This window comes from Pseudomonas sp. CDFA 610 (assembly GCF_021147865.1).
In the GTDB taxonomy this organism is placed as follows: Bacteria; Pseudomonadota; Gammaproteobacteria; order Pseudomonadales; family Pseudomonadaceae; genus Aquipseudomonas; species Aquipseudomonas alliivorans.
The window spans coordinates 167325-398010 of the sequence record NZ_JAGTPM010000004.1; the positions used below are offsets into that span (position 1 = coordinate 167325).

Consider the following 230686-nt stretch of genomic DNA (forward strand, 5'->3'; position numbering starts at 1 on the left):
CGTCCAGGTACGGGAAGCGGGTTTCCAGCAGCACTTCAGCGTTGACCGGCACCACGGGCGCGAGGTTGGTCGGGCCGACCGGGCTGAAACCGTAGGTCATGCGTGCGGTGTACAGCGCCTTGTCCTGGGCGTGTTGGGATGTGCGGTCGGTAGCCGGATCAATCTTCGCCACACAGTTATTCACATCGCCGCCACACTGCGCAGTGAAGTAGGCCAGCGCTTGGGCGCGGGCATCGGCGCGCAGCTGGGTGTTGGTCGGGTTGGACAGATTATCGATGGCGAAATAGGTGGCCGTGATACGCCCGCCCATCACGTCGAAAGGCGAGTGCATACCGGCTTCGATGCGGTTGTCACCAATGTCCGAGGCACGCAGCATCAGTTCGCTGTAACGCTCGGGAATCGCATAGGCGAGGGCGATGGATGACAGGTACGCCGCGTTGGTGTGGCCACTCGGGAAGCCCGAATCGCTGGCGGGCGTGGTGCTTTTTGCCGGGCGCAGAGAAGGCTGCACCACGAATTCCAGGTTCTGGCCGTCCAGCGTCTGACGCCACGGGCGCGGGTACAGATAATGGGACTTGGCGGGTGTGGTGGACGCGTCGTTACGCACGGCTCCGACCAGATCGACGACCTTGCCCAGTGCCGAGGATGAGCTGCCCGCGCCGTTGCCCTTGTCGTCGTACTTCACGGTCTTATTGGTGTCGTCGAACTGGGTAATGGTGGTGAAGGCGCCGGAGCCTGTCTTGTACGCATCGCTCAGCGAGCCCAGACCACTGATGGCGCTGTAGCTCTGGTCGCGGCGGTCATCGAAATACGCGGCGGTTTCCTGCGCGAGCGTGCGCGAGTTGGCGCGATCGAGTACCAGTTGCAGGTTGCGCCTGAGCAGGCTTTGACCCAGCGCGGTCGGCGTGCCGGTGTCCCAGGTTGCGCCGGTCGTCCACAGGGTGTTGAAGCCCGACAGCAGGTCAACGCCGTTGATGCGGTCATCCCCTGACCTGCCTGCTGCGTGTACTGAAACGGCAAGCAGCGACAGTATCAACGTCGATACCATGACATGGGCGGTGGGTTTGACGCTCGGCATAGTGCTGTCCTGCACGCAGTTAAAAGAAGGCGCTGACGCTAACAAGCCGTTCTTACAACTGGATGTATCGCCCGTGACACATTTGTGTGGGGCTCGCAGCACACACTTGGAGTGTGGGAGGCGGCTTGCCGGCGATAGACGGCCAGTGCGCAGGGGTGCTATCCCATTCCGCGCTATGCATATTCCCCAACGGTATTTAAAATCCGTTTCTTATAGCTATACAGTTCCTGCTTCAGTCACATTCTGGAGTCGGAGTTCTCATGCCCGCAGCCTCCCTCGTTTCATCGCCCGCTTCACTGGCCTCGCAATCGTTCGACGTGCGCCCATTCGCCGAAAAGGTGGGCGCTGAAATCGTCGGGCTGGATTTGTCCAGGCCGTTGAACGACGCCGACTTTGCGCGCGTTCATCAGGCGCACCTTGATTACCACGTCATCGTGTTTCGTGATCAGCACATCACGCCGCAGCAACAGATCGATTTCAGCCGTCGGTTCGGCGTGCTGCAGATCCACGTGCTCAAGCAGTTTCTATTGGCCAACCACCCGGAAATCCTGATCGTCTCCAACATTGTCGAGAACGGTCAGCCGGTCGGTCTGGGCGACGCTGGCAAGTATTGGCATTCGGACCTGTCGTACAAGGAACTGCCGAGCCTGGGCTCGATGCTGTACGCGCAGGAGTTGCCCAGCGAGGGCGGCGATACCCTGTTCGCGAACATGCATCAGGCGTGGGACACGCTGCCGCAGCACCTGCGCGATGCGGTCGAAGGGCGTTCTGCCGTTCACAGCTACACCGCGCGTTATTCCGAGGGCCACAACGCGGTCAACTGGCGCCCGACCCTGACCGCCGAGCAACTGGCTCAGGTCGCCGAAGTGAGCCATCCCATTGTGCGCACCCACCCTGAAAACGGTCGCAAGGCGTTGTTCGTCAGTGAAGGTTTCACCACGCGCATTCTGGGTCTGCCGGAAGACGAGAGCCGTCAGATTCTCAACGAAATCTACGCACACAGCGTTCGCCCCGAGCATATCTATCGCCATCAGTGGCAGCCCGACGACATGGTGTTCTGGGACAACCGTTCGCTGATCCATCTGGCGGCGGGCTGCCCGGCGCATCTGCGACGCAAGCTGCATCGCACGACCATTCAAGGCTCAGCGCCGTTCTGATGGAGAACCGTTCATGAATGCTGCTCTGCAAGGCCACACGGCCAGCCAGAACACCCCATCGCAACCGGCCGCTCAGCACACCACTGAAGCCTTGTTGCAGGTTCGCGGCGTCAGCCTCGAATACCGGACGCCCGAACGCGTGGTGCGGGCGACGCATCAGGTCAGCTTCGAGGTGGATCCGGCAGACCGTTTCGTCCTGCTCGGCCCATCGGGCTGTGGAAAATCCACGCTGCTCAAGGCAGTGGCCGGTTTCATCCAGCCCAGCGAAGGCGAGATCCGGCTGGCAGGCAATCAGGTGCGCGAGCCTGGCCCGGACCGCATTGTGGTGTTTCAAGAGTTCGACCAGTTGCCGCCGTGGAAAACCGTGATCGAAAACGTCATGTTTCCGCTGCTGGCGTCGCGCACTTTGAAGCGTCCCGAGGCGTTGGAACGTGCGCGTTATTACCTGGAAAAAGTCGGGCTCAGCGCCTTTGCCGATGCTTATCCACACACCTTGTCCGGCGGCATGAAAGCGCGCGTGGCCATCGCCCGGGCGCTGGCGATGCAGCCGAAAATCCTGCTGATGGACGAACCCTTCGCCGCACTCGATGCCCTGACGCGCCGCAAGATGCAGGAAGAGCTGCTGGAGCTGTGGGACGAAGTGCGCTTCACGCTGTTGTTTGTCACCCATTCCATTGAGGAAGCGCTGGTGGTGGGCAATCGCATCCTGTTGCTGTCGCCCCATCCGGGGCGTGTACGTGCCGAGATCAACAGCCATCAGTACGACCTGAAAAGCCTGGGTGGTGTCGGTTTCCAACAGACCGCCCAGCGCATTCATCGCCTGCTGTTCGATGAGGGCGAAGCGGGGCAGGTCGATGAAGAACTGAATTTCCAGGACATCCGGATCGCGTATTGATCGTTGCTGACCGAGCCCGCGCAGAGCATGGGCGCGATCAGACGAGCCGCGCTCCATATAGACAATCAGGGAACCGAACACCATGAGCCTCGCACCTCCCGTTCGCGAAGAATACGAAGTCACGCTGCAGCCCTTCACTCAGGAAGACCTGGCCCGCGATCTGCCTTTGGCACAGCGCATCTGGCAACTGGGCTGGGTGCGCAAGACCGTGATCATGATTGCGCTGGCCGTGATCTGGGAACTCGCTGCGCGTCTTCAGAACAACGACCTGCTGCTGCCCAGCTTTTTGCAGACCGCCGCTGCGTTCTACGACGGCATCGTCAGCGGCGAACTGCCAGGCAAGGTCTGGATTTCCCTGACCGTGCTGATTCAGGGTTATTTGATCGGCATCGTCCTGGCGTTCGGCCTGACCACGCTGGCGGTGTCCACCCAGCTGGGGCGTGACCTGCTCGGCACCCTGACCGCCATGTTCAACCCGTTGCCCGCCATTGCGCTGCTGCCGCTGGCGCTGCTGTGGTTCGGGCTGGGGCAGAACAGTCTGATTTTCGTGCTGGTGCATTCGGTGCTGTGGGCGCTGGCGCTCAACACTTACGCCGGTTTTCTCGGTGTTTCCGAAACCCAGCGCATGGCGGGTCGCAACTATGGGCTCAAGGGGTTGCGCTTTGTCTGGCACATCCTGATTCCTGCCGCGCTGCCGTCGATTCTGGCGGGCCTGAAAATCGGCTGGGCGTTCGCCTGGCGCACCTTGATCGCCGCCGAGCTGGTATTCGGCGCGTCTTCCGGCAAAGGCGGGCTTGGCTGGTACATCTTCCAGAACCGCAACGAGCTTTACACCGACAAGGTGTTTGCCGGGCTGGCGGCGGTGATCCTGATCGGTCTGCTGGTGGAGAACCTGCTGTTTGCCAACATCGAGCGCCTCACGGTCAAGCGCTGGGGCATGCAACGCTGAATCAAACCCATAACGACTCTTTGAATGACTGGAGCGAGCATTTCATGGCAACTTCTTTCAAGCGTCCGGTGCTGACTGCACTGGCGGCGACAATCGGTCTGTTCGGCGCACTGCTCAGCAGCGGCGCGCAGGCCGAAGGCAAGATCAGCATCGCCCAGCAGTTCGGCATCGGTTACCTGATTCTCGACGTGGTGCGTGATCAGAAACTGATCGAAAAACACGGCAAGGAGCAGGGCCTCGACATCAAGGTCGACTGGAACAGCATTTCCGGCGCCACGGCCATGAACGAGGCGTTGCTGGCGGGCGCACTGGACGTGGTGTCGGCGGGCGTGCCGCCGATGCTGACGGTCTGGGACCGCACCAAGGGCAAACAGAACGTCAAGGCCATCGCCTCGCTGGGTTCGATGCCCAACTACCTGCTGACCAACAACCCCAACGTTAAGACGATCAAGGACTTTACCGACAAGGACCGCATCGCGGTGCCGGCCGCGGGCGTGGGTTTCCAGTCGCGTACTCTGCAGATCGAAACCGCCAAGGTGTTCGGTGACGACAACTACAAGAAATTCGACAACATCTCGGTCAGCCTCGCGCACCCTGATGCCACGGCGGCGTTGATCGCGGGCGGTTCGGAAATCAACTCACACTTCTCCAGTCCGCCGTTCCAGTATCAGGCGCTGGAAAACCCGAACGTGCACAAGGTGCTCAGTTCCTACGATGTATTGGGCGGTCAGGCCACGTTCAACGTGCTCTACACCACCGAGAAATTCCACGACGAGAATCCCAAAACCTATAAGGCGTTCTACGACGCACTGGCCGAGGCGGAGAAGATCATCAAGGCCGACAAGGCAGCGGCTGCGCAGACTTACATCCGCGTCGAGCAGTCCAAACTGCCGTTGCCGCTGGTAGAGAAAATCGTCTCCGACCCTGAAATCGATTTCACCATCACCCCGCAGCGCACGTTCATCTACGCCGAGAAGCTGCATGAGCTGGGCGTGCTGAAGAACAAGGCGGCGAGCTGGAAGGATTACTTCTTCGAAGAAGCGCAGGGTGGTGCGGGGAGTTGAGGCAGGTGTCTGCTGAGGCCCTGAATTAACGGTCGGGGATTTCAAGCACACTGATCGTGCCCATGCTTCGCGTGGGCATGCAGCTTCCGATATGTTGAAGTGCGTGTGTAACCTGAGCTAACGAAAATCCGCTTTTGAAGGGCGATTCTTTCAGGCCTTTCCCTTTCCTCAGTACGAACTTTCCTAGAAAATCCCGGGCCCTTGTGTGCATGAATTCTGGACACTAGGCTGCATCGGTCGCTGCGTTTCAGCGATCGGGTTTAGCAGCCTGTCTATGGATAACAAGTGTCGCGAGTGTCGCTTTATGGCGGCTTTGCGTGGGGCACCTTCGGGTGCGCCGGTCAACATACGCTTGTTCCTGCCGGTCTGCTAACCCGCGTCAAAGCCGCCACCCTTGTTCGTTTAGCAGCGAGCAACCGGTGGCTTCGTTAGCTAAAGGAATAAGCAATGATCAACTCCACCCCGGCCCCACCTCACACGTCCCTCGAAGAAACCCTGATCCAGGTCAGTGACATCCTGCGCTGCGCCTCGGCCGCTGCGTACGAATCCGGCGATGCCCTCAATGGCGCGAAACGCGACCTGGCGTTCTCGGTGGTCCACCTGATCGACATCGCCAGAACCCGGCTGGATCGCTCGCTGGAGGATATCGCCACGTACTGAACGCAGCGGCAAACCTCGCAGTTCTGTCAGTAGCAGCTTATGTACACGGCGATGCAGAGTAGCGGTGTGAGCAAGCGCATTTTGCTCGCACCGAACACCTGCAGTTCAGCCAGCACGGATGCGTGAAATGCCTCAGAACCCAATCCTCTGCCGCTACCGCTACGATCCTCTGGACCGGCTCGCCACCCACACCCCATTGGCACAGGCCGCTGTTCGGATGTTCTATCAGGCCGACAAGCCGATCACTGAAACCCAAGGCATCGACCAACACAGCTTCTTGCGCCACGACCACCAATTGCTGGCCTGCCGGGCGACTGAGGGCCATTCCTCCAGCGTGTCACTCACGGCCTCTGATCATCAGCAAAGCATCATGAGCGTGGTCGCACCCAGGCAGATTGAAGCGATTGCGTACACTCCCTACGGCCACAGCATTCCGCTGGCTCACCTGCCTGGCTTCAACGGTCAACCCTGCGACCCGATCACGGGCCATTACCTGCTGGGCAATGGTTATCGTGCCTTCAATCCTGTGTTGATGCGCTTCAACAGCCCGGACAGCGTGAGTCCTTTTGGCAAGGGTGGTTTGAATGCCTATGCCTACTGCGCCGGGGATCCTGTCAATCGGAGCGACGCCAGTGGGCATGATTGGCTTGATATTGCGCTATCGGCTGCCTATATCGGTGCTGGCCTGGCGACGGCTGGAATTGGTCTGGCAATGGCTCGGCCTTCGTTGAAAGCAGTGTTCAGAGGGGTAAAGGTGAAAGGCGCGGCCGCCGACGTGAGCCCGCCACCACCCGCACTCAGACGGCCTGCCAATACGAGCGAGAAGCTTTCGGCTGTCGTCGCAGTAGGCGCAGTGACCGCCGGTGTTGCTTGGGGCTCCGCGTTCATTGTCAAAAACGCGGCCCCCGACTCACCCCTGCAAAAGCCTCTGGCCGGACTTGCGGTGGCACTGAGCTTTTCCACACTGGGTTTTCGGGGATTTAATTTCGCTCGCGCCGAAATGGCAAAACTTGCAGCCAAGCGTGCGACTGCCGCAGCAGTCAACCCCCGACCCAGCCTCCGTAGCCAATCCTCTAGCGTGCGGGGTAATGAGAGTGAGCTTGTGGAGGACACACGGCTCTGACCTGGATTCGAACAACGCCGGGACCACTCACGTTTTGCCGCTGCTGCTTTGGCATTTCTGCCAGTGGACCTGCATGCCGAACCGGCGCACGCTTGAGTTCAGTCTTAATCATCAGGGACGTGATCATGACGCTTCTTTGCACCTACACCTACGATCCGCTGGACCGAATTGCGACACTGAGCCCCTTGGCTCAGGCACTCACTCAACGCTTCTACTGCAACGGACGAATGACGACTGAGCGTCAGGGAGGCCTTCAGCGCACGTTGTTTCAGGCAGACACTCACCTGCTGGCGCAACTGAATCGGGAAGACAGTGAAGGGTCTATCGATTTGATCGCCACAGACCAGCAGAACAGCGCGTTGGGGGTGATCACCGCGGCGCAACAGATCGATATCGCCTATTCACCTTACGGCCATCGCGACCCTGACCTGTCCGGCACCGCGCTGCCGGGTTTCACCGGCGCACAACCCGAGCAGGTGACCGGCCATTACCTGCTGGGCAATGGTTATCGCGCCTTCAACCCGACGTTGATGCGCTTCAATAGCCCGGACAGTCTGAGTCCGTTCGGTAAAGGCGGGTTCAACGCGTACGCCTATTGTGCGGGCAATCCGATTAACCGAATCGATCCGACGGGGCATATGAGTTTCACTTCATTAGGGGCTATAGCCAGTTTGATATTGATGGCCGGCGGTATTGCAAGCACTGTAGTCGGCAGTGTGACTACTGAGTCAAACCCGAAAATCTCCACGCCGCTGATAATTGTGGGGATCCTGACTACTGTACTGGGCACAACCGGGCTGTCCGCTTCGGCCGGTGCGGCGATTGGCAGAAGAGCCCACCTAGGACGCCCTGAAGGCCTTGCAGGACGGCAATCGCGTGGTGCTGCTCCTGCGACTCCAGGGCGCATGAATGATTTCGTTCCAGACAATGGCGCATTGCAAGGGCACCGTAACGGTATTTCTGCACCGTCTGGCCCATCACTAGAGGATAGGTTTCGTGCTTATCTCACCAATCAACGGGTTTCTGCTGCTCAAGGGGATAGGCCTCCTGCCTACGAGCCTCCACCTTCTTACGACGAGGCGATTGGAAGGCCAGCGCGTTTAATTGTGTCTTCGTCAGATCAGATCAGATCCGATCCGATCAGAAGGTCCATGCCAGGTCTGCGTGAGACAACGGCCTGAGAGATCCACTGCGTGATATCTCGCATGCCTGCTGCTGGTGTTCATGGCAGGCCTGCGTGATCGACACGTTTAACCGGTCCAGGTGCTCGGGCATCTTGCGCCGCCATCGAACCTGTCCTGCCAGTCACACAGACCTTTATTGCGAGCGCCTCCAAGGAACCCTCCCGCACGCCAACAGTCGCATGTTCACGTGATTCTCCCGTACCCCTACGCTTGCACCCCGGCATCCGCAAAAGGAGTCTGCATGCCTGCCCGTCCTTCAAGTTTGTTTACGCTCGGCCTTGCCGCTGCCATGGCGATACTGGCCGGCTGTGGCGAGGAAAAACCGGCGGCGCCCGATTTGCCCCGGGTGTACGTGCAGCCGGTTAAAACGGCTGAGTTCGCCGCCAGTGTTGCGTTGACGGGCGATATTCAGGCACGGGTGCAAACGCAGCTGTCGTTCCGGGTCAACGGCAAGATCATCCAGCGCAGTGTGGATGTAGGGGATCGGGTAACGCCCAGGCAGGTACTGGCGCGGCTCGACCCCAAGGATCTGCAGATCAATGTCGACTCGGCGCAGGCGTCGGTCGCGGCCGAGCAGGCGCGCGTCAGCCAGACCCGTGCCGCCTTTGTCCGCCAGCAGAAGTTGCTGCCCAAGGGTTATACCAGTCAGAGCGAATACGATTCTGCGCAGGCCGCGCTGCGTGGAAGCGAAAGTTCGCTGAAAGCCGCCCAGGCGCAACTGGCCAACGCCCGTGAGCAACTGAGTTACACCGCACTGGTCGCCGACGTGTCGGGTGTGATCACAGCCCGTCAGGCCGAAGTCGGGCAGGTCGTGCAAGCCACGGTGCCTATCTTCGATCTGGCACGTGATGGCGAGCGCGATGCGGTATTCAACGTCTACGAGTCCCTGTTCGTGCAGCCGCCGGGTGACGAGCCGGTCCAGGTGACGCTGCTCGACAACCCGGCGATCAAGGTCAGCGGCAAGGTGCGTGAGGTCACGCCAGCTGTGTCGGCGCAAACGGGCACCCTGCAGGTCAAGATCGCGCTCGACCCGCTGCCTGAGGGCATGGACCTGGGATCGGTGGTCAGTGTTGCCTTGAGCAAACCGGCCAATGCCAGCGTCGAGCTGCCGTGGTCGGCGCTTACCAAAGACCTTGGCGAGCACCTTGGCAAACCTGCCGTATGGGTCGTGGACGAGCAGGGCAAGGCCAATCTGCGCCGCGTCACGGTTGCGCGTTACCTGACCTCCCACGTCATCATCAGTGACGGCCTCAAGGCGGGAGAGAGGGTGGTCACCGCAGGGGGGCAGTTGCTGCACCCGGACATGCAGGTGGAAATCGCCGATCAATCCCGACCGCAAAATGCCAAGGTGCAACCATGAAGCGTTTATCGTGCGTTGTATTGAGTGGCTTGCTGCTGGCAGGTTGCGGCAAGGATGAAACGCCGCCGGAGCCTGTACGTCCGGTGGTGTTCGTCGAAGCCAAGCCTGAGTCGATGGAGGATTTCGGGCGTTTTGCGGGCAATATCGAAGCGCGCTACCAAAGCGTGCTGGGCTTTCGCGTGCCGGGCCGCATTGCCAGTCGTCACGTGGACGTGGGCAGTGAAGTGAAAAAGGGCGATCTGCTCGCAACGCTCGATCCCACCGATCAGCAGAACAATGTGCGTGGCCGTCAAGGTGATCTGGCCAATGTTCAGGCGCAGTGGATCAACGCGCAGGCCAATGCCCGTCGCCAACAGGCGTTGTTCGACCGTGGTGTCGGTGCGCAGGCGCAACTGGACATCGCGCTGACCAACCTGAAAACCGCTCAGTCATCGCTGGATCAGGCCAAGGCTGCCGAGCAGCAGGCCCGTGATCAACTGAGCTACAGCGAGCTGCGCAGCGATCACGATGCGGTGGTCACCGAGTGGAAAGTCGAAGCCGGGCAGGTCGTCACGGCCGGTCAGGAAGTGGTCACACTGGCGCGTCCGGATATCAAGGAAGCGGTGATCGACATGCCTGCCCAACTGGCTGACCAATTGCCTGCCGATGTGGTGTATACCGTCGCGAGCCAGCTTGATCCGGACGTGAACACCACCGCGACGCTGCGTGAAATCGAACCGCAACCGGACCGCTCGACCCGCACGCGTCGGGCGCGTTTTTCGCTGACCGAAACGCCGCCTGCGCTGCGTCTGGGAACGGCGATCAGCGTGACCCTCAGCTCGGCCATCGCCCCGCGCATCCGCCTGCCGCTCAACGCCTTGCAGGACGTCGATGGCAAACGCCAGATCTGGATCATCGATCCGCAGAGCCAGACCGTCAACCCGAGAGTCGTCAATATCGTGAGCCAGGACGACAGCAGTTTTCTGTTGGCCAGCGGCGTGAGCGCCGGAGAGAAAGTGATCAGTGCGGGCGTCAACAGCCTCAAGCCGGGGCAGAAAGTCAAAGTCGATGAGGAAAGCCCGCGATGAAAGGGAATTTCAATCTGTCCGAGTGGGCGCTCAAGCATCAGTCGTTCGTCTGGTACCTGATGTTCGTCGCGCTGTTGATGGGCGTTTTTTCCTACATGAAGCTGGGACGTGAGGAAGATCCTTCGTTCACCATCAAGACGATGGTCATCCAGACCCGCTGGCCGGGCGCGACGGTGGACGAAACGCTGGAACAGGTGACTGACCGCATCGAGAAAAAGCTCGAAGAGCTGGATTCCCTGGACTATGTGAAAAGCTACACCCGGCCGGGCGAATCGACGGTCATGGTTTTCCTGCGCGACACCACGGACGCCAAGGCGATACCGGAGATCTGGTATCAGGTGCGCAAGAAGATCGACGACATTCGCGGGCAATTTCCTCAAGGGCTGCAGGGGCCCGCGTTCAATGATGAATTCGGCGACGTGTACGGGTCCATCTACGCCTTTACGGCGGACGGGTTCTCGATGCGGCAGTTGCGCGATTACGTCGAAAAGGTCCGCGTCGATATCCGTTCGGTCGAAGGGCTGGGCAAGGTCGAGATGGTCGGCCAGCAGGACGAAGTGATTTACCTGAATTTCTCGACCCGCAAACTGGCGGCGCTCGGGCTGGATCAGCGGCAGGTCGTGCAAAGCCTGCAATCGCAGAACGCTGTGACACCTGCGGGCGTGATCGAAGCCGGGCCGGAACGGATTTCCGTTCGCACCTCGGGACAGTTCGCGTCCGAGAAGGATCTGGCAGCCGTCAACCTGCGGCTCAATGATCGCTTCTACCGTCTGAGCGATATCGCTGACATCAGCCGTGGCTACACCGACCCGCCCAAGCCGCTGTTCCGCTACAACGGCAAGCCCGCCATTGGCCTTGCGATTGCCATGAAGAAGGGCGGCAACATTCAGGCATTCGGCAAGGCGCTGCATGAACGCATGGACGCCACGACCGCTGAACTGCCGGTCGGCGTCGGCGTGCACAAGGTATCGGATCAGGCCGAAGTGGTGGACAAGGCGGTAGGCGGTTTTACCAGCGCCCTGTTCGAAGCGGTGATCATCGTGATGGTCGTCAGCTTCATCAGCCTTGGCGTGCGTGCCGGTCTTGTGGTGGCGTGCTCCATTCCGCTGGTGCTGGCGATGGTGTTCGTGTTCATGGAATACAGCGGCATTACCATGCAGCGGATTTCCCTCGGAGCGCTGATCATCGCCCTCGGTCTGTTGGTGGACGACGCGATGATCACGGTCGAGATGATGGTCACACGGCTGGAAATGGGCGAGACCAAGGAGCAGGCCGCGACCTATGCCTACACCTCGACGGCTTTCCCGATGCTGACCGGCACGCTGGTCACGGTGGCAGGCTTCGTGCCGATTGGCCTGAACAACAGTTCGGCGGGGGAATACACCTTCACGCTGTTTGCAGTGATCGCGGTGGCGATGCTGGTGTCCTGGCTGGTGGCCGTGCTGTTTGCGCCGGTGATCGGAATTCATATCCTGAGCAGCAACGTCAAACCCAAGTCCGAAGAACCGGGCCGCGTCGGTCGTGCTTTCAACAGCAGCATGGTCTGGGCCATGCGTCATCGCTGGCTGGCGATTGGCATCACACTGGCTCTTTTCGCTGCGTCGCTGTTCTCGATGCAGTTTGTGCAGAGTCAGTTCTTCCCGTCATCCGACCGGCCTGAGATTCTGGTCGATCTGAACCTGCCGCAGAACGCGTCGGTCAACGAGACGCGCAAGGTGGTCGATCGCTTCGAGGCAAGCCTCAAGGACGATCCGGACATCGAGCGCTGGAGTACCTACATTGGCCAGGGCGCATTGCGTTTTTACCTGCCGCTGGACCAGCAACTGGAAAACCCGTTCTACGCCCAGCTGGTGATCGTCAGCAAAGGTCTGGAAGAGCGTGGCGCGTTGACGGCGCGTCTGCAGAAACGTTTGCGTGATGATTTCGTCGGCATCGGCTCCTATGTGCAGCCGCTGGAAATGGGGCCTCCGGTCGGACGTCCGTTGCAGTACCGCGTCAGCGGCGAAGACGTCGACAAGGTGCGTCAGCACGCCATCGAACTGGCCACGCTACTGGATCAAAACGCCCATGTGGGCGAGGTGATCTACGACTGGAACGAGCCGGGCAAGGTGTTGCGCATCGACATCAATCAGGACAAGGCGCGGCAGTTGGGGTTGTCTTCCGAGGACGTCGCCAACCTGATGAACAGCGTGGTCAGCGGTTCTGCCGTGACTCAGGTGCGCGACGATATCTACCTGATCAACGTGGTCGGTCGCGCCGAAGACGCCGAGCGCGGCACGCCGGAAACCCTGCAAAACCTGCAGATCGTCACGCCGAGCGGCGCGTCCATTCCGTTGCTGGCGTTTGCGACCGTGGGCTATGAGCTTGAACAGCCGCTGGTGTGGCGTCGCGATCGCAAGCCGACCATCACCGTGAAAGGTGCTGTGCGCGACGAGATTCAGCCAACGGACCTGGTCAAGCAGTTGAAGCCCGAGATCGATAAATTCGCCGCCGGCCTGCCGGTGGGCTACAAGGTGGCGACCGGCGGCACGGTGGAAGAAAGCAGCAAGGCCCAAGGCCCGATTGCGAGCGTGGTGCCGTTGATGCTGTTTCTGATGGCGACCTTCCTGATGATCCAGCTGCACAGCGTGCAGAAGATGTTCCTGGTTGCCAGTGTTGCGCCGCTGGGTCTGATCGGTGTTGTGTTGGCACTGATCCCGACCGGCACGCCGCTGGGATTTGTGGCGATTCTGGGCGTGCTGGCGCTGATTGGCATCATCATCCGCAACTCAGTGATTCTGGTGACCCAGATCGACGCCTACGAACGCAGCGGGTATCTGCCATGGGATGCGGTGGTTGAAGCCACCGAGCATCGACGTCGGCCGATTCTGCTGACGGCTGCGGCGGCAAGTCTGGGCATGATCCCGATTGCGCGGGAAGTCTTCTGGGGGCCGATGGCTTACGCGATGATCGGCGGCATCATCATTGCGACGCTGCTGACACTGTTGTTCCTGCCTGCGCTGTATGTGGCCTGGTACCGGATCAAGGAACCGACCGATGAACAGCGTCGCGAGGCGGATGAGAAGAAGGATCAGGAGGCGAACTGGCGACAGGACACTGATTGAGCTGCGCGTCGGCTGTGGAGCCGGACGCGCAGCGTACTGGGCGGCATTTCAAAGTGTGGGAGCGATCAGTTGACTGATTATGATCGTGCCTCACGCTCCGCGCTCATCGTATACAAGTCCCCTTCACATTCCGGACAGGCTTATACCCTGCGCCAGACGCTCGCCAGCCATGGCTGTTGCTCTCGCGGCAGCCCGGCGGGGCGGTAGTAGTGTTCCAGTTCGACGAACCCGGCGTCGGTCAGCAAGGCGCGCCATGATTCCAGATCGTGGTAGGTGCCGTAGCGCTCCCCGTTCCAGCCCTCCTGGTTCTGCCCGCGCGGGTTGGAGCTGAACAGCACGCCGCCCGGCTTGAGCGTGGCGTGGAGTTGCAGCAACACGCGGGGCAGTTCCTGACGCGGCACGTGGAAAAGTACGGCGTTGGCGAAGATGCCATCGAAGCGTGCGGGCGGCAGGTCGAGTTCGAGGAAGTTTTGCTGCAACACCTCGCAGCCGGTCTCTGTTCGGGCCATCTCGGCGAAGCGCTCGGAGCCGTCCAGCCCGACCGCGACATGACCCATCGCGGTGAAGGCCTTCAGGTCACGCCCCGGCCCGCAGCCGAAGTCCAGAATCTGCCAAGGCGTCGGCCCTTCTATATGGCGCAGCAGCGCGTCGATGTTCTGGCTGACGTCATGGTCCCGCGTGCCTTCGCGAAAGTCTTCGGCGACGCGGTTGTAGTTATCCAGCGTGGTCGTGGTGATCTGGTCGAGGGTCTGGGGATCGAGTTTCATCAAAGGCGGTCCGGTCCGGGAAGGCGGCTAATATACCCCGGACCGTCAGCGCTTGTTGAAGCGCCGCGCCAACCGGTCGCCGCCCAGTTGCACGAAGGCCACCACCGCCACCAGCAACACGATCACCGTCAGCATTACTTGCGTGTCGAAACGCTGATAGCCATAGCGGTAGGCGATGTCGCCCAGGCCGCCCGCGCCTATTGCGCCTGCCATGGCCGAGGAGTTGATCATGGTCACGAGGGTGATGGTGAAACCGCCGACAATGCCTGGCAGTGCTTCGGGCAACAGCACGTGCCAGATGATGTGCCAGCGTCGGCAGCCCATGGCTTGCGCGGCTTCGATCAGGCCGTGGTCCACTTCGCGCAAGCTGACTTCAGCGATGCGCGCAAAGAACGGCGTGGCGGCGATGGTCAGCGGCACGATGGCTGCCCATACGCCATAGGTGGTGCCGACGATCAGCCGGGTGAACGGAATCAGCGCTACCATCAGAATCAGAAACGGGATCGAGCGGAACAGGTTCACGAAAGCGCCCAATACCCGGTTGATCGCAGGCGCTTCATAAATCCCGCCTCTGGAACTGGTGACTAGAATCACCGCCAGCGGAATCCCCAGCAGCAGCGCGATCAGCGAAGACACGCCCACCATCAGGAAGGTGTCGATGGTCCCTTGCAGCAAGCGATCAAACCCCATAACCCAATACCTCCACGCGCGGTGCCTGTCTGCGGGCTCGCGCCAACAATTCTTCCCGGTTGTACGGTGATCCGGCGACCGAAAGAATCAAGTGTCCGATGGCTCGATCCTGAATGCGCTCGACGCCGCCCTGCAGCAGTTGCACCTTGCCGCCCAGCGCCGCGAACAGCGCCGCCAGATCAGGCTCCTGGCCAGTGACACCTGTGAATTGCACGTCGAGCAATGCAGTGGCGTCGGGCTGTTGCGGCTCTGCGGTCAGGCGCTCGGCCCATTCTTTCGGCAGCCCGGGCTGCAGCGGTGCCAGCAGGGTTTTGCTGACCTCGTGCTGCGGGTCGCCGAATACTTGCCAGACCGGGCCTTGCTCGACAACCTGGCCTTGTTCCAGCACCACGACGCGGTGGCAGATATCCCGAATGACCGCCATCTCGTGAGTGATGAGCACGATGGTCAGGCCCAGGCGCTGATTGATCTCGCGCAGCAGGCCGAGAATCGATTGCGTGGTTTCCGGGTCCAGCGCCGAGGTGGCTTCGTCGCAGAGCAGGATCGCCGGGTCGTGGACCAGTGCGCGGGCAATGCCCACACGTTGTTTCTGGCCGCCGGACAACTGCGCCGGGTAGGCCTTTTGTTTGTCCTGCAGGCCGACCAGCTCCAGCAGCTGCGCGACCTTGCGCTGGCGCTGCTCCTTGGGTACGCCTGCAACCTTCAGCGGCAGCTCGATGTTTTGCCAAACGGTCTTGGCTGACATCAGGTTGAAGTGCTGGAAGATCATGCCGATGCGACGGCGCAGCTCGACCAGCCGGTCTTCATTGAACTCCCCGATGTCGATCTGATCGATCAGCACCCGGCCGCTGCTGGGTTGTTCCAGACGGTTGATGGTGCGGATCAGCGACGACTTGCCCGCGCCACTGCGGCCGATGATGCCGAAGACTTCGCCGCGCTGGATTGCCAGATCGATGTTGCCCAGCGCCTCCACCGGACCTTGTCGGCCCTGATAGGTCTTGCCCAGGTTGATGAAGCGCACGTGGGCATGGTTCAGGTCCGGGTGCAACTCGGTCTGTCGCGCCGCAGGTTTGACGTCCGGCGTCCATTGTCGCTGAGCGATGGCGGTCATTCTTTCCACCCTACCTGGTAGAGCTTGCCGTTGACCTTGTCCAGCGCGGCCCGGACCACCGGCGAGTGCTGATAGATGTCGACGAATTTCGCCAGACGCGGATCGTCCTTGCGCTCGGGCTTGATCACGAACTGGATGACGTACTCAGGGTGATCCATGCCGTCGAACAGAATCGCCGAATCGGCCGGAAAGGTCTTGGCCAGGCGGATGTAGGCCGGGTAGCCCTGCACCAGATCGGCGTCGTCGTAGGCGCGCACCAGTTGCACGGCTTCGACCTGGATGAGCTTGAGTTTTTTCGGGTTGGCGGTGATGTCGTCTTCGGTCGCTTTGTAGCCGACACCTTGCTTGAGCGTGATCAGCCCGGCCTTGGCCAGCAATTGCAGGCCGCGCCCGCTGTTGATCGGGTCGTTGGCGATGGCCACGGTTGCGCCGCTCGGCAGCTCGTCGAAGCTTTTGTACTTTTTCGAGTACAGCCCGACGTTGTTGATGATGCCTGGCGCATACGGCACCAGGCCGAAACCTGCGGCCTCGTTGGCGTTGGTCAGGAACGGAATGTGCTGAAAGTAGTTCACGTCGATGTCGCCCGCTGCCAAGGTGACGTTGGGCGCGATCCAGTCGGTGAACTCGACTAGTTCGACCTTCAGGCCCTGTTTGCTGGCTTCTTCTACAGCCGCTTCAAGCGGAATGGCGAAGGCTGCGGTGGTGCCAACCTTCAGCGGCGCATCGGCGGCGTGAGCGGTCAGGGTCAACAGGCCGAGGGCCAGGGCTGCGAGGGTTTTGGTCATGGTGCATTCCGTTGAAATGACGGGTTATTGAGGTCATTAAATTGCTGCGGGAGCGAGCTCGGGAGAGGGCCGATACAGACGCTAGAGGTGTAGCGTTTGACGCATGGCCATCGCGAGCAAGCTCGCTCCTACGGGTTGTGGCTATTCGGTACAGCCTTTATTCCTTCCTGGGTTTTGCATTTACCCGGTCGGATCGTTTGTATTGATCGACTGAACAAATGCGATTTCTTGTGGGAGGCGGCTTGCCGGCGAGGCGGTTTGTCAGGCGCCACATCAGTGACTGAACCGACCCTGTCGCCGGCAAGCCGCCTCCCACAGGTTGTAGTTGTTCAGTACAAGCTCGGTTGCTCCCAGAGGCTGTGGCTATTCGGCATAACTGGTGTTGCCCTGCCGATACCCGGCGCCCGGATGCTGCGGCGGCAAGCGGTCGGTGCCTTGGGGAAACAGTTTCCTGCGCAGGCTGCCGTCTTCATAAGCGGTCTTGTACGACCCGCGACGTTGCAGCTCGGGGATGACCAGATCTATGAAGTCCTCATAGCTTTCCGGGGTAACGATGCGGGTCAGGTTGAAGCCGTCCAGACCGGTTTCGGCGATCCACGATTCCAGCTCGTCGGCGACCTGGTCAGGCGAGCCGATGACCGTGATGTAGCGGCCACCCAGCGCGTGCTGGTCGAGCAGTTTCTGGCGGGTCCAGTCGTTGTTCTTCAGGTTTTTGGTCGCCGACTGAATGGCGTTGTTCTTCACATACTGGATCGGCTCGTCCAGTTCGTACTGCGCAAAATCGATCCCGGTGGACGCTGCAAAGTGGGCAACGCCCGCCTCGGCGCTGGCATGGCGACGATACTCGGCGTGCTTTTCCTGCGCCAATGCCTCGGTCGCGGCAACAATCACGTTCAGCCCCATGAACACTTTGATGTCGTCCGGGTTGCGCCCGGCCTGCACGGCGCTGGCACGCACCTTGTCCACCTGCTCGCGGGTCGAGGCCTTGTTCTGGCCGCTGATAAACACGCACTCGGCGTTCTCCCCGGCGAACTGCAAACCCCGCTCCGAACTGCCGGCCTGAAACAGCACCGGCGTGCGCTGTGGCGAGGGCTCACACAGGTGGTAGCCCTCGACCTGATAGAACTCGCCCGCATGCCGCACTTTGTGAACCTTGCCTGGCTGGGCATAGACGCGCTGTTCGCGATCATTGATGACCGCATCGTCCTCCCAACTGCCTTCCCAGAGTTTGTACAGCACCTGCAGGTACTCGTCGGCCTGGTCGTAGCGTCGGTCGTGCTCGACCTGCTCGCTCAGGCCCATGGCCCGGGCCGCGCTGTCGAGATAACCGGTGACAATATTCCAGCCGACCCGGCCACGGCTCAGGTGGTCGAGCGTCGACATACGACGGGCAAACAGGTACGGCGCATCGTAGGTCAGGTTGGCAGTCAGGCCGAAACCCAGATGCTTCGTGACGCCCGCCATGGCTGAAACCAGCAGCAGCGGGTCGTTGACCGGTAACTGAATCGCCTCCTTGAGTGTGACGTCCACTGAGTTCTGGTAGATGTCATACACCCCCACGATGTCAGCAATGAACAGCCCGTCGAACAGGCCGCGCTCCAGCAACTTCGCCAGATCGGTCCAGTATTCCAGGCTGTTGAACTGCGTGGACGTGTCACGCGGGTGGGTCCACAAGCCGTGATTGATATGGCCGATGCAGTTCATGTTGAAGGCGTTGAGCAGGATCTTCTTGCGCGCCATCAGATCGTCCCTCGCAACGGAGGGTGGGTGTCGTTGAGGTAGTAATTGCCGATGGCGTGAAATTTCCAGCGCACCGGGCCGTGCAGCGTGTGCACTCGAGCGTTGCGCCAGTGGCGATCCAGGCCTTGCTCGGCGAGCGTCGACTGACTGCCGGCAAGTTCGAACAGCGTACTGCCCGCCGCCAGGGAGATCTCGGTGCTGATGGCGCGTGCTTCGGCCACCGCGATGGAGGCGGCGGCCACGGTGTCGGCGTTGCTGTCGGCCTGGGCGATGTCCAGGTATTCACCCGCGCGCTCGAGCAATGCCTCGGCCGCGTGCAGACGAATGCTCAGCCTGCCGAAGCTGTGCAGCGTCAACGGGTCGTCCACGGCCTTTTCGATGCCTGAGTCGATCCATGGCCGGGTACGTGTGCGAACGAAGGTCAGCGCATCCTCGAAGGCTACGCGGGCAATGCCGGTGTCGATGGCAGCGTGAAGAATCTGCGCCAGCGGACCCAGCGTGGTCGGTCGCTCGAAAGCGCTCTGGAAGGGCACCACATCGTCTGGATCGACGTAAACGTTGTTGAACACCACCGAGCCGCTGCCTGTGGTGCGCTGGCCGAAACCGCTCCAGTCGTCGATGACGGTCAGACCTGCGCTGTCATACGGCACGAACGCCAGTTGCTGAATTCCGTTGTCGTCGATCACCGAGGTCGGAATGCGCTGTGCGTAAAGCGCGCCGGTGGCGTAGAACTTGCGGCCATTGATGCGATAGCCGTTGCCCTCGTGCTTCAGGCGTGTGGTGCGGTCGTGGGCGGTTTTGGTGCCCAGTTCGGCCAGCGCGTTCCCGAAGCGCTGACCTGCCAGTGCTTCGGCGTACAAGCGTTTCTGCTGCTGCGGGCTGCCGTTCACGCGCAGCACTTCAAGGGCATAGAAATGGTTTTGCGGAATCTGTCCCAGTGAACCATCGGCTTCTGAGATCAGCGCGATGACCCTGGCCAGGGTTACCGATGAAACACCCGCACCGCCGAAGGCCTTCGGCACGCTGATGCCCCAGAGCCCGGACTGACTGAACAGCTCCAGCTCGGCATGTGGCAAGCGTCGCTCGCGGTCGCGTACAGCGCTTTCGGTCTTGAAGTGGTTGGCCAGTTCGCGGGCGATGTGCAGAGCCTGGACGTCACTGGTGATCAGCGCTGCGTGGTCGCGCGCCTGTGGATTGAAACTCATGAAAGGTGTGCTCCAGTGGTCTGGTTCAGATCCAGGAATGGCGGGCGGGCAGGGTGCCGTTCAAATGCCAGGTACCGACGGCGTGGTATTTCCAGCGCACCGGGTCGTGAAGGGTGTGGACCCGAGCGTTTCGCCAGTGCCGGTCAAGATTGAATTCGGCGAGGGTGGCGCGACTGCCGGCCAGTTCGAACAGTTTTTCACTGGCGAGCAACGAGATTTCGGTGGTCAACACTTTTGCGCGCGCGACAGCAATAGAGGCGCGGGCGGCCGACTGTTCGTCGACAGGCGCCTCACTGACTTCATCCAGCACCTGAGCGGCCTTGCGCAGCAGCGCCTCGGCGGCGTGCAGGTCGAGTTTCAGTTTGCCGATGTCGGCGATCACGTAAAGGTCATCGCTGGCGCGCTCGACCTTGGCGTCGATCCACGGCCGGGAGCGATCCCTGACAAAGGCGATGGCGTCGTCGATGGCACCGCGTGCGATGCCCGCGTCGATGGCGGCCTGAATCAGCTGGGAGACCGCTCCCTGAATGTTGGGTGTCAACGACAGACGCCAGTTGGCAACCACGTGGCTGGCCTCGACCGGTACGTTGTCCAGCAATACCGTGCCACTGGCAGTGGTGCGCTGGCCAAAGCCTGACCAGTCATCGACGATGCGCAGCCCCGGCGAGCCGCGTTTGACGAAGGCCATGACCTGGCGACCTTCTTCGTCCAGCGCCTTGACCGCGACCCAGTGCGCGAACAGCGCGCCGGTGGAGTAGAACTTCTGCCCGCTGATCACGAAATGACCACCGTGAGGGGTGATTCGCGCCTTGAGGTCCAGGGTATTTTTGGTTCCGCGCTCCGGCCCCGCATTGCCGATGCGCCAACCGTCCAGCACGCTTTGGAACAGTACTTTTTTCTGCTGCTCGGTGGCGGCGCCCTGCAGCAGGTTGAGGATGCCGAACTGGTTCTGCGGGATTTGCCCGAGTGCCGGATCGGCAGCGGAGATGATCCTGAATACTTCGGCAATCGTCACGAAGGAAACTTGCGGACCGCCGTAGATGCGCGGAATGGAAATGCTGCCCAGCCCGCTGCGAGTGAACTGCTCGATTTCAGGCCAGGGCAACAGACGTTCCTGATCGCGCCTGGCGGCCTGCACGCGAGCCGCCGCAGCCAGTTCATGGGCTGCTGCAATGGCATCTGCGTCGTTTTGCAGGACTTTGGCAGGCGACAGGTGAGGGGCGACGTCGGGCTCTTGTGGAGCCTTGATCGCCCTGGTGTTATCCACAGGGGTGGTTGTGAAAGTGACCATCGAAACCTCGTAGCGGTAGGCCGCAAGCGCTGCGGCTGAAAACATCACGATGTCCGGTGGTCCGGTGTATATACCCTAAGCGTGTATTAAATTTTTTAAAACGTTCTTTTTGGAATAAGCATAGATTGGCAGTGAGCGGTCGCAGGCTCAGGCCTGTCGTCATTCAAATAAGCACTGTCGTCGCTTATGTGTTCGAAATGGTTTATGCACGGCTCAGGGGGCATCAGCACCGCTTGAGCGATAAATCTGAATTAATGGAGTTCGGTGTTAATTAATTATATTAAGTGGTGGCACGCCAATCGCGCTGCGATGATTGATTAATGAGTTCCTTTCATTGCGTCAGGTTTACCGGCAGGCTGTCCGGTTATTGCGGCAACCTGACATTCAATGCCGGGATTTTTATTTCACGTGGCGGTGCCCACAGCGAGTTGTTCCCGACTCTGTCGATGATGCAATACGTCACCTCAAGTTGCTGTTCACCGGCCTCCATGATCAGGTCCGCAGGCACGACCAGATCGATGGGTTCGCCGATATCTTCCTGCGTAAGGGGCGGCAGGTCCATACGCAGATCCCCCAGACGGACTGTGATCTCGTCGTGTGCCGCCATGTTCAGGTAGGGCTCGATGGCCATCGGCAATCCGCCGTCCAGATGTCGCTGGGTGAGGCCGCGACGCAGCACTGAAGGGGCTACGTAAAGCGGCGCCAGTCCCTGATTCTCTTCAGTGTTGGGGCTGAGCAGGCGTCCGCCGGGCGGGTTGAGCTTGACCCACAGCTTGCGGCAGGCCGATGTAATCGGTGTTCCACCCACTTTCATGACTCGGTAGTAAGTACGCGCCTTACCGTTCTGTAGAAAGCTTTCTGGCACGCGTAGGACGATAGCGGTCCCGCTGTCGGACGCCGTTAGAATTTTCGACGCAACGTAACAGCCGTCCCAGAACAGCTCTATCAGATCGCCTTCATCCATGCCGTCATACGGATCAATGTGGACAGTCAGGCTGGAGGCTGTCCTGACACCGATGCCATGTCGGCAGGCCTGCGGAACAGAAGGGGCTGACAGCTTTACGAGGCTGTTTTTGCACAGAGTCTGGTTCATGTCGGGTACTCCTGAAAACAAGGATTCATGTAAAAAATCGTCACGACTTTTCATGTTTGGCTAAAATGATGTTCAAAACAGTCGGATTGATAAGTACCGCAAATTTCCAAGGTGTGGCAAACATTACAAAGTGTCGAAAATGGCGGCTTGAAGTTTGTAGTGTTATCAATGACCTGTTTCAGGCGAGCTAATTAGCTTTGCGTGTCCATGTCAATATACGGCCACTGTCAAGTAGGTCTTTTCTGAAAAATTAGATACTTCCTACAAGCAATATTTGGAACTGTTTACTTGGCGAACATCAACTGTCCTACTACAAAAAAATCTGATTAAGAATGCCGGGGTCGGCCAGAAAATTTTTTGCAGGGTGGGGGCATGAAGAATTGGCGGCTGCCAGAAAAAGCCCGTATCAATGAGACAGAACGTCGTTCGGACAAATCCAAAATCTGAATGGGTTTTTGGGGGCAGATGGTTCAAGCCAATGAAGATATTGATCAATCATTATTTTTTGAAATGTAAAACGCAAAAAGGCAGCACGTGTGAGGTGCTGCCTTTTGGAAGGGGGCTGTAGGATCAGGCCCTTGTGCGCTCCAGAAATTGCCTCGTACGCTCCTGCTTCGGGTTGGCAAAAAGCGCTTTTGCGTCGCCCTGTTCGACGATCACACCTTTGTCGATGAAGATCACCCGGTTGGCCACATCACGCGCAAAACTCATCTCGTGAGTGACGATCACCATGGTGCGCTTTTCTTCGGCCAGGGCGCGGATGGTGGTCAGCACTTCACCTACCAGTTCCGGGTCCAGCGCGGAGGTCGGCTCGTCGAACAGAATCACTTGCGGTTCCATCGCCAGCGCACGGGCAATCGCCACGCGCTGTTGCTGGCCGCCTGAGAGTCTGCGGGGGTAGGCATCTTCCTTGCCAGCCAGACCGACCTTGGCCAATAGCTTTCTACCCAGCGCCAGCGCGCTTTCACGCTCAACCTTCTTGACCACCACCGGGCCTTCAATGACGTTCTCCAGCGCGGTGCGGTGTGGAAACAGATTGAAGTTCTGGAACACGAACCCGACCTGCTGGCGCAACTGGCGGATGAGGCCCTGCTGCTGGCTGACGGGACGGCTGCCATCAATGGTGATGTCTGCGACTGTGATACTGCCGCTGGTTGGTGTCTCCAGCAGATTCAGGCAACGCAGCAAGGTGGTCTTGCCCGAGCCGCTGGGCCCGATGATGGCCACGACTTCGCCGGCTTCGACACGCAGGTCGATGCCCTTGAGCACCTGATTGCCCTTGAATTCCTTGGTGAGTTTTTCAACCACGATCATGCGTCAGGACTCCAGATCATGCCGGTTGACCCGCGCTTCGAGCTTGTTTTGCAAGTGCGAAAGCACCGTGGCAAGGATCCAGTAGATCAGTGCGGCGGCCAGGTACATGGTGAAAATTTCGAAGGTGCGCGCGGTGATCAACTGCGCCTGGCGGAACAGCTCCGGCACCTGGATGGTGGCGGCCAGCGCGGTGTCCTTGACCAGCGAGATGAAGCTGTTGCCCAGCGGCGGCAAGGCCGTGCGCGCAGCCTGCGGCAGAATGGCCCGGCGCAGGGTCTGCCAGCGGGTCATGCCGATACTGGCGGCCGCTTCCCATTGTCCACGCTCCACCGCGCCGATGGCCGCACGCAGGATCTCGCAGGCATACGCACCCATGTTCAGCGAGAAACCGATCAACGCAGCCGTCAGAGGATCCAGTTCGATGCCCAGTTCCGGCAGGCCGTAATAGATCATGAACAGTTGCACCAGCAGCGGCGTACCGCGGAAGAATGACACGTAGATACGTGCAATCCAGCTCAGCAGCTTGAAGCTGGACAGACGCATCAGGGCCAGGCCGAAGCCCAGCACCAGTCCGAAGAACATCCCGCCCAGGCTGAGGATAACGGTGTAATACGCGCCCTTGAGCAGAAAGGGCGCGGAGTCCAGCGCGAGCTTAAGGCTCTCTTCGATCATTTTGTCACGTCAGCGTTGAAGTACTTTTGCGACAGCTTGGCCAGGGTGCCGTCGGCACGCAGTTTGTCGATGGCCTTGTTGATGGCCTCGAGCAGTTCCGGCTCGCCCTTACGCAGTGCGATGCCCGATTCCTGACGGGAGAAGGGTTCGCCGGTCACCGCCAGGGTGTCCTTGGTCTTGGCAACCAGTTCCAGTGCGGCCAGGCGATCAACCAGAATCGCGTCGATACGGCCTACGCGTAGATCCTGATACTTGGTCGGATCATCGTCATAGGTCTTGACGATGGCGGTTGGCACATTGGCCTTGAGCCATTGCTCATAATTGGTACCCAGACCCACGCCGACTTTCTTGCCGCTCAAGTCTTGTGCGGTCTTTATGCTGTCCTTGGTCTTTTCCTTGTTGATCAGCGCCTGAATACCGGAAATGGTGTAGGGCTCGGAAAAGTCATACTTCTTCTTGCGCTCATCGGAGATGGTGACCTGATTGACCACCACGTCCAGACGTTTGGATTCCAGCGAGGCCAGAATGCCATCCCATTTGGTCGGCTGGATCTTCGCCTTGACGCCCAGCTCCTTGGCCAGCGCCTCGGAGAACTCGACTTCAAAGCCGGTCAACTTGCCATTCTCGTCCACGAAACTGAACGGCGGATAAGTGCCTTCCAGGCCCACATTCAGGGTGCCGCTATCCTTGATTTTCTGCAGTTGCTCGCCAGCGATGGCGTGTCCAGCAATACCGGTGCCGAGCATCAGGCTCAGTGCCGAGAAAAGAAACGTGCGACGAATAGCGGAAATGTTCATGCGAGCCTCTTGTTTTGTGTGAAGTGTCGGGCCGGTTTCAGGCCTGACGGACGCGTCCGGGTGCTGGGAATTCAGCTTTTTTCAGTGGGTTACGCTACAGGTGGGGGCCTGCCGGGCGCCACTATAAGGCCATCCAGTTATGAACAAAAATAACTAAAAGGGCGCTTGTCTTTCATTTCGGGCATAACCCGACCCCGGTCCGCAGAATCAGCTGGAAAATACGTCCGGGTAAGCGAACAGCGCAGGAGCACCGCCAGTGTGCAGGAAAATCAGCGGCCCATCGTTGAATCGCTGACGTCCGATACCGTCCAGCAACCCTGCCATCGCCTTGCCGGTGTAAACCGGGTCAAGCAACAGACCTTCGTGACCCGCAACAAGTTTGATCGCCGAGAGCGTGCCGGCATTCGGTTCGCCGTAGCGCGGTGCGAAATACTCGTCCCACAGCTCGACTTTGAAACACGGCGGCATCGGAATTTCCAGCAACTCTGCAGTGCGCTCGGCCAGGCCCTGAACCTTGGGGAACTGGGCCTCTTCACTGCGCGAAACGGTCACGCCGATGACCGGCAGATCCGGCAATTCACTGGCCAGCGCCAGCGCGAGACCGCTGTGGGTTCCAGCGCTGCCAGAGGCCAGAACCACGGCAGCGAAGTCGATGCCGGTCTGTTTGATCTGTTCGACCAGTTCCAGCCCGGCGCGGACATAACCCAGCGCGCCGACCGGACTCGAGCCGCCGATAGGTACGAGATAAGGCTTCTTGCCATTGCTGCGCAGGCGAGCAGCCAGTGCGTGTAGTTGTTCGTCGGCGTTATCGAGGTTCTCGACCAGCTCGACCTTGGCGTCGAATAGCTCCAGCAGCAGACGGTTGCCGTTGTGCAGGTAGTTGCTGTCGTCGGTGCCGATGGGATTTTCCAGCAGGGCCACGCAGCCCAGACCCAGACGCGCTGCCAGCGCAGCGGTCTGTCGTACATGATTTGACTGAATGGCACCTGCGGTGATCAGGGTGTCGGCACCCTGCGCCAGCGCGTCGGCCGCCAGGTATTCGAGCTTGCGCACCTTGTTGCCGCCCAGCGCCAGTGTCGTGGTGTCATCACGTTTGACGTAGATATCGCGGCCAGCCCAGATTGACAGGCGATCGAGCTTTTCAAGGGCGGTGGGCGCGCTGATCAAGTCCAGACGACTGAAGCGGGCAAGCTGATTTTTGATCATGGTAATAAGTGAGCCGTGTAGAGAGTCAGCGGACTGTAGTCTGCGGACTATAGGCAGACGTTTCCCACACGGCAACCTGTCGGTGTTTATGCTCCGCTCAGCCGATTCGTACAAAAATTGTTATTTTTTCCACTTGAATGTTTGCCGTAGAGTGGGCGCAGCAGCGCCCGATAACGTCGGGTCGCCACCGTCATGACCAAGGAGAGTTCAGCGTGAGCGATATTCCAGAAGCATCCGCCGACGGCCGTTCCAGCCATTGGCAGTTGCAGCGTATCGTCAGCCAGTTACGTGCGGCGCGTGAGGATTGGCGCACGCGCAACCGTCGCGTGAGTGGCGAGCATGGTGGTCGCGAGCTGCCGTCGCGTGCAGCGATGGGCGAGATTCTCGAGGCGCTGAGCGGCGCATTGTTTCCAATGCGGCTGGGTCCTGTTGATTTGCGTGAGGAAAGCGAGGATTTCTACGTCGGCCATACGCTGGACGTTGCGCTCAATGCGCTGCTGGCACAGGCCCGGCTCGAGCTGCGTTACGTGGCGCATCAGCAAGGCAGGGAACTGGTCGGGATCGACGAGCATGCGCTGGTCCTGATCCAGGATTTCGCTACCGCACTGCCGGGGATTCGTCAGTTGCTCGACACGGATGTGCTGGCCGCCTATCACGGTGACCCGGCAGCACGCAGTGTCGATGAGGTGCTGCTGTGCTACCCGGGTATTCTGGCGGTGATTCACCACCGCCTTGCCCACCATCTGTACCGCGCAGGCCTGCCGCTGCTGGCGCGCATCAGCTCTGAACTGGCGCACTCGGCCACCGGCATCGACATTCACCCCGGCGCGCAGATCGGCCCGAGCTTCTTCATCGACCACGGCACAGGTGTCGTCATCGGCGAAACCGCCATCATCGGCGAGCGGGTACGGATCTATCAGGCTGTCACGCTGGGCGCCAAGCGCTTCCCGGCGGACGAAGACGGCCAGTTGCAGAAGGGCCACGCGCGTCACCCGATCGTGGAAGACGACGTGGTGATTTACGCCGGTGCGACCATTCTGGGGCGCATCACGATTGGTCAGGGCTCGACCATCGGCGGCAACGTCTGGCTGACCCGTAGCGTCCCGGCAGGCTGCAACCTGACCCAGGCCAACCTGCTGCAGCAGGATGACGGGACGCAGAAGTAGTTTTTTGCAGTGCGCCCGATCGGATTGATGATCGGGCGCATGCTCCGCCCCGCACCCGGGAACGAACCCTCTCCTGCACGCGTCATACCCTGGTCTGAGCCAGCAATCACAGCCCCGCGATTCGTAATCACGGGGCCTTTCGTGTTTAAATTGAACGTTCATTCAAGTTAAACCGGTGGTTCGCTGCCCGCTCACAACAGGAGGCTAACCCTTGCCGTATGCGTTTTTTGTAGTGGTTTCAATCAGTCCGGAGGCATGCAGTCGATGAGTACTCCGAGTACGCAACCCAGCGGTACGGTCCGCATGAACGCTCCAGTGTTTTACTTCGCTGCGAGCTTTATCCTGATCTTCGGCGTGATCGTGATCGCTTTCCCGCAAGCTGCCGGTGCGTGGCTGCTGGCGGCACAGAACTGGGCGGCCAATACGGTCGGCTGGTACTACATGCTGGTCATGACGCTGTATCTGGTCTTCGTGGTGGTCACCGCCGTATCTGGCTACGGCAAGATCAAGCTCGGTGCCGACCACGACGAGCCCGAATTCAGTTACCTGTCCTGGGCCGGCATGCTCTTTGCGGCCGGGATCAGCATTACGCTGTTTTTTTTCTGCGTGTCAGAACCCCTGACTCACCTGCTGCAACCGCCACAAGGCGAGGGCGGTACCACCGAGGCCGCACGGCAGGGCATGCAACTGCTGTTTCTGCACTGGGGCCTGCATGGCTGGGGTGTGTTTGCCTTTGTCGGCATGGCGCTGGCTTATTTCGCCTATCGCCATAACCTGCCGCTGGCGCTGCGTTCGGCGCTTTATCCGCTGATCGGCAAGCGTATCAATGGCCCCATCGGTTACGCGGTGGACGGCTTCGGCATCATCGCCACCATCTTCGGTCTGGGTGCCGACATGGGCTTCGGCGTCCTGCACCTCAATTCGGGCCTGGACTACCTGTTCGGTGTCGCGCACACCCACTGGATTCAGGTCGGTCTGATCACACTGATGATGGGCGCGGCGATTCTGGTGGCCATTGCGGGCGTCGACAAGGGCGTGCGCCTGATGTCCGATATCAACATGCTGCTGGCCTGTGCGCTGCTGCTGTTCGTGCTGTTTGCCGGTCCGACTCAGCACTTGCTGAATACGCTGGTGCAGAACATCGGTGATTACCTCGGCGCATTGCCGACGAAGAGTTTCGACGTCTATGCCTACAACGAGCCGAGCGACTGGCTGGGCGGCTGGACGGTGTTCTACTGGGCGTGGTGGATTGCCTGGTCGCCGTTCGTGGGGCTGTTCATTGCGCGCATCTCGCGTGGCCGTACCATCCGCGAGTTCGTCTTCGGTGTATTGCTGATTCCGCTGGGCTTCACCCTGGCCTGGATGTCGATCTTCGGCAACAGTGCCATTGATCAGGTGCTCAACCACGGCATGGCTGCGCTGGGCCAGTCCGCCATCGACGACCCTTCGATGACGCTGTACCTGCTGCTGGAAACCTACCCGTGGAGCAAGACGGTGATCGCCGTCACGGTGTTCATCAGTTTCGTGTTCTTCGTGACCTCGGCCGACTCGGGCACGGTGGTGCTTTCGACCCTGTCGGCCAAGGGTGGTAACCCGGACGAGGATGGCCCGAAATGGCTGCGTGTGTTCTGGGGTGTGGCAACGGCGCTGATCACCAGCGGGCTGCTGTTCTCGGGCAGTATCGATGCGTTGAAATCAGCGGTGGTACTGACCTCGCTGCCGTTCTCGCTGATCTTGCTGCTGATGATGTGGGGGCTGCACAAGGCGTTCTTCATGGAGTCCCAGCGCCAGATTGCGCAGCTTTACTCACTGGCTCCGGTGTCGGGTTCGCGACGGGGCGGCTGGCGTCAGCGTCTGAGTCAGGCCGTGCATTATCCCTCGCGAGACGAGGTGTACCGATTCCTCGACCAGACCGTTCGCCCTGCCATCGACGAGGTCACGGCAGTGTTTGTCGAGAAAGGCCTGAGCGTGGTCAACGTCCCTGACCCGTCCAATGACTCTGTGACCCTGGAAATCGGCCATGGCGAAGAGCGCCCGTTTATCTATCAGGTGCAGATGAAAGGCTTCTTCACCCCGTCGTTTGCCCGAGGCGGCATGGGCTCCAAGCAATTGAACAACCGTCGCTACTACCGCGCCGAGGTACATTTGAGTGAGGGCAGCCAGGACTACGATCTGGTGGGTTACACCAAGGAACAGGTGATCAACGACGTGCTTGACCAGTACGAGCGACACATGCAGTTCCTGCATCTGGTGCGTTGATCGAGTGGACCTTAATGGGGGGGCGCAGCGTCATGGGCTGAATCCCCACCCGTCCCACTGGCGTAGAGACGATCAGATACAATCGTTGCCGACTGAACGCTTAACCCTGTGGGAGGCGGCTTGCCGGCGATGAAGTCGGCGCGGTGTATCAGACGATCCGTGTCATCGTTCATCGCGGGCAAGCCCCCTCCCACAAGGTAAGTTGTTCGCTGCAAGACGTGCTTAACGCGATGAGCGCACAGCGTGGGGACAATCATCGACTTACGTGCTCTCCCGCTCCACCAGCTCGCATGCCAGCAGGTTCAGCCTCTGAATCTCTCCCTCGACCGGCAACACGCCCAGGCTCTCCAGCACGCGCTGCGCCGCCAGTACGCCGATCTGCAGGGCGGGTGGTTTGATGGTGGTCAGGCTGGGCATCATCATCTGCGCGAAAGCGTAATCCCCGAAGCCCATCACAGCGCAATCTCTGGGCGTTTGCAGGCCGATGCGCTGGCTGGTGAGCAGGCCGCCTGCTGCCAGGTTGTCATTGGCAAAGAAAATCGCATCAGGCTGAAGAGGCTGGTTCATCAGCACATCCATCGCCTGCCTGCCCGCTTCAAACGGCGCAAGCCCCGCATCGGGCACAAATACCCAAGGCTTCAGGCCCAGCGTTTCAAGCGTCGCGACATAGCCGTCGCGGCGCTCCTGTGCGCTGAAGTCCCCAGCGATGCTGTTCTCCACGAAGGCAATGCGACGGTAGCCCTTGCCGTGCAGATACCGCGCGGCCGTGACGCCGACTTCATAGTGGGAAAAACCGATCTGGATCGGGCTGCGTTCAGGCTGATGGTCCCAGGTTTCGATCACCGGGATATCCGCCTGCTCGATCATCTTTTCCGTAGCGTCGCTGTGAAAGCGACTGGTCAGCACCAGTGCCGCCGGGGACCAGCCCAGAAAAGCGCGCACGGCGCTTTCTTCCTGCTCGACGGAGAAGTAACTGGAGGCCAGCAGCAACTGGAATCCGTGCCGACTCAGGGTGTCGCTGAAGCCCTGGATGGTGTTGGCGAAGATCGGCCCGGAGATGTTCGGGATCACCATCGCCACCACTCGGCTGCGCGCCGAGGCAAGTCCGCCTGCCACCAGATTGGGTACGTAGCCCAGCGCACCGACCGCCGCCGAAATGCGCTCGCGCAGTTCCGACGACACCTGCTCCGGCTGGTTGAAGTAGCGCGAAACGGTGATGGCCGACACGCCAGCCTGTTTGGCCACGGCATTGATCGTCACCCGGCCTGCGCCTCGGCGTTTACGTGTCGCGGGTGTTTGGTCAGCCATGCTCATGCGCTTCTTTTAAAATTAAAAAGCATATAAAACTAATTTTTCAGTATTGGACGATCTATCTGTCAGTTCCTGATACTGGCGATGTTAGCGCTAACAAAGATGGTTTGTCTGCTACTCGCCACCGCGAATGCCCGGACCCGGTTTAGTCGTAATCAAAGGCGTCAGTGCCCGAGGCACTGTCGGATCAGGGCATATTTCAGGCAGGCACGCAGATGCACACAACACATGGGGATGGGGTCAAACATACACGACTGGCGCAAGCCATCGATCAGGTTCACGCGGCGCGGGGGCGTCGTTGCGGCTGGTTGCTGATGGGGCTGACGGCCTTGCCGATGGTTCAGGTCATGGCGGCGGATACCGTAGAGCAGGCCAGCGACACACCGACACTTGAATCGGTCACCGTGACCGCCACGCGCCGTGAAGAATCGCTGCAGAAAGTACCGGTCGCCGTGTCGGTGATTCAGGGCGAGCAACTGGAACGCGATAACCGAAACGGCGTCGCCAGTATCGTGCAGCAGGTCCCGTCGCTGAACTTCAGGACCGGCGCATCGAACAAAGATACTTCGCTCTTCGTGCGCGGCGTCGGCACCATCTCCACCTCGCCGGGCGTCGAGCCGACTGTGGCGACAGTCATCGACGGCGTGGTCTACGCCCGTCCCGGCCAGGCCACGCTCGATCTGCTGGATCTGGAGCGCATCGAAGTCCTGCGCGGCCCGCAAGGCACGCTGTTCGGCAAGAATGCGTCGGCCGGCGTGCTCAACGTCACGACCAAAGCGCCCACCGAAGAGACTCACGGCTACATCGATCAGTCCTACTACAGCGGCAACGAAAGTCGCACGCGTTTCGGCATCGGCGGCAGCCTGATCCCGGACACGCTAAAAGGCTCGATCACCACGTTGTTCGGCAGCTACGACGGCAACGTCGACAACAAACTCAACGGCCATGAGGTCAACGGCTACAACCGCAAGGGCGCGCGGGGCAAGCTGGAATTCACGCCCAACGACGACATCACCTTCACCCTCGCGGCAGACTACATGCAGTCCCATGACGACGCGCCCAACGGCGTGGTGACCAAGTCGCTCACACCGGCTTTCTCCAGCGCGCTGTCGCCAGTGCGTGCCGACAGCGACAACCGCAACGTGATCAGCGATTACCGCAGCCATGTCGAAGACACCAACAAAGGGTTGTCCGGGCAACTGGACTGGCAACTGGGTGACTACACCCTGACGTCGATCACTGCCTGGCGTGGCTGGGATAACACGCAGTATCAGGACGGCGACCGCCTCGGCACGATCACGGCAGCGTTCCCCGGCACCGAAGACAAGGGTGATCTGGAGTTCAACCAGTACTCGCAAGAGCTGCGCCTGGCCTCACCAAAAGGCCAGTTCATCGAATACGTCGGTGGCCTGTTCTACATGCACGGCAAGAGCGACGAGACCTACCAGCGCACGTTGATCACGCCGACGCGTCGTGATCAGGGTGTTGCCGATTACACCACCACCAATGAAAGCTATTCGGTGTTCGGCGAAACCACGTTCAATTTCACCCCGGATTTCCGGGCGATTGCCGGGCTGCGCTGGACGCACGACGACCTTGAGTACGATCACCGCCGCGTCTCGACGTCGACCACCACGGTCAGCGGCATTCAGCCGGCGACGAGCAGTTCCGGTTCGGTCAACGAAGAGGGTAAGTCCGGTCGTGTGGGCCTGCAATACGACTTGAGCGAAAGCGTGACCAGCTACATCACGTACTCGCGTGGCTACAAAGGCCCGGCCTACAACGTGTTCTTCAACATGCAGCCGCGCGATACCGAGGCCCTGAAACCCGAGACGTCCAACACTTGGGAAGTCGGCATCAAGGCCACCACCTGGAACAATCGCCTGACCACCAACCTGGCGGTGTTCCACAGCGATTACGATAACTACCAGGCCAACTTTTTCGACAGCGTTGCCGGGCAGGTCGTGACCCGGCTGATCAACGCAGGCAGCGTCAGCACCGAAGGCGTCGAGCTCGATTACGCCTTGCAGGCCACACGCAATCTGAAGTTCTCCGGCGCGCTGTCCTACACCCGGGCGCGCATCGATACCTTCGCCTGCCCGGCCGGTGCCGCCGCGTCCTGCAATGTCGACGGCAAGACCCTGCCGTACAGCCCGGACTGGAAGAGCTACGTCCGCGCCGATTACACCATCCCACTGGACAACGGTCTGGATATCGAACTGGGCACCGATTACAGCTGGCAGAGCGAAGTGCAGTACGACATCAGCCAGAACCCTGACACCAAACAGGGTGCCTACGGCATCTGGAACGCAAGCGTCGCAGTGGCCGACTACAACAGCGGCTGGCGTGTAGCCCTGCTGGGCAAGAATCTGGCAGACAAGTCCTACTCACCGATGCTCGCCACGGGCGGCAGCTACGTGTATCGCTCGGTGCCGCGTGACGACGAGCGTTATTTCGGTGTGCAGGTACGCAAGGATTTCTAAGCGGGCGACCGCACTGAAAGGAGACAGGTATGAGCAAGACGGCTCGACAGATGAAACTGGGCGCTTTCCTGATGGCCACCGGGCACCACGTGGCGGCCTGGCGACACCCGGACGTGCCCGCTGATGCGGGGCTGGATTTCAAGCACTACCGGCATCTGGCGCAAGTGGCCGAGGCGGCGAAGTTCGATGCGCTGTTCGTGGCAGACAGCGTCGCTGCCGCCACGGGCGATATCGCCAGCCGAATGGCGCGCTCCGATCATTTCGAGCCACTGACGCTCCTGTCGGCGCTGAGCGCAGTGACCGATCACATCGGCCTGATCGCGACGGCGACCACGACTTACAACGAGCCTTACCACGTGGCGCGCAAGTTTGCTTCGCTCGATCATTTGTCTGGCGGGCGAGCAGGGTGGAATCTGGTGACGTCCGACGCGGCGGCCGAAGCGCAGAACTTCGGTCGCAGCGAACACGTCGGCCATGCCGAACGTTACAGCCGTGCCCGAGAGTTTCATCAGGTGGTGACCGGGCTGTGGAGCAGTTGGGCAGACGATGCTTTCACCCGTGACAAGGCCAGTGGTCAGTATTACGACCCGGCCAAGGTGCAGGTGCTGAATCATCAGGGCGAACACTTCCGCGTCAAAGGGCCGCTGAACGTGGCGCGCTCGCCGCAGGGACAGCCGGTCATCGTGCAGGCGGGGTCATCGCAGGTCGGCCGCGATCTGGCGGCGCAGACCGCTGAGGTCGTGTTCACCGCACAGACGTCACTGACCAGCGCGCAGGCGTTTTATGCCGACATCAAGGGCCGCCTGGACGCATATGGGCGCAGTGCCGATTCGCTGAAAATCATGCCGGGTGTGTTGATCGTGGTGGCCGAGACCGAAGCGCTGGCCAGCGAGAAGTTCGAATCGTTTCAGGACCTGGTGGAGCCCGAGGTTGGCGTTGCGCTGTTGGGGCGGATGCTGGGCAATTTCGATCTGTCCGGTTATCCACTGGACGGGCCGCTGCCGGAGCTGCCACTGACCGACAGCGGCCAGCGCAGCCGTCAGAAACTGCTCACCGAACTGGCCGAACGGGAACACCTCAACCTGGCGCAACTGGGTCGTCGTATTGCCGGAGGGCGAGGGCATTACAGCCTGATCGGTACGCCTGAGCAGGTCGCTGATGAACTGCAGATCTGGTTCGAACAAGGCGCTGCGGACGGTTTCAACGTGCTGGTGCCGCATCTGCCCGGCGGACTTGAAGACGTGGCCCGCCTGCTGGTGCCCGAGTTGCAGCGTCGTGGTCTGTTCCGCACCGAATACGAAGGCACCACCTTGCGCGAAAACCTCGGCTTGCAGCGCCCGGCCGATGGGTTCTGATCGACACGTAACGTGCTGAGAAACTGATTTTTGTGGGAGGCGGCTTGCCGGCGACGCGTTTTCTGAAGCGACCTGGCGGTGACTGAACTGACGCTATCGCTGGCAAGCCGCCTCCCACAGTCATGTATTCGGCCATTATTTTTTGATCGTCCCCACGCTGTGCGTGAGAACAATCACCGGAAAAGGAAAACCTCATGAAACCCTTCGGGCTCATCGCCGTCTTTCTCGCGTTCATCGGTCTGCTGAACACTGCTTCAGCCAGTGAACCCGACACCCTGCGTATTGGCTATCAAAAAGGCTCGATTAACCTGGTTCTCGCCAAGGAGCATGGCCTGCTGGAGAAACGCTTTGCGCACACTCAGGTCAAGTGGATCGAGTTTCCGGCCGGGCCGCAGATGCTGGAAGCCTTGAACATCGGCAGTCTGGACATTGCCTCGACCGGTGACATTCCGCCGATCTTCGCCCAGGTGGCGGGTGCCGACCTGGTCTACATCGGCGCCGAACCCGCCAAGCCCCAGGCCGAGACCATTCTGGTGCGCAGCGAAAGTCCGTTGCGCAGCGTTGCCGATCTGAAAGGGCGCAAGGTCGCGTTTCAGAAAGGCTCCAGCGCGCACAACGTGGTGTTGCGGGCACTGAACAAAGCAGGACTGACGTTCAAGGACATTCAGCCGATCTACCTGACCCCGGCCGACGCACGCGCTGCATTCGAAAACGGCAGTGTCGATGCCTGGGCCATCTGGGATCCGTACTATTCCATCGCCCTCAACGAAGGCCACAGCCGCCTGCTGGCCAATGGCGAAGGGCTCGGGCTGTCTGGCCCTTTCTATACTGCACGCCGCGGCTTTGCTGACAGCAACGGGGCGTTTGTGCAGAACGTGCTCGACGAACTGACTGCCGCCGATGCGCTGACTCGCTCGCAACGTAACGAGAGCATTCAGATTCTGGCGCGCAGCATGGGCTTGTCCGAAGCGGTCATCACTCAGTATCTTGACCATCGCCCGGCATCACCGAGCCTGCCCATCACGCCAGAGATCGTTCGTGCGCAACAGGCGACCGCCGATCTGTTTTACGACAACCACCTGGTGCCCAAGCGGGTCGATATCCAGCAGGCCGTGTGGAACAGGCCTTGAGTATCCCCCTGACAAGAGAGGATTCAATGACGTATATCGCTGCCGAACATCGCTACAACGACATGCCTTATCGCCGTACCGGTCGCAGTGGGCTGGTCCTGCCGGCGCTGTCGCTGGGGCTGTGGCACAACTTCGGTGACAGCACGCCCATCGACACCCAGCGCGCCATGCTGCGCACCGCGTTCGATCTGGGCATCAACCATTTCGACCTGGCCAACAACTACGGCCCTCCGTACGGCAGTGCCGAAATCAATTTCGGTCGTCTGCTGCGCGAAGACTTCAAGCAGTACCGTGACGAGTTGATCATCTCCAGCAAGGCGGGTTGGGACATGTGGCCGGGGCCTTACGGGCAGGGCGGCGGTTCGCGCAAATACGTGCTGGCCAGCCTTGACCAAAGCCTGCAGCGTATGGGGCTGGAGTACGTCGATATTTTCTATTCGCACCGCTTCGACCCGGACACGCCGCTGGAAGAAACCGCCAGCGCACTGGCCACTGCTGTGCAACAGGGCAAGGCGCTGTACATCGGTATTTCGTCCTACTCCGGGGCCAAGACACGTGAAATTGCCGCGCTGCTCAAAGAGTGGAAAGTGCCGCTGTTGATTCATCAGCCGGCCTACAACCTGCTCAATCGCTGGGTCGAGAAAGACCTGCTCGACGCCACTGAGGAACTGGGCGCGGGTGTGATTGCCTTTACGGCGCTGGCGCAAGGGTTGCTGTCGGACAAGTACCTCAACGGCGTGCCCAAGGATGCACGGGTCAATCGTCCGGGCGGCGGTTCGTTGCAGGCCTCGCACCTGTCCGAGCAGAACATCGCTCACGTGCGTGCTTTAAATGAAATCGCCCAGCGTCGCGGCCAGAGCCTGGCACAAATGGCCCTGGCCTGGACACTGCGCGATCCTCGTGTGACGTCCGCCTTGATCGGTGCCAGCCGTCCCGAGCAGATCGTCGAGAACGTCGGTGCCTTGAAAAACCTGTCGTTCAGCCAGGAAGAGCTGACCGAGATCGACAGTTTCGCGGTGGAAGGCGGGATCAACCTGTGGGAGAAACCGTCGCTGGCGGAGTGACTTGAGCTGGGTCGTTCCCACGCTCTGCACAAATTCCAATGGGCGAATATAAAGCCCCGTGAGGCGGCTTGCCGGCAATACGTTTTTCAGTCACCCCGTTAGTGACTGGCCTGGCGCTATCGCCGGCAAGCCGCCTTCCACAAGGTTTGCATTTATCCAGTCAGACTTGCGTATGACGCCGAGCGCACTGCGTGGGCACGATCGGCGTTCAGGCAGGTCGGTCAGCCTTCCTCTCCCTCGTCATCATCCCCGCCATCGACCTTCATGCCCAATTCCTTGATCTTGCGGGTCAGGGTGTTGCGGCCCCAGCCCAGCAACACGGCGGCATCGCGGCGGCGGCCCGCGGTGTGTTTCAGAGCGGTTTCGATCATGATGCGTTCGAACGTCGGCACCGCGCTGTCCAGCAGACTCGACTGACCACGTGACAGCGCCTGATCGGCCCATTGACGCAGCGCTTGCTCCCAGTTGGTGACCGGCGCCGCATCCTGCGGCAGGCTGAGCAATTCTGGCGGCAGGTCGCTGATGTGCACTTCACGGCCTGAAGCCATGACCGTGATCCAGCGGCAGGTGTTTTCCAGCTGACGCACGTTGCCCGGCCAGGGCAGATGCTTGAGGTATTCCTCGGTCTCGGCCTTGAGCAGCTTCGGCTCGACCGCCAGTTCCTGCGCGGCACGGCTCAGGAAGTGACGGGCGAGTGTCGGGATGTCTTCACGACGGTCCGACATGCGCGGAATGTGAATGCGGATCACGTTCAGGCGGTGGAACAAGTCCTCACGGAATTTGCCGGCCTGAACGAGGGTTTCCAGATTCTGGTGAGTCGCAGCAATGATGCGCACATCCACCTTGACCGGCGTATGACCACCGACACGATAGAACTCGCCATCTGCCAGAACACGCAGCAGACGGGTCTGGGTGTCGGCAGGCATGTCACCGATTTCGTCGAGAAACAACGTGCCGCCGTCCGCCTGCTCGAAGCGTCCGCGACGCAGGTTGGCAGCGCCCGTGAATGCGCCTTTCTCGTGACCGAACAGCTCGGACTCCATCAGATCCTTGGGGATCGCCGCCATGTTCAGCGCAATGAACGGCGAAGCCGAGCGCGGGCTGTGGCGGTGCAACGCGTGGGCGACCAATTCTTTACCGGTGCCGGACTCGCCATTGATCAACACGGTGATGTTGGAATGGCTCAAGCGCCCGATAGCACGAAACACTTCCTGCATCGCTGGCGCTTCGCCAATGATCTCGGGTGTGCGGGTCAGGGTCGGCGCGACATCCAGACCTTGCTGTTCCTGAGCGTGCTGGTTGGCGCGCTTGACCAGCGAGACGGCTTCATCGACATCGAACGGCTTGGGCAGGTACTCGAACGCACCGCCCTGATACGACGCCACGGCGCTGTCCAGGTCCGAATGAGCGGTCATGATGATGACCGGCAGACGTGGATGCTGTTCGCGAATTCGCGCCAGCAGGTCCAGGCCGCTGGCACCCGGCATGCGGATGTCGGAAATGATCACGTCCGGTTGCTGACGGGCCAGGCGACTCATCACCCCATCGGCGCTGTCGAAGCTCTGCGTGGTCATGCCTTCCTGTTGCAAGGCCTTTTCCAGTACCCAGCGAATGGAACGATCGTCGTCTACGATCCAGACAGTTTCACTACGGCTCATGTCGAAGCTGCTCCTTGTTCCAGCGGCAGGAAGATCGAGAATGTGGTGTGGCCGGGATGGCTGTCACACTCGATAAGTCCCTGGTGCTGGCTGATGATGTTCTGGGTAATGGCCAGACCAAGCCCTGTGCCATCCGGGCGGCCACTGACCATGGGGTAGAAAATGGTTTCCTGAAGCTCGGCCGGAATGCCCGGGCCGTTGTCGATGATCTCGATCTTGCTCACCAGCCTGTGGCGCACGTGGCCGATGGTGAACTGGCGCATGGCGCGGGTGCGCAGGGTGATGCGGCCCAGGCGCAATTCGTTCTGACCGCTGATGGCCTGCATGGCGTTGCGTACAATATTGAGCACCGCCTGAATCATCTGCTCACGATCGATCAGTACATCCGGAATGCTCGGATCGTAGTCGCGCACCAGCGTGATGCAGCCCTGGCTTTCGGCTTCGACCAGGCTGCACACCCGTTCGAGCACTTCATGCACGTTGGTCATCGCCAGCGAAGGCAGTTTGTTGGAGCCCAGCATGCGGTCCACGAGGTTACGCAGGCGGTCTGCCTCCTCGATGATGACGTTGGTGTAGTCCTTGAGGCTTTCTTCAGGCAGCTCACGCGCCAGCAGTTGTGCGGCGCCGCGGATCCCGCCCAGCGGATTCTTTATTTCGTGGGCCAGTCCACGCACCAGCATCTTGGTGGTTTCCTGCTTGGACAACTGAGCTTCTTCCTTGGTGATGCGCAACAGGCGGTCACGAGGATGGACTTCAAGCAGCAGCAGGGTTTCGCCCTTGCTCAGGATCGGGGTCACGGCGTAGTCGACGGTCAGGGTCTGGCCGGTCAGCGCGGTGAGCATGGCTTCACGTTTGGTGAAAGGGTGCGCCTGTTCGACGGCCTGGCGAAGCGAACTCAGCGCTTCGGCCGACTCGGTGAACAGTTCGCTGATGAATTGCCCATGGCTGCGCTGCCCACTGATGGCGAGCAGCATTTCCGCTGCCGGGTTCATGTACTCGAGACGCAGGTCGGCGTTGAGCAGAATCGTTGCAGTGGTCAGGTTATCCAGTAACAGTCTGTGCAGCGCGTCGCTGATAGTCATGAATCGTGTTGACCTCTTTTGGCACATGGCAATCGCGCTATGCAGGTGCTTGTCGGCACAAGTAAAGCCACCATTACGGTGCGTGACGGGGTGCTATGCCTGAGAAGTTGCAAAAACCAAACCAAGGCTCCGAAAAGAAGCGCTTTCTCTGCAAAACAACTGCTTTTTCCGAAATCGTGCCCGCATACGGCGCTGCCTCAGGGGCACTTCTGAACCAGAGTGGGCTGTATTGTTGCGCGTATGCACGAGTTGCGCACCAAAAAGGTGCCAGGGAATAACTGAGTTTGAAGACCCGGTGCGAGCACCGGACCTGAAACGCGGCTTATCGGTGATCGCTTCAGTTCAGGGACCGTACAGGCCGCTCGAAGAATCGCATCGCCAGCAAGCCGCCTCCCATAGTCGCTATTCTTCAGTAGGGAAGGTGTCATTCGACGAGGATGAATCAGAAGAACGGCAGAATGCTGCTTTCGGGCTTGGGCTTGTCCTTGAGCGGGCATTCCAGGCGAACGCCGTACTCTTCAGGCTTGCACGGGTTGGTGGCACGCTTTTGAGCCAGCGTGACGCGCTGCAGGTGAAAGGGCTGATTGGGCGTCTTTTCCAGAACTCGACCCATCGTGTCGGAAATCTCGACAGACAGCTGATGCGTGCCCCGGTCGATGTTGCTCAGCGGGAAGACGGGGCTGCGTCCAGGTTGGCCGACAGGTACGCCGTCCAGCAGCAGGCGATAGCTGTGACCGGGTTGCAGAACCGGGTCGCTGCTGACGGTCACGATCAGATCGCCGCTGGGGCTGCTGATCGTGGCGTCGGGCTCCGGCACCAGCACCCGCAATAACTGATACTGAAAGATCGCAGGCGGCTTGCTCTCGGCAGGCTTGGCTTTCAGCGTTCGGGTCGGCGGTGTGCCGGTCATGTTATTGCTGGGCGGGATGTCGACACGCTTGGCGTTCTTGCGCGGCTGGTCGGTGAACACCCGGTTGCCGTTCGCGTCGATGTAGGTGTAGACGTCCGCCAGCGCGGGCAACGTGCACAGCAACAATAGCGTCAGCAGCAGGTTGCGCATGTTCATGGCTTGCCGAGGTGAACGCGTTGCACAGTCAGGGTGATGGTCTCGCTTTGCTGAATGATGCGCTCGCCGTCTTTCACCACCACCGCGAAGCTGTGTTCACCGCGATCAATGTTCATTACCTGAAAGCGGGGAAGGTTGGTGGGCTGGCCATACAGGTTGCCGTCCAGCAGCAGTTGCAGGCGATGGGCCTGTTGCAGGCGCGGCTGGATTTTCACACCGATGATGAAGGAGCCGTTGTTGGCGCGCAGTGCTTCGTCGGTTGGCAGGTCGGAGAGCTCGAGTGTGCTGTAGGCGTCTTGAGACTGTGTCTGCGTTTGCGGCTCGATTGTTTGCGGCGCGGTGTTGAGCGTCGGTCTGGATGGACGGGACTCCACGCTGTTGAGTGGCGGCAGTTCGACGACCTCGGTCTTGACGCCGTTGGGTGGCTCATTACTGAACGCCGTGTTGCCATTCGCGTCGGTGTACTTATAGATCTGCGCTACGGCAGGCAGGCTGATCAATAGGAACAGGCAGATGAGGCTTTGACGCATGAGGCTCTCGACAGCGAAGGGCAAAGGTCACCAGCATAGAACACTTCGCCCTGTGTCGTGCAGCAGGCTTACAGTTTCGTTGCGCACAGATCCGCGGTGGCAAGCACCAGCGCCTGATCATGAATCGGGTCGCTGAGGTGGCGCTTGAGTGCAGCGTCCAGCAGCGTCTGGCAATCACTCGATTCGCGAACCGGCTGGAAGTCGGCGTACGCTTTCAACAATTCGGTCTGCAGACGATCCAGCTTCGGACGGATGTCATCGACCAGGCTGAGGCGAGCCGTGTCGGGCGCCTTGCCTGCCGCGTGCCACTGGGCAAGCAGGGCGTTCTGGACGCGTTTGTTGGCTTCGATCTGCGCGCGGAACAGCCGCTGGACGTCATCCGGGCTCAGCTTGAACTCGGCGGCACGCGCCTGGGCAGCGGTGATCACCTGTTGTTCGCGGGGCGGGTCTTCCACTGCCTTGCCGCTGTCCCATTTGCTCAAGGCCACCTGATCGGCAATCGTCAGGCGCTCGCTGATGGCTTGCAGGAGCGGTTCCAGCGCAGAGGATTTCTGCTCGGCAGCGAAGGTGAAACCGGAGGACATGCAGGTCAGAGTCAGTAACGAAGTGGCCAGAAGCATGCGCATGGTGAAGTCCATCTTGAAAAGGGACATAGAGTAAACGTCATGTTCCTGACCGCTGCCAGCGCCACACGGTGAACAAAAGTTCATGCATCACGGCCAGTCATGATCCCGCTGAAACAAAAAGACCTCCCGAAGGAGGTCTTTTCTGTTACGCCATCAACGTCAGGCCATCAACGCTGGCGCGACTGGATCAGCAGCTGTAGTACAGCTCGTATTCCAGTGGGTGTACGAAGGTGCGTACCTTGATTTCTTCTTCGCTTTTCAGCTCGATGTAGGCATCGATGAAGTCGTCGCTGAATACGCCGCCCTTGGTCAGGAACGCACGGCCCTTGTCCAGTTCTTCCAGGGCTTCTTTCAGGCTGCCGCAAACTTGTGGGATCTCTTTGGCCTCTTCAGGCGGCAGGTCATACAGGTTCTTGTCAGCTGCGTCGCCAGGGTGGATCTTGTTCTGGATGCCGTCCAGGCCAGCCATCAACAGTGCGGCGAACGCCAGGTACGGGTTGGCTGCCGGATCCGGGAAGCGTGCTTCGATACGACGGCCGCGTGGGCTGGAGACGTAAGGAATACGGATGGAAGCCGAACGGTTACGTGCCGAGTAGGCCAGCATCACCGGTGCTTCAAAACCTGGAACCAGACGCTTGTAGGAGTTGGTCGACGGGTTGGTGAAACCGTTCAGTGCCTTGCCGTGCTTGATGATACCGCCGATGAAGAACAGGGCAGTGTCGGACAGACCGGCATAGCCTTCACCTGCGAAGGTGTTCTTGCCGTCTTTGGCGATGGACATGTGGACGTGCATACCCGAACCGTTGTCGCCATACAGAGGCTTCGGCATGAAGGTAGCGGTACGACCGTAGGCATCGGCAACGTTGTGTACGCAGTATTTGAGGGTCTGAACTTCGTCAGCCTTCTTGACCAGCGTGTTGAATTTCACGCCGATTTCGTTCTGGCCGGCAGTGGCAACTTCATGGTGGTGGACTTCCACGACCTGGCCCATTTCTTCCAGGGCGTTGCACATTGCGGTACGGATTTCGTGGTCATGGTCGACCGGTGGAACCGGGAAGTAGCCACCCTTGACGCCAGGACGGTGGCCTTTGTTGCCGCCGTCGATGTCGCCGTCAGTCATCCAGGAAGCCTGTTCGGAGAAGATCTTGAACATGGAGCCGGAGATGTCGGACTTGAACTTCACTTCGTCGAAGACGAAGAATTCTGGCTCAGGACCCACGAATACGGTGTCACCGATACCGGTGGACTTCAGGTATTCCTCTGCACGGTGGGCGATGGCGCGCGGGTCGCGATCGTAGCCCTGCATGGTCGAAGGTTCGATGATATCGCAGACCAGAATGATGGTCGGCTCTTCGGTGAACGGGTCGAGAACGGCGGTTTCGTCGTCCGGCAGCAGGATCATGTCGGAGGCTTCGATACCTTTCCAGCCAGCGATGGAGGAACCGTCGAACATTTTGCCGACTTCAAAGAAGTCGTCTTCCAGCGCATCGCGCGCAGGCATCGTGACGTGCTGCTGCTTGCCCTTGGTGTCTGTGAAGCGCAGATCAATCCACTTAACGTCATGATCTTTGATGAGTTGAACCGACTTCGACATGGTGTCCTCCGGGTGGCTAGGGACCGCCTTATAGTTTTGGGCCCCTTGAATTTGGGTGATGCCGGCGCGAATACTCTGCCAAGGCAACCTGCCTCACAAGGGAGCAATTTGCATGCCAGTGCCCCGTGTTGGGTTTTTTGCCTCAATCCGAGGCTTTCAGGGCTTCAAATCAGGATTCTGCGGAAATTCACGCACTCTTATGGCGCTGTCAATTGAGTGGTCGACCCTTTTTGGTGCGTCGATGATTGGCTGTACGATAACTGGTTAAACCGTGAGCAATTTCCGCTATAATCCGCGCCCCCCTTTTTTGGTCGGCACCTCACGCACCGTTTCCATGAAACTAATCGTTAAAGTTTTCCCAGAAATCACCATCAAAAGCCCGCCGGTTCGCAAGAAGTTCATCCGGCAGCTGGGCAAGAACATTCGTACCGTGCTCCGGGAACTGGACGCGGACATTGTGGTGGGCGGCGTATGGGACAACCTCGAGGTGGAGACCCGGCTGACCGACCCCAAAGTCCTGCAGGGCATCACCGAACGCCTGAGTTGCATGCCCGGTATCGCCAACTTTCTGCAGGTGGCCGAATACCCGCTGGGCGACATGGATGACATCGTTGCCAAGTGCAAGGCGCATTATGCCGACCTGTTGCCGGGCAAGATGTTTGCCGTGCGTTGCAAGCGTGCCGGACGACACGATTTCAGCTCCATGGATGTCGAGAAATACGTCGGCAGCCAGTTGCGCCAGCAGTGCGGGGCGGCCGGAATCGAGCTGAAAAAGCCCGATCTGGTGGTCAGAATGGAAATTCGCGACCAACGGTTGTTCGTCGTTCATGACCAGCACAAGGGCCTGGGCGGTTACCCGCTCGGCGCGCTGGAGCAGACCCTGGTATTGATGTCCGGCGGTTTCGATTCGACCGTTGCGGCCTACCAGATCATGCGCCGCGGGCTTATGGCGCACTTCTGCTTCTTCAATCTGGGCGGTCGTGCCCACGAACTGGGCGTGATGGAAGTCGCTCATTTCATCTGGAAGAAGTACGGCAGCTCCCAGCGCGTGCTGTTCGTGAGCGTGCCTTTCGAAGAAGTTCTCGGAGAAATTCTGCAGAAAGTCGATAACAGTCATATGGGTGTAGTTTTGAAGCGTATGATGTTACGCGCTGCTTCATCCGTGGCTGATCGGCTCGAAATCGATGTGCTGGTCACTGGCGAGGCGATTTCACAGGTGTCCAGCCAGACACTGCCCAATCTGTCGCTGATCGATTCGGCGACCGACAAGCTGGTGTTGCGGCCTCTGGTGGCCAGCCACAAGCAGGACATCGTGGATCAGGCGACGGAGATCGGTACGGCCGACTTTGCCCGGCACATGCCTGAGTATTGCGGGGTGATCTCGGTCAACCCCAAGACCAACGCCAAGCGGAATCGCGTTGAGTACGAAGAAAAACAGTTCGACATGGCGATTCTCGAGCAGGCGCTCGAGCGCGCGAAGCTGGTTTCGATCGATCGGGTCATCGACGATCTGAGCCGCAATGTCGATATAGAAGAAGTCAGCCAGGCGCTGGCCGGTCAGGTCGTCATCGACATCCGTCACCCGGATGCGCAGGAAGACCAGCCGCTGCAGGTGCCGGGCATAGAAGTACAAACGCTGCCGTTCTATGCATTGAACAGCCGTTTCAAGGAACTGGATAACACGCGCCAGTACCTGTTGTATTGCGACAAAGGCGTCATGAGTCGCCTGCATGCCCACCATTTGCTCAGTGAGGGGCATGCCAATGTGCGCGTTTATCGACCGAGCTAAGTGCCCGGGGCTGTTTGCCTGTGGCTTGCGTCACCGGCCCCCCGACACCAGTCGCCAAGCCGTAACGGCTTTTGCCGACTAGTAACTGTTAATCGCCGGCGTTAAACCGTCAGCAGACCGAATCCTCTGATCGAGATACACAAGTGATCGAAAATCTACGCAACATCGCCATCATCGCCCACGTTGACCATGGTAAGACCACCCTGGTAGACAAACTCCTGCGTCAATCCGGCACTCTGGAGCGCAACGAGCTCAACGACGAGCGCGTGATGGACTCCAACGACCAGGAAAAAGAGCGCGGTATTACCATTCTCGCGAAGAACACCGCGATCAACTGGAACGGCTACCACATCAACATCGTGGACACCCCGGGCCACGCCGACTTCGGTGGTGAAGTAGAGCGCGTAATGTCGATGGTCGACTCCGTGCTGCTGCTGGTCGACGCTCAGGACGGCCCTATGCCGCAGACCCGTTTCGTGACCAAGAAGGCTTTCGAAGCCGGCCTGCGTCCAATCGTGGTCATCAACAAGGTTGACCGTCTAGGCGCGCGTCCGGACTGGGTTCTGGACCAGATCTTCGACCTGTTCGACAACCTGGGTGCCACCGAAGAACAGCTGGACTTCAAAGTCGTCTACGCCTCGGCCCTGAACGGTATTGCCGGTCTGGACCACACCGACATGGCTGAAGACATGACCCCGCTGTACCAGTCGATCGTCGACAACGTACCTGCGCCGGCTGTTGACCGTGACGGTCCGTTCCAGATGCAGATATCCGCTCTGGACTACAACAGCTTCCTGGGCGTCATCGGTGTTGGCCGTATCGCACGTGGTCGCGTCAAGCCGAACACTCCGGTCGTGGCTATCGACGCTTCCGGCAAGAAGCGTAACGGTCGTATCCTGAAGCTGATGGGTCACCACGGTCTGCACCGCGTTGACGTTGAAGAAGCGGCTGCCGGCGACATCGTCTGCATCAGCGGTATGGACGAACTGTTCATCTCCGACACCCTGTGCGACCCGCTGAACGTTGAAGCGATGAAGCCGTTGACCGTCGATGAGCCAACCGTTTCCATGACCTTCCAGGTAAACGACTCGCCGTTCTGCGGTAAAGAAGGCAAGTTCGTGACCTCCCGTAACATCAAGGAGCGTCTGGACAAGGAGCTGCTCTACAACGTTGCTCTTCGCGTTGAAGAAGGCGACTCGGCTGACAAGTTCAAGGTTTCCGGCCGTGGTGAGCTGCACCTTTCGGTACTGATCGAAACCATGCGTCGCGAAGGCTTCGAAATGGGCGTTGGTCGTCCTGAAGTGATCATCCGCGTCGTCGACGGCAACAAGCAGGAACCGTTCGAAAACGTCACCATCGACACCCCTGAAGAATCCCAGGGCAAGGTCATGGAAGAGATGGGTCTGCGTAAAGGCGATCTGACCAACATGGTGCCGGATGGCAAAGGTCGTGTGCGTCTGGAATACAACATCCCTGCTCGTGGTCTGATCGGTTTCCGTAACCAGTTCCTGACCCTGACCAACGGTGCTGGCATCCTGACCTCCATCTTTGATCGCTACGACACCATGAAGTCCGGCCAGATGTCCGGCCGTCAGAACGGTGTTCTGGTCTCGGTTGAAACCGGCAAGGCGCTGACCTACTCCCTGGAAACCCTCCAGGCGCGTGGCAAGCTGTTCGTTGAGCACGGTCAAGAGATCTACAACGGTCAGATCGTTGGTCTGAACAGCCGTGACACCGACATGGGCGTCAACCCAACCAAAGGCAAGAAGCTCGACAACATGCGTGCTTCGGGTAAAGACGAAACCATCGCTCTGGTTCCACCTGTTCGCTTCACTCTGGAACAGGCTCTGGAATTCATCCAGGACGACGAGCTGTGCGAAGTCACGCCAAAGTCGATCCGTCTTCGCAAGAAGATCCTGGACGAAGGCGAGCGTACCCGCGCTGCCAAGAAAGCCAAGGCTTGATACTTAGCCCTCGCTGAATGAAAACGCCCCCGGTCGAAAGGCCGGGGGCGTTTTTATTTGTGCGGGTTTTGTAAGGCCTCATCGTGGTGAGGCTCCGCGTTCCCATGGAGCGTGGGAACGATCATCAAAGTCTTTGACTGAATGCGTACCCTGTGGGAGGCGGCTTGCCGGCGATGGCGTCAGTTCGGTGGCTGATAGGTCGCTTCAGAAAAAGAATCGCCGACCAGCCGCCTCCCACGCTCACGTTTGCAGCAAGGCTTGTGTATAGCGATGAGAGCGGAGCCTATGCACGATCATGTGCTCGTGCTCTGAGCCTCACTCGGGGCGGTCACTCAGAACTTCGGGACAGGCGCGCTGGTGGCGTTTCTCAGGGAGCCGCTTTCTGGGCGTACAACTGCCTTGGGCTTGTAGGCGCAGTAGCCAGGGCGCGGTCCGATTTTGGGGTGGTTGCGGCACGTATCGGGGCGCTTGTCGTAGATGGTGCACAGGCGGCTTTTACGGTCCAGATACAGGCAGTCATTGTTGCTCATGCGCTGCAGGGTAAATATCTCGGTCTTCTGGTTGTAACGCTCGACGATCCCTTCCTTCTGCAACCGCTTGGCGATGTTCTTCGCGGGCTCGCCACGTTCGAAATCATCGACGATGCCGATACGGATCAGGTCCTTGATCTTGACTTCGACCGGCAGCGTGCAGCAGCTGGACACGCAGCCTCCGCACATGTGGCTGGAGTACTTGGCCCAGGTGTCGATGCGATCGAGTTCTGCGGCGGCGATCAAGGTGGGTTTCATTTGAGTTCAGACTTCCGGGTGAATCGGGCGCGCGATCATACCGGGCTCGACGGTCTTGGAGTAAGTAAAAATTGCCGGGGCGACTGTCGGTCGTGCAGGTGTGCACCATCGGCGGTATGTCCACGCAGAGCGCGGGCATGATTTACGCCTGCGCTCTGCGTCACATTCAGTGCGTCAGAACAGGTCGATCGGCGCCGACTCATCCGCTGGCAGCGGGCTGCCCGGAGCGCTACTGCCGCCCAGTTCGTTGACGCTCGGCGGCGTGTCTTCGCTCTTGAACAGCTCGAAGAACGCATTCGGCGTGCTCGGCGTTGCCGCGCGGCCACTGACCGGGTCGACGCGCAGGCTGAGGATGCCGTCCGGCTCTGCCTGCTGGTGTGGCGGCTTGTCTTTCAATGCCGCACTCATGTAGTCCATCCAGATCGGCAGGGAAACCGTGCCGCCGAATTCATGGCGTCCCAGGCTTTCCGGCTGGTCGAAACCGCTCCAGACCGTGGTGACGTAATCGGCGTTGTAGCCCGAGAACCAGGCATCCTTGGATTCGTTGGTCGTACCGGTCTTGCCTGCAATGTCAGGCCTGTTCATCGACAGCGCGCGACGTCCGGTGCCGCGCTTGATCACGTCCTGCAACATGCTGTTGAGGATGAACGTCGTGCGACTGTCGACGATACGCTCGGCCACGGCAGGTGCCTGGGGTTCGGCAGGCGTCGTGGATGACGTGGTCGTCAGGTTCGGGCTGTCGTGTACTGCAAAGGTCGAAGTGTCCGGTGCAGCCTTCACATCATGAGCCGGCACGCTTGGCGGGTTGGCGGTGAAGATCGTCTGGCCGTCACGGTTCTCGATAGTCTGGATCAGATAAGGGCTGACCTTGTAGCCGCCGTTCGCAAAAGCACTCCAGCCAGTGGCGATTTCCATCGGCGTCAGCGTTGCCGTACCCAGTGCGAGCGACAGGTTGCGCGGCAGGTCCTGCTTCGCGAAGCCGAAGCGGGTGATGTAGTCGATAGTGCTGTCTATGCCCAGGGCTTGCAGCAGGCGGATCGACACCAGGTTGCGCGACTTGTACAGGGCTTCACGCAGGCGAATCGGACCGAGGAAGGTGTTGGTGTCGTTCTTCGGACGCCAGACCTTGTCCAGGTATTCGTCGACGAACACGATAGGCGCGTCGTTTACCAGGCTGGAAGCCGTGTAGCCATTGTCCAGCGCAGCGCTGTAGATGAAGGGCTTGAAGCTGGAGCCTGGCTGACGCTTGGCCTGCATGGCACGGTTGTAGTTGCTTTGCTCGAACGCGAAACCGCCCACCAGTGCGCGGATGGCACCGTTCTGCGGATCCAGCGACACCAGTGCGCTCTGCGCGACGGGAATTTGACTGAATTTGAGTGAACCGTCGTCCTGACGCAGCAGGCGAACCAGATCACCGACCTTCGCAACGTCACCCGGCTGCTTGGGGTTGGCGCCCAGGCTGTTGGTGTTCAGGTAAGGGCGCGCCCACTTCATGGTGCTCCAGTCGACCTTCTCTTCCTGTTCGCCATTGCGGGTCAGTACCGTCAGACCGGCCTTGTCGACCTGAGTCACGATAGCCGGCTCCAGGCCGTTGATCGGGCGTTGTCTGGTCAGTTCCTGAACCCAGTTGGCGCGGGTCATGCCGGGGAAGCGGCTTTCCGGTCCGCGATAGCCATGACGCTGGTCGTAGTCGATCAGGCCGCGCTGAACTGCCTTGTTGGCGTCTTCCTGCAGGTCGCTCGGAACAGTGGTGGTAACCCTGAAACCCTCGGTGTAGGCATCGCTGCCGTAGCGGCCGACCATTTCTGCGCGTGCCATTTCTGCAATGTAAGGCGCGTTAACTTCCGGTGTGGGAACGTGGTAGCTGGCGTTCAGCGGCTCGCTCAGAGCGGCCTGGTAGGCAGTCTGGTCGATCTTGCCCAAGCGGTACATGCGGCCCAGGATCCAGTCGCGGCGTTCCTTGGCGCGGGTCGGGTTGGCAAGTGGGTTGAAACGTGACGGTGCCTTGGGCAGACCGGCAATCATGGCCATTTGCGCAAGGCTTACATCGCGAATCGATTTGCCGTAGTAGACTTGCGCCGCCGCCTCGATGCCATAGGCCCGGTTGCCCAGATAAATCTTGTTGACGTACAACTCGAGAATCTCGTCCTTGGTCAGTTGGCGCTCGATTTGCAAGGCGAGAAGAATCTCGGTGGTTTTGCGCGAAAAGCTTCTTTCGCTGGTCAGGAAAAAGTTTTTCGCGACCTGCATCGTGATGGTACTGCCGCCCGATTGAATGTGGCCACTTTTCACCAATTGGGTGGCGGCGCGCATGAGGCTGCTTGGATCGACACCGTAGTGATTGGCGAAATTGTCGTCTTCGGCCGATAACAGGGCGTTGATGAAGTTGGGCGGTATTTCGGCAAAGCGAATCGGCGTGCGACGCATCTCGCCAAATTCGGCGATCAGCTTGCCGTCGCTGCTGTACACGCGCAGGGGAATTTGCAGTTGAATGCTTCGCAGCGCCTCAACAGATGGCAGGTTGGGGCTCAGATAAAGGAACGCGCCGCTCAGGCCGAGCAGCAGCGAGCAGAATACCGCGACGAGAGACCACCAGAAAAACTTCAGCAGGCGTATCAAGGCTTTTGGATTTCCAGAAAAAATAGTGGGTTAAGCGCAGGCATTTACAAATGAACACGCCTTGAAGCTTTCTCAAACGAAAAAAACGCTGGGCATTATAAGCATTTTTCGTCCCCAAGCGTGATTTGCGCTACTGTCAAGGCTGTTGGCAGTGACGCTGACCCGAAATAACTCCGTAAGTGACGGAAACTCATAGGAATCAGGTTGTGTTCGAACTCTTCAGTAAGAAGGCCAACACCCTTCTAGGGATCGATATTAGTTCCACCTCGGTCAAGCTTCTTGAATTGAGTCGTTCCGGAACCCGCTACAAAGTCGAGTCTTACGCTGTTGAGCCGTTGCCGGCCAATGCCGTCGTCGAAAAGAACATTGCCGAACTCGAAGGCGTTGGCCAGGCGCTTTCACGCGTGATCGTCAAGGCCAGGACCAGCGCCAGAACGGTGGCGGTCGCGGTTGCAGGCTCGGCCGTCATCACCAAGACCATCGAGATGGACGCCGGTCTCTCGGACGATGACATGGAGAATCAGCTCAAGCTCGAGGCTGATCAGTACATCCCCTATCCCCTTGAAGAAGTGGCCATCGATTTCGAAGTTCAGGGCTATTCGCTGCGCAATCCCGAACGCGTTGAAGTCCTTCTGGCCGCCTGCCGCAAGGAAAACGTCGAGGTGCGCGAGGCTGCGCTGGCGCTGGCGGGCCTCACCGCAAAGGTCGTCGATGTCGAAGCCTATGCCCTTGAGCGTTCATTCGGGCTGCTGGCTGTGCAGCTGGGTAACGGTCATGACGAACTGACCGTTGCCGTCGTCGATATCGGCGCAACCATGACCACGCTGAGCGTTCTGCACCACGGCCGGATCATCTACACCCGCGAGCAACTGTTCGGCGGGCGCCAGCTGACTGAAGAAATCCAGCGTCGCTACGGCCTCTCGATGGAAGAGGCCGGGCTTGCCAAGAAACAGGGCGGGCTGCCAGACGACTATATCAGCGAAGTGCTGGAGCCATTCAAGGATGCGCTGGTGCAGCAGGTCTCGCGTTCCCTTCAGTTCTTCTTTGCCGCAGGTCAGTACAACTCCGTGGATCACATCATGCTCGCTGGCGGTACGGCTTCGATCTCGGGCCTGGAACATCTGATCCAGCGCCGTCTCGGCACGCCGACCCAGGTGGCCAATCCGTTTGCCGACATGGCCCTGAGCTCAAAGGTGAATGCGGGTGCTCTGGCCAGTGACGCGCCTGCGCTGATGATCGCGTGCGGTCTTGCTTTGAGGAGCTTCGACTGATGGCGCGGATCAACCTCCTACCCTGGCGTGAAGAGCTGCGCGAAGAGCGCAGGAAACGCTTTCTGACTGTACTGGTCTGCGTGCTGGTGGTGTCCGTCGGCGTGTTGTTCCTGATTGATCGCTACATCGGTATGGCGATCGACAGCCAGTTGGCGCGCAATGCCTTCATGCAGAAAGAGATCGCGCAACTCGATGTGCGCATCAAGGAAATCAGCGACCTCAAGGCGCGACGCAAGCAATTGCTGGAACGCATGAAAATCATCCAGGATCTGCAGGGCAACCGGCCGATCACCGGACGTGTGTTCGATCAGCTTGCCCGTACCCTGCCGGATGGCGTGTATTTCTCGCAGGTCAAGATGACTGACAAACTGATCGCGATCACCGGTGCGGCCGAATCGAACAACCGGGTTTCCGACCTCATGCGTAACCTTGAAGCGTCCGACTGGCTCGAGGCACCCAGCCTGACCGAGGTCAAGGCGACCACTGCAGGCACCGTGGATCAGGCCAACGTCTTTCAACTGACCGTGCGTCAGACCCAACCCCAAGTCCAGGTCCCGGTTGCCGAAGGAGCCAAGCCATGAACATGAGCGAGTGGCTGGAAGGGCTTCGCAAGGTCGAACTCAACGAACTCGACCTCAACAATCTGGGTTCATGGCCTGCTGCCGTCAAGGCGATTGCCGGCGTGCTGCTGACTGTGCTGATCTTCGCTCTGGGCTATTTCCTGTTCATTCAGGACATGGAAACCCAGCTGGAGAACGCGCAGGCCAGTGAGGTGTCGCTCAAGGAGCAGTTTTCCACCAAGGCGTTCCAGGCCGCAAATCTGGAGCCCTACAAGAAGCAGATGGAGGAAATGGAAAACACCTTCGGCGCTCTGCTTCGGCAATTGCCCAGCGACACCGAAGTGCCCGGCCTGCTGGAAGACATTACCCGCACCGGTCTGGGCAGCGGTCTGGAGTTCGAGGAAATCAAACTGTTGCCCGAGGCGGTGCAGCAGTTCTACATCGAACTGCCAATACAGATCACAGTGGTCGGTGGGTATCACGACCTGGCGACTTTCGTCAGTGGCGTGGCCGGTTTGCCGCGCATCGTGACGCTGCATGATTTCGATATCAAACCGGCTGATCCCAAGGTGCCTGCCAAGTTGCGCATGAACATTCTGGCGAAGACTTACCGTTACAACGATGAAGGGCTGAAGAAATGAGGGTGGCGCGTGTGTTGTGCGTCAGTACGGTCCTGGCGGGGTTGGCCGGTTGCGGCGGCGGCAATGATTACGCTGACCTGAGCGAGTTTGTGGCGCAGGCTCAGGCGCGTCCGAGCGGTACCATCGAGCCGTTGCCCAGGTTTCGTGCCTATGAGGCGTTCACCTATAACGCAGCCAGTCTGCGCAGCCCGTTTCAGCCGGCGGTCAAGGTCGACGCGCTCAGTCGCCAGAAAGGCTCGCGTCTGGTCGCACCGGACGAGACCCGGGTGAAGCAGTTTCTCGAAGGCTTCAACATCGAGTCGTTCGAAATGGTCGGTACCATCGGCAACGACTCCGGCACCTTTGCCCTGCTGCACGGGGCGGGAGGCGTCTATCGCGTGAAGGTGGGTGATTATCTGGGGCGCAACAACGGTCGCATCGTGTCGGTCAGCGACGGGCAGGTCGATGTCATTGAAATAGTTCCTGATGGAGAGGGGGCCTGGCTGGAAAGGCCGCGCAGTATCGCCCTCAAAGAACGCTCATGAAGTGGGCAAGGCCAAGCATGTACAGCACCGCACAACGGAAATTGATCATGACCCGGATTCTCTCGATTATCGGCGTTTCGTTATGGATAGCGATGATTTCGCCGGTTCTCCAGGCCGCCAATCTCAAGACGCTCGATGTCGCGGCCCTGCCGGGTGATCGAATCGAGCTCAAGCTTTCCTTCGACGCACCGGTGCCCGCGCCACGTGGCTATACCACCGAGCAGCCTGCGCGCATCGCGCTGGACCTGCCGGGCGTGACCAGCCAGCTGGCGACCAAGAGCCGTGATCTGGGCGCAGGCAATGCCCGCAGTGTGGTGGTTGTTCAGGCCCAGGACCGCACGCGGGTCATCATCAACCTGACCACGCTTTCGCCTTACAGCTCACGTGTCGACGGCAACAACCTGTTCGTGGTGATCGGTCAGGGTGCGGCGGCAGCGCAGGCTTCCCAGCCGACCACGGCCAAGGGTGCTGCACGGGTCGCCGTGCCGCCGCCAACGCCTGCGTCGGCGCGGCCTTATGTGCCTGCGGGCGCCCGAGCCATTCGCAACGTCGACTTCCAGCGCGGTGAGCTGGGCGAAGGCAACGTGGTCATCGACCTGAGTAACGCCAGCATCGCGGCAGATATTCAGGAGCAGGGCGGCAAGATCCGTGTCGACTTCGCCAAGACGCAATTGCCCGACCCGTTGCGCGTGCGTCTGGATGTGAAGGACTTCGCCACACCCGTTCAATTTGTCAGCGCCACGGCGTCCGGCGACAAGGCCAGCATCTCCATCGAGCCGTCCGGTGCGTTCGATTACTCGGCGTTCCAGACCGAAAACAAATTGACCATCAGCGTGCGTCCATTGACCAATGAGGATGTAGACCGACGAGCGGCCGACAAGCCGGTCTACACCGGCGAGAAGTTGTCGCTGAATTTCCAGGACATTGATGTACGCTCGGTACTGCAGCTGATTGCCGATTTCACCAACCTCAACCTGGTCGCCAGTGACACGGTTCAGGGCGGTATCACCCTGCGTCTGCAGAACGTGCCGTGGGATCAGGCCCTGGACCTGGTGCTCAAGACCAAGGGCCTGGACAAGCGCAAGGTCGGCAGCGTGTTGCTGGTCGCGCCGGCTGATGAAATTGCCGCCCGTGAACGTCAGGAACTGGAGTCGCTCAAGCAGATTGCCGAGCTGGCGCCGCTGCGTCGGGAACTGCTGCAGGTCAACTACGCCAAGGCGGCGGACATTGCCAAGCTGTTCCAGTCGGTCACCAGCGCAGAGTCCAAGGCGGACGAGCGTGGCTCCATTACCGTGGATGAGCGCACCAACAACATCATTGCCTACCAGACTCAGGATCGACTCGACGAACTGCGCCGCATCGTCTCGCAGCTGGATATTCCAGTTCGTCAGGTGATGATCGAGGCGCGAATCGTTGAAGCCAACGTCGACTATGACAAGCAGATCGGCGTGCGCTGGGGCGGTCGAACCGACCGGTCTCGCAAGTGGAGCGTCGGCGGTCTCGACGATAACGGCGATGAGGCAGGCAATACGGGCAACGATCTGACCGCCAACATTCCGTTTGTGGATCTGGGCGCTCCTGATGCAACGGCGGGCGTGGGCATCGGTTTCCTGACCAACAATGCGCTGCTTGACCTTGAACTGAGTGCGATGGAAAAAACCGGTAACGGCGAAATCGTATCCCAGCCCAAGGTCGTCACCTCCGACAAGGAAACCGCAAAAATCCTTAAGGGCACAGAGATTCCGTATCAGGAGTCCAGCTCCAGTGGCGCCACGACGGTGAGCTTCAAGGAAGCGTCCCTGTCGCTGGAGGTTACGCCGCAGATTACGCCGGACAACCGCATCATCATGGAGGTCAAGGTCACCAAGGATGAGCCCGACTACCTCAATGCGGTCCTGGGCGTGCCTCCGATCAAGAAAAACGAGGTCAACGCCAAGGTGCTGATTTCCGACGGCGAGACCATCGTGATCGGTGGCGTGTTCTCCAATACGCAAAGTAAAGTTGTAGAGAAAGTGCCATTTCTCGGTGATGTGCCGTATCTTGGCCGCCTTTTCAGGCGCGACGTGGTAGCAGAGGCGAAATCCGAGCTGTTGGTATTTCTGACACCGCGTATCATGAACAACCAGGCGATTGCTGTGAGTCGTTGATTCTGTGCGAAATTTAATACTTGTGGGGCCGATGGGTGCTGGCAAGAGCACCATCGGCCGTTTGCTTGCCAAAGAGTTGCGACTGCCGTTCAAGGATTCCGACAAGGAAATCGAGTTGCGCACGGGTGCCAATATTCCCTGGATTTTCGACAAGGAAGGCGAACCGGGCTTTCGCGACCGTGAGCAGGCCATGATTGCAGAACTGTGCGAAGCCGATGGCGTTGTCCTGGCCACGGGCGGCGGGGCGGTCATGCGCAGCGAAAATCGTCAGGCGTTGCATGCTGGCGGGCGAGTGGTGTATCTGCACGCGTCGGTCGAGCAACAGGTCGGCCGGACGGCACGCGATCGTAATCGGCCTTTGTTGCGTACGGCGGATCCTGCTCGCGTGCTGGGCGAGTTGCTGGCCATTCGCGACCCGCTGTACCGGGAAATCGCCGACCTTGTGGTCGAAACCGACGAGCGGCCGCCGCGCATGGTGGTTCTGGACATCCTGGCTCGTCTTGCCGAGCTTCCTCCCCGTTAAAGCGCAGACAAAAATGCGCTATCCTCGGCGACCAATAAAACAGCGACGGTAAAGGGGCCGGCACAATGGCCATCCTGACGCACTCAGGTGTGCAACCGTCGAACCGGCAATCAACGTGGGGACACATGCAGACACTTAAGGTCGAGCTTGGTGAGCGTAGCTATCCGATCCATATCGGCGAAGGCCTTCTGGATCGTCCCGAACTCCTGACACCGCACATCGTCGGGCGCCAGGTGGCCATCGTGTCCAATACAACGGTCGCACCGCTGTATCTGGAGCGACTGACCCGCACGCTCGCCGGTTACAACGTTCTGCCGATCGTGCTTCCCGATGGCGAAGCGTTCAAGAACTGGGAAACCCTGCAAACCATTTTCGACGGTCTGCTGACGGCCCGTCATGACCGCCGCACAACGGTCATCGCGCTGGGTGGCGGCGTTATCGGTGACATGGCCGGGTTTGCCGCCGCGTGCTATCAGCGCGGCGTGAATTTCATCCAGATTCCGACCACGTTGCTGTCGCAGGTTGACTCCTCGGTGGGTGGCAAGACCGGCATCAATCATCCGCTGGGCAAGAACATGGTTGGTGCGTTCTATCAGCCCGGCGTCGTACTGATCGACACCACCTCGCTCAATACCCTGCCCGCGCGTGAGCTGTCTGCGGGACTTGCAGAAGTGATCAAGTACGGGCTGATCTGCGACGAGCCATTCCTGACCTGGCTCGAAGAGCATGTCGACGCGTTGCGCGGGCTGGATCAGGCTGCATTGACCACCGCCATCGAACGTTCCTGCGCGGCCAAGGCGCTGGTCGTCGGTGCCGACGAGCGCGAGTCGGGTGTGCGGGCGACATTGAACCTGGGTCACACATTTGGTCACGCCATCGAGACGCATATGGGCTATGGTGTCTGGCTGCATGGCGAGGCGGTTGCCGCCGGTACGGTCATGGCGCTGGAAATGTCCTCGCGTCTGGGCTGGATCAGCACGCAGGATCGCGATCGCGGCATACGTCTTTTCCAGCGTGCCGGTCTGCCGGTGGTGCCCCCGCAGGACATGACCGAAGAGCATTTCCTCGAACACATGGCAATCGACAAAAAAGTCATCGACGGGCGCCTGCGTCTGGTGCTCCTGCGTGAGATGGGTGAAGCGGTCATCACGGACGATTATCCAAAAGAAGTACTACAGGCCACTCTGGTTGCGGATTACCGCGCCCTGGTGGATCAGCTTAGAGGTTAACGGAAACCCATGACTAGTTTGCACGCCGACGAGGCCTTCCTCGGTCATTACCAGTTGAGTCATGACCCCTTTGCAGCGCGGGTACCTGGCTTCAAATTCTTCCCTGCCCAGCGCAAGCCGGTGCTGGGCCAGCTTCATCATCTGGCGCGTTACAGTCAGCTGTTGCTGGCGGTCACCGGTCCTCAGGGCAGCGGCAAGACCCTGCTGCGCCAGGCACTGGTGGCGAGTACCAACAAGCAATCGGTCCAGAGCGTGGTGGTTTCCGCGCGAGGCGCCAGCGATGCCGCCGGTGTGCTGCAACAGGTCGCACAGGCCCTGAGCGTTGCTCATGCCGAAATGCAGTCGATCCTTTCGCAGGTGGTTCAGCTCGGTCTGACGGGGCAGGAAGTGTACCTGCTGGTTGACGATGCGGAACAACTGGGCGATTCGGCGCTCGAAGCGTTGCTGGGGCTTGCAGCGGGTACGCCGGAAGGGCGCCCGCACGTGTTCCTGTTTGGTGAGCCGTCACTGCTCGATCGTCTCGATCAGTTGTGTGCCGAACTGCAGGGCGACGTTGAAGGCGAGCGCTTTCACGTCATCGAGTTGCAGCCTTATACGGAAGAAGAAACCCGGGAGTATCTGGCTCAACGTCTGGAGGGTGCAGGGCAGGGAATCGCATTGTTTACTGCCGACCAGATCACCGATATCCATGAACAGTCCGATGGCTGGCCTGGGGCGATCAACCAGGTGGCCCGCGATTCAATGATCGAGGCGATGATCGCAAGTCGTTCTGCGGTCAAGCGTCCAAGTGTGGGGTTCAACATGCCGAAAAAACACGTATTGGCTCTGGGGGCTGTCGTGCTCGTGGCCGTGGCAGCCGCTGTGCTGATCCCGGGACGTGGCGACAAGACGCCTGTCAATGACCCTGCTTCCGCTCAGGCGCAACTGCCTCTGGGGCAGGGCACGCCATCTGCCCAGCAATCGAACAACGGTGGTCCGGCCATCGAATTCGCAGGCAACTCCCAGCCGATGCCGTTGCCGCTGGGTGGCAATTCACAACCTGTCATGCGCGGCCCTCTGGCCGAGGCGGCGGGTTCGAGTGATTCCGATGAAGACGCGGTGCCATCGGGCTCGCCCGCTCAGCCTCCGACCGTAACCACGACTGCGCCGCCAGCAGGTGTTCCTGCGGGTCAGGCTGCGGCTCAGACGCCACGCTCGTCCATTCCTGCACCGACATCTCCCGCTCCGGTGACTCAGCCTGCACCGGCTGCCAAGCCTGCGCCAGCGCCGACTCAGGTGGCGACTGCCAAACCTGCTCCAGCGCCGGCCGCCAAGCCAGCCGAGAAGCCTGCTGCCGCCAAACCGGCTGCCGGTGGCAACTGGTACAGCGGTCAGGCACCAGGCCACTACGTGGTGCAGATCCTCGGCACCAGCTCCGAAGCGACTGCTCAGGCCTACGTGGCAGAGCAGGGCGGCGAATACCGTTACTTCAAGAAAACCCTGCAGGGCAAGCCGCTGTATGTGGTGACCTACGGTAACTTTTCTGACCGCGCTGCCGCCTTGGCAGCCATCAAGGTATTGCCAGCCAAGGTTCAGGCTGGTAAACCTTGGCCTCGTACTGTCGCAAGTATCCAACAAGAGCTTGGCGCCACTCGCTGAAGTCGCAGCGGCCTTATCCGGGCCGCTCACCCGGCAAACCTGACTTTACCCGCTTGAGCGCGCCGCCTTTTCGGGGCGCGCCTTGTGGCGTCTGCGTTACAAACGCTCCGCAGTCTCAGTCGCTTCAGTCAGATTCTTCAAGAAATACTTTGACTACCACAGCGACCCGCTTTAAAACTTTCATAATTGCGACATTGATTATCCACCAATCGTCGTTAAATTTGTGAGCCCTAGTGTCGCTGTGTACAATGACCTCCGTTTTGCCCGTCCGAAGCCGGCGTACGTTCGGCGTGTCAGGTAATTGGTTGAATTAAAAGGAAATTTGCCTCGCATAGAGGCAGCCTGGTGAGAAAGTGTCTATGAAAGCAGGTCTGTACCAACCAGATGAATTCAAGGATAACTGTGGTTTCGGCCTGATCGCACATATGCAAGGCGAGCCCAGTCATCACCTGTTGCAGACGGCTATCCAAGCCCTGACCTGCATGACCCACCGTGGTGGCATCAATGCCGACGGCAAGACCGGCGACGGTTGTGGTCTGCTGATTCAGAAGCCCGACGGCTTCCTGCGCGCGAAGGCCAAGGAACACTTCGGTGTCGATCTGCCCCGCCAATACGCCGTGGGCATGGTGTTCCTCAATCAGGATGACGCCAAAGCCGAAGTCGCACGCGAAAACATGAACCGCGAAATCCTGGCTGAGGGCCTGGAGCTGGTGGGCTGGCGCCAGGTGCCGATCGATACCAGCGTGCTGGGTCGTCTGGCGCTGGAGCGTCTGCCGAAGATCGAGCAGGTCTACATCGGCGGTGAAGGCCTCAGCGATCAGGAATTCGCGATCAAGCTGTTCAGTGCGCGTCGCCGTTCATCGGTTGCCAACGCCGCTGACACCGAGCACTACATCTGCAGTTTTTCGCACAAGACCATCATTTACAAAGGTCTGATGATGCCGGCCGATCTCACGGCCTTCTTCCCGGACCTGAGCGACGAGCGCCTGCAAACCGCGATCTGCGTGTTCCACCAGCGTTTCTCGACCAACACCCTGCCGAAATGGCCGCTGGCCCAGCCGTTCCGCTTCCTTGCCCACAACGGCGAGATCAACACCATTACCGGTAACCGTAACTGGGCTCAGGCGCGTCGTACCAAGTTCACCAACGACCTGATGGAACTGGATGAGCTGGGGCCGTTGGTCAACCGCGTCGGTTCCGACTCGTCGAGCATGGACAACATGCTCGAGCTGATGGTCACCGGTGGCATCGACCTGTTCCGTGGTGTGCGCATGATCATTCCGCCTGCGTGGCAGAACGTCGAGACCATGGACCCGGATCTGCGGGCCTTCTATGAATACAACTCCATGCACATGGAGCCGTGGGACGGCCCGGCCGGTGTCGTGATGACCGAAGGTCGCCATGCGGTCTGCCTGCTGGACCGTAACGGTCTGCGCCCGGCGCGCTGGGTCACCACCAAGAACGGTTACATCACCCTGGCGTCGGAAATCGGCGTGTGGGACTACAAGCCTGAGGACGTCATCGCCAAGGGCCGTGTCGGTCCGGGCCAGATTTTCGCGGTCGATACCGAGACCGGTCAGATTCTCGACACCGACGCCATCGATAACCGCCTCAAGTCACGTCATCCGTACAAGCAGTGGTTGCGCAAGAACGCCTTGCGCATTCAGGCGACCATGGAAGACAACGACCACGGTTCGGCTTTCTATAACAGCGACCAGCTCAAGCAGTACATGAAGATGTATCAGGTCACGTTCGAAGAGCGCGATCAGGTGCTGCGTCCGCTGGGCGAGCAGGGTCAGGAAGCCGTGGGTTCGATGGGTGACGACACGCCGATGGCCGTGCTGTCACGTCGTGTGCGCTCGCCTTACGACTACTTTCGTCAGCAGTTCGCGCAGGTCACCAACCCGCCGATCGACCCGCTGCGTGAAGCCATCGTCATGTCGCTGGAAATCTGCCTCGGTGCCGAGCGCAACATTTTCCAGGAGTCGCCTGAGCACGCTTCACGGGTGATCCTCAGCTCGCCGGTCATTTCTCCGGCCAAGTGGCGCTCGCTGATGAACCTGGATCGTCCGGGCTTCGAACGCTACATCATCGACCTGAACTACGACGAACAGATGGGCCTTGAAGCCGCAGTCCGCAACGTCGCCGATCAGGCCGAAGAAGCGGTGCGTTCCGGTCATACCCTGATCGTGCTGAGCGACCGTCATATTGCGCCGGGCAAACTGCCGGTTCACGCATCGCTGGCGGTTGGCGCGGTTCACCACCGCCTGACCGAGCAGGGCCTGCGTTGCGACAGCAACATTCTGGTCGAAACCGCGACCGCCCGTGACCCGCATCACTTTGCGGTGTTGATCGGTTTCGGTGCGTCGGCGGTCTATCCGTTCCTGGCCTACGAAGTGCTGGGCGACCTGATCCGCACTGGCGAAGTGCTGGGCGATCTGTACGAAGTTTTCAAGAATTACCGTAAAGGCATCACCAAGGGCCTGCTCAAGATCCTGTCCAAGATGGGCATCTCGACCGTTGCGTCCTACCGTGGTGCGCAGCTGTTCGAAGCCATTGGCTTGTCCGAAGAAGTCTGCAACACCAGTTTCCGTGGTGTGCCGAGCCGTCTGAAGGGCGCGCGTTTCGTGGACATCGAAGCCGAGCAGAAAGCCTTGGCGGCCGAAGCCTGGAGCCCGCGCAAGCCGATCCAGCAAGGCGGTCTGCTCAAGTTCGTGTTCGGTGGCGAATACCACGCCTACAACCCGGACGTGGTCAGCACCCTGCAGGCTGCCGTGCAGCAGGGCGACTACAGCAAGTTCAAGGAATACACCTCGCTGGTGGACAAGCGTCCGGTGTCGATGATTCGCGACCTGCTGCAGGTCAAGACCCTCGACCAGCCGCTGAGCATCGACGAGATCGAGCCGCTGCCCGAGATTCTCAAGCGTTTCGACTCGGCGGGTATCTCGCTGGGCGCACTGTCGCCCGAGGCGCACGAAGCGCTGGCCGAGGCGATGAACCGTCTGGGTGCCCGCTCCAACTCCGGAGAAGGCGGCGAAGACCCGGCTCGCTACGGCACCATCCGTAGCTCCAAGATCAAGCAGATTGCGACAGGTCGTTTCGGCGTGACGCCGGAATACCTGGTCAACGCCGACGTGCTGCAGATCAAGGTCGCTCAGGGCGCCAAGCCTGGCGAAGGCGGGCAGTTGCCGGGCGGCAAGGTCAACGGTCTGATCGCCAAGCTGCGTTATGCAGTGCCGGGCGTCACTCTGATCTCGCCACCACCGCACCATGACATCTATTCCATTGAAGACTTGTCGCAGCTGATTTTCGACCTCAAGCAGGTCAACCCGGCGGCGCTGGTCTCGGTCAAGCTAGTGGCGGAAGCGGGCGTTGGCACGATTGCGGCCGGTGTCGCCAAAGCTTACGCCGACCTGATCACCATTTCCGGTTATGACGGCGGTACGGGTGCTTCGCCACTGACCTCCATCAAGTACGCCGGTGCGCCGTGGGAGCTGGGACTGGCCGAAACTCACCAGACCCTGCGCGGCAACGATCTGCGCGGCAAGGTCCGCGTGCAGACCGACGGCGGCCTGAAAACCGGCCTCGACGTGATCAAGGCTGCGATTCTGGGTGCCGAGAGCTTCGGCTTCGGCACAGCGCCAATGATCGCGCTGGGCTGCAAATACCTGCGTATCTGCCACCTGAATAACTGCGCCACCGGCGTCGCGACCCAGAACGAGAAGCTGCGCAAGGATCACTACATCGGCACGGTCGATATGGTGATCAACTTCTTCACTTACGTGGCTGAAGAAACGCGCGAGTGGCTGGCAAAACTGGGCGTTCGCTCGCTGGAAGAGCTGATCGGCCGTACCGATCTGCTGGAAATGCTGCCGGGCGAAACCGAGAAGCAGCAGCATCTGGACCTGACGCCGTTGCTGGGCAGCGACCACATTCCAGCTGACAAGCCTCAGTTCAGTCTGGTGGATCGCAACCCGCCATTCGACAAGGGCCTGCTGGCCGAGAAGATGGTAGAGCTGGCCAAACCGGCCATCGAAGCCCTCAGCGGCGGCGAGTACGAGATGGATATCTGCAACTGCGACCGTTCCATCGGCGCGCGGATTTCCGGCGAAATCGCCCGTCTGCATGGCAACCAGGGCATGAACAAGGCGCCGATCACGTTCCGCTTCAAGGGCACGGCCGGTCAGAGTTTTGGCGTGTGGAACGCCGGTGGCCTGAACATGTACCTGGAAGGCGATGCCAACGACTACGTCGGCAAAGGCATGACCGCTGGCAAGCTGGTGATCGTGCCGCCCAAGGGCAGCCCGTTCAAGACCAACGAAAGCGCGATCATCGGCAACACCTGCCTGTATGGCGCGACCGGCGGCAAGCTGTTCGCGGCGGGCACGGCGGGTGAGCGTTTCGCGGTGCGTAACTCCGGCGCCCACACGGTTGTGGAGGGCACGGGCGACCATTGCTGCGAATACATGACCGGCGGCTTCGTCTGTGTCCTCGGCAAGACCGGCTACAACTTCGGTTCCGGCATGACCGGCGGTTTCGCCTACGTGCTGGATCAGGACAACACGTTCGTCGACCGCGTCAATCATGAGCTGGTTGAAATCCAGCGCATCAGCGGCGAGGCGATGGAGGCGTATCGCACTCACCTGCAGAGCGTGCTGAACGAGTACGTCGCGGAAACCGACAGTGAATGGGGTCGTAACCTTGCGGAAAATCTGGACGACTACCTGCGTCGTTTCTGGTTGGTCAAGCCCAAGGCTGCCAACCTGAAGTCGCTGCTCTCCAGCACCCGGGCGAACCCGCAATAAGCGCAACTGCACGCGGCGTGTCTCACGCCGCACGACCACAGCAGTGCGCGAACGCCTGCGAACATGATTTCCTGCAGCTTCATGGCCATGGCCTGAAGCTGTCGTGTAGAGGTTCTAGAGAATGGCCGAGCGTCTAAGTAACGACTTTCAGTTCATCGATGTCGGGCGTAAAGACCCGAAGAAGAAGCTGCTGCGTCAGCGCAAGAAAGAGTTCGTAGAGATCTACGAACCCTTCAAGCCCCAGCAGTCCGCCGATCAGGCGCACCGTTGCCTGGGCTGCGGTAACCCGTATTGCGAATGGAAGTGCCCGGTGCACAACTTCATTCCCAACTGGCTCAAGCTGGTGGCCGAGGGCAACATCCTGGCGGCCGCCGAACTGTCGCACCAGACCAATACGCTGCCGGAAGTCTGCGGTCGCGTGTGTCCGCAGGACCGTCTGTGCGAGGGTGCCTGCACCCTGAACGACGGCTTCGGCGCCGTGACCATCGGATCGGTGGAGAAGTACATCACCGACACAGCCTTCGCCATGGGCTGGCGTCCTGATATGTCCAAAGTCGTACCCACCGGCAAGCGCGTGGCAATCATCGGCGCCGGTCCCGCTGGCCTGGGTTGCGCCGATGTACTGGTGCGTGGCGGTGTGACGCCAGTGGTGTTCGACAAGAACCCGGAAATCGGCGGTCTGCTGACCTTTGGTATTCCCGAGTTCAAACTCGAAAAGAGCGTGCTGAGCCATCGTCGCGAAGTGTTCACCGGTATGGGTATCGAGTTCCGCCTCAATACCGAAATCGGCAAGGACGTCACCATCGACCAGTTGCTCGAAGAGTACGATGCCGTTTTCATGGGGATGGGCACCTACACCTACATGAAGGGCGGCTTTGCCGGTGAAGACCTGCCAGGCGTGCACGATGCGCTCGACTTCCTGATCGCCAACGTGAATCGCAATCTTGGCTTCGAAAAGTCGCCTGAAGATTTCGTCGACATGAAAGGCAAGCGGGTCGTTGTGCTCGGCGGTGGTGACACGGCGATGGACTGCAACCGTACGTCGATCCGTCAGGGTGCCAAGTCGGTGACCTGCGCCTATCGTCGTGACGAAGAAAACATGCCGGGTTCGCGCAAGGAAGTGAAGAACGCCAAGGAAGAGGGCGTGAAGTTTCTCTATAACCGTCAGCCGATCGCTATCGTTGGCGAAGACAAGGTCGAAGGCGTGAAAGTGGTCGAGACACGTCTCGGCGAGCCGGATGCCCGTGGTCGCCGCAGCCCCGAGCCGATTCCGGGTTCCGAGGAGATCATCCCGGCCGACGCCGTGGTCATCGCCTTCGGTTTCCGTCCGAGCCCGGCGGCCTGGTTCGAGTCGTCCACCATCAACACCGACAGCCAGGGCCGCGTGATTGCGCCGGAGCAGTCTCAGTACAAGCACCAGACCAGCAACCCGAAAATCTTCGCCGGTGGCGACATGGTTCGTGGGTCCGACCTGGTGGTTACCGCGATCTTCGAAGGCCGTAATGCGGCTGAAGGGATTCTGGATTACCTGGGCGTTTGATGGTTTCGGCGCTGTAAATCGAGAGCGTCAAGCGTTCAGTCCGCAACTGCCTTATCTGATCGCCCCAACAACTTACCCTGTGGGAGGGGGCTTGCCCGCGATGAACGGTGACACAGATCGTCTGACACACCGCGCCGACTTCATCGCCGGCAAGCCGCCTTCCACGATGCAGCGTTTATTCAGTCAATCATCTGTTGTATGGCGGGCGCAGTTTCCGCTTCTCAAGTCTGACCAGCCTTCATCAGGCTGTTTCCCCGTCTTTGCTGTCAGTTCTGACAGTTCCCGCTTCCGACTCATTTCGTTTTACTGAAAACCGGTCCAGCGAGTCATGACTCGCCTGACAGGCCGCAATCTCGACGTGCGTTGCAGGATCGCAGCGGCGTTACAACGAAATTCAGTCACGATCAGGGAGTTGATCATGAACAAGCTACTCGCATTAATTTTTCTGGTCGCCACACTGGGTGGTTGTGTCGCAGACCGTTCCACCGACGGCATTGGAAAGATCATCGGCGGTGAGCCCGCACCTCGCGGGCAATACCCGTTTTTTGCGGCACTGGTCAAGGAAGATGGTGCTCATATCTGTGGTGGTGCGCTGATTGCACCTCAATGGGTTTTGACCGCTGAGCACTGTCTGCGCGACACTCAGGCGCGCCTGGTCAGTATCGGTCTTGAGCAGTATCGACCCAAACTCATCGAGAAAGAGCGCATCGCAATCGGCAATATTTTTCCTCATGCGGATTCGAACCGGGGCCAATACGACATCGCTCTGGTCAAGCTGACCCGTCCAGCACAGAGCACCGATTTCCTTAAGCTGGACAGCGATCAGGCACCTGTCCCGCTCAAGGATGGCTCTCCAGTTACGCTGATCGGGCTGGGTAGAACCGACGCCGGCGAATTGTCCGATGTCCTTTACCAAGGACAGGGCCGTGTACTGACTGAGGTGCGGTGCATCTACGTTCCAGAAGGCTACCCCGACACCAACTTCAATCCGGAAAACAACATCTGCGCGGGCTACAATCAGGCGGGTGGTGATTCCGGAGGGCCTCTCCTGTATCGGGTTGGAAATGACTATGTCGGAGTCGGACTGGTCAGTCGTACGCTGTTCGATGGCGCCGGTCAGTACACGCGCGTGTCTTTTTTTGACGACTGGATAAAAAACATCATGCAATCCAACCCTTAAAAGTCAGGGCTGAGTGACTTCAGTCACCCACCGGCTCCTGCGGCAAATCGACCCGATAGATAAAAGGCACGGCTCTTGCCGTGCCTTTTGCGTCGCGCTCTGAGAAAATGCCCGCACTTTTATAGCGGATGCCGACATGACTGCCCTGAAGAACGACCGTTTCCTGCGCGCCCTGCTCAAGCAACCCGTGGACATGACCCCTGTCTGGATGATGCGTCAGGCGGGCCGCTATCTGCCCGAGTACCGTGCCAGCCGTGCCAGCGCCGGGGACTTCATGAGCCTGTGCAAGAACCCGCAGTTCGCCTGTGAAGTCACGCTGCAGCCGCTGGATCGCTACCCGCTGGACGCGGCGATCCTGTTCTCCGATATTCTGACCATTCCCGATGCGATGGGGCTGGGTCTGTATTTCGAAACCGGTGAAGGCCCGCGATTCAAGAAGACCGTCAGCACACTGGCTGACATCGAAGCCCTGCCGATCCCTGACGCGCAGAAGGATCTGGGTTACGTGATGGACGCGGTCAGCACCATCCGCCGCGAACTCAATGGTCGCGTTCCGCTGATCGGCTTTGCCGGCAGTCCGTGGACACTGGCGACCTACATGGTCGAAGGCGGCTCTTCGAAGGACTTCCGTAAATCCAAGGCGATGCTCTACGACAACCCGCAAGCCATGCACCTGTTGCTGGACAAGCTGGCGCAGTCGGTTACCACTTACCTCAATGGCCAGATTCTGGCGGGTGCGCAGGCGGTGCAGATTTTCGACAGTTGGGGCGGCAGCCTGTCTTCGGCGGCGTATCAGGAGTTTTCTCTGGCGTACATGCGCAAGATCGTCAACGGCCTGATCCGCGAGCATGACGGTCGCAAGGTGCCGGTGATTCTGTTCACCAAGGGTGGCGGATTGTGGCTGGAAAGCATTGCCGATGCCGGTGCCGATGCACTGGGGCTGGACTGGACCTGCGACATCGGTGAAGCGCGTCGGCGTGTCGGCAGCAAGGTTTCATTGCAGGGCAACATGGACCCAACCGTGCTGTATGCGCGTCCTGAAGCGATCCGCCAGGAAGTCGCACGTATTCTCGCCAGCTACGGCAGCGGCACCGGTCATGTGTTCAATCTGGGTCATGGCATTACGCCGGAAGTCGACCCCGCGAATGCGGGCGCTTTCATCGAGGCGGTGCACGAATTGTCGGCGCAGTATCACCAGAACTGAGTCGTCATTGCCTGATCGTGCCTGTCGGTGGGCACGATCAGACTTCTCCGCTTGAACCGTTACTTCGCTTCTTTGCCAATCTTCGAATCATCCTCGCGCCAGATCAGGCGTGAGGTGTCGTAACCCTGTTGGCGAGCCTTGCTCAGCATGTCCTGTTTGACCGATTCGGAGACGGTCGGCGTGCGCGACAGCAGCCAAAGGTATTTGCGGTCCGGGTTGCCGACCACGGCGGTCTTGTAGCCGTTGCCGATGTCCAGTACCCAGTAATCACCCTTGGCGACGCCCGGCAGCAGACGCGAGAACCAGTTGTCGAACACGACCCACAATTTGTCGGTCTTGCCCGGCACCTGCGGTGTCGCTGTGCCGGTCGCTTCCTGCCACTCGCCCTCGAGGGTGCGGCAGCGGTTGGTTACGGCAATAGTGCCGTCATCCTTGAGTGCGTAATGGGCTTCGGACTGGGCGCACTTGCGCTGGAAGAACATCGGCAGGCGCGCCAGCTCGTACCAGGTGCCCTGATACTGCTTGAGATCGACGCTGTCGACTGTCCTCGGCTCGAGGTTGTCAGCCGAGTGTGCAAAGCCGATTGCCAAGAAACTGGCCATCACGAAGATACCAAACCGAACGAGTACCTTGATCATGTTTATTTGAGGCCCTGGCCCGAGAACAGCACGACCTTGTCGGCTGCGTACTGGACGCTGATGAAGGTGTTCTGATCACCCCAAGTGCAACTGGACATGCCTAGCGCGCCTGAGCACTCGGTCGGGCTGCCCAGCAGGGACTCGACCTGAGCCTTGGGCATGCCAGCGGAGAGCTTGGCGTAATTCTCCTGGGTGATTTTGCTGCACGCAGCCAGAAACACGCAAAACGACAGTAACGCGACATAGCGCAAGGACATGGATGTAGCTCCTGAACGGAAGGGGGTCGCGTCGCAACGAAGGCTGATGCAGCCTGACGCTGGCGCAATACCGAAAGCTTAGAAGAGAAAAACCCGATCTGGTTCCCGGCAGGCGCGAGGATTTATCTGGCTGATCAGAAGCTTGAGCCGGGCTTCTTGAGAAATTCTATCTCTTCGTCGGTCGATGACCTGCCCAGAATGGCATTGCGATGCGGAAAGCGCCCAAAGCGGGCAATGATCTTCTGATGGCGTTCGGCGTAATCCAGACTGCTCTTGAAGTAGTCTCTATCCGTGGCGGGCAGCAGGGGAAGCAGGCGGGCAAAGCAGGCGATGGCCCGGTTCTGATCGGCGAGGTCTTCACTGTGTTCCAGCACCAGATAGATAAAGGTGCGCTGCAACGGATCCAGATGCTGATCGCGCTCCAGCTTCAAGCCGTGTTTGACCAGTGACTGCGCACGCGAGTCGCCGGCAAAGGCTTTGGGGGTGTCGCGATGGATCATGCGCGGCAGTTGATCGAGCAACAGGATCAACGCCAGCCAGCCCTTGGGGTTTTCCGCCCATTCGGCCAGTCCACCTGAAAGAGCCTTTTCGACCTGATCACCAAAGCGCTCTCGCGCTTCGGTGTCATTGGCTTTTTTCTTGCCGAACCAGAGCGTGTTTCTGGATTTCACCACTTCAGTGGGCGATTCGGCAGAGCCGAACCACCAGTCGAGCAGCGGCAGCCAGGGCGCACGCATCGGTCTGTTCCTCTTACTCTTTGTGGTAAGCGGTGGCGCGCTCGACTTCCTGCTTCGAGCCCAGGAACACCGCGACACGCTGGTGCAGGCCTTCAGGCTGAATGTCGAGAATGCGCTGATGGCCATCAGTGGACGCGCCGCCTGCCTGTTCAACGAGGAACGACATCGGGTTGGCTTCGTACATCAGGCGCAGTTTGCCCGGCTTGGAAGGCTCGCGACTGTCACGTGGGTACATGAACAGACCACCGCGGGTCAGGATGCGGTGCACGTCGGCAACCATCGCCGCGACCCAGCGCATGTTGTAGTTCTTCTTCAACGGACCTTCTTCACCTTGCAGCAACTCTTCCACGTAACGCTGAACCGGGGCTTCCCAGTGGCGCTGGTTGGACATGTTGATGGCGAATTCCTGAGTGGTCTCGGGAATGGTGATGTCTTCGTGAGTCAATACGAAGCTGCCCATTTCGCGGTCCAGCGTGAAGCCTTTGACGCCGTCACCCAGGGTCAGGATCAGCATTGTCTGTGGACCGTAGATCGCATAACCGGCAGCGACCTGCTCGGTGCCTGGCTGCAGGAAAGCCTTTTCGTTCAGGGCTTCGTTCTGGCTCAGGTACTGATTCGGGCAGCGCAGCACGGAGAAGATGGTGCCGACCGGCGCGTTGATGTCGATGTTGGACGAACCGTCCAATGGGTCGAACACCAGCAGGTAGGCGCCTTTAGGGTATTTGCCGGGAATCTGGTAGGCATTGTCCATTTCTTCGGACGCCATGCCTGCCAGGTGACCGCCCCATTCGTTGGCTTCCAGCAGGATTTCGTTGGAGATCACGTCGAGCTTTTTCTGTACTTCGCCCTGCACGTTCTCGGTACCCATGCTGCCGAGTACGCCGCCCAGCGCGCCTTTGGAGACGGCGTGGCTGATTTCCTTGCATGCTCGCGCCACTACTTCGATCAGGAAGCGCAGATCGGCAGGAGTGTTGTTGCTGCGGGTCTGCTCAATCAAGTAGCGACTTAGTGTAACGCGGGACATGGATAGCTCCGAAAATAGGGGGTATGAAAACCCGCGCAGTTTAACGCGAGTAGCGACGTAATACTGCTATCAGACTGGCTTATGACTGTTTCAGTTCATACGCCGGATCAGCGTAGCTGGAATCCGGCGGTCCTGGATGGCCTGTCAGCGTTTCGACGCGCGCAAGGTGCTCATCGCCATCCAGCCCAGAAAAAGCACGCCCAGCACCAGCACGGCCCAGAGTCCGATGCGCTTGAAGTCGATGCTTTCCTGTACTGCCGGCAACGGGGCAGCCATGTTGGCGACCGCAGCGGTGGTCGGTTTCGCCGTGCCGAGCGCGGCTAGTTTCTGCGGGGTGAAATCGGGAATGAGCGTCGCCAGCGAGAGGTTGGCGGCCTTGACGGAGGTATTGCCTACCGCGAGGGTGAACGGCCCGTTGCCCCGCGCCAGAAACACCACTTCGCTGGCTCGCACGGCGACACTCAGTGCTGGCGCTTCGGTGCCCAGTCCGCCACCGCGGTCATCGACCACCAGTTTGAGTTGCCGGACGATGCGCCCGGACAATTGCAACTGATCCTGAACCACATCGCTGCCATTTTGCGTCAGGCGATACAGCAGCCCGCTGCTGACCGGTTGCCAGGGCTGTCTGATGTCGTTGCGGGCATAGAGAGTGCCCGGTGCGAGGCTGTTGGGCTGGGCGATGTCGACTTTTACACGCTCGACCGGCAGGCCCGCAGGCAGCTCCCAGACATATTCGTTGGCCTTTTCGACCTTGCCGGCGACCGGTGGTGACCAGGTCAGCGGCGGGGTTGGCGTTTCGCTGTCAGCGGCAAACAGGTGGGCCGAAATCAGCGTGGGTGCGCTGTGCGGCGAGCGCCACAACAGACGCAGATAGCGAGCGCTCTGACCGGGCAGACCGACTTCACGCTGATCGACCACTTCGTCGGCGAACGAAAGACGTGCAACCTGTCCCTCACCCCAGTCGCGCCAGTGCTGAAGGTCATCGCTGGCCTCAATGCTGAAACTCTGGAAGCCTTCGCGCTCGGCGCTCCAGTCGATGATCAACTGTTCAAGCGGGGCCGTAATCGCGCTGGTGTCCAGCAGCCAGCCACGCAGCACTTCTTCGCCCGCCTCGATGTCGCTTTGCGGCTGGACCTCGATCACCGTGCCATTGGTGGCGCGCTCGATGCGAATGACCGGCGGAGCGTCACCGGCTTCCTGGGTGCTGTAGAGCGCGAACCATTTGACCGGAATCGGCGTGGGCTCCTGTTCCTGCGAAGCCTGCTTCTGATTCAGGGCATACGCCTGAGGCTGACCTTCGTTATTGAAAACGCGCAGATCGCTCAGGTCGGCCTGCCGCGCATTGAGCTGGACCGAAAGCGGCAGTTCGATGCGATACCAAGGGCCGTCACCGCTCAGGGTCAGCGGCGTCTGGCTGGCGAAATCGGCCGGTTTGTCTTGAGCATGGGCGGCCATCGTCGTGCACAGGGTCATGCCGAGCACAGCGATTTTCAAGGTTGAGCGACTCAAGAACGGTTTCCTCATGGGCGGTTCGGCTCAGCGGTTGGAGCCGTGCCGGGTTGCCCGTCAGCCTGGGTGACGGGAGGTTTCGGCGGTAATGGTGCGAAATATCCCACCACCAGTAGCAGAATGCCAACTCCTATGAACGAGACGATGCGTTCCATGCCCCCACGATTGCCCAGTTCGATGAAGAACAGTTTGATCACCACGACACCGATCAGCGCCGCGCCACCGAGCCAGATCTGCCGGTGGGCGCGCATATGCCCACCGATCATCAGCGCCAGCGCCATCAACGTCCAGATGATCGACAGCCCCGCCTGGACGCGCATCGATTCGAGCAGGTCTTCGGTGTTCCAGGGCACGTCAGCCCAGTGATGTGCAGTACGCATGATCATTGCCGTGACCAGTGCAAAGACTGAAGCGCCTGCCATGAGCAAAGGAATATTGCGCGAGCGGGTGTCATCCAGACCCATTTTCGGCAAACAATGGCGCATCCACAGGAAGACGCCTGTCAGCGAGAACAACAGACCGATTTCCAGCGGGTTGAGCAGCGGGACATACGGCAGCGGATCGGCAGCACCGTCGCTGAAAATGTTGGCCAGCCAGAACCATGCGAGCATCAGCACGGCCAGGGGAGCGGCCGCGTCGACCCGGTAGGCCTCAGGGTAGGCGGATACCGGCCACGGCCACTGGCGCTGCGACGTCATCGCCCACAGGTACAGACTCGGCACAATGGCCCAGCCCAGCCAGCGCCACGCGTTGTACTGCTCGGACAATTGCATCAGCCCGAAACGCAGTTCCAGCGCCAGTAAGGCAATGATCAGCCAGCAGCCGACGATATGTGCAATGCGAGTCGCAAGGCTCGGCAGCAGTTCTGCCAGACGCCGAAGCGAGACCAGGTGCACTGCGACCACGGCCAGCCAGGCCAGCCAGCCGCCATCCTGTGCCGGGTGATACCAAGTGCCTGGCGAGGTCAGCAACAGAACGGTGCAAAACGGTGTCAGTGTGGCGCACAACGTCGCCAGGTCGGGCCAGCGCAGCCGCGATGCCGCGATGCTCCAGAGCGCGACGCTGGTGGCAGTCGCTATCAGAAGGGCGGAGGTCCGCAGCGAGACGGGCACGAACAGCGGGATGAAGCTGATGACGGAAAACATCCACCACGCCGCAGCCCAGACAATCAACAATGCTCTGGCCAATGCCTGATCCACCAGCGTCAATGTCTTGTAGCGATGGATGCACCCGGCGCTGACGAAGGCGGCAATCGCCAGAATCATCGCTGTCCAGTCATCACTCTGGAGCAACGGTGGTGCGTCCGACAGATCCAGGTGGCCCAGCAGAGTGACGCCGGCGGCCAGTTGCAGGAACAGACCAAACGCGCGCGCCAGCACCCGGTGCTGGCGCATGCCCAGCCAGAAAATGGCTGCGCCTTCCACGGCCCAGGCGCAGGTCGTCCATTGCGAGCCCAGCCCCAGCGGGATCGCCAGTGTCATGAACACCACGCCCAGCGCCAGGCAGGTTTCCATCAGCAAAGCAGTCCGTTCCGAGCCTCGTGCTGCCAGCCCTCGCGCCAGTGCCATGTAAATCACACCCAGCGCCAATGCGCTGAATGCAGCGCCCAGTTCCAGGTGTTCGACCAGCGCATATTGCAGGCCGAACCCGACGATGGGCGTCCCGAACAACAGCGTGCCGTCGACATAGTCGCCCTGACGCGCCGACCAGCGCAGCAGCGCCGTGCGGCTGTCATTCTGTGGCTCGCTTGCGTGTTCCTGAAGCTTGCGTCGCGCGAACAGCAGTCCGATCGCCAGATACATGAGGAAAAACAGGATCAGGAATGGTTCGGTGCTCCAGAACAACTCCGGTGTGTACGCCTTGATACCCCAGGCAAAGCCAATGCCGAACGTGCCGAAAAAGCCGATCAGGTTCAGGATGCGCCAGGCCCGGAACCAGGCGATGGCGAAGATGCCTGCGTTGAGCAGGGCGAAGTAGCTGAACAGCGACACGTGGCTGCCTTGCCCGGTCGAGGCCAGAAGCGGCGCGGCAAAGCCGCCCAGTGCACCTGCACAGGCCAGCGCCAGGGAGTTCTGGGTCAGGGCCAGAACGGCAGAGAACGCCGTGATCGCCACCAACAGCCCGAAGCCCAGAGTCGGGTCGAGCAGCGTGTGCAGTTTCATGGCGGCAAATACCGTCAGGTACAGCACGCCGATGCCAGCACCCTGAAGCATTAGTGCGTAAGGTGCGTTGCGAAGGCGCAGCCACCAGCCGAGCCCCAGCAATGCCAGTGCACTGGAAGCCACGCCTGCATAGCGCGCTTCGATGGGGACGACCATGCCTTCGGTGGCGTAGCGCAACAGAAAAGCCAGTCCCAGAAACAGCACCACGATGCCGACCCGCAAAACCGTATTGCCACCCATCAGCCAGCTGACAGCGCTGGACAGGGTTTTTTCGACGAGGTTGGGTGAGGACGGCCTGGCCGGTGCTTTGCGTGAAGAGGCCCGAGTATTCGGGGCGATGACGGGTGCTGCAGGTCCTTCTTCGGTCGGCAGGTCCCAGATCAGCTCAGGCCCGGTGGTCTGGGCTGCGATGATGACCGAGTCGGCGGGCAACGGAGCGGCATGCTGCGCTTCGGCGGCGGGTTGCGGGCCTGGAACAGGCGGGTATTCGAGGAGCGTCAGACGTTGTTGAAGGGACTCGACGGTCTTGCGCGTTGCCAGCAGTTCCACAGACTGCTCTGCCGAACGCTTGTCCAGCAGGTACAGGCGGACACCCGCCCATAGCCCCCAGCCCATGACCGCGCCGATGAGCATGCCTTCCCACTCGTCGTAACTGACCGAGTACCCCAGCACCGCACCGCCCACCACCAGGCAAATCCAAAGCACGCGACGACATCCTTTTCGATGTGTGAAGGTCTATCGGTGCGCAGTATAGGGGAGAGAGGGATTCAGCGCGCTCCTGACGTGGAGCGGTACATTCAGTCGAAATGGAGCGTAAGCCAGTCTTCATGGACAAGTCCGCTCCTGAAGGCCGAAAGCCGGTTTCAGCCAGCAGGAGCGGATTTGTCCGCGAAGGGGGCTGAGCATCAGGTTACGATGTGCCCCCTGTTTTCAGTCCAGCGCTTTCCAGATTTCGCCCGCATATTCGCGAATGGTCCGGTCCGAGGAGAACCAGCCCATGCGCGCCGTATTGAGCACAGCCGAGCGCCACCATTCCTTGGAGTCGTGCCAGCGTTCTTCGACCTTTGCCTGGGCCGCCCAGTACGAGTCGAAGTCCGCGCAGACCAGGAAGCGGTCATAGGCCAGCAATTGATCGACCAGACCTGCATAGCGGTTCGGGTCATCCGGCGAGAAGACCCCGCCACGAATCGCCTGCAGCACATCGTTCAAGCGGCCGGACGCCGCAACATCGCCATGTGCACTGAAGTCGCCAGCCTGTTTGCGGGCTTCGACTTCCTGCGAGGTCATGCCGAAGATAAACATGTTTTCCAGGCCGATCTGCTCGCTCATTTCCACGTTGGCACCGTCCAGCGTGCCGATGGTCAGAGCGCCGTTGAGGCCGAATTTCATGTTGCTGGTGCCTGAAGCCTCAAGGCCTGCGGTGGAGATCTGCTCGGACAGGTCGGCTGCCGGGATGATGCTTTCGGCCAGGCTGACGTTGTAGTTGGGCATGAACACCACTTTGAGCAGGCCGCGTACGGTCGGGTCATTGTTGACGGTGCGGGCGATGTCGTTGGTCAGCTTGATGATCAGCTTTGCCGAGTGATAGCTGGCCGCTGCCTTGCCTGCGAAGATCTTGACCCGAGGCACCCAGTCCGTGCCCGGCTCGGCACGAATCGCCTGATACAGCGCGACGGTGTGGAACAGATTCAGCAACTGACGCTTGTACTCGTGGATCCGCTTGACCTGCACATCGAACATCGCTGCCGGGTTGACTGAGATGCCGAGGCGCTCATGAATGATCGCCGCCAGCGCACGTTTGCTGTGCAGGCGTTGATCGGCCATCTGCTTGCGGAAGGATGATTTCTCGGCGAACGGCTCCAACTCCTTCAAACGGGTTTCTGCGTTGTCCAGCACGTCCGGACCGAGTGCTTCGACCAGCATTTCGGTCAGTTTAGGGTTGGCCTGGAACAGCCAGCGGCGGAAGGTGATGCCGTTGGTCTTGTTGTTGATTCGCTCCGGGTACAGCTTGTGCAGTTCGGCGAATACCGTTTTGCGCATCAATTGGGTATGCAGCGCCGAAACGCCGTTGACGCTGTGCGAGCCGAGGAACGCCAGGTTGCCCATGCGCACACGACGGCCATTGTCTTCTTCGATCAGCGATACCGCGCGCAGCACTTCGAAGTCGTGGATGCCCTTGGCGCGCAGCGTGTCGATGTGTTGCGCGTTGATCAGGTAGATGATCTGCATGTGGCGCGGCAGCATCCGTTCCATCAGGCCGACCGACCAGGTTTCCAGTGCTTCGGGCAACAGCGTGTGGTTGGTGTAGCCCAGGGTGCCTACGGTAATTTTCCAGGCGGTGTCCCACGGAATATTGTGGTTGTCGATCAACTGACGCATCAACTCGGCCACGGCGATGGACGGATGCGTGTCGTTCATCTGGATCGCCGCATGCTCCGGCAGATCGGTCAGCGTGGCGTGCATGTTCAAATGACGACGCAGCAAATCCTGCAGGGAAGCCGAGACGAAGAAGTATTCCTGGCGCAGGCGCAATTCCTGACCGGCTTCGGTCGCGTCGTTCGGGTACAGCACTCGGGAAATACTTTCAGCGCGCACCACTTCCGCTACGGCGCCGAAGTGGTCACCGGCGTTGAAGCGCTCCAGGTGCAGGTCTTCCACGGCACGGGCGCGCCAGAGACGCAGGGTGTTCACGCTCGCGCCACGCCAGCCGACTACCGGAGTGTCATAGGCAATGGCGCGGACGGTTTCGCCCGGACGCCAGGCCTGACGCGTTTCACCGGCTTCGTTGGTGAAGGTTTCGACACTGCCGCCGAAGCCGATCGAGTACACCACTTCCGGGCGTTCGAATTCCCATGGGTTGCCGAAGTCCAGCCAGTTCTCGGTCTGTTCCTGCTGCCAGCCATCGACCACTGCCTGACGAAACAGGCCGTGCTCGTAGCGGATGCCATAGCCGTGGCCGGCAATTCCCAGGGTCGACATGCTTTCCATGAAGCAGGCCGCCAGACGACCCAGGCCGCCGTTACCCAGCGCGGCATCAGGCTCCAGCAGACGAATCCGCTCGATATCCACGCCCAGTTCGGTCATGGCTTCGCGAGCGATTTCCAGCAGGCCCAGATTGCTCAGGCTGTCGTATAGCAATCTGCCGATCAGAAATTCCAGCGACAGGTAATAGACCCGTTTCTGAACTGTGCGATAAATCTGTCGCGTGTGGTCCATCCAGTGCTCGACCATGTGGTCACGAGCAGCCAGGGCAACCGCTTCAAACCAGTCATGCTCAAACGCATGGTCGGGGTCCTTGCCCACTGAGTAAGTGAGTTTGGCGAGCACTGCGGCGCGGAAAGCGGCCACATCAGCGTCACGAACAAGTGGTTCCTGAGACATCGGTACGACCTCAAGTAGTCTGACGGATTGAAAGATGGGGTTATTAGACTGTAGGCGTGTCGTCAGTTATTTCCTGAAAATGAAAGAAATAATTGAAGACAGAGCTCTCGCTTCGACCCAGAGCGGCTGCGCTGGTTCGCGAACTCTGCAAATTGGCAAAACGCTTGCATTGATCGTTCCACTCGCAACGATGATGTGCAGCATGCTCATTCCTCGTTTCGGGTTTATGATGCCCAACGGCAGAATAATAGAAGCCTCTGAATCGGACTCATGGAGCACATATGCAGACTTTGTACCCGCAGATCAAACCTTACGCCCGGCACGATCTGGCCGTGGAACAGCCGCATGTGCTTTACGTCGATGAAAGCGGATCGCCCGAAGGTCTTCCCGTGGTGTTCATTCATGGCGGGCCGGGTTCGGGTTGCGATGCGCAGAGCCGCCGTTATTTCGATCCGAACCTGTACCGCATCATCACTTTCGATCAGCGCGGCTGCGGTCGCTCCACGCCTCACGCCAGCATCGAAAACAATACCACCTGGCATCTGGTGGAAGACCTCGAACGAATTCGTGAGCACCTCGGTATCGAAAAATGGGTGCTGTTCGGCGGCTCGTGGGGCTCGACGCTTTCACTGGCCTACGCCCAGACTCACCCTGACCGTGTACACGCACTGATCCTGCGCGGAATCTTCCTGGCGCGCCAGCAGGATATCGACTGGTTTTATCAGGCGGGCGCCAGTCGCCTGTTTCCCGATTACTGGCAGGACTATGTTGCCAACATCCCGCTGGATGAGCGGGACAACCTGCTGGCGGCTTTTCACAAGCGCCTCACCGGGCCGGACCAGATTGCCCAGATGCACGCCGCCAAGGCCTGGTCCACCTGGGAAGGTCGTGCGGCCACCCTGCGTCCCAATCCACAGGTGGTCGACCGCTTCTCCGAGCCGCAACGCGCGCTGTCGATTGCGCGTATCGAATGTCACTACTTCATGAATAATGCCTTCCTGGAAGCCAACCAGTTGATTCGCGACATGCCCAAGATTGCCCATTTGCCGGGCATCATTGTTCACGGTCGTTACGATGTCATTTGCACACTGGACAATGCCTGGGAGCTGCACCAGGCGTGGCCCAACAGCGAGCTGCAGGTGATTCGTGACGCGGGCCACGCAGCGTCGGAGCCAGGCATCACCGACGCGCTGGTTCGCGCTGCCGCACAGGTCGCGCGTCGCCTGCTTGATCTGCCACCTGAAGAAGCCTGATACCTTCGCGTTCCTGTTGCAGGTCTGAAAGAGTCTCTATGAAAGCGTTATTGCAACGCGTGCAGGGTGCACGCGTGGAAGTGGGTGGTGAGGTAGTTGGTGCAATCGATCAGGGCATTCTGGTGTTGGTCGGTGTGGAGCCTCAAGACACGCAGGCCAGTGCCGATAAGTTGCTGCACAAGCTGCTTAACTACCGGGTGTTCAGTGATGCCGACGGCAAGATGAATATGTCCCTGCGTGACGTGGGCGGCGGGTTGCTGCTGGTTTCTCAGTTCACACTGGCGGCCGATACCAAAAGCGGCATGCGTCCGAGCTTCTCGAAAGCGGCACCGCCTGCGCAGGGTGCAGCGTTGTATGACTATCTATTGGATCAGGCCAGGATCGCGCATTCGACTGTTGCGGCGGGCCAGTTTGGTGCGGACATGCAAGTGCATCTGGTCAATGATGGCCCTGTGACTTTCCTGCTTGAAACCTGAGCTAATATTCCGTTGTCTTCTCCCGGATCAATAAGTCCCGGAGGAATAAAATTCTTTGTCATATCTGATGCGTTGTGGCGCGTGCTACTGGATAATCGCGCGCAACGGAGATCAGCGGTAGTTGATCCATCTGGCATGACAAAAGCGGTTCTGACACTAGGTTGGGGAATCATTAGCCCCAATTGGAGTCGGAACAATGCTCGCCAACCCGGCATCGATAGCTGGCCGTTGGTTTCTTCATCTGTTTTCGGCGAGGGTTGCTCGTGATTGTTAGTCCCTGTGATGCTCCAAAGAAATCTGTCAAGCGCCTGCGCAGTGCGCTCCTGGCAAGCTCGGCGCTGGTCTGCCTGTTCAGTGCGGGTCAGTTGTGGGCGTTCAGCCTGGATGATGTAGCGGCCAAAGCCAAAGAAATGGCCGGGCAGAAATTCGAAGCGCCGAGAAGCAATCTGCCCAACGAGTTGCGCGACATGAAGTTCGCGGACTATCAGAAAATCCGTTTCCGTGATGACAAGGCCGAGTGGGCGGGCGACAAGACGCCGTTCAAAGTGTCCTTCTATCATCAGGGCATGCATTTCGACACACCGGTCAAAATCAACGAAGTCACCGCCACGTCCGTTGACGAAATCAAGTACGACGCCAGTCGTTTCGATTTCGGCGACCTGAAGATCGATCCGAAAGCCACCGAAAAACTGGGCTATGCCGGTTTCCGTGTGCTGTACCCGATCAACAAAGACGACAAGCAGGACGAAATCATGACCATGCTGGGCGCGAGTTACTTTCGCGTGATCGGCAAGGGCCAGGTCTATGGCCTGTCCGCTCGTGGCATGGCGATCGACACTGCCTCGCCGTCGGGTGAAGAGTTCCCGCGCTTCAAGGAATTCTGGATCGAGAAGCCAGGTCCGGACGACAACCATCTGGTGATCTTCGCACTGCTCGATTCGCCGCGTGCCACCGGTGCCTATCAGCTGACCCTGCGTCCTGGCACCAACACGCTGGTCGACGTTAAGTCGCGTATGTTCCTGCGTGACAACGTCAACAAGCTGGGCGTTGCGCCATTGACCAGCATGTTCCTGTTCGGTGCCAACCAGCCATCGCGTGTGCCTAACTACCGTCGCGAGCTGCACGATTCGAGTGGTCTGTCGATTCAGGCCGCCAACGGCGAATGGTTGTGGCGTCCGCTGAACAACCCTAAACACCTGTCCATCAGCAGCTTCTCGGTCGAGAACCCGCGTGGTTTCGGTCTGTTGCAGCGTGGCCGTGACTTCAGCCAGTACGAAGATCTCGACGACCGCTACGACAAACGCCCAAGCGCCTGGATCGAGCCGAAAGGTGACTGGGGTAAAGGTACGGTCGAGCTGGTCGAAATCCCGACTGCCGACGAAACCAACGACAACATCGTTGCTTACTGGAAGCCTGAGACCCTGGCCAAGCCGGGCGAGCCGATGGACTTCAACTACCGCATCCACTGGACCATGCAGGAAAACTCGATTCACTCCCCGGATCTGGGTTGGGTCAAGCAGACCCAGCGCTCCATCGGTGACGTGCGTCAGTCCAACCTGATCCGTCAGCCGGATGGCAGCCTCGCATTCCTGGTCGATTTCGTCGGTCCGGTGCTGGCTGCACTGCCTGAAGACAAGACCATCCGCAGCCAGGTGACTACCGACGACAACGTCGAGCTGGTCGAAAACAACCTGCGCTACAACCCGGTCACCAAGGGCTATCGCCTAACCTTGCGTGTGAAGGTCAAGGATTCTGGCAAGCCAACCGAAATGCGTGCCTATCTGCTGCGCGAGATTCCGGCCGAACCTGGCAAGGAACCTGCGCTGCTGGTTGCCGACAAGGCAGAAGACAAGAAAATCGCTGCCAAGGAAGCGGCTGCCAAGGAAGCCGCCAAACCGGCAGCGACCAAGGACACCGATCAGGTAGAGATTGCCAAGGCCGACGCACCGAAGACCGAAGTCGCCAAGCCTGATGCCGCCAAGGGCGATGCATCAAAGCCTGACGCTGCCAAAGGTGAAGTCGCCAAAGCCGACGCCGCCAAGGCTGACGTAGCCAAGGACAAGGACGGTAAAGAAATCCAGCAGCCTGCAACCGAGGCTGCGCCCACCCATCCGGAACCGGCCAAGACGTTGCAAGTCATGACCGAGACCTGGAGCTATCAGTTGCCGAGCGATGAGTAATTCTCTACCGGTGCCAGTGTCTCTGAACGAGTACCTGGCGCATCTGCCGATGAGCGACGAGCAGCGGGCCGAACTGGCCGGCTGCAAGTCCTTCGCCGAGTTGCATGAACGCCTTTCTGCGCAGCCGATCACCGACACCGCCGAGGCCGCTCAGGCTTCGGTGGGCCGTCGGCTCACGCTGTCTACAGCCGACGAGTTGCAGGACGCCGAGATGCTCGGTGTCGATGCAAGCGGTCGCCTGTGCCTGAAGGCCACTCCCCCGATTCGTCGTACCAAGGTTGTTCCCGAACCATGGCGCACCAACATTCTGGTGCGTGGCTGGCGTCGGCTGACGGGCAAGACCAATCCGCCGAAGCCTGAGCACGACGATCTGCCGCGCGACTTGCCGAAGGCGCGCTGGCGGACGGTCGGCTCGATTCGTCGCTATATCCTGCTGATTCTCATGCTGGGTCAGACGATTGTGGCTGGCTGGTACATGAAAGGTATCCTGCCGTATCAGGGCTGGTCGCTGGTTTCGCTGGACGAAATCACACGCCAGACCTTCGTGCAGACCGCTTTGCAGGTGATGCCATACGCCTTGCAGACCAGCATACTGTTGCTGTTCGGGATTCTGTTCTGCTGGGTGTCGGCCGGTTTCTGGACCGCGCTGATGGGCTTTCTGGAATTGCTGACCGGCCGCGACAAGTACCGCATCTCCGGTGCCAGCGCTGGCAACGAGCCGATTGAAGTTGGCGCACGTACTGCTCTGGTCATGCCGATCTGCAACGAAGATGTGCCACGCGTGTTCGCCGGTCTGCGTGCAACGTTCGAGTCTGTAGCGGCCACGGGTGACCTGGACCGCTTCGACTTCTTCGTCCTCAGCGATACCAACGACACCGACATCGCCGTTGCCGAGCAGCAAGCCTGGCTCGACGTCTGCCGTGAAACCGGTGGTTTCGGGAAGATCTTCTATCGTCGCCGCCGTCGTCGCGTCAAACGCAAGAGCGGCAACCTCGATGACTTCTGCCGTCGCTGGGGTGGTGACTACCGCTACATGGTCGTACTTGATGCCGACAGTGTAATGAGCGGTGAGTGTCTGACCAGTCTGGTTCGCCTGATGGAAGCCACTCCAGACGCCGGTATCATCCAGACCGCACCACGCGCCTCCGGCATGGACACGCTGTATGCCCGCATGCAGCAGTTCGCCACACGCGTCTACGGTCCGCTGTTTACTGCCGGTCTGCACTTCTGGCAGCTGGGTGAATCCCACTACTGGGGTCACAACGCGATCATCCGCATGAAGCCTTTTATCGAGCACTGCGCGCTGGCGCCGTTGCCGGGTAAAGGGGCCTTCGCCGGTGCGATCCTGTCTCACGACTTCGTCGAAGCTGCGCTCATGCGCCGTGCCGGCTGGGGCGTGTGGATTGCCTACGATCTGCCGGGCAGCTATGAAGAGTTGCCGCCGAACCTGCTGGACGAACTCAAGCGCGACCGCCGCTGGTGCCACGGCAACCTGATGAACTTCAGGCTGTTCCTGGTCAAGGGCATGCACCCGGTTCACCGTGCGGTGTTCCTGACGGGCGTCATGTCTTACCTGTCGGCACCCTTGTGGTTCTTCTTCCTGGTGCTGTCCACCGCCTTGCTGGCCGTGAACACGCTGATGGAGCCGACCTACTTCCTTGAACCGCGTCAGCTTTATCCGCTGTGGCCACAATGGCACCCGGAAAAAGCCGTTGCGCTGTTCTCGACCACTATCGTCCTGTTGTTCCTGCCCAAACTGCTCAGCGTCATTCTGATCTGGGCCAAGGGCGCGAAGGGCTATGGCGGCAAGTTCAAGGTCACCCTCTCTATGCTGCTGGAAATGCTGTTCTCGGTGCTGCTGGCTCCGGTTCGCATGCTGTTCCACACCCGCTTCGTACTGGCCGCTTTCCTGGGCTGGGCAGCGACCTGGAACTCTCCACAGCGCGACGATGACTCCACGCCATGGATCGAAGCGGTCAAGCGTCACGGTCCTCAGACCCTGCTGGGCGCCTGCTGGGCAGCGCTGGTGTTCTCCCTGAACCCAAGCTTCCTGTGGTGGCTGGCACCGATCGTGGTGTCGCTGATGCTGTCGATCCCGGTGTCGGTGATTTCCAGCCGAACGGGTCTGGGTCTCAAGGCGCGGGACGAGAAGTTCTTCCTGATTCCGGAAGAGTTCGAGCCGCCGCAGGAACTGATCTCTACCGATCAGTACACCCACGAGAACCGCTGGCATGCGCTGAAGGAAGGCTTCATTCGCGCCGTGGTCGACCCACAGCAGAATGCGCTGGCGTGCGCACTGGCGACGTCTCGTCACAAGCAGGCCAAGCCGATCGAAGTGGTCCGTATGGAGCGCGTCGAGCATGCACTGAAGGTGGGTCCGGACAAACTCGGCAATCATGAGCGTCTGATGTTGTTGAGCGATCCGGTCGCCTTGGGTCGTCTGCACGAGCTGGTCTGGAGCGGTGGTCATGAAGAATGGCTGGCAGCGTGGAGAGCGTCCATTGCTGCTGACCCTCATGCGCCGTTGCTGCCATTGCAGCCGCTGAAGCCTGAGGTACAGCCGGTTCTGGCCTGACAGCCACCCGGTTTGAAAGAGCCCCTGAAGCACGGCTTCAGGGGCTTTTTTGTACGCGCTGTGCTCATGACCGTACCAGTGACGCGGCGCATGGGCACGATCAGTGTGCCTGAGACCTGTGATCGTTCACACACGCTGCGTGGTAACGCCTCTCGGGACGCTGCGCATACGGTCTGGCGAACCATCACTCCACTCGAAACTTCCCCACCAGCGCTTTCAGGTGCGAGCCCAGGCGGGCCAGTTCCACGCTCGACGCAGCTGTCTGGTTGCTGGCGGAGGCGGACTGTTCGGAGATGTCGCGCACGTTGATGACGCTGGCGTTGATCTGCTCCGCCACGGTGCTCTGTTCTTCGCTGGCAGCGGCGATCTGTTCGTTCATCTGTTGAATGGTCGCCACGGTACGAGTGATCTGCTCCAGCGCACCGCCAGCCCGGCGACTCAGCTCGACGCTGCTGTCAGTCAGGCTGCGGCTGTTGTCCAGCGTGGTTGCAACCTGCTGGGTGCCTGTCTGCAGCGCCTCGATCAGCTCTTCGATTTCCTCTGTGGATTTCTGCGTACGTTGCGCCAGGCTGCGGACCTCGTCGGCTACAACCGCGAAGCCGCAGCCGGCCTCGCCTGCACGAGCGGCTTCGATGGCGGCGTTGAGTGCCAGCAGGTTGGTCTGTTGGGAAACTGATTTGATCACGTCAAGAACGCCCACGATCTTGCCGCTTTCCTGTTTAAGCTGATTCATCGCCTGCGTCGAGTTGACGACTTCGCGGGCCAGTTGCTCGATCTGAATAACGGCCTGGCCGACCACCTGATCTCCATCCCTCGCCTGCTGGTCAGCCTGGGCGGCCGATTGCGAGGCTTCCTGCGCATTGCGAGCGACCTCCTGAACCGTTGCGGTCATCTCGTTCATGGCGGTGGCGACCTGGTCGGTTTCGTCTTTCTGCGTGTTGACTCCTTTGCAGGTCTGCTCGGTCACGGCCGACAGTTGCTCGGCTGCGCTGGCAATCTGCGAAACGCCGTCACCGATGCCGCCAATCAACTCCCGCAGGCTCAGGGTCATGGCCTGCATGCTGTTCTGCAATTGCCCCAGCTCGTCGCGTCGTCCGGTTTCAAGGTCCTTGCTAAGATCACCCTGAGCGATCCGGGCGGCAGCGATCAGCGTCTGGCGCAGGGGTTCGGTAATCTGTCGAGTCATGATCCAGGCTGCCAGCAGGCCGACCAGCAAGGCCAGCGCCGCAACGCCAGTCAGGGTTGTCCTTGAACTATTCGCTTCGCCATCGCGCCGCGCGCCTTGCAGGCTGCTCAGCTCGGCGACGGCGCTGAGCATCTTGTCACCCAGGTCCTCCAGTGTTTCCTGGCCTGCTTCAGTCTTGATCTGTATGACTTTGAACCGGGTCAGATGCTCCTGATACTGCTGCAACGCTTCGTTGGCGGGTGCCAATGCCTGGATGTTTTCATCAGCCTGATCCTGCGAGATCTGCTGTATCTCCTTGAGCGCTTCATCAATCGCAGTGGCGGCTGCGGTCTCATCAGCTTCCTTGCCGGTGAAGGTGTAGGCCTGCACTTGATAGCGGGCGATCTGAATCTGATGCTTGAGTTGCGAGAGGTTGGTGAACTCTTCCATCCGTTCACCGTTGTCCTGCTCCTGACTGACCGCCTTGAGCACTTCCGCTTCTACCTGGGCAACTGCTTTTACCGCTTGCTCGGATTTCTGATCAAGCTGTGTGCGCATCTGATCACGTGCTTCACGGTCGGCCCCAAGTTCAGTGAAGGTTTTTTCCATGAGACTGATCAGTTGGCTCTGGGCCTCAAGACCGGTGAGGGTGTCGGCTTCATCGCTTTGTTTGCGCAGCAAGGCCAGGTGGGCTTCGATCTCATTGAGTCGGTCGACGACCTTCGAGACGTTCTCCGGGGTGTTTTCCACCCGGGCGATGATGCGCTCGGAGCGCAAATCCTTGGTCAGGCTGTTGAGCCGGTCCACGGCGGAGAGCGATTCGGAACGATCAATCATCGTGTCCAGGCCATGCCAGCCGGTCAGCGTGATAACCAACGTCAACAACAGCACCAGGCCGAAACCGAGTGCCAATTTGAGTCTGACGCTCAGATTGCCGAGCGTGTAAGTGATCCTTCCAGGCATTGAAATGCTCCTGCGATATGCGAACGAAACCAGATTCTGAACAGCACAGAACCTGCGTTATGAGCGCATCGGCGAGGAGTTGAATCGCGTGACCTGAACAGGTCGTAGGAGATTTCCGAGTCGATCGGGACAGTGACGGGGGTCACCTGATGAGGGAGTGGGGGTATTCCGCGCCGCTTGTCGAGCGCGGAATGACCTTGAGTACAATCAGACAGTAAAGCGGCTCACCAGCGTTTGCAGATGAGTACCCAGACGCGCCAGTTCGATGCTGGATGCGGCAGTTTCTTCGCTGGCAGCGGAGGTCTGTTCCGACACATCGCGAACGTTGATGATGCTGCGGTTGATTTCCTCAGCCGTGGCGCTCTGCTGTTCGGCGGCGGCAGCGATCTGCTGGTTCATCGACTGGATCGCCGAGACGGTCTTGGTGATGTTTTCCAGCGAGCTACCGGCGCGACGCGTCAGATCGACACTGCTGGCGCTCAGTTCGCGGCTGCTGTCCATCACGCTTGCCGCCTGCTGAGTTCCGCTCTGCAGGCTGACAATCAGGCCTTCGATCTCTTCGGTGGACTTCTGAGTGCGCTGCGCCAGGCTGCGAACCTCATCGGCAACCACGGCAAAGCCGCGACCGGCTTCACCAGCGCGGGCGGCTTCGATGGCTGCGTTCAGGGCCAGCAGATTGGTCTGCTGGGCGACGGATTTGATCACATCCAGAACGCTGCCGATCTTCTCGCTTTCCTGCTTCAGCGTGCCCATGGCCTCGCTTGAGTTACCGACCGCCGATGCCAGGCGCTCGATCTGCACGATGGCTTCGTTGACCACGCGCTCACCTTCGCGTGCCTGCTGGTCGGCCGCTACGGCTGCTTCGGAGGCTTCTTCAGCGTTGCGAGCGACTTCCTGCACAGTGGCCGTCATCTCGTGCATGGCAGTGGCGACCTGATCGGTCTCGACCTTCTGGTTGTTGACGCCGGCGCTGGTCTGCTCAGTAACCGCTGACAGCTCTTCGGCAGCGCTGGCAATCTGGGTAACGCCATCGCGAATACCGCCAACCAGCTCGCGCAGGCTGACGGTCATGCGCTGGATGGTGCTTTGCAGCTTGCCCAGTTCGTCCTTTCGATTCACGTTGAGGTTGCGGCTCAGGTCGCCAGCGGCGACGCGCTCGACCACTTCCAGCGTTTCCTGAAGTGGGGCGGTGATCTGACGGGTGATGATCCACGCTGCCAGAACGCTGAACAGCAACGCCAGGGCGGTGGCCGCAACAATCATCATGACGGCGTGGTCGCTTTCGGCATCGCGGCTTTTGTTCTGGCGCTCGATCATTTCAGTGCTGGTGGCCACCATTTTCACGCCCAGAGCGGTCATTTTCTCCAGTGCGGCCTTGCTGGCAGCCTGCGAGTCCCGGTATACGCCTACCGCCGCGCGGTAGCCCTTCAGGCCCGCAATGGCTTGTTGCAAGGTCGGTGCGAACTCGGAGGAAACATCGCCTGCCAGGGTGTTGATACCAGTGACCGCGTCATCGATGGCCTGATTGGCATTCTTCTCGAATTCCGGTTTGCCGCTGTAGGTGTAGCCGCGGACCTGAAAGCGCGCCTGCTGGATCAGCTTGCTGACGCCCACGATGCCATTGAAGGCCAGGATGTTGTCTTCCTTGAGCAGCGCCGCTTCGATCTTGTTCGCCTGCTCCACGGCCTTGTCGGCGTTGTCGCCCATCTGGCTGCGACTGCCTTCACGTACTTCGATGGCTTTGGTCATGTCGCCGAACGACTGACGGTATTCGCGCGTCGCCTGGATCTGTCCATCCAGCAACTGAATGTTCTCCGGGGAGCGCAGCATGTTTCTGGCGCTCAGCAGCGCGGCGTCAAGCTGGTCGAGCGTTGCTCTGACGTCTGTGGCTGTCTCGGCGTTGTACAGCGCTTCGTAGCGCATGCGGTTGACGCGCAGCTGCAGGGTCAGCTCGTTGATTTCGGCAATCGCTGTCACGCGATCTCCGCGATCAATCAGGGCGTTGGTGCTGAACCAGGCCGTCGTTGAGATCATTAAGGTCATGATCAGTACAAGACCGAAACCGATGGCCAATTTCAAGCTGACACTCGCGTTGGCGAGACTTTGAGTTAACCCGCGATACATGACCACTCCTCGATGACTCATTCTTGTGCGTATCCATTCCTATCGGCCAGTCATGACGTAACTGAAGCGATTGAGTGGGATGCCGCAACTTGAATCAGAACAGTCGTGCGAGCAGTGCAGTGACAGCGGTTTCGACCCGCAGGATTCGGTCGCCCAGTTGCACCGGCTGCAGGCCGGACTGGCCCAGCAGATCGACTTCGTAGGGGATCCAGCCGCCTTCCGGGCCGATGGCGAGGGTGACCGGCTCGGAGACGGCGCGCGGGCAATCCGGGTAGTCGCCGGGATGGCCGACCAACCCCAGGGTGTTCAGCGCCAATTGCGGCAGACGATCTTCGACGAAGGGCTTGAAGCGCTTTTCGATCACGATTTCCGGCAGCACGCTGTCGCGTGCCTGCTCCAGCCCGAGGATCAGTTGTTCACGGATCGCGTGCGGCTCGAGAAACGGCGTCTGCCAGAAGCTTTTTTCCACCCGGTAGCTGTTCAGCAGGATGACTTTCGGCACACCCATGGTCGCGACGGTCTGAAAGACTCTGCGCAGCATCTTGGGTCGGGGAAGGGCGAGCAGCAGAGTCAGCGGTAACTTGGCAGGCGGCTCGCTGTTCAACGAGACGCGCAGCTCGGCTTCACGGGGTTCAAGGCGCAGCACTTCGGCGGTGCCCAGCAGGCCGTTGATGCGACCGACCCGCAGGCTGTCGCCGACCTCGGCACGATGCACTTCCTGCATGTGCCTGAGTCGACGGTCACGCAGCACCACCCGGTCGGCCGCAATAAAATCGGCCTCTTCGAGAAGCAGCAGATTCACGGCTGAGTCGCGGGCGGCTGGTCTTGCTTATCAGCTTCCTGTTCTTCATCGTCCGGGTGCTCGCCGCGTTTTTTGATGAGTCCGCTGCACAGCACGCCCAGTTCGAACAGCAGCCACATCGGTACGGCCAGCAGGGTCTGCGAGAAGATGTCCGGCGGGGTGAGGATCATGCCGACCACAAAGCAGCCAATGATCACGTACGGGCGGATCTTCTTCAGGTACTTCACGTCGACAATGCCGATCCAGACCAGCAGCACCACCGCCACGGGAATTTCGAACGCCACGCCGAAGGCGAAGAACAGGGTCATCACGAAGTCGAGGTAACTGGCGATGTCGGTCATCATCGACACGCCTTCCGGTGTCACGCTGGCGAAGAAGTGGAAGATCAGCGGGAAGACCAGAAAGTAGGCGAACGCCATGCCTGCGTAGAACAGGATAATGCTGGACACCAGCAGCGGAATGGCCACGCGCTTCTCATGCTTGTAAAGCCCCGGCGCGATGAAGCCCCAGATCTGATGCAGGATGACCGGCATGGACAGGAACAGCGCCACCATCATGGTCAGCTTGAACGGCGTGATGAACGGCGAGGCCACGTCGGTGGCAATCATCGTTGCGCCTTCCGGCAGATAGACCCGCAGCGGTGCTGACACGAGCGTATAGATCTTCTGCGTGAAGTAGAACAGACCGGCAAAGATCAGAAACACTGCGGCAACGCAGCGTAACAGGCGTGTACGCAGCTCGGTGAGGTGCGAGATCAGCGGCATTTGCTGATCGTTTTCCGGGGTATCTGCGCTCATGGGGCTCGCGGTGGCAATGACGAATCGTGGGCGGGAGAGGGTGTGACGTCCTGTGTCGTGTCGGCGACAGGTTTTGCGGTTTTCTCGAGCGTCAGCGGTGCCTTGTGTGCAGGCTCTGCCGGACCGATCTCGTGTTGCGAGGCCGGCGGGACAGCCTGCGGCGCAGTCGGCGGAGTGATCGGCTCGTAAGCCACTTCAGGGTGCTGCTGCGAAGCGAACATTTTGCGCGCTTCATCTTCCAGCGAAAGAATGTGCTCGTTGTGCAGTTGCCGACGAATCTCGTCGGCACCGATTTCACGTTCAACTTCCTGTTTGATCGCGTTGAAGCTGCGCTTCAGCCGGCCTATCCAGAGGCCTGCGGTACGTGCTGCGCCGGGCAGTCGCTCCGGGCCGAGCACCAGCAGCGCCACGAGCCCGATCAACAGCAATTCAGAGAAGCTGATACCGAACATGGTCTTAAACCTGGTCTTTGCGGGTCGGCTCTTCGACTTTGTGCGCCTGCGCATCAATGGTATGCGGCTGGTTCAGAGGCGAGCCCTGAGGCGCAGTGTATGGTTGTTGGGTCTGAGGCTGCGGCTGGGGCTGCGCCGAGGCTTGATCGGCTGTTTTTTCGTCGTCGTTCATAGCCTTGCGAAAGCCCTTGATCGATTCGCCGACGTCAGTGCCCAGACCCTTGAGTTTCTTGGTACCGAAAACCAGTACCACGACGATCAGGATGACGATCCAGTGTTTCCAGTCAAAAATACCCATGAAACAGTCCTCGTAGAAGATTCTTCAAGCTCGAAAGGGGAAGGCAGTCAGTCTGCTGTGCGGGCGGCTTTTTCCGCATGACCGGACAGCCCGAACCGGCGGTCCAGTTCATCGAGCACGGCTTGTGGATGCTGACCCAGCGCCGCAAGCATGACCATGCTGTGGAACCACAGGTCAGCCGTTTCATAAATCACGTCGCTGCAGTCACCGCTGACGGCAGCGTCCTTGGCGGCAATGATGGTTTCAACCGATTCCTCGCCCAGTTTTTCCAGAATCTTGTTCAAACCCTTGTGATACAGGCTGGCGACATAAGAACTGTCGGCAGCGGCATCCTTGCGTGATTCCAGCACCTCGGCCAGGCGGGACAGCGTATCAGTCATGTTCAATGGCCTGCATGGTAAATAGCATCAGGATCTTTCAAGACCGGGTCGACGGTCTTCCAGCCTGAATTTTCATACACTCGGTAGAAGCAACTTTCGCGGCCGGTGTGACATGCGATGCCGCCGATCTGCTCGACCATCAGGATGACGACATCGGCATCGCAGTCCAGGCGCAGTTCATGCAGCTTTTGCACATGACCCGATTCTTCACCTTTGCGCCAGAGTTTGCCACGCGAACGCGACCAATAGATTGCACGATTCTCGGATGCCGTCAGGCTCAGGGCCTCGCGGTTCATCCAGGCCATCATCAGTACGCGGCCGGTCTTGTGGTCCTGAGCGATTGCAGGCACCAGACCGTCGCTGTTCCAGTGAATCTCGTCCAGCCAGTCTTTCATATCTACTCCGGCAGCCGGACTGGAGGTCCGGCGGATTGAACAGTGTGCCAGCGCCATGCGCTGCTGGCTATCGGCGAACGATCAGATACAGCCCGGCAATGAGCATGATTGCCGCAGGCCATGCCGCGAGCGTCGGCAATTGAGTGCCGGCTTCGCTGATCACCCAGCCTTGTATGACGCCACCGGCCAGCAGCGCCGAGCCGATCAGTCGCAAGGCCCAGCCGTCCCTGTTCTCGCGCCACGGGTTTGGCGGGTCGGAGGCGTGTGGGCGGGACAGACGTTCCAGCAGGTCGCGGGTCATGTTGGCGATGTGCGGCAACTGCTCGACCTGCGATTGCAGGTTGCTCACCAGCGTCCTGGGGCTGACGCGCTCGCGCATCCAGCGTTCCAGATAAGGTTGCGCGGTGCTCCACAGGTCGAGCTCGGGGTACAACTGACGACCCAGGCCTTCGATGTTGAGCAGCGTCTTTTGCAGGAGAACCAGTTGTGGCTGGACCTCCATGTTGAAGCGGCGCGCGGTCTGGAACAGGCGCATCAGCACCTGACCAAAGGAAATGTCCTTGAGCGGCTTCTCGAAGATCGGCTCGCACACGGTACGAATCGCCGCTTCAAACTCATTGAGCTTGGTTTCGGCCGGCACCCAGCCTGAATCGATGTGCAATTGCGCCACACGCCGGTAGTCGCGCTTGAAGAAGGCAAACAGGTTGCGGGCCAGATAGTCCTGGTCTTCCGGTGTCAGGCTGCCGACGATGCCGCAGTCGATGGCGATGTACTGCGGGCTCCAGGGGCTGACCGTGCTGACGAAGATATTGCCGGGGTGCATGTCGGCGTGAAAGAAGCTGTCGCGGAAGATCTGGGTGAAGAAGATTTCCACGCCCCGCTCGGCGAGCAGTTTCATGTCGGTGCGCTGATCGGCCAGGGTCGCCAGATCGGTCACCTGAACGCCATAGATGCGCTCCATGACCAGCACTTTCGGGCGGCACCAGTCCCAATAGACTTGAGGCACATACAACAGCTCGGAGCCTTCGAAGTTGCGGCGCAACTGGCTAGAGTTGGCCGCTTCGCGCAGCAGGTCCAGTTCGTCGTAGATGGTTTTCTCGTAGTCCATCACCACCTGAACCGGGTGCAGCAGCCGCGCATCGGCCGACACGCGCTCAGCGGTGCGGGCGAGAATGAACAGCCACGCCAGGTCCTGACCGATGATCGGTTTAAGGCCCGGGCGCACCACCTTGACCACCACTTCTTCGCCGGTCTTGAGACGAGCGGCGTGTACTTGCGCGACCGAGGCCGATGCCAGTGGTGTTTCGTCGAAGCGGCTGAACACGTCGCAGATTTTCGCGCCAAGCTGCTCTTCGATCAGCTTGATGGCCAGATTCTGGTCGAACGGCGGGACGCGGTCCTGCAACAGCATCAGTTCGTCGGCGATGTCCTCAGGCAGCAGATCTCGCCGGGTCGAAAGCAGTTGCCCGAACTTGATGAAGATTGGCCCCAGGTCCTGCAAGGCCAGACGGAAGCGTGCGCCGCGGCTCAGCTCCGATTTGCTGCGCGGCAGCCAGCGCCATGGCAGCACGAAACGCACTGCCAGCATCCACCATGGCAGGGGCAGGGCGAACAACAGGTCATCGAGGCGGTAGCGGATAACGACACGTTGAATGCGAAACAGACGGCGGACGGCAAGCAGCTTCATGCGTTATCGCTGGATTTGAGGGATCGGGCAAGGCGCGAAAAACGCGCCTCGAGGCGTTCCAGATCGAGCTTGATCTGGTCGAGTTCGGCAAAACGGGCTTCGGCTTCATGCTTGCCGACCAGTGTGCGTGACTCTTCGCTGAAGTAATCGGCAGCGTTCTGGCTCAGGCTCGCCACACTATCACGCGTCCAGCGTGCACGGCTGCGCAAATGGCCGCTGAGCAACTGGCTGGCCACAGGGCCCAGCCAGCGGGACAGTTCGTGTTCCCAGTCCAGTTCCAGGTCCTGAAGGACGCCGACCAGTTCCAGCAGTACGCCGCTGTCGCCATCCAGCTCGACCTCAGGACCATGCAGCACTGCTGTCTTGTCCTTGCTCAGCGCCAGGCGCAGCAGACTTGACGCTGGGGCGCGCAGGGTGCAGTCGGCGTCCGCGGCCCACTCCGGGGCCAGCAGCAGACCCTCGTCGCTGGGCAAAATATAGATTTTCAGGGACGGGTCGCGGCAATCGATCTTGATCACATGGCCTGACAGCCGCGCCAGACGTGGCAATGCCGTGCTGTCCAGACGCAACACGCGATTGATACCGTGCTCGACGCTGGCGAGCAGCCCCCGAAGCAACATTACGGTTTGATGCCGCGATGCAGGGCGACGATGCCCGAGGTCATGTTGTGATAGGTCACGCGGTCAAAACCGGCTTCGACCATCATCGACTTCAGGGTTTCCTGATTGGGGTGCATGCGAATCGATTCGGCCAGGTAGCGGTAGCTTTCCGAATCGTTGGTGACCAGCTTGCCCATGAACGGCATGAACGCAAACGAGTAGGCGTCGTACGCCTTGGACATCAGCTTGTTGGTCGGTTTGGAGAATTCCAGCACCAGCAGGCGACCGCCGGGCTTGAGCACGCGCAGCATGGAGCGCAGAGCGTCTTCCTTGTGCGTCACGTTGCGTAGCCCGAAGGCGATGGTCACGCAGTCGAAATGGTTGTCCGGGAACGGCAGCTTTTCAGCGTCGGCCTGGACGAACTCCACATTGCCAGCAACGCCAAGGTCGAGCAGGCGATCACGGCCGACCTTGAGCATCGAGGCATTGATATCGGCCAGCACCACATGGCCAGTCGGGCCGACGAGGCTGGAGAACTTGCGGGTCAGGTCGCCCGTGCCGCCCGCGATATCGAGCACGCGGTTACCTGTGCGAACGCCGGAGAGCTCGATTGCAAAGCGTTTCCAGAGCCTGTGCATGCCGCCGGACAGCAGGTCATTCATCAGGTCGTACTTGGCCGCTACCGAGTGGAATACCTCAGCGACTTTTTCTGCCTTCTGGCTTTCCGGTACATTTTTGTAACCGAAGTGAGTCGTAGGTTCGGCATCGCTGCCTTTGCGCTGATCGTTCATATCGCTTCACCGGAATAGATTGCGGGCCATTCTAATCGTCAAGGCTGGCTTTGTCTTGACAAGGCTCACCGCCAACGCTTTCTTGGATGCAGACGGGTGTATATAGTTGCGCCGCATTTCATACGATGATCAAGGAACTCTCTCATGGCGAAGATAACTGTTGAGCGCCCTCATTCCCTGGGCCGGGAGCAGGCGCGCGAAAAGGCAGAGCAGTTGGTGGACAAGCTGGCCGAGCGATACGGACTGGCCCATGAGTGGGTAGGCGACACCGTGAAACTCGAAGGCAAGGGAGCCAAGGGGAAGGTGGAAGTCGAGGACGAGCTGATTCGCATCAATATCGACCTGAACTTCATCCTGTCGACCATGAGTGGCTCGATCAAGTCCGAAGTTGAGCGCGTGCTGGACAAAGCACTGGCTGCTTGAGACCGTCTGAAGTGTAATCCCCGTCTGTCGGCGTCTGGCAGGCCGCCGGAAGTCGTTCCTTCTTTTCACCCTAGGGTGAGCATTCTAATTTTTCTCCGTAGCGTTGAGCCTATGCCCCTATCGGGCGGTTCCTTCAACTTTCGAGCATGAGGTGCACCATGGCCAGAGCGACCATCAAGAAAAAAATCGAAGACGAACAGGCTTCCACCTTTTCCGACGTCAAACTGTATGCCCGCAAGATCTGGCTGGCAGGCCTGGGCGCCTATGCCAAGGTCAACGAGGAAGGCACCCAGTACGTCAAAGAGCTGATCAAGACCGGCGAAGAAGCAGAGAAAGAAGCCAAGAAAGCTCTCGATCAAAAACTGGAAGCCGCGAACAGTGAGATGGACTCGATCAAGGGCGAAGTGTCCGATGCCAAGGGTCGTGTCGAAGCGCAACTCGATCGAATTGAAAGTGCTTTCGACCGCCGCGTCGCAAAGGCCTTGAACCGGATCGGCATCCCATCTAAACATGATGTTGACACGCTCTCTGCTAAGCTCGATGAGCTGACGGCATTGCTTGAACGTGTCGGGCCTAAAAAGCTCGAACGCTCTGAGCCTAAACGACTCGAACGTTCCGAGCCTGGACAATAAGGAGAGCAGGATGGCTGGCAAGAAAAAGATAGAGAAAGAAGGCAGCTCCTGGATTGGCGAGGTTGAGAAGTACTCTCGCCAAATCTGGCTGGCTGGTTTGGGCGCTTACTCCAAGATAAGCAATGACGGCAGTAAGCTTTTCGAGACGTTGGTAAAAGACGGCGAGAAGGCCGAAAAGCAGACCAAGGCCGAAGCTCAGAAACAGATCGATGAAGTCAAGGACACCACCAAGGCAGCCAAATCCCGCGTTGGTGATGTCAAGGACATGGCGCTGGGCAAGTGGAGCGAGCTGGAAGGTGCATTCGACAAGCGTTTGAACAGTGCCATTTCGCGCCTGGGTGTTCCGAGCCGTAACGAAGTCAAGGCTCTGCACAGCAAGGTCGATCAACTGACTCAGCAGATCGAGCAACTGACTGGCGCAAAGGCGCGTCCAGTTGCATCGCGCGCTGCAGTCGCGCCCAAGCCTGCTCCCAAGACCACGGCCAAACCGCTGAAAACAGCGGCCAAGTCCGTCGCCAAGACGGCAGACAAGGTTGCGGATAAAGCAGCAGCGGCCAAACCTGCAGCCAGAAAGGCAGCGGCCAAGCCGCTGGATGTGGCCGAGAAAGCCGCGTCGAAAACGGCAAGCAAAGCCAAGGACGCTGCCAAGCCGGCCGCCAAACCGGCTGCGCCAAGAAAACCGGCAGTCAAAAAAGCCGCAGCGCCCAAGCCTGCCGCCTCGGCCACGGCAGACAGCTCGAAACCGGCTGCCGCCCCGACGCCTTCACCGGAAGCGCCAGCCAACCAGCCTTCGTAAGAAGACCGGAACGTCAAAGCCCGGCCTGCTCAGCAGGTCGGGCTTCAAGCCTTTCGCCAAGCCTGTCTGGCTCCTTTCGGTGAAGGCCGTTGCTGATCAATCCTTACCGCCCCAGATACTCCATCGCAATCTGCTCGGCCGCCTGCCTTGAGGTGGGCAGCAGGTGCGGGGTGACTAACATCATGATCTGGTACACCACCACCCGCACGTCGCCCTCGCGCCCTAGAATCCGCTGGTAGTCCAGCGAGAACAGCAGGGTCATGGTGATTTGTTCCACCAGTTGTCCCAGCGCCTGGGTTTCACTGACCAGTTGGCCCTGGGATTTCAGGCGGGCCAGCAGTGAGGCCAGGGTGCGTTTGAGTGAGTTGAGCAGGCTACGTATTCCACGCGCCAGTTTGGGCAGGCGGCCGGCGAGGTTGGACAGGTCCTGAAACAGAAATCGGTAATGCGACAGCCGCTCGACGATCAGATGCAGGAACATCCAGTATTCCTCGGCGTTGAGCCGGGCGTCTGCTGGTGGGTCGAGCAGCGGCGCGAGCTCGGCCTGGAAGCGCTCGAACAGGCTCAGAATCAAGGGTTCCTTGCCATGAAAGTGGTAATACAGATTGCCAGGGCTGATGCCCATTTCGTTGGCGATTTCCAGGGTGGAAACATTGGGTTCGCCTTGTTGGTTGAACAGCGTCAGTGCACATTCGAGGATACGGTCGCGGGTCTTCATCCGGTCTTCTTGTTCGAAAATCACAAAACAGGTGATTGATAAGGGGCACGGCGCATTGGCCGGCCCCTTCGAGTCAGGCCATCAGCGCACGTGCACGTAGGTGCCGGGCGCAGCCTCCATCGGTGGGAATTTCGCATTGCCCAGTTCTGTGCGGGTTTCCCGCTCGGTGCCAGAGCGCTCCTGAATCCAGGTCAGCCATTCAGGCCACCAACTGCCGTCATGGCTTTGTGCGTCGTAATACCAGGCACGCGGATCGCTGCTGAGCTTGCCGTTTTCGACGTAAGTGGCTTTCGGGTTGCCTGGAGGATTCAGGATGCTTTGCACGTGGCCGCTGTTGGACAGGATGAAACGCCGCTCGCCGCCCAGCAGCAGGGTCGAACGATAGACCGAATCCCAAGGCGTGATGTGGTCGTTGATGCCGGCGATGCTGAAGCTGTCCACCGTGACTTTCTGCAGATCGATGGGCGTGCCGCAGACTTCCAGACCGCCCGGATGGCTGAGTGGGTTGTGCTTGAAGAAGTCCAGCAGGTCACCGTGCAGCGCGGCTGGCAGGCGCGTGGTGTCGTTGTTCCAGTACAGGATGTCGAACGGTGGCGGTGCCTTGCCCAGCAGGTAGTTATTGACCCAGTAACTCCAGATCAGGTCGTTGGGGCGCATCCAGGCGAACACCCGGCTCATGTCGCTGCCTTCCAGAACACCCCGCTGGTAGGAGCGCCGCTTGGCCGCTTCCAGTGCTTCTTCATCGATGAACAGCGTGGCCGGGCTTTCGATCTGGCTGTCCAGCAGGCTGACCATGTAGGTCGCGCTGGCCACCCGACGAATCTGGCGCTTGGCCTGCAAATGGCCCAGCAGCGCAGCGATGGTCAGGCCGCCCGCACAGGCGCCGACCAGATTGACCTCGCGTGCGCCGGTGATCGCCCGGCACACGTTCATGGCTTCTTCGGTCGCTTCCACATAACTGGACAGGCCCCATTCCCGATGCCGCACATCCGGGTTGCGCCAACTGATGACGAACGTCTGCAGGCCGTTTTTCAATGCGTACTGTACGAAGCTGTTGGTGGGGCTCAGGTCGAAGATGTAGTACTTGTTGATCTGTGGCGGGACGATCAGCATCGGCCGGTTGAACTGTTTTTCGCTCATCGGCTTGTACTGGATCAATTCCAGCATGTCGTTGCGAAACACCACCGCGCCGGGCGTGGCGGCCACGGTTCTGCCTATTTCGAAGGCGTCCCGGGTGGTCTGGCTGGGCAGGCCGTTGTTGTGCAGCAGATCATCGGCCATGTGGCTCAGGCCCTTGATCAGGCTGGTGCCGCCCGAGTTGAACAGTTCCTTGACCGCCAGCGGATTGAGCAGGGTATTGGTGGGTGACAGGGCGTCGTTGAGCAGGTTGAACAGAAAGTGCGCGCGGGCCCGGTCATCCTTGGACAGATCGCAGTCGTCGATCCAGCGTTTGACCTGATGCTGCCAGCTCAGATAGGCCTGTAACCCACGACGGTACAGCGGGTTGAGGCTCCAGGTCGGGTCGGCGAAACGGCTGTCACGAGGGTTGGGCGGGTAGGGCGTTTCGCCCAGCAACATCACTCGTCCCAGTTGACTGCCCAGCGCGAGGGCGTGACGGGCGCTGCGCAACGGATGCCGCCAGCCTTGGGCGGCGACGCTACGCAGGGTGGAAAAAAGGTCTCGCCCGCGTAGGCCGGTGACAGCGCTTTGCGCGTTGATGAAAGTGGCCGGGGTCATTTCGGCCACTTTCTTTGGTTTTTCTTGCATGAGGGCAACACTCCTTCGTCAAGCCATCAACCCATGGACTGGCGTAGGCCCGGTCCCGGCGGCCTGCGTCGTTCTGCGCGGTTCGACACTCCTGTCTCTGGCGCAGTCGGTGAAGCGTATTCGTGTTCTCGAAGCGTTCCAGTGCCTTCGACCGTGACGGACGCAATCAGCGCGCTCTGGGAGGTGTGGGGTGCGGGTGCATGACCGCGCGTTGTCGTTCCTGTTGCAGAAAACCCATGATGATGGGAGCCACCGCTTCGGCTCGGGTGATCAAAAACAAATGTCCGTCATCGATTATGTGTAGCTGGGCATTGGGGATACGCCAGGCCAACAGACGCATATTTACCAGCGGAATCAACGGATCGTCGTCACCGGCCAGTACCAGCGTGGGCTGATGAATCTTGTGCAGCCAGTGGATGCTGGTCCAGCCCATGCCCGCGAACAGCTGCCAGTAGTAACCCAGCTTGCCAGACGAGCGAACCTTGGCCGCATGGTTGGCTGCCAGATGAGGGTCGCGGCGAAAGGCGCCGCCGTAGATTTCCGGTGCAATACGAATCACGTGCGACGGCTGGATGTAGCGCCGCGGGCTCGCCATCAGCCACAGCACCCGCGGCTTGCCGGGCACCATCGCCATGCCGGCCGCCGTGGCGGCCAGCACCAGCTTCTTGCAGCGTTCCGGATAGTCATGAGCGAACTGCTGCGCCAGTGCGCCGCCCCACGACACGCCAATCGCATTCACCTGCCCGTAATCCAGATAATCGAGCATGCGCGCAGCCAGCTTCGCCAGCCCCGGAAAGCGGTAAGGACGTCTGGGTGTGGAAGAGCCGCCGACCCCCGGCACATCGAACGCGATGACCTCCAGATCCGGGTCCAGCGCATCGACGAACGGAAACACCAGCTCGAGGTTGGCGCCGATGCCGTTGAAGATCAGCAGCGGCGTCAAATGACTCTTGCCAGGTCGCACGGCGGTGCGAATGGTGTGACCGTCCAAGTCAATGGAGCGAAATACAAACGGTTGAGGCATGCGCGAAGCCCTGTTGGTTAAACCGCTGGGAAAGCAGTCCTGCGTTTCGACCAGATCGTACGTCTGTCATTCGCCTAACGAGCGCTGCCGGTCTTTTCATAAAGAACGGCAGCGTGCCTTCTTCCTTGAGTCTAGCGTTCGTGAACGTAGGTGCCGGGCGATGCCTCTCCTGCCGGAAACGCCTTGTTGCCAAGCGATGCAGGTGCCTTTTTGAGCTTGCCAGAACGCTCTGTCTGCCAGGCCTGCCAGTGCAACCACCATGAGTCGGTATGTTTGGTGCCGTTTTCCTGCCATTCGTCCGGCGTGGCCGGCAGCTCGGTGTTGGTCATGTAGCGCGACTTGGGGTTGCCGGGCGGATTGAGAATGCTCTGGATATGTCCGCTGCTGGACAGCACGAACTCGGTCTTGCCGCCAAACAGACGCGCAGACTTGTAGCACGACGGCCACGGCGTGATGTGGTCGTTGGTGCCCGCCAGACAGAACACATCGGTGGTGACCTGTTTCAGGTCGATCGGCGTGCCGCAGACTTCCAGCGCATTGGGCCGGGTCAGCGGGTTGTTCTTGAACATCTCGATCAGGTCGCCATGAAAGGCCGCAGGCAGACGCGTGGTGTCGTTGTTCCAGAACAGAATGTCGAAGACCGGCGGTTCGTTGCCGAGCAGGTAGTTATTGACCCAATAGTTCCAGATCAGGTCGTTGGGGCGCATCCAGGCGAACACCTTGGCCATGTCCCGACCTTCCAGCACGCCCGCCTGATACGAATGGCGTTTGGCGGTTTCCAGGGTCTGCTCGTCTACGAACAGCGCCACATCGGTGTCCAGCGTGGTGTCGAGTACGCTCACCAGCAGGGTCATGGCATTGATCTTTTGGTCGCCGAGCGCGGCGTAATGACCCAGCAGCGCGGTGCAGGTGATGCCGCCCGAGCAGGCGCCCAACACGTTGAGGTCCTTGCTGCCAGTGATCGCCAGCACCACATCCACCGCTTCCTTGAGCGCTTCGATGTAAGTCGACAGGCCCCATTCGCGCTGGGCCTTGGTCGGGTTGCGCCAACTGATGATGAACGTCTGCACATTGCTGCGCAGGCAGAAGCGCGCCAGGCTTTTTTCCGGGCTCAGGTCGAATACGTAGAATTTGTTGATCTGCGGCGGAATCACCAGCAGCGGTTTTTCATGAACCTGTTCGGTGATCGGCTTGTACTGGATCAGCTCCAGCACATCGTTGCGAAACACCACTGCACCTTCGGTCGTGCCCAGGTTCTTGCCAACCTCGAACGCATCCATGTTCACCTGGCTCGGCATGCCGCCGTTGTGCACCAGGTCTTTGGCCAGGTGTGACAGACCGTCCAGCAGGCTTTTGCCGCCTGTCTCGAAGAAACGCTTTACCGCTGCGGGGTTCGCAGCCGAGTTGGTGGGCGACATCGCTTCGGTCATCAGATTGATCACAAAGTGAGCGCGACTGATGTCCTGCGGAGTGAGATTGCTGGTGCCTATCCAGTCGTGCAATTCCTTGCGCCAGGCCAGGTAAGTCTGCAGATAGCGGCGATAGAGCGGGTTCTGACTCCAGGCGGGATCGGCGAAGCGTCGATCGTCCGCAGACGGTTGCAGGGCGGATTTGCCGAACACCACATTCTTGAGTTCAACACTCAGATGCGCAACGTGCTTGAGACTGTGGATCGGTTGCTTGATCGCCTGGCGCAACACCATGCGAGCGGTGGTCAGTAAGTCCTTGCGACGCAAGCCCACCACCGGATTGAGATTCAAGGTGTGTTCAGAGGCCTGGCGCTGCAGGTCATCGTCTTTCGTGTTACTCATCTACGACGCTCCGTTGTCCTGAGACGAGTACCGCCACTACTTCCCTGTGAACCAGTGACACAGGCGAATAGCCGGTACTACTGCTCGTGTGACCTAAGATGGCTTGGCTGCCGATTCCTCGATTTTCATGCAGGCTACCGCGAAGGCATCCGAACAACTGCGCTTCGTGTAACCACTCCTTGCATACCACTTCTGCGCATCGAATCGATGCGGAGGAATTGCCAATGCCATTGGTTACGCGAGATTTCAAAAAATCGCAAGCAGCGACAGTCATTAGCCGCTGCGCGGAACATTGAAACAAATCCGATTAGAAAGCGCGTCCTAAAACGGCAGATGGCGTGCCAGGGCAGCGGGGAAGGGGGTTGCGGGTCAGAGCATCAGTTTGACGACGTGCTCGGAAGGGTCTCGGGACTTGCCGGCTTTTTCCAGTTCCTGAAGGTAATCCGCCCACAGCGATTCCTGGCGCACGGCCAGTTCGTAAAGGTACTCCCAGGTGAACAGCCCGCTGTCGTGACCATCGTCGAAGGTCAGTTTCAACGCGTACTGACCGGCCGGTTCCACTTTGATCAGGCCTACATTCAGCTTGCCGTATTGCAGGATCGGCTTGCCGTGGCCCTGAACTTCGGCCGATGGCGAATGCGTGCGCAACAGTTCGGCTGGCAGATGGTATTGCTCGCCTGTCGCGTATTTCAGCGTCAGAGTTCGGGAGGCTTTGTGCAACTGAATGGCAGTGGGGATTCGGGTCATGGTTTCCGCTTTCGATGTTCTATCAAGCCACGCATCACCGGCGCGAACAACCTGGATACTAAAGGAGCGCCTCGCGCGGCGCTCCTCCAGGTGACGACAGGTTCAGAGAATGTAGCGTGACAGGTCTTCGTCCTTGGCCAGTTCGCCCAGGTGACTGTTGACGTAATCGGCGTCGATGGCGATCGGTGCAGCATCCGGACTGGAAGCCATGTCCCCTGCGCTGAACGACACTTCTTCAAGCAGACGCTCAAGCAACGTGTGCAGACGACGCGCACCGATGTTCTCGGTCTTCTCGTTGACCTGCCAGGCGATCTCCGCCAGACGCTTGATGCCGTCGGGCTGGAACTCGATGTTCAGGCCTTCGGTCTTGAGCAGCGCGCAGTACTGCTCGGTCAACGACGCGTGCGGCTCGCTGAGGATGCGTTCGAAGTCCTGCGGCGACAGGGCCTTGAGCTCGACACGGATCGGCAGACGACCCTGAAGCTCAGGCACCAGATCGCTCGGCTTGCTCAAATGGAACGCACCGGAGGCGATGAACAGGATGTGGTCGGTCTTGACCATGCCCAGCTTGGTGTTGACCGTGCAGCCTTCGATCAATGGCAGCAGGTCGCGCTGCACACCTTCACGGGAGACGTCCACGCCACCGGAATTGCCGCGCTTGGCGACCTTGTCGATCTCGTCGATGAACACGATACCGTGCTGCTCGACTGCTTCCAGCGCCTTGACCTTCAACTCTTCGTCGTTGACCAGGCGACCCGCTTCTTCTTCGCGCACCAGCTTGAGCGCTTCCTTGACCTTGAGCTTGCGGTTCTTCTTCTTGCCCTTGCCCATATTGGCAAACAGGCTCTGAAGCTGGTTGGTCATCTCCTCCATGCCCGGCGGCGCAGAGATGTCGACGCCCACGGCCTCGTTGATCTCGATCTCGATTTCCTTGTCGTCCAGCTGGCCTTCGCGCAGACGCTTGCGAAACAGCTGGCGGGTGTTGGAATCGTTGGTCTGGACCGGGTCATCGTTGAAGCCGACACGGGCAGGTGGCAGCAGGGCATCGAGGATACGGTCTTCGGCAGCGTCTTCGGCACGGTGGCGAACCTTGACGATTTCCTGCTCGCGCAGCAGCTTGATCGCAGCATCGGCCAGATCGCGGATAATCGACTCGACATCACGACCGACATAGCCGACTTCGGTGAACTTGGTCGCTTCGACCTTGATGAACGGCGCATTGGCCAGTTTGGCCAGGCGACGGGCAATCTCGGTCTTGCCGACACCGGTCGGGCCGATCATCAGGATGTTCTTGGGCGTCACTTCGACGCGCAGCTCTTCAGGCAGCTGCATGCGGCGCCAACGGTTGCGCAGGGCAATGGCGACGGCGCGCTTGGCATCGTCCTGACCGATGATATGGCGGTTGAGTTCGTGGACGATTTCGCGGGGAGTCATGGACATAATGATTGACGGTCCTCTGGCGCAAATGAAGCCGCAGCGGCTTATTCGGCGAGGTCCTGCTCCTCAATGGTGATGTTGTGGTTGGTGAACACGCAAATGTCGCCTGCAATGTGCAGCGAGGTTTCCGCGATTTCGCGTGCCGACAGATCGGTCTTGAGCAGCAGGGCGCGCGCGGCGGCCTGGGCGAATGCACCGCCGGAGCCCATCGCAATGAGGCCATCTTCCGGTTCAACGACGTCGCCATTGCCGGTGATGATCAGCGAGGCGTCCTTGTTGGCGACGGCCAGCATGGCCTCCAGACGGCTCAACGAGCGGTCGGTGCGCCAGTCCTTGGCCAGTTCGACGGCGGCGCGGACGAGATGGCCCTGGTGTTTTTCCAGCTGGCCTTCGAAGCGCTCGAACAGCGTGAATGCATCGGCGGTGGCACCGGCGAACCCGGCAATCACTTCGCCGTGGTAAAGGCGGCGCACTTTCTTGGCGTTGCCTTTCATGACGGTGTTGCCCAGGGAAACCTGGCCGTCGCCAGCCATGACGACTTTGCCGTGACGGCGCACTGAAACGATGGTGGTCAAGGGGAGAGTCTCCACGCAGCGGGGCGAAAATGCCCTGATGCAGACTCATATGGGGGTGTGGGCGGGTATTTCAACCGTTGGCAGTGAATGGCCGTTCCGGGCGGCGTTGCCACGCAGGAGGATGGGAACGATCATCAACGTGTCTGACTGAATGCATGCCCCGTGGGAGGCGGCCTGCCGGCGATGGCGTCAGTTCAATCACTGATAGGTCGCTTCAAAAAAAGCGTCGCCGGCAAGCCGCCTCCCACAGTCCGTTGCGGCAAGACTCAGGTATAACGATCAGCGCCTTACCGGCTCTGACGCTGCTGCAACAAAAGGTTACTGAATCCACCACCCGCCAGCTGCTTCTGGGCTGTGGTCAGTTGCTCGCGGTTGCTGAACGGGCCGACCAGCACGCGGTACCAGGTTTCGTCCTTCACGGTGCCCGATTCCACGGTCGCGGTCTGGCCCAGCAGGATGATCTGCGCACGGACCTTCTCGGCGTCTGCCTGTTTGCGAAACGAACCCGCCTGCAGGAAGAATGTGGTCACCGCCGCCGGTTTGGTCGCCGCGACCGGAGGCGCTGGTGGCGGAGTCAGGCCGCTGAGCGCAGCCTGGGCGCGGGCGGTATCGATTTTGGCGGCCTGCTCCGGCGTAACCGGGGCAGTCGGCGCGACCGCAGGCGGCGTCTTTTCAGGCACCGCTTCGTTCGGCACGATCACTTCCGACTCGGGCAGCAAGGTGTAGAAGTCGTACTTGGGCTTGACCGGGGCCGTCGGGCTCGGTGGCGTCTTGTTCGCTTCGGCGATTTTTGCCGCCTTGGCGTCAGCCTTGACCCGCTTGATGTCATCGCCGCCGGGCTCGAGCTTCATCAGAAAGACAACGAATGCGCCTACGGTCAAGCCAATGACCAGCCACAACCATCCTGGAATCGGCTTCTTCGCAGGTGCCTGATAACGGCTGGCGCCGCGCTTGGGTGCCGGTTTCTTCTTCGCAACTGCCAACTTACATACGCTCCAGAGTTTCCAGACCCAACAGATCCAGGCCTTGCTTGAGGGTGCGACCGGTCAGCGCTGCCAGACGCAGGCGGCTCTGTTGCTGATCGGGATTTTCGGCACCAAGGATCGGGCAGTTTTCGTAAAAGCTCGAAAACAGACCCGCAAGGTCATACAGGTAAGCACAGAGTACGTGAGGCGTGCCTTTTTCTGCGACGTTGTTCAGGGTTTCGGTGAATTGCGCCAGGCGGGCTGCCAGTTCCTGCTCTTGCGGAGCTTCCAGCGCGATCTTGCCTTTGCTGGCATCGAACGGCGTGCCCAGCTTGCGGAATACACCAGACACACGCGTGTAGGCGTAGAGCAGGTAAGGCGCTGTGTTGCCTTCGAAGCTCAGCATCTGATCGAAGTTGAAGCTGTAGTCGCTGGTACGGTGCTTGGACAGGTCGGCGTATTTCACCGCGCTGATGCCCACCGCCCTGGCGATGCTGCGCAGCTCGGCTTCCGCAACTTCGGGGTTCTTTTCTTTTACCAGCGTGTAAGCACGCTCTTCAGCTTCGTCGAGCAGATCGATCAGCTTTACTGTACCGCCATCGCGGGTCTTGAACGGACGGCCGTCGGCGCCGTTCATGGTGCCAAAGCCCATGTGTTCCAGTTGCATGCCTTCATGAACGAAGCCTGCGCGTCGCGCGACTTCGAACACCTGCTGGAAGTGCAGCGCCTGTCGCTGGTCAACGAAGTACAGCGCGCGATCAGCCTTGAGCACCTTGCTGCGATAACGAATGGCGGCAAGGTCAGTGGTGGCGTACAGGTAGCCGCCACCGGCCTTTTGTACGATCACTGGCAGTGGTGTGTCTTCAGCGGTGCGGAATTCTTCGAGGAATACGCACAGGGCACCATTGCTTTCCACCAGCAGGCCCGCGGCTTTCAAGTCGCTGACCACATTGGCCAGATCGTCGTTGTAGGCGCTTTCGCCCATGACATCGGCCGGGGTCAGATTGACGTTGAGGCGCTCGTAGGTCTTCTGGCAGTGCGACAGCGAGATTTCGTTGAAGCGTTTCCAGAGCGCCAGGCATTCGGCATCGCCGCCCTGCAGCTTGACCACGAGCCCGCGGGCGCGCTCGGCGAACTCTTCGGATTCGTCGAAACGCTGCTTCGCTGCCCGATAGAAGTTTTCCAGGTCCGACAGCTCGTCGCTGGTCGCCGGTTTTTCCTGAAGATAAGCGAGCAGCATGCCGAACTGGGTGCCCCAGTCGCCGACGTGGTTCTGGCGAATGACGGTATCGCCCAGAAAACCGAGGACATTGGCTACGCCGTCACCAATGATGGTCGAGCGCAGATGGCCGACGTGCATTTCCTTGGCCAGGTTCGGTGCCGACAGGTCGACCACCACACGCTGCGCCGGGCCTGCCTTGCGTACCGCGAGGTGCGGGTCGGCCAGGGCTGCGTCCAGACGTGCGGCCAGGGCTTGAGTGTTCTGGAAGAAATTCAGAAAGCCGGGACCTGCGATTTCCACCTTGCTGACCTGCTCATCGGCGGGCAGCGCTGCAATCAGCTTTTCAGCCAGATCGCGCGGCTTCATCCCGGCGGGCTTGGCGAGCATCATTGCGATGTTGCTGGCGAAGTCGCCGTGGGTCTTGTCGCGAGCGTTCTCGACCTGGATCGCCGGCGTCAGCCCTTCTGGCAAGACGCCCTCGGTGACAAGACGGGTCAAGGCTTGTTGAATCAGCTGGCGAATGGTGTCTTTCATGATGCTCTCTTCGACCGCAAGCGCGGTGGCGCCAGGATGCGCGGGTGGAAAAACTTTGCATTATCCGTTGCTCAAGCCGCCTTGCCAACCGTGTTGGTTTTCAGGCGTCTATTCATGCGGACCATTCAGGTATCCCGCTGCGCCAGAGAGGCTGCCCTGTCTTGCAGTAAACACTGGGCCGTCTCCCACAAAAAAACAGCGTTAATGCAGGGGGGATCAGTACAGGTCAACGGGGTCCACGTCCAGCGACCACCTGACCTGCCTGCCACTGGGCATCTGCTCAAGAGCGATCAGCCAGTTGCTCAGCAATTTGTGCAGCGGCGCACGGGCGCTGGACTGCAACAGCAATTGCGCACGATAGCGTCCGGCACGACGTTCCATCGGTGCGGGCACCGGGCCGAGCAGTTCGATACCGCCCAGGCTCATGTCAGTCAGCAGTCGCTCCGCCTCGCTGCAAGCCTGATCCAGAAACGCTTCGGCCTGCCCCGGCTTGTGTGCTTCGGCGCGCAGCAACGCGAGGTGCGAGAACGGCGGCAGACCGGCCGAGCGGCGTTCGCTCAAGGCCTGTTCGGCGAACGCGAAATAGCCCTGTTCGGTGAGCTGGATCAACAAGGGGTGGTCGGCCAGGTGCGTCTGAATGATCACTCGGCCCGGCTCCTCGGCCCGGCCTGCGCGCCCGGCGACCTGGACGATCAGTTGTGCCATGCGCTCGCTGGCGCGGAAGTCGCCGGAGAACAGCCCGCCGTCGGCATCCAGAATCGACACCAGCGTGACGCGAGGGAAGTGATGCCCTTTGGCGAGCATCTGCGTGCCGACCAGAATGCACGGCTGGCCGCGCTGGATGGTCGCGAACAGCTGATTCATCGCATCCTTGCGCGAGGTGCTGTCGCGGTCGACGCGCAGCACCGGGTAATCCGGAAACAGTATCGCCAGACGCTCTTCGGCGCGCTCGGTGCCTGCGCCGACCGGTCGCAGATCCACCTTGCCGCACGACGGGCACTGACGCGGCACTCTTTCAACGTACCCGCAGTGGTGGCAGCGCAGCTCGCCGGAGCGCTGGTGCACCGTCATGCGCGCGTCGCAGCGCTGACAGCCGGACATCCAGCCGCAGTCGTGGCACAGCAGGGTCGGCGCAAAGCCGCGGCGGTTGAGAAACACCAGCACCTGCTGGCCAGCCGCAACGGTCTGACCAATGGCTTGTTGCATCGGCCCGGAGATGCCGCTGTCCAGCGGTCTGCTTTTTACGTCCAGTCGCAGAAAGCGTGGCTGTTGCGCGCCGCCGGCACGTTGATTCAGGCGCAGCAGGCCGTAACGACCGGTGTAGGCGTTGTGCAGGCTTTCCAGTGATGGGGTGGCCGAGCCGAGCACAATCGGGATGTTTTCCTGACGGGCACGCACCAGCGCCAGATCGCGAGCGTGATAGCGCAGACCTTCCTGCTGTTTATAAGAGCCGTCGTGCTCTTCGTCGATGATGATCAGGCCAGGGTTTTTCATGGGCGTGAACAGCGCCGAGCGGGTGCCGATGATAATGTCGGCTTCGCCATCGCGCGCCGCCAGCCAGGCATCCAGTCGCTCACGGTCGTTGACGGCTGAATGTATCAACGCAATACGTGCATTGAAGCGCTGTTCGAAGCGCGCCAGAGTCTGCGGCCCCAGGTTGATTTCCGGGATCAGTACCAGCGCCTGCTTGCCCGCCTCCAGCGTCTCGCGGATCAGTTGCAGATAGACTTCGGTCTTGCCGCTGCCCGTCACGCCTGCCAGCAGAAACGCATGGAAGCTATCGAACCCGGCGCGTATGGCTTCATAGGCGGCGCGCTGCTCGGTATTAAGCGGCAATTCCGGCTGCGCCAGCCAGTGTTCATGACGCGCACTGGGCGCGTGGCTGCGCACTTCGACGTACACCAGCTCCTTGGCCAGCAACAGGTTGAGGCTGTCCTTATTAAGCATCAGCTTGCTGAGCAGTTGATGCGCCACACCATGAGGATGCTGGGCGAGGGTGGTCAGGGCTTCGCGCTGCTTGGGTGCACGGGCGATGCGCGAGTCGTCGACGCTGGCGCCGGGCGATACGTGCCAGAAGCGTTCCTGGCGGGTTTCGGCCAGTTCGCCCTGACGCAGTAGCACCGGCAAGGCCCAGCTCAAGGTGTCGCCCAGGCTGTGCTGATAATACTGGGACGTCCACAGGCACAGCTTGAACAGCGCTGGGGGCAGTGGCGCCTGGCTGTCGAGCAAGGCAATCGCGGGCTTCAATTTGTCAGCAGGTACTTCACTGTGATCCACGACCTCGACCAGAATGCCGATCATTTCCCGCCGGCCGAATGGCACCCGCAGACGCATGCCGGGCTGCAGAACGCTGCGCGACACGCCAGCAGGGGCGCGGTAATCGAACAGGCGGCGAAGCGGCGAGGGCAGGGCAAGGCGCAGGATGGCGTTGGGCACGCGTTGTTTCCCTGTGGCGGTCGTGGGCGATGCGCGATCTTAGCAGACGACCGGTGCAAAGGTTCGCTTGCGTCGTTCTGATTGTCTGATACTATCCACGGCCTATTTCCGTGCGGTATTCAACAATAGTGTTGGGTGGCGGCACGCTAGACTGAGGAAGTACCGATGAAAGCTGATATCCATCCAGTTTACGAAGCCATTGACGCAACCTGCAGCTGCGGCAATGTCATCAAGACCCGTTCCACTCTCGCCGCTCCTCTGAGCCTCGACGTGTGCAACGAGTGCCACCCGTTCTACACTGGCAAGCAGAAGACGCTTGACATCGGCGGCCGTGTCGACAAGTTCAAATCCCGTTTCGGTGCGTTCGGCGCAACCAAAGCGAAGTAAGACTGGCTGCCTCATGGGCATTTCCAGACTGCTTGAAAAGACGCCCCTTGTGGGCGTCTTTTTTATGTCCGCGATTTGGCTGTCCGGCGCAGAGGCGTTCTGCCCTGCGCCGGACGGTTTGCCCGTTGTAAAGGTGCAGAGCGTGGTGGACGGTGACACCCTGCGTCTGAGCGATGGTCGCAGTGTACGAATGATCGGTCTCAATACGCCCGAGACCGGCAAGCGCGGTCAGTCCGCCGAGCCGTTCGCCGAAGCGGGCAAGCGACGCCTGCAAGCGCTGGTCAAAGACAGCGACGGCCAGGTTCGCCTGCAGATCGGTCAGCAGGCCAGGGATCGTTACGGTCGTACGCTGGCCAACGTCTACGCTCGCAACGGCGCCAACCTCGAGGCGCAGTTGCTGAGCGAAGGACTCGGCTATCTGGTCGCCGTCGCGCCCAATACGGCGCTGGTCGATTGCCAGCAGAGCGCCGAGCGTCAGGCGCGCCAGGCCAGACTGGGCCTGTGGCGCAACGCTCCTGTGCAATCTGCCAGTCGTATCAACAAAGGCGGCTTTGCCGTGATATCCGGGCGCGTGAAGAGCGTTCAACGCAACCGCGGCGGAGTCTGGATCGAACTCGACGGCCCATTGGTGCTACGCGTTGCCCCTGATCTGCTGCCAGCCTTCGATGTGGCGAAGCTTGAGCGGCTAAAGGGCCGACAGGTTGAAGCGCGGGGCTGGGTGGTGGACCGTTCCCGGCGCGGTGGTCTACAGTCAGGACAGGCTCGCTGGCTGATGCCGCTGACCCATCCGGCCATGCTCAACCCCTAGGCGTCGCCTGCAATCCCGGGCCTTTCGACGAGCGGTTCGGCTTTTTGTGTTTCCAGTGCCTTAGCGGAAAGTCTAACTTCTCGCCCCTTGACAGCAGTGACTGGTCAGTCTTGTTAGGACTATGCATCTTGCGTATCCTCGGCGGTCCGTCTGTCCCACAGTAAAAAAAGCGGAATCCAATACATGTCAGATTTGAAAACTGCCGCGCTCGATTACCATGCCAATCCCCGTCCAGGGAAGCTGAGCGTAGAACTCACCAAGCCGACCGCAACCGCTCGTGACCTGGCTCTGGCCTACAGCCCTGGCGTTGCTGAACCCGTGCGTGAAATTGCCCGTGACCCGGAGCTGGCTTACAAGTACACCGGCAAAGGCAACCTGGTAGCAGTTATCTCCGATGGCACCGCAATCCTCGGCCTTGGCGATCTGGGCCCACTGGCCTCCAAACCAGTCATGGAAGGTAAAGGCGTTCTGTTCAAGCGCTTCGCCGGTATCGACGTTTTCGATATCGAAGTCGATTCCGAAAGCCCGCAGGCCTTCATCGACACCGTAAAGCGCATTTCGATTACTTTCGGTGGTATCAACCTGGAAGACATCAAGGCGCCCGAGTGCTTTGAAATCGAGAAAGCGCTGATCGAACAGTGCGACATCCCGGTGTTCCACGATGACCAGCACGGCACTGCTATCGTGACTGCAGCCGGCATGATCAACGCACTGGAAATCGTCGGCAAAACCCTCGACACGGCGAAGATCGTCTGCCTGGGCGCTGGCGCTGCAGCCATCTCCTGCATGAAGCTGCTGGTGAGCATGGGCGCAAAGATCGAAAACATCTTCATGATCGACCGCACCGGCGTGATCCACTCCGGACGTACCGACCTGAACCAGTACAAGGCTGTGTTCGCACATGCCACTGAAAAGCGCACGCTGACCGATGCGCTGGATGGCGCTGACGTGTTCGTGGGCCTGTCCGGTCCTAACCTGCTGAGTGCTGAGAATCTCAAGCTGATGGCCAAGGACCCGATCGTGTTCGCCTGTTCGAACCCTGATCCGGAAATCTCCCCGGAACTGGCTCACGCCACTCGCAGCGACGTGATCATGGCGACCGGCCGTTCGGACTACCCGAACCAGGTCAACAACGTACTGGGCTTCCCGTTCATTTTCCGCGGTGCTCTGGACGTTCGCGCCAAACGCATCAACGAAGAAATGAAGATCGCCGCAGCCAACGCCCTGCGCGAACTGGCCAAGCTGCCTGTTCCTCAGGAAGTGTGCGACGCCTATGGCGGCATCAAACTGGAATTCGGTCGTGAATACATCATCCCGAAACCGATGGATACCCGCCTGCTGGGCCTGATCGCCGAAGCAGTCGCCAAGGCCGCCATCGAAAGCGGTGTGGCCACCCTGCCATATCCGAAGCACTACCCGCTGACCAGCGTGGACGACGTGTTCAAGGGCTGATTCCTTGAGGCAATAAAAAACCCGCAGAGATGCGGGTTTTTTTATAAGACGAATCAGGTATTCGATGTGTTTGCCAGCACGCTGATCGTGTCCGATGTCAGTTTTGGGAGCAGACACGACATAACTGGCTGAGTCATCACTCCCGCAAAATCACCCCCGCCAACTCATCAATCACCTCTTGCCTTTCAGCCTGATTCAAGCGCGCACGGGGATTGAGCGATGACCACTGCGGGTGGGCGCGAGAGCGTGACAAGGGCTCTGGCAGTTTGCCTTTGCGCCAGGTCGTGTCCTGCGGGCTGGTCAGTTCGATGCTGTTGATTGCCGCGTGGCCTCTGACGCCGAGTGCGGCCAACAGATGGGTCTGACGCAGTGCGAGCAGTCGCAGTACGGCATCGTCGACCGTCAATTCCCGATGTCCTTTGAGTTTGCCCAGCAGGCGTCCGCCGTAGCTGCGTGCGGTCAGCAGGGCGCCGCCGGCAATGGCACCCACCAGCGCAGCTGCGCCCAGTGTGACCCCTCCGACCATCAGATCCACGCCTGCTCCGGCCGCAGCGCCTGCCGCCACGCCGCCGCCGACCCGTACGCCCATCAGCTTGAGGGTTTCCGGGTTGAACAGGTCATCGCCCCAGCGGCCATCCATCAGCGGCAAGTCGCTGGCGGTCACGTCATCCTTGCGAAACGCATGCAGTTTGAGCAGCGCCTTAACGCATTGCTGTTCACGCTGCCGGACCGCCTGACGCAACGTGTCGATGGCCTGCTTCTCCTGGTCAGGCGTGGTTTCGACGCTGCGCCGACAGGCTGCGCAGTCGATCAGCATTTCCGCGATCAGGCGCCCTGCACTGAGGCGCCTGGCCTGACGCTGTTTCTCCTGATCCTGAATCAGGCGCTCCAACTGCGGGCGTGCGCTTTCCAGCATCAGCGCCAGGCTTTCGTAGAGACGCCGCCCGCCGTCTTCAGGAGGCGCGACACTGTCGAAACGCACCAGCGCATGCAGGCCGAGGCGCGAGAGGGCTTCGCGCCATTCGGGCTCACGGTGCTGCTGCGCGCTGACGAAATTGAGGACCGGTAACAAGGGTTTTCCGCAACTGGCAAGCACTGCCAATTCGTCACGGTATTTGGACAGCACCGGTTCGCGGGCATCGATCACATAGAGACCTGCGTTCGAGTCGAGCAACTGCCGCAGCACCTTTGCTTCCTGTTCGAAGCGTTGGCGCGCCTCGCTGCCTTCCAGGAAGCGCGCCAGCCTTGCCGGGCCATCCAGTCGTTCGCCTGGACGGTCCAGGCGTTCCAGATAGTCGAGCAGGGCGATGGCGTCTTCCAGGCCGGGAGTATCGTACAGCTCGACCGTGGCCTGGCCTTCCACCGAGAGGCGGGCACCCTCAACGTGCCTTGTCGTGCTGGGTCTATGGGACACTTCGCCGAAGCTGACGTCGCCTGTCAGGGTCCGCATTAACGAGGTCTTGCCCACGTTGGTGTGCCCGACCACTGCCAGCTTGATGGCTGTGGGTTTGCGCGCTTCACTCATGACCTGTCTCCAGCCAGTTCATGGGCGTGCTGTCTGTCCATGGCAATTGCAGTTGATCCAAAGCGACATGCCAGTCGTCGAGTCGCTCGGGGTCCAGTGTCTGTCCCGCAGGTGCTGGCAGCAGCCAGACGCGGGTTGCTCCGGCGCAGCGGGCCAGCTCTGCGATCAACGCAAGGCTGCCACGGTCCGGCGAGCGGCGCGGATCACAGGCAATCAGCAGGCGTGCGGGCGGGTATTGAGTCAGTTGTTCCAGCAGTCTGTGCCGGGATTCGCGGCTGTCCAGAACCCCCGCATTGGAAACGCCAGCGGGCAGGTGTGGCGGCCAGACGCATTGGTCGTCCAGTTCGATGGCCACCAGCAGAGCGCCTTCGCTTTGAGCAATCCCGGCGTCGCGCTGAACCTGGTGCAGCATTGCGGGCTCGGCGTCGTTGACGCCCAGGCGCTCGCTGCTGGGCATCAGCCGTTCGCGCAGCTCAAGGTAATCGGGCTGCTCCAGATCAAGTCGCAGGCCAGCGCGGCCACTTTTCCAGCGCCACAGACAAAACGCGGCCAGCAGCAGGCGCGGCAGAACGCCATAGACCAGCAGCACGCCAACCAGCCAGGCCGCCCAAGCCTGGCGAGAATTTTCGATACTTGATGCGCCGTTGCCGCTGGCGCGGATCATCGATTCGTCCGGTACGCTGAAACCCAGCCATGCCGGGATCGTGCTCAGCGTCTGGGTCAGGCTGACGAATGTGTCGCTGCTCAAGATGGTGGTTTCCCAGACAAAGCCGTAGCGTCGGGTCGACATCAGCATCAACAGCACCACCAACGCGCTGAGCAGCGCGATCAGCCACAGGCTGTTGATCACCGATCCCAATACCCAGCGATTCAGGCGCTTTCGTTGCAGCAGTAGAATGAGCGCTGGCGCCAGTTGTGCGGCCTGCGCATCGCGGGCGAGCTTTTCACTCAACCATAACCACAGGCGACCAAGCCCGCTGTTATTGCGTCCGGCGAAGATCAGCCCCAACCCCCAACTGATCAGAAGAATCAGATTCAAGCCGAGCAGGCTGCCCAGCGCCCAGAATACGTTCACTGGTGTCCGGCCATCGCCCATGGCGGCGAAAGCCAGACCTGCACCACTCATGATCGCCAGTATGGCCAGCGCAATCAGGGCCAGTCGCGCCCCCTGTTTCCAGTGATGCAGCGCGGCAACCATGCCGTCGCGCTCCGCCAGCCACAAGGCGCGATGGGTAATGCGGGTTGTGAGGTCGCCTTCGCCAGCGCGGGCGCGGCGGTTGGCTTCCTGATCGTCCAGCGTGCCCGCCTGATGTTCACGCAGGCGCACAGCTTCGGTCAGCCAAAGGGTATCGAGTGGTGTCAGCGCAGTCACACGGCGTCTCTTCAAGGAATTCAGCGGTGAGCATAACCGCTGTCATGGGACTGAGCACGGCGTGTAACAGTTCAGTGGCTTGCCGGGCGCGCTCTGATATCCTCGCGGCATGACTACTCATCTCCCCCTCAGCCTGATTGCCGCCCTTGGTGAAAACCGAGTGATCGGCGTCGACAATTCCATGCCCTGGCATTTGCCGGGGGATTTCAAATACTTCAAGGCGACCACCCTCGGCAAGCCCATCATCATGGGCCGCAAGACCTGGGATTCGCTGGGCCGTCCGTTGCCGGGCCGCCTGAATCTGGTGGTCAGTCGCCAGACAGACCTTCAGCTCGAAGGAGCCGAGGTTTTTGCTTCGCTGGACGCCGCTGTAGTGCGCGCCGAAGAGTGGGCGCGAGAGCAGGGCGTCGATGAGGTCATGCTGATTGGCGGCGCGCAGTTGTACGCTCAAGGCCTGGCCAAGGCGGATCGTCTGTACCTGACTCGGGTGGCACTGAGCCCGGAGGGCGATGCGTGGTTTCCCGAGTTCGATCAGGCGCAATGGAAGCTGGTTTCCAATACTGAAAACGCCGCTGTTGAAGACAAGCCTGCCTACAACTTCGAGGTGTGGGAGCGGGGTTGAGCCATCGGCGATGATGCGACGGCAAACAAAATGTCACAAAAATGTCGTTTTTGGTTTTGCTGTCGTGATCAGTGGGGCAAATGACGTCTTCCGACGCCTCCAAGGTCGCTCGCGCACTTTTGCGTTCATAATATTTTGTTACGGTCTGACCTTTCAAATTTTTGAGAAGGGGACTTTGCCCATGAAACTCGTGCCAAAAATGCTGTTTGCTGCGCTTTGTGTCGGGCTGGCCAGCCAGGCTTTCGCCGCCACCGAATTGAAGCATTGGCCCGAGCCTGCCGCGAAAGCACTCGATGCAATGATCGCCGCCAACGCCAACAAGGGTAACTACGCGGTCTTTGACATGGACAACACCAGCTACCGCTTCGACCTTGAAGAGTCGCTGTTGCCGTACATGGAAAACAAAGGCCTGATTACCCGCGAGAAACTCGACCCTTCACTGAAGCTGATCCCGTTCAAAGACACTGCCGAGCACAAGGAAAGCCTGTTCAGCTACTACTACCGCCTCTGCGAAGTTGACGACATGGTCTGCTACCCATGGGTCGCACAGGTGTTTTCCGGCTTCACCCTGCAGGAGCTCAAAGGCTACGTGGACGAGCTGATGGCGCTCGGCAAGCCGATTCCTGCCACCTATTACGATGGCGATACCGTCAAACAACTCAACGTCGAGCCGCCGCGCGTGTTCACCGGGCAAACCGAGTTGTACAAAAAGCTGATGGAAAACGGCATCGACGTCTACGTGATGACCGCGGCATCCGAAGAACTGGTCCGCATGGTCGCCTCTGATCCCAAGTACGGCTACAACGTCAAACCGGAGAACGTGATTGGCGTATCGCTGTTGCTCAAGGACAAAAAAAGCGGCGAGCTGACCACGGCGCGCAAACAGATCACGGCAGGCAAGTATGACGCGAAAAGCAATATGGGCCTGGAACTGACGCCTTACCTGTGGACCCCGGCCACCTGGATGGCTGGCAAGCAGGCGGCCATCCTGACCTATATCGATGAATGGAAAAAGCCGGTGCTGGTAGGTGGCGATACCCCGACAAGTGACGGCTACATGTTGTTCCACAGCGTCGACGTCAGCAAAGGCGGCGTGCATGTGTGGATCAACCGCAAAGACAAATACATGACCCAACTGAACGGCATGATCAAGAAGAACGCCGAAGCCCAGGCGAAGGAAGGGCTGCCGGTCACTGCCGACAAGAACTGGGTGATCGTCAAGCCGGACGAGATTCAGTGAGTTGAAGGTGATCGAGCCTGCGCTCTGCGTCTGCGCTTGATGGCACCTACACCCAACAAAAAGCCCGGCATCTCTGCCGGGCTTTTTGCTTTGACGATGCTGCTTTACGGTACCAGTTTGTCCAGCAATGCCTTGTCACGTACAGCGCCCTTGTCAGCACTGGTCGCCAGCAGGGCGTAGGCCTTGAGGGCGGTGGTCACCTTGCGAGGCCGTGATTCAACCGGCTTCCAGCCTTTCTTGTCCTGCTCGGCACGGCGCTCGGCCATTTCAGTGTCGTCGATCAACAGGTTGATCGAGCGGTTCGGAATGTCGATCAGCACCTTGTCGCCATCGCGCACCAGACCGATTGCGCCGCCAGCAGCGGCTTCAGGCGATGCATGGCCGATGGAAAGGCCCGAGGTGCCGCCCGAGAAGCGACCATCGGTGAGCAGCGCACAATCCTTGCCCAGCCCTTTGGATTTCAGGTACGACGTCGGGTAGAGCATTTCCTGCATGCCCGGACCGCCTTTCGGGCCTTCATAGCGGATGATCACGATGTCGCCAGCTTTAACTTCGTCAGCCAGGATCCCGCGCACGGCGCTGTCCTGGCTTTCGAAGATCTTGGCGTTGCCTTCGAACACGTGGATCGACTCATCGACGCCTGCGGTTTTAACCACGCAGCCATCCAGCGCGATGTTGCCGTACAGCACGGCCAGGCCGCCCTCCTGCGAGTAGGCGTGCTCGACGCTGCGGATGCAGCCGTTTTCACGATCGTCATCCAGGCTGTCCCAGCGGGTCGACTGGCTGAACGCGGTCTGCGTCGGGATGCCGGCAGGGCCAGCCTTGAAGAAGGTGTGAACCGCTTCATCGGTGGTCTGGGTGATGTCCCACTTGGCGATGCCTTCGGCCAGGGTCTTGCTGTGGACGGTCGGCAGGTCGGTGTGCAGCAGGCCGCCGCGGGCCAGTTCGCCGAGGATGCTGAAAATGCCGCCTGCGCGGTGAACGTCTTCCATGTGGTACTTCTGGATGTTCGGGGCGACCTTGCAGAGTTGCGGCACCTTGCGAGACAGGCGGTCGATGTGGCGCAGGTCGAAGTCGATCTCGGCTTCCTGAGCGGCGGCCAGCAAGTGCAGGATGGTGTTGGTCGAGCCGCCCATGGCGATATCCAGCGTCATGGCGTTCTCGAACGCCTTGAAGTTGGCGATGTTGCGCGGCAGCACCGAGTCATCATTGTGGGTGTAGTACTGTCGGCACAGGTCGACGATGGTGCGGCCCGCCTGCAGGAACAGTTGCTCACGGTCACTGTGAGTGGCGAGCGCCGAACCATTGCCCGGCAAGGCCAGGCCCAGTGCTTCGGTCAGGCAGTTCATGGAGTTGGCGGTGAACATGCCCGAGCACGAACCGCATGTTGGACAGGCGCTGCGTTCGTACTCGGCGACTTTTTCATCGCTGGCTGTCGAATCGGCGGCGATCACCATGGCATCGACCAGATCCAGCCCGTGACTGGCCAGCTTGGTCTTGCCCGCTTCCATCGGCCCGCCGGACACGAAAATCACCGGGATGTTGAGGCGCAATGAGGCCATCAGCATGCCGGGTGTGATCTTGTCGCAGTTGGAGATGCAGACGATGGCGTCCGCACAGTGGGCGTTGACCATGTATTCCACAGAGTCGGCAATGATCTCGCGGCTCGGCAGCGAATACAGCATGCCGTCATGGCCCATGGCGATGCCATCGTCTACCGCAATGGTATTGAATTCCTTGGCCACACCACCGGCGCGTTCGACTTCGCGAGCCACCAGTTGACCCATGTCTTTCAGGTGCACATGGCCCGGTACGAACTGGGTGAACGAGTTGGCGATGGCGATGATCGGTTTCTTGAAATCTTCGTCCTTCATGCCCGTTGCGCGCCAAAGGGCACGGGCGCCGGCCATGTTGCGGCCGTGGGTGGACGTTTTCGAGCGGTAATCAGGCATTGGAGCACTCCGGCAAAATAAGGCTGATCAGGAAGGGAGTGAGCTTCTATTGACGTCGCTTGCAAGCGGCAGTGACCGGATGCAGCGAAGAAACCGAAAACCACGGGATCACCGTGTACTCGGCCTGAGCTCATAAACCCGCCGGGGATGACTGGCGATGAATACGGCCGATTCTACACCGCTGATGGGCCGGGGGACACATTGCGCACAGGTAATGCGGCACTGTGGTGCTTTGGCAGGCTCATGCACGACGAATGAAATATTGAGGGGGGGCGAAACGGTATGACGGAAGTCGCCGACAGGGCCCTGTCGGCGACGGGTTTATCGTGCGTGACCGGTTAGCGCCTCACGATGGCCTGGATCTGATGCAGATACGTTTCGCCGCTCACAGGCTGGAGCATTATGGCCTCAGGTCTCCACGAAGAAGGCAGGCGAGTGATTTCTTCGAAGTAATCGGCGACGAGATGGCGTTGATCTTCCTGCACCAGGTCGAGCATGTATTCCAGTCCGCCGGGTTTACCCAGAAACTGAACCAGTATGTTCGCGGTGCGTACCCAGTCGTGGTTTTCATGAAAAATGCGATTGGTGGGTGCCGCAGGTTGTTCGGGGACATAAAGGATGTGCTGGCCGGACGGGCCGCGAATCACGAACAGGCGTGAAAGGTTGATGCCACCGTGCTGAGGCATGAGGAACTGGCCGATGGTGATGCCATCGTCATCGGAGGCCGCTGGCGCGTCGACGACATGGTGAATCAGGTCGGCACCCTCTTCGGAAAGCAGGCCTTTGGACAGCTGGTCGGCCGCCATCTTTTTCAGGTCATCGCGAATGTAGTCAACATAGGTAGGGTCGATCATGATTTAAATCCATTTAAATTAAACAAAGTCCATTTTGAGTCGTCCCTTGCTTCGCGATCACGTGGGTGTTCGCTTGCAGGACGATGACAATTTATCAGCGAGAAAAAGCGCAGAGCGATATTTAATTATCGCCTGTGAATGTGGGTGTTTCGAGATATGTTCAGGTAAGGCGGCGCCAGGCCGAAGTGGATCGCAGGGGAGGTCGTGGATCGGACCAGCGTGTCGCTGGCCCGATCACGCGATCAGCTGTTGGGCAGCAACCGGCAGGTAATGCTCTTGATGTAACGTGTTTCGGCAATGGCTGGATGGACCGGATGATCGGGACCCTGACCGCCACGTTCCAGCAACTGGATGTTGCGGTCCAGGTGGCGGGCGCTGGTCAGCAGGATGTTTTGCAGGTCATCTTCAGGCAGGTGCATCGAGCACGAGGCGCTGACCAGAATACCGTCCTTGGTAAGCAGGCGCATGGCCTGCTCGTTCAGGCGGCGGTAGGCGCCTTCGCCGTTTTTCATGTCTTTCTTGCGCTTAATGAACGCAGGCGGATCGGCAACGATCACGTCGAAGCGCTCTTCACCCGCCTTCAGCTCTTTCAGGGCTTCGAACACGTCACCTTCGATGCAGGTCAGCTTTTCGGCAAAACCGTTCAACGCTGCGTTGCGTTCCACACCATCGAGGGCGAAGGACGAGGCGTCGACGCAGGTCACGTCGCTGGCGCCGAAGGCGGCGGCCTGAATCCCCCAGCCGCCGATGTAGCTGTACAGGTCCAGCACGCGTTTGCCTTTGACGTACGGGGCCAGACGCGCACGGTTCATGCGGTGGTCGTAGAACCAGCCGGTCTTCTGGCCTGCCATGACCGGCGCTTCGAACTGCACACCGTTTTCTTCCAGCGCCACCCACTCGGGAACCAGACCGAAAACGGTTTCGACATAACGATTCAGGCCTTCGGCATCGCGGGCGGCCGAGTCGTTCTTGAACAGGATGCCGCTTGGCTTGAGCACCTGGACCAGTGCGGCAATCACGTCGTCCTTATGGTGCTCCATGGTGGCCGAAGCCAGTTGCACGACGAGGATGTCACCGAAACGATCCACCACCAGGCCCGGCAGCAAGTCGGAGTCACCGTAGACAAGGCGATAGAAGGGCTTGTCGAACAGGCGATCACGCAGCGACAGAGCCACGTTCAAGCGATGGACCAGAAGGGATTTGTCCAGCGGCAACTTGACGTCGCGCGACAGCAGGCGGGCGCAGATCAAATTGTTGGGGCTCATGGCGACGATGCCCAACGGCTTGCCGCCAGCGGCTTCGAGAATGGCTTGATCGCCAGCCGCAAAGCCGTGAAGAGGGGTGGCGGCTACATCGATTTCATTGCTGTAGACCCACAGATGGCCGGCGCGCAGGCGACGGTCGGCGTTGGCTTTGAGGCGCAAGCTAGGCAGGGACATGACGTCGCTCCGGAAAAAAGAGCGGGATTATAGCGCGTCATCCCGGCTGCGCGCCGGGATGACAAGAATTAACACGTTCGCTTATGCCGACAGCGCTTCAATCAACTTGTTGTTGAACGCCGGAATATCATCGGGCTGGCGGCTGCTTATCAGCGTGCCGTCGGTAACCACTTCCTGATCGACCCAGTTGGCGCCGGCATTGACCAGGTCATCTTTCAGCGTCTTGAAGCTGGTCATGGTCTTGCCCTTGACCAGTCCAGCGGAGATCAGCAGCCAGCCGCCGTGACAGATGACTGCCAGTGGCTTGCCGGATGCGCTGGCATCCTTGACGAGTTGCTGAGCATCGCTGTCCAGACGGATGGTGTCGGAGTTCTGCACGCCGCCAGGCAGGACGATGCCGTCATAGCTGCTCGCGTTGGCGGACTTGAACGTGCCGTCCACAGCAAAGTCGTCAGCAGGCTTGTCGTGATTCCAGCCTTTGACATTACCGTCCTGGCTGGAAAGGATTTCTACTTTGGCACCCGCCTGCTCCAGAGCTTCCCTGGGGCCGGTCAGTTCGACCTGCTCGAAACCATCGGTTACAAGAATTGCGATGCGTTTGCCATTCAGTGCGTTGGACATGGGGTCCTCCAGTCTTTTGCGTAGGGATGGCGCATTACTGGCCTTTGTGGGGCCGAGCCTGCGTCGGTTATACAGAGTCCGAAGCTGTCGCCAAGCCAAAGTTCCGAGAAATGAGCAACGAAGGTGATGGACCGTTGCCTGATGAGGGGGCAGAATCCCATCACGCCTTCGAGTAAATACCTATGCCTCCAGAGCTAACACCCGAGCAGATCCAGCAAGCGTTGCAGGGCATCAGCGTGCCCCCGCAGCCGCAGATCATGGTGGACCTGCAGATGGAACAGTACATGCCCGACCCCGACCTGGGCGTGATCGCACGGCTGATTGGCCAGGACCCCGGCCTGTCCGGGGCGCTGCTGAAGATCGTCAACTCGCCTCATTACGGCCTGTCCAACAAGATCGCCTCGATCCAGAAGGCCGTGAATCTGCTGGGCAGTCGCACCGTCATCAACCTGATCAACGCCCAATCGATCAAGGGTGAGATGAGCGATGAAACCATCGTGACCCTTAACCGTTTCTGGGATACCGCTCAGGACGTGGCGATGACCAGTCTGACGCTGGCCAAGCGCATCGGCTCGCAGGCGGTGGATGAGTCCTATGCGTTGGGGCTGTTTCATGACTGCGGCATTCCACTGATGATCAAGCGTTTTCCGGACTACATGAGTGTGCTTGAAAGCGCCTACGCCAATGCGGGGCCGGAATGCCGTGTGGTGGATACCGAAAACGAGGCGTTCGACACCAATCATTCGGTGGTCGGTTATTACACCGCCAAGTCGTGGCGATTGCCGGATCATGTCACCGAAGCCATTGCCAATCATCACAATGCCCTGGCGATCTTTCAGGACGACTCCAGTCGCAATGCGGCACTCAAGAACCTGCTGGCCCCGCTGAAGATGGCTGAGCACATCTGTCAGTCCTATCGTGTGCTGGGCAATCAGGACGAGGATCACGAGTGGGAAAGCATCGGTGCGCTGGTGCTGGACTACGTTGGCCTGTCCGAGTACGACTTTGAATACTTGAGGGAAAGCATCCGCGAACTGGGCGCTCACTGATTCCGCTCATCGCCCGTTTTCCCTCTCTGCACGACCGAGTTATCCATGCCTGAATTACCTGAAGTCGAAACCACCCGACGCGGCATTGCGCCCCATCTCGAAGGGCAGCGCGTCAGCCGCGTGATCGTGCGTGACAGCCGTCTGCGCTGGCCGATTCCTGAAGACCTCGATATCCGCCTTTCCGGGCAACGCATCGTCCAGGTCAATCGCCGCGCCAAATACCTGCTGATTCAGGCTGAGGTCGGCACCTTGATCAGCCACCTCGGCATGTCAGGCAATTTGCGCCTGGTCGAAGCCGGTCTGCCTGCGCTCAAGCATGAACACGTGGACATCGAACTGGAGTCGGGTCTCGCCCTGCGCTACACCGATCCACGGCGTTTCGGTGCCATGCTCTGGAGTCTGGATCCGCATGCCCATGAACTGCTGATTCGCCTGGGGCCCGAGCCACTTACGGATCTGTTCGATGGCGAACGTCTCTATGAGCGTTCCCGGGGCAAGTCGATTGCCGTCAAGCCATTCATCATGGACAACGCGGTGGTGGTTGGCGTGGGCAATATCTACGCGACCGAAGCCCTGTTTGCGGCCGGAATCGATCCGCGCCGTGAGGCGAAAAGTATTTCCCGGGCGCGTTATCTCAAGCTCGCCATCGAGATCAAACGCATCCTGGCCTATGCCATCGAGCGGGGAGGCACCACGCTGCGTGATTTCATCGGCGGTGACGGCAAACCGGGCTATTTTCAGCAGGAATTGTTCGTGTACGGACGTGCCGATCAGCCGTGCAAGGTCTGCGGCTCGACATTGCGTGAAATCAAGCTGGGGCAACGTGCAAGTGTGTATTGCCCCAAGTGTCAGCGCTGAGAACAGGGCAGGGTCTTGAAACATCAAGGCCCCTTGCTTAACCCTCATCGCTGTTTATAGTGATGGGCAAAACCTCAACGCCACGCCTGAAGGACCACGCTATGAGCCCGTTTCGCATTCTTGCTGCCACGTTGGCGCTGCTCTTCGGCCTGCAGGCCGTGCCCGCCATTGCAGCGGATATTCCCGCAGGCAGCGGCAATCCCGTTTACACCATTCAGAATCCACCCGTGTTCGCCATGGTGGGTGATCTGCTGATCGCGCGCCCCTTGTTGATTGCTGCCACCGTGATCGGCACAGGACTGTTCGTCATCGCAGCTCCGTTTGCGGCGGCGGGCGGCAATTTCAAAGCGACCGCCAAGGCGCTGGTAGTCGACCCTGGCAAGTCGGCTTTCGTGCGTTGTCTGGGGTGTACGGGCGACGGTTACGGCAAGCAGGAATAACGACAGCGAACTAGACCACCTTGCTGGTGATGATCCGGTACTTGTCCATCAGTTGTTCCTTGCTCTCGACGTGATTTTCATCCAGCGGGATGCAATCCACAGGGCAGACCTGCTGGCATTGTGGTTCGTCGTAGTGGCCCACGCATTCGGTGCACAGGTTCGGATTGATCACGTAGATCTCCTCGCCTTGTGAAATCGCCTCGTTCGGGCACTCGGGTTCGCAGACGTCGCAGTTGATGCAATCGTCGGTGATGATAAGGGACATGAAATGCTCCAGCCGCGGCCGACGCCGAGGCATATAGAAACCAATGCGGCGAATTGTGCCGCATTAGTCCTCGGGTTGCACCTGCACGTTCCAGCCTTGTGCTATCGCTTGAAGCGCTCGGTCAGCGCCTGTGCGACTGCAGGATGCACGAACTTGGTGATATCGCCGCCCAACGCCGCGATTTCACGCACCAACGTCGAGGAAATGAACGAGTAGCGCTCGGACGGAGTGAGGAACAGGCTTTCGACGTCCGGGGCCAGCTGGCGATTCATGTTGGCCAGTTGAAACTCGTACTCGAAGTCCGACACGGCGCGCAGCCCACGCAGAAACACATTGGCACCCTGTTCCTTGGCGAAGTGCGCCAGTAGCGTGGAGAAACCCACGACTTCGACGTTAGGCAAGTGTTTGGTGACCTCGCGAGCCAGTTCGACGCGTTGTTCCAGAGGAAACAGCGGGTTTTTCTTGGGGCTGGCGGCAACGGCAATGACCACTTGGTCGAACAGGCGCGAGGCGCGCTCGACCAGATCTCCATGGCCCTTGGTAATAGGGTCGAAGGTGCCTGGGTACAACACTCGGTTCATCGCGTCGTCCTGGTCGGAGTCCGTTGTGGGACTCGGATGGTATCGCAGCCTACCCGATGGGCCAAGCCACGCAGCGGGCATCAAAGGGCGTATTACGCCGATAATCGGCCATCTTCGGTCCAAAAAGCCCTGTTTACAGGCGTGCAGTGCGTTTTGATCAATGCAAAAAGAGTTTATAAACCCAGCGTTGAATCGCACGTCCGTATGGCGGATAAATCAGCCGTGCTGCGTTGAAGCGCTGCTTGATGAACACTGCCTTGGCCTGGCTGAACGTGATGAAGCCCTCGCGCCCATGATAATTGCCCATGCCTGACGGGCCGACGCCGCCAAAGGGCAAGTCGTCCTGAGCGGCGTGCATCAAGGTGTCGTTGAGGCAAGCGCCCCCGGAATGAGTGCGTTCCAGCACCTGTTGCTGTTCTGCCTTGTTGTAGCCGAAGTAATAAAGCGCCAGCGGGCGAGGGCGTCGATTGATGTAGGCGTAGGCGTCTTCGATTTTTCGGTACGGCACGACAGGCAGCAGGGGGCCGAAAATCTCGTCCTGCATGACCAGCATGTCGTCACTGACATTCAACAGCACGCTGAACGGCATGCGTCTGTCCTGGCCCTGTTCATAAAAGGAGATAAGGGTTGCGCCTTTGCTGGCAGCGTCATCCTTGTAGCGAGTCAGTCGAGTGAACTGGCGGTCGTTGATGATCGCGGTGTAGTCCGGGTTATCGATCAGTGTGGGATAAAAGCGTTTGACTGCCTGCCGGTAGGCGTCGACGAATCCGTTCAGACGGTCCTCTGGCACCAGTACGTAATCGGGGGCGATGCAGGTCTGCCCCGCATTGAGTGTCTTGCCGAAGGCGATGCGCTCTGCAGCGTCTTCAAGCGGTACGTCATGGGAAACGATAGCAGGCGACTTGCCGCCCAATTCCAGCGTGACCGGTGTCAGGTTTTCGGCTGCGGCCCGCATCACGTGTCTGCCAACGCTGGTCGCGCCGGTAAACAGCAGGTGATTGAATGGCAGGCGCGAAAACGCCATGCCGACCTCGGCTTCGCCCTGCACGATGGTGACCAGATCTTCTGGAAATATACGGCCGAACAGGCGCTTGAGCAGTTCGCCTGTGGCGGGTGTCGACTCGCTCAATTTCAGCATCACCCGGTTGCCTGCCGCCAGCGCTCCGGTCAAAGGGCCGATGGCGAGGAACAGGGGGTAATTCCAGGGCACGATCACCCCGATCACGCCCAGCGGTTGGTAGACGACCTTGGCCGAGGCCGGTTGAAACGCCAGGCCTACGCGGCGGTGCGAGGGTTTCATCCAGCGTTTCAGCTGCCTGCGCGCATCGCGGATCCCCAGCAGGCTGGGCAGCAACTCGGCCAGCAACGTTTCATCGGCGCTGCGGTGGCCGAAGTCCTGATCGATGGCTTTGATCAGCTCCTGTCGATGGATGCTTACCATCGTTTCCAGGTGTTTGAGCCATTGCAGGCGCTGTCCCAGAGGCGGCATCGGATTGGCCGCGAAGGCTGCCTGCTGTGCCGAGAAGGCTGCGGTCATGGCCTGAAGCACATGGTCATTCTGATGAATAGTGTGTTCCGCCGGCATGGTCTCTTCCGATGAGTCGTTAACGGGTTTTTAGAGTCATTACTCTATAAAGTCAACATTCGCCTGAGCGATATCCGGCAATCAGACCGCGTGATGTTCGCCGATGATGCGCTTGCGCTACTATCGGCAACATCTCATCAGTACTCGAGCGGTTCAGGCAAGCATGGCACCACGCACTAAAACCCGTGAGCGTATCGTTCAGGTCAGCCTCGAGCTGTTCAATCAGCAAGGCGAACGTAACGTGACGACCAATCACATTGCGGCCCACATGGAAATCTCTCCGGGCAATCTCTATTACCACTTCCCCAACAAGCAGGCGATCATCGCCGAATTGTTCGGTCAGTACGAAGCGTTGGTAAAAAGTTTTCTGATGCCCACTCAGGATCGCCTGCCAAGCATTGAAGACAAGCGTGATTATTTTCTGGCGATACTCGACGGCATGTGGCGCTACCGTTTTCTGCATCGTGATCTGGAGCATTTGCTGGGTGCCGATCCGGAGTTGGCAGCGCGCTATCGATTGTTTTCCCAGCGTTGTCTGGTTCAGGCGATGGCCATCTATCGAGGTTTCATCGATGCAGGCATTCTGCAGATGGATGAATCGCAGATTGAGTGGACCAGCCTCAATACCTGGATCGTGCTGACGTCGTGGGTGCGCTTTCTGTGCACGGCTCGGGAAAACTCCGAGCACTTGAACGAAGAAGCCATTCGACGCGGTGTCTATCAGGTGCTTATGCTTGAGTCAGGCTTTATCGCGCCGCAGGCCCGCGAGGCGTTCGATGCGTTGTGTCAGGCGTTTCATGCGCCGTTGCACAAGGTGCTGGTTTGAGCGAGCGGCGAAGTGCCTGATTATCCGGTTTCTGTCACAGGAGTTTGTCATGTCCATCGCGCAACTGATTGGCCCTGAACAACTGGCGGTTCGTCAGCAAACGCCGGGGCTGGTGATTCTCGATTGCAGGTTCGCTCTGGAAGACCCTGATTACGGGCAGCGCAGTTATGCGCAGGGTCACATCGACGGTGCCCGGTTTGCAGACTTGAACCGTGACCTCAGCGGTCCGGTCGTGAAAGACAGGACAGGCCGCCATCCGCTGCCGGACCCTGCCACGCTGGTGGAAAGGCTCCGGACATGGGGCATCCGCAATGACAGCGATATCGCGCTCTACGACGACGGGCCCGGCATGTACGCCGCTCGCGCGTGGTGGCTGTTGGCATGGCTGGGCAAACGCGAAGGTGTGTACCTGCTGGACGGCGGCCTCAAGGCCTGGCATGCGGCGGGTCTGCCGCTTAGCCTGGATGCGCCGCGCGGCGAAACGGGCGATTTCACGGGTGAGCCGGACATGTCGCTGGTGCTCAGTGCCAGCCGTTTGCAAGGCCGTCTGGGCCGCCCTGAAATGACCCTGATCGATGCCCGTGCCGAAGCCCGTTTTCGCGGAGAAGTCGAGCCCATCGACCCGATTGCCGGGCATATTCCCGGTGCGCAGTGCGCAGCTTTCAATGAGAACCTTGGGCCTGACGGACGTTTTCTGCCGCCCGATCAGCTCAAGCAGCGATTTGCCGAGCAGCTTCAAGGGCGACCTGCGCAAAGTCTGGTTTCATACTGCGGATCGGGTGTCACCGCCTGTCATAACCTGTTCGCGCTGTGCCTGGCCGGTTATCCACTGGGGACGCTGTATGCCGGTTCGTGGAGCGACTAGATCACCGATCCGACGCGTGAAATCGCAACAGGCGCAGGTTGATTCGGCGTCAGCTCAGGTAAGGGTTATCCCGTTCGTGGGCGATGCTTAGCCACAGTGGAATGCGTCGCTCCAGGTAATAGCCCGGATTGCGCAGCGAGCCCTCGACGAACCCGACATGTCCTCCCTTGGCTTGCAGTTCGAACTCCGTGCAGGGTGAAAGCTCCTCTGGCTCGGGCAGGCTGTGCGGGAAGACGAAGGGGTCGTCCGCTGACTGGATGATCAACGTTGGCGTCTGAATCTGGCCCAGGTAATAGCGGCTCGAGGCTTTGCGGTAATAATCCTGGGCATCGGTAAAGCCGTGCAGTGGCGCTGTCACTCGGCCATCGAAGTCCCAGAAGGTGCGCATGTTTTCCAGAGAGCCCAACGCTGCCAGTTCCGCCAGGCCTTCGCTGAGACCTTCGTTCTGGAAGCGGTTCTGCTTGTCGCGGATGTAGGCCAGCATCTCACGCATGAAGTGCCGCTGATAAACCTTGGAGAACCCCTGTCCGATCCGGTTGGCGCACTCATCCAGCCGAAACGGTACCGAGACCGCTACTGCGCCGAGCAACTCACTGTTCGCGCCGGATTCACCCAGGTACTTGAGCAGCACATTGCCACCCAGCGAATAGCCCACGGCATAGAGCGGCGCCAGAGGGCGCAGTGATCTGAGGTGCGCGATCACTTCGGCCAGGTCTTCGCTTGCGCCGGAATGGTAACTGCGCGACAGCAGGTTCGGCTCGCCGGAGCAGCCGCGCCAGTTCAACGCCACACTTGCCCAACCCTGCGTCGCGAGCGCTTTCTGCAGGCCGGCTACATAAGGTGAGTTCGATGAACCTGTCAGGCCATGCAGCACCAGCACCAGCGGCGCATCGACCTGATGCGGCCCATGCCAGTCCATGTCGAGAAAGTCCCCGTCCTGCAGCCACATCCGTTCACGCGTGCGCGCCAGCAACGTCCGCTTGCGCCACAGCGGCCCCCACAGTGTTTGCAGATGCGGATTGCCCAGGCCGGACGCTGGTGTGAACGGGGTGACATGGAACAGAGAAGTGGGGCTGGTAGGCACAGTCTTGCTCGTCGATGAATTCGGTGGCTGACAGATCCTACGTTGCCACTAACTGGAGCCGGATGTAAGAGGGGGCGGGTCGAGTGGTGGCTCATGCTGACCGTTTGCTTGGCTGCACGACCCTCGTCATTGGCAACGTCTCGCAGCAAACATCGGACTGTGGGAGGTGGCTTGCCGGCGATGGCGTCAGTCCAGCTATGAGGTGTCTCATCAAAAATCCCATCGCCGGCAAGCCCCCTCCCACACCTGGATAGCCTATGGCTGTTCTAACGATTGCCTGAATCCTGTCCCCGCTGCCAAAGTGCGTAATACACCTGTCCGGCTTTTTTCTCGCGATGCAGCCGCCAGGTGCCTGGCAGGCCGGTCGTCGAGGGCGGCGTTTCGCTTTCGGTGTAGATCCACGCCTGGTCGGCGAGCCAGCCACGGGTTTCCAGCAGGTTGCAGGCCGAGGCCAGCAAACCCTGGTGGAAGGGCGGGTCCAGGAAGACCACGTCGAACGGCGAGGCCACGGCGGTTTCCAGATGGCGCAGTGCGTCGGTCTGGGAGACCTGGCCAGTGGTGCAGTTCAGCGCAGTCAGGTTCTGGCGCAGGCTGGCGATGGCTGTGGCGTTGCTGTCCAGCGCCAGGCCCATGCTTGCACCGCGCGACAACGCTTCGAAATACAACGCGCCACTGCCGGTAAAAACATCCAGCACTCTGGCGCCCGCGATATAAGGCGCCAGCCAGTTGAACAGCGTTTCGCGCACGCGATCTGGCGTCGGGCGCAGGCCGGGAGCGTCGGGGAATGTCAGTTTGCGACTGCCCCATTCGCCGCCGATGATACGAAGCTGACCCAGGCCGTTATGACCCTTCGGACGTGGATTGGCCATCAGTGCTCCGGAACCCCTGCAGGTTGACGAGTGGGTTTGTCAGTTGGCGCAGGCAGTTCTTTCTGCGGCACGGTCGGGCCGACGGTCACAATCACCATCTTGTCGGCATCCAGATGCTTGTTCATCGCTGCCTTCACTTGTTCGACCGTTACGCTCTGGGCGGCGGTCATGTAGTCCTCGAGGTAGGTCAGCGGCAGATCATAGAAGCCGATGGCGCCCAGCTGCGCGACGATGGCGGAATTGCTGGCTGCGGTCAGCGGGAAGCTGCCGGTCAGCTCGCGCTTCACGTCGTCGAGTTCTTTCTGGGTCGGACCGTTGGCGAGGAAGTCCTTCACAATGCCCTGCACCAGCTTCAAGGTGTTTTCATTCATCTCGGCGCGGGTCTGCAGGTTGATCATGAAAGGCCCTTGCGCCTGCATGGCACTGAAACCGGACGAAACGCCGTACGTCAGACCGCGCTTTTCGCGCACTTCTGTCATCAGGCGACTGCCAAAACCGCCGCCGCCCAGGACGGAATTGCCTACGGTCAACGCGGCATAATCCGGGTCGTTACGCGTAATGCCCAGTTGGGCCAGCATCAGAAGCGTCTGGTTGGAGGGAAACTCGATGTGCGTGACGCCGGCCTTCGGCTCGACCGGGTCGGCAACTTTCGCCAGCGCCGGGCCTTTTGGCAGTGCGGCCGAAACCTCTGCTGCGACAGTCTGTGCCTCTTCCTTCGACAGATCACCCACCAGCGCGATCACCGCATTGCCAGCGGCGTAGCCTTTGGCGTGGAATGCCTTGAGCTGAGCCAGTGTGATGGCATTGATACTTTTGGCATCGCCATCGCTCGGGTGTGCGTAGGGATGGTCACCGTAAAGCTTCTGGAACAGCGCTTTGCTGCCGATGGTGCCGGGATTCTGCTTCTGGTATTCGAAGCTGGCGCTCAACTGGTTCTTGATGCGCGCCAGCGAGTCGGCCGGAAAGGTAGGCTTGCCGACCACTTCGCTGAACAGTTTCAGGGCGGGTTCACGCTTGTCGGGTGCGCTCAGGCTGCGCAACGAGGTGACGGCCATGTCGCGATAGGAGCCGTTTTCAAACTCTGCACCCAGCCCCTCGAAGCCCTGGGCGATGGCGCTCACATCCTTGCCCTTGACGCCTTCGTTGAGCATGGCGTTGGTCAGCAGGGCGATGCCGGGCATCTTCTCATCCTGGCTGCTGCCTGCGGCAAAGATCAGACGCATGTCGATCATCGGCAGCTCGCGGGATTCGACAAACAGCACCTTTGCGCCCTCGGCGGTGTTCCAGGTCTGAATGTTCAGCGCGCGGCGAGCCGGTGCCTTGCCATCCAGTTCCTTGAGCGTTTGCAGGTTACTGCCCAGTGGCTGTGCGGCAACGTCGTCCGCAAGAGCTGGCTGGATGGCAAAGGTACCGGCCAGGATCAGGCCAAGCAGCGCATGACGTGGAGCGTTGCGCTTGATCATTTGGCTTTCTCCTCAGGCAGAACGTGCGCGATGCTGAGGCGCTCGCGTGTGAAGTAGGTGTTGGCAGCCTTCTGGATGTCCTGAGGCGTCACGCTCTGCAGGGCTTCCAGTTCTCCGTCCATCAATTTCCAGGACAGGCCGACGGTTTCCAGTTCGCCGATCATGGTCGCCTGGCTGGTAATCGAATCGCGCTCGTAGACCACGCCAGCGATGACCTGGGCCCTTACACGCTCCAGTTCTTCAGCAGAAGGTGCCTTGGTTTTCAGGTCGTCCAGCAGGCGCCAGATACCGGCTTCTGCGTCAGCCAGGGTTTTCTTCTTCTGAGCGTTGGGCGTGGCGCTGATCATGAACAGGCTGTCACCACGGGCAAAGGCGTCGTAGCGGGAGGATGCCGCTGATACCACTTCCTCGCCGCGCTCCAGGCGCGATGGAATGCGTGCGCTGTAGCCGCCGTCGAGCAGTGCTGCAATCAGGCGCAGTGCATTGACCGAGCGCTGATCTTCCGCCGTGGCCACGCTGGGCACATTGAAACCGTAGAGCAGGCTCGGCAGTTGGGTTTTCACATGCAGGGTGATCTTGCGCTCGCCGGGTTCGGCCAGTTCAAGCGGTTTTTTCGATGGCGGCACGTCACGGCGAGGGACAGGACCGAAGAAGCGTTCAGCCAGGGCCTTGACCTCATCCGGCTTGACGTCACCGACCACCACCAGTGTGGCGTTGTTCGGTGCGTACCAGGCTTCGTACCAGTGGCGCAGTTCCTCGACCTTCATGCGCTCAAGGTCGGCCATCCAGCCGATGGTCGGGGTGTGATAGCCGCTGGCGGGGTAGGCCAGCGCGTTGAAACGTTCCAGCGCCTTGCCAAGCGGCTTGTCGTCAGTGCGCATGCGGCGCTCTTCCTTGATGACTTCGATCTCGCGGCTGAACTCGTCGGGCGGCAGCTTCAGGGTCGCCATGCGATCGGCTTCAAGTTCCAGCGCGACGCTCAGGCGATCGCTGGCCAGGACCTGATAGTAGGCGGTGTAGTCGTTGCTGGTGAAAGCGTTCTCTTCGGCACCCAGATCGCGCAGGATCAGGGAAGACTCGCCCGGTCCGGTCTTGCTGCTGCCTTTGAACATCATGTGCTCGAGGGCGTGGGACAGACCGGTCTGGCCCGGTGTCTCGTAGCTGGAGCCAACCTTGTACCAGATCTGGGAAACCACCACGGGCGCACGGTGGTCCTCGCGGACGATGACCTTCAGGCCATTGTCGAGGGTGAATTCATGAGTGGGTTGCGGATCGGCGGCCAATGCTGTCAGCGGCAAACAGATTGTGCTGAACAGCAGGCCTGCAGCACGGCGGGCTAGAACATTCATTCGTGGTTTGAACCTGTAGGACGGCCTGCGTGAACTTGGCGTCGGCAGGCGCGGGGGTATTAGGATACTGGTCCGTTCGCATGAGAAACAGTCTTCACTGGCTGAATGAGAGTGAAACCTGTTTGAAGCGACGCTGAACGATAACTGTAGAAGGGGTTGTCACGTGAGCGGACAGCCCGTAATGCGGCCTTTTTTGCATGTCAGAATCTTTCAGAATTGCACGTGTGACGCTCGCCAATTCTGAGATAACCGTCCTTTCTGTCCGGCTCCAGCGACGACTGAAAGTTCTGAATGCGGCCGAAGGGAAGAAAAGTCAGTGGTGGTTCTCCATCAGATTGCGGGTTCAGCTCGGCAACCTGATGGAGGGTCAAAGCCAGAAAGGCAGTCTTACCTCGTAATGGCTGTTATTGCGCTTTGGCGTAAGCCGCTTGAGACAGCGGCTTTTCGATTGGCGCAGGCAGCTCTTGCTGCGGGACGGTCGGGCCTGCGGTCACGACAATCATCTTGTCGGCACTCAGGTGTTTGCTCATCGCGGTCCTGACCTGCTCGACTGTCAGGCTCTGGATGGCTGCCATGTAGTCATCGAAATACGATATTGGCAGATCGTAGAAACCAATATCGGCCAATCGGGAACCAATGGCACCGTTGCCCGCTACCTCCAGCGGGAAGCTGCCGATTATTTTGCGTTTGACGTTATCCAGCTCATTCTGGGTCGGACCATCGGCGAGGAAGTCACGCACAATCTGCTGAACCAGCTTCAAGGTGTTTTCACTCATCTCGGCGCGGGTCAGCAACTCGATCATGAACACGCCAGGAGCCTTTGTGGCTTTGAAGTTGGACCAGACGCTGTAGGTCAGACCGCGTTTTTCACGCAATTCAGTCATCAGACGGCCGCCAAAACCACTTCCGCCCAATATCGAATTGCCCGCCATCAGTGCCGCGTAATCGGGGTCGTTACGCGTGATGCCCAACTGGCCCAGCAACATTTGCGTCTGGCTGGAGGCGCTCTCGAAGTGCGTTGCGCTTGCCTTGGTGTCAACCGGGTCGGCTGCTTTCGCAAGTTTCGGCCCCTTTGGCAGCGAGGCTGAAACCTGAGCTGCAATGACCTGAGCCTCTTCTCTGGAAAGATCGCCAATCATCGCAATCACGGCATTGCCCGCGGCATATCCCCTGGCGTGGAATGCCTTCAAATGTTCCTGGCTAATTGCGTTGATGCTTTTTTCATCCCCATTGGTTCGATTGGCATAGGGGTGATCACCGTAGATGTTTTTGTACAGCTCATCCCAGGCCATGGTGCCGGGCGTCAGCTTGTCCCTCTGGAGATTGGCAATCCACCGGTTCTTCATGCGCGTCATTACTTCGCTAGGAAAGGTCGGTTTGCCAACGACTTCGCAGAAAAGTTTCAAGGCCGGTTCACGCTGTTGTGCCGTACTCAGGCTGCGTAGCCAAACCTCGGCCCTGTCATCGTATGCCCCGGGTTGAAATTGGGCCCCCAGTGCCTCGAAGCCCTGTGCGATTGCGGTGGCGTCCTTGCCGTTGATGCCTTCGTCGAGCATGTGGCAGGTCAGTTTGGCGATGCCCGGAGTCTTGCCATCCTGGCTACTGCCAGCAGCGAAGGTCATGAATATGTCCAGCATGGGCAGTTCGTGTGCCTCGACGAACAACACCTTGGCGCCCTCGGCGGTGTTCCATGTCTGGATGTTCAGTGCACGGCGACCCGGTGCCTTGCCATCCAGCTCTTTGAGGGTCTCCAGTTTACTGCCCAGAGGTGGTGTGGTTGCCGTCAGATCGGAGTGGGCAATGGAGGTATCGGTCATGACCTGGCCAGAAATCGTACGAGGTGTATCGGTGCGCGTGTTCATTGGGCTTTCTCCTCTGGCAGCACATGGGCGATGCTGAGGCGCTCGCGGGTGAAATAAAGCTTGGCGGCATTCTGGATGTCCTGCGGCGTCACGCTCTGGAGCGCTTCCCGCTCGCCGTCCATCAACCTCCAGGGCAGGCCAATGGTTTCCAGTGTTCCGATCATGGTGGCCTGGCTCTCGATCAGGTCACGCTCGTAAACCATGTTGGCAATGACCTTCGCTCGAGCGCGTTCAAGTTCTTCAGCAGAAGGCAGCGTGGTCTTCAGGTCCTCCAGCAGGCGCCAGAGGCCCGCTTCGACATCCGCCAGGGTTTTTTTCTTCTGGGTATTGGGGGTCGCCTTGATCATGAACAGGCTGTCGCCGCGCGTGAACGCGTCGTAGCTTGAAGAGGCTCCAGACACCAGCTCTTCGCCCCTTTTGAGTTGCGTTGCGATACGTGCGCTGTGACCGCCGTCCAGCAAGGCTGCGATAAGACGCAGTGCATTGATCGAGCGCATGTCTTCAGCCGTGGCCATGCCTGGAACGTTGAAGCCGTAGGTCAGTCCGGGCAGTTGGGTGTTGACGTGCAGGGTAATTTTGCGTTCGCCCGGTTCGGCAAGCTCCAACGGAGTTTTCGACGGTGGGAGGTCGCGGCGTGGGATAGCGCCGAAGAATCGTTCTGCCAGTGCTTTGACTTCGTCTGGCTGTACGTCACCGACCACCACCAGCGTGGCATTGTTCGGCGCGTACCAGGCTTCGTACCAGCGGCGCAGTTCCTCGATCGTCATGCGCTCAAGGTCGGCCATCCAGCCGATGGTCGGATTGTGGTAACCACTGGTGGGGAAGGCGAGAGCGTTGAAGAGCTCAGCCGCCTTGTCGCTGCTCATGCGCCGCTCTTCCTTGATCACTTCGATTTCGTTGCTGAACTCGTCGGCGGGCAACGTCAGAGTCGACATGCGATCTGCTTCCAGCTCCAGCGCTACACTCAGAAGATCACGAGCCAGTCTCTGGTGGTAGACGGTGCAGTCATCGCTGGTATACGCGTTCTCTTCGGCGCCCAGGTTTCGCAGGATCAGCGAAGACTCGCCGGGACCGGTCTTGCTGCTGCCTTTGAACATCATGTGTTCAAGGGCGTGTGACAGGCCGGTCTGCCCCGGCATCTCGTAGCTGGAGCCGATTCTGTACCAGAGCTGGGAAATCACCACCGGAGCCCGGTGGTCTTCGCGGACAATGATCTTGAGACCATTGTCGAGGGTGAATTCGTGAGTGGGTTGCGGATTGAGGGTCGATGCCGTGAACGCTACATCGTGTGTGCTGCGCGGGAGTGCCGCAGCAGTGCGGGTTAAAGTATTCATCCGTGAATGTGAACCTGTTCTGGTGCGACTGCCTGAACTTAGCGTCGGCAGGCGCGAGGATGTTAGGATATCGGGCGTTTCGTGAGAAACAGCTTTCACCTGACAAATGCGAGTGAACCTGTTTAAAACGAAGCTGAACCATACCCCAACAGAGGGCTGCAAAGTGAACATGCAGTCCTAAATGCAGTCTGTTTTTACTGTCAGAATTTTCCGGATCGCGCTCTGGCGTCCCGCAACCTTGAGATAGCCGTCCTCCATGTTTGGTTCTAACGACGACAAGAAGACCCCAGCTGCCGCTGGAGAGAAGAAAGGCCTGTTCGGATGGCTGCGTAAAAAGCCGCAGGAAGCCGAGCCGGCGCCGCAAGAGTCAACTGCTGCACAGCCTGAACCCGTCGTCGAAGCGACGCCGCAGGTTGAGCCTCTGATTGCCCCTCAATCCGTTCCCCAGGCTGCCAAGCCGCAGCCGCATGTGGAACCGGGCGAGCCTTCGCCGCAGCCCTGGCTGACGTTGCCGGTGGCCGAAGAGTCGGTGGCGTTGATCGACGAGCTCGAGCTCCACGTCACGCCACCGATTCCCGAACAGCATCACGTATCGTCGGCACCTCAATACGCAGCGGTACCTGCTCCAGAGCCTCGGCCGGAGCAGGCGCCTGTCGCCGATATTGTGCCGGTCAGCGTTCCCGAGCCGGTACTGCTCGAGCCTGCGCCTGTTGCAGAACCTGTGTTCGAACCCGTTGTCTCTGCGCCAGTTGCGCAGCCGGCTCCGCAGGCGCTCGCGCCTGTCGCTGCGCCGGTTCAAGAGCCTGAAACCGGCAAGGTCGGCTTCTTCGCCCGTCTCAAACAGGGCCTTTCGAAAACCAGTGCCAGCATCGGCGAAGGCATGGCCAGCCTGTTTCTGGGCAAGAAGGCCATCGACGATGACCTGCTCGAGGAGATTGAAACCCGTCTGCTGACGGCCGATGTCGGCGTGGAGGCGACGTCGGTCATCATCCAGAGCCTGACCCAGAAGGTCGCCCGTAAACAGCTGACTGATGCTCAGGCGCTCTATACTTCGCTGCAAGGCGAGCTGGCCACGATGCTCAAGCCGGTCGAGCAACCGCTGGTCATCAAGGCCGAGCACAAGCCGTTCGTGATTCTGGTCGTAGGCGTCAACGGCGCAGGCAAGACCACCACCATCGGCAAGCTGGCCAAGAAACTGCAGCTTGAAGGCAAGAAAGTCATGCTGGCCGCAGGCGATACCTTCCGTGCCGCTGCCGTCGAGCAGTTGCAGGTCTGGGGCGAGCGCAACAGGATTCCGGTCATCGCTCAGCACACGGGCGCTGACTCCGCTTCGGTCATCTTCGACGCCGTGCAGGCCGCCAAAGCGCGGGGTATCGACGTATTGATCGCCGACACCGCAGGTCGTCTGCACACCAAAGACAACCTGATGGAAGAGTTGAAAAAGGTGCGCCGCGTGATCGGCAAGCTCGACGCAGATGCGCCGCACGAAGTGTTGCTGGTACTCGACGCAGGCACCGGTCAGAACGCGATCAACCAGGCCAAGCAGTTCAATCAGACGGTGACGCTGACCGGTCTTGCCCTGACCAAACTCGATGGCACCGCCAAGGGCGGCGTGATCTTCGCGCTGGCCAAGCAATTCGGCCTGCCCATTCGTTACATCGGCGTGGGCGAAGGTATTGATGATCTGCGCACCTTTGAAGCCGAACCCTTTGTCCAGGCTCTGTTTGCGGAGCGGGAGCGTCCATGATTCGTTTCGAGCAGGTCGGTAAGCGCTATCCGAATGGACATGTCGGGTTGCATGAACTGAGCTTTCGAGTACGTCGCGGCGAGTTTCTGTTCGTTACCGGCCATTCCGGGGCGGGCAAGAGCACGCTGCTGCGCCTGTTGCTGGCCATGGAACGCCCGACAACCGGCAAACTGATGCTGGCTGGCCAGGACCTCGGCCAGATCAGCAATGCGCAGATCCCGTTCCTGCGTCGGCAGATCGGTGTGGTGTTTCAGAATCACCAGTTGCTGTTCGATCGCACAGTGTTCAACAACATCGCACTGCCCTTGCAGATTCTCGGGCTGTCCAAGCCTGAAATCGCCAAGCGCGTCGATTCGGCGCTGGACCGCGTGGCGTTGTCCGACAAGGCTGACTTGTACCCCGGTGATCTTTCCACCGGTCAACAGCAACGCGTCGGTATTGCCCGCGCCATCGTTCACCGCCCGGCCTTACTGCTGGCGGACGAACCGACCGGTAACCTCGATCCACGATTGGCAGCGGAAATCATGGGTGTGTTCGAAGACATCAACCGACTGGGCACCAGTGTGCTCATCGCCAGTCATGACCTGGCACTTATCGCCCGCATGCGTCACCGCATGCTGACCCTGCAACGCGGTCGTCTGATCGGCGACGGGGAGGCCGGGGTATGAGTGCCACACGCAGTCCGAAGGTTGCGGAGCGCGTCGCGCCCAAGGCCGCTGATCCCGCACCCGGGAAACAGAAAAAACAACGCCATGATCACGACGATGACGGGCCGGACTTCAGCACCCTGCTTTCAGCCTGGCTCGAAAGCCATCGCTCCAGTCTGGTCGACAGCCTGCGTCGTCTGGGCAAGCAGCCCATCGGCAGCTTCTTTACTTGTCTGGTCATGGCTATTGCCCTGAGTCTGCCCATGGGTTTGTCGCTGCTGTTGAGCAACGTCGAGCGTCTGGGAGGTTCCTGGCAGCGAGCTGCGCAGATATCGATCTACCTGAATCTGGATGCCAGCACAGCAGATGGCACTCGTATGCGCGACGAGATCAAGGCGATGCCCGGTGTTGCGGATGCCGAGTACATCAGCAGCGAGCAGGCACTGGGCGAGTTTCAGCAGCAGTCCGGGCTGGGCGAAGCGCTCAAGGAACTGCCGGAAAACCCGTTGCCCGGCGTCGTACTGGTGACGCCCGATGAAGTCGACAAGCCTGCGCTGGAAGCCTTGCGCACGCGCCTTGCCGAGCTACCCAAGGTGCAGCAGGCCCAACTCGATCTGGTCTGGGTCGAGCGCCTGGCAGCCATCCTCAAGCTGGGCGACCGGTTTGTGTTCGGCTTGACGGTTCTGCTGGTCTCGGCTTTGCTGTTGGTAATTGGTAACACAATACGTCTGCACATCGAGAACCGTCGCACCGAGATCGAAGTGATCAAGCTGGTGGGCGGGACTGACAGCTACGTGCGCAGGCCCTTCCTTTATATGGGCGCGCTGTACGGTTTCGGGGCGGGCATCCTGTCCTGGGGCGTACTTGCCTATGGCCTGAACTGGCTGAACGGTGCTGTGACCGGACTGGCGGGGCTGTACGGAAGTGACTTCGCGCTCACAGGTGTGCCGATGGGCGATGGTTTTTCGCTCTTGCTTGGAGCGGTGTTGTTAGGGTATATCGGTGCTTGGATTGCGGTCGCCCGTCACTTGCGTGAACTGGCGCCACGGTAGAGCTTAAATGGTTTCACCAGATTGGCTTCTGAAAATCAAGGAACTTGTCTCGCGGTTCCAAGTCAATCTGGCAGTGCTGAACTGCACATTTATGTGCGCTGGAGGTTTTTTCGTATGACCAATTCTTTGCAACCTGCTTATGCCTTAGTCCCGGGTGCGAACCTTGAGGCTTACGTGCATACGGTCAACAGCATCCCGCTGCTGACGCCCGAGCAGGAGCGTGAACTGGCTGAGAGTCTCTATTATGAGCAGGATCTGGGGGCGGCTCGGCAGATGGTTCTCGCCCACCTGCGTTTTGTCGTGCACATCGCACGCAGCTATTCCGGTTACGGTCTGGCTCAGGCTGACCTGATCCAGGAAGGTAACGTCGGTCTGATGAAGGCCGTGAAGCGGTTCAACCCTGAAATGGGTGTGCGTCTGGTGTCTTTCGCCGTGCACTGGATCAAGGCTGAAATTCACGAGTTCATCCTGCGCAACTGGCGCATCGTGAAGGTCGCTACGACCAAGGCGCAGCGCAAGCTGTTCTTCAACCTGCGCAGCCAGAAGAAGCGTCTGGCCTGGCTGAACAACGACGAAGTGCATCGCGTCGCTGAAAGCCTGGGCGTCGAGCCACGTGAAGTGCGGGAGATGGAAAGCCGCCTGACCGGCCATGACATGGCCTTCGACCCGGCAGCCGAAGCTGACGACGACAGTGCATTCCAGTCGCCGGCCAACTACCTGGAAGACCATCGTTACGACCCGGCGCGTCAGTTGGAAGATTCCGACTGGACCGACAACTCCACCGCCAATCTTCATCAGGCGCTGGACGTGCTGGACGAACGCAGCCGCGACATTCTCTACCAGCGCTGGCTGGCAGAAGAAAAAGCCACGCTGCACGACCTGGCGCAGAAGTACAACGTCTCCGCCGAGCGTATTCGTCAGCTCGAAAAGAGTGCGATGAACAAGCTCAAGACGTCGATTGCCGCGTAACGTACCCGGTAACGCAAAACGCCCCGATCTGATCGGGGCGTTTTTGTTTAAAGGTCGTCAGCGTTGCATGTCAGTTGGTAAAAGTAGTTTGGGTCATGGGTTTCATCACCGATGAGCTTGACGATGGCTGCCAACTGAGCGGCGTCCAGGTTGTAGCCTTCATCGCCCCACTGCTCGGATGTCCAGCCCATGATACTTTTGAGCCGTTCGTCATTGCCGGCGGGGATTTCTTTTTTGAATGCAAGAAACTCGGTTTTTTTATCAAATGCTTCAAGTAAGTATTTCATTGTTTGGATACTTTTAGGTCCGGCCTCTTTGGCCTGTGCCAGATTGTCTGGCCAGAAATAAAGCGTCTTCACTGAGCGTATTCATCATCTTGAGAAGAGTGCGATGCATACGCTCAGTACTCCGATAGCAGCGTAACGTAAAGCGGTAAAAAGCTCCCTCGATTCGAGTAAAGCCGTCTTTGTTAATAGTCGTCAACGTTGCATGTCAACTGATAGTCGTAGTTTGGGTCGTGGCTGTCGTCACCTAGAATCTTAACGATGGCTTTCAATTGAGCATCGTCAAGGTTGTAGCCCTCATAGCCCAATTGCTCGGATGTCCAGCCCATGATGCTTTTGAGTTGTTCATCATTACCGGTGGGGATTTCCCTCTCAAACGCCAGTATCTCGGTTTTTTTATCGAATGCTTCAAGTAGGTACTTCATGGTTCAATACTCCTTTTAGGGTCAGCATCTTTGGTCTGTGTACCTGTTTCAGGGTTGAATTCGCCTAAGTGTTTCCCTCGTTTATTGTACATTTCTACCATTCCATGCTGGTAATCCCACTCCAGAATCAGCCCTTTTGCGATCCTCCATCGCTTTCTCAATCCGCCACCGCCCTTAACAGAAGTAAAACGCTTTATATTTACTGCACCAGGAAAACCTTGAAGTGATTTTGGCGGAGGATGGTAGCCTGTTTCTGACAGGCTCAATGCAACATAAATAGGCTGTAAACCAGTATCTACAGGGAAAACCAGAATCGCATCCCGATAATCGACGGGGAGAACTGGATTTTCGTGATTCTGTTGCGCCCGCTCGCTGGTCGGATAAACCAGGATCAGTTTTGGAAATGACTTGGCCTCAAGTGCAGGAACGCCCAGCACTTCACTTGTATCCGTTGCCGGTGTCCAGATCAGATTGATGCCTTGATCCAGTTCTGCCACGAATTCTTCGCCGCGCGGGACCGCTTTAACGATCGGAACCTTCTGCCACTCCGGATGGTTGCCTGTGTAGAATCCATAGGCATCTACACTGCCATCCGACAGCTGCTTGACGTTAAGTCGTACTTGCGTTCGGCCAAGCGTTAAGAGGTCGTACTGCTCGCGCTTGTAAAACGTACTGTCTTTGTCCGTATTGGCGGGCATCAGAAGCGCGAGTGTGCCAACCACAGCGCCTCTTGTTACGGCGGGGCTAACTGTTTGAGCGATGACTTCAAGAGACAAGCTGCCGCCAAGTCTCGCAGCAATATTTGTTGAGCTGGACGCAGGGGTCAGAAGTTTCAGACTTGCAGGTCCCGCCCCTATTGCAACGCCGGTACCAAGGGCCGCCCAGTCGCCATAATCCTCCAGGACTTCAACAACGCTGAAGTCGCAACGCGTCATACCGTCGATGACGCCGTTTGGCAGCTTTCGGGATTTGGAGAAGACATAGCCGCAGCGCTGGTCTTCTTCCTTTTTACGCTGCGCTAATATGATGGATCGCTCTTTTGACTCGCTTATGGCTCGATCCAGATACGCCTGTTCTCTCTCTGCTCTCTCTCTATGAAGTTTCTCTTCAGCGTTGCGAGCGGCGAGTTCAGTTTCTGTCAGATCATCGATGTATCTATATCCGCCTCCATCTCCGCCTGTGTGGCGCCATGTTTGATGTCTTCTTTTGCTCAAGGATAAGTTTCCGACGTTCTATCAAGAAGTCAGATTAAATATTTTAGATCCCTAAACAAGGTGCCGAGGTAAAATGAGATGGATACTACGAGAGTAAGTAAATAATCATACGCAGTGGTGGGGCGGTTTCATTCTTTCATTTTTGCAGTGCACAACCTTGCGCAGAAGTACCGCATCTGCGAAGAGCGTCAGTTGGGACAGAGCGGGATGAACAGGCCCTACACGTTGATCGCGCTGTGCTTGGTCTGGTAAAGCGGAACTCTTGAATTGATCGTGCGAACGCTATGCGTCCCGATGGTCCGATCGCCAGGACTTTTAGATGTAAACAACGGCAGGCGAAGCGTCAGTCTTGTTGAAGTGAGCTTGCTCACGAACAGCCCTTCAAACCTGTTGAAGAAACGTGTCGCAATCTTGGGATCGCTGCTCAAGGCACGTTTCCATAGGGTTCGTGCCCATCAAAACCGGCGGCTATGATTCAAATTCGCCAAATACCCATCCCCACCCAATTGCCGCATCTGCTGACGGATCCAGCCAGCGCGGCGGGAGACGTAGCTGCTGGGGTGGCTGGCGCTCCATTCCCGGGGGTTGGGCAGGACGGCGGCGAGGTAGCTGGCCTGCTGGACCGTCAGGGCGCTTGCGTTGACGCGGAAGTGGTGCTGCGCAGCGGCCTGGGCGCCGAACACGCCTTCGTCCCATTCGACGCTATTGAGGTAGACCTCAAGAATGCGCTCCTTGGACCACAGCAGCTCAACGAGCATGGTGAACCAGGCTTCCAGGCCTTTGCGCAGGTAGCTGCGGCCGGACCACAGGAACAGGTTTTTCGAGACTTGCTGGCTCAGGGTGCTGGCACCGCGGATCGAGCCGCCGCGTTCGTTGTGCAGGATGGCGGCCTGGATCGCGTCGACATCGAAGCCCCAATGCTCGGCAAATTTCTGGTCTTCGCCAGCGATGACGGCAATTTTCAGGTTGTCGGAAATCTTGTCCCACGGCTGCCAGTCGCGCTGCAGGTCGATAGGCTGGCCGTCAAACCAGGATTCGACCTTGCGCTCGATCATCAACGCGGTGCCCGGCGGCGGTATCCAGCGGAAGATCAGAACCAGAATGACGCTGCCGGCAGCGAACCACAGCAGGGCTTTGAGGAGGCGACGAAAGAGAGACTGCAGCATAGAGATGGCTTGGCCGAACCCGTTGAGCGGGCCATTATACAGACCGTGCGCCTTCGGACGATTTTTCACTGGAGTTCCTGATGCTTCGTAGCTTTTTAATGCTGGCCGCTTTCTTCGGATTCACCGGTGTAGCGCTCGGTGCCTTTGCCGCTCATGGCCTGAAAGGGCGCCTGACTGCCGAGTACCTGGCGATTTTCCAGACGGGCGTGCTGTATCAACTGGTGCATGCGCTCGCACTGCTCGGCGTAGCGTTGCTGGCGACTCAGGTTCCCGGTCGGCTGGTGACCTGGGCCGGTGTTTCGTTCGCCGTCGGCATCCTGCTGTTCTCCGGCAGCCTGTATGCGCTGACGCTGACCGGCATCAGCAAGCTGGGGATCATCACCCCGTTCGGCGGCCTGGCGTTTCTGTTCGGCTGGTCGATTCTGGGGCTGGCAGCCTGGCGGCTGGGTTCTGCGTCCTGAATCCAGGCTGATTACCCTGAAGGCTGAGACGAATGGCGTGGCTTTGATTTGGTCATACCGGCTGATCGGGCTAGAATGCTGGCCCCCTAAAATGATGGCTGCTCTCGCATGCACATTCAGTTGAACGGTGAATCCTTTGAATTGCCCGACGGTGCAACCGTCGCGGCGCTGCTGACCCGTCTGGAACTCGCCGGACGTCGCGTCGCAGTGGAAGTGAATCTGGATATCGTGCCGCGCAGCCAGCACGAAACCACCGCCCTGTCCGAAGGTGATCAGGTCGAAGTGGTCCACGCCATTGGTGGCGGCTAGTTGGCGGCACTGGACGGCGATGCCCCCTAATCTGCAAGTTGAAGAGGATTTCCGATGAACAATGTTCGCAGCGACAAGCCCTTCGTTCTGGCCGGTCGGACCTTTGAGTCGCGCCTGCTGGTAGGCACCGGTAAATACGTGGACATGGAGCAGACCCGTCTTGCCATCGAAGCCTCGGGTGCCGAGATCGTCACCGTTGCCGTGCGTCGTACCAACCTGGGCCAGAACCCGGGCGAGCCTAACCTGCTGGATGTGCTGCCGCCGGATCGCTACACCATCCTGCCGAACACCGCTGGCTGCTTCGATGCGGTCGAGGCGGTGCGCACCTGCCGCTTGTCCCGCGAACTGCTCGACGGCCGCAATCTGGTCAAGCTGGAAGTCCTGGCTGATCAGAAGACCCTGTTCCCCAACGTGATCGAAACGCTCAAGGCCGCCGAAGTGCTGGTCAAGGACGGTTTCGACGTGATGGTTTATACCAGTGATGACCCGATCATCGCCCGCCAACTGGCCGAGATCGGCTGCATCGCCATCATGCCGCTGGCCGGCCTGATCGGCAGCGGTCTGGGGATCTGCAATCCGTATAACCTGCAGATCATCCTGGAAGAAACCAAAGTGCCGGTGCTGGTCGATGCCGGTGTCGGCACAGCGTCCGATGCCACCATCGCGATGGAACTGGGCTGTGAGGCCGTGTTGATGAACTCTGCCATCGCCCACGCCCAGCAGCCGATCATGATGGCCGAAGCCATGAAGCACGCTGTAATTGCCGGTCGTCTGGCGTACCTCGCCGGGCGCATGCCACGAAAACTCTATGCCAGCGCATCTTCGCCGCTGGATGGCCTGATCAAGTAAGAGCCCGTTGATGACTGATTCGCACGTTCCGCACCCAGAGTCGCCTGCTACCGAAGAGGGCGAAGAGCGCCAGCACCGCCGCATCAAGAGTTTCGTGATGCGAGCCGGCCGTATGACCGAAGGCCAGCAGCGCGGCCTGGATCAGGGGCGCCCGAAGTTTGGCTTGTCGTTGACAGACGCGCCGGTCGATTTCGATCAGGTGTTCGGCCGCTCTGCGCCGCGCACCCTGGAAATCGGCTTCGGCATGGGGCATTCGCTGCTGGAAATGGCAGCAGCTGCGCCTGAGCAGGATTTCATCGGTGTTGAAGTGCACTATCCCGGTGTCGGCGCATTGCTCAATGGTGTGCTGACTCAGGGCCTGACCAACGTGCGGGTCTATGACTGCGACGCCATCGAAGTGCTCAACCGCTGCATTGCGGACAACAGCCTGGATCGTCTGATGCTGTTCTTCCCGGATCCGTGGCACAAGAGCCGTCATCACAAGCGCCGCATCGTACAGCCTGAGTTCGCGGCGCTGGTACGCAGCAAGCTGAAGACCGGTGGCGTGTTCCACATGGCGACCGATTGGGGGCCTTACGCCGAGTACATGCTGGAAGTGATGAGCGTCGCGCCGGGTTTCCGCAATCAGGCCGAAGACAACCAGTACGTGCCACGCCCGGCTGAACGCCCGATCACCAAGTTCGAACGCCGTGGCGAACGTCTGGGTCATGGGGTCTGGGATTTGAAGTTCGAGAAGGTTGATTAACCGTCTGAGGGCCCTGGGCGCCGCCACCATGCGGAGTGCTCAGCGTTATACACGCGCAAAACGGGGCCAAAGCTAGAGTGTCTGACTGGATGCGTATCCGTGGGAGGCGGCCTGGCGATGGCATCCGTTCAGTCGCCGATAGGTCGCTTCAGAAAAAGCATCGCCGGCAAGCCGCCTCCCACAGTCCGTTGGTGTAGCAAGACTTATGCATAACGCTGAGTGCTCTGTCCTGGGAACGCATCCCGTGACGCTCTATGTCACATCCTGAAGCGGACGCAGAACGTAGGAGCGATCAAAAACCATCACTTCCTGTCCGCCACCACCCCGATCAGCACCAGGACCACCAACAGCACCGGCGCAAGGCTGTAGTTGTTGAACTGGCTCAGGCCGCGCACGACCCAGGGAGTGGCGTAGATCAGGGCCAGGCCACTGCCGACGGTGCACAGCAGGGCCATGATCGGGATGCGCAAGGCGCCTGCCATGCTGCCCACGCGTTGCTCCAGCCAGCCTTTGACGTCAGAGCCGAACAGCACCAGCAGGCAACCCACCAGCGCCAGGGCGATCTCTGAAAGGTTGCTGCGACTCCAGCGTGACACGGTGGCGAGCAGATCGAGTACGAGATCCATGCAGGGTCCTTAGATCAGAAAGTATTGCAACAAGTCGTTGAGGAAAAGCTGGCCTTGCGGCGTCGCTGCCAAACGTGTCGGATCGGTCTGCAACAGACCGCGCTGCTCCGCCTGTTTACGAGCGCTGACCAGTGAGTCGACGCTTAGACCCGTTCTTTCCTGAAATAATGCAGCGTCAACGCCCTTTGTAAGGCGCAGTGCGTTCATCAGGAATTCGAACGGCAATTCGTCCAGCGGCAGTAGCTTCATGCCCGCCTGAAAAGGCTTGTCCGGGTTCAGGTAATCCTTGGGCAGTCGTGTCTTCCATGTGCGGACAATACGCCCGTCCAGATGACTCAGTTTGCCGTGCGCACCCGCGCCGATACCGATGAAGTCACCGAACGCCCAGTAGTTCAGGTTATGCCGCGCCGGTTTGCCGGGTTGTGCATAGGCCGAGACTTCGTATTGCGCGTAGCCATGATCGGCCAACAGTTGCTGACCGGTTTCCTGAATATCCCAAAGGATGTCGTCTTCCGGCAGCACAGGTGGCTGGTTCCAGAACACCGTATTGGGCTCCAGTGTCAGCTGATACCAGGACAGGTGCGTCGGTTTCAGTGCGATGGCCTGGCGCAGGTCATCCAGCGCTTCGTCCTGCGACTGATCTGGCAGGCCGTGCATCAGGTCCAGATTGAAGTTGTCGAAACCGGCCTGACGCGCCATGTCCGCTGCGCGGATCGCTTCGTCGCCATTGTGAATCCGGCCCAGCGCCTTGAGTTTGGACTCCTGAAAGCTCTGGATGCCGATGGACAGCCGATTGATGCCCAGTGCGCGATAGGCGCTGAACTTGGCCTGCTCGAACGTACCGGGGTTGGCTTCCAGAGTGATTTCGATGTCGCTGGCGAACCGAATGCGTTGTTCCACACCTTTCAGCAGGCGGCCCAGCGCCTCGGCACTGAACAGGCTGGGCGTGCCGCCTCCGAAGAAGATCGATTGCAGCTCGCGGCCGTAAACGTGTGGCAGGTCCTGATCCAGATCGGCCAGCAATGCATCGACGTATTCCTGCTCCGGCAGAACCGGACTTGCCGTGTGGGAGTTGAAGTCGCAGTACGGACATTTGCGCACGCACCACGGAATGTGGATATACAGCGACAGCGGTGGCAGGTGCGGCAATGCAGGGCGCGGGCTTTCGGACGAAAAACCGGTCTCGCCCAGGAACAGCGGCTGCGCAGGCGGATCGTGGATCATTTCAGGCCCAGGCGTTCGCGCAACAGCACCATCGCGCGGGCGCGGTGGCTGAGCTGGTTTTTTTCGGCCGGTCCAAGCTCTGCACTGGAGCAGTCGCGCTCCGGCACCCAGAACAGCGGGTCGTAGCCAAAGCCGTGTTCGCCGCTGGCCGCATGCAAAATCCGCCCGTGCCACAGGCCTTCACACAGAATCGGCAGTGGGTCATCGGCGTGCCGGACCAGTGCCAGTACGCATACGAACTGCGCGCCGCGTTGCTCGTCCGGCACGTCTTTCAGGGCTTCCAGCAGCTTGGCGTTGTTGGCTGCGTCGCCCTTGCCATCGGCGTAGCGCGCGGAATAGATCCCTGGCGCGCCGCCCAGAAAGTCCACCGCCAGCCCCGAGTCGTCCGCCAGAGCAGGCAGGCCCGACAGGCGCGAGGCATTGCGGGCCTTGAGGATGGCGTTCTCGACGAACGACAGTCCGGTCTCTTCCGGCTCGATCTGGCTGAATTCACCTACCGAGCGCAGGGTGACGCTGTCGCCGAGCATGGCCTGGAGTTCTTTGAGCTTGCCAGCGTTGTGGCTGGCCAGTACGAGTTGGGTAAGGTTCATCATTGGCCCGGAAAGAGTTCCTGGTTAAAACTGAAACGGTGAATAGTGCCGCCCGTCTGGACGGTAATGTCAAAAATTCGGACTTCCTGCTGCGGCACAGGGTACTGCGCCACGTAGCTCACCGCGCCGTATTCGATGACCGGCTTGAATTTCAGCGGCAGCGAAACGTTGGCCAGATCCCTGATCGTCCCGCTGACTTGCGCCATCTGCGGCTTGCCATCGCGGATCACCAAGATATTGATAACGCCCTGTTCCTTGCTGCGAATCAGCTCGGCGCCTCTGGCGATGTCCGGCTGCAGCACCGTCGAATTGAAGGTGTTGTAGTGAGCCGTGACGTCGCCGAAGCGTTCCTGACGGTTGCCCTTGATAGCGCCGGCTGCCAGTACGGGCAGGCCGAGGCTGGTAATCAGCAGAGACAGCACCAGGCGACGCATATCGTTTTCCTCGAAAACGCAGTATTACACGGCGATCCTGTGGTCCGTCAGCCCAGGGCTGGTGACCCGGTAAATGCCGATTTCACCCAACAGATTAGGCCATAGCTTGCTGGCCCATCCGTGGCGATGCTGCTGATCGACGGCCAGTCGGTCGAGGACCTGTGCATCACGCTCACGGCACAGTTCTTCGAAATCGCCGAAGGTGCAGAAGTGGATGTTCGGTGTGTTGTACCAGGTGTACGGCAGAAACTCGGAGACGGGCATGCGGCCCTTGCTCGCCAGATACCAGCGGCAGCGCCAGTGGCCGAAGTTCGGGAAGGTGATGATGCATTGCCGACCGACCCGCAGCATTTCGTCGAGGATCCGGTCCGGGTAATGCACGGCTTGCAGTGCCTGAGTCATGACCACGATGTCGAAACTGTTACTGGCGAAGTTGCCCAGCCCCTTGTCCAGGTCCTGCTCGATGACATTGATGCCCTTGGCGACACACTGGGCGATGTTGTCTGCGTCGTTTTCCAGTCCGTAGCCGGTAACCTGCTTGTGGTCACGCAGCCAGGTCAGCAACTCGCCGTCGCCGCACCCCAGGTCGAGCACGCGGCTGCCAGCGGGAATCCATTCCTGGATGATTTCCAGATCGGCTCTCATGACATCCTCACAGCGAAATTCGATTCATGTAATGACTGAACGCCTGCAGATAGCGCGGGATAGGGATCAGGAAGGCGTCGTGACCCTGAGGCGCATCGATTTCCAGGTAGCAGACGTCCTTGCGGGCGGCCATCAACGCATCCACCAGTTCGCGGGATCGGGCTGGAGAGAAGCGCCAGTCGGTGGTGAAGGACATCACGCAGAATTTTGCGGTGGCATTGGCGAAGGTTTTGGCCAGGTCGTCGTTGAAGTTCGCTGCCGGGTCGAAGTAGTCCAGCGCCTTGGTCATCAACAGGTAGGTATTGGCGTCGAAACGCCCGGAGAACTCTTCACCCTGATAACGCAGGTAGCTCTCGACCTGAAATTCGACACTGTGAAAATCGTAATTGAGCTTTTCGCTCTTCAGGCCGCGGCCAAATTTCTCACCCATCGAGTCATCCGACAGATAGGTGATGTGGCCGACCATACGTGCCAGCATCAGGCCTCGCTTGGGGATCACGCCACGTTCCTGGAACGAGCCGCCGTGGAATTCGGGGTCCGTGAGAATGGCCTGACGGGCGACTTCGTTGAAGGCGATGTTCTGCGCGGACAGCTTGGGTGCCGAGGCGATTGCCAGGCAGTGACGCACGCGTTCCGGGTAACTGATGGTCCATTGCAGCGCCTGCATACCGCCCAGACTGCCACCGATGACCGCAGCCCACTGGGCAATGCCCAGCACGTCGGCCAGTCGGGCCTGACTGTTGACCCAGTCTTCCACGGTCACGACCGGGAAGTTGGCGCCGAAAGGCTTGCCGGTGTCCGGGTCGATGCTGCTGGGACCGGTCGAGCCGTTGCAGCCGCCCAAATTGTTCAGGCTGACAACGAAGAACTTATTCGTATCGATAGGCTTGCCGGGACCGATGCAGCTGTCCCACCAGCCCGGCTTGCGATCGTCGACGCTGTGAAAGCCCGCCGCATGATGATGCCCGGACAGCGCGTGACAGATCAGCACGGCATTGCTGGCCGTGGCGTTGAGTTGACCGTAGGTTTCGTAAATCAGGTCGTAGGCCGGCAGCGAACGACCACACGCCAGCGCCAGAGGCTCGCTGAAATGGGCCAGTTGCGGTGTGACCAGACCGACAGAATCATGGGGAAAGACCGTGGGCATCGACCCTGTTCTCGCTTGAATGAGGCGTAAGTCTAAAGACCGTGGGGTGTAGCGGCAATAAGGGAATAGCCGTCAGGCGGACTGGGTCAGTGGTGGAGCGGACCTAGACATGCATTCCAGCGGCAAAGCGTACCCACACAGCGTATGGGTACGATCTTTATCGACGGATTACATCAACAAACGCAGCACTTCTGGCATATCGCTCATGGCCGCAAGGTTGTTGATGACCAACATGTCTAGCAGCTTGAGCACGATAAAGGCCAGGATCGGCGAGATATCGAGGCCACCCAGGTTCGGCAGGATTCTGCGGAAGGGGGCCAGTGCCGGTTCGCAGATCTGATTGACCAGTTCCGCACCAGGATTGTGGCTGCCCGGCGCGACCCAGGACAGGATCACGCTGGCGATCAGGGCGAAGAAGAAGATCTTCAGGAAGAGGGCGGTTACGCTGATGATCGACCAAAGCAGCAGATGCAGCGGATCGCCCGTGGTGCCGGAAATCAGCAGCAGGGTAAGGGCCATCAGAATCATCTGGACGATGATCGCCAGCACCAGAGACGACATGTCCAGTCCGAAAATGCTCGGAATGATGCGGCGCAGCGGCTTGAGCAGCGGCTGAGTGGCCTTGACGATGAACTGGCTCAGCGGGTTGTAGAAGTTGGCGCGTACCAGTTGCAGCACGAAGCGCAGCAGGATGAGCATCAAATACAGACTGCCGAGGGTTTGCAGAACGTAAATTGCAGCGGTGTTCAATCCGATCATCAATCTGCTCCGAAAAAGACCTGAAAATTATTTGCCCAGTTGCTCAGCCAGTTCGGCTGCGCGGTGATCGGCGGCGGTCAGCGCGGTTTGCACCAACGCTTCGAACCCGCCTGCCTGAAATGCCTTGATAGCCGCTTCCGTGGTTCCGCCTGGCGAGGCGACACGGCGACGCAGCTCGCCTGCATCCACCTCACTGCCGGTGGCAATCAGCGCCGAGCCGAGTGCGGTTTGCAGCGTGAGCTTTTTAGCGATGTCTTCCGGCAGGCCCAGTTTCACACCTGCGGCGGTCATGGCTTCCATCATCAGAAAAAAGTAAGCAGGGCCGCTGCCGGATACCGCAGTGACGGCATCCATGTGCTTTTCCTGCTCGACCCAGACGGCGATCCCGACGGCGGACAGCATCTGCTCGGCCTGTTCGCGCTGTGTCGCGGTGACATTCGCGGTGGCGTAGAGGCCGCTGGCACCCTGACGCAACAGCGAAGGCGTATTGGGCATGCAGCGTACCACCGGCTGGTCGCCCAGCCATTGGGTCAAGCTGGCGCAGGTGATGCCGGCAGCAACCGAAACAATCAACTGATGCGCTTCCAGGCTGGGTTTGAGGGCTTCGCACACGGCTTTCATCAACTGTGGTTTGACCGCGAGCACCACAACGTTCGCACCCTTGACCGCCTCGGCGTTATCGGCAAAGACCTTGATGCCGTGTTCGGTCGAAATGCGCTCGCGGGTTTCAGCACCCGGTGCGCTTGCACAGATCAGGCTCGCTTCTACACCTTGGGCCCGCAATCCGCCGATCAGGCTTGAGGCCATGTTTCCGGCGCCGATGAAGGCGATACGCGTCTTGCTCATGAAAGGGGTCCTTGTCTGAAAAGTTAGGGCTGACCGTAGTCGCGGGCGCCAAAGAGGGCGGTGCCAATCCGTACCCAGGTCGCGCCTTGAGCGATGGCGGCTTCCAGGTCGTGGCTCATGCCCATGGATAGGGTGTCGAGCGGCAGGTCCAAGTGATCCTGCAGCGTGCGCACAGCCGCAAAGGCCGCTGCCTGCTCGGCCTGGTCTTCGGTCGGCTCGGGAATCGCCATGAGGCCGCGCAGCTTCAGGCGCGGCAGGGCGCTGATGGCCGCGGCCAGTGCAGGCAGATCTTCTGGCGTGCAGCCTGACTTGCTGGCCTCGCCACTGACATTCACCTGAATACAGATGTTGAGCGGCTCCAGACCTTCAGGGCGCTGCTCGGAAAGGCGTTGAGCAATTTTCAGGCGATCCACGGAATGTACCCAGGCGAAGTTTTCTGCGATTGCGCGCGTCTTGTTCGATTGAATGGGGCCAATAAAGTGCCAGCACAAGGGCAGGTCGGCCAATTCGGTCTGTTTGCCTAAGGCTTCCTGCAAATAATTTTCGCCAAAGTCACGCAATCCGGCAGCGTAGGCTTCCCGCAACGCGCTGGAGGGCTTGGTTTTACTCACCGCCAGCAGACCAACCGAGGCCGGATCGCGCTGCGCCGCGAGAGACGCTGTACGAATTCGTTGTTCGAGCGTTGAAATGTTCGCTGCTATCGTGGACATTGATTTGCGCCAGCAGGGCTAAAGTCTGCGGCATTCTATGTGATTGAGGAGCTGTATGGATATTACCGAGCTGCTGGCCTTCAGTGCCAAACAGGGCGCGTCGGACTTGCACCTCTCTGCAGGCCTGCCGCCGATGATCCGTGTCGACGGCGATGTGCGGCGGATCAACCTGCCTCCGCTCGATGCCAAAGAAGTCAAGGCGCTGATCTACGACATCATGAACGACAAGCAGCGCCAGGTCTTCGAGGAGTCTCTGGAAACCGACTTCTCGTTCGAAGTGCCGGGTGTCGCGCGGTTCCGTGTCAATGCGTTCAACCAGAATCGTGGCGCCGGCGCGGTGTTCCGGACCATTCCCTCCCGGATCCTGAGCATGGAAGATCTGGGCATGGGCAATGTGTTTCGCAAGATTGCAGACGTGCCTCGCGGCCTGATTCTGGTCACAGGGCCGACCGGGTCCGGTAAATCGACCACGCTGGCGGCGATGATCGACTACCTCAACTGCAACAAGCATCACCATATCCTTACCATCGAGGACCCGATCGAATTCGTCCACGAATCCAAGAAGTGCCTGGTCAATCAGCGCGAAGTGCATCGCGACACGCTCGGGTTTTCGGAGGCTTTGCGCTCGGCACTGCGTGAAGACCCGGATGTGATTCTAGTGGGCGAGCTGCGCGATCTCGAAACGATTCGTCTGGCCCTGACCGCTGCCGAAACCGGTCACCTGGTGTTCGGCACGCTGCACACGACGTCAGCGGCCAAGACCATCGACCGGGTGGTGGACGTGTTTCCGGCCCAGGAAAAATCCATGATCCGCTCGATGCTGTCCGAGTCGCTGCACGCCGTCGTGTCGCAGTCGCTGCTCAAGAAGGTCGGCGGCGGCCGGATCGCTGCTCATGAAATCATGATGGGTACGCCTGCGATCCGTAACCTGATTCGCGAAGACAAGGTGGCCCAGATGTATTCGGCCATCCAGACCGGAGGCTCACTGGGCATGCAGACGCTGGACATGTGCCTGGCCGATCTGGTGAAGAAAGGCCTGATCACACGCGAAAGCGCGCGTGAGCGGGCCAAGGTGCCCGACAACTTCTAGGATTGGAAAGGGGGAGATGAAACAGGCCTGCGCAGAGGCAGGCCTTGGGGATATCAGCGCTGCACAACCCGCATTTGCGTGGTCTGCTTGGGCAATACGCGCTTGGCGATCTTGTAATGGCTGTTCCAGTACGGCTTGTTCAGCGTGTCCACAGTGACAGCCTTGCCACGACGCGGTGCATGGACGAACTTGTTGTCGCCCAGATAAATCGCAACATGGTTGACGTTGCGGCTCTTGATGTTGAAGAACAGCAAGTCACCCGGTTTCAAATCCTTGCGATCCACCGTCTGGCCGTGGCCTTGAGCCATGGCATTGGACGTGCGTGGCAAATCAACTTCGCGAACATCGCTGTAGGCGTACTTCACCAGTCCACTGCAATCCAGACCCTTGCCTGGCGTTGTACCGCCCCAGCGATAGGGCGTGCCAACAGTCTGCAGCGCACGTTTCACAACGGCGTTGCCCTGTTTGGCATTGCCGGCGTTCAGTGCCTGAACGTGGGCAGCCTTGGCGGAATTCTTTCGCGAAACCGGCGTCTGAACGGCGCGGGTGGTTCGCGTTGCATGTGGAATGACGGTGGCTTCCTGAGGCGCATTGCGCGTTGCGATCACGGGCGTAAGGTGACTTTTAGCGGTGTAACCCGAGAAGCTCGCAGGAAGCTGTTGCTCACGATTGGTGGCGTGGGCGGCCAGTGGCATAAACAGGCAAATGGTTAGCCATGTCTTGAAAAAAGGACGCATTCGGCAAGGCTCATAGTGGTCAGCGCGCAACTTTATAACAGCTTTTTTGAAAATTCTGACCCCATTTGTCGAGTGATTCACAGTGGCATCATTGCAAAATGCGCGAAAGACTCTTTCTCTTTTCTCTGTAATCCCTTTGGCGACAAGGGTTTGACGGTGTAGAAGGGAGTCGGATGCCATACGTCGGATGACGACAGTGGAGTCACAAAAATGTTATTTATTTTTTTCTATTGGCTCAGAGAGGATACAAATGAACGGCTATCGCTCCGATACCCACAGCAAGGTCATGGGTTATCTATTGTGGATTTTCGGGTTTCTCGGCGCGCACCGTTTCTACTACGGCAAGCCTGTGACCGGGACGATCTGGTTCTTCACATTCGGGCTGCTTGGCATCGGCTGGCTGATCGACCTGTTCCTGATTCCGTCGATGGATCGCGAAGCCGACCTGCGCTTCACTTCGGGCTCGACCGACTACAGCCTCGCCTGGATCCTGCTGACCTTCCTCGGCCTGTTCGGCGTGCACCGCATGTACATGGGCAAGTGGATCACCGGAATTATCTATCTGTGCACAGGCGGGTTGTTTCTGATCGGCATCCTGTATGACTTCTGGACACTTAATAACCAGGTCTCGATGGAAAATGCTCGACGCGGCTGACATCGGGTTGGCATGCCTCCCTTAACGCTCTGCGTCCCACCTTACGGCCGGACGCGGAGCGTGGTTACGATCAGGAGGTGCTTCAACGGCTATAGCTGATCCGCCCATCCACCAGTGTGTAGCGCACCGAGCCCGGCAGGCAGTGGCCGATGAAAGGACAGTTCTCGCCTTTGGACAACCAGCTTTCGCCTGCAAGGGTTGAAGCGGCCGGGTCGAACAGGACGATGTCTGCCGGCGCTCCGGCGCTCAGTTTGCCCGCAGGCAGGCGCAGGGCGGCGGCAGGGCCGCTGCTCAAACGAGCGATGAGGGTCGGCAGGTCCAGAAGGCCGTCTTCGACCAGCGTCATGGCCAGCGGCAGCAGCAGCTCGACGCTGCTGATGCCAGGCTCGGTCGCACCGAATGGCGCGAGCTTGGCGTCACGCTCGTGAGGCTGGTGGTGGCTGGAGATGGCTTGAATCACCCCTGACTTCACGGCTTCACGCAAACCGTCACGGTCGGCGCGGGTGCGCAGTGGCGGCTGTACGTGGTAAAGGCTGGAGAAGTCGATCAGTGCCTCGTCGGTCAGGATCAACTGATACAGCGCCACATCCGCCGTCACCGGCAGCCCGCGCGCCTGTGCCTGTGCAATCAGGGCCGCGCCGCGAGCGCTGGTCAACTGGCTGAAGTGGGCACGCACGCCACTCTGCTCGACCAGCAGCAGGTCGCGAGCCAGAGCAATGGTTTCGGCCGTTTCCGGAATGCCTGCCAGACCGAGGAAGCTCGCGGTCGGGCCTTCGTGAGCCAGCCCGCCCTCGGCCAGATCACGATCCTGCGAGTTGAAAATCACGGTCAGGTCGAACGTGGCCGCGTATTCCAGCGCCCGGCACAGCGTGCGCGTGTTGTTGAAGCTTCTCAGGCCATTGCCGAACGCAACGCAGCCTGCATCGCGCAGGGCGATCAGTTCGGCCAGTTGCTCGCCTTCCAGACCCTTGCTGAGCGCACCGATGGGGAAGACCTTGCTGAAACCGGCTTCGCGGGCACGGTCCAGAATCAGCTCGGCAACTGCCGAGGTATCCAGTACCGGTTTGGTACGCGGCGGGCAGCACAGGCTGGTCACACCGCCAGCCGTCGCCGCACGGGTTTCGCTGGCGATGCTGCCTTTGCGGCTGTAACCCGGCTCGCGCAGGGATACATTGAGGTCGACCAGACCGGGCGCGGCGACAAGGCCGGTGGCGTCTATGGTCTGGCTCGCTTCGAAACCGGCCGGTGCCGCGCCGATTGCCAGAAGCTTGCATGCTTCAATGTGCAGGTCGGTGACTTGATCCAGACCGCTGACCGGGTCGATGACGCGAGCGCCGAGAATACTGAGCTTCACAGGGCGTTCTCCTGCTCGAACTGTCGTTGTGCGGTTTGTCCGCTCATGGCCATGGACAGCACCGCCATGCGTACCGCGATGCCGTAAGTCACTTGGTTGAGGATCACCGAATGAGCCCCGTCGGCCACTGCCGACTCGATTTCCACGCCGCGATTGATCGGGCCGGGGTGCATGACGATGGCATCCGGCTTCGCAACCGCCAGACGCGCGGTGGTCAGGCCGAACAGGCGGTAGAACTCGCCTTCGCTGGGCAGCAGGCCGCCGGTCATGCGCTCGCGTTGCAGACGCAACATGATGACCACGTCCACGTCCTTCAAACCTTCGTTGAGATCGGTGTAGACCTTCACGCCATACTGTTCGATACCGACCGGCAGCAGGGTTTTCGGTCCGATCACACGGATGTCCGGGCAGCCCAGTGCCTTGAGCGCCAGCATGTTGGAGCGCGCTACGCGTGAGTGCAGGATGTCGCCGACGATGGCCACCGAGAGGTTCTCGAAACCGCCCTTGTGACGACGAATCGTCAGCATGTCGAGCATGCCCTGGGTCGGGTGAGCGTGACGGCCGTCGCCGCCGTTGATGATCGCCACGTCCGGGCAGACGTGCTCGGCAATGAAGTGCGCTGCCCCCGAGTCGGCATGACGCACGACGAACATGTCGGCTGCCATGGCCTCAAGGTTGCGCAGGGTATCGAATAGCGTTTCGCCCTTGCTGGTGGACGAAGTCGACACGTTCAGCGTGATCACGTCGGCCGACAGGCGCTGGGCCGCCAGTTCGAAGGTGGTCCGCGTACGGGTCGAGTTTTCGAAGAACACGTTGCATACCGTCTTGCCACGTAACAACGGGACTTTTTTCACCGCCCGGGCACCGACTTCGAGAAACGAGTCGGCTGTGTCGAGAATTTCGGTGAGCAGCTCGCGAGGCAAGCCGTCCAGAGACAGAAAATGGCGCAGCTGACCCTGATGGTTCAACTGCAGCGGGCGCTTGGCGTCGAGAGGCGTCATCGCAATGGACTCTTAGAGGGCGGTAGAGAGGTCTTGAAGTTCGAGTGCAAGAGGCTCGGGGCCGGACAGCTTGATGCGTTCCTGTGGTGCCAGAGACAGCGTCGCGCCTACCACGTTGGGCCTGATCGGCAGTTCACCGGCTTCCAGGTCCAGCAGGCACACCAGCGTGACACTGGCAGGGCGGCCGTAGTCGAACAGCTCATTGAGGGCTGCGCGAATGGTGCGGCCGCTCATCAGCACATCGTCGATCAGCACCAGATGCTGGCCTTCGATCTCGAACGGCAGCTCCGATGGGCGCACTTGCGGGTGCAGGCCGTTCTGGCTGAAGTCATCACGGTAGAAGGAAACGTCCAGCGTGCCGAGCGGGGCCGGGCTATCGAGCGTTTTGAGCAGCGCCTGCGCAACCCATACGCCGCCGGTGCGAATACCGATGAAGCGAGGGTCGCTGATGCCGCGCTTGCTCAGGTGAGCGTTCAGGTCAGTGGCCATCTGACGAATCAGTTCGGCGGGATTGGGCAGGCTCATGGTTGCTCCTTGGGGCTCTGACAGCGTCCGACCATGCGGCGCGGCTCAGGCGTAAACGTGGAATCCGGGTATCTCGAAGCTGTGCGGATGCAAAAAGTCACGCATTCAGCAGCTCGGGGTGCTCGTCGAGCCAGCCTTGCAGCAGCAGGGCGGCGGCGATGGCGTCGACCGGGTTGTCGCGGTAGCTGCCTTTCTGGCCGCCTCGGGCCATGCGCTCGCCTTTTGCTTCGAAGGTGGTCAGGCGTTCATCGTGGGTGTACACCGCCACGCCGAAACGGCCATTGAGTTTGCGGGAAAACTTTTCGGCCAGATCGCTCATGTTACTGCGCGTGCCGTCCATGTTCAGCGGCAGGCCAACCACAATGGCGTCGGGTTGCCATTCCTTGATGAGTGCCTGAACCTTGTCCCAGTCCGGGATGCCATTCTGCGCCTTCAAGGTACACAGCTCACGGGCCTGACCGGTGATGGCCTGGCCGACCGCAACGCCGATCTGTTTGGTGCCGAAATCAAACCCCAGCAGCAGGCGCAATGCAGCCATCAGGCGTGTCCCGCTTGGGTCGAAAGAAGATTGAGATTGACGCCCAGTCGTGCGGCGGCGGCATTGAGACGCTGGTCGCTGTCCACGTCGAACAGGATGCCCGGGTCGAACGAACAGGTCAGCCAGGCGTTCGCGGCCATTTCGGCATCCAACTGGCCGGCGTCCCATCCGGCATAGCCCAGTGTGATCACATTTTGATCAGGGCCATAACCGTCAGCGATCGAGAACAGCACATCCTGGGACGTGGACAGTGAAATGCCGCCGGGCAGATCAACCGTCGCCTGAAAAATCTGGCCGCTGGGGTGCAGCACAAAGCCGCGATCGGTCTGCACCGGGCCGCCGGAATGAATGGGAATCTGCTGGCAGCGTACCGGCGCAGGCAGCTCCGGTCGCAATTGTTCGAGCACATCGGCCAGGGTCAGGCTTTGCGGGCGGTTGATCACCAGTCCCATTGCGCCATTGGCGTTGTGCTCGACGATGTAAGTCAAGGTCTGCGAGAAGTTCTCGTCGTGCATGTGCGGCATGGCGATCAAGAACTGATGCTTTAGGTAACTCGGAGAGACTTTTTTCATGAGCCCTAGTGTGGCGCTGAGCCGCGTGCCTGACAACTGTCAGTTGTGCGTGCGCTGGCGGTATTGGCAAAAAAGCGTCAGTTGCTGGAAAGCTTGTCCCCGCGGGCAAATTTCCAGGTGCGAATGATCTCGAGTCGGTCAATGTCAGCCAGATCGCCGGTAAACGGCGCAAATGGCGCTGCAAGCCTCACGATTCGCTGCGCCGCCTGATCCAGCAGCGGTTGTCCGGAGGATTCGAGCACCAGCACTTCATACAGCGAACCGTCGCGATTGATCGAGACCAGCAGTCGCAGGTTTCCGTAGATCTGCTTGCGACGCGCTTCCTCAGGGTAGTTGAGGTTGCCGACCCGCTCGACTTTCTTGCGCCAGTCATCCTTGTACCAGGCGCCCTTGTCGCGCATGGTCGAGGCCGCGTTCAGGCGATGGATCTTCGGGCGTTTGGCATAAAGCTGCTGTTCTGCAGACAGCTCGGCTTCAAGGCTGGCGATTTCGTTGCTCAGCTCGGAGCTGTCGAAGGTCGGCGCGGCCTTGACCGCAGGGTCGGGTTTGACCTCTTCGCGCTTGGCGACGGTTTTCTGAGGGCTGGGTGCCGTCGTAGCGACAGCCGTCTTGGGCGCTTCCTGCTTGACCACCGGCTTGCTGGCCGGTGGCGGCGTGACCTTGTTGACCTTGGTGTCCTGATAGGGCGCGATTTCGGTGGTCTTGAGCGTTTCAGCCTTGTCCAGCGTACCGCTGCCCTGCTGGTCATCCTGAGCGAGGAAGTCGGCCTGTTTGGGCTTTTCCTCGCTCTTGAACGTGGCGAGTGTGATTTCCAGCGTCTGCGAGATCTGCTCCGGCTTCACATAGGTAAAGCCCACGCCGAGAATGATCGCCAGATGGATCAACGCCGCGATCATCATGGTGAAGCCCAGACGATCAGCCGGACGCACGCCGACGTTGGCGAGTTCCAGGGGAAGGTCGTTTCTGGCCATCGATGTCATAGGCGGTTCAGCATCTCGTCAGCCTGCATGTCAAAGTCCGTGTCGTGTTACAGGTGACGCATGATAACGCAATGTCGCCTGAAGCTCTGGTCCGGATCGGACGAAGGGGCCCGGTGCATGATAGGCCCGGCAGTCATCGTGGCACGTTGTGCAGCAAACACTAAGCCGTGGGCGGCTTGCCGGCGATGCCATCGACGCGGTGCATCAGGAGCGCCGCATGGTCTTCATCGCGGGCAAGCTCCCTCCCACTGTCTGGTCTGCTGCGCCATGGCGCTAGTCTTCACGCCGTGAAACCTGCCAATCAGGCGGTGCGCGCCTGCAGTTTCTTCTCGATTGCATCCATCAGCAGCCCGCCAATGTTGGTGCCGAAGGCGTTGTCGATTTCACGGATGCAGGTCGGGCTGGTCACGTTGATTTCGGTCAGGTGCTCACCAATCACGTCCAGACCCACGAACAACAGGCCTTTTTCGCGCAGGGTCGGGCCGATCTGCTCGGCGATCCAGCGATCCTTGTCGCTGAGAGGACGCGCTTCACCACGGCCGCCTGCCGCGAGATTGCCACGGGTTTCGCCCGCTGCCGGAATACGCGCCAGGCAGTAAGGCACAGGTTCGCCGTCGACCATCAGAATGCGTTTGTCGCCGTCCTTGATCGCGGGCAGATAACCCTGCGCCATGATCTGCTGGGTGCCGTGGGCAGTCAGGGTTTCCAGAATGACCGACAGGTTCGGATCGCCCGCACGGTGCCGGAAGATCGACGCGCCGCCCATGCCGTCCAGCGGCTTGAGGATCACGTCGCCGTGCTGTTCGGCGAACTCGCGGATGATGTCGGCGCGGCGGCTGACCAGCGTCGGCGGGGTGCATTGCGGGAACAGCGTGGCAAACAGCTTCTCGTTGCAGTCACGCAGGCTCTGCGGTTTGTTGACCACCAGCACACCGGCGCGCTCGGCCTGCTCCAGCAGGTAAGTCGCATAGACAAATTCCATGTCGAACGGCGGATCCTTACGCATCAGGATCACGTCCAGATCGTCCAGGCCTGCGTCGACTTCAGCCTCGAATTCAAACCATTTGCCCGGATCGGCGAACACCTTGAGCGGCTTCATGCGCGCACGGGCCTGACCTGCGTTCTGATACAGGTCCTTCTGCTCCATGTAGAACAGATCCCAGCCACGCGCCTGTGCAGCCAGCAGCATGGCGAGCGAGCTGTCCTTTTTATAGGAGATGCGCTCAATGGGGTCCATGACAATCCCTAGGCGAACGCTCATGGGCAATATCCTCTGATCGATAAGGGCCGATACGGCCGTGAAATTGGCGTCAGGGTGGCGCTCCGAGTGCTCCCGGTCAAGGGGCGGCGCAGTTTATGGATTGAGAGGGAGGAGTGTGCTAAAAAGGCCTCACACCAAGTCCAGGATCCTTCCGGATCAGTGAAGCCATACCATCAGGCTCCCAGTGCTTTGCAGTACACGCAAAAATTCGCTGCGGCGATGGAAGAGCAGATATGGAACAACATCCCACAGCCTTGAAAGTCATGGTCATCGATGACTCGAAGACCATTCGCCGTACCGCCGAAACGCTGCTGAGAAACGTCGGCTGTGAAGTCATCACGGCCGTCGACGGTTTCGACGCGCTGGCCAAGATTGCCGATAACCACCCGCGCATCATATTCGTCGATATCATGATGCCGCGTCTGGATGGCTATCAGACCTGTGCCCTGATTAAGAACAATCGAGCGTTCAAGTCCACGCCTGTCATTATGCTGTCCTCCAAGGACGGGCTGTTTGACAAGGCCAGGGGGCGGGCTGTCGGGTCGGATCAGTTTCTGACCAAGCCGTTCAGCAAGGAAGAGCTGCTCAGCGCGATCAAGGCTCATGTGCCGAGTTTCGTTGCAGTAGAACAACACATACCGTGACGCTCGCGCCATTGAAGAACGCGTGCTCGCAACCTGACGGGGAACACCCATGGCTCGAATATTGATCGTCGATGACTCGCCGACTGAAATGTACAAACTCACCGGCATGCTGGAGAAGCATGGCCATGAGGTGCTCAAGGCTGAAAACGGCGCAGACGGCGTGGCCCTGGCCCGTCAGGAAAAACCCGACGCCGTGCTGATGGACATCGTGATGCCGGGGCTCAACGGCTTCCAGGCCACGCGTCAGCTGACCAAGGATGCCGACACCGCCATGATCCCGGTGATCATGATCACCACCAAGGATCAGGAAACCGACAAGGTCTGGGGCAAGCGCCAGGGCGCGCGTGACTACCTGACCAAACCGGTGGATGAAGACACCCTGATGAAAACCCTGAACGCGGTGCTGGCCGGCTGATTGCCGGAATCGCCATGGCCGAGCCACGCACAGCCTTTGAAATGCTTCTGGACATCGACCGGCGCTGTCGGTCGCTGGCGGCCGGCCTGCCTTTGCAGGAAGCTCATCAGCAGGACTGGGTCGGTATCGGGTTCAGAATGGGCGAGCAGCGTTTTGTGGCGCCCATTGGCGAGATCGCCGAAATCCTGCACGAGCCACGACACGCTGCGTTGCATGGGGTCAAACCCTGGGTGGTGGGCATTGCCAATCTGCGCGGACGACTGTTGCCGCTGACCGACCTTTGCGGATTCTTCGGGCAGGAGCTATCGCCCGTGCGCAAGCAGCGCCGCGTGCTGGTGGTCGAACATCAGGATGCGTTCGCCGGTCTGCTGGTGGACGAAGTCTTCGGCATGCAGCATTTCAGTCAGTTGAGCCTGATTTCCGAAGCGCAGGCCACGCTGGATCCGCGTCTGTTGCCGTTTCTGCGTGGACAGTTCATTCGTGAACAGGCCTGGCTGGTGTTCAGTCCGTGGGCGCTGGTGCAGTCTGCGGAGTTTGTGGATGTGGCGTTCTAGAAGGTCGCAGCGGCTCGCCGTGGGCGGGCCGGTTTTTGTGTCACGAATCGCAGTTGGTCCAGGCGGGGGCCTGATTTCATGAGTAAGACAGGCAGGTCACTGGAAGGCGCACGCAGTCGTACGCAAATTATCGTGCTGTTCTTCGCGCTCATCGTGTTCATCATGTTGCTGTTCGCCAACTTCGCTTACCTCAATACTCAGTCGAACTACGACAAGCAGTACATCGGGCACGCCGGAGAGCTGCGCGTGCTGTCCCAGCGCATCGCGAAAAACGCCACCGAAGCGGCGGCAGGCAAGGCCCAGGCGTTCAAACTGCTGGCCGATGCGCGCAACGACTTCGACCTGCGCTGGGGCTACCTGAGAAAAGGCGATCCCAACACCAGCCTGCCCGCCGCACCGTCATCGATCCGCGACGAGCTGCGCAACGTGCAGAACGACTGGGAAGCGCTGCGCAAGAACACCGATGTGATTCTGGCCAGCGAGCAGACCGTGTTGTCGCTGCATCAGGTGGCCGCAACCCTTGCCGAGACCATTCCGCAATTGCAGGCCGAGTACGAAAAGGTCGTCGAAATCCTTCTGCAGAGCAAAGCGCCTGCCGCGCAGGTCGTGGTCGCCCAGCGTCAGGCCTTGCTGGCCGAGCGGATTCTGGGTTCGGTCAACACCGTGCTGGCGGGGGATGAAACCGCCGTGCAGGCTGCCGATGCCTTTGGCCGTGACGCCAGCCAGTTCGGACGTGTGCTCAATGGCATGCTGGAAGGCAACGCGACCCTGCGTATTGCCCAGGTCGAAGATCGGGATGCGCGAGCGCGGCTGGCCGAAATTGCCGAACTGTTCGAGTTCGTCTCCGGCTCGGTGGACGAAATCCTGGAAACCTCGCCCGAGCTGTACCGGGTGCGTGAAGCGTCGGGCAATATCTTCAATACCTCGCAAACCCTGCTGGACGAGACCTCGGTGCTGGCCAACAGTCTGGAAAACCTGGCCAACCGGCGTACCCTTAACACTGTGGGCGGTTATGTATTGGGTCTGCTGGCGCTGATGTCGATCATCCTGATTGCGCTGGTGATGGTTCGCGAAACCAACCGCCAGTTGCGTGAAACCGCGCAGAAAAGCGAGCGCAATCAGAATGCGATCATGCGCCTGCTCGACGAGATCGAAAATCTGGCCGATGGCGATCTGACCGTCACCGCCTCGGTGACCGAAGACTTCACTGGCGCCATCGCTGACTCCATCAATTATTCCATCGACCAGTTGCGTGAGCTGGTGGTCACCATCAACCTCACGGCAGAGCAGGTGGCTTCGGCCGTTGCCGAGACCCAGGCCACGGCCATGCAGCTGTCGGCGGCCTCCAGGCATCAGGCGCTGCAGATCAGCGCGGCCTCGACCTCCATCAACGACATGGCGGCGTCCATCGATCAGGTATCGGCGAACGCGTCGGAATCCTCATCGGTGGCCGAGCGTTCGGTGACCATCGCCAACAAGGGCAATGAGGTGGTGCATAACACCATTCGGGGCATGGACAACATCCGCGAGCAGATTCAGGACACCTCCAAACGCATCAAACGTCTTGGCGAGTCGTCTCAGGAAATCGGCGACATTGTCAGCCTGATCGATGATATTGCTGATCAGACCAACATTCTGGCCCTCAACGCCGCCATTCAGGCGTCCATGGCCGGTGATGCCGGGCGTGGTTTTGCCGTGGTTGCCGACGAAGTCCAACGCCTGGCCGAACGTTCGTCGTCGGCCACCAAGCAGATCGAGACGCTGGTTCGAGCGATCCAGAACGACACCAATGAGGCGGTCATCTCCATGGAGCAGACCACCAGTGAAGTGGTGCGTGGTGCACGGCTGGCCCAGGATGCAGGCGTTGCGCTCGAAGAGATCGAAGGCGTGTCCAGAGTGCTGGCCGAACTGATCGAAAGTATCACCGATGCCGCGCGACAACAGGCCGAATCGGCCGGCCAGATTTCCCAGACCATGAGCGTGATCCAGCAGACCACCTCACAGACCACCTCGGGGACCGCGGCAACCGCCGAGAGCATTGGCAATCTGGCGAAGATGGCCAGCGAAATGCGTCGTTCAGTGTCGGGTTTCACCTTGCCGCCATCGAAAAAAATCGGATGATGTTCACTCAATGAACGATCTGGACCGGGTAAAGGGCGGTATTTGTCATGGCTGATCGTCACGACTACGTGGCGCTGGAGTGGCTCAAGGGCGAGATCGCCGAGACGCTCACGCAGGCACGTCACGCACTGGATGAGTTCATCGAGAACCCTGCCGACGCGGCGGCGATAGCCGACTGCCTGAACCTTGTGCATCAGGTGCATGGCAGCCTGCAGATGATCGAATTCTACGGCGCTGCGCTGTTGGCCGAGGAAATCGAGCAACTGGTGCTGGCCGTGCAGCAGGATCGTGTCAGTCATCCGGTCGAGTCCGAGCAGTTGCTGATTCAGGCCATGACCCAGCTTCCGGTGTATCTGGAGCGCATTCATTCGGCGCGCCGGGATCTGCCGCTGGTGGTCCTGCCGCTGCTCAACGATTTGCGCAGCGCCCGGGGCGAAAGCCTGCTGTCGGAAACCAGCCTGTTCGCCCCGCAACTGATCGTCGTCCCTGCACTGGGCGAGGAAGAACTGGCCCGGCGTAATACACCTGATCTGCCCAATTTGTTGCGCAAGTTGCGTCAGACGTTGCAAGCCGCGCTGGCGGGCCTGATGCGCGAGCAGGGCGTCAAGACGCAACTCGGCTACATGGCCAAGGTCTTTGCCCGTCTGGAACAGCTCTGCGAGGACGCGCCGCTGGGACCGCTCTGGCGAATCGCCACGGCGCTGGTCGAGACCATGCTCAACGGCAACTTCACCAATAGCCCGGCGCTGCGCAGCCTCCTCAAGGATGCCGACAAGGAACTCAAGCGTCTGGCCGAACAGGGCATTGAAGGCATCAATCAGCCTGCGCCCGAAGAACTGCTGAAAAGCCTGCTGTTTTACATCGCCAAGTCCGACAGCCTCGCGCCGAAGATGCTCGATCTCAAGGACCAGTACGCACTGGCCGACGCGCTGCCCGGCAACGACGTGGTCGACGAAGAGCGCGCCCGCATGGCCGGGCCGGACCGCGATGCCATGCGCTCCGTCATCGTGGCTCTGTGCGAAGGGCTGGTGCGGGTCAAGGAACGGCTGGATGTGTTCGTACGCGGCGACCGGGAGCATGTCAGTGAGTTGAATGCCTTGCTGCCACCGCTGCGGCAGATCGCCGACACCCTGGCGGTGCTCGGCTTCGGTCAGCCGCGCAAAGTCATCATCGACCAGCTCTCGGTAGTGCAGGGCATGGCGCATGGGCAGCGCGAACCCAGTGACGCCGCGCTGATGGATGTGGCGGGTGCCTTGCTGTACGTCGAATCGACCCTGGCCGGCATGGCGGGCAGCACCGAGCAGGACAGTCGTGAAGACAGTCGCCTGCCGACCACCGACCTGACCCAGATCCACCAACTGGTGATTCGCGAAGCGCGTGTGGTACTGCAGCAGGCCAAGGATGTGATTCTCGAATACATCGACAGCGAATGGGACCGACAGCGTCTCGACCCGCTGTGCGCCTTGTTGGTCCAGGTGCGCGGCGCGCTGGCGATGATTCCGCTGGCGCGGGCGGCCAGTCTGCTGGCGGCGTGCAACGAATACATTCAGGAGCACCTGCTGGTGGACGAGACGCGTCCTGGCGCGGTGCAACTGGACTCTCTGGCTGACACCATCTCCTGCGTCGAGTACTACCTGGAACGCATGGGCGAAGACCATGAAGCGCCGGGCGATCAGATTCTCGACATGGCGCAGCAGAGTCTGGCCCTGCTGGGCTACACGCCAGCGCCGGACATGCTGGAAGTGCCGCTGCTCGATGAAGTCATCACTCAGGACGAACTGCTGGCGCTGGACGACCGCAAGGCCCTGGTCAGCCCGACGCAGACCATCGCTCAGGTTCTGGCCAGACCGGTTTCGGCCGTCAACCCGCCAGCCCGCAACGCGCCCACCAGTCTGCTGCCGCCGCCTTCCGGTGAAGACGCCGTAGACGAGGAACTGCGCGAAGTGTTTCTGGAGGAGGCTGACGAAGTGCTGGACGCACTGCGTGAGTACCTGCCTCGCTGGTTTGCCTCGCTGGGCAAGGGCGATCAGTGGGATGTGGTCGCGCTGACCGAAGTGCGCCGTGCCTTTCACACATTGAAGGGCAGCGGCCGGATGGTGCGGGCACTGATTCTGAGCGAACTGGCCTGGGCTGTGGAAAACCTTCTGAACCGCGTGCTGGAGGGCGATGTGTTGCCTGTTCCGCAGGTCCAGCAGCTGTTGACGGATGTGCTGGCACTGCTGCCGCGGGTCGTCAGGAATTACGCCGAAGGAGCCCAGCGTCAGCGCGACGATGTCGACCTGCTGGCCGCGCGCGCTCATGCGTTGGCCAATGGTCTGGAGCCGCCTGCGTTGCCGGTGCAGCCGGGCGAAGCCAGAGTCGAAGTCATCGATCCCCAGTTGCTGGAGATTTTCCGTCAGGAAGCCCTCGGGCATCTGGGTACGCTGGATCGCTTCCTTGAAAGCGCCGAACAGTCGCCCTCGGCATCAATCAGCGACAGCCTGCTGCGCGCGCTGCATACCCTCAAGGGCAGCGCGCACATGGCGGGCGTGTTGCCGATGGCCGAACTGGTCAGCCCGCTGGATCAACTGGTGCGCGAGTACAAAGCCAACCTGATCGCCATCGGCATGCCTGAAATCCGCCTGCTGCGCAGCGCCGAGCCGTTGTTGCGCAAGGGGCTGGAGCAACTGGACAGCCAGCCGCTGGCGCCGATTCCGGGTGCGCCTGCCCTGATCGAGGCGGCTTGCTCGCTGCTCAACGACCGGCTTACGGCCGCGCTGCGCGAGTCGGACAACGGCCTGCGTATCAAGCGTAATCCCAAGCTGATCGCCAGCTTCCTCGCCGAAGGCATGGACATTGTGCTGGATGCGGAAAACCTGTTGCGACGCTGGCGTGAACATCCCGGCGAGCGGCAGGAGCTCAGCGCGCTGCTCGACGAACTGACCACCCTTGGGCACGGCGCGCATCTGGCCGATCTGCCTCAGGTCGATGAGCTGTGCGAAGCCCTGCTCGACCTGTATGGCGCAGTGGAGGAGAGCAGCCTGGCGGTCAGCGATCAGTTCTTCGACGATGCCGAGCGGGCTCACGAAGCGCTGATCAATATGCTCGATCAGGTCGCGGCCGGGCAGGATGTCGACCCGCGTCCCGAGTGTGTGCGGGCTTTGCACGACCTGCTCGAACAGGCACTGGACCCTTCTGCTACCGGGCTGATCAAAAGCGACGGACATCGGACATTGAGTGTCACCGAACTCAATGCCGCCACCGCCCAACTGGCTAGCGAGGCCCCGCAATCCGGCGTACCGCAGCCTGAAGTGGCCAGTCTGGACGACGAGATCGTCGAGATTTTTCTCGAAGAAGCGGTCGATATCCTCGACAGTGCCGGGCAGGCCTTGCAACGCTGGCTGGACGAGCCGGAAAATCCGTTGCCGCTGTCGTCGCTGCAACGCGATCTGCACACCCTGAAAGGCGGTGCGCGGATGGCAGAAGTCGCCGAAGTAGGCGATCTGGCCCATGAGCTGGAAAACCTCTACGAGGGGCTGATCGACCGACGCTTCAACCATTCGCCGCAACTGGCCGAACTGCTGCTCAAGAGTCACGACGAACTGGCAATCATGCTGGAACAGTTGTTTCGTCAGGAAGCGCTCAGCGATCCGACGTCATTGATCGACGCCTTGATTCAATGCCGCAACGGTGAGGTCAGCGAGCCCGAGCCGGCTGCGTCAACGACTCGCGTCGACGAGCCGCAGGAACGCGATACCGAATTGCTGGAAATCTTTCTCGAAGAAGGTTTCGACCTGCTCGAAAGCTCCGGCGCATCCCTGTCGCGCTGGCAGGCTGATCCGCAGAACACTCTGGAAGTCGAGAACCTGCTGCGTGATCTGCATACGCTGAAGGGCGGGGCACGCATGGTCGAGATAGCGCCGATCGGTGATCTCGCCCATGAACTCGAAACCCTCTATGAAGGGCTGTCATCGGGAGCCCTGCAGGCTGATCCGCTGATGATGAGCCTGTTGCAGAGCGGTCATGACGTGCTGGCCGACATGCTTGATGCCGTGCGGACCGACAAGCCGCTGCCTGATGCGACTCTGCTGATTCAGAACATTCAGAACCTCGCCAGCCAGGAGCCGGGGCAACGTCTGCCGCTGGTGAGCACGCCTGAGCCGGAACCGGTTGCCGCACCGGTGCCCGCAGCCGATGCCGAATCCGAGCGCAACGTGCCAGAGACCATCAAGGTGCCGGCTGAACAGCTGGAGAACCTGGTCAACCTGGCGGGTGAGACGTCGATCTTTCGGGGACGTATCGAACAGCAGATGCTCGACGCTCAGGTCGCACTGGTGGAAATGGAAACGACCATCGAGCGGATGCGCGATCAACTGCGGCGTCTGGACATGGAAACCCAGGGTCGGATTCTCAGTCGCGAGCAGGTGCAGGCCGAGCGTCTTGGCTATGAAGAATTCGATCCTCTGGAAATGGACCGCCACTCCCAGTTGCAGCAGCTGTCTCGCGCGCTGTTCGAGTCGGCCTCCGACCTGATGGACCTCAAGGAAACCCTCGGCGCACGTACGCGTGACGCCGAAATGCTGTTGTCGCAGCAGGCACGGGTCAACACCCAGTTGCAGGAAGGCCTGATGCGTACGCGCATGGTGCCTTTCGAGCGGATGGTCCCGCGCTTGCGGCGTGTGGTGCGGCAAGTGGCGACCCAGTTGAATAAGAAAGTGCAGTTCGAAGTGGCCAACGCTGACGGCGAAATGGACCGTAATGTGCTGGAACGGATGGTCGCGCCGCTGGAGCACATGCTGCGTAACGCGGTTGACCACGGCCTTGAGAGCACTGAAAAGCGCCTGGCGGCAGGCAAGTCCGATCAGGGGTTGATCACGCTGGAACTCATGCACGAGGGCGGCGATATCCTGATCGAGCTCAGCGATGACGGATCGGGTGTCGATCTGGCCGCCGTGCGCCGCAAGGCGATCAAACGCGGGATGATCCATCCCGATGCCGATCTGGCCGATCACGAGGTCCTGCCATTCATCCTTCAGGCCGGATTCTCCACGACCGACATCATCACGCAGATTTCCGGGCGTGGCGTGGGCATGGATGTGGTACACGCCGAGGTCAAGCAACTGGGCGGCTCGATGGTGATCGATTCGACACCGGGCAAGGGTACCCGCTTCAGGATTCGCCTTCCATTCTCGGTCTCGGTCAACCGTGCGCTGATGGTCACCTGCGGCGATGAGCAGTACGCCGTGCCGCTCAATACGGTGGATGGCATCGTGCGGGTCATGCCCAATGAACTGGACGCCTGCTACCAGACCAGCCCGCCACGCTATCAGTACGGCGGGCGCAGTTACGAATTGCGCTATCTGGGTGAGCTGATCGACAACAGTCCGCCACGCTTCATCGGCCAGCTCGAGCCGCTGCCGGTGTTACTGGTGCATCTTCAGGATCAGTGGGTGGCCGTGCAGGTCGATGCGCTGGCGGGCTCGCGGGAAATCGTGGTCAAGACTCTCGGTCCGCAGTTCTCCAGGGTTCAGGGTATTTCCGGTGCAACCATTCTGGGCGACGGCCGTGTGGTGCTGATTCTTGACCTGATGGCGCAGATTCGTACGTTGCAGGGGCGTCTGCACAGACCGCCAATGGACGGGGCTGCGAAGACGTTCCACGAGATCGAGCAGGCCAGGCCGCTGCTGGTCATGGTGGTGGACGACTCGGTCACCGTGCGCAAGGTCACGGGCCGATTGCTGGAGCGCCACGGCATGCACGTGCTGACCGCCAAGGACGGTGTCGATGCCATGACCCTGCTGCAGGAACACACGCCGGACATCATGTTGCTGGACATCGAAATGCCGCGAATGGACGGCTTTGAAGTGGCGAGCCAGATTCGTCGCGACGAACAGCTCAAGGATCTGCCGATCATCATGATCACCTCCCGCTCCGGCAAGAAGCACCGCGATCGGGCGATGGCCCTGGGCGTCAACGAATACCTGAGCAAGCCGTATCAGGAAAATGTGCTGCTGGACAGCATCGCGTACTGGAGCCAGGTTCATGTCTGAAAGTTCGTTCCAGACCCAGCGGCTGACCAGCCTGACCGGGTTGATCCTGCCGTTGAGCGATCGTCACCTGCTGCTGCCCAACGTCGCCGTTGCCGAGTTGATCGATTATCAGGATTGCAGCGCCGAACCGGGTGCGCCTGAGTGGTATCTGGGGCCGATCACCTGGCGCGAACTGACCTTGCCACTGCTCAGCTTCGAAGCGGCCTGCGGTGGTCGCACGCGTGTAGGCGGACGAGCAAGAATAGTCGTGCTCAATGCGCTGGGCGGACGCCATGACGTCAGGTTCATTGCACTGCTGACCCAAGGCATCCCGCGCTCCTGCAAGGTCGACAGCCAACTGAGCTACGTCGACGTGCCCCTGACCGAACTGGAACTGGCCGCCGTACAGGTCGGCGACACCGTAGCCCGCATTCCCGACCTGCAAGGGCTGGAGCAATGGCTGGTGAATGCAGGGCTGGCCGATCCATCCCTGCGCAGCTGAAAGCGGACGCGGATTGCGGACTCGGTGAGCGGGGCGCATGGCTCACGTCACGACGAACAGCTGATCTCCAGATGCTTGCCCCAGTCCGGTGGGCGCTGGGCGTAGCGGTCCATGTCGGGTTGTTCGGTGAAGGGATTGCAGAGCACATCGTGCAGGCGGCGGACTTCTTCGTAGTCACCCTGTTCAGCCGCCTTAATCGCGTTTTGCGCCAGGTAATTGCGCAGGATGTACAGCGGGTTGACGGCGTGCATGCGTATTTTGCGTTCGTCTTCGGAGGTACCGCCTTCTTGGGCGATGCGCGCCAGATAGGTCTCGCCCCACCTGTCGAAGCCGTTAATGTCGACAAAATCGTCACGCAGGACGCGTAAAGCTTCGGCGGCCGGTGCATCGCCCAGTCGGCGGAAGAACAGGGTGTAATCGACGCCGCTGTTCTGCATCAGTTGCAGCAGGCGGCTGATCAGCAGGTCGTCCTGTTCGTCGGCGTGAGTCAGGCCGAGGCGACGGCGCATCAGGTCCAGGTAATGCGCCTGATAGAGCGGCAGAAACAATCCGATGGTCTCGCGCAAGGCGTCGACGCTGATGAACGGCGTCAGTGCCTGAGCCAGCGCACTCAGGTTCCATTGCGCAATCGGCACCTGATTGCTGAAGGAGTAGCGTCCTTCGTGATCGGAGTGGTTGCAGATGAAGTGCTGATCGAAGTCGTCCAGAAACGCGAACGGGCCGAAATCGAAGGTGATGCCCAGAATCGACATGTTGTCGGTGTTCATCACGCCGTGACAGAAACCGTAGGCCTGCCACTTGGCAATCAGCTCGGCGTTGCGCTCGACGATTTCCCGGAACATCGCCAGATACGGTTCGGGCTGCTCTCGGCACTGTGGGTAGTGCATGGTCAGTACATGCTCGGCCAGCTGCTTCAACTGCTCCGGCTGCTTGGTGTAGTAGAAATACTCAAGACTGCCGAAGCGCACGTGGCTGTGGGCCAGACGCAGGACCATCGCGGCGCGTTCCTCGGTTTCCCGCCAGACCGGCGTGCTGGAGCCGATGACACAGGCGGCGCGGCTGCTCGGGATGTTCAAGGCGTGCAACGCTTCGGAGGCCAGAAACTCGCGGATAGACGAACGAAGAACGGCGCGGCCATCGCCCATGCGCGAATACGGCGTCTGCCCGGCGCCCTTGAGGTGCAGGTCCCAATGCTCGCCTGCCTCGTTGTAGACCTCGCCCAACAGCAGTCCGCGACCATCGCCCAGGCGTGGGTTGTACGAACCGAACTGGTGGCCGGAATAGACCATCGCTCGCGGTTCGGCTTCCTGCCAGAGCTTGTGCCCGGCAAAGATTTCCGCGAAGAGGGGTGTCTCGGCCTGGCTCGGGTCAAGGTCCAGCAAGGACAGCGCGGCCTTGCTGGCAACCACGAGACGGGGTTCGGCGATGGGTTCAGGCATGACCGAGGTGGAGAACGCGTCGCCCAGACGGGCGAAGCGGTTGTCGAAGACGAGTTCGTCGAGGGCTTTCACAGGCCATCTCCAGCAAAATGTGAAGGCATTCTGCTGGGGTTGACCCGATCAGTCGAGCCTGAGTTCAGGCGGCTCGGGCGCGTCCTTGGTGGCAGGCGCCACTTTGGTGTTGACCGGCGGCGTGCCTTTCTCGGTCGGCAGCACGGTCTTCTCCTCGGAATCCACGGGCACCATCTTGTATTCCTTGCCCTGAGTATTTTTGAGGTAGATCTCCATCTGGCGGAACGAGATGTTGATCTTCTGCTTCTTGAACTCGCGGTTGATGAACCGGTTGATCTCGTCCAGAACCGGGTTGCGATCGCCCAGATCGCGTACGTGCATGCGCAGTTCGTGGTCCAGAGTGCTTTCGCCGAAATTCAGGAAGTAGACGATTGGTTCAGGCTCTTTCAGTACCCGAGGGTTCTCGCGAGCCGCCTGCAGCAGCAGTTCGCGAACCAGATCCAGATCCGAGCCGTAGTCCACGCCCAGTTTGAGGGTCACGCGGGTGATGGTGTCGGTCAGCGACCAGTTGATGAGCTGGCCGGTGATGAACGTCTTGTTCGGGACAATGATGTCCTTGCGATCGAAGTCGGTGATGGTCGTGGCACGAATGCGGATCTTGCTGACCGTACCCGACAGGTTACCGATGGTGATGGTGTCGCCGATCCGCACCGGTCGTTCGAACAGGATCATGATGCCGGAGATGAAGTTGGCGAAGATCTCCTGCATACCGAAACCGAGACCGACCGATAGCGCGGCTACCAGCCACTGCAACTTGTCCCAGCTCACGCCGAGTGTCGAGAGCGTGGTGACGAAACCGATGCCGGCAATCGCATAGGACAGCAATGTCGTCGTTGCGTAGGCACTGCCCTGCGCCAGATTCAGGCGTGACAGCACCAGCACTTCGAGAAGGCCGGGCAGGTTGCCTGCCAGCACGAAGGTGATGGCAATGATCACCACCGCGCCGATGAAGTCGCCGAGGCTGATCGGCACCATGCTCATGTTGGCGCCGGTGCCGCTGGTGTACTCGTACAGGGTAATGTTGTCGAGGTAGGCAAAGACCGTGATCAGGTCGGCCCAGACCAGATACAGCGCGCCGATGAAGCCGCCCAGCAAGGCCAGACGAATCAGACGCAGCGACTGCTGGTTGACCTGCTCGATGTCCAGTTTCGGCTCTTCGACCGGTGCGTCGCTGTCGCCGTTTTCGCGAGCAGCCTGACGTTTGGCCAGGGCGCGCTGGTAGGCCAGACGGCGTGCCGCCACACCCAGGCCGCGAACGAAGGTGGCTTCCACCACCAGCCAGAGCATAAGCAGGTAAAGCGTGTCGATCAGTCGGTCGCTGAGCTTGAGCGCCGTATAGTAGTAGCCGAAGCACACCGCCACGAACAGGGCGATGGGCAGCGCGGTAAACGCCATGCCCACGGCTTTGCGAAACAGCGAAGCATTGTGGTGGGTCGGGCTTGAGACCAGCAGGCGACCCAGCAGCCAGGCCATCAGTGCGTAGCAGGTCAGCACCACGCCAATCCCCAGCACATCGTCGGCCAGCGCGGCAGGCTGGTGTTCAGCCACCGCCACAACCGCGACCAATGCCAGAACGACCAGCCCGAGGCGACGAACCCAGCCGCGCAGGAACTCGACCTGCGCCGTCTCCCAGCGGAAATGCAGCTGCGCAACACCCGAAGGCGCAAGCACGCGGTAGGCGGTGTAGAACACCAGCCAGGCCAACGCGATCTGCAACAGCGCCTCGCCGAGGTTGGCGTTCTGCCCGCGTGCATCGATCTGCAGTGCATAGCCGCACAGGGCCAGGCCCAAGGCGACAGGCATGGCCAGCAGCACGTTGATCAGCAGGGCCAGCGGGGTTTTCCACTGGCTGTCACGCTTGAAGTGACCAATGTCGGCATGCAGGCGGTTCAGGCGCTGATACAGCGCCTTGCGCCGCCAGGTCAGAACACCGATCAGCAACAGCAGCGGGAGGAACAGCAAAGGGCGCTGTGTCAGTCCATCCGACAGTTCGCTGAGGCTGGACGTCCAGGGAAGGGTGGCGACCTGCTTTTCAAGGCGCGGCCAGATGTTCTGGAACCACTCGATGTCCAGCGGCTTGTTGCTGGGAATCCAGAACATCTGCTCGTCCAGTGTGGAGCGCAGGCCGATTGCGGTGCTGGTCAGTTGCTTCTGGTTCAGTTGCAGGGTGATGGATTCATTGAGCAACGCACTGAGCTCGCGGTTCAGGCGTTCCAGCAGGTCGCTGCGGGTGATCGCCAGATCCATCAGGGTTCTGCGCAGTTGCGGCGTGATGTTTTCCGGGGGCTGAGTGGCGAGCAGCTTCTCGACATAGGCCGTAGGTGTGCTCATCTGCTCGCGTTGCTGGTTGATCTCGAACTGATACAGGCGAATGTTGGCGATTTCGTCCGCCAGGCCTTTGTCCAGTTCCAGATGCGGCAACGACTGCTTCTGTTTGTAGAGAATCTTGGACAGCAGCAGGCTGCCGCTGAGCACGTTGATTTGCTCGCTCAGGGCCTGATCGGTTTGCGTCAGGTTGTCCAGTTGCTGTTTGGTCTTGAGGTTCTGCTGGGTCAGTTCGTTGAGTCGGTCGGTGCCACGCAGCAGGTAGTCGGACAGTTGCAGGTTGGCGGCGCTTTCGGTCGCCAGCAGACTGCTGCCTCCGGATTTCTGGGCTTCAAGGGACAGGTCGGCCACGGTTTTCTGCGACTGGGCACGGCGTTTGTCATTGATCAGGGTCTGCAGGTCCTGGATTTCCTGCTCCTGCCGCGCGACTTTCTCGGTGAGCAAGTCGTGCTGGCTGTTGCCCAGATCCTGCAACTGACTGTTGCCGGCCAGTTCCTGGCGACGCAACAGGTTCAGGGCGTTGATCGACGCCAGTTCGGCGTTGAGCAGGTTGCGCTGATCGGCGCTGAGGGTCTTGCCGTTGTCCTTGCCCAACTTGAGGATCGCGTTGATCTGCTGAATGCGGTTCTGATTGGCGCTGATTTCCGCCTGGGCACGCTCCGGACGTGTCTGGGCGGTAATGCTCAGGCTGTTGGCGTCATTGAGTTCTTTCTGCAGATCGCTCTGTTGAGTGCTGCGCTGGCTGAGCATCTGCTCCAGCTGCGGCACATCGAGGCCGCCGTAGCGCTGTGCGATCGGTACGATCTTGCTTTCCTTCAGGCGACTCAGCTCACGTTGGTTCTCGACGGTCTGTTTGGGTGCCTGATTGAGTTGTTGCTTGAGCGCGGTCAGCTTCTGCTCGCTTTCCTGCTTGCTGGCCAGAAACCCCAGAGTTTGCTCGAGCACCTGTTGCAGCGCTTTCTGGTCGGCGTCCGGCAGTTTGCGGTCGGCGATCTTGTCCAGACTCTGCTGCACGGCCTCGCGGGTGGGCGGGTCGGCAGCAAGGGCGGGAAACGTGGAAAGACAAAGCGTAAACAGTGCGGCAGCACAAAGAGAGCGCAGGGAAAACATAGACACCGGTCGCGTGATGGTACGTGTGGGTTGGCAGTTTAAAGGAACAATCCGGGACCCGGGCGGCTTCCTTCGGGGAATTTGACGCCCACTTTCTGGATCTTGTTCCCGTCCATGACGGCAACGGTCCAAATAGTTCCATTCCATTCGATCTGGTCGCCCACAATCGGCTCGCCGCGATTCTTCTGCACAATGAACTGGCTGAGCGGCATGCCGGGGTCCAGCCCGTCGAGTTTCAAGCCGTAGAGCGCCGCTACATCACCCAGTTGTGCATCGCCTTCGAGCACGAAATCGCCGAAGAAACGCAGGTCCAGGCCGCGTTGCGGGGCCTGGCTGAACAGTTTGCCCAGTGCGGGCAGGTCATGTTCGTGGCCGATCACGCAGAGCAGATCGCCGACTTCCAGCGTGGTACTGCCGGACGGGTGAAGCAGTTGCTGGCCGCGAAACAGGGCCGCGATACGGGTGCCTTCAGGCATCTTCAGCTCACGCAGGGCCGCGCCGATGCACCATTTTTCTGCCCCGAGGCGATAGACGAACAGTTCCCACTCGCTGGTGACATGCACTTCAAGAGCGGCGCGGGAAATAGGCGCAGGATCCGGCGGAACCGTCACTTTCAGCAGTTTTGCCATCCACGGCAGGCTCGTGCCTTGCAGCAGCAGCGAAACCAGCACGATGAAGAATGCGAGGTTGAAGTACAGCTGCGCATTGGGCAGCCCGGCCATCAGCGGAAACACCGCCAGGATGATCGGCACCGCGCCACGCAGGCCGACCCAGGCGATGAACGCCTTTTCGCGACCATGAAAGGCCTTGAACGGCAGCAGGCCGACCATGACCGAGAGCGGTCTCGCCACCAGAATCATCCACAGCGCCAGACCCAGCGCCGGAATGGCGATAGGCAGCAGGTCGTGAGGTGTAACCAGCAGACCCAGCACCAGAAACATACCGATCTGCGCCAGCCAGGCCATGCCGTCGAGCATATGCAGAATGCCGTGGCGACTGCGGATCGGACGGTTGCCCAGCACCAGACCGCACAGGTACACCGCCAGAAAGCCGCTACCGTGGATGGCGTTGGTCAGGGCAAAGATCGCCAGGCCACCCGCGATCACCAGAATCGGGTAAAGACCGGCCGCCAGATTGATGCGGTTGACCAGTTGCAGCATGATCCAGCCGCCACCCAGGCCGATGATTGCACCGATGCCGAACTCCTGAATCAGGTGCTCCAGAAGCCCCCAGTGCAGGCCGGTCTGGCCGCTGGCAAGCATACCGATCAGGGTCACGGTCAGGAATACCGCCATTGGGTCGTTGCTGCCGGATTCGATTTCCAGCGTGGCCGTGACCCGCTCGTTCAGGCCTTTGCCGCCCAGCAGCGAGAACACCGCAGCAGCGTCGGTCGAGCCGACAATCGCGCCGATCAGCAGGCCCTGAATCATGTTCAGGTTGAACAGCCAGGCCGCGACCATGCCGGTCAGCACTGTGGTGATCAGCACCCCGACCGTGGCCAGCGACAGGGCAGGCCAGAGCGCCACCCGGAAGCTGGCCACCCGGGTTCGCAGGCCGCCGTCGAGCAGGATGACGGCCAGTGCGAGGTTGCCGACCAGATAGGCCGTTGCGTAGTTGTCGAAGATGATGCCGCCGCCATCGACGCCCGCCACCATGCCCACGGCAAGGATGATGACCAGGATCGGAATGCCGAGGCGCGAGGAAAGGGAGCTGACCAGAATGCTCGCCGTTACCAGCAACGCGCCGATCAGGAACAGGCTGTTGATGGTGGTGGCATCCAAGGGCGGTACTCCATAGAAAACGAATCGAAAACGATGAGAGCGAAAACTGACCATGCAGTCCGCGTGCCAAGGGATTCTAACCTGTTGAAATGGCTGGCTGTCAAAGTTTTGCCGATTAATACACAGCGTATCGCGGTCCCTGCTGCCACCGGCTCGTCTGCCTGACTCATGTCATAACTATTTAGGGTCGATGCGCCCCCTGGATCTGATCACGTGTGGCTTCCATCCCAAGAGGAACAGGAAGCCATGACTTCTGAAGCAACACGGTCACACCTTACAGACCTGCAACAACTTCGAAAAAAGGCCCACGAGTACATTACCGACTATCCCGACCTGTACGACATGGCGCGGCGGGCTGCGCGGGCCATTGTCTACAAGCGAACGGGCAAACGACTGAACCCTGATAACGTTTACTGGCACCGGTTCAGCACTGCCGTGAGCAGTTCTCGCACGTTTACCGGCTGGGAGCATTTCGGCACGCCGGTGGAGTCGATGACGATAGTCGAACTGGTGATACGCCGCTTCAGTCCACAGGATCAGGTTGCCAGTGACGAGCTTTCGTCCTGGGGCGGTTTTTATTCGGTAAAGGCTGACCATGGCACGTTCAATGAAACCTGCGAAGTGTCGTTGCTCGCTCAGGACGTGCTGAATGATTTCTGGGCGCTGGATTTCAGCACCGGTTACCGGCGCAAACTGCAGCAATTCTGGAGCCTTCATGGGCAAACGTTCTGCCTGTTGGCCAAGGCCGACTTCCTGGCGGCGGCAGGGCGATGCCTTCGCAACAGACAGATCCCGGCGGCTGACTTCAAATGGCTGATCAGTTTGATTCTGGATGAAAACAGCGACACGCCGACCCTGACGTCCCTTGGCGCTGTCATGGCATCCGGCACAAAAGCAGCGTTTCACTGGCTGGATGTCGGTGGCTTCAAGGCTCGGGACGTGCTGCGCATCGTTGATGAGCGCGGCGCGCAGATTCTCTACGTGCCAGGTGACAGCAAGCCTTTTCACCGGTTTGCCGGGCCGCAAGAACTGTTCGACTGGCTCAAGGCTCAGTTCGCCGCTGCCCGGACGCGCAGCGAAATGCGCAGCCACTTTATTCGCCCTTCAGTCGAGCAGACGTCTGGCGCTGCGTTCGACCGGTGTATCGAAGGCCTGCTCGCTCACGATTGGCATTCGGAGCAAGGACTGGTCAATCAGATCCAGACGTCCATCCCCGGCGATCCTTTTGAATCTCTGCGCGATAAGGCGAGAGACGAAATGACCGCTGATGCCCATGTCTTGCTGACAAGTAACGTCGAACTGCGTAAGCGACTGTGGATGGGCTATCTCGACGCTTTCCTGCAGGTCACCGGCAATCTTGCGCTGCTGGGCTGGCCGGTCGCCCTGGCAGTGGTCGGGGCGAGCGCTTTCAACCTCGGGCTGAACATTGATCAGGCGGTGCTCGGCAAAACGTCAACGCAACGCAAGGCCGGGGTGCTGGGCTCTATCTGCAATGCTCTTTATCTGGCGTTCAATCTGCCGTTGGTGACGGGCTTGAGTCGTGCAGCCGAGGGTTTGACCGACACGTTGGCAACACCGTCGCTTGCAGACACCCTTGCCAATCTCAACGGCAACCAACTGACGCTCGAAGGTGTAATGCCCGTTGCGGCCGAAGGAAGGCTGCGGGGCGTTTACCAACGGTTTAACGGCGAAACCTGGATCAGGCTGAGCGGATTGTTTTACCGCGTACGCTTCAATGAGTCGCTGGGGCGCTGGCAGGTAATTGATCCGCATAACCCCTTTGCCTTTTCTGCCGGCCCATTGGTGGTGCTTGATGAGCACGGCGAGTGGCAACCGCTCGCAAGCCCGGGCCTGTCGGGCGGCTCGCCTCAGGACGTGCCTTCGGCTGCAGACGCGCAGCCAGCCTCACTTCCCTATGGCACGACAGGTTCAGCGTTTTGGGATCACTACATGTTGATCAACGTTTACGACGAAAGGAGTCTGGCGGAGGCGGCTATCGCACGTCAGGAAGCGGTCATGGATATCTTTCGGATGGAGCCGGATGAAGAGGTGGTTTCCGACTCCGAGGGCGAAGACGTGCACATTGATCTGTGGGGCGCGAAGCACCGGGTGTTCAGGACCCACGATGCGACGTACCAGGCGCAGAGCATTCGCCGTTACACCCATAACGGAGGGATCTACAACCACTACCTGCGCACAGGGGATGTGTTCGGAGGAGGCCTGCCGACAGGCGCGTTTGATATCGCCGAGCAGTTTGAGGACATCAAACGCTTCGTCGAGGATGTCAGTACGCTGGGCTTCAATAATGACGTCACGCTGTATCGCGGTGGAAGCGGCGAGCGGGGCACGTCAGGTCAGTTCTTTCGAAGCGGTCAGGTCGCGGTCGGTGATGTGCTGACCAATACCGATATCACCTCGTTCAGCGAAAACCCCTACCAGGCCAGAACCTTTGCCAGTAGCCAGGCGGGCGTCAACGCCATATCCATTTCGGCCCCGGTCAGCTTTGATGACACATCGGTCGTCTTTGAGTTGCCTGCCGGACAGTACCTGGGCGCCGCTCCCATCGCGCCCTTTTCATCCAGCCCCAGAGAGGCAGAGTCGATCTTCCTGCCCGGCCGCTACTTTTTGATCGAACACCTCGATGAGGTGCGAGGCGCGTTCTACCGGTTCATGAGGGTGCGAATCAAGGAAGTGCCTGCACCTGTGGCCGGACGCAAACTGCTGGACATGCGCACCGGTGAGCCGTTCAGCCGCGAGCGCTATGCCGCCCGGCTGGGTGCGGCGGGTAAACCGCTTGTAGACGTGTTTTATCCGCAGGATGCGTCGGTTCTGTCATGACAGCCGCCTGGCTTCAACGTAAATAGTTACCTCAAACGGATACCGACAAGCTGGTTTAGTGCATGACTTTCCTCAAGAGCAAAGACAGGACGTCATGCACTCAACAACTCACAACACCCCGACGACAAAGGATGCTGTCGATGTCTGGACAGACAAGGCGCTCAAAGCGCGCGCAGCCGCCCTGATGGGCGCTTATCCGGACCTTTACAGCCTGGCCTTTCAGGCGGCGCGCACGATCATTGCCCGGCACACCGACAAGGTGCTCGATCCGGGCAAGGTGTATTGGCATCGATTCACGAATGCAGATAACAGCGGTCGCACGTTTTCCGGCTGGGAACATGTCGGTCCGCCCTCCGAATCGATGACCCTGATTGAGCTGGTGATGCATCGCTTCAGCGTCAGTGACAACGTTGCCGTCGACGAAATGAACACCTATAGCGGCTTCTATCACGCAGGTCCCGGCGAGCGTTTCTACAACGAGCACAACGAAGTACCGGTTCTGCCCAGTGATGTGCTGAAGGATTTCTGGGCGCAGGATTTTGCCGTCGAGTGCAAGCGCAAGGCCGATGCTTTCTGGCGTGATCATGGGCAGGATTTCTGTACCTTCGCCAGGATAAGCCTGTTGTCTTCGGCAGGCCTTGCGGTCAGCAAAAAACAACTGCAGACGGATGACTTCGAAACTGTGCTCACTGCCGTCAATGGCAGCGGCGATACCTCTGATGCATGGGCGGCAGTGCAGAAAGACAAGGCGTTCACGTCCGGCGTATCCCTGCGAGTGTTGGAACTCGCCGGCCATGCATCGAGGGACATGTTGCTGGTCACTGACGCCCATGGGAGGCAGATTCTCTACACCGCTGGCGCTCAGCCGGCGTTTCAGCGGTTTGCCAACGAACAGGCTCTTTATCAGTGGCTGCAATCCCGGGTCGCCCAGCCTGCCGACAGGGCAGCGCTGGTGTCGCACTTCGCGCGTGAAGAGCAACAGAAAATGGCGCTGGGCGCAAAGCTAGCCAAACGCTTTGCGAAAGCATGGTCCGTCGATCAAACGTTGATCGGCCGCCACGTCCCGGCGAGTCCAAAACCTGTGTTTGAGCATCTGCGCGACGCGGCGCAAAAGGAGATGAACGAGGATATTCACCACCAGTTGACCAGCAGTGCCAGCCTGCGCAAGCAGATGTGGATTGGCTACCTGAGTGCGTTCATCAGGCTGGCGGGTGGCGTGTCGTCGCTGGCGTGGCCGATCGCGTTGAGTCTGGTGGGCGCAGGTATCGCAAGCGTCGGACTGAACATCGATCAGGCCGTCAACGGGCGCACTGCGCAACTGCGAAAGTCCGGCGTGCTCGGAGCGGTTCTCAATTCGGTCTACCTGCTCTTCAATTTGCCGATGCTGGTGAGTATCGGTCGCAGCGCCGAGCTTGCGCCGGTCCCTGAAGACGAAGCGGTCGCGCTGGCCGGCCTTGAAGGTAACGAACTGCTGGAAGATGCACCGCCTGCCGTGGGAGAGCATGCCCGAGGCATCCATGTTCTGGGAAATGACCAGACCTGGATCACGTTGGGAGACTTTCCCTATCGGGTTCGTTATCTGCAGGACTTCAAGACCTGGGCCATTGTCGATCCTGAGAATCCCTTTGCCTTCAATGGCGCGCGTCCTGTGCGTCTGAATGAGCTGGATGAATGGGAACTGATCCGCCAGCCTGTGCTGCGGGGCGGCAAACCTCCTGTGGAAGGTGCCAAGCCTTACATCACGACGTCCTCGGACTTCTGGGATACGCACATGCAGTTCAATGTGGCGGAAGAACAGCGCCTTTCCATCGCGGGCAACCACCGGCAGAGGGACGTGATCAACATCTATGATATGGCCTCTGACGAGGAAGTGGTTTCCGATTCCGAGGGCGAAGATGTCGTCATCGACGCGTGGCAGGACAAGCATCGGGTCTTCAAGACACCTGAAGATGATTACTACGGTGGGGCGATCACTCGATACACCGAAGACGATGACGCCTATAACCAGTTTCTGCGCACAGGCACACCTAAAGGGGCGGATCAGATCGAGGCACTGGAGACGTTGGTCGAAGATGTCGGGGAGATCCAGCATAACAACGATGTTCCGTTGTATCGCGGCGGCAGTGGGGAGCGTGGCACCTCGGGTGAGGTTTTCCGCAAGGGCAACCTCAAGGTCGGGGATGTCTTGGTCAATACCGATATCACCTCGTTCAGCGAGAATCCCTATATCGCACGCGTCTTCGCCAGCAGCCAGGGTGGCGTGGTGTCGACCTCGCACGAAGGGGCAATCGTCTTTGATGACACATCGGTCGTTTTCGAACTGCCCGCCAAGGAATATCTGACGGCAACCCCGATCAGCCCGTTCTCCAACAGCCCGAGTGAAGTCGAGTCGTTGTTCCTGCCGGGCAACTATTTCGAGATAAGCCGTGTTGAGGAAGTGGCGGGTGCCAACTACCGCTTCATGAACGTTCAGCTCAGGCAAGTGCCGGTGGAGCAGGTCACAGGCCCCGCCTACGACCTGCGTACCGGAGAACTCTTCAGTCGCGAGGCCTACGCCGCGAAACTGGGTGATGACGCGAAAATGCTGGTCGATACCTTCTTCCCGCCCCAGGGACAGGGTTCATTGTGACGTAAACGTTCTGAAGCAACGTTTTGAAGCCGGCAGGGTGCGACAGTGTCAGTTCAACTTTGATTCATCGCATCGCTGGCAAGTCGCCTCCCGCAGTGGCTGGGTGAATGACACCCGCCTGGCGCCGAATCAGAACCACTCGTTCTGCATCGACAGGCACACGTCATCACGGGCTTGCAGTATCGCCAGGTCGTGATGACACGCCGGTACTTCCCATGTCAGGAAGTACCGCGCGGCCTGCAGTTTCCCCTTATAGAAATCGACGTCTGCCGCGTTGCCTTTGCTCAATCCTTCTTCGGCACGAATGGCCTGTTCCAGCCAGCGCCAGCCGATCACGGTATGCCCGAATGCCTTGAGGTACAGCGCCGAGTTGGCCAGTGCGACATTGACGTTGCCTTGTGCCAGGTCGGTCAGCAGGCCGACGGTCACGCCTTGCAAGGCGCTTACCAGTTGCTCCAGCGGCTGGCGTAGATGATCGAGCTGACTGTGGGCACTGGCGCGTTGTGCGGTGTCGGCGATCAGCCTGACCAGTTGCTTCAAACCGGCACCGCCGTTCTGCGCCAGTTTGCGGCCAAGCAGGTCCAGCGACTGAATGCCGTGGGTGCCTTCATGGATCGGGTTCAGCCGGTTGTCCCGGTAATGCTGCTCGACCGGGTATTCGCGGGTATAACCGTGACCGCCGAGAATCTGGATCGCCAACTCGTTGGCCTTGAGGCAGAACTCCGACGGCCAGGATTTGACGATGGGGGTCAGCAGGTCCAGCAGTTCGTGGGCTTGCTGGCGCATCTGTTCGGTCTCGCCAGTCTGCGCGTCGTCGAACAGGCGGGCGGCGTACAGGCCCAGGTCGAACGCGCCTTCCACGTAAGCTTTCTGGGTCAGCAGCATGCGGCGTACATCGGTGTGCTGGATGATCGACACGGGTGCGCTGTCCGGACTCTTGTTGTCCGGCAGCCGACCCTGGGGCCGCTCGCGTGCGTAATCGAGCGAGTACAGATAGCCTGCGTAACCGAGCATGACCGCACCCATGCCGACACCTATGCGCGCTTCGTTCATCATCTGGAACATGTAGCTGAGTCCATGATGCGGCTTGCCGACCAGGTAGCCGACGCACTCACCGTTGTCGCCGAAATTGAGCGCAGTCGAGGTCGTACCTTTCCAGCCCATCTTGTGAAACAGCCCGGCCAGCAGCACGTCGTTACGCCTGCCGAGGCTGCCATCGTCATTGACCAGAAACTTGGGCACGATGAACAGCGAGATGCCTTTGACCCCGCCGGGTGCATCCGGCAGCTTGGCCAGTACCATATGCACGATGTTTTCCGACAGGTTGTGATCGCCACCCGAGATGAAAATCTTGTTGCCGCGCAACCGGTAGGAACCATCTGCGGCGGGTTCGGCGCGGGTGCGGATGTCGGACAGGGAGGAGCCTGCGTGAGGTTCGGTCAGCGCCATGGTGCCGAAGAAACGGCCTTCGATCATCGGTTGCAGAAAACGCTGCTTCTGCTCGTCATCGCCGAAACTTTCGATCAGATTCGCCGCGCCCATGGTCAGGAACGGATACGCAGTGGTCCCGGCGTTGGCGGCCTGAAAGTGCGCGAAGCAGGCTTGCGACAGCAGCGTCGGCAACTGCATGCCGCCTGCCTCGAAATCGCGTGCTGCATTGAGAAAACCCGCTTCCAGAAAAGCGTCCACCGCAGGCTTGACCTCCGGGATCAGCACCGCGGCGCCATGCTCATAGCGTGGCTCGTTCTCGTCAGCCTTTCGGTTGTGCGGTGCGAAGTACTTCTCGGCAATGGTCCGTGCCGTGCCAATCGCCGCATCGAACGTCTCGCGCGTGTGCTCGGCAAAGCGCTCGCGGCGTATCAGGGCTTCGGCATCCAGCACTTCATACAACTCGAAAGCCAGATTACGGGAACTGAGCAGCGACTCGGACATGGCAACGCACCTTGACTGGATGTCGCACCAGTCTAGGTGGCTGAACGGGTAGGGGGTAGCAAGATTGATGCGGGTGATGAAGGGCAGTGGGCAGTGGGTATTGCGGAACTTGTTTGATCGGGAGCGCAGGTTTCGCGGCCTGTTGAATAAACCCAACGCTTCGCGATACGTCAAATTGGCACCTCTACTTACTCGACGGGCTCACCACAGCCTGCCAGCCAGCTATCAGGCTTTGGTTTTCAACGACGATTCGACAGGAGTCACCATTGTCTTTCCGGCAGCGAGTGAGCGCTTTTTCTCGCGCCTCATCGATTGTGCGAGCACCGTAGTGCCAGTAAATTTTGTTGGAGTTTGCGGACATTGCCATCGCCTTTTCTGTGACGCTGAGGAGATAGACCTGCGCTCTGGTGGATTCAGTGGTTATCAGTCTCGAGAGAAGAGGCATTAACGCGCTGTGGTTCATCGCGGGTAACCGGTTGCGCCTCAGGAAATCGTCGATGTGAGGGTTGATAAGTACACTGGCTTCATTTTTGAAAAGTGTGTGCCCGTCCTTGCCAAATGGCGGAAGCATGACGAGATCAGCTATCCCGCCCTGCGATCGATAACCCGCGATCATTTGATCGACCAGATCCGGGCCAAAAAAAGGATCGTTTTTGGCATAAATCCAAAGGGTGGGGGTCGAATTCCCAACGCCGAATTGCGTGACCGTTCGTATCAGGTCCGCCTGGTATAAAGAACAGTCAGGATCGGCGGTCCCCGCTTTGGAATAGTGGTAAACACCCCCCGAAATATTGATTATTGCCGCCAGCGGATGTCCGGATCGGGCACCCAGGTTTAGCATCGAAGCCCCACCTATGGATATGCCGACACCCAGCGCCAACGTTGGGTCAACATCCGGTCTCTCACGCAGAGCCGACAACGCAGCACCGAGTTCTTCCCCATGCGCCTCTAGAAAGTTGGCCACTTGAGGGGCTGCGCAGTTTCCCCCCTCATTCATGAACCTGCCTGTCGAATGGCCATATCCTGGCCATACAATTGATACGGCCAACCAGCCTCGATGAGCGAAGTCATGTGCCATGTTCGAGAGCCAGTCCGCATGGGCCGCTGACGGATCTTCGGCTGATGAACCGTTGACAATGAGCGCTATGGGAAGCTTTTCGCCGTCAACCGGACGGACCACCAGTGCCTCTATGTTCTCTACATGGGCTCCTGCCTGTATCGGCAGAAGAAGTTGTTCTTCGCGCACGTTCGTCTCGGAATGCGCTTGGCCAACATACAACATCAAACCTAACGCCAATGAAATCAAACGTTGCATGGTAGCGGGCCCCGGAAGGTTGTTCTTATGTCGGGATTTTCACGCATTAGGAGCCGTTGTCTGATTCATGCGCAAGTGACAAATAGTTCAGGTCTGCCAATTAAAGAATGACGCTGGAAGTCACGTTTCTGCCGGCATCACGCTCACACGAGACTTCCCGTGGATGATGTGCGATGCCCGCACTTTCAGCGCCTGACAGTCCTCCCTGCCTGGTTCCAGTATCCAGAGAACACTGCCCTGAATCAGCCGATCGTCATCAAACTCGCATTACCACCCGCCGCTGCGGTGTTGACGCTCAACGCACGTTCGATCACCAGACGCTCCAGCGGGATGTTGGTCTCGCCGTGGGACAGGCCGTTGACGCCGACAATGGCGCCGCTGCGTTGGGCGATCTGCTGGCAGATGGCGCGCAATTGGTCCGAATCACCGTGGTGCAGAACCGCGTCGATGCTCACTTCGTCCTTGGTCCAGTCGGCAACCTGCTTGATGCGCGCCTGAACCTCTTTCGGCAGGCGAGCGCGCAGCGCTTTGCAGATCTCGGTTTCCGGCCAGACCGCCGAGCTGCCCACTGCCAGCACAGCGGCCAATTGCGTCAACAGATCGGTTTCGTCATCGGCCAGACACAGCACGTGCTCGCGCGGCAGGATTGCGTAGCTGTTGCGCTCGCCGGTCGGGCCCGCAAGTTGGCGCGTGATGCCGCTCTGCGATTGCTCGGCGTATTGGCTGCACAGCGCAGTCAGCTCAGCGTTTTGATGGCTGGTCGCCCAGGTTTTCAAGGCTTGCAACGGCTTGCTCATGGCTTCGCGCAGGCGAAGATCCGGGGCCGACAGCGCATCGCCGCGTACGAAGGACTTCTCGATGGCGTCCTGTGGGCGCGTCGACAGCAGGCGATACAGGTACAGCGGCCCACCGGCTTTCGGCCCCGTGCCTGACAGACCTTCGCCACCAAACGGCTGAACACCCACCACGGCACCGACGATGTTGCGGTTCACATAGACATTACCGGCATGGACGTTGTCGATCACCTTGGCGATAGTCTCGTCGATCCGAGTGTGCACACCCAGCGTCAGGCCATAACCGGACGCGTTGATCTGGGCGATCAACTGGTCCAGTTCCTTGCGCTTGTAGCGCACCACGTGCAGCACGGGACCAAAGATTTCACGTTGCAGTTCGTCGAAGCTTTCCAGCTCGATCAGCGTCGGCATCACATAAGTGCCGCGTTTGAGTTCGGCGCTGTCGGCGATGGCCACTTGATACACGGTGCGGCCTTTGTCGCGCATGGCCTGAATGTGTTTCTCGATGCTGGACTTGGCTTCAGCATCAATCACCGGACCGATGTCCACGGACAGACGCTCAGGGTTGCCCAGACGGCTTTCGGCCATCGCACCCTTGAGCATTTCGATGACGCGGTCGGCGGAGTCCTCCTGCAGGCACAGCACGCGCAGTGCCGAGCAGCGTTGACCGGCACTGTCGAAGGCCGAGGAGACAACGTCGATCACCACCTGTTCGGTCAGCGCCGAAGAGTCGACGATCATCGCGTTCTGGCCACCGGTCTCGGCGATCAGCGGAACCGGACGACCCTGCGAATCCAGGCGACCGGCCACATTGCGTTGCAGCAGACGGGCGACTTCGGTGGAGCCGGTGAACATCACGCCTTTGACGCGCTCGTCGCCGACCAGCCCGGCACCGACGGTTTCACCGCGACCCGGCAGCAGTTGCACTACGCCTTCAGGAATACCGGCTTCCAGCAGCAGACGCACCGCCTGGGCGGCGATCAGTGGCGTCTGCTCGGCAGGCTTGGCCAGCACCGGATTGCCAGCGGCGAGTGCAGCTGCCACCTGTCCGCTGAAGATCGCCAGCGGGAAGTTCCACGGGCTGATGCAGACCACAGGACCCAGCGGGCGGTGGGCATCATTGGTGAAATCATTGCGTGCCTGGACGGCGTAATAACGCAGAAAGTCCACGGCTTCGCGCACTTCGGCAATGGCGTTGGCGAAGGTCTTGCCCGCTTCGCGGACCAACAGGCCCATCAGCGGCTGGATCTCGCCTTCCATCAGGTCGGCGGCACGTTCCAGAATGGTGGCACGTTCGGCGGGCGGCGTGGCCTGCCAGATCGGACCGGCGCTCAGGGCGCACTGGATGGCGTTGTCGACATCCTGAACGGTGGCTTCCTGAACATGACCGACCACGTCACGCAGATCGGACGGGTTCAGTGCCGCGTTGGCGACGCCTTCGCTGGCCGGGCAGCCCAGCATCGGTGCGGCTTTCCAGTCGTTGTGCGCAGTGGCCAGCAAGGCCGAAGACAGCGACGCCAGACGGTGTTCGTTGGCCATGTCGATGCCGCTGGAATTGGCGCGTTCGCTGCCGTACAGGTCGCGTGGCAACGGGATGCGCGGGTGCGGCAGGCCGAAACCGCCTTCCTGCGTTGCCATTCTTTCGATCTGGCTGACCGGATCGGCCACCAGTTCCTGAATGGAGATGCTGTGGTCGGCGATGCGGTTGACGAATGATGTGTTGGCACCGTTCTCCAGCAGGCGACGCACCAGATAAGCCAGCAGCGTTTCATGGGTGCCGACCGGTGCGTACACACGGCACGGACGGTTCAGCTTGCCATCGGCGACCTTGCCTACAACCTGCTCGTACAGCGGTTCGCCCATGCCGTGCAGGCACTGGAATTCGTACTGGCCGGGGTAATAATTCTGACCGGCAATCTGGTAGATCGCCGCCAAGGTGTGTGCGTTGTGTGTGGCGAACTGCGGATAGATGACTTCCGGTGCTGCCAGCAGCTTGCGGGCGCAGGCGATGTAAGACACGTCGGTGTACACCTTGCGGGTGTATACCGGATAGCCTTCCAGGCCCTCGACCTGAGCGCGCTTGATCTCGCTGTCCCAGTAAGCGCCTTTCACCAGGCGAATCATCAGGCGATGACGACTGCGACGGGCCAGATCGATCACATAGTCGATCACGTAAGGGCAGCGTTTCTGGTACGCCTGGATCACGAAACCGATGCCGTTCCAGCCGGTCAGCTGCGGCTCGAAGCACAGGCGTTCGAGCAGGTCCATCGAGAGTTCCAGGCGGTCCGCTTCTTCAGCGTCGATGTTCAGGCCTATGTCGTATTGCTTGGCCAGCAGGGTCAGGGACAGCAGGCGCGGGTACAGCTCTTCCATTACGCGCTCGTACTGGGCGCGGCTGTAGCGAGGATGCAGCGCCGACAGCTTGATGGAGATGCCCGGGCCTTCATAAATACCGCGACCGTGTGAGGCCTTGCCGATGGAGTGGATAGCCTGCTCGTAGGACGCCAGATACTTCTGCGCGTCGTGTTCGGTCAGGGCGGCCTCGCCCAGCATGTCGTAGGAATAACGAAAACCCTTGGCCTCGAAACGACTGGCATTGGCCAGGGCTTCACCGATGGTTTCGCCGGTAACGAACTGCTCGCCCATCAGGCGCATTGCCATGTCCACGCCCTTGCGGATCATGGGTTCGCCGCTCTTGCCGATGATACGGCTCAGGGATGAGGTCAAGCCTGTTTCGTTGTGCGTGGCGACCAGCTTGCCGGTCAGCAACAGGCCCCAGGTGGCGGCGTTGACGAACAGCGACGGGCTGTTGCCCAGGTGCGGCTGCCAGTTGCCGTTGCTGATCTTGTCGCGAATCAGTGCGTCGCGAGTGCCCTTGTCCGGAATACGCAGCAGCGCTTCGGCCAGACACATCAGGGCGACGCCTTCCTGCGACGACAGCGAGAATTCCTGCAGCAGGCCTTGAACGATACCGGCACGGCCACCAGCGCTTTTCTGGTTGCGCAGCTTCTCGGCGATGGAGGCCGCAAGTTTGTTGGCAGCTTCAGCCATCGGTACCGGCAGACGCGCCTGCTCCAGCAGCATGGGTACCACTTCGGGCTCGGGGCGACGGTAAGCGGACGTGATGGCGGCACGCAGAACAGACTGCGGCTGGATGCTTTCGGCAAAGTCCAGAAAGCATTGCAGGCCCGCATCGTCGGCCAGCTCGCCACGGTCATCGCTGTCCTTGCTCGACGAGCCGTTCAGTTCCAGCAGGGTTGTACCACTCTCCAGCTTTTCCAGGTAATTGAAGATCGCCTGCTTGATCAACCAGTGCGGAGTCCGGTCGATGGAGTGGGCGGCTGCTTTCAATCGCTCGCGGGTCGGGTCGTCCAGCTTGACGCCCAGCGTGGTGGTGGCCATGTATTGTCCTCATTGTAGCCACTACGAACGTGGCATCGGCTTTGACGCAGATTAGCCTCGCACTGGTATGAGGTGCAACCGGGTGCAACCTTATTTTTCAAAATATTTCACCCCGGTTTTGCCGGTTTGTGATTAAAAACAGTGAGTTGCTCTTTCAAAGTGCGGTTTTATTTGATCAAAGACGGTTTGCCGCCCCAAAATAGGGCGTCTTAACACCCGGATCGGGTTTTTCAGAGCAGGTGCAACTTGCCTGATGAAAGTGGTTGCACCTTGTTTAAATTGTTTAATAGGATTCGTTCCCACGGTGCAACCGTAGTCATTGCCTGCTCATTTCAATGAAATGGACAGGCAGCGCGGTGTCGGGTGCAAGGGCGTGGACAGGCTGAGTTTCAGTGGTCACCCCTTGGTCATCAGGTGCCAACATAAAAACAATGCCAAGGCAGAACTCATGAGTGTCAGTAACCCTACCTTGATCACGTTCGTGATCTACATCGCGGCAATGGTCCTGATCGGCTTGATGGCCTATCGCTCCACCAACAATCTTTCGGATTATATTCTTGGCGGGCGCAGCCTGGGCAGCGTGGTTACCGCCTTGTCGGCCGGTGCTTCGGACATGAGCGGCTGGCTGCTGATGGGGTTGCCGGGTGCCATCTACATGTCGGGTCTGTCGGAGAGCTGGATTGCCATCGGACTGATCGCTGGTGCCTACCTGAACTGGTTGTTCGTGGCCGGTCGTCTGCGTGTGCAGACCGAGCACAATGGTGATGCCCTGACCCTGCCGGACTATTTCAGCAGCCGTTTCGAAGACAACAGCGGCTTGCTGCGCATCATCTCGGCTGTCGTGATTCTGGTGTTCTTCACCATCTATTGCGCCTCTGGCATTGTCGCCGGCGCACGACTGTTCGAAAGCACCTTTGGCATGTCCTATGAAACCGCCCTGTGGGCCGGTGCGGCAGCGACCATCGCATACACCTTCGTAGGCGGTTTTCTGGCCGTGAGCTGGACCGATACCGTGCAGGCCACGCTGATGATCTTCGCGCTGATCCTGACACCGATCATCGTGCTGCTCGCGACGGGCGGTGTGGACACGACCTTCCTGGCCATCGAAGCGAAGGATCCGACCAGCTTCGACATGTTCAAGAACACCACCTTTATCGGCATCATCTCGTTGCTGGCCTGGGGCTTGGGTTATTTCGGCCAGCCGCACATTCTGGCGCGCTTCATGGCGGCAGATTCCGTGAAGTCGATCGCCAATGCCCGGCGGATCTCGATGGCGTGGATGATCCTTTGCCTGGGCGGCACCGTGGCCGTCGGCTTCTTCGGCATCGCGTACTTCTCCGCGAACCCGGATGTTGCAGGTCCTGTCACCGAAAATCCTGAGCGGGTGTTCATCGAGCTGGCCAAGCTGCTGTTCAACCCATGGGTTGCAGGTGTGTTGCTGTCGGCCATTCTTGCAGCGGTCATGAGCACGCTGAGCTGCCAGTTGCTGGTGTGCTCCAGCGCGCTTACCGAAGACTTCTATAAAGCCTACCTGCGCAAAGGTGCTTCGCAGCTGGAGCTGGTCTGGGTGGGCCGTGGCATGGTGCTGTTGATCGCGATCATCGCCATTCTGCTGGCCGCCAACCCGGAAAACCGCGTGTTGGGTCTGGTGAGCTATGCATGGGCAGGCTTCGGCGCTGCGTTCGGTCCGGTGGTGCTGATTTCGGTGCTGTGGAAAGGTATGACCCGTAACGGCGCGCTGGCTGGTGTGATCGTCGGTGCCGCGACCGTCGTGCTCTGGAAACAGTTCAGCACGATGGGCCTGTACGAAATCGTTCCTGGCTTCATCTTCGCCAGTATCGCCATCGTGGTGTTCAGCCTGATCGGCAAGGGCGCTTCGGAATCGATGCAGGCGCGCTTCCTGGCGGCCGAGAAGGACTTCCAGGCCAACCGCTGATCCGCAACGTTTCAGCGTCCATAAAGAACGGCCCGTGCTCTGATGAGTGCGGGCCGTTTTCGTTTATGGAGTGGCGTGTCGTTCAGGTCTTGTTGTGGTCGATGTCCAGGCTGTAGAACGTGGCCTTGCCTCCTTCGCTGCTGTAGCCGGTGTGGTCCTGGGTATAGACGCCCGCCTTGAAATAAAGCGGCTTGTCTCGCCAGCTCGAGCTGACCTGGGTATCCCAGTTCACGTCCCGCGTGCTGACGCTCAACTGACCGCCCGGACTCAGGTGGATGATGTATTTGAATTTCTCGTTGAGCGGCACGCCTTCGGCAATTTTGTAGACCTTGCTCTTATCGTCGTCGAAGCGTTTGCGCACCTTGACCACGATATCGCCCGCCTTGTCCTTTTCCTTGTACTGATACTCGACCTTGAGCATCGGCTCGGTACTTTCGTACGCATGTATCTGACCGATGACGATTTTGCCGGAAGAAGGCACCTGATCCACTTCCAGCGTGGCATTCAGGAAATTATCCGCATCGCCGTACATCCAGTTACGCAAGGTGCCGTCAGGCCAGGTTTCACGCAGCTCGCTGCGTGCGTATTTGGCGTTTTCGGTTTTGGAACCCGTAACAGGTGCCCAGAAAAAAATCGATTTGGAGGTGGATTCGAAGTATTTGCCGTCGTAACCCTTTACCAATTGTGAGGTCCCAATGGTCTTGGGTGGCGAGCCTACCGGAATGCTGAGTTGCCACGTCGCAAGATCTATCATTTTGGTCCATCCGAATATGTCTGTTTGCCAGCAGGGGAGGCCTCTAGCCAGAGGGTTTCAGCATGGCTTTATACGGGTTGTAGGACAATTTGTTAACGCAAAATTGCCGGTCGAATGACGTCAAAGTGCTGTCACTTTTCCTACAGGGCAGTGTGGGTGGGGCCTACAGAAAATGACCGTTAGTCGGTTAATTGAAGTTTGATGATGGCAAACAGATAGCTAGCTTCTGCTTTTTTCAAGACGCGGCTAGAGTTGATTTCATATGTATGGCGGTCTTCCTGAACTTCAGGCGTCGTACCACAGATTAGAGAAGCAGCATGGAACGCGCGCAATTCGGGCCAGCCGATGGCTCCTCAGTGTTACTGGTTGTAGATGACTATCCGGAAAACCTGGTCACGATGTGCGCTGTCCTGCAAAGGACGGACTGGCATATCGTCACGGCCAGTTCAGGCATCGAGGCCCTCACTATTCTGCTGGAGCAGGAGGTGGATCTGGTGCTGCTGGACGTGCAGATGCCAGGCATGGACGGCTTCGAAGTGGCCCGTCTGATGCGGGGCAGCCAGCGTACTCGTCTCACGCCCATCATCTTTCTCACCGCCAACGAGCAGAGCAAAGATGCGGTTCAGAAGGGGTACGCCAGCGGCGCGACGGATTACCTGTTCAAGCCCTTCGACCCGAACATACTCAAACCCAAGGTTCAGACCCTGCTGGAGCAGCAGCGTAACCGTCGTGCACTGCAGGCTTTGTCGCAGGAACTGGAGTCGGCGCGAGCGTTCAATGCTTCGGTGCTGGCCAATGTGGCTGAAGGCATCCTGGTCGTGGATGAACAAGGCATTATCAGCTTCGCCAACCCCGCCATCTGTTTTCTGCTGGGCGCCACCGTCGAACAGCTGTGTGGCACTCGGGTGCTGGATTACATTCAGGAGCCGCAGGTTGCTGGCTGGCTGGACTCGGGTTTCTACAAGCATTATCGACGTGCCGATACCTATCGCGTGCATGACGCCATTCTGAGAACGACCGAGGGGCGCCAGTTGCCGGTCGCGCTGTCCTGCGCGGCTTTGCCGGCCGAGCAGAAAGCCATGGTCCTGACCGTTCTCGACATGTCGGTGGTGCGTGACCTGTATCAGCAATTGGAAAAGCAGGCTGTCACCGATGCCCTGACCGGGCTGCTCAATCGACGCGGTTTCTATCAGACAGTCGAGGGCATGCTCGGGCGCAACGATCAGGTCGGCAAGTACCTCGTGGTGCTGTACATGGACCTCGACGGCTTCAAGCAGATCAATGACGCGCTGGGCCATGACGCGGGTGATGAGATTCTGCTCTGGGTGGCGGAGCAACTCAAAGAAAGCATGCGGCCCTACGATGTTCTGGCGCGTATCGGTGGTGACGAGTTCACGGTGGTCATCGACGGGCTCGACTACCCCGAACAGGCAGCCAAAATCGCAGAAAAGCTGATCGAACGTGTCTCGGGTCGTCGGCATATCGACGGTGTGGAGATCAGCATGGGTGCCAGCGTCGGGATTGCCACCTATCCCGATTGCGGGGCCAACCTGGACGGATTGCTGCGCGCCGCGGATATCGCCATGTACGAGGCCAAACGGGCAGGGCGCCAGCAGTACCGGTTCTATGACCAGAATATGAATGGCCGTGCCCGTTCGCGACTGATGCTGGAAGAAAGTGTGCGCACGGCCATCGACGGCAAGGATTTCTCGGTCGTTTATCAGCCTCAGATTCATGTGGCGGACGGCCGACTGCGCGGGTTCGAGGCGCTGTTGCGCTGGCAGCACCCCGCAGTGGGGGATGTGCCGCCGGCCTTGTTCATTCCGTTGCTGGAAGAAACCCGGCTGATCAACAAGCTGGGCAGCTGGATCTTCGATCAGGGCGCGGAGCAGCGGCAAGTCTGGAACGGCGTGTTTTCGTCCGATGTCGTACTGAGCGTTTGTGTCAGCCCCACGCAGTTCTGCATGCCTAATCTGGTGTCGGAACTCAAGCGTGCCATGGATCGGTTCGGCCTCAGGCCGGGTCAGCTGGAGGTCGAAATCACCGAAAGCTCGCTGGTGCACAACCTCTCACACAGCCACAAGCAGCTATCCGAGCTGCATGACATCGGGGTACGGATCGCGCTGGACGACTTCGGTATCGGCGAGTGCTCGTTGTCGCATTTGCGCAATCTGCAACTGGATACGCTGAAGCTCGACCGGCATTTCGTGGCCAATATTCTGGGCTCGCCGCGAGAGGCTGCGATGGCGCGCAGTATCATTGATCTGTCCCGCAACCTCGACATGCTGATCATTGCCGAGGGCGTCGAGACGCAGGAACAGTACCAGTGGCTGGCCGACAGCGGCTGCCAGGTCGTACAGGGATTTTTCATCGCCCATCCGATGCTGGCGGAGGAAACGCTGCACTTCCCGGCACAGTTTGAGGTGCAAGGCTTGAAACGGGGCTGAGTGCGGTAGACTGGCGCCTTTCAAGCCTGTGCCCCGATCTCATGACCCGTCACGCTCCACTCAAATACCTGCAGGCCTACCCTCAGGCGCTGCAGGATCAGGTGCATCAACTGATAGCGCAAGGTCGGCTTGCGGACTACCTGCAGCAACGCTACCCGGCGCGTCATCAGGTGCAGAGTGATAAGGCCCTGTATGCCTACGCGCTGGCGTTGAAGCAGGATCACCTGCGCAATGCGCCCAGTATCGACAAGGTCCTATTCGATAATCGTCTGGACCTGACCCATCGCGCGCTGGGCTTGCATACTAAAATTTCGAGAGTGCAGGGCGGCAAGCTCAAGGCCAAGAACGAAATTCGCGTGGCGTCGCTGTTCAAGGACGCGCCGCCGGAGTTTCTGCAAATGATCGTGGTGCATGAGCTGGCGCACTTTCGTGAGTCGGAACATAACAAGGCGTTCTACAAATTGTGTGAACACATGCTGCCCGCTTACCATCAGCTGGAATTCGACTTGCGTGTTTACCTGACGTACCGCGACCTGCAATCCGCCTCTGGATCGATCACCTGAACAACGCATTGAAGGATACGACGATGGAGGTCAGCAAGACCAAAAGCAGTTTCTACCGCCGCCTTTACGTGGCGTACCTTATCGACTGTCAGCTCGCCAGCAGCGTCCCGGAACTGGAAAAAGTGACCGGCATGCCACGCCGCACCGCCCAGGACACCATCGCCGCACTGGCTGATCTGGACATCCAGTGCGAGTTTGAACAACAGGACGGCGCCCGCAACCATGCCGGGCGATACCGCATCATCGACTGGGGCGCCATCGACCGCGACTGGATCACTCATCACCTGACCACGATCAAGGCGGTGTTGGGTTATCCGTGATGGAGCGTGCGTTCGCCGCGCTGCGGGTGGCTCGATCTACGAATATGGATTCTGAGATTCCGCCGCATAGCCAGTATTGACGCTGATGCAGATCGGCTGCCCTCACTCCAGATCCCGACGCATGCCGATGTGGGGGATATCGTCCTCCAAATAGACCTCGCCCACCGGATTGAAGCCATAACGGCTGTAGTAGCCCTGCAGGTGCGCCTGTGCTGACAGGTAGATGGGCTGGTCTGGCCATTTGCGTTCGGCGTGCTCCAGTGCCTGGACCATCAGTTCATGGCCGATGCCCTTGCTGCGAATCGAGGGTGCCGTGACCACGCGGCCGATGGTCACGTCGCCGCCTTGCTGGATAGGGTCGAGCAGGCGCAGGTACGCGACCAGTTGATCTTCCTGCCACGCCATCAGGTGGCAGGTGTCGCCTGTAAGGTCCTGTCCGTCGACGTCCAGGTATACACATTGCTGTTCCACCACGAACACCTCGGCGCGCAGTTTCAGCACGGCATAAAGCTGTTGGATGTTCAGCTCGGTGTGGTGTTTGCAGATCCATTTGATAGACATGTTGCCGACTCGCAGAGAAACCAGAAGCGAAGTCTAAACGCATCTGGCGTCATTCCCAATAAACGCTGGCAGATGGGCGAGTAAGCGCGCGTGTTCGCGACGTACCGTTCAAGCCTTCTGCCGGTTACCTGGCCTGATCGTCTGCGTAATCCGGCAATTTCACTTTTTCGGAGTCACGAAGAAATAGCCGTGAAAAGATCTTTCTCACTGAAGGTCTGCCCGCCAGCCGCATGGCACCACGCAGCAGCGCCAGTCCTCTGCGGGTGTTGGGCCAGAGCATGCGCGGGACGGCTTTCGGCAGGCCTTGTCCTTCCTTCACGAATGGTCGCATCACGCGATCATAGGCTGCCAACGCAGCGGAAAGATCGTCTGTTTTCGACAGCTCACCCGCCAGCACATACCCTCCGACCACCGCCAGCGTCGTGCCGATGCCGGAAAGCGGCGTGGCGCACCATGCCGCGTCGCCCGTCAGAACGACGCGGCCGTTGGACCAGCGGTCCATCCTGACCTGACGCAGCACATCGAAGTAGAAGTCATCGGTCTTGAACATCCCGTCCAGAATGCGCGGAAAGTGCCAGCCCGCATTGGCAAACTTCTCGGCCAGAAACTGCTTCTGGCGTTCTTGGCTCCACAGGTTTTCGCCTTCCGGTTTCTTCTGCATGCCCATGTAGACATGGACCCTGTTTCCCCGACCTGGCTTCAACGTCGCGCCGATGCCGCCGATCGTGTTGTATTGCCGGGCAAACTCACCATCCTGTTCCGTTTTGGCAATGCCGAAGTAGGCGATGGTGATGTCCATCCAGCGGGGCGTGTTCTCTCCCGGGAACATCTTTTCGCGGGTGGGCGAGCCGACGCCTTCGGCAACAATCACCAGGTCGTAGCGTTCCTGCGTGCCGCCGGCGAAATTGACTGTTACGCCGGACGCGTCCTGTTCGAGCGTTTCAATGCGCTCGCCAAAACGATAGGTGGCGCGGGTGCTGGCAGGCACATAAATCATATGCGCGATGTCGCCGCGCATGATCTCCAGTTCAGCCGTCGGACCATCGCCGATGTCTTCGACGGCAAAGCGGGCAATGACGTTGTCCTGCTCATCGACCCAGTCAGTGCCTGCTTCGCCAGTATTGAGGGCGAGCGCCGCTTGCTCCAGATTCATACGGCGCAGAACCTCTCGGCCTGCGCCGCGTACGTCCACGTTCTGGCCGCCATCACGAAAGGCGGGCGCCTTTTCGATGACGGTCACATCAAAACCATTACGCGAGAGCCACCAGGCGGTGGTGTTGCCTGCGACGCTTGCGCCGCTGATAAGAATTCGTTTGGGCATGAGAATGACTCCTGATGCCCGCACTTAATATCACGCATGATATAAAGTCAATCACTTGTGATATATATTGCCCGTTATTCAAGATTGCCAATGAAGCGATGAAGCAGCGTCACGAGCGCTGTGGCCTCTTCAGGCGTGAATCCATCAACACCGCGTGCATTGGTGTCCAGCAGGACCTGCTTGCCCACGGCCGCGATCTGTTTTCCTTGCTCTGTGATGCTGACCGTCGATGCCCGGCGATCCTCTGGCAGGGGGGCGCGCTCGACAAATCCTGCAGCCTCCAGCTTGTCCAGAATCGCCACCATGGCAGGCTGCTTGATGGCCGAGGCGTGCACCAGATCGCGTTGAAGCATCGGGCCTCGCCATGACAGCCAGAGCAGTGGCCCCAGCAACGCCAGCGAGATGCCGTGAGGCCTGAGTGCTGCCTCGACGGCCCGGTTGAAAACGCGTTCAGCATGGTTGGCCAGATAGCCCGGAGCGACTGCGGCTTCGGGGTGGATATTTTCATCATTTCGCATGGGCGTACTTTTCGGAAATCGGAAACGCTTCGTCAGCTCTTGATCCGCGCTTGCGCAGGTCAAACAGCCCCGGTGTTCAAGGCTTGAAACTGTATACAGGGAAGCAATCCTATCGTGCTGGTGGGCATCGCAACAGCGGCCAGCCTGATCGTCTGCAAACGAGCCGATCCTGCGCCACGACGAAGCAGTTATTGCTGCCTGTTTTTGACTTGTTTAATAGCGGTTTTGGGTCTTCACTCAGGGTCAGAGTCATCCTTATGAAGGGTGGACTCGCCGTTGTCAGATATCGACCCGGCAAGCTGTCCTTCCAGGAATCAAAGCATGTCGTACCTGCTTCGAGTGTTGGGGTTGCTGGTGATGTTGGCGATGGCATCCGCCAATGCCGGCGAAAGACTGCGCATCGTTGCTGACCCTTGGCCACCGTTCACCGACGCTCTGCTGCAAAACGGCGGGCTTGCGACCGACATTGTCAGTACCGCACTCAAGCGCGCCGGTTACACGGTCGAGTATCAGCAGGTGCCATGGGCCAGAGCCCTGCTGGGTGTGAGAGAGGGGCGTCATGATGTTCTGGTGAATGCCTGGCTCAGCGAAGACAGAAAGCTGATCGGGCAGTTTTCCCAGCCTTATCTGGTCAATCGCATACGCCTGCTCAAGCGCAAAGACTCGCCCATGGCGCCCCTGAATCATCAGCAACTGCACGCCTACCTGATCGCCGTCGTGCGCGGCTATGCCTATTCGCCTGAATTCGACAACGACCCGCTTTTGCAAAAGGTGCCGGTGCAGAATTTCTCCACGGCAATCCGCATGCTGGCGGCCGAGCGCGTGGATCTGGCGATCGAAGACGAATACGTGGCCCGCTACAGCCTGTCGCTGGAGGCGCAGGAAGTACGCGACCGGGTGGAATTTCTGCCCGGCTCAGTGAGCGAGAATGGCCTGCATATTCTGGTCAGCCTGAAGCACCCGAAGCATGCCGAGATCGTCGCGGACTTCGACCGGGAAATTGCCGCCATGAAAGCCGACGGCAGCTATGACGAGTTGTTCAGACGGCATGGTCTGGGACAGCCTGCGGCGCTTTGATCAAATGAGCGGCGAGGGTGCGCAGAGGTGCGAGCTGGCGGCAGATCAACGCGAGCTGGGTCTGCACCAGTCGCTGGCTTTCATCCATCTCTTCCGGTATCTGCTCCAGTTGGGAGGCCAGCGCTTCTTCTTCATCGCTCTGCACGGCAACGCTTTGTTTCTCGGCGAGACCGCGGGCAATTTCGTCGATGCTGGCGGCGAGTCTGGCGCCTGCGCCGTCTATGAGGTACTCGTGAACATCGCCGGGTAGCTGCGTGTCACGGTGCGCGCCCAGGCCGGACAGATAGCTCAGCAGCGTATGCGACAGCACCAGAAAACGGAATCCGACGTCAGCTTCCTTGCGAAAGTGCCCAGGCTCCATGAGCATGTTCGCAAGCGTCGTCGACAGCGCCGCATCAGCGTTGTGCGCGTTGCGCCGTGCCAGCCGATACGCCAGATCGTCGCTCTTGCCCTTGGCGTATTGCTGCATGATCTGACGCAGATAGATGCTGTTGCAGGTCAGGGTATTGGCCAGCACCTTGTTCAGGCGTCGACCCTGCCAGTCAGGCAGGAACAGGAACACCGCAAGGCCTGCGATCAGGCTGCCCAGTAGCGTATCGAACAGGCGTGGCAGGAACAGCCCGTAGCCATCGCCCACCTGATTGAAGCAGAACAGCACCATGACCGTGATCGCGGCCGTCGACAGCGTGTAGCGCGTGGTCCGGTTGACGAAGAACACCACGCCGGCCAGCACTGCGCACATCGATTGCAGAATCGGACTGGTGACCAGATCGAACAACACCCAACCGACGGTCAGGCCGATAGCGGTGCCGATGATCCGCTGCCCGAGTTTGCGCCGGGTCGCGCCGTAGCTCGGCTGGCAGACGAAGACTGTGGTCAGGATGATCCAGTAGCCCTGCGAAGGATGAATCAGGTGCACCATCGCGTAACCGATGGTCAGCGCCAGCGGCAGGCGCAGCGCGTGACGAAACAGCAGGGAAGTGGGCGTCATCTGCAGGCGCAAGCGTGTCCACACGTCCTTGAGGTTGCGTGGCGAGCGGTCCAGCAGGCTGCTGTCCGTGGCATCTGCTACGGCATCCGGGTTGCTGGCGTCGCTGATCAGCCGGTCCAGTGTGGTGAGGTTGGCAGCCAGTGCGCGCAGTGAGCGCAGCAGCCCACGCCAGGCGGGATTGCTCTGAATGCGCAGGTGTTCGAGCGAGGCATGCAGGTCTTCCATGGCCTCGGCAAAATTGGGGTCGTAGACGAACGGCTGACGTAACTGGATGGATTCCGACAACGCCTCGCACGCACTGCCTTGCTGGCGCAGCAGACGCTGACAGCGGAACAGCACGTCGCTGTGGAAAAACGCGTCAGTCAACGAGTTGTAGGGATAGTGCGATGAGCTGGCGCGCTCATGGATGTCCTGGGCGATGAAATACAGCTTCAGGTAGCGGCTGACTTTCGAGCCCGGCCGACCGCTGCCGACCCGATGCAGAATGATTTCCTTGGTCGCGTTGAGTGCGGCGACCACCTTGCCGTTCTGCTGCGCCAGTTCAAGGCGCCGGGCTTCCACGTTCAGGGTACGGATGGGCTCGAACAGCGTCGATTTGAGCTTCAGGTACTGTCCCAGCTCGCGGAACAGTCTGGCCAGCGCCTGCTGCACCGGTTGGTTGGAAAACAGCATCTGCCACAGTACTGACAGCAGGCCGTACCATGCGGCACCGGCCACCAGCAGCATCGGTTCATGCCAGAAATCCAGCACCTCTCCGCCGCGCTGGTCTACGCCTATCATGGTGTAGACCGACAGAATCAGCGTGCCGTAGGCAATCGCGCCGTAGCGCTCGCCCAGTGCGCCGAGCATGGTCAGGCAGAAGCTGGCCAGCGCCAGCGAGCAGACGAACAGCCAGGGGTAGGGAAACAGCAATTCGACGGCGAGGGCGGCAATACTGAAACACACCAGCGTCACGGCCAGCGCGTTGAGGCGGCCTTGCCAACTGTCGTCGGTCTCGGCCAGGGCGCTGGCGATAATCCCCAGGAATAGCGGGATCAGCAAAGCCATTTCGTTCTGATACCAGCACAGCGCCATGCTGCCGGTCAGGGCAATGAAGACTCGAACGCTATAACTGAATTTATCCAGCGCCCACAAACGGCGGAAAGTATGACGAAGCGATTTCGATGCCATGAATAAGCTGACGGCCTTGTGCTCAATTAATCGATCCTGCAGGAGGATATGTACAGACCAAACGGCTGGCTGTACATCCGACTCGCAAAATTTATACCGGCATTCAGTGTTGCGTCACACGTATTGCGCTGCAGCGTAGGCCGATGCCCACGCCCATTGGAAATTGAAGCCGCCCAGGTGGCCGCTGACGTCCAGCACTTCACCGACAAAATAAAGACCGGGCGATTTCAGCGACTCCATGGTCTTGGACGACACTTCACGTGTGTCGATCCCACCCAGCGTGACCTCGGCGGTGCGGTAACCTTCGGTGCCCGCCGGGATGACCTGCCAGCTCGCCAGCTTCGCGGCGATGTCGGCCAGTTCAGCGTGGGTGTACTGCTTCATCGGTTTGGACACGAACCAGTGTTCGGCGATCAGGTTGGCCATCTTCTTGGTAAAGATCTCACCCAGCAGCGTCTTCAGCTCGCTGTTGGGGCGTTCAGCCTGTTGTTGTGCGAGCCAGGCAGGCACGTCGTGATCGGGCAGCAGGTTGATTTCAACCGTGTCGCCCGGCTGCCAGAACGAGGAAATCTGCAGGATCGCCGGGCCGCTGAGGCCGCGATGGGTGAACAGTATGTTCTCGCGGAAACAGGTGTCGTTGCAGCTCACCAGACAATCCACCGAAGTGCCCGACAGCTCGGTGCACAATGCCTTGAGCTGATCGGTGATGGTGAACGGCACAAGGCCTGCGCGCGTCGGCAGAAGCGTATGGCCAAATTGTTTGCCGACCTGATAGCCGAACCCGGTCGCGCCCAGCGTCGGGATCGACAGTCCGCCGGTGGCGATCACCAGTGACTGGCAATCCAGCGTGCCGAGCGTGGTTTGCAGGCGGTAGCCCGAGTCGGTCTTTTCGATCTGCTGCACCGAGGTGTCCATGTGCAGGCTGGCACCGGCCTGACGGCATTCTTCCAGCAGCATTTCCAGAATGTCGCTGGACTTGTTGTCGCAAAACAGCTGGCCGAGCTTTTTCTCGTGATAGGGCACGCCATGTCTGGCGACCATCTCGATGAAGTCCCACTGGGTGTAGCGTGCCAGCGCCGACTTGCAGAAGTGCGCGTTCTGCGAGAGGAAGTTGGCAGGCTCGGTGTACATGTTGGTGAAGTTGCACCGCCCGCCACCCGACATGAGGATCTTCTTGCCGGGTTTGTTGGCGTGATCGATCAGCATCACCTTGCGCCCGCGACTGGCAGCGGTAAACGCACACATCAAACCTGCGGCGCCAGCGCCAATGATTACAACGTCAGTAACGGGCACAGCATGGTCCTCGGGAATCGCCTGCATGGACGCCGCGCGTCCGCTTCTGGAGGTGACGCAATGCGTCACGGGCTGCGTGCCCGGGCGGGAGCGCGGGCACGATCATCATCCTTTTTTGGTTACAAAATCCGCACGCGCAGCGACTTGCCTTTGATCTTGCCGTTGTTCAAGCGCTCCAGCGCCTGTTTGGCCATGCTGCGCTCGACCGCTACGTAAGCCTGGAAGTCGAAGATCGCGATCTTGCCGACCTGCGTACCCGGAATACCGGCTTCGCCTGTCAGCGCACCAAGGATGTCGCCTGGACGCAGTTTGTCCTTGCGACCCGAGCCGATACACAGCGTGGTCATGGCCGGCAGCAGTTTGCCGCCTTCCTTGATGCTCAGTTGATCGTATTGCTGCCAGTTCAAAGGTGCTTTCTGCAGTTCTTCGATGGCACGGGCGCGCTGGCTTTCCGACGGTGCCACGAGGCTGACCGCGATGCCTTTCTCACCTGCACGACCGGTCCGGCCAACGCGGTGGATGTGGATTTCCGAATCGCGTGCCAGTTCGACGTTGATGACCATGTCCAGTGCATCGATGTCCAGACCGCGTGCCGCCACGTCAGTCGCGACCAGCACCGAGGTGCTGCGGTTGGCGAACATCGCCAGCACCTGATCACGGTCACGCTGCTCCAGGTCGCCATGCAGGCCGACGGCAGACATGCCCTTGGCAGTCAGGTGATCGACCACTTCCTGAACCTGCTGCTTGGTGAAGCAGAACGCGACGCAGGAGGCCGGGCGGAAATGGCCCAGCACTTTGACCACCGCTTCCAGACGTTGCTCGGGGGATATTTCGTAGAAAATCTGCTCGATCTGGCTGTCAGCGTGCAGTGCCTCGACCTTCACGGTCTGCGGATCGCGCATGAACTTCGACGACAGTTGTTTGATGCCGACCGGGTAGGTGGCCGAGAACAGCAGGGTCTGACGACGCTGCGGTGTCTGCTCGATGATGTCGGCGATGGCGTCGTAGAAGCCCATGTCCAGCATACGGTCGGCTTCGTCGAGGATCAGCGTGTTCAGGCCGTCCAGTACCAGCGAGCCTTTGCGCAAGTGCTGCTGAATGCGGCCCGGTGTGCCGACGATGATGTGCGCGCCGTGCTCCAGCGAACCGATCTGCGGGCCGAACGACACGCCACCACACAGGGTCAGCACCTTGATGTTGTCTTCCGAACGGGCCAGACGACGGATTTCCTTGGCCACCTGGTCGGCCAGTTCGCGCGTCGGGCACATGACCAGTGCCTGACAGCCGAAGAAGCGTGGATTGATCGGGTTCAGCAGGCCGATGCCGAAGGCGGCGGTCTTGCCGCTGCCGGTCTTGGCCTGAGCGATCAGGTCCATGCCCTTGAGGATCACCGGCAGGCTCTGCGCCTGAATCGGTGTCATTTCGGCATAACCAAGCGACTCCAGGTTAGCCAGCATGGCAGCGGACAGAGGCAAAGTATTGAAAGCGGTGTTTGTCACGACGATGGACCTGCAAAACAAAAATGTCGCGCAGTGTATCAGGTCCCGGGCGCGGCTCAGATGGCGATGTCGATAAATGGCTGTCCAGTTTATTCGGCCCGGTTCAACGGACTGTGGGAGGCGCGTCACATCTTCTTGCGTCCCTCTCCAGCAGGCAGTTGCAGAAAAATCCCCGCCGCGAACATCGCCAGGATGCCGACGCTCAGGAAAGTCATATGGAACGCGCCCAGCACGTCGCTGACCTCGCCTGTCGCCACTTCGTCACTGAAGCCGCCCAGCAAGGCGGCGGCGCTGGCCACCCCCAGGCTCAGCGACAGTTGCGCCACCACCGACAACAGGCCGTTGCCGCTGGCCGCGCTGGCGTCATTCAGATCGATCAGGGTCACGGTGTTCATCGCGGTGAATTGCAGCGAGTTCACTGCGCCCAGAAGCCCCAGGTGCACCAGCAACACCCAGTACGGCGTGTCCGCCTCGACCAGTGCGAAACTCGCCAGCAGTATGCCCAGCAGCAGCGTGTTACTGGTCAGAAGGGTGCGATAGCCCAAATGTTCGATCAGCCAGCGCGCCACGGTTTTGGCGAACATTCCGGCGGCGGCCAGCGGCAGCATGCTCATGCCTGCCTCGGACGGCGAATAGCCCAACGCGACCTGCAGCAGCAACGGCACCAGAAACGGCAGCGCGCCGCTGCCGAGTCGGGCGAACAGGTTGCCCATGATGCCGACTGCGAAGGTGCGGGTACGAAACAGTGAGGGTGCGAACAGCGGCGCGTCGATGTGTCCTGCCCGCAGCCAGTAAGCCGCCAGACAGCCCATTCCGGCGAACAACAGCAGCACCACCCGCATGTGCGGCAGTTTCAGTTCGCCCAGCCCCTCGAGTGCAATGGTGATCAGCACCATGGCCGCGCCGAACAGAATGAACCCGACCCCGTCGAAGCGGGTGCGCCCGCCGCCGGGGATGTCCGGGATGAAATGCTTGACCGCATAGCAGCCAATAATGCCGACCGGGATGTTAAGCAGGAAAATCCAGTGCCAGCTCAGGTATTCCACCATCCAGCCGCCCAGTGTCGGACCGAGCAACGGTCCGATGAGCCCCGGCACCGTGATGAAGCCCATGATCCGCACCAGCTCCGAACGCGGATAAACCCTCAGCACGATCAGCCGCCCGATAGGCACCATCAACGCGCCGCCCAGCCCCTGAATCACCCGTGCACCCACCAGCATGCCCAGCGAGTTGGACAGCGCGCACAGCAGAGAGCCGAAGCTGAACAGCAGGATGGCACTGAAAAAGATGCGCTTGATCCCGAACCGGTCGGCAATCCAGCCCGAGGCCGGGATCAACAGCGCAATGGTCAGCATGTAAGCGATGACCACCGACTGCATGCGCAGTGGGTCTTCAGCCAATGAGTGAGCCATGGACGGCAGGGCGGTGTTGAGAATCGTGCCGTCCAGGCTTTGCATGAAAAAAGCGATGGCGATGACCCAAGGCATCCAGCGAAGGGTTTTGTCGTCCATGACGTGCGTGGCAGAGTTGGCCATAAGCTCCTGACTATAACGTGAGGGTCAATCGGCTTATCAAAGCACCGGGCAATTGAATGGATCCTGTCTGGCGCTGACTGTAGGTACTCGATTGCAGAATGAGTTCCCTTTCATGCGTCAGATCTTCCAGTGCGCTGCCCAGCAGGCTGTAAGCGCTGTCGTCGAAACGCATGGTGCTGACCGGCGCGACGATCTTGCCGTCCTCGACCCAGAAGGTCGCGAAACGTGTCATGCCGGTCAGACGTCCTGCAGCCTGATCGGAGAAGTTCAGGTACCAGAGGTTGCTGATGTACAGACCGGTGCCGAGCTTTTGCAGCACCTGATCCAACTCCAGTGAACCGCCTGCAATGTCCAGCGCACTGGGCCATTCGCCGTAGTCGGCACCGTTGGCCTGCAGGCCGTATTCGGCGGCGCTGCTGGAGTCCACCAGTTGATCGCCCGCTTTGCCGCCCGCGACGAGGGACAGATCCTTGCGCGGGTAGCCCTCACGCGAAAACGCCGGCGACAGCGAACCACTGACCTTCTCCTGGATGCTGACCAATGGACTGAACTGCGCGTCGCCGTTGTACAGGCGCTGCAAAGGGCTGCGTTTGCTGGCAATCGCCTGCGCAGAAAATCCACCCCAGCTCAGCATTCCGATGACTTCGTCCAGCGCCGCCGGAGCCAGATAGGCGCGGTACTGGCCGGGTTCGAGGGTATGCAGCGGGCGACCCAGATAATTCAGTTGCTCGCGGGCCTGCTCGAAGCGACGGCTGAACGCCTCGTTGTCCCAGTCATGACCGGCATAGTTGGCCTTCACGGCCTGACCGTTTTCGTGAAACAGGCTCCAGTCGAAGTTGAAGCTGTTGGCCTGATGCCAGCCCAGCGCACCCCATGAACTGGCGAAACCCCGGTACAGCGGTCCTGAAGCATAGAAACCAACCAGGTCGAGTCCTTGAGCCAGTTCGCTGATCCGTTCCACGACCTGCCCGCTGTCAGGCAGCGGATTTTCCTGCACGTTATTGCTCTGCCACGGCTGCGTGTTGGGCAGCAGATACGGGTCCTGCGACAACAGCGGCAACGTTTCGCGCAGTTGCTGAAGGGCATCGGTCAGACGTTGGGCATCGGTGTCGTTATCGCCGGACAGCGTCACTTCCAGATTGGCGTGGCGGCCGTCATCAATCAGCTTCAAGCTCAGAATGGCCTGCTGCACCTGTCCGGCCTGGCGCACTTGGCCGTGGTTGAAACGAATGAAATCCGACGCCTCGGCGTCATAGGCCAGGGTGAACTGTTCGGTCGGGCGGATGGCCGCCTTGAGCAAGGCGACCAGCGCCTCGAATTGCTGTTGCTGAGTCATCAGGCATCTCCTCCAAACACGTCGACCTGGCTGAAGACACACGCGGGCGTCGCGTGGCCGACCCGGATCACCTGGTTAGGCTCACCCTTGCCGCAGTTCGGCGTGCCCAGCACCTTGAAGGTGCTGGCATCGCCCACTGCGCTGAGGCTCTTCCAGAAGCGTGCGGAAATCGCCCGATAGTTGGGGTTCTTCACCACGCCTTTGAGTTCGCCGTTCTCGATCAATTGGCCCCATTCGCAGCCGAACTGGAATTTGTTGCGCGCGTCGTCGATGGACCACGAACGGTTGCTCGACATCAGAATGCCGTGTTCGATGTTGCCGATCAGGCTGTCCATCGATTGATCACCCGGCTCGATGTTCAAATTGGCCATGCGATCGATGGGCGGTCGGTTCCAGCTGCTGGCGCGGCTGTTGGCCACGCCGTCCAGGCCGCTGCGGTATTGCGACAGTGCGCCACCCAGCGGACGTTGCAGCAGTCCGTCACGGATCAGGAATTGCTTGCTGGCCGCCGTGCCTTCGTCGTCATGGCCGTAACTGGCGAGCTGCTCGGGGATGTCCGGGTCGAACGTCACGTTGAGCAGGTTGGAGCCGTACTGCAGGGTGCCGAAATCCGACATCTTGACGAAGCTCGTGCCTGCGTAATTGCGCTCATCGCCCAGAATCCGGTCCAGTTCCAGTGGGTGACCGATGGATTCGTGAATCTGCAGCACCATCTGGTCCGGCATCAACAGCAGGTCGCGCGGACCGGACGGTGTGTTGGGCGCCAGGATCAGCTGTAACGCCTGATCGGCGACTGTCGCTGCCGCGCCGATCAAACCACAGTTGCTCAGCACTTCAACGCCGCCCTGCTGGCCAAAGTTCTGGCCGCCCAGGCTGCGGGTCTGGCTGTCGGTTCCGTCGTAGGCTGTGACGCTCATGCCCGGAAAGACAAAGCGCTGCGCCTGGCGCAATTCGGCACCTGCGGTGTTTAAGTAAATCTGTTCGACCGTTTCCAGCCCCAGCCCGGCTTCCCAGTTGACGAGCCGGTCGTCTTTCGGGACGGCCGTGGACTCGCTCATCAGCAGGCCGATGCAGTCGCTCAGAGACGGGAAAACCTGGTTGAAATTTGGCGAGAAGTAGTCGGCCTTTGCAGTGGACACGGGCTGTTCGCTCAGGTCCAGCAACGCATGCGACGTCAGGCGGCGAGCCATGGCCTCTGCCTGATTCAGGGCAGTCTGCAGACCGTTTTGGGAAATATCATGGGTCGCGGCGTAGGTTTCGACGCCATTGAAACGCACCGTCAGCATTGCCCCTTCATCGGCGAACAGCGAAGGCGGCTCGGCCACGTTCTTGCGCACAGACAGACGCTGACCGTTTCGACGGACATAACGCACGGAAAAGAATTGCGCATCACTCTTGAGGGCAGCAAACCGCTGCTTGAGCTGAGCGGAGAAATCGAACATGCAGACAAGCTCCTTCTTGAGGGCGGTCGGTGAAGTCCGGACGGTCTTGTGGACCGATTGCCTTGAAGACGGAGATTAACCCGAGGACGGGCCGCGCTGCACCCATAAGGTTGAGATAGACGCTTGCGTGGCCCTTGAAACGATGTATTTGACTGAATGCATACCCCGTAAAAGGTGGTTTGCCGGCGATGGCATCAGTTCATTCACCGATAGGTCGCTTCTTGAAAAGCATCGCCGGCAAGCCGTCTCCCACAGTCCGGTGGTTGCAGCAGGACAGGTGTATGACCCTGGGCGCAGAGCCCAGGCATGATCAATTACGCCTGGTGCGTGACCTCGCGCAGCGGCTTGCCACGCGCTGGCTTGTCGCCAGCCACGAAGTAGTCCGCAGTGCTGCGCGGCAGGGGCTGGCGGCCGCGGATCTTGTCGGCGATTTTCTCGGCGATCATGATCGTTGGTGCGTTCAGGTTGCCGGTGGTGATGATCGGCATGATCGACGCATCCACCACGCGCAGGCTCTGCATGCCATGCACACGACCCTGGCCATCGACCACGGCCATCTCGTCGGTGCCCATCTTGCAGGAGCATGACGGGTGATAGGCCGTCTCCGCATGTTCACGCACGAACTGGTCCAGCGCCTCGTCCGACTGCACGTCAATACCGGGGCTGATTTCACGACCACGGTACGGATCCAGCGCAGGCTGCTGCATGATTTCGCGTGTCAGGCGGATGCCGTCACGGAATTCCTGCCAGTCCTGCTCGGACGCCATGTAATTGAACAGAATGCTAGGGTACTCGCGCGGGTCCTTGGACTTGACGTGCACGCGGCCACGGCTTGGCGAACGCATCGAGCCGACATGAGCCTGGAAACCATGCTCTTGCACGCCCTTGGTGCCGTTGTAGTTAATCGCTACCGGCAGAAAGTGATACTGAATGTTCGGCCACTCGAACGCTTCGCTCGAACGGATAAAGCCACCGGCTTCGAACTGGTTGCTGGCGCCGATGCCGGTGCCGAGGAACATCCACTCTGCACCGATTGCAGGCTGGTTCCACCACATCAGGGAAGGGTAGAGCGACACAGGCTGAGTGCAGGCGTATTGCAGGTACATCTCCAGGTGATCCTGAAGGTTCTGACCGACGCCCGGCAGATCGTGAACCACAGGAATGTCCAGCTTGTTGAGCAACTCGGCCGGGCCGACGCCGGAGCGCTGCAGGATCTGCGGCGACGCGATGGCGCCGGCACACAGCAGGACTTCCTTTCGGGCACGGGCTTCATGGCGGGTGTCGCTGTCGCCCACCAGATACGCCACGCCTGCAGCACGCTTGCCTTCGAACAGGATGCGGTCGGTCAGGGCATGGGTGACGATGGTCAGGGTCGAGCGCTTTTTCGCTTCGTCCAGATAGCCACGCGCCGTGCTGGCGCGGCGGCCCTTGGGCGTCACGGTGCGGTCCATCGGGCCGAAGCCTTCCTGCTGATAACCGTTCAGGTCGTCGGTACGCGGGTAACCGGCTTGTACGCCTGCTTCGACCATGGCGTGGAACAACGGATTGTTGCCGGCCTTGGGCGTGGTGACGCTCACCGGACCGTCGCCGCCGTGGTAGTCGTTGGCACCGATGTCGCGGGTTTCGGCCTTGCGGAAGTACGGCAGGCAGTCGAGGTAGCTCCAGTCTTCCAGACCGGGTTCCTTCGCCCAACCGTCATAGTCCATCGCGTTGCCACGGATGTAGCACATGCCGTTGATCAACGACGAGCCGCCAAGGCCCTTGCCGCGACCGCACTCCATACGGCGGTTGTTCATGTGCGGCTCTGGCTCGGTCTCGTACGCCCAGTTGTAGCGGCGGCCTTGCAGCGGAAACGCCAGCGCCGCAGGCATCTGGGTGCGGAAATCCAGGCGGTAGTCCGGGCCACCGGCTTCCAGCAGCAGAACGGTGACGCCTTCGTCTTCGGTCAGACGGGCTGCCAGAGTGTTACCGGCCGAACCGGCACCAATGATGATGTAATCGAATTCCTGGGACATAAATGCGCCCTCTTCAAGGTAGGTGGGGCAAATGCAAATCAGCGCGGGTCGAGCAGCTTGTGGCTCGACCCCTAGCACCCCATGCTAGTGCGCTACTTGAGACGGGCCACTTCACGAGCTGGCTCGCGAAGGCCTCGCCTCAGACGAAATTCAACTCAACGAACCTCAGAAAACCGACGCGTAGTCACCCAGCTCGATCTGTACCGACTTGATTCGTGTGTATTGGGCCAGCGAGCTGATACCGTTTTCACGACCCACCCCCGACTGCTTGTAGCCGCCGACCGGCATTTGTGCCGCCGACTCGCCCCAGGCGTTGATCCAGCAGATGCCGGCTTCCAGCAAATGGATCACACGATGAGCGCGGTTCAGGTCGCGGGTCACGATGCCGGCCGCCAGACCGAAATCGGTGTGGTTGGCACGGCGGACCACTTCGTCTTCGGTGTCGTAGCCGAGGATGCTCATCACCGGGCCGAAGATCTCTTCGCGCACGATGGTCATCTCGTCGGTGCAATCGGTGAACACGGTTGGCGCGACATAGGCACCTTTGGCGAACTCACCGCCAGTCAGTCGCTCGCCGCCACACAGCAGACGTGCGCCCTGTTCCTTGCCCTTGGCGATGTAGCCCAGCACGCTTTCCATGTGCTCGAAGCTCACCAGTGGGCCGAAGTTGATGTTTTCGTCTTCCGGGTTACCGGCACGAATGCGCTTCACACGCTCAAGGATCTTCGCTTCGAACTCGGCTTTCAGTGCGTTCGGTACGAACACGCGAGTGCCGTTGGTGCAGACCTGACCCGAGCTGTAGAAGTTGGCCATCATCGCGATGTCGGCAGCGCGATCCAGATCGGCGTCGTCGAACACGATCAGCGGCGATTTGCCGCCCAGTTCCATGGTCACTTCCTTGAGCGACGAACTCGAAGCGCTGGCCATGACTTTCTTGCCGGTGTCGGTGCCGCCGGTGAAGGAGACTTTCTCGATGCGCGGGTGCTCGGTGATCCAGGTGCCGACTTCACGGCCGCTGCCGGTCAGCACGTTGAACACGCCGTCCGGTACGCCGGCTTCGGTGTAGATTTCGGCCAGTTTCAAGGTGGTCAGCGAGGTGACTTCACTTGGCTTGAAGATCATCGCGTTGCCTGCGGCCAGTGCCGGTGCGGATTTCCACAGGGCGATCTGGATCGGGTAATTCCACGCGCCGATCCCGGCCACCACACCCAGCGGCTCGCGGCGGGTGTAGACAAAGGATGAATCGCGCAGCGGGATCTGTTCGCCTTCGATGGCGGGCACCAGGCCTGCGTAGTACTCCAGCACGTCAGCGCCGGTGACGATGTCGACGTAACGGGTTTCCGAGATGGCCTTGCCGGTATCCAGTGTTTCCAGAGCGGCCAGTTCATCGTTGCGCTCTCGAAGGATGTCCACAGCACGACGCAGGATGCGCGAACGCTCGACTGCGGTCATGGCGGCCCAGATTTTCTGGCCTTTTTCAGCGGCGACCACGGCGCGCTCGACATCGTCCTGACTGGCGCGCTGGATCTTGGCCAGCACTTCGCCGTTCGCCGGATTGATGGAGTCGAAGGTCTCGGAGTTGCTGGCATCGACATAACCGCCGTCGATGTAGAGTTTTTGCAATTCAAAACGGGCCATAAAGTCCTCGCAAATTCAGTGGGGGAGGCGATGACTGATTTCAGTGTGCCGGAAGCATTGGGCAACACGGTGGTGCAGTCGTTCGGTGATGGCGCTTCGAAAGCGCTCAGTTCGCCGATTTCGCCAATTGAAAATCCATGTATTCGTAAGCGATCCGTTGCGCTTGCTCGGTGTCGAATGCATCGCCTGACAGCGCGCCTCTCAGCCACAGCCCATCGATCAGGGCTGCGAGCCCGCGGGCCGCGTTGCGTGCCTGTTCCAGCGGCAAGGCGCGACGGAACTGACCGCACAAATTCGAATACAGACGATGGTCGTTGATGCGCTGCAAACGGTGCAGCGACGGGTGGTGCATGCTGGTTGCCCAGAAGGCGAGCCAGGTTTTCATGGCCGGGCCATTGACCTGGCTGGCGTCGAAGTTGCCTTCGATGATCACTTGCAGATGCGCACGCGGACTATCGTCGGTCAGGGCCTGACGGCGGTCTCTGACGGTCTGGATCAGTGCATTCATCAGATGGCGCATGGTGGCTGCGATCAGGCCGTTCTTGTCCTGAAAGTAGTGACTGATGATGCCGTTCGAAACGCCTGCAAGACGGGCGATCAACGCGATACTGGCATCGCCCATGCCGACCTGATCGACCGCAGTAAGCGTGGCCTGGATCAACTGTTGGCGGCGGATGGGTTGCATACCGACCTTTGGCATAAGCGCGATTCTCCCGAGTGGCTGAAGTGATCGTTATACCGAAATGGCTGACACAGTCTAAAGATTTTTAATTGAACGATCAATCAATAAAAAACACTGGGCGTGATCAGTGCGCGGGAGATGAGTGATCATTCCCGCGTTTCAGGCTCAGGATGCAGTCGGGACGTCATGCGTCCCAAAGGGGCTGATCAGGCTACTGCATCAGGCTTATGGGCCCTGATGCAGTGCACTGGGGCGGTCAGCCGTGGTTCTTGCCCAGCAGTGCGTGATACAACTCGGTGTCGCCGAGGATGCCGACGACCTGATTGCCGTCCTGCAGCACCAGTTTGTTGCCGGTCTGGTAGCGGATCTGCAACGCATCGCGCATGCCGATGTTGGAGTGCACCAGGGTGGGGCGACGGCCCAGCGTGTTGACGTCCTGGCCCGGTGTCCAGTTCTGCAAGTCCAGCGCGCCGGTGCCCTGGCGTGCGCCTTTGATGACATTGCCTTCGGCCAGATCCAGCCAGGAGTCGCCGCCCGGATCCAGACACACCGAGCCGTTGATTCGGGTGCATTGATCGACCGTGCGCATCAGGCTGCGGCCGCACAGCACGTTCAGCGGATTGGTGTGAGCGACGAAGGTGCGCACGTACTCATCTGCAGGATTGAGGACGATCTGCTCCGGCACGCTGTACTGAACGATGCGGCCGTCTTTCATGATCGCGATGCGGCTGCCCAGTTTCAGCGCCTCATCCAGGTCATGACTGACGAACACGATGGTCTTGCTCAGCTTGCTTTGCAGCGCCAGCAGTTCGTCCTGCAGGCCCTGACGGATCAACGGGTCGAGCGCCGAAAAAGGTTCGTCCATCAGCAGAATGTCGGCGTCCATGGCCAGCGCACGGGCCAGGCCAACGCGCTGTTGCATGCCGCCGGAAAGCTCGTCCGGCTTCTTGTTGCGCCATTGCGTCAGGCCGACCAGTTCCAGCTTTTCGTCCACCAGTTTGCGCCGTTCCTTTTCAGGGCGACCCTGCATTTCGAGGCCGAAGCTGATGTTCTCGCGCACGGTCAGCCAGGGCATCAGGGCGAACTTCTGGAAGACCATAGCGATGCGCTTGGTGCGCATCATCTTCAGTTCCGCCGCCGTGCAATTGGCGATGTTGATCTGCGAGCCTTCGTGCTCGACGAACAGCGAGCCACGGCTCACGGTATTGAGACCATTGATGCAGCGCAACAGGCTGGACTTGCCGGAACCGGACAGGCCCATCAGCACGCAGATTTCGCCTTTCTCGATCTCCAGTGTGGCGTTTTCCACACCCACGATCTGTCCGGTTTTCTTGAGGATCTGGTCACGCGTCAGGCCTTCGTCCAGCAGCTTGAGGGCCTCACGCGGGTCCCTGGAGAAGATGACGTCTACCTTGTCGAATTTGATGATGCTCATGCGTCGGACCCTACCTTGGCTTCGGGTTGTTTGCAGATTCGGTCGAGCATGATTGCCAGCAACACAATCGCCAGGCCCGCTTCGAAGCCCAGGGCGATATCAGCGGTGTTCAATGCGTTGACCACGGGTTTGCCCAGGCCGTCGGCACCGACCAGCGCGGCGATCACCACCATCGACAGCGACAGCATGATGCACTGGGTGATACCGGCCGCGATGCTGGGCATGGCGTAGGGCAGTTCGATGCGTGTCAGCAGTTGGCGGCGCGAAGAGCCGAAGGCCTTGCCCGCGTCCAGCAATTCATGGGGCACGTCGCGGATGCCCAGATACGTCAGACGGATCGGCGCGGCGATGGCGAACACCACCGTCGAGATCAGGCCGGGCACCACGCCCAGACCGAACAGCGTCAGCGTCGGAATCAGGTAAACGAAAGTGGGCACGGTCTGCATCAGGTCGAGCAGCGGGCGGATGACCGTGTAGAACATCGGCTTGTGCGCGGCAATGATGCCCAGCGGCACGCCGATCACGACACAGACCATGGTGGCGAACAGCACCTGTGCCAGCGTTTCCATGGTTTCCTGCCAGTAGTGCAGGTTCAGGATCAGCAGGAACGAAAGGATGACGAAGACCGTCAGGCCCCATTTGCGCTGGATGAAATGTGCGAGTGCGGCGATCAGGCCAATCAGTACCAGCGGGTTGAACCAGGTGAGGGCGAAGGTCAGCCCGTGGATCATCATTTCCAGTGTCGAGGCAATCGCATCGAAGTAGTCGGCACCATTGCGTGTCAACCAGTCGACGAACGCCGCGATGTACTCGCCCAAAGGGATTTTATGATCAGTCAGCATGATAGTGATTGTCCGCTTGCGGGGGAAAGTGAAGACAGCAGGCGGGGCCGGCCCGCCTGCTGTCGGCTTACTGGGTCAGCTTGGCCTTGGCAGCCTCCAGGCCTGGTTTGCCGTCAACGGTGTTCACACCCGCCAGCCAGGTATCGAGCACTTGAGGGTTCTTCTTGATCCACGCCTTGGCGGCGGCATCCGGCTTCATCTTGTCGTCGAGCACGTTACCCATCAGCGTGCTTTCCATGTCCAGCGTGAACGACAGGTTCTTGAGCAATTGGCCTACGTTGCTGCATTCCTGTGTATAGCCCTTGCGGGTGTTGGTGTAGATAGTCGCCTGGCCATAGTTGGGGCCGAAGAATTCGTCGCCACCTGTCAGGTACTTCATCTTGAAGCGGTTGTTCATCGGGTGCGGTTCCCAGCCCAGGAACACCACGTCGGTATTGCGACGCGTTGCGCGATCAACCTGCGACAGCATGCCCGCTTCGCTGGACTCGACCACTTTGAAGCCTGCGTCCTTGAGGCCGAAGGCATTCTTGTCGATCATGCTCTGGATCAAGCGGTTGCCATCGTTGCCGGGCTCGATGCCGTAGATCTTGCCGCCCAGTTCCTTCTTGAATTTGGCGATGTCGGAAAAGTCTTTCAGACCCTTGTCGTAGAGCGCTTCAGGAACGGCCAGCGTGTATTTGGCGTTTTCCAGGTTGGCGCGTACGGTCTCGACGGTGCCGGCTTCGCGATAAGCCTTGATGTCGTTTTCCATGGTCGGCATCCAGTTGCCCAGAAACACGTCCATGTTCTTGCCATCCGCCAGCGACTTGTAGGTCACGGGAACGGAGATCATGGTGGTCTTGGTCTTGTAGCCGAGCGATTCGAGTACGGCGCTGGTCACTGCAGTGGTGACGGTGATGTCGGTCCAGCCGACATCGGAGAAGTTCACGGTATGACAGGCTTCTGGTTCGGCGGCCTGAGCCAGCATCGGTATACAGAGCGTGGCGGCCAACAGTAACGGTTTGGAACCTTTCATCGGGGTGGACTCCTTCAAGTTTCTTCTTGGTCACCCGCTCACCGTTTCATCAGGTGAGCGCTGACGCGACTTATGTGTTGGCGAAGCATTTCGCGAAGCTCCATCACTGCGCCTGGCGATCGAGTCGAGGCCGATCATGTAACAGGCAAAATCAAACGCATACTGGGGGCGTCGTATCCAGTACAGGCGGGGTCGCATCCAGTGTGCGCAAGGTCGCTTACAGATTTATTCCATCGTGCAAGCGCACTTATGCGGGGGTGGAGCAGCCAGAAAACGGCCAAAAACGTCTTCTGGCTGTGCTGCTCGAGGCCTGTGGCGCTGATGGGTATGGGCATGTCGGTGCCGGGCGTCGAGCACTTGCGTGAACGTCCATGCTGCGGGCGGTGCGGCTCCAGCGTAGCAGAGCCGGACCGAGGCTATCGGGCCTGAAAACGGCCATGAGCCCGTTCATGACGAGCAGCGCCTTCGCGAGCGCGGTCTTTTTGAGGGAGTTGTTCCGGGTTAGTTCCGGGATGGCAGGGTCATGGCCCGATCCTGATGCTTTAAAGGGCTGCTCGATTTTTGAACATCGGCGCCGAAAGCCGCCACCTTTTAGCGCGAAATCCGGGCTGGCACCTTGCCTGCTTCCCTGTGCTTTGAGTAGCACTCATCAAGCGCCTACACGTGTGCCGTTTCCTTCGAGTGCTACCGAATTGCTCACACGGCACCGCCCTGCGCGGGTCTCCACGTCGCAAACAGACAGGCACGTCGCTACCGGATAGACGCATCGCGACGTCGTTTTCAGGGATTATTGAATGGCTGGTCAAATTCAGGCACGGGATTTGCGATGTCATTACAAAGCCCTCGACGGATGAGGGCTATAACAAGAGCCTCGCCTGAGGCCGACCCCGCCACGTGAGAGGAGATAATGTGATGACATCGTTCAATCAAGGGGCTCAACCCCAGAACCGCGCCCCACAATCCATCGGCTTCCTGCTGCTGGACAACTTCACACTGATCTCCCTTGCGTCAGCGGTAGAACCTCTGCGAATGGCCAACCAATTGTCCGGCCGTGAGCTGTATCGCTGGACGACCCTGAGCGTGGACGGTGGTCAGGTCTGGGCCAGTGACGGTCTGCAGATCACCCCGGATGCGGCGATGCATCAGGCGCCCGTCATGGACACCGTGATCGTCTGTGGTGGTGTTGGCATTCAGCGCACCGTTACCCGCGAGCACGTGAGCTGGCTGCAAAGTCAGGCGCGTCAGTCCCGTCGTCTGGGTGCGGTGTGCACCGGCAGCTGGGCGCTGGCCTGTGCAGGTCTGCTGGACGGTTTTGATTGCAGCGTGCACTGGGAGTGTCTGGCGTCCATGCAGGAAGCCTTCCCGCGAGTGGCGATGAGCACACGTCTGTTTACCCTCGACCGTAATCGTTTCACCAGCTCCGGCGGCACAGCGCCGCTGGATATGATGCTGCACCTGATCAGTCGCGATCATGGCCGCGAGTTGTCGGCGGCCATTTCCGAGATGTTCGTCTACGAGCGCATCCGCAACGAGCAGGACCACCAGCGCGTGCCGCTCAAGCACATGCTGGGCACCAATCAGCCCAAGCTTCAGGAAATCGTTGCGCTGATGGAGGCCAATCTCGAAGAGCCGATCGACCTCGACGAGCTGGCCGTCTACGTCGCCGTTTCCCGTAGGCAACTGGAGCGGTTGTTCCAGAAATACCTGCACTGCTCGCCATCGCGCTATTACCTGAAACTGCGTTTGATCCGTGCGCGGCAACTGCTCAAGCAGACGCCGATGTCGATCATCGAAGTGGCGTCGGTCTGCGGTTTTGTCTCCACGCCGCACTTCTCCAAGTGCTACCGCGAATACTTCGGCATACCGCCGCGCGATGAGCGCGTAGGCTCCAACACCGCACAGCAGGTCGCCATGATGCCGATCCCGCAGGCACTGGTGCTGGCACCGCTGTCAGGGCCGATGTCGGCACTCAGTCAGGCACGCAATGAATCGACGTTTGCGAGTGTCAGGCTGTAGAGATGTGATCGCGTTCAGGACCGGAGGCTCTGCGTCACACTCATGAGCGTACGCAGAGTACTGGCGAGGCGCTGATCAGAGGCTGAAGCGCCCAACCATGCTGTTCAAATCAACCGCCAGACGCGACAGCTCGGTGCTGGCTGCGCTGGTCTGGTTGGCGCCGGTGGTGGACTGTGCGGACAGGTCGCGGATATTGACCAGGTTACGGTCCACTTCACGCGCCACCTGCGCCTGTTCTTCGGCCGCGCTGGCGATCACCAGATTGCGCTCGTTGATCTCTTCCACCGCGGTGTTGATGGTATCCAGCGCCAGGCCTGCACCCTTGGCGATGCTCAGGGTCGATTCGGCCCGCTCGGTGCTGTTGCGCATCGAGGTTACAGCTTGCTCGGTACCCCCCTGAATGCTGCCGATCATACGTTCGATTTCACTGGTCGATTGCTGAGTGCGGTGGGCGAGGGCGCGGACTTCGTCAGCCACGACCGCAAACCCACGACCGGCTTCACCGGCACGGGCAGCCTCGATGGCCGCGTTGAGCGCCAGCAGGTTGGTCTGGTCGGCGAGACCGCGAATCACGTCCAGCACTTTGCCGATGTCACGGGATTCATTCGCCAGATTGCTGATCAGTTCGGCGGTTTCCTTCACATCGCCACTCATGCGTTCGATGGCACCGACGGTTTCCAGCACCAGATCACGACCGTCACCTGCCGAAGCGGTGGCGTTGCGTGAAGCTTCAGAAGTGCTGGTCGCGTTGCGCGCCACTTCTTCCACCGCGCTGGTCATTTCATTGACCGCAGTCGCTGCCTGCTCGATCTCGTTATTCTGCTGCACCAGACCGCGCGCGCTTTCATCGGTCACGGCATTGAGTTCTTCGGCGGCAGATGCCAGTTGCGTGGCCGAACCGGAGATGCGCTGCAATGTGTCGCGCAGCTTGTCCTGCATGGTTTTCATGGCCTGCAACAAGCGACCGGCTTCGTCAGTTCCATCAACCTTGATCGGCTGAGTCAGATTGCCTTGGGCAATGGTTTCGGCAGCGTTCAGCGCAGCGGCGATCGGTGTCGTGATGCTTTTGATCAGCATCCAGGCAAACACCAGAGTCAACAGGGTGGCTGCGACCAGCAGGGCGATGACCATGTCGAACGCCGAGTCGTATTCTTCGGCAGCCTGCTTCTTCACCTGTATCAACTGCGCGGTGTTGATCTCGACCAGTTTGATCAGTACGGCATTCATCTGGTCGGAGTTGCTGAGCATGTCTTTGTTGAGCAGTTCCTGCAGCTCATCGACCTTGTTGGCGAGCGTCAGTGTCTTCATGCGTGACTCGAGCTCACGGTACTGTCCGAGCAACTGCACATACTGGTTGTAAAGGTTGCGCTCGTTTGGGTCGCTGATCAGTCTTTCGTAAATGGCCTGGGCATCGTTGATCTGCTTGTTGCGCATGGCCAGCAGTTCGATGGTCTTCTGCTGGATGTCCGGCTCGCGGTTTACCAGCAAACGGTACGACAGCACTCGCAGACGGATGCTGACCTCTGCAAAACGATCAAGGCTCTTGATACTGGGCACATTGTTATCGGCCAGCACTTCGGTCGCGCCGCGGATCTTGCTCATCTGGGAAAGCGCGAAAACGCCGAGGATCAGCATCAATGCGCCGATCATGGCAAAACCGAGAAAGGCGCGCGGGGCGATATTCATATTGCGAAGGGACATAGAAGGCTTCCAGAGTCAGGGTGCGCAGTCCATGCGGCAGAAACAATAAGTAACGTGAATGCGTGCCTATCGGTCGAACGACTGAGTACTTGAGCGTAATGGGCTGCCCTGTCGACATTCGATTCATGACGTTTTTTTCATCCATGGACGATTACCCTCGCAAAGCCTTGAAAGTACTGGCGATAGGGGGTTCCGGCATATGGCATCTTGCCCACGGGCTGTGCGTTTATGTCGCAGGCAGAAATGCTCTGACGAACAGCCGGAACAAGATCCCCGAATCGCAGTCACAAGCCCCCCATGCGTTCCGTTACAGACGTGTCCATGGCGTAAGACGCCAGCGCCGCAGGGCGTGAGCGCTGGCATGCGCAGTGACTTTTCTTTATCGTGTGCGCCCGTTGAAATTTGCTCGAGTAATCAGAATGTTGGAAGCCTCCCTAAGCCAGTTGGAACACCTTGTCGGTGATCTGGTGCAACAGAACCAGAACCTGCAAAACACGAATGCCCAGCTCACCGCCGAGCTGGCCAAAGTCAGGGATGAAAACGACAGCTTGCAATTGAGCCTGATGGAGCAGGAAGAAAAGCAGGGCAGCACCGCCGCCCGCATTCAGGCACTGGTTGATCGGGCGACCAGCGCCAGCGCTGTCGAGGCATGAACTTCGACAGAAACGGGGTGACGGTCCTGTCCATCCTGGGCAATCAGTATTCGGTGAAGGCGCCGGAAGGCGAGGACGTCAAACTCCTTCAGGCCGCCGCCATGCTCAACGCCTCGCTGGCCGACACCAAACGCAAATACCCGACCCTGATCGGCGACCGCCTGCTGGTGCTGGCCGCGCTGAACCTGTGCTCCCAACAGATCGACCTGAAGGACAAGCACAAGGGCGAACTGGCGCGGTATGAAGATCAGGTCAGTGCGACGGTTGATGTGATTGCCAAGACCCTTTCGCAGGGTTGAGTGCGGGCTCGCCGCAGACTCTGGACCGTGGACGGCTTGCCGGCAGCTAGCGTCAGTTCAGTCACTGGCCTGGTGTCTGAAAAACCGCTTCGCTGGCAAGCCGCCTCCCGCTTGATCGGGTTTCGTCAATAAGGCAGGTTTTGCCTGAAGACGCGCTTTGCGTCACACCCGGCTCAGCCCTGGCTCTGCCTGTAAGCCGCCAGCGCGGGCAACAGTTGCTGGTCGATGGCCTGGCGCACGGCGGGCAGTGTGCCCGTGCCTGCTCACCCTAAGCAGGTCTCTTGGGGCAGGCGTCAGACTTTGCTAAGAAGTCCGTAGGACCAATCAGAAATGCCCAAACCGCTTTGACTTCACTTCCCCTCCATCCCTATCGTCCCAGCGTAATGATCCACAAACGTCAGGGAGACGCTGGATGCCGATATGGAATATCGTGCCCACATGGTTCGAGATAGAAAACCGCATTACCCACAGCGTGGGTTATCAAGGTGGCGGCACTTACCGCATCCACAACAATAAACCCGTCCCGACGCTAGCGCTCCATCTCCGCCGCATCAACCACCTCAGAAGCGCATTTACCTGTGCTGAATGGACGGCCGCCAACAGGTTGAGGCGACGTTTTTCGGACATCGACATCTCCAGTATCGTCAATGACTTGATCGACGTTGCAACCCAGGCCGCCATGATTGTCGCAGGTAGCACCTTGACCGGAGGTGCCATAGGGGCTGGCGTGGGTACTTTGTTTGGTGGTGCAGGAGCTGTTCCGTTCGGCGCTGCGGGTGCAATGATGGGCTTGCAGGTCAGCACCTGGATACTGAGTGCGTTGGGCTTGATGTCGATTGCCGAATTCCTCGTCGATAGCCTGCCGCGTATCGGTGAGTATTACCTGAGCGGGATTTCCATCGTGTGGAACGGCACACGAGGAGATCATGGCCTCAACCCCTTTGGCGGTGATGACTTCCAGGCTGTGGACAGGGCTGCGGATCAGATCGCGCGAGGCCATGAAGAAATGGTGCTGCTGTTATTGGGTGCCATCGTTGCGTACCTCACCCGTGGTCGTGGTAGCGCTTCTGTGCTGGCGAGTGAAATGCAGGCCAGCTCAAAAGGCGCAAGATTGGGCCAGTGGATGCTCAAACACGAGGACGCGCTGAAGAAGCGCACCGACCTGCCACAATCCGGGCCGCGTAGAAGTGCAGTTGACCGTGCTGAACAACCGACACCACCTCCCCCTCATCAAGCGGACCAGCCGCTCCCCAGAAAACGGTCAGGCATGCCGGAGCACAAGGTGCCATGCTTCAATGTGAGCCCGAAACACCTTGATCGGATTCCTGAGTTTGACCGGCAGTTGGCGGGTCAGCAGAAGGGGTTGAATGATCTGACGGTGGATGAGTATTTGAAGGGGCGGGAGGCGTTTAAGAATGGTAATGCCACACGTGATCCGAAAGTGGCAGAGGATGCACGTAAGGTTCTCAGCCTCGAACTGGAGGCGAAAATCACGACCATGTTGAGGCTGGATGGTGCGGGCTTTGAAGAGGCAGAAAGAGAAGCCAAGAAAATCGTTTCACAAAAAATGACCGCATTGGCAGCGCTGCACAACCCAGACATGATCGCAGGCGGTAAAGATGTTATCAATGACCTAGGAGATCGACGTATCAATTCGAGTATCGGACCTCAGTGGTCTAGTCGTATAGGAGGGTTAGATAATGCCGCTAGCCAGATACCTGACGCGCTTCGCAATACAACAAATATTAACACCCGCCTTGAGCGATGCAGATAAGGAGAGTTAGCAGTGGATGAGGATTATGCTTTCTTTTTAAAAAAATTTGGCCCAGCAACAGCAAGCCAGATAGTTCCATCCTCCAGCATGAAGCGATATGAAGGTAAGTTGCCTGCCCAATTATTGCAATACTGGGATGATTATGGATGGTGCGGACATGCCAGTGGACTATTCTGGACTGTCAATCCACAGGATTATGAGCCAATTATCGAGCAGTGGCTCGCAGGTACAAAACTCTCAGAGCATGATATATATCATGTCATTGCACGCAGTGCATTTGGACAGCTCTACCTATGGGGAGAAAAAACTGCTAATAGCTTATCAATCACAAGTTATATGTCACGCTATTCATATATTCCTTCTGCTCTGAATGCCGAAAACTTTGACTTTGGTGTTAGATTGTTTTTTTCAACGATGCAGCCAGAGCGTAATGACTTGGATCACTTATTTGAGTCTGCTCTAAAAAAACTCGGCTCGCTTGAAGCGGATGAAATGTACGGCTTCGTACCCGCCCTCGCGCTCGGCGGTCCCATGGAGCTTAAAAAGCTACAAAAAGTTAAAGTCATCGAGCATCTTGAGTTTCTTTCGCAGCTTTCACCGCTTCAAGACTGGGGATTTCCTGATCTCTAAGTAAATATTAACTAGATGGTAGGGCGACTTGGCGCAGTGGCGCTTGTCTGCTGACAGAGCCTGGGCACGGCCGATTAGACCGATCAAGTCCACGAAGAAATGGTGCTGCTGTTTATTGGGCGCCATCGTTGCTTACGTCTCCCGTGGTCGTGGTAACGCTTTTGTGCTGGCGAGCGAAATGCAGGCCAGCTCAAAAGGCGCAAGGCTGGGACAGTGGATGCTCAAACATGAGGACGCGCTGAAGAAGTGCAATTGGCCGTGATGAACAACAGGCGCCACCTTCCCCTCATCAAGCAGACCAGTCACTACGCAGAAAGCTGTCAGGCATGCCGGGGCACAAGGTGCCATGCTTCAATGTGAGCCCAAAACACAGTGATCGGATTCCTGAGTTTGGCCGGCAGCTAGCGTCAGTTCAGTCACTGGCCTGGTGTCTGAAAAACCGCTTCGCCGGCAAGCCGCTTCCCGCTTGATCGGGTTTCGTCAATAAGGCAGGTTTTGCCTGAAGACGCGCTTCGCGTCACACCCGGCTCAGCCCTGACTCTGTCTGTAAGCCGCAAGCGCGGGCAACAGTTGCTGGTCGATGGCCTGGCGCACGGCGGGCAGGATGGTTGCGCTGCCGGTCAGGAGTTGTTCGACCAGACGCCGCAGCGCGGTGGCGCGTTCGGCATTGAGGCCGCGCACGACGTGGGCACAGGCCTGTTCGGCTGTGGCGCCGCCGGGCATGTCGAAGCCCAGCGCCCTGAATTGGCCAATCAGGTCTTCTTGATCAATCAGGTCCGCGTGCATCATGGCGTGTCTTTCCTTGTTCGAATTTTTCTCGATTCTGGTAGCAGCCTTGCGCACGGGCAACCCTCTTGAGTCGACAATGGCTGGATTGGCTATGAGCGTGTCGTTTTCAGTCGGTGGTCATGTTGTCGAGGGTCATGTCGACCATGGTTTTGGCCATCTCCGTCAGGTGCATGATCGACAGGGTCAGGTCGCGTTGCGCGCCGCTCATGCTGTCGCTGAATTCATAGGCGCTGGTGACGGCGCAGCGCAGCAGGTCGCTGGCATGCATGAGCGCGTCTTCCTGACTCAGGTTGGGGTTGGCTTTGAAGGCGGGTGGGGCGGGGACCATTTTCAGCATTTCAGATGACTCCTAATCGAATATCGGTAGGTCGTCACCATCGGCTACTAATCGAAGGTGGCGGCCATGCGCAGGTAGTAGCCCGGTGATTAGGAACCGGTGCACCCGAAGATGCCCTGACGCACGGCCACCATAAAATGCAGGCCATAAAAAAGCGCCTTTCACAGGTGGCGCATTGCGCCTAATCACACCGAGGGCTACTACTCCTCATCGCTGAATTTGCAGCGACCGGCGCAGAGTAGTGACCGGGATCGACAGGCACAAGGGCCAGGGAGTTTCTCGGAAATGTCCTGCAAATGAAAGGGACTGGTCCTGCAAATTCGTTACAAATTCTTGTTCATCGCTCAGTTTTGCTAAACTGCGCAGCCTTCCAGGAGCTGCCATGAATTACCGTCACGCCTACCACGCTGGCAACCACGCCGACGTGTTCAAACACATCGCACTGACTCGCTTGATCGCCCTCATGGCGCGCAAGGAGCAGCCGTTCGCCTACCTCGACACCCACGCAGGCCTCGGGCTTTACGACCTCAAAGGTGATCAGGCCACCCGTACCGGCGAATGGCTGGAAGGTATTGGCCGTCTTTGGGAGGCGGAGGACGTGCCTGCGCTGGCTGCCGATTATCTTCAAGTGCTGCGCGACATGAACCCCGATGGCGAACTGCGCTATTACCCTGGTTCCCCCGAGCTGGCCCGCCGCCTGACCCGCGAGCGCGAGCGTGTGCTGCTCAACGAGAAGCACCCGGAAGACGGACGTCTGCTCAAGGAAAACATGAAGGGCGACCGCCGCGTTGCAGTTCACCTGGGTGAAGGCTGGCATGTGCCGCGTGCACTGCTGCCGGTGGCCGAGAAGCGTGCGGTGATGCTCATCGATCCGCCGTTCGAACAGTTGGATGAAATGAAGCGCTGCGCCGTGGCGCTGAAAGAAACCATCGGCCGCATGCGCCAGACAGTGGCGGCGATCTGGTATCCGGTCAAGGACCCGCGCCTGCTCAGACGCTTCTATCAGGATCTCGCCGAAACGGGCGCACCCAAGTTGTTGCGCGTCGAATTGTACGTCCACCCGCTGGACACCCCGGCCAGCCTCAACGGCTCAGGCCTGGCCATCGCCAACCCGCCATGGGGCCTTGAAGAGGAACTGCGCGAACTGATGCCGTATCTGGCCGACACACTGGGCCAGACCCAGGGCGGCTGGAAGATGGATTGGTTGATTGCGGAGTGATGGAGCGCGCCGTGACTGATTGTTCCCACGCGTCAGCGTGGTAACGCCTCTCGGGATGCATGCCCACGCTGGGCGTGGGCACGATCAGTGCGTAGCGATCAAGCCGGCAGACAAACCCCGGTGCCACCCAGGCCGCAGTAGCCCTGTGGGTTCTTGGCCAGATACTGCTGGTGATACGCCTCGGCGAAGAACACTGTCGGCGCCTCTTCGATTTCAGTGGTGATCCCGCCCAGACCGGCCTTGCTCAGTTCTGCCTGGAAGACTTCGGCACTGGTTTTGGCCGTATCGAGTTGTTCAGGCGTGGTGCAGTAGATCACCGAGCGGTATTGGGTGCCGATGTCGTTGCCCTGACGCATGCCCTGGGTCGGGTTGTGAGCTTCCCAGAACACTTTGAGCAGCGACTCATAGCTGATCTTTTCAGGCTCGTAGACCACTAGCACCACTTCGGTGTGGCCTGTCAGGCCTGAGCAGACTTCTTCGTAGGTCGGGTTCGGCGTGTGTCCGCCTGCGTAACCAACCGCAGTGCTCACGACGCCTTCCTGTTGCCACAGGCGACGTTCTGCGCCCCAGAAGCAACCCATGCCGAAGATGGCGAATTCCACGTTGTTGGAGAACGGCCCCAGCAGAGGATTGCCGTTGACGTAATGGGTCTCGGGCAGCGCCATGGGTGTTTCACGGCCCGGCAGTGCTTGTTCTTTGGTAGGCAGTACGTTCTTGTTCACTAGAATTTCCGAGCGCAGAGTCATGAACCATATCCTCTCGTTTAGAGACAGGCAGCAGGGGCCAGGACAGATGAATACCTCTACATAAGTCCCGTTACACGCAGAAACAAGTGCTGCCGTGTAAAAACAGACCGACAGTGTGCCCGACTGGGCAAGGTGCAGGAAGAGGGATCAGGCCGACGGTCGGCGCGGGTAACGCTGCAGTTTCTTGATCAGCTCTTCGCCCGGGATGGGTCTGTCGAACAGATAACCCTGCCCGACGTCGCAGCGATGACGGCGCAGGAACGCCAGCTGGGCGGCGGTTTCAATGCCTTCGGCGACCACCTTGAGCTTGAGGTTGTGGGCCATGGCGATAACTGCCGAGGTGATTTCCATGTCGTCTTCATCATCCGGGATATCGCGGATGAAGCTGCGATCGATCTTGATCACGTCGATGGGAAATTTCTTCAGGTAGCTGAAAGACGAGTAGCCAGTGCCGAAGTCATCCATGGCCAGCGACAGGCCGAGTTTCTTCAGCGAGTCCAGTTGCTGGCGTGTGTCTTCGGTGGCTTCCAGCAGCAGGCCTTCGGTCAGCTCCAGTTCCAGCAGCGACGCATCCAGCTCTTCCTCTTTGAGGATTGACGCAATCGAGGGCACCAGATCGGGGTCGGAAAACTGTTTGGGCGAAACGTTGATGGCCACTTGCAGATTGCCGAACCCGGCTGCGGTCAGGTCTTTGCTCATACGGCAGGACTGGCGTGCGACCCACTTGCCGATGGGAATAATCAGGCCGGTTTCTTCCGCCACGCTGATGAACTGATCGGGACGAATCATGCCCTTTTCAGGGTGGTTCCAGCGTAGCAGCGCTTCCATGCCGATCAGCCTGCCGGACAACAGGCATAGCTTGGGTTGATAGAAGACTTCCAGTTCATTCTGCGTCAGGGCACGGCGCAGGTTGTTTTCGACGAACAGCTTGTAGCTGGCTTCGGCGTTGAGCGCTTCGGTGAACACCTGTACCTGATGTTTGCCGTTGGCCTTGGCCTTGTGCAGCGCCAAGCCCGCGTTTTTCATCAGGGTCTGCGGATCGCGCCCGTGCAGTGGCGCGCAGGCCAAGCCTACAGAGCCCGTCACGCTGATCAACTGGTTGTCGACGAACATCGGCTTGTCCAGCGTTGCCAGTACCTGGCTGGCGATGTTCTGACCCGCTTCCTGATCGGTGTGATCGAGCAGCACGGCAAATTCGTTACTGGCAAAGCGCGCCAGTACGTCGGTCGGGCTCAAGGTATTGCGCAGGCGGCGTGCAAGGCTGATCAGCAGCTTGTCGCCGGTCTGATGGCCGAGGCTGTCGTTGATGCGCTTGAAGTTATCGATATCGACCAGCAGCAGACTCATGGGCGTATCGGTGTTGTGGTCGAAGCGCTCGTCCAGATTGCGGATGAACGCCGGCCGGTTGCCCAGGTTGGTCAGGTTGTCGGTGTAGGCCAGGCGTTCGATGCGCTGTTGGGCCAGCTTGCTCTGGGTGATGTCTTCGTAAATGCCGATGTAATGCGTCAGCTCGCGGTTGTCGCCGTACACCTTGGAGATCGACAGCTGGCTCCAGTAGGGTTCCAGATTCTTGCGACGGCTCTTGAACTCGCCCTGCCAACTGTTGCTGGTCGTCAGGCTGGAATTGGCTTCCAGCAGCAATTCGTTGAGGTTCTCCAGTGCCGGCAATTCAGAGAGTTTGCGGCCTGCCACCTCTTCGGAGCTGTATTGGGTGATGGCCGTGAAGCTTGGGTTGACGTACTCGACCACGCCGTCGCAGTTGACCAGCAGAAAGGCATTGGCGCTTTGCTCCACCGCACGCTGGAACAGGTGCAGCGCGTTGGTCGCCGCCCGGCGGTTGAGGTTGTTGATGACCTGCGCGAACTGATCGGCCAGCTCACCGGCGAAGGCAATCTCGTCGGATTGCCATTCACGGGTCGAACCGGTCTGCTCAAGGCACAGTACGCCCACCACCTGACCGTCGATGCGAATGCTTGCGTCGAGGGTGGCGTTGGTCTGCTGCGGGTGGAGACTTTCGGCCAGCTCACGGGTGCGAGGGTCGGACTGGATGTTGAATGCATCAATCGCCCTGCTGGTGTGCAGGGCGTTGAGGTAGCTGGGGTACGGGCTGACATCGATGAACGAGCGAGGATGATAGTCGCCGGTCTGCCGGTGGTAATCGGCGATCGGTTCCATGCGCTTGTCGTTTAGGCTCCAG

Annotated in this window: 191 protein-coding genes and 1 pseudogene (2 of these 192 only partly in view); 77 read left to right on the forward strand and 115 right to left on the reverse strand. The window is 59.8% G+C overall.

Going from position 1 to position 230686, the window contains the following annotated elements; all coding sequences use genetic code 11:
• Nucleotides 1–1048, reverse strand: the beginning of a protein-coding gene (locus KDX39_RS08710; RefSeq protein ID WP_442964532.1) for an autotransporter domain-containing protein. 2021 nt of this gene lie to the left of the window's left edge; only the first 1048 of its 3069 coding nucleotides appear in the window; it begins with the start codon at nt 1046–1048; its stop codon lies beyond the left edge, outside the window.
• 290 nt (nt 1049–1338) lie between these two features.
• Here KDX39_RS08710 and KDX39_RS08715 point away from each other — a divergent pair, with 290 nt between their 5' ends.
• From KDX39_RS08715 to KDX39_RS08760, 10 genes are all read left to right on the forward strand, one after another.
• Entirely contained in the window at nt 1339–2235 is an 897-nt protein-coding gene (locus KDX39_RS08715) for a TauD/TfdA dioxygenase family protein (RefSeq protein WP_231660053.1), read from the forward strand.
• Between the two features lie 13 nt (nt 2236–2248).
• Nucleotides 2249–3130, forward strand: a complete 882-nt coding sequence (locus tag KDX39_RS08720; RefSeq protein WP_231660054.1) for an ABC transporter ATP-binding protein — start codon at nt 2249–2251, stop codon at nt 3128–3130.
• Between the two features lie 82 nt (nt 3131–3212).
• The gene (locus KDX39_RS08725) at nt 3213–4079 is read left to right on the forward strand and encodes an ABC transporter permease (protein WP_122587594.1); all 867 of its coding nucleotides are present in this window, start codon (nt 3213–3215) and stop codon (nt 4077–4079) included.
• Between the two features lie 44 nt (nt 4080–4123).
• Nucleotides 4124–5143: an ABC transporter substrate-binding protein gene (locus KDX39_RS08730; protein WP_099229324.1), complete on the forward strand. Its 1020-nt coding sequence runs from the start codon at nt 4124–4126 to the stop codon at nt 5141–5143.
• Between the two features lie 447 nt (nt 5144–5590).
• Nucleotides 5591–5803, forward strand: a complete 213-nt coding sequence (locus tag KDX39_RS08735; RefSeq protein ID WP_099229325.1) for a DUF6124 family protein — start codon at nt 5591–5593, stop codon at nt 5801–5803.
• A 217-nt stretch (nt 5804–6020) separates the two neighbouring features.
• Nucleotides 6021–6926, forward strand: a complete 906-nt coding sequence (locus tag KDX39_RS08740) for an RHS repeat-associated core domain-containing protein (RefSeq protein WP_231660055.1) — start codon at nt 6021–6023, stop codon at nt 6924–6926.
• A gap of 92 nt (nt 6927–7018) precedes the next feature.
• Nucleotides 7019–8107 (forward strand): RHS repeat-associated core domain-containing protein, encoded by a 1089-nt coding sequence (locus KDX39_RS08745; protein ID WP_231660056.1) that lies wholly within the window; start codon nt 7019–7021, stop codon nt 8105–8107.
• Between the two features lie 244 nt (nt 8108–8351).
• Complete coding sequence (locus KDX39_RS08750) at nt 8352–9470, forward strand: efflux RND transporter periplasmic adaptor subunit (protein WP_231660057.1); 1119 nt, start codon at nt 8352–8354, stop codon at nt 9468–9470.
• On the forward strand, nt 9467–10537 hold the full coding sequence (locus KDX39_RS08755; protein WP_231660058.1) for an efflux RND transporter periplasmic adaptor subunit: 1071 nt from the start codon (nt 9467–9469) through the stop codon (nt 10535–10537). The genes KDX39_RS08750 and KDX39_RS08755 overlap by 4 nt, the downstream gene beginning before the upstream one ends.
• Entirely contained in the window at nt 10534–13641 is a 3108-nt protein-coding gene (locus KDX39_RS08760; RefSeq protein WP_231660059.1) for an efflux RND transporter permease subunit, read from the forward strand. The genes KDX39_RS08755 and KDX39_RS08760 overlap by 4 nt, the downstream gene beginning before the upstream one ends.
• A gap of 140 nt (nt 13642–13781) precedes the next feature.
• Here KDX39_RS08760 and KDX39_RS08765 read toward each other — a convergent pair whose 3' ends face one another.
• From KDX39_RS08765 to KDX39_RS08820, 12 genes are all read right to left on the reverse strand, one after another.
• Nucleotides 13782–14408 carry a class I SAM-dependent methyltransferase gene (locus tag KDX39_RS08765; protein ID WP_184321997.1) on the reverse strand — a complete coding sequence of 209 codons (627 nt, stop codon included), beginning with the start codon at nt 14406–14408 and terminating at the stop codon, nt 13782–13784.
• A gap of 45 nt (nt 14409–14453) precedes the next feature.
• Nucleotides 14454–15098 (reverse strand): methionine ABC transporter permease, encoded by a 645-nt coding sequence (locus tag KDX39_RS08770; RefSeq protein ID WP_231660060.1) that lies wholly within the window; start codon nt 15096–15098, stop codon nt 14454–14456.
• Complete coding sequence (locus tag KDX39_RS08775; protein WP_231660061.1) at nt 15088–16209, reverse strand: methionine ABC transporter ATP-binding protein; 1122 nt, start codon at nt 16207–16209, stop codon at nt 15088–15090. Before KDX39_RS08775 ends, KDX39_RS08770 begins: the two co-directional genes overlap by 11 nt.
• Complete coding sequence (locus tag KDX39_RS08780; RefSeq protein WP_231660062.1) at nt 16206–16994, reverse strand: MetQ/NlpA family ABC transporter substrate-binding protein; 789 nt, start codon at nt 16992–16994, stop codon at nt 16206–16208. Before KDX39_RS08780 ends, KDX39_RS08775 begins: the two co-directional genes overlap by 4 nt.
• Nucleotides 16995–17357: 363 nt before the next feature.
• Nucleotides 17358–18734, reverse strand: coding sequence for an LLM class flavin-dependent oxidoreductase (locus KDX39_RS08785; protein WP_231660063.1), 1377 nt, complete (start codon nt 18732–18734; stop codon nt 17358–17360).
• Nucleotides 18734–19939, reverse strand: a complete 1206-nt coding sequence (locus tag KDX39_RS08790; RefSeq protein WP_231660064.1) for an SfnB family sulfur acquisition oxidoreductase — start codon at nt 19937–19939, stop codon at nt 18734–18736. The genes KDX39_RS08785 and KDX39_RS08790 overlap by 1 nt, the downstream gene beginning before the upstream one ends.
• A 25-nt stretch (nt 19940–19964) precedes the next feature.
• A complete protein-coding gene (locus KDX39_RS08795; protein ID WP_231660207.1) occupies nt 19965–21230 on the reverse strand; it encodes an SfnB family sulfur acquisition oxidoreductase in 1266 nt (421 codons plus the stop codon).
• A gap of 364 nt (nt 21231–21594) precedes the next feature.
• Nucleotides 21595–22323 carry a hypothetical protein gene (locus KDX39_RS08800; protein WP_231660065.1) on the reverse strand — a complete coding sequence of 243 codons (729 nt, stop codon included), beginning with the start codon at nt 22321–22323 and terminating at the stop codon, nt 21595–21597.
• A 570-nt stretch (nt 22324–22893) separates the two neighbouring features.
• Nucleotides 22894–23637 carry an L-cystine ABC transporter ATP-binding protein TcyN gene (gene tcyN / locus KDX39_RS08805; RefSeq protein ID WP_231660066.1) on the reverse strand — a complete coding sequence of 248 codons (744 nt, stop codon included), beginning with the start codon at nt 23635–23637 and terminating at the stop codon, nt 22894–22896.
• Nucleotides 23638–23640: 3 nt separating this feature from the next.
• Complete coding sequence (tcyL, locus tag KDX39_RS08810) at nt 23641–24309, reverse strand: cystine ABC transporter permease (protein WP_025993625.1); 669 nt, start codon at nt 24307–24309, stop codon at nt 23641–23643.
• A complete protein-coding gene (gene tcyJ, locus KDX39_RS08815; protein ID WP_099229339.1) occupies nt 24306–25106 on the reverse strand; it encodes a cystine ABC transporter substrate-binding protein in 801 nt (266 codons plus the stop codon). The genes tcyL and tcyJ overlap by 4 nt, the downstream gene beginning before the upstream one ends.
• 207 nt (nt 25107–25313) lie before the next feature.
• On the reverse strand, nt 25314–26312 hold the full coding sequence (locus KDX39_RS08820; protein WP_231660067.1) for a D-cysteine desulfhydrase: 999 nt from the start codon (nt 26310–26312) through the stop codon (nt 25314–25316).
• 212 nt (nt 26313–26524) lie between these two features.
• Between KDX39_RS08820 and epsC the strand changes: the two genes are divergently transcribed.
• Together epsC and betT are read left to right on the forward strand one after the other, a co-directional pair.
• Nucleotides 26525–27478: a serine O-acetyltransferase EpsC gene (gene epsC / locus KDX39_RS08825; RefSeq protein WP_099229341.1), complete on the forward strand. Its 954-nt coding sequence runs from the start codon at nt 26525–26527 to the stop codon at nt 27476–27478.
• A 303-nt stretch (nt 27479–27781) separates the two neighbouring features.
• Entirely contained in the window at nt 27782–29737 is a 1956-nt protein-coding gene (gene betT, locus KDX39_RS08830) for a choline transporter BetT (RefSeq protein ID WP_231660208.1), read from the forward strand.
• A 261-nt stretch (nt 29738–29998) separates the two neighbouring features.
• Here the strand turns inward: betT and KDX39_RS08835 are convergent, their stop codons facing one another.
• On the reverse strand, nt 29999–31045 hold the full coding sequence (locus KDX39_RS08835) for a LacI family DNA-binding transcriptional regulator (RefSeq protein ID WP_231660068.1): 1047 nt from the start codon (nt 31043–31045) through the stop codon (nt 29999–30001).
• A 218-nt stretch (nt 31046–31263) separates the two neighbouring features.
• Between KDX39_RS08835 and KDX39_RS08840 the strand changes: the two genes are divergently transcribed.
• From KDX39_RS08840 to mgrA, 4 genes are all read left to right on the forward strand, one after another.
• The gene (locus tag KDX39_RS08840; protein WP_269439859.1) at nt 31264–33531 is read left to right on the forward strand and encodes a TonB-dependent receptor; all 2268 of its coding nucleotides are present in this window, start codon (nt 31264–31266) and stop codon (nt 33529–33531) included.
• A 29-nt stretch (nt 33532–33560) separates the two neighbouring features.
• Nucleotides 33561–34886: an LLM class flavin-dependent oxidoreductase gene (locus KDX39_RS08845; RefSeq protein WP_231660070.1), complete on the forward strand. Its 1326-nt coding sequence runs from the start codon at nt 33561–33563 to the stop codon at nt 34884–34886.
• Nucleotides 34887–35080: 194 nt separating this feature from the next.
• On the forward strand, nt 35081–36016 hold the full coding sequence (locus KDX39_RS08850) for a sulfonate ABC transporter substrate-binding protein (RefSeq protein WP_231660071.1): 936 nt from the start codon (nt 35081–35083) through the stop codon (nt 36014–36016).
• A gap of 26 nt (nt 36017–36042) precedes the next feature.
• Nucleotides 36043–37080 carry an L-glyceraldehyde 3-phosphate reductase gene (gene mgrA / locus KDX39_RS08855; protein ID WP_184321977.1) on the forward strand — a complete coding sequence of 346 codons (1038 nt, stop codon included), beginning with the start codon at nt 36043–36045 and terminating at the stop codon, nt 37078–37080.
• Nucleotides 37081–37301: 221 nt separating this feature from the next.
• Here mgrA and ntrC read toward each other — a convergent pair whose 3' ends face one another.
• The 6 genes from ntrC to glnA form a co-directional block, all read right to left on the reverse strand.
• Entirely contained in the window at nt 37302–38738 is a 1437-nt protein-coding gene (gene ntrC / locus KDX39_RS08860; RefSeq protein WP_024686097.1) for a nitrogen regulation protein NR(I), read from the reverse strand.
• Nucleotides 38735–39820 (reverse strand): nitrogen regulation protein NR(II), encoded by a 1086-nt coding sequence (gene glnL, locus KDX39_RS08865; protein WP_004882729.1) that lies wholly within the window; start codon nt 39818–39820, stop codon nt 38735–38737. Before glnL ends, ntrC begins: the two co-directional genes overlap by 4 nt.
• A 442-nt stretch (nt 39821–40262) precedes the next feature.
• Entirely contained in the window at nt 40263–40880 is a 618-nt protein-coding gene (locus KDX39_RS08870) for a DUF4124 domain-containing protein (protein ID WP_231660072.1), read from the reverse strand.
• Between the two features lie 2 nt (nt 40881–40882).
• Nucleotides 40883–41416: a DUF4124 domain-containing protein gene (locus KDX39_RS08875; protein WP_231660073.1), complete on the reverse strand. Its 534-nt coding sequence runs from the start codon at nt 41414–41416 to the stop codon at nt 40883–40885.
• A 68-nt stretch (nt 41417–41484) separates the two neighbouring features.
• Complete coding sequence (locus KDX39_RS08880; protein WP_231660209.1) at nt 41485–42042, reverse strand: chorismate mutase; 558 nt, start codon at nt 42040–42042, stop codon at nt 41485–41487.
• Between the two features lie 187 nt (nt 42043–42229).
• A complete protein-coding gene (gene glnA / locus KDX39_RS08885; protein ID WP_099229349.1) occupies nt 42230–43636 on the reverse strand; it encodes a glutamate--ammonia ligase in 1407 nt (468 codons plus the stop codon).
• A gap of 334 nt (nt 43637–43970) precedes the next feature.
• Here glnA and thiI point away from each other — a divergent pair, with 334 nt between their 5' ends.
• Nucleotides 43971–45425 (forward strand): tRNA uracil 4-sulfurtransferase ThiI, encoded by a 1455-nt coding sequence (thiI, locus tag KDX39_RS08890; protein ID WP_004882723.1) that lies wholly within the window; start codon nt 43971–43973, stop codon nt 45423–45425.
• Nucleotides 45426–45568: 143 nt separating this feature from the next.
• Nucleotides 45569–47389 carry a translational GTPase TypA gene (gene typA, locus KDX39_RS08895; RefSeq protein ID WP_231660074.1) on the forward strand — a complete coding sequence of 607 codons (1821 nt, stop codon included), beginning with the start codon at nt 45569–45571 and terminating at the stop codon, nt 47387–47389.
• A gap of 332 nt (nt 47390–47721) precedes the next feature.
• Here typA and KDX39_RS08900 read toward each other — a convergent pair whose 3' ends face one another.
• Nucleotides 47722–48177, reverse strand: coding sequence for a YkgJ family cysteine cluster protein (locus KDX39_RS08900; protein WP_004882721.1), 456 nt, complete (start codon nt 48175–48177; stop codon nt 47722–47724).
• Between the two features lie 174 nt (nt 48178–48351).
• Nucleotides 48352–50793: a penicillin-binding protein 1A gene (locus tag KDX39_RS08905; RefSeq protein ID WP_442964533.1), complete on the reverse strand. Its 2442-nt coding sequence runs from the start codon at nt 50791–50793 to the stop codon at nt 48352–48354.
• A 209-nt stretch (nt 50794–51002) separates the two neighbouring features.
• Between KDX39_RS08905 and KDX39_RS08910 the strand changes: the two genes are divergently transcribed.
• The 12 genes from KDX39_RS08910 to hemE all read left to right on the forward strand — a co-directional run bounded on the left by KDX39_RS08910 (nt 51003) and on the right by hemE (nt 68058).
• The gene (locus KDX39_RS08910; RefSeq protein WP_231660076.1) at nt 51003–52067 is read left to right on the forward strand and encodes a pilus assembly protein PilM; all 1065 of its coding nucleotides are present in this window, start codon (nt 51003–51005) and stop codon (nt 52065–52067) included.
• Nucleotides 52067–52648: a PilN domain-containing protein gene (locus KDX39_RS08915; protein WP_231660077.1), complete on the forward strand. Its 582-nt coding sequence runs from the start codon at nt 52067–52069 to the stop codon at nt 52646–52648. Before KDX39_RS08910 ends, KDX39_RS08915 begins: the two co-directional genes overlap by 1 nt.
• Nucleotides 52645–53268, forward strand: a complete 624-nt coding sequence (gene pilO, locus KDX39_RS08920; RefSeq protein WP_231660078.1) for a type 4a pilus biogenesis protein PilO — start codon at nt 52645–52647, stop codon at nt 53266–53268. The genes KDX39_RS08915 and pilO overlap by 4 nt, the downstream gene beginning before the upstream one ends.
• Entirely contained in the window at nt 53265–53792 is a 528-nt protein-coding gene (locus tag KDX39_RS08925) for a pilus assembly protein PilP (RefSeq protein WP_231660079.1), read from the forward strand. Before pilO ends, KDX39_RS08925 begins: the two co-directional genes overlap by 4 nt.
• A 47-nt stretch (nt 53793–53839) precedes the next feature.
• Complete coding sequence (pilQ, locus tag KDX39_RS08930; RefSeq protein ID WP_231660080.1) at nt 53840–55939, forward strand: type IV pilus secretin PilQ; 2100 nt, start codon at nt 53840–53842, stop codon at nt 55937–55939.
• A 4-nt stretch (nt 55940–55943) separates the two neighbouring features.
• Nucleotides 55944–56462 carry a shikimate kinase AroK gene (gene aroK / locus KDX39_RS08935; RefSeq protein WP_004882714.1) on the forward strand — a complete coding sequence of 173 codons (519 nt, stop codon included), beginning with the start codon at nt 55944–55946 and terminating at the stop codon, nt 56460–56462.
• A gap of 125 nt (nt 56463–56587) precedes the next feature.
• Nucleotides 56588–57691 (forward strand): 3-dehydroquinate synthase, encoded by a 1104-nt coding sequence (aroB, locus tag KDX39_RS08940; RefSeq protein WP_099229356.1) that lies wholly within the window; start codon nt 56588–56590, stop codon nt 57689–57691.
• Between the two features lie 9 nt (nt 57692–57700).
• A complete protein-coding gene (locus tag KDX39_RS08945) occupies nt 57701–59329 on the forward strand; it encodes an SPOR domain-containing protein (protein WP_099229357.1) in 1629 nt (542 codons plus the stop codon).
• Between the two features lie 359 nt (nt 59330–59688).
• Nucleotides 59689–64134: a glutamate synthase large subunit gene (gltB, locus tag KDX39_RS08950; protein WP_231660081.1), complete on the forward strand. Its 4446-nt coding sequence runs from the start codon at nt 59689–59691 to the stop codon at nt 64132–64134.
• A 121-nt stretch (nt 64135–64255) separates the two neighbouring features.
• On the forward strand, nt 64256–65674 hold the full coding sequence (locus KDX39_RS08955; protein WP_231660082.1) for an FAD-dependent oxidoreductase: 1419 nt from the start codon (nt 64256–64258) through the stop codon (nt 65672–65674).
• 418 nt (nt 65675–66092) lie between these two features.
• Entirely contained in the window at nt 66093–66854 is a 762-nt protein-coding gene (locus KDX39_RS08960) for a S1 family peptidase (protein WP_231660083.1), read from the forward strand.
• A gap of 136 nt (nt 66855–66990) precedes the next feature.
• Complete coding sequence (hemE, locus tag KDX39_RS08965) at nt 66991–68058, forward strand: uroporphyrinogen decarboxylase (RefSeq protein WP_210042576.1); 1068 nt, start codon at nt 66991–66993, stop codon at nt 68056–68058.
• A 59-nt stretch (nt 68059–68117) separates the two neighbouring features.
• Here the strand turns inward: hemE and KDX39_RS08970 are convergent, their stop codons facing one another.
• From KDX39_RS08970 to KDX39_RS09000, 7 genes are all read right to left on the reverse strand, one after another.
• Nucleotides 68118–68696, reverse strand: coding sequence for a lipocalin family protein (locus tag KDX39_RS08970; RefSeq protein WP_099229362.1), 579 nt, complete (start codon nt 68694–68696; stop codon nt 68118–68120).
• A gap of 2 nt (nt 68697–68698) precedes the next feature.
• Nucleotides 68699–68953 (reverse strand): outer membrane protein assembly factor BamE domain-containing protein, encoded by a 255-nt coding sequence (bamE, locus tag KDX39_RS08975; RefSeq protein ID WP_004882706.1) that lies wholly within the window; start codon nt 68951–68953, stop codon nt 68699–68701.
• A gap of 134 nt (nt 68954–69087) precedes the next feature.
• Nucleotides 69088–69690, reverse strand: coding sequence for a DUF924 family protein (locus KDX39_RS08980; RefSeq protein WP_099229363.1), 603 nt, complete (start codon nt 69688–69690; stop codon nt 69088–69090).
• A gap of 13 nt (nt 69691–69703) precedes the next feature.
• Nucleotides 69704–70714 (reverse strand): class 1 fructose-bisphosphatase, encoded by a 1011-nt coding sequence (locus KDX39_RS08985; RefSeq protein ID WP_099229364.1) that lies wholly within the window; start codon nt 70712–70714, stop codon nt 69704–69706.
• A 144-nt stretch (nt 70715–70858) separates the two neighbouring features.
• Nucleotides 70859–72208 carry a DUF3999 domain-containing protein gene (locus KDX39_RS08990; RefSeq protein WP_371321831.1) on the reverse strand — a complete coding sequence of 450 codons (1350 nt, stop codon included), beginning with the start codon at nt 72206–72208 and terminating at the stop codon, nt 70859–70861.
• Between the two features lie 26 nt (nt 72209–72234).
• On the reverse strand, nt 72235–75090 hold the full coding sequence (locus KDX39_RS08995) for a DUF2339 domain-containing protein (protein WP_231660085.1): 2856 nt from the start codon (nt 75088–75090) through the stop codon (nt 72235–72237).
• Between the two features lie 225 nt (nt 75091–75315).
• Nucleotides 75316–77766: a glycogen/starch/alpha-glucan phosphorylase gene (locus KDX39_RS09000; RefSeq protein ID WP_099229367.1), complete on the reverse strand. Its 2451-nt coding sequence runs from the start codon at nt 77764–77766 to the stop codon at nt 75316–75318.
• 281 nt (nt 77767–78047) lie between these two features.
• On the opposite strand from KDX39_RS09000, the gene pip reads away from it, so the two are divergent.
• The 4 genes from pip to mdoH all read left to right on the forward strand — a co-directional run bounded on the left by pip (nt 78048) and on the right by mdoH (nt 84250).
• Entirely contained in the window at nt 78048–79019 is a 972-nt protein-coding gene (gene pip / locus KDX39_RS09005) for a prolyl aminopeptidase (RefSeq protein WP_231660086.1), read from the forward strand.
• A 38-nt stretch (nt 79020–79057) separates the two neighbouring features.
• Nucleotides 79058–79495 carry a D-aminoacyl-tRNA deacylase gene (gene dtd / locus KDX39_RS09010; RefSeq protein WP_231660087.1) on the forward strand — a complete coding sequence of 146 codons (438 nt, stop codon included), beginning with the start codon at nt 79058–79060 and terminating at the stop codon, nt 79493–79495.
• A 263-nt stretch (nt 79496–79758) separates the two neighbouring features.
• Nucleotides 79759–81675 carry a glucan biosynthesis protein G gene (locus tag KDX39_RS09015; protein WP_231660088.1) on the forward strand — a complete coding sequence of 639 codons (1917 nt, stop codon included), beginning with the start codon at nt 79759–79761 and terminating at the stop codon, nt 81673–81675.
• On the forward strand, nt 81668–84250 hold the full coding sequence (mdoH, locus tag KDX39_RS09020) for a glucans biosynthesis glucosyltransferase MdoH (protein ID WP_099229370.1): 2583 nt from the start codon (nt 81668–81670) through the stop codon (nt 84248–84250). The genes KDX39_RS09015 and mdoH overlap by 8 nt, the downstream gene beginning before the upstream one ends.
• Nucleotides 84251–84434: 184 nt before the next feature.
• On the opposite strand, the gene KDX39_RS09025 is transcribed toward mdoH, so the two are convergent.
• The 11 genes from KDX39_RS09025 to ubiE form a co-directional block, all read right to left on the reverse strand.
• The gene (locus tag KDX39_RS09025) at nt 84435–86378 is read right to left on the reverse strand and encodes a methyl-accepting chemotaxis protein (protein ID WP_231660089.1); all 1944 of its coding nucleotides are present in this window, start codon (nt 86376–86378) and stop codon (nt 84435–84437) included.
• A gap of 207 nt (nt 86379–86585) precedes the next feature.
• A complete protein-coding gene (locus tag KDX39_RS09030) occupies nt 86586–88421 on the reverse strand; it encodes a methyl-accepting chemotaxis protein (protein WP_414813220.1) in 1836 nt (611 codons plus the stop codon).
• A 175-nt stretch (nt 88422–88596) separates the two neighbouring features.
• Nucleotides 88597–89304: a 16S rRNA (uracil(1498)-N(3))-methyltransferase gene (locus tag KDX39_RS09035; protein WP_231660090.1), complete on the reverse strand. Its 708-nt coding sequence runs from the start codon at nt 89302–89304 to the stop codon at nt 88597–88599.
• Nucleotides 89301–90101: a twin-arginine translocase subunit TatC gene (tatC, locus tag KDX39_RS09040; protein ID WP_210073458.1), complete on the reverse strand. Its 801-nt coding sequence runs from the start codon at nt 90099–90101 to the stop codon at nt 89301–89303. Before tatC ends, KDX39_RS09035 begins: the two co-directional genes overlap by 4 nt.
• Nucleotides 90098–90553, reverse strand: coding sequence for a Sec-independent protein translocase protein TatB (tatB, locus tag KDX39_RS09045; protein WP_231660091.1), 456 nt, complete (start codon nt 90551–90553; stop codon nt 90098–90100). The genes tatC and tatB overlap by 4 nt, the downstream gene beginning before the upstream one ends.
• Nucleotides 90554–90557: 4 nt before the next feature.
• Nucleotides 90558–90851: a twin-arginine translocase TatA/TatE family subunit gene (locus KDX39_RS09050; protein WP_025993914.1), complete on the reverse strand. Its 294-nt coding sequence runs from the start codon at nt 90849–90851 to the stop codon at nt 90558–90560.
• 47 nt (nt 90852–90898) lie between these two features.
• A complete protein-coding gene (locus KDX39_RS09055; protein WP_004882690.1) occupies nt 90899–91231 on the reverse strand; it encodes a phosphoribosyl-ATP diphosphatase in 333 nt (110 codons plus the stop codon).
• A 2-nt stretch (nt 91232–91233) separates the two neighbouring features.
• Nucleotides 91234–91626 carry a phosphoribosyl-AMP cyclohydrolase gene (hisI, locus tag KDX39_RS09060; RefSeq protein WP_004882689.1) on the reverse strand — a complete coding sequence of 131 codons (393 nt, stop codon included), beginning with the start codon at nt 91624–91626 and terminating at the stop codon, nt 91234–91236.
• 67 nt (nt 91627–91693) lie between these two features.
• On the reverse strand, nt 91694–93313 hold the full coding sequence (ubiB, locus tag KDX39_RS09065; protein WP_231660092.1) for a ubiquinone biosynthesis regulatory protein kinase UbiB: 1620 nt from the start codon (nt 93311–93313) through the stop codon (nt 91694–91696).
• On the reverse strand, nt 93310–93933 hold the full coding sequence (locus KDX39_RS09070) for a ubiquinone biosynthesis accessory factor UbiJ (RefSeq protein ID WP_231660093.1): 624 nt from the start codon (nt 93931–93933) through the stop codon (nt 93310–93312). The genes ubiB and KDX39_RS09070 overlap by 4 nt, the downstream gene beginning before the upstream one ends.
• Nucleotides 93933–94703, reverse strand: coding sequence for a bifunctional demethylmenaquinone methyltransferase/2-methoxy-6-polyprenyl-1,4-benzoquinol methylase UbiE (gene ubiE, locus KDX39_RS09075; RefSeq protein WP_004882686.1), 771 nt, complete (start codon nt 94701–94703; stop codon nt 93933–93935). The genes KDX39_RS09070 and ubiE overlap by 1 nt, the downstream gene beginning before the upstream one ends.
• A 144-nt stretch (nt 94704–94847) precedes the next feature.
• Here ubiE and KDX39_RS09080 point away from each other — a divergent pair, with 144 nt between their 5' ends.
• The 3 genes from KDX39_RS09080 to KDX39_RS09090 all read left to right on the forward strand — a co-directional run bounded on the left by KDX39_RS09080 (nt 94848) and on the right by KDX39_RS09090 (nt 96554).
• The gene (locus tag KDX39_RS09080) at nt 94848–95126 is read left to right on the forward strand and encodes a polyhydroxyalkanoic acid system family protein (protein ID WP_231660094.1); all 279 of its coding nucleotides are present in this window, start codon (nt 94848–94850) and stop codon (nt 95124–95126) included.
• A gap of 158 nt (nt 95127–95284) precedes the next feature.
• Nucleotides 95285–95758, forward strand: coding sequence for a phasin family protein (locus KDX39_RS09085; protein ID WP_231660095.1), 474 nt, complete (start codon nt 95285–95287; stop codon nt 95756–95758).
• A 10-nt stretch (nt 95759–95768) separates the two neighbouring features.
• The gene (locus KDX39_RS09090) at nt 95769–96554 is read left to right on the forward strand and encodes a phasin family protein (protein WP_231660096.1); all 786 of its coding nucleotides are present in this window, start codon (nt 95769–95771) and stop codon (nt 96552–96554) included.
• A gap of 103 nt (nt 96555–96657) precedes the next feature.
• Here KDX39_RS09090 and KDX39_RS09095 read toward each other — a convergent pair whose 3' ends face one another.
• From KDX39_RS09095 to KDX39_RS09140, 10 genes are all read right to left on the reverse strand, one after another.
• A complete protein-coding gene (locus tag KDX39_RS09095) occupies nt 96658–97272 on the reverse strand; it encodes a TetR/AcrR family transcriptional regulator (RefSeq protein ID WP_231660097.1) in 615 nt (204 codons plus the stop codon).
• Between the two features lie 81 nt (nt 97273–97353).
• Complete coding sequence (phaC, locus tag KDX39_RS09100) at nt 97354–99039, reverse strand: class II poly(R)-hydroxyalkanoic acid synthase (RefSeq protein WP_231660098.1); 1686 nt, start codon at nt 99037–99039, stop codon at nt 97354–97356.
• Nucleotides 99040–99205: 166 nt separating this feature from the next.
• Nucleotides 99206–100063 carry a poly(3-hydroxyalkanoate) depolymerase gene (gene phaZ / locus KDX39_RS09105; protein WP_099229384.1) on the reverse strand — a complete coding sequence of 286 codons (858 nt, stop codon included), beginning with the start codon at nt 100061–100063 and terminating at the stop codon, nt 99206–99208.
• A gap of 131 nt (nt 100064–100194) precedes the next feature.
• On the reverse strand, nt 100195–101874 hold the full coding sequence (gene phaC / locus KDX39_RS09110) for a class II poly(R)-hydroxyalkanoic acid synthase (RefSeq protein ID WP_231660099.1): 1680 nt from the start codon (nt 101872–101874) through the stop codon (nt 100195–100197).
• Nucleotides 101875–102243: 369 nt separating this feature from the next.
• Entirely contained in the window at nt 102244–102621 is a 378-nt protein-coding gene (locus KDX39_RS09115; protein WP_210071354.1) for a gamma-butyrobetaine hydroxylase-like domain-containing protein, read from the reverse strand.
• A gap of 102 nt (nt 102622–102723) precedes the next feature.
• Nucleotides 102724–104061 (reverse strand): HslU--HslV peptidase ATPase subunit, encoded by a 1338-nt coding sequence (hslU, locus tag KDX39_RS09120; protein WP_231660100.1) that lies wholly within the window; start codon nt 104059–104061, stop codon nt 102724–102726.
• 41 nt (nt 104062–104102) lie between these two features.
• Entirely contained in the window at nt 104103–104633 is a 531-nt protein-coding gene (hslV, locus tag KDX39_RS09125) for an ATP-dependent protease subunit HslV (protein ID WP_004882674.1), read from the reverse strand.
• Nucleotides 104634–104920: 287 nt separating this feature from the next.
• Nucleotides 104921–105616, reverse strand: a complete 696-nt coding sequence (locus KDX39_RS09130) for an SPOR domain-containing protein (protein ID WP_122421613.1) — start codon at nt 105614–105616, stop codon at nt 104921–104923.
• Nucleotide 105617: 1 nt separating this feature from the next.
• A complete protein-coding gene (gene argS, locus KDX39_RS09135) occupies nt 105618–107354 on the reverse strand; it encodes an arginine--tRNA ligase (protein WP_231660101.1) in 1737 nt (578 codons plus the stop codon).
• Between the two features lie 216 nt (nt 107355–107570).
• Complete coding sequence (locus tag KDX39_RS09140; protein WP_231660102.1) at nt 107571–109790, reverse strand: primosomal protein N'; 2220 nt, start codon at nt 109788–109790, stop codon at nt 107571–107573.
• A gap of 165 nt (nt 109791–109955) precedes the next feature.
• Between KDX39_RS09140 and rpmE the strand changes: the two genes are divergently transcribed.
• The 3 genes from rpmE (at nt 109956) to KDX39_RS09155 (ending at nt 112437) form a co-directional block, all read left to right on the forward strand.
• Nucleotides 109956–110177, forward strand: a complete 222-nt coding sequence (rpmE, locus tag KDX39_RS09145; RefSeq protein ID WP_024686334.1) for a 50S ribosomal protein L31 — start codon at nt 109956–109958, stop codon at nt 110175–110177.
• Nucleotides 110178–110190: 13 nt separating this feature from the next.
• Entirely contained in the window at nt 110191–110985 is a 795-nt protein-coding gene (locus KDX39_RS09150; RefSeq protein WP_231660103.1) for a thermonuclease family protein, read from the forward strand.
• Between the two features lie 183 nt (nt 110986–111168).
• Nucleotides 111169–112437, forward strand: a complete 1269-nt coding sequence (locus tag KDX39_RS09155) for a malic enzyme-like NAD(P)-binding protein (protein WP_099229392.1) — start codon at nt 111169–111171, stop codon at nt 112435–112437.
• Between the two features lie 136 nt (nt 112438–112573).
• Here KDX39_RS09155 and KDX39_RS09160 read toward each other — a convergent pair whose 3' ends face one another.
• Nucleotides 112574–113962 carry a GTPase/DUF3482 domain-containing protein gene (locus tag KDX39_RS09160; protein WP_231660104.1) on the reverse strand — a complete coding sequence of 463 codons (1389 nt, stop codon included), beginning with the start codon at nt 113960–113962 and terminating at the stop codon, nt 112574–112576.
• A complete protein-coding gene (locus KDX39_RS09165) occupies nt 113955–115334 on the reverse strand; it encodes a DUF2868 domain-containing protein (RefSeq protein WP_231660105.1) in 1380 nt (459 codons plus the stop codon). Before KDX39_RS09165 ends, KDX39_RS09160 begins: the two co-directional genes overlap by 8 nt.
• Before the next feature lie 109 nt (nt 115335–115443).
• On the opposite strand from KDX39_RS09165, the gene KDX39_RS09170 reads away from it, so the two are divergent.
• On the forward strand, nt 115444–115956 hold the full coding sequence (locus KDX39_RS09170; RefSeq protein ID WP_231660106.1) for a dihydrofolate reductase: 513 nt from the start codon (nt 115444–115446) through the stop codon (nt 115954–115956).
• Nucleotides 115957–116137: 181 nt separating this feature from the next.
• A complete protein-coding gene (locus tag KDX39_RS09175) occupies nt 116138–117196 on the forward strand; it encodes a haloacid dehalogenase-like hydrolase (protein ID WP_371321825.1) in 1059 nt (352 codons plus the stop codon).
• A 104-nt stretch (nt 117197–117300) separates the two neighbouring features.
• On the opposite strand, the gene ilvD is transcribed toward KDX39_RS09175, so the two are convergent.
• The 4 genes from ilvD to KDX39_RS09195 form a co-directional block, all read right to left on the reverse strand.
• Entirely contained in the window at nt 117301–119148 is a 1848-nt protein-coding gene (gene ilvD / locus KDX39_RS09180; protein WP_210073452.1) for a dihydroxy-acid dehydratase, read from the reverse strand.
• 338 nt (nt 119149–119486) lie between these two features.
• Nucleotides 119487–120002 (reverse strand): dermonecrotic toxin domain-containing protein, encoded by a 516-nt coding sequence (locus KDX39_RS09185; protein WP_231660107.1) that lies wholly within the window; start codon nt 120000–120002, stop codon nt 119487–119489.
• Nucleotides 120003–120244: 242 nt separating this feature from the next.
• Nucleotides 120245–121441: a class I SAM-dependent rRNA methyltransferase gene (locus KDX39_RS09190; RefSeq protein WP_184321930.1), complete on the reverse strand. Its 1197-nt coding sequence runs from the start codon at nt 121439–121441 to the stop codon at nt 120245–120247.
• 81 nt (nt 121442–121522) lie between these two features.
• Nucleotides 121523–122062, reverse strand: coding sequence for a type 1 glutamine amidotransferase domain-containing protein (locus tag KDX39_RS09195; protein ID WP_231660108.1), 540 nt, complete (start codon nt 122060–122062; stop codon nt 121523–121525).
• A 236-nt stretch (nt 122063–122298) separates the two neighbouring features.
• Between KDX39_RS09195 and KDX39_RS09200 the strand changes: the two genes are divergently transcribed.
• From KDX39_RS09200 to KDX39_RS09210, 3 genes are all read left to right on the forward strand, one after another.
• Nucleotides 122299–123111: an HDOD domain-containing protein gene (locus KDX39_RS09200; protein WP_231660212.1), complete on the forward strand. Its 813-nt coding sequence runs from the start codon at nt 122299–122301 to the stop codon at nt 123109–123111.
• A 45-nt stretch (nt 123112–123156) separates the two neighbouring features.
• Complete coding sequence (gene mutM / locus KDX39_RS09205) at nt 123157–123969, forward strand: bifunctional DNA-formamidopyrimidine glycosylase/DNA-(apurinic or apyrimidinic site) lyase (RefSeq protein ID WP_099229402.1); 813 nt, start codon at nt 123157–123159, stop codon at nt 123967–123969.
• A gap of 101 nt (nt 123970–124070) precedes the next feature.
• Nucleotides 124071–124409, forward strand: coding sequence for a hypothetical protein (locus KDX39_RS09210; protein ID WP_024684716.1), 339 nt, complete (start codon nt 124071–124073; stop codon nt 124407–124409).
• A gap of 10 nt (nt 124410–124419) precedes the next feature.
• Here the strand turns inward: KDX39_RS09210 and KDX39_RS09215 are convergent, their stop codons facing one another.
• The 3 genes from KDX39_RS09215 to KDX39_RS09225 form a co-directional block, all read right to left on the reverse strand.
• Entirely contained in the window at nt 124420–124674 is a 255-nt protein-coding gene (locus KDX39_RS09215) for a YfhL family 4Fe-4S dicluster ferredoxin (RefSeq protein ID WP_004884423.1), read from the reverse strand.
• Nucleotides 124675–124775: 101 nt separating this feature from the next.
• Entirely contained in the window at nt 124776–125255 is a 480-nt protein-coding gene (gene coaD, locus KDX39_RS09220; protein WP_024684715.1) for a pantetheine-phosphate adenylyltransferase, read from the reverse strand.
• Between the two features lie 157 nt (nt 125256–125412).
• Entirely contained in the window at nt 125413–126840 is a 1428-nt protein-coding gene (locus KDX39_RS09225; protein WP_231660109.1) for a coniferyl aldehyde dehydrogenase, read from the reverse strand.
• Nucleotides 126841–127003: 163 nt separating this feature from the next.
• Between KDX39_RS09225 and KDX39_RS09230 the strand changes: the two genes are divergently transcribed.
• Both KDX39_RS09230 and KDX39_RS09235 read left to right on the forward strand, forming a co-directional pair.
• Nucleotides 127004–127666: a TetR/AcrR family transcriptional regulator gene (locus KDX39_RS09230; protein ID WP_231660110.1), complete on the forward strand. Its 663-nt coding sequence runs from the start codon at nt 127004–127006 to the stop codon at nt 127664–127666.
• Between the two features lie 49 nt (nt 127667–127715).
• On the forward strand, nt 127716–128531 hold the full coding sequence (locus KDX39_RS09235) for a sulfurtransferase (protein WP_231660111.1): 816 nt from the start codon (nt 127716–127718) through the stop codon (nt 128529–128531).
• A gap of 49 nt (nt 128532–128580) precedes the next feature.
• Here the strand turns inward: KDX39_RS09235 and KDX39_RS09240 are convergent, their stop codons facing one another.
• The 6 genes from KDX39_RS09240 to KDX39_RS09265 form a co-directional block, all read right to left on the reverse strand.
• Nucleotides 128581–129615 carry a hydrolase gene (locus KDX39_RS09240; RefSeq protein WP_099229406.1) on the reverse strand — a complete coding sequence of 345 codons (1035 nt, stop codon included), beginning with the start codon at nt 129613–129615 and terminating at the stop codon, nt 128581–128583.
• Between the two features lie 266 nt (nt 129616–129881).
• Complete coding sequence (rsmD, locus tag KDX39_RS09245) at nt 129882–130484, reverse strand: 16S rRNA (guanine(966)-N(2))-methyltransferase RsmD (protein WP_231660112.1); 603 nt, start codon at nt 130482–130484, stop codon at nt 129882–129884.
• Nucleotides 130484–131947, reverse strand: a complete 1464-nt coding sequence (locus KDX39_RS09250; RefSeq protein ID WP_231660113.1) for a M16 family metallopeptidase — start codon at nt 131945–131947, stop codon at nt 130484–130486. The genes rsmD and KDX39_RS09250 overlap by 1 nt, the downstream gene beginning before the upstream one ends.
• Nucleotides 131944–133296: a M16 family metallopeptidase gene (locus KDX39_RS09255; protein ID WP_099229409.1), complete on the reverse strand. Its 1353-nt coding sequence runs from the start codon at nt 133294–133296 to the stop codon at nt 131944–131946. Before KDX39_RS09255 ends, KDX39_RS09250 begins: the two co-directional genes overlap by 4 nt.
• A gap of 404 nt (nt 133297–133700) precedes the next feature.
• Nucleotides 133701–135113: a M16 family metallopeptidase gene (locus KDX39_RS09260; RefSeq protein WP_231660214.1), complete on the reverse strand. Its 1413-nt coding sequence runs from the start codon at nt 135111–135113 to the stop codon at nt 133701–133703.
• A 41-nt stretch (nt 135114–135154) separates the two neighbouring features.
• Nucleotides 135155–136492, reverse strand: coding sequence for a M16 family metallopeptidase (locus tag KDX39_RS09265; protein ID WP_231660114.1), 1338 nt, complete (start codon nt 136490–136492; stop codon nt 135155–135157).
• 256 nt (nt 136493–136748) lie between these two features.
• Between KDX39_RS09265 and ftsY the strand changes: the two genes are divergently transcribed.
• The 4 genes from ftsY to rpoH all read left to right on the forward strand — a co-directional run bounded on the left by ftsY (nt 136749) and on the right by rpoH (nt 140907).
• Nucleotides 136749–138239 (forward strand): signal recognition particle-docking protein FtsY, encoded by a 1491-nt coding sequence (gene ftsY, locus KDX39_RS09270; protein ID WP_231660115.1) that lies wholly within the window; start codon nt 136749–136751, stop codon nt 138237–138239.
• Nucleotides 138236–138907, forward strand: a complete 672-nt coding sequence (gene ftsE / locus KDX39_RS09275; RefSeq protein WP_004884405.1) for a cell division ATP-binding protein FtsE — start codon at nt 138236–138238, stop codon at nt 138905–138907. Before ftsY ends, ftsE begins: the two co-directional genes overlap by 4 nt.
• The gene (ftsX, locus tag KDX39_RS09280; RefSeq protein WP_099229413.1) at nt 138904–139938 is read left to right on the forward strand and encodes a permease-like cell division protein FtsX; all 1035 of its coding nucleotides are present in this window, start codon (nt 138904–138906) and stop codon (nt 139936–139938) included. Before ftsE ends, ftsX begins: the two co-directional genes overlap by 4 nt.
• A gap of 114 nt (nt 139939–140052) precedes the next feature.
• Complete coding sequence (gene rpoH, locus KDX39_RS09285) at nt 140053–140907, forward strand: RNA polymerase sigma factor RpoH (RefSeq protein ID WP_004884403.1); 855 nt, start codon at nt 140053–140055, stop codon at nt 140905–140907.
• 47 nt (nt 140908–140954) lie between these two features.
• Here rpoH and KDX39_RS09290 read toward each other — a convergent pair whose 3' ends face one another.
• The 5 genes from KDX39_RS09290 to mtgA form a co-directional block, all read right to left on the reverse strand.
• Nucleotides 140955–141266 (reverse strand): DUF7683 domain-containing protein, encoded by a 312-nt coding sequence (locus tag KDX39_RS09290; RefSeq protein WP_442964531.1) that lies wholly within the window; start codon nt 141264–141266, stop codon nt 140955–140957.
• 110 nt (nt 141267–141376) lie between these two features.
• Nucleotides 141377–141616 carry a DUF7683 domain-containing protein gene (locus KDX39_RS09295; protein WP_231660116.1) on the reverse strand — a complete coding sequence of 80 codons (240 nt, stop codon included), beginning with the start codon at nt 141614–141616 and terminating at the stop codon, nt 141377–141379.
• Nucleotides 141613–142830, reverse strand: coding sequence for a colicin E3/pyocin S6 family cytotoxin (locus KDX39_RS09300; protein ID WP_231660117.1), 1218 nt, complete (start codon nt 142828–142830; stop codon nt 141613–141615). The genes KDX39_RS09295 and KDX39_RS09300 overlap by 4 nt, the downstream gene beginning before the upstream one ends.
• A gap of 218 nt (nt 142831–143048) precedes the next feature.
• Nucleotides 143049–143258 (reverse strand): hypothetical protein, encoded by a 210-nt coding sequence (locus KDX39_RS09305; protein WP_231660118.1) that lies wholly within the window; start codon nt 143256–143258, stop codon nt 143049–143051.
• Nucleotides 143259–143285: 27 nt separating this feature from the next.
• On the reverse strand, nt 143286–143996 hold the full coding sequence (mtgA, locus tag KDX39_RS09310; RefSeq protein WP_231660119.1) for a monofunctional biosynthetic peptidoglycan transglycosylase: 711 nt from the start codon (nt 143994–143996) through the stop codon (nt 143286–143288).
• A gap of 80 nt (nt 143997–144076) precedes the next feature.
• Here mtgA and KDX39_RS09315 point away from each other — a divergent pair, with 80 nt between their 5' ends.
• From KDX39_RS09315 to trmB, 4 genes are all read left to right on the forward strand, one after another.
• Nucleotides 144077–144457: a DUF423 domain-containing protein gene (locus KDX39_RS09315; RefSeq protein WP_231660120.1), complete on the forward strand. Its 381-nt coding sequence runs from the start codon at nt 144077–144079 to the stop codon at nt 144455–144457.
• Nucleotides 144458–144565: 108 nt separating this feature from the next.
• Nucleotides 144566–144766: a sulfur carrier protein ThiS gene (gene thiS, locus KDX39_RS09320; RefSeq protein ID WP_099229416.1), complete on the forward strand. Its 201-nt coding sequence runs from the start codon at nt 144566–144568 to the stop codon at nt 144764–144766.
• Nucleotides 144767–144820: 54 nt separating this feature from the next.
• On the forward strand, nt 144821–145615 hold the full coding sequence (locus tag KDX39_RS09325) for a thiazole synthase (RefSeq protein WP_184321910.1): 795 nt from the start codon (nt 144821–144823) through the stop codon (nt 145613–145615).
• 97 nt (nt 145616–145712) lie between these two features.
• Nucleotides 145713–146360, forward strand: a complete 648-nt coding sequence (gene trmB / locus KDX39_RS09330) for a tRNA (guanosine(46)-N7)-methyltransferase TrmB (RefSeq protein ID WP_213014107.1) — start codon at nt 145713–145715, stop codon at nt 146358–146360.
• A gap of 302 nt (nt 146361–146662) precedes the next feature.
• On the opposite strand, the gene KDX39_RS09335 is transcribed toward trmB, so the two are convergent.
• From KDX39_RS09335 to KDX39_RS09375, 9 genes are all read right to left on the reverse strand, one after another.
• Nucleotides 146663–146986 (reverse strand): DUF3392 domain-containing protein, encoded by a 324-nt coding sequence (locus KDX39_RS09335; RefSeq protein WP_004884392.1) that lies wholly within the window; start codon nt 146984–146986, stop codon nt 146663–146665.
• Nucleotides 146987–146995: 9 nt separating this feature from the next.
• Entirely contained in the window at nt 146996–148210 is a 1215-nt protein-coding gene (hemW, locus tag KDX39_RS09340) for a radical SAM family heme chaperone HemW (protein ID WP_231660121.1), read from the reverse strand.
• On the reverse strand, nt 148207–148803 hold the full coding sequence (gene rdgB / locus KDX39_RS09345) for an RdgB/HAM1 family non-canonical purine NTP pyrophosphatase (RefSeq protein ID WP_210073434.1): 597 nt from the start codon (nt 148801–148803) through the stop codon (nt 148207–148209). Before rdgB ends, hemW begins: the two co-directional genes overlap by 4 nt.
• The gene (locus KDX39_RS09350) at nt 148800–149234 is read right to left on the reverse strand and encodes a DUF4426 domain-containing protein (protein WP_231660122.1); all 435 of its coding nucleotides are present in this window, start codon (nt 149232–149234) and stop codon (nt 148800–148802) included. The genes rdgB and KDX39_RS09350 overlap by 4 nt, the downstream gene beginning before the upstream one ends.
• Nucleotides 149235–149258: 24 nt before the next feature.
• Nucleotides 149259–149879, reverse strand: coding sequence for a methionine biosynthesis protein MetW (metW, locus tag KDX39_RS09355; protein ID WP_004884384.1), 621 nt, complete (start codon nt 149877–149879; stop codon nt 149259–149261).
• Between the two features lie 7 nt (nt 149880–149886).
• Nucleotides 149887–151026 carry a homoserine O-succinyltransferase MetX gene (gene metX / locus KDX39_RS09360; RefSeq protein WP_099229420.1) on the reverse strand — a complete coding sequence of 380 codons (1140 nt, stop codon included), beginning with the start codon at nt 151024–151026 and terminating at the stop codon, nt 149887–149889.
• A 168-nt stretch (nt 151027–151194) separates the two neighbouring features.
• Nucleotides 151195–151785, reverse strand: a complete 591-nt coding sequence (locus KDX39_RS09365; protein ID WP_231660123.1) for a YggT family protein — start codon at nt 151783–151785, stop codon at nt 151195–151197.
• Nucleotides 151786–151812: 27 nt separating this feature from the next.
• On the reverse strand, nt 151813–152631 hold the full coding sequence (gene proC / locus KDX39_RS09370) for a pyrroline-5-carboxylate reductase (RefSeq protein ID WP_099229422.1): 819 nt from the start codon (nt 152629–152631) through the stop codon (nt 151813–151815).
• Nucleotides 152632–152654: 23 nt separating this feature from the next.
• A complete protein-coding gene (locus KDX39_RS09375; protein ID WP_231660124.1) occupies nt 152655–153341 on the reverse strand; it encodes a YggS family pyridoxal phosphate-dependent enzyme in 687 nt (228 codons plus the stop codon).
• A gap of 55 nt (nt 153342–153396) precedes the next feature.
• Here KDX39_RS09375 and KDX39_RS09380 point away from each other — a divergent pair, with 55 nt between their 5' ends.
• The gene (locus KDX39_RS09380; RefSeq protein ID WP_099229424.1) at nt 153397–154431 is read left to right on the forward strand and encodes a type IV pilus twitching motility protein PilT; all 1035 of its coding nucleotides are present in this window, start codon (nt 153397–153399) and stop codon (nt 154429–154431) included.
• 53 nt (nt 154432–154484) lie between these two features.
• On the opposite strand, the gene KDX39_RS09385 is transcribed toward KDX39_RS09380, so the two are convergent.
• A complete protein-coding gene (locus KDX39_RS09385; protein ID WP_231660125.1) occupies nt 154485–155168 on the reverse strand; it encodes a C40 family peptidase in 684 nt (227 codons plus the stop codon).
• A gap of 250 nt (nt 155169–155418) precedes the next feature.
• On the opposite strand from KDX39_RS09385, the gene KDX39_RS09390 reads away from it, so the two are divergent.
• Nucleotides 155419–155823: an NINE protein gene (locus tag KDX39_RS09390; RefSeq protein WP_231660126.1), complete on the forward strand. Its 405-nt coding sequence runs from the start codon at nt 155419–155421 to the stop codon at nt 155821–155823.
• A gap of 82 nt (nt 155824–155905) precedes the next feature.
• Here KDX39_RS09390 and KDX39_RS09395 read toward each other — a convergent pair whose 3' ends face one another.
• The 7 genes from KDX39_RS09395 to gshB form a co-directional block, all read right to left on the reverse strand.
• Nucleotides 155906–157177: a dihydroorotase gene (locus tag KDX39_RS09395; RefSeq protein ID WP_231660127.1), complete on the reverse strand. Its 1272-nt coding sequence runs from the start codon at nt 157175–157177 to the stop codon at nt 155906–155908.
• Complete coding sequence (locus KDX39_RS09400; RefSeq protein ID WP_004884375.1) at nt 157174–158178, reverse strand: aspartate carbamoyltransferase catalytic subunit; 1005 nt, start codon at nt 158176–158178, stop codon at nt 157174–157176. The genes KDX39_RS09395 and KDX39_RS09400 overlap by 4 nt, the downstream gene beginning before the upstream one ends.
• A gap of 12 nt (nt 158179–158190) precedes the next feature.
• Entirely contained in the window at nt 158191–158703 is a 513-nt protein-coding gene (gene pyrR, locus KDX39_RS09405; protein WP_231660128.1) for a bifunctional pyr operon transcriptional regulator/uracil phosphoribosyltransferase PyrR, read from the reverse strand.
• A gap of 97 nt (nt 158704–158800) precedes the next feature.
• Nucleotides 158801–159241 carry a Holliday junction resolvase RuvX gene (ruvX, locus tag KDX39_RS09410; protein ID WP_004884373.1) on the reverse strand — a complete coding sequence of 147 codons (441 nt, stop codon included), beginning with the start codon at nt 159239–159241 and terminating at the stop codon, nt 158801–158803.
• Complete coding sequence (locus tag KDX39_RS09415) at nt 159241–159813, reverse strand: YqgE/AlgH family protein (RefSeq protein WP_099229429.1); 573 nt, start codon at nt 159811–159813, stop codon at nt 159241–159243. Before KDX39_RS09415 ends, ruvX begins: the two co-directional genes overlap by 1 nt.
• A gap of 77 nt (nt 159814–159890) precedes the next feature.
• Complete coding sequence (locus KDX39_RS09420) at nt 159891–160793, reverse strand: energy transducer TonB (RefSeq protein ID WP_099229430.1); 903 nt, start codon at nt 160791–160793, stop codon at nt 159891–159893.
• Nucleotides 160794–161094: 301 nt separating this feature from the next.
• On the reverse strand, nt 161095–162054 hold the full coding sequence (gene gshB / locus KDX39_RS09425) for a glutathione synthase (protein ID WP_231660129.1): 960 nt from the start codon (nt 162052–162054) through the stop codon (nt 161095–161097).
• Between the two features lie 233 nt (nt 162055–162287).
• Between gshB and pilG the strand changes: the two genes are divergently transcribed.
• The 6 genes from pilG to KDX39_RS09455 all read left to right on the forward strand — a co-directional run bounded on the left by pilG (nt 162288) and on the right by KDX39_RS09455 (nt 172298).
• Nucleotides 162288–162698, forward strand: a complete 411-nt coding sequence (gene pilG / locus KDX39_RS09430) for a twitching motility response regulator PilG (RefSeq protein WP_099229432.1) — start codon at nt 162288–162290, stop codon at nt 162696–162698.
• A gap of 49 nt (nt 162699–162747) precedes the next feature.
• On the forward strand, nt 162748–163113 hold the full coding sequence (gene pilH, locus KDX39_RS09435; RefSeq protein WP_004884368.1) for a twitching motility response regulator PilH: 366 nt from the start codon (nt 162748–162750) through the stop codon (nt 163111–163113).
• Nucleotides 163114–163127: 14 nt separating this feature from the next.
• Complete coding sequence (locus tag KDX39_RS09440) at nt 163128–163667, forward strand: chemotaxis protein CheW (protein ID WP_231660130.1); 540 nt, start codon at nt 163128–163130, stop codon at nt 163665–163667.
• A 78-nt stretch (nt 163668–163745) separates the two neighbouring features.
• Nucleotides 163746–165788 carry a methyl-accepting chemotaxis protein gene (locus KDX39_RS09445; protein WP_231660131.1) on the forward strand — a complete coding sequence of 681 codons (2043 nt, stop codon included), beginning with the start codon at nt 163746–163748 and terminating at the stop codon, nt 165786–165788.
• 47 nt (nt 165789–165835) lie between these two features.
• Nucleotides 165836–171817 (forward strand): Hpt domain-containing protein, encoded by a 5982-nt coding sequence (locus KDX39_RS09450; RefSeq protein WP_231660132.1) that lies wholly within the window; start codon nt 165836–165838, stop codon nt 171815–171817.
• On the forward strand, nt 171810–172298 hold the full coding sequence (locus tag KDX39_RS09455) for a chemotaxis protein CheW (RefSeq protein ID WP_231660133.1): 489 nt from the start codon (nt 171810–171812) through the stop codon (nt 172296–172298). The genes KDX39_RS09450 and KDX39_RS09455 overlap by 8 nt, the downstream gene beginning before the upstream one ends.
• Before the next feature lie 47 nt (nt 172299–172345).
• On the opposite strand, the gene selO is transcribed toward KDX39_RS09455, so the two are convergent.
• Genes selO through KDX39_RS09470 form a run of 3 tightly spaced genes read right to left on the reverse strand, consistent with a single transcriptional unit; the run spans nt 172346 to nt 179025 of the window.
• On the reverse strand, nt 172346–173809 hold the full coding sequence (selO, locus tag KDX39_RS09460; RefSeq protein WP_231660134.1) for a protein adenylyltransferase SelO: 1464 nt from the start codon (nt 173807–173809) through the stop codon (nt 172346–172348).
• Between the two features lie 48 nt (nt 173810–173857).
• The gene (mscK, locus tag KDX39_RS09465; RefSeq protein ID WP_231660135.1) at nt 173858–177244 is read right to left on the reverse strand and encodes a mechanosensitive channel MscK; all 3387 of its coding nucleotides are present in this window, start codon (nt 177242–177244) and stop codon (nt 173858–173860) included.
• 38 nt (nt 177245–177282) lie between these two features.
• The gene (locus KDX39_RS09470; RefSeq protein ID WP_231660136.1) at nt 177283–179025 is read right to left on the reverse strand and encodes a potassium/proton antiporter; all 1743 of its coding nucleotides are present in this window, start codon (nt 179023–179025) and stop codon (nt 177283–177285) included.
• Nucleotides 179026–179271: 246 nt separating this feature from the next.
• Between KDX39_RS09470 and KDX39_RS09475 the strand changes: the two genes are divergently transcribed.
• Together KDX39_RS09475 and KDX39_RS09480 are read left to right on the forward strand one after the other, a co-directional pair.
• Nucleotides 179272–181863 (forward strand): dermonecrotic toxin domain-containing protein, encoded by a 2592-nt coding sequence (locus KDX39_RS09475; protein ID WP_231660137.1) that lies wholly within the window; start codon nt 179272–179274, stop codon nt 181861–181863.
• Between the two features lie 94 nt (nt 181864–181957).
• Nucleotides 181958–184492 (forward strand): dermonecrotic toxin domain-containing protein, encoded by a 2535-nt coding sequence (locus KDX39_RS09480; RefSeq protein ID WP_231660138.1) that lies wholly within the window; start codon nt 181958–181960, stop codon nt 184490–184492.
• Nucleotides 184493–184621: 129 nt separating this feature from the next.
• Here the strand turns inward: KDX39_RS09480 and KDX39_RS09485 are convergent, their stop codons facing one another.
• The 3 genes from KDX39_RS09485 to putA form a co-directional block, all read right to left on the reverse strand.
• Entirely contained in the window at nt 184622–186424 is a 1803-nt protein-coding gene (locus tag KDX39_RS09485; RefSeq protein ID WP_231660139.1) for an acyl-CoA dehydrogenase, read from the reverse strand.
• Between the two features lie 184 nt (nt 186425–186608).
• Nucleotides 186609–187739, reverse strand: a complete 1131-nt coding sequence (locus KDX39_RS09490) for a hypothetical protein (RefSeq protein ID WP_231660140.1) — start codon at nt 187737–187739, stop codon at nt 186609–186611.
• A gap of 242 nt (nt 187740–187981) precedes the next feature.
• Nucleotides 187982–191935: a trifunctional transcriptional regulator/proline dehydrogenase/L-glutamate gamma-semialdehyde dehydrogenase gene (gene putA / locus KDX39_RS09495; protein WP_231660141.1), complete on the reverse strand. Its 3954-nt coding sequence runs from the start codon at nt 191933–191935 to the stop codon at nt 187982–187984.
• Nucleotides 191936–192383: 448 nt separating this feature from the next.
• Here putA and putP point away from each other — a divergent pair, with 448 nt between their 5' ends.
• The gene (gene putP / locus KDX39_RS09500) at nt 192384–193871 is read left to right on the forward strand and encodes a sodium/proline symporter PutP (RefSeq protein WP_231660142.1); all 1488 of its coding nucleotides are present in this window, start codon (nt 192384–192386) and stop codon (nt 193869–193871) included.
• Nucleotides 193872–193953: 82 nt separating this feature from the next.
• Here putP and KDX39_RS09505 read toward each other — a convergent pair whose 3' ends face one another.
• Nucleotides 193954–194625 (reverse strand): polysaccharide lyase family 7 protein, encoded by a 672-nt coding sequence (locus KDX39_RS09505; protein WP_231660143.1) that lies wholly within the window; start codon nt 194623–194625, stop codon nt 193954–193956.
• A gap of 317 nt (nt 194626–194942) precedes the next feature.
• Between KDX39_RS09505 and KDX39_RS09510 the strand changes: the two genes are divergently transcribed.
• The 3 genes from KDX39_RS09510 to KDX39_RS09520 are packed head-to-tail and all read left to right on the forward strand — an operon-like array spanning nt 194943 to nt 197955.
• Nucleotides 194943–197072 carry a two-component system response regulator gene (locus KDX39_RS09510; protein WP_231660144.1) on the forward strand — a complete coding sequence of 710 codons (2130 nt, stop codon included), beginning with the start codon at nt 194943–194945 and terminating at the stop codon, nt 197070–197072.
• Between the two features lie 41 nt (nt 197073–197113).
• Nucleotides 197114–197635, forward strand: coding sequence for a YgjP-like metallopeptidase domain-containing protein (locus tag KDX39_RS09515; protein WP_231660145.1), 522 nt, complete (start codon nt 197114–197116; stop codon nt 197633–197635).
• A gap of 23 nt (nt 197636–197658) precedes the next feature.
• The gene (locus tag KDX39_RS09520) at nt 197659–197955 is read left to right on the forward strand and encodes a winged helix-turn-helix domain-containing protein (protein ID WP_210042621.1); all 297 of its coding nucleotides are present in this window, start codon (nt 197659–197661) and stop codon (nt 197953–197955) included.
• Between the two features lie 102 nt (nt 197956–198057).
• On the opposite strand, the gene KDX39_RS09525 is transcribed toward KDX39_RS09520, so the two are convergent.
• From KDX39_RS09525 to KDX39_RS09535, 3 genes are all read right to left on the reverse strand, one after another.
• The gene (locus tag KDX39_RS09525; protein WP_099229449.1) at nt 198058–198516 is read right to left on the reverse strand and encodes a GNAT family N-acetyltransferase; all 459 of its coding nucleotides are present in this window, start codon (nt 198514–198516) and stop codon (nt 198058–198060) included.
• Nucleotides 198517–198640: 124 nt separating this feature from the next.
• Complete coding sequence (locus KDX39_RS09530; protein ID WP_231660146.1) at nt 198641–199837, reverse strand: FAD-dependent monooxygenase; 1197 nt, start codon at nt 199835–199837, stop codon at nt 198641–198643.
• 74 nt (nt 199838–199911) lie between these two features.
• Nucleotides 199912–200355, reverse strand: a complete 444-nt coding sequence (locus KDX39_RS09535; RefSeq protein ID WP_210042623.1) for a MarR family winged helix-turn-helix transcriptional regulator — start codon at nt 200353–200355, stop codon at nt 199912–199914.
• 321 nt (nt 200356–200676) lie between these two features.
• Between KDX39_RS09535 and KDX39_RS09540 the strand changes: the two genes are divergently transcribed.
• On the forward strand, nt 200677–201432 hold the full coding sequence (locus KDX39_RS09540; RefSeq protein WP_231660147.1) for a substrate-binding periplasmic protein: 756 nt from the start codon (nt 200677–200679) through the stop codon (nt 201430–201432).
• Here KDX39_RS09540 and yccS read toward each other — a convergent pair.
• The 12 genes from yccS to KDX39_RS09600 form a co-directional block, all read right to left on the reverse strand.
• Nucleotides 201395–203593: a YccS family putative transporter gene (gene yccS / locus KDX39_RS09545; RefSeq protein WP_231660148.1), complete on the reverse strand. Its 2199-nt coding sequence runs from the start codon at nt 203591–203593 to the stop codon at nt 201395–201397. The genes KDX39_RS09540 and yccS overlap by 38 nt on opposite strands.
• Nucleotides 203594–203707: 114 nt before the next feature.
• Complete coding sequence (locus KDX39_RS09550; RefSeq protein WP_099229601.1) at nt 203708–204886, reverse strand: NAD(P)/FAD-dependent oxidoreductase; 1179 nt, start codon at nt 204884–204886, stop codon at nt 203708–203710.
• Nucleotides 204887–205005: 119 nt separating this feature from the next.
• Entirely contained in the window at nt 205006–206385 is a 1380-nt protein-coding gene (dbpA, locus tag KDX39_RS09555; RefSeq protein WP_231660149.1) for an ATP-dependent RNA helicase DbpA, read from the reverse strand.
• A 125-nt stretch (nt 206386–206510) separates the two neighbouring features.
• Entirely contained in the window at nt 206511–207920 is a 1410-nt protein-coding gene (gene mdtD, locus KDX39_RS09560; RefSeq protein ID WP_231660150.1) for a multidrug transporter subunit MdtD, read from the reverse strand.
• Nucleotides 207921–207930: 10 nt separating this feature from the next.
• On the reverse strand, nt 207931–209256 hold the full coding sequence (locus KDX39_RS09565; protein ID WP_231660151.1) for a TldD/PmbA family protein: 1326 nt from the start codon (nt 209254–209256) through the stop codon (nt 207931–207933).
• Nucleotides 209256–210698: a TldD/PmbA family protein gene (locus KDX39_RS09570; protein WP_231660152.1), complete on the reverse strand. Its 1443-nt coding sequence runs from the start codon at nt 210696–210698 to the stop codon at nt 209256–209258. Before KDX39_RS09570 ends, KDX39_RS09565 begins: the two co-directional genes overlap by 1 nt.
• A 314-nt stretch (nt 210699–211012) precedes the next feature.
• A complete protein-coding gene (betA, locus tag KDX39_RS09575) occupies nt 211013–212713 on the reverse strand; it encodes a choline dehydrogenase (protein WP_231660153.1) in 1701 nt (566 codons plus the stop codon).
• Nucleotides 212714–212878: 165 nt separating this feature from the next.
• On the reverse strand, nt 212879–214351 hold the full coding sequence (gene betB / locus KDX39_RS09580) for a betaine-aldehyde dehydrogenase (RefSeq protein WP_231660154.1): 1473 nt from the start codon (nt 214349–214351) through the stop codon (nt 212879–212881).
• 106 nt (nt 214352–214457) lie between these two features.
• A complete protein-coding gene (betI, locus tag KDX39_RS09585; RefSeq protein WP_099229460.1) occupies nt 214458–215051 on the reverse strand; it encodes a transcriptional regulator BetI in 594 nt (197 codons plus the stop codon).
• A 238-nt stretch (nt 215052–215289) separates the two neighbouring features.
• Nucleotides 215290–216468 (reverse strand): choline ABC transporter ATP-binding protein, encoded by a 1179-nt coding sequence (gene choV, locus KDX39_RS09590; RefSeq protein WP_231660155.1) that lies wholly within the window; start codon nt 216466–216468, stop codon nt 215290–215292.
• Nucleotides 216465–217313, reverse strand: a complete 849-nt coding sequence (gene choW, locus KDX39_RS09595) for a choline ABC transporter permease subunit (protein ID WP_180274405.1) — start codon at nt 217311–217313, stop codon at nt 216465–216467. The genes choV and choW overlap by 4 nt, the downstream gene beginning before the upstream one ends.
• 64 nt (nt 217314–217377) lie before the next feature.
• Nucleotides 217378–218325: a choline ABC transporter substrate-binding protein gene (locus KDX39_RS09600; RefSeq protein ID WP_231660156.1), complete on the reverse strand. Its 948-nt coding sequence runs from the start codon at nt 218323–218325 to the stop codon at nt 217378–217380.
• A gap of 912 nt (nt 218326–219237) precedes the next feature.
• Between KDX39_RS09600 and KDX39_RS09605 the strand changes: the two genes are divergently transcribed.
• Entirely contained in the window at nt 219238–220341 is a 1104-nt protein-coding gene (locus tag KDX39_RS09605) for a GlxA family transcriptional regulator (protein WP_004888066.1), read from the forward strand.
• Nucleotides 220342–220416: 75 nt separating this feature from the next.
• On the opposite strand, the gene KDX39_RS26560 is transcribed toward KDX39_RS09605, so the two are convergent.
• Together KDX39_RS26560 and KDX39_RS26565 are read right to left on the reverse strand one after the other, a co-directional pair.
• Entirely contained in the window at nt 220417–221289 is an 873-nt protein-coding gene (locus KDX39_RS26560; protein WP_408004601.1) for a methyl-accepting chemotaxis protein, read from the reverse strand.
• A pseudogene (locus KDX39_RS26565) lies at nt 221272–222042 on the reverse strand (MCP four helix bundle domain-containing protein); the annotation flags it as partial. The gene KDX39_RS26560 and the pseudogene KDX39_RS26565, both read right to left, overlap by 18 nt.
• A gap of 419 nt (nt 222043–222461) precedes the next feature.
• On the opposite strand from KDX39_RS26565, the gene KDX39_RS09615 reads away from it, so the two are divergent.
• From KDX39_RS09615 to KDX39_RS26410, 5 genes are all read left to right on the forward strand, one after another.
• On the forward strand, nt 222462–222695 hold the full coding sequence (locus KDX39_RS09615; protein WP_004888063.1) for a hypothetical protein: 234 nt from the start codon (nt 222462–222464) through the stop codon (nt 222693–222695).
• Entirely contained in the window at nt 222692–222994 is a 303-nt protein-coding gene (locus KDX39_RS09620; RefSeq protein WP_004888061.1) for a cell division protein ZapA, read from the forward strand. Before KDX39_RS09615 ends, KDX39_RS09620 begins: the two co-directional genes overlap by 4 nt.
• A 412-nt stretch (nt 222995–223406) precedes the next feature.
• Entirely contained in the window at nt 223407–224768 is a 1362-nt protein-coding gene (locus KDX39_RS09625) for a DUF6861 domain-containing protein (RefSeq protein ID WP_231660157.1), read from the forward strand.
• A gap of 12 nt (nt 224769–224780) precedes the next feature.
• On the forward strand, nt 224781–225398 hold the full coding sequence (locus KDX39_RS09630) for a GAD-like domain-containing protein (protein WP_231660158.1): 618 nt from the start codon (nt 224781–224783) through the stop codon (nt 225396–225398).
• A 163-nt stretch (nt 225399–225561) separates the two neighbouring features.
• Nucleotides 225562–225660: a hypothetical protein gene (locus tag KDX39_RS26410; RefSeq protein WP_331462074.1), complete on the forward strand. Its 99-nt coding sequence runs from the start codon at nt 225562–225564 to the stop codon at nt 225658–225660.
• 266 nt (nt 225661–225926) lie between these two features.
• Here KDX39_RS26410 and KDX39_RS09640 read toward each other — a convergent pair whose 3' ends face one another.
• A complete protein-coding gene (locus KDX39_RS09640) occupies nt 225927–226187 on the reverse strand; it encodes a hypothetical protein (RefSeq protein WP_004888058.1) in 261 nt (86 codons plus the stop codon).
• 106 nt (nt 226188–226293) lie between these two features.
• Complete coding sequence (locus KDX39_RS09645) at nt 226294–226524, reverse strand: DUF6124 family protein (RefSeq protein ID WP_231660159.1); 231 nt, start codon at nt 226522–226524, stop codon at nt 226294–226296.
• A 382-nt stretch (nt 226525–226906) separates the two neighbouring features.
• On the opposite strand from KDX39_RS09645, the gene KDX39_RS09650 reads away from it, so the two are divergent.
• Nucleotides 226907–227743, forward strand: coding sequence for a 23S rRNA (adenine(2030)-N(6))-methyltransferase RlmJ (locus KDX39_RS09650; protein WP_231660160.1), 837 nt, complete (start codon nt 226907–226909; stop codon nt 227741–227743).
• 98 nt (nt 227744–227841) lie between these two features.
• On the opposite strand, the gene msrA is transcribed toward KDX39_RS09650, so the two are convergent.
• Both msrA and KDX39_RS09660 read right to left on the reverse strand, forming a co-directional pair.
• Entirely contained in the window at nt 227842–228489 is a 648-nt protein-coding gene (msrA, locus tag KDX39_RS09655) for a peptide-methionine (S)-S-oxide reductase MsrA (RefSeq protein WP_231660161.1), read from the reverse strand.
• 147 nt (nt 228490–228636) lie between these two features.
• Nucleotides 228637–230686: the 3' portion of a sensor domain-containing phosphodiesterase gene (locus KDX39_RS09660; RefSeq protein WP_231660162.1), read on the reverse strand. Its footprint extends 644 nt past the window's final position; 2050 of the gene's 2694 nt are visible here — the last part of the coding sequence; its start codon lies off the right edge, out of view; it ends in the stop codon at nt 228637–228639.

Coding starts and splice junctions, on each gene's coding strand:
- ubiB (WP_231660092.1), bottom strand. CDS start 93,313: ATGAAGCTGCTTGCCGTCCGCCGTCTGTTTCGCATTCAACGTGTCGTT.
- ftsE (WP_004884405.1), top strand. CDS start 138,236: ATGATTCGTTTCGAGCAGGTCGGTAAGCGCTATCCGAATGGACATGTC.
- pilO (WP_231660078.1), top strand. CDS start 52,645: ATGAACATGAGCGAGTGGCTGGAAGGGCTTCGCAAGGTCGAACTCAAC.
- hisI (WP_004882689.1), bottom strand. CDS start 91,626: ATGAAAGACTGGCTGGACGAGATTCACTGGAACAGCGACGGTCTGGTG.
- KDX39_RS09335 (WP_004884392.1), bottom strand. CDS start 146,986: ATGGATCTCGTACTCGATCTGCTCGCCACCGTGTCACGCTGGAGTCGC.
- KDX39_RS09450 (WP_231660132.1), top strand. CDS start 165,836: ATGGCTGATCGTCACGACTACGTGGCGCTGGAGTGGCTCAAGGGCGAG.
- KDX39_RS08770 (WP_231660060.1), bottom strand. CDS start 15,098: ATGGGGTTTGATCGCTTGCTGCAAGGGACCATCGACACCTTCCTGATG.
- KDX39_RS09090 (WP_231660096.1), top strand. CDS start 95,769: ATGGCTGGCAAGAAAAAGATAGAGAAAGAAGGCAGCTCCTGGATTGGC.
- KDX39_RS09325 (WP_184321910.1), top strand. CDS start 144,821: ATGAACAATGTTCGCAGCGACAAGCCCTTCGTTCTGGCCGGTCGGACC.
- KDX39_RS09605 (WP_004888066.1), top strand. CDS start 219,238: ATGACATCGTTCAATCAAGGGGCTCAACCCCAGAACCGCGCCCCACAA.
- KDX39_RS08820 (WP_231660067.1), bottom strand. CDS start 26,312: ATGATCAAAAATCAGCTTGCCCGCTTCAGTCGTCTGGACTTGATCAGC.
- tcyL (WP_025993625.1), bottom strand. CDS start 24,309: ATGATCGAAGAGAGCCTTAAGCTCGCGCTGGACTCCGCGCCCTTTCTG.
- KDX39_RS08870 (WP_231660072.1), bottom strand. CDS start 40,880: ATGCGCAACCTGCTGCTGACGCTATTGTTGCTGTGCACGTTGCCCGCG.
- KDX39_RS09055 (WP_004882690.1), bottom strand. CDS start 91,231: ATGACTGATACGCTGTCCCGCCTGGCCGAGGTGCTGGAATCACGCAAG.
- KDX39_RS09260 (WP_231660214.1), bottom strand. CDS start 135,113: ATGACCGATACCTCCATTGCCCACTCCGATCTGACGGCAACCACACCA.
- KDX39_RS09365 (WP_231660123.1), bottom strand. CDS start 151,785: ATGATCGGATTGAACACCGCTGCAATTTACGTTCTGCAAACCCTCGGC.
- KDX39_RS09250 (WP_231660113.1), bottom strand. CDS start 131,947: ATGATCAAGCGCAACGCTCCACGTCATGCGCTGCTTGGCCTGATCCTG.
- rpmE (WP_024686334.1), top strand. CDS start 109,956: ATGAAAGCTGATATCCATCCAGTTTACGAAGCCATTGACGCAACCTGC.
- KDX39_RS09080 (WP_231660094.1), top strand. CDS start 94,848: ATGGCGAAGATAACTGTTGAGCGCCCTCATTCCCTGGGCCGGGAGCAG.
- KDX39_RS09215 (WP_004884423.1), bottom strand. CDS start 124,674: ATGTCCCTTATCATCACCGACGATTGCATCAACTGCGACGTCTGCGAA.
- KDX39_RS09085 (WP_231660095.1), top strand. CDS start 95,285: ATGGCCAGAGCGACCATCAAGAAAAAAATCGAAGACGAACAGGCTTCC.
- KDX39_RS26560 (WP_408004601.1), bottom strand. CDS start 221,289: ATGAAAACCATGCAGGACAAGCTGCGCGACACATTGCAGCGCATCTCC.
- betB (WP_231660154.1), bottom strand. CDS start 214,351: ATGGCCCGTTTTGAATTGCAAAAACTCTACATCGACGGCGGTTATGTC.
- KDX39_RS09030 (WP_414813220.1), bottom strand. CDS start 88,421: ATGACCTTAATGATCTCAACGACGGCCTGGTTCAGCACCAACGCCCTG.
- msrA (WP_231660161.1), bottom strand. CDS start 228,489: ATGACTCTGCGCTCGGAAATTCTAGTGAACAAGAACGTACTGCCTACC.
- KDX39_RS08785 (WP_231660063.1), bottom strand. CDS start 18,734: ATGGCGCGCAAGAAGATCCTGCTCAACGCCTTCAACATGAACTGCATC.
- KDX39_RS08790 (WP_231660064.1), bottom strand. CDS start 19,939: ATGAGTTTCAATCCACAGGCGCGCGACCACGCAGCGCTGATCACCAGT.
- KDX39_RS08735 (WP_099229325.1), top strand. CDS start 5,591: ATGATCAACTCCACCCCGGCCCCACCTCACACGTCCCTCGAAGAAACC.
- KDX39_RS08775 (WP_231660061.1), bottom strand. CDS start 16,209: ATGACCGCCATCGCTCAGCGACAATGGACGCCGGACGTCAAACCTGCG.
- KDX39_RS09640 (WP_004888058.1), bottom strand. CDS start 226,187: ATGATGCACGCGGACCTGATTGATCAAGAAGACCTGATTGGCCAATTC.
- KDX39_RS09380 (WP_099229424.1), top strand. CDS start 153,397: ATGGATATTACCGAGCTGCTGGCCTTCAGTGCCAAACAGGGCGCGTCG.
- KDX39_RS09415 (WP_099229429.1), bottom strand. CDS start 159,813: ATGAAAAAAGTCTCTCCGAGTTACCTAAAGCATCAGTTCTTGATCGCC.
- KDX39_RS09480 (WP_231660138.1), top strand. CDS start 181,958: ATGCACTCAACAACTCACAACACCCCGACGACAAAGGATGCTGTCGAT.
- mtgA (WP_231660119.1), bottom strand. CDS start 143,996: ATGCTGCAGTCTCTCTTTCGTCGCCTCCTCAAAGCCCTGCTGTGGTTC.
- KDX39_RS09530 (WP_231660146.1), bottom strand. CDS start 199,837: ATGCCCAAACGAATTCTTATCAGCGGCGCAAGCGTCGCAGGCAACACC.
- pip (WP_231660086.1), top strand. CDS start 78,048: ATGCAGACTTTGTACCCGCAGATCAAACCTTACGCCCGGCACGATCTG.
- KDX39_RS09255 (WP_099229409.1), bottom strand. CDS start 133,296: ATGAATGTTCTAGCCCGCCGTGCTGCAGGCCTGCTGTTCAGCACAATC.
- KDX39_RS08960 (WP_231660083.1), top strand. CDS start 66,093: ATGAACAAGCTACTCGCATTAATTTTTCTGGTCGCCACACTGGGTGGT.
- glnL (WP_004882729.1), bottom strand. CDS start 39,820: ATGACTATCAGCGACGCGCTGCACAGACTGTTACTGGATAACCTGACC.
- KDX39_RS08945 (WP_099229357.1), top strand. CDS start 57,701: ATGACTAGTTTGCACGCCGACGAGGCCTTCCTCGGTCATTACCAGTTG.
- KDX39_RS09385 (WP_231660125.1), bottom strand. CDS start 155,168: ATGCGTCCTTTTTTCAAGACATGGCTAACCATTTGCCTGTTTATGCCA.
- KDX39_RS09195 (WP_231660108.1), bottom strand. CDS start 122,062: ATGTCCAACGCACTGAATGGCAAACGCATCGCAATTCTTGTAACCGAT.
- KDX39_RS09625 (WP_231660157.1), top strand. CDS start 223,407: ATGCCGATATGGAATATCGTGCCCACATGGTTCGAGATAGAAAACCGC.
- KDX39_RS08715 (WP_231660053.1), top strand. CDS start 1,339: ATGCCCGCAGCCTCCCTCGTTTCATCGCCCGCTTCACTGGCCTCGCAA.
- rpoH (WP_004884403.1), top strand. CDS start 140,053: ATGACCAATTCTTTGCAACCTGCTTATGCCTTAGTCCCGGGTGCGAAC.
- KDX39_RS08970 (WP_099229362.1), bottom strand. CDS start 68,696: ATGATCAAGGTACTCGTTCGGTTTGGTATCTTCGTGATGGCCAGTTTC.
- KDX39_RS09235 (WP_231660111.1), top strand. CDS start 127,716: ATGTCCATCGCGCAACTGATTGGCCCTGAACAACTGGCGGTTCGTCAG.
- KDX39_RS09050 (WP_025993914.1), bottom strand. CDS start 90,851: ATGGGTATTTTTGACTGGAAACACTGGATCGTCATCCTGATCGTCGTG.
- KDX39_RS08845 (WP_231660070.1), top strand. CDS start 33,561: ATGAGCAAGACGGCTCGACAGATGAAACTGGGCGCTTTCCTGATGGCC.
- tatC (WP_210073458.1), bottom strand. CDS start 90,101: ATGAGCGCAGATACCCCGGAAAACGATCAGCAAATGCCGCTGATCTCG.
- thiI (WP_004882723.1), top strand. CDS start 43,971: ATGAAACTAATCGTTAAAGTTTTCCCAGAAATCACCATCAAAAGCCCG.
- KDX39_RS09650 (WP_231660160.1), top strand. CDS start 226,907: ATGAATTACCGTCACGCCTACCACGCTGGCAACCACGCCGACGTGTTC.
- KDX39_RS09455 (WP_231660133.1), top strand. CDS start 171,810: ATGTCTGAAAGTTCGTTCCAGACCCAGCGGCTGACCAGCCTGACCGGG.
- pilG (WP_099229432.1), top strand. CDS start 162,288: ATGGAACAACATCCCACAGCCTTGAAAGTCATGGTCATCGATGACTCG.
- aroB (WP_099229356.1), top strand. CDS start 56,588: ATGCAGACACTTAAGGTCGAGCTTGGTGAGCGTAGCTATCCGATCCAT.
- KDX39_RS09505 (WP_231660143.1), bottom strand. CDS start 194,625: ATGATAGATCTTGCGACGTGGCAACTCAGCATTCCGGTAGGCTCGCCA.
- KDX39_RS09400 (WP_004884375.1), bottom strand. CDS start 158,178: ATGACGCCTCTCGACGCCAAGCGCCCGCTGCAGTTGAACCATCAGGGT.
- KDX39_RS09225 (WP_231660109.1), bottom strand. CDS start 126,840: ATGCCGGCGGAACACACTATTCATCAGAATGACCATGTGCTTCAGGCC.
- KDX39_RS09565 (WP_231660151.1), bottom strand. CDS start 209,256: ATGACTCAGCAACAGCAATTCGAGGCGCTGGTCGCCTTGCTCAAGGCG.
- KDX39_RS09525 (WP_099229449.1), bottom strand. CDS start 198,516: ATGTCTATCAAATGGATCTGCAAACACCACACCGAGCTGAACATCCAA.
- gshB (WP_231660129.1), bottom strand. CDS start 162,054: ATGAGCGTTCGCCTAGGGATTGTCATGGACCCCATTGAGCGCATCTCC.
- phaC (WP_231660099.1), bottom strand. CDS start 101,874: ATGAGTAACACGAAAGACGATGACCTGCAGCGCCAGGCCTCTGAACAC.
- KDX39_RS09230 (WP_231660110.1), top strand. CDS start 127,004: ATGGCACCACGCACTAAAACCCGTGAGCGTATCGTTCAGGTCAGCCTC.
- KDX39_RS09490 (WP_231660140.1), bottom strand. CDS start 187,739: ATGCAACGTTTGATTTCATTGGCGTTAGGTTTGATGTTGTATGTTGGC.
- KDX39_RS09620 (WP_004888061.1), top strand. CDS start 222,692: ATGAACTTCGACAGAAACGGGGTGACGGTCCTGTCCATCCTGGGCAAT.
- hslU (WP_231660100.1), bottom strand. CDS start 104,061: ATGTCCATGACTCCCCGCGAAATCGTCCACGAACTCAACCGCCATATC.
- KDX39_RS09390 (WP_231660126.1), top strand. CDS start 155,419: ATGAACGGCTATCGCTCCGATACCCACAGCAAGGTCATGGGTTATCTA.
- KDX39_RS08780 (WP_231660062.1), bottom strand. CDS start 16,994: ATGACCAAAACCCTCGCAGCCCTGGCCCTCGGCCTGTTGACCCTGACC.
- KDX39_RS09155 (WP_099229392.1), top strand. CDS start 111,169: ATGTCAGATTTGAAAACTGCCGCGCTCGATTACCATGCCAATCCCCGT.
- proC (WP_099229422.1), bottom strand. CDS start 152,631: ATGAGCAAGACGCGTATCGCCTTCATCGGCGCCGGAAACATGGCCTCA.
- KDX39_RS09190 (WP_184321930.1), bottom strand. CDS start 121,441: ATGTCCCTGCCTAGCTTGCGCCTCAAAGCCAACGCCGACCGTCGCCTG.
- pyrR (WP_231660128.1), bottom strand. CDS start 158,703: ATGAGCCTGCCCAATCCCGCCGAACTGATTCGTCAGATGGCCACTGAC.
- KDX39_RS08750 (WP_231660057.1), top strand. CDS start 8,352: ATGCCTGCCCGTCCTTCAAGTTTGTTTACGCTCGGCCTTGCCGCTGCC.
- KDX39_RS09175 (WP_371321825.1), top strand. CDS start 116,138: ATGAAACTCGTGCCAAAAATGCTGTTTGCTGCGCTTTGTGTCGGGCTG.
- ilvD (WP_210073452.1), bottom strand. CDS start 119,148: ATGCCTGATTACCGCTCGAAAACGTCCACCCACGGCCGCAACATGGCC.
- KDX39_RS08900 (WP_004882721.1), bottom strand. CDS start 48,177: ATGAAACCCACCTTGATCGCCGCCGCAGAACTCGATCGCATCGACACC.
- KDX39_RS09570 (WP_231660152.1), bottom strand. CDS start 210,698: ATGTTCGATTTCTCCGCTCAGCTCAAGCAGCGGTTTGCTGCCCTCAAG.
- tcyN (WP_231660066.1), bottom strand. CDS start 23,637: ATGATCGTGGTTGAAAAACTCACCAAGGAATTCAAGGGCAATCAGGTG.
- ruvX (WP_004884373.1), bottom strand. CDS start 159,241: ATGGCTGCATTGCGCCTGCTGCTGGGGTTTGATTTCGGCACCAAACAG.
- betI (WP_099229460.1), bottom strand. CDS start 215,051: ATGCCAAAGGTCGGTATGCAACCCATCCGCCGCCAACAGTTGATCCAG.
- KDX39_RS09315 (WP_231660120.1), top strand. CDS start 144,077: ATGCTTCGTAGCTTTTTAATGCTGGCCGCTTTCTTCGGATTCACCGGT.
- KDX39_RS09025 (WP_231660089.1), bottom strand. CDS start 86,378: ATGCCTGGAAGGATCACTTACACGCTCGGCAATCTGAGCGTCAGACTC.
- KDX39_RS09600 (WP_231660156.1), bottom strand. CDS start 218,325: ATGAAAGGTTCCAAACCGTTACTGTTGGCCGCCACGCTCTGTATACCG.
- mgrA (WP_184321977.1), top strand. CDS start 36,043: ATGACGTATATCGCTGCCGAACATCGCTACAACGACATGCCTTATCGC.
- argS (WP_231660101.1), bottom strand. CDS start 107,354: ATGAAAGACACCATTCGCCAGCTGATTCAACAAGCCTTGACCCGTCTT.
- KDX39_RS09210 (WP_024684716.1), top strand. CDS start 124,071: ATGAGCCCGTTTCGCATTCTTGCTGCCACGTTGGCGCTGCTCTTCGGC.
- mutM (WP_099229402.1), top strand. CDS start 123,157: ATGCCTGAATTACCTGAAGTCGAAACCACCCGACGCGGCATTGCGCCC.
- KDX39_RS08755 (WP_231660058.1), top strand. CDS start 9,467: ATGAAGCGTTTATCGTGCGTTGTATTGAGTGGCTTGCTGCTGGCAGGT.
- KDX39_RS09170 (WP_231660106.1), top strand. CDS start 115,444: ATGACTACTCATCTCCCCCTCAGCCTGATTGCCGCCCTTGGTGAAAAC.
- putA (WP_231660141.1), bottom strand. CDS start 191,935: ATGGCCACCACCACGCTGGGCGTCAAGCTGGACGACCCGACCCGCGAG.
- thiS (WP_099229416.1), top strand. CDS start 144,566: ATGCACATTCAGTTGAACGGTGAATCCTTTGAATTGCCCGACGGTGCA.
- KDX39_RS09445 (WP_231660131.1), top strand. CDS start 163,746: ATGAGTAAGACAGGCAGGTCACTGGAAGGCGCACGCAGTCGTACGCAA.
- yccS (WP_231660148.1), bottom strand. CDS start 203,593: ATGGCATCGAAATCGCTTCGTCATACTTTCCGCCGTTTGTGGGCGCTG.
- ubiE (WP_004882686.1), bottom strand. CDS start 94,703: ATGAACGATCAGCGCAAAGGCAGCGATGCCGAACCTACGACTCACTTC.
- rsmD (WP_231660112.1), bottom strand. CDS start 130,484: ATGGCCAATCCACGTCCGAAGGGTCATAACGGCCTGGGTCAGCTTCGT.
- betT (WP_231660208.1), top strand. CDS start 27,782: ATGAACGCTCCAGTGTTTTACTTCGCTGCGAGCTTTATCCTGATCTTC.
- choV (WP_231660155.1), bottom strand. CDS start 216,468: ATGAGCATCATCAAATTCGACAAGGTAGACGTCATCTTCTCCAGGGAC.
- phaZ (WP_099229384.1), bottom strand. CDS start 100,063: ATGCCTCAACCGTTTGTATTTCGCTCCATTGACTTGGACGGTCACACC.
- KDX39_RS09515 (WP_231660145.1), top strand. CDS start 197,114: ATGACCCGTCACGCTCCACTCAAATACCTGCAGGCCTACCCTCAGGCG.
- KDX39_RS08835 (WP_231660068.1), bottom strand. CDS start 31,045: ATGGCTGACCAAACACCCGCGACACGTAAACGCCGAGGCGCAGGCCGG.
- tatB (WP_231660091.1), bottom strand. CDS start 90,553: ATGTTCGGTATCAGCTTCTCTGAATTGCTGTTGATCGGGCTCGTGGCG.
- ftsX (WP_099229413.1), top strand. CDS start 138,904: ATGAGTGCCACACGCAGTCCGAAGGTTGCGGAGCGCGTCGCGCCCAAG.
- KDX39_RS09440 (WP_231660130.1), top strand. CDS start 163,128: ATGGCCGAGCCACGCACAGCCTTTGAAATGCTTCTGGACATCGACCGG.
- KDX39_RS08720 (WP_231660054.1), top strand. CDS start 2,249: ATGAATGCTGCTCTGCAAGGCCACACGGCCAGCCAGAACACCCCATCG.
- KDX39_RS08955 (WP_231660082.1), top strand. CDS start 64,256: ATGGCCGAGCGTCTAAGTAACGACTTTCAGTTCATCGATGTCGGGCGT.
- glnA (WP_099229349.1), bottom strand. CDS start 43,636: ATGTCGAAGTCGGTTCAACTCATCAAAGATCATGACGTTAAGTGGATT.
- KDX39_RS08740 (WP_231660055.1), top strand. CDS start 6,021: ATGTTCTATCAGGCCGACAAGCCGATCACTGAAACCCAAGGCATCGAC.
- mscK (WP_231660135.1), bottom strand. CDS start 177,244: ATGTTTTCCCTGCGCTCTCTTTGTGCTGCCGCACTGTTTACGCTTTGT.
- KDX39_RS09350 (WP_231660122.1), bottom strand. CDS start 149,234: ATGCGTCGCCTGGTGCTGTCTCTGCTGATTACCAGCCTCGGCCTGCCC.
- coaD (WP_024684715.1), bottom strand. CDS start 125,255: ATGAACCGAGTGTTGTACCCAGGCACCTTCGACCCTATTACCAAGGGC.
- KDX39_RS09185 (WP_231660107.1), bottom strand. CDS start 120,002: ATGATCGACCCTACCTATGTTGACTACATTCGCGATGACCTGAAAAAG.
- pilH (WP_004884368.1), top strand. CDS start 162,748: ATGGCTCGAATATTGATCGTCGATGACTCGCCGACTGAAATGTACAAA.
- KDX39_RS09475 (WP_231660137.1), top strand. CDS start 179,272: ATGACTTCTGAAGCAACACGGTCACACCTTACAGACCTGCAACAACTT.
- ntrC (WP_024686097.1), bottom strand. CDS start 38,738: ATGAGCCGTAGTGAAACTGTCTGGATCGTAGACGACGATCGTTCCATT.
- KDX39_RS08730 (WP_099229324.1), top strand. CDS start 4,124: ATGGCAACTTCTTTCAAGCGTCCGGTGCTGACTGCACTGGCGGCGACA.
- KDX39_RS08980 (WP_099229363.1), bottom strand. CDS start 69,690: ATGCGTGCGCCCTGGCTGCCGCTGCTCGACTGGTGGTTCGGCTCTGCC.
- KDX39_RS08765 (WP_184321997.1), bottom strand. CDS start 14,408: ATGAAACTCGATCCCCAGACCCTCGACCAGATCACCACGACCACGCTG.
- ftsY (WP_231660115.1), top strand. CDS start 136,749: ATGTTTGGTTCTAACGACGACAAGAAGACCCCAGCTGCCGCTGGAGAG.
- metX (WP_099229420.1), bottom strand. CDS start 151,026: ATGCCCACGGTCTTTCCCCATGATTCTGTCGGTCTGGTCACACCGCAA.
- KDX39_RS08725 (WP_122587594.1), top strand. CDS start 3,213: ATGAGCCTCGCACCTCCCGTTCGCGAAGAATACGAAGTCACGCTGCAG.
- KDX39_RS09115 (WP_210071354.1), bottom strand. CDS start 102,621: ATGACCCGAATCCCCACTGCCATTCAGTTGCACAAAGCCTCCCGAACT.
- KDX39_RS09160 (WP_231660104.1), bottom strand. CDS start 113,962: ATGAGTGAAGCGCGCAAACCCACAGCCATCAAGCTGGCAGTGGTCGGG.
- KDX39_RS08915 (WP_231660077.1), top strand. CDS start 52,067: ATGGCGCGGATCAACCTCCTACCCTGGCGTGAAGAGCTGCGCGAAGAG.
- betA (WP_231660153.1), bottom strand. CDS start 212,713: ATGTCCCAGGAATTCGATTACATCATCATTGGTGCCGGTTCGGCCGGT.
- KDX39_RS08925 (WP_231660079.1), top strand. CDS start 53,265: ATGAGGGTGGCGCGTGTGTTGTGCGTCAGTACGGTCCTGGCGGGGTTG.
- KDX39_RS09265 (WP_231660114.1), bottom strand. CDS start 136,492: ATGAATACTTTAACCCGCACTGCTGCGGCACTCCCGCGCAGCACACAC.
- mdoH (WP_099229370.1), top strand. CDS start 81,668: ATGAGTAATTCTCTACCGGTGCCAGTGTCTCTGAACGAGTACCTGGCG.
- KDX39_RS09375 (WP_231660124.1), bottom strand. CDS start 153,341: ATGTCCACGATAGCAGCGAACATTTCAACGCTCGAACAACGAATTCGT.
- KDX39_RS09540 (WP_231660147.1), top strand. CDS start 200,677: ATGTCGTACCTGCTTCGAGTGTTGGGGTTGCTGGTGATGTTGGCGATG.
- rdgB (WP_210073434.1), bottom strand. CDS start 148,803: ATGATGAACCTTACCCAACTCGTACTGGCCAGCCACAACGCTGGCAAG.
- KDX39_RS08875 (WP_231660073.1), bottom strand. CDS start 41,416: ATGCGTCAAAGCCTCATCTGCCTGTTCCTATTGATCAGCCTGCCTGCC.
- KDX39_RS09150 (WP_231660103.1), top strand. CDS start 110,191: ATGGGCATTTCCAGACTGCTTGAAAAGACGCCCCTTGTGGGCGTCTTT.
- pilQ (WP_231660080.1), top strand. CDS start 53,840: ATGACCCGGATTCTCTCGATTATCGGCGTTTCGTTATGGATAGCGATG.
- tcyJ (WP_099229339.1), bottom strand. CDS start 25,106: ATGAACATTTCCGCTATTCGTCGCACGTTTCTTTTCTCGGCACTGAGC.
- KDX39_RS09420 (WP_099229430.1), bottom strand. CDS start 160,793: ATGACATCGATGGCCAGAAACGACCTTCCCCTGGAACTCGCCAACGTC.
- KDX39_RS08850 (WP_231660071.1), top strand. CDS start 35,081: ATGAAACCCTTCGGGCTCATCGCCGTCTTTCTCGCGTTCATCGGTCTG.
- KDX39_RS08800 (WP_231660065.1), bottom strand. CDS start 22,323: ATGAACCAGACTCTGTGCAAAAACAGCCTCGTAAAGCTGTCAGCCCCT.
- KDX39_RS08840 (WP_269439859.1), top strand. CDS start 31,264: ATGCACACAACACATGGGGATGGGGTCAAACATACACGACTGGCGCAA.
- bamE (WP_004882706.1), bottom strand. CDS start 68,953: ATGTCCTTGCGCTATGTCGCGTTACTGTCGTTTTGCGTGTTTCTGGCT.
- KDX39_RS09520 (WP_210042621.1), top strand. CDS start 197,659: ATGGAGGTCAGCAAGACCAAAAGCAGTTTCTACCGCCGCCTTTACGTG.
- KDX39_RS09000 (WP_099229367.1), bottom strand. CDS start 77,766: ATGTCTCAGGAACCACTTGTTCGTGACGCTGATGTGGCCGCTTTCCGC.
- dtd (WP_231660087.1), top strand. CDS start 79,058: ATGAAAGCGTTATTGCAACGCGTGCAGGGTGCACGCGTGGAAGTGGGT.
- KDX39_RS09645 (WP_231660159.1), bottom strand. CDS start 226,524: ATGCTGAAAATGGTCCCCGCCCCACCCGCCTTCAAAGCCAACCCCAAC.
- KDX39_RS08985 (WP_099229364.1), bottom strand. CDS start 70,714: ATGTCCCGCGTTACACTAAGTCGCTACTTGATTGAGCAGACCCGCAGC.
- hemE (WP_210042576.1), top strand. CDS start 66,991: ATGACTGCCCTGAAGAACGACCGTTTCCTGCGCGCCCTGCTCAAGCAA.
- putP (WP_231660142.1), top strand. CDS start 192,384: ATGAGTGTCAGTAACCCTACCTTGATCACGTTCGTGATCTACATCGCG.
- KDX39_RS09615 (WP_004888063.1), top strand. CDS start 222,462: ATGTTGGAAGCCTCCCTAAGCCAGTTGGAACACCTTGTCGGTGATCTG.
- trmB (WP_213014107.1), top strand. CDS start 145,713: ATGCGAGCCGGCCGTATGACCGAAGGCCAGCAGCGCGGCCTGGATCAG.
- KDX39_RS09295 (WP_231660116.1), bottom strand. CDS start 141,616: ATGAAGTACCTACTTGAAGCATTCGATAAAAAAACCGAGATACTGGCG.
- KDX39_RS09485 (WP_231660139.1), bottom strand. CDS start 186,424: ATGTCCGAGTCGCTGCTCAGTTCCCGTAATCTGGCTTTCGAGTTGTAT.
- hemW (WP_231660121.1), bottom strand. CDS start 148,210: ATGATCCACGATCCGCCTGCGCAGCCGCTGTTCCTGGGCGAGACCGGT.
- KDX39_RS09535 (WP_210042623.1), bottom strand. CDS start 200,355: ATGCGAAATGATGAAAATATCCACCCCGAAGCCGCAGTCGCTCCGGGC.
- phaC (WP_231660098.1), bottom strand. CDS start 99,039: ATGCAAGAAAAACCAAAGAAAGTGGCCGAAATGACCCCGGCCACTTTC.
- mdtD (WP_231660150.1), bottom strand. CDS start 207,920: ATGGCCAACTCTGCCACGCACGTCATGGACGACAAAACCCTTCGCTGG.
- KDX39_RS09510 (WP_231660144.1), top strand. CDS start 194,943: ATGGAACGCGCGCAATTCGGGCCAGCCGATGGCTCCTCAGTGTTACTG.
- KDX39_RS09070 (WP_231660093.1), bottom strand. CDS start 93,933: ATGTTGCTTCGGGGGCTGCTCGCCAGCGTCGAGCACGGTATCAATCGC.
- KDX39_RS08760 (WP_231660059.1), top strand. CDS start 10,534: ATGAAAGGGAATTTCAATCTGTCCGAGTGGGCGCTCAAGCATCAGTCG.
- gltB (WP_231660081.1), top strand. CDS start 59,689: ATGAAAGCAGGTCTGTACCAACCAGATGAATTCAAGGATAACTGTGGT.
- KDX39_RS09095 (WP_231660097.1), bottom strand. CDS start 97,272: ATGAAGACCCGCGACCGTATCCTCGAATGTGCACTGACGCTGTTCAAC.
- KDX39_RS08880 (WP_231660209.1), bottom strand. CDS start 42,042: ATGCGCATGCTTCTGGCCACTTCGTTACTGACTCTGACCTGCATGTCC.
- metW (WP_004884384.1), bottom strand. CDS start 149,879: ATGAGAGCCGATCTGGAAATCATCCAGGAATGGATTCCCGCTGGCAGC.
- KDX39_RS08795 (WP_231660207.1), bottom strand. CDS start 21,230: ATGGTCACTTTCACAACCACCCCTGTGGATAACACCAGGGCGATCAAG.